Raw genomic sequence first — 230,686 nt, 5'->3', positions numbered from 1 at the left:
ATCGTATCAAGTGATACAACTAACCGCGATGTATTTGGCTATGCAGTCGAGAAGGGCTGGATGTGTGTTCAAGTTTTCTTTGTCCGTCAAGGAAAGCTCATTGAGCGAGATGTCTCGATTTTCCCGATTTATCAAGAGGCAGAAGAGGAGTTTTTAACGTTCGTTGGACGATTTTATGACAAGCTTGAGCACATTAAGCCTAAAGAAATCTTTATCCCACAATCTATTGATGCGGAGATTTTAACGGAACTATTAGAAGTGAAAGTACTGACACCAAAACGTGGGCAAAAAAAAGAGCTAGTTGAATTAGCAACAAAAAATGCTGAAATTGCTGTAGCAGCGAAGTTCCAGCTTATTGAACGTCAGGAAGAACGGACAATAGGAGCATGTGAGGCGCTCGGTGAAGCTATGGGTATTTCTGCGCCTTTACGGATTGAAGCTTTCGATAACAGTCATATGCATGGGACAGATGCTGTTTCTGCAATGGTTGTATTTATTGATGGAAAACCTGCTAAGAAGGAGTATCGAAAATATAAAACACGCACAGCTGCCAAGCACGATGATTATGGGGCAATGCAGGAAGTTATCCGTCGTCGTTACACACGCGTATTAAAGGAAGGTCTACCTTTACCAGATTTAGTACTAATTGATGGTGGGAAGGGGCAAATGGAGGTCGCGCGTGAAGTATTAGAAGATGAGCTCGGTCTTGTCATTCCAATTGCCGGATTAGCAAAAGATGACAAGCATAATACGTCACAGCTCCTTTTTGGTGATCCACCTGAAGTAATTGCGTTAAAGCGCACAAGCGATGGATTCTATTTACTACAACGAATTCAGGATGAAGTACACCGCTTTGCGATCACCTTCTTACGACAGCAACACGAAAAGCATGCTATACAGTCTGTCCTTGATCAGATAGAGGGCGTTGGTCCAAAGCGAAAACAGCAATTGCTCAAGCATTTTGGCTCTGTCAAAAAAATACGTGAGGCAAGCATACAGGCATTAGAAGAAGCAGGGATACCTACTAATCTAGCTAACAATATCTATGCTTACTTTCATTCAGCAGATAGTTCTTTGTAGCAAAAATGAAGCTGTAGCTACAAAGAATTACTGAAATAAAGCAAAGCGATAGTGTCAATTACGCGAAGGAAAAAATTTCAATAAGAGACATTGTCAAAGGATTAGACATATGCTAAGGTTGTATATAACATTGATTTAGCAATGTTATATACAACACCTTAGTTTTTTAGTTACTTCTATATATAAAATGGGAATTTTTCCACTAAGGTTCAATTAAATACGTTCACTATTTAGTGATGATAGAGGTGCAAGGTTCAAGAGTAGTGCATTAGAGGACGGACAAGTCCATTGAAAATGTATAAAAGGGGAGCTTGCCGAAGTAGAGCATCGTTGTTTCCGATGCTGTGCTGGTTTTACATTTAAGAGATGTAAGACTGTCGATTCTAAACCGTTTCGGAGGGCTATCACACATGCGCAAGTTACTTTTATTGTACATGTTATAAGCAGCTTTCACGTTATGTGAGGGTTGCTTTTTTTAGTTTTCTAGAGACAACTTTTCGTACTGTTAAGGAATGATGCCGGAAGATTTCCCTTATTATCAAGGCACTATATTGGGCTTATAGAAGTAGCGTCAATGCCAAAGATCCATACTAAAATCTGTTCTTGATAATAAGGGACGGAAGTATTAGGAACTGAGAAATGTGAGTGCTCATGATGCTTTGCTTTTACAGTGCTATTTTTGTGAAGATCCGCAAAGGTCTAGCTACTTTAAACGCAATGAAATGATGGATGACAAAGGAGAATGATACAGATGGTGAGAATTGTGATGAAATTTGGAGGTGCGGCATTCGCTTCAACAGAGCACATTCAAAATGTTGTGAAAAAGGCGATTGCAGAAAAGGAAAAAGGTTTCGAGGTTGTCGTTGTTACGTCAACAATGAGGAGTGTGGCTGAAGAAATAGCGAAAATGGTCCGTAATCTATCGGACAATGCTTCTAAACGTGAACTAGACGCACTATTTTCAACAAGCGCTCAATTGGCAAGTTCGTTAGTGGCACTTGCTTTGCAGGAAGAAGGATATAATGCAGTGTCATTAACAGGCTGGCAGGCTGGTATTCAAACCGATGCTCTGTATGGTCATGCACGTATTGATGAGATTGATGTTAGTCGACTAGAAGAGCATTTTGCACAGGGACAAATCGTCATCGTAGCTGGGGAACAGGGGATCGATAATTTACGGAATATTACGACGCTTGGTAAAGGTGGAGCGGAAACGGCGGCTATAGCGATAGCAGCAAAATTGAAGGCGGAGCGCGTAGATATTTACACGAATGTGGACGGAGTCTATACTGCTGATCCAAGTCATGTCGCTGGGGCGCAAAAGTTAAAAGAAATTTCCTATGATGAGATGCTGGAGCTTTCAAACTTAGGGTCACAAATTATGCACCCACGAGCTGTAGAGTTAGCAAAGAAGTTTCAAATCCCAGTTATCATTCGGGCGAGCGAGAGAGATACAGTAGGTACTTTATTGAAGGAGGAAGTTGAAATGGAGAAAAATTTAATGGTACGTGGTGTTGCCTATGAGTCAGACGTTATTCGCTTAACGGTTGGTTATGATGCTTATTCCAATGCTTCGTTAGCAGATATGTTCACAAAACTTGCTGAAAATCACATAAATGTTGATATAATCGTACAAGCAATAATTGATGGCTTAAAGCCGACTGTATCATTTACGATTTTGAAAGAGGAGTTTGCCGAAGCTTTACGTGTCCTAGAAGATAGCAAATTATCGCTAGGGTTTAGTTTTGCTGATTTTGAAATCGGTTTAGCAAAAGTCTCTATTATTGGTTCGGGGATGGCATCTAATCCAGGGGTGGCTGCGCGCATGTTTGATCGTCTACGTCGAGAAAATATCCCTGTAAAAATGGTAAGTACATCGGAAATAAAAGTGTCTGTAGTTGTACCCCAGGACGACATGATTCGTGCAGCAAATGCATTACATGATGAATTTAACCTCTTTCAGGAGATGCTTTTGTAGCGAATTTCAACCAATGTTTTATGTACCGAAAGCCCCACCACTATGGCGTTTTACATAATATTGAAGAGGGTGTGTCAGTAAATGGCACATTCTTTTTTTGTTCACATCAAATTTACTATTTTATGCAATTCTATTGTTATATAATAAAATGTGACATGTTTTACCAAGGGGAAGGTGGGAGTTTGTATGGTATTATTCGGTTTATTTCAAAAGTCAGTGGATGAAAGCGTTGAAACAAACAATGATTTAGAAATACAAATATTAAAAAAGCGAATTCTAGAATTGGAACTTGAACAGGAAAGTATTGATGTGAAAAATGCGATTTTAGACTTTGTTCTAGCACATATGGAGTTAATTAATTTTCAAACGGCTTTAAAGGTTCAGAATGTTTCAATGAGTGTAGGGGAAATTTCAGCAATGAGTGAAGAAATGTCGTCAAATACAGAAGAGATGCTTTCGTCTGAGCAAAATGTAAATGCAAACATTCAAGAAATAAAACAGCATTCGTTATTACTTGTAGAAGAAATGGAATCGTCCATTACTAAAGGTGAAATGGTTCAGGAGTTGCTGACTAAAGGAACTCATTCAACAGAGCAGTTGTATGATGAAATGACCAAAATGGATGATATCGGTAAAAGTGTAACTGGGATTGCTGATCAAACACAACTTCTATCGTTAAATGCATCTATTGAAGCCGCACGTGCTGGTGAACATGGTAAGGGCTTTAATGTTGTCGCGATGGAGGTAGGAAAGTTAGCAAGCAGCTCGAAAGGTTCATTGCATGAAATGACGAAGATTAGGTCAGTCATTGATAAGAAACTACATAATACAATAACCAATATCAAACAAGTCGAACATTATTTAACTGACTTTTTAAGTATTATGAAGGACAATATTGCTAACTTGACTGTCACAAGTCAAAATATTGAGGAAGCTGCAGATGGCATCCATCAAATAACAGCCGCATCAGAAGAAAATGTAATTGCTGTAGGCCGATTAGCGGAAACAACGACGGAATTATTACATACTAGTGATTTCTCAGAAATCATACAAAATCAAGTATCTGAAATGTTAAGAGCTATTGCACCAACAATCCGAAAGCCTTCAGAGCAAACGGTAGTTAGCCAATTGGCAGCAAGGTTAATGGATCATGCTAGCTTTTTGCGTAATGCTATTCAAAAGGCTGGTCATAAAGAAACAATAAAAACGCATCATCAGTGTCTATTTGGGAAATGGTATTATGGTCATTTTGAGGAATTTCAACATTTACCGGAATATCGGCATATAGAGCAACCTCATGAATTAGTACATATGGCCGCACAAAAATTAGTGAATGAACTATCAATCATTAACTTAGAGGAAATGATTCAACACTCGTTAAATATTTTAGAAGCATTTATTTCGTTAATAGATGTGCTTTTAAAAGAAAGACATGCACAACTATGAATAGAAAAAAGGAGTGTCATCCACGATTTGGAATGACAATCCTTTTTGTTTTATTCTGCGGGAACGGTGTTCATGATTCGTTCTTTGACGTCCCATTTTACTGTAAACATAACGTTTTGGTGCTTTTCACGTTTTTCATCATAGCATTCTGTTAAATAACCTTTTGCTTGCTGGATTTGTTCAGCTATAAATCCTGCTTCAAGTCTAAAACTACGAAGACCGATTTGTAACAGGTCTGGATCATTTGTTAGCTGGAATATACGTCCATCCTTCGACTCTTTGATGAGCTCTAAATTACCCCAACAGGCATCTGCGAAAAATGCGATAAGCTCTTCTTGATTTTTACAAGGGAACTTCCGAGCAAGGTCTTTTCCTGCCCAATAAAGGACATCTCCTTCATGCTTACCAAGAATGGAAGATAAAATATAATCGCGAATTATCTCATAGCCAAATGCTGAGATTGTAGGAGATGAAGTGTTTAACATTGAAATCCTTCTTTCTTAGAATTTTCTTGAAATTTGACACTGATAAAGTAAAGATAGATTTTTCGAGAAAAAACGACGCGTCATGTACTAGAATGTTACTTTAATAAGGAATATGAAAAACTCTAAGTTGCCTTGACGCTCGTAGATCTTGAGAGTACAATAAACATGTCATAATATTGTACCATGATGAAATACACAGTCAATGAAGTATCAGTTACAAAATGATGACTTCTTTTGTTGTGCTATTTTAAGTACTAAGGGGGGTAACAGTCTTGTCGAAAGATCGAGAGTTTTTATGGCGTCGCTTACATTCTCTACTTGGTATCATTCCAGTAGGTCTGTTTTTAACGATGCACCTGTTAATTAACTTTACAGCAACAGGCGGAGCAGAAAATTATAACGCAGCTACCGCAAATATGGAAAAGATTCCATTCCTTATCCTAGTTGAATGGATTGTCATCTATATTCCATTAATGTTCCACGCATTCTATGGTGTCTACATTGCATTCACTGCTACACCAAATACAGGACGTTTCAGCACATACCGTAACTGGATGTACTCATTACAACGTTTCACAGGTGTATTCCTAGTGATCTTCATTGCATGGCATATTTTCCAAACTCGTATTCAAAAAGCACTTGGTACAGAAGTTGATTACGACATGATGGCGAATATTGTTTCTAATCCATTCATGCTTGGATTCTACATTGTTGGTATTATATCAGCAACTTTCCACTTATCAAACGGTTTATGGGCATTCCTAGTAAGCTGGGGTATTACACAATCTCCTCAGTCTCAAAAGATTGCTACTTATGTAACAAACATTATTTTCGTAATTCTAAGTGTAGTTGGTGTGGCTGCTATTTTAGCTTTCGTTTAATGTAATAGAAGCTACTATAGAGCACATGACAATCATTGCAATTTTTTAAGAGGAGTGAGAAATAATCATGGCGAAAAGCAAAATAATTGTTGTCGGCGGCGGTCTAGCTGGTCTGATGGCAACGATTAAAGCAGCTGAAGTTGGTACTGAAGTTGATTTATTCTCATTAGTTCCTGTAAAACGCTCACACTCTGTATGTGCGCAGGGCGGAATTAATGGTGCAGTAAATACTAAAGGTGAAGGGGATTCTCCTTGGATCCACTTTGACGATACAGTATACGGTGGGGACTTCTTAGCGAACCAACCACCAGTTAAGGGTATGTGTGATGCAGCCCCTGGTATTATTCATTTAATGGACCGTATGGGTGTAATGTTCAACCGTACTCCAGAAGGTCTTCTTGATTTCCGTCGTTTTGGTGGTACATTACACCACCGTACAGCATTTTCTGGTGCTACAACTGGTCAACAATTACTATACGCACTAGACGAGCAAGTTCGTTCTCACGAAGTAGCTGGTTTAGTTAACAAATATGAGCACTGGGAATTCCTTGGTGCAGTAGTCGATCCTGACGGCGTTTGTCGTGGTATCGTAGCGCAAGATATGCGTACAGAAGAAATTAAATCATTCCGTGCAGACGCTGTTATTATGGCGACTGGTGGCCCTGGTATTATCTTCGGTAAAACAACAAACTCTGTTATTAATACAGGTTCTGCTGCTTCTATCGTTTATCAACAAGGTGCTTCATACGCGAATGGTGAGTTCATTCAAATTCACCCAACAGCTATTCCTGGAGATGACAAAAACCGTCTAATGTCAGAATCAGCTCGTGGTGAAGGTGGCCGTATTTGGACTTATAAAGATGGTAAGCCTTGGTACTTCTTAGAAGAAAAATACCCAGCTTACGGTAACTTAGTACCACGTGATATTGCAACACGTGAAATTTTCGATGTTTGTGTGAACCAAAAACTAGGTATCAACGGTGAAAACATGGTATACCTAGATCTTTCTCATAAAGATCCACATGAATTAGATGTAAAACTTGGTGGTATTATTGAAATCTACGAAAAATTCGTAGGTGATGATCCACGTAAATTACCAATGAAAATTTTCCCAGCAGTTCACTACTCAATGGGTGGATTATGGGTTGACTACAACCAAATGACTGAAATTCCTGGTTTATTTGCAGCAGGTGAGTGTGATTACTCTCAACATGGTGCAAACCGACTTGGAGCAAACTCATTATTATCTGCTATTTATGGTGGTATGGTTGCTGGTCCAAACGCAGTAGATTATGTTAAACATCTTAAAAAGCATGCTGAAGATCTTCCACAAGAAATCTTTGATGCTCGCGTTAAAGAAGAACAAGCTAAGTGGGATGCTATCATGAAAATGGATGGCACAGAAAACGCTTACTTACTTCATAAAGAGCTTGGTGAAATGATGACTGCTACTATGACTGTAGTACGTTACAACGACCAACTTGAAGATACATTAAACAAACTTGATGAATTCCAAAAACGTTGGGAAAACATTAACATCAACGATACACAAAAATGGAGTAACCAAGGTGCTCACTTTACACGTCAGTTGAAAAATATGATTTACCTTGCGAAAGTAATGACAAAAGGTGCATTATTACGTAACGAATCTCGTGGTGCTCACTATAAACCAGACTTCCCGAACCGTGATGATGAGAACTTCTTAAAAACAACAATGGCGAAGTTTGACCCAACTACTGGTAATCCAATCATTACGTACCAAGAAGTTGACGTTTCATTAATTCCACCACGTAAACGCGACTACTCTGCGAAAGGAGACTAAAAGTTATGATCGCAGCTAATACTGGAAGAATGGTTAAAGTGGAAATTTTACGTCAAGATACAAAAGGCGGCAATAGCTACTGGCAAAAATTCCAAGTACCTTACCGCCATGGTATGAACGTAATTTCTATTTTAATGGAAATTCAAAAAAATCCTGTTACTGAAAATGGTGAAAACACTACTCCAGTAACGTGGGATATGAACTGTCTTGAAGAAGTTTGTGGTGCATGTTCAATGGTTATCAATGGTCGCCCACGTCAATCATGTTCAACACTTGTTGACCAATTGACTGAGCCAATTAAACTTGAGCCTATGAAAACTTTCCCAGTTATTCGTGACTTACAAGTTGACCGTGAACGTATGTTCAACGCTCTTAAAAAAGTTAAAGCATGGGTTCCAATCGATGGTACTTATGATTTAGGTGAAGGTCCACGTATGCCAGAAGGTAAACGTCAATGGGCTTATGAATTATCTAAATGTATGACTTGTGGTGTATGTATGGAAGCATGTCCAAACGTGTCTGAAAAAGCTTCATTCATCGGACCAGCTCCACTATCACAAGTACGTCTATTCAACACTCACCCAACTGGTGCAATGATTAAAGACGAACGTTTAAATGCAATTATGGGTGATGGAGGCCTTGCAAACTGCGGTAACTCACAAAACTGTGTAGCGGCTTGTCCAAAAGGTATTCCTTTAACAACATCTATCGCATCATTAAACCGTGCAACGACAGTGCAAATGTTCCGTAACTTCTTCGGTTCTGACCACTACGTTGACTAATAGTACAAGCTTTACTCCCAACTCCCTTACACTTAATGTGTGAGGGGGTTTTTTTCTATGAAAAATATTAAATAATATTGTAGAATAACTGCTCGTAAATACCTGATTGATTCTACTCGCTTGTTTAATGTTTCGCATTATTGGGGGTTCGGATAGGAGCATTTTCAAGGAAGTGTAATAAACTAAATATGATGACTTTAAAACAAATAGACTTGATTACGTAAGAACATGACAGGGATTACCTTTAAATCGATAGAAAAGAAGTTTTAAAGAGTAAAAAAGTGAATTTTCTATGATAATATAGCGTTTTCCTTTATAATGAATGTATATTCATTTATGACTGCTAATTCCATTTTTTTGTTTTTGGAAAAAGCGAATAATCAGGGGGATGGCTAAGATGAAAGCAAATTATATCGGAGATTTTCAGGAATGGGCAAAGGATTTTGAATTTTTTATAGAGGTCCGTGTACGTTTTTCAGAAACGGATATGTACGGTCATATGAACAATACAGTTAGCTTTACATATTTTGAACAGGCACGAATCGATTATTTTCATCATCTCGGTGTTCTAATGCCATCAGCAATTGATGAACATGTAGAGGGGATTCCGATTGTTGCCGACTTACAGTGTGATTACGTGAAGCAGGTATTCTTTGATGATGTGCTAAAAATTTATACAAAGGTAGCGACAGTGGGGAACTCGTCAATGGATATTCATTATTTAGCGAAAAATCAGCATGATGAGGTTTGCTTTACGGGTCGTGGGACAGTAGTGCAAATGGACCCTCGAACTGGAAAGAGTGTACCTATATCTGAAGAAGCAAAAACGCAGTTAGCAAGATTGGCGTTCGTATAGTATGGAGACTGGCTACCGCTTCGCTCCAATGTCACAGATGTGGCCATGGAGCAAAGGAAAGGGAAGCGGGAAGAGGAACGAAGGCTAAGAGCATCACGTCCTGTGATAACGCCTTCGTGACCAACATCCTGCTGTCGCTGCGCTTTCGCACAAACAAATGTTTTCTGTAGCGAAAGCGAAGCGTCAGCTACAAAGCGGACAGTTGGAATGGAATCAACCGCTTGTTAGATCCACTTTTACATAAAATCCAATTAATAGTGGAAGTTGTAATTTTTTTAGGAAACAAGAGATATTCATGAAAATAGCCGTCACCGCTCCTCATTCCTTAACATAAGTTACAATACGTGCGGGGGAGGAGGGTGTAACTGAAAATGAATGGCTCTCATCATCGTTCTCTATTAACAAACCGAGAACGTGAAATATTTGCGCTTTTATTAGCTGAAAAAACAACGAGGGATATTGCAGAGCAACTTGGTATTAGTGAAAAAACAGTGCGAAATCACATTTCCAATACAATTCAAAAGTTAGGTGTAACGAATCGATCTCAGGCGTTAATTGAGCTGTTACGCTTAGAAGAATTTAAATTAGACTAAATGGACACTTGCTATTTCAGAAAAAAAACGACAAAATAGAACTATTCAACGTATTTTTAGGAGTGAAATAGTTATATGTCGGATGAAGTAACAAAACACTCACCTGAAACCGTTGCAACGGTTGAAAAGGAATTACGCTATATAGCGGCGATTGTGAAGCAAAAGGGAAGAGAGATTGTTTCACAATATGCAATTACGCCGCCACAATTTGTTGCATTACAGTGGTTAGAAGAGCTTGGAGATATAACAATTGGCGACCTGTCAAATCGATTATACTTAGCTTTTAGTACAACAACAGATTTAGTGGATCGAATGGAGAAAAATGAACTAGTCAAGCGAGTACGTGACGAAAATGATCGCCGTGTCGTTGTTGTTCATCTTCTCGAAAAGGGCGAACGTATTATTCAAGAGGTTATTGAAAAAAGACAGCAATATTTGCAAGAGAAGCTTGTTGGTTTTAACGAACAAGAAGTCGCGCAATTATCAAGCTATTTAGAAAAACTACATGTACACATGAAACAGGATTGAGGCGGAAAGTATGAATGCCCCGATAGGCGTTATTGATTCAGGAGTAGGCGGTTTAACCGTAGCAAAAGAAATTATGAAGCTATTACCAAACGAAACGATTTATTATATTGGTGATACAGCAAGATGTCCGTATGGTCCCAGAAGTCGTCAAGAAGTACGAAATTTCACTTGGCAAATGGCAAAAGCACTAGAAAAAATGAATATCAAAATGCTCGTCATTGCTTGTAATACAGCGACTGCAGTAGCACTCGAAAGTTTACAAAGAAATATGCCTTTTCCGGTACTAGGCGTTATTAATGCTGGCGCACGTGCAGCTGTAAAGAAAACGAAGCGACATGAAGTCGTTGTGCTTGCAACAGAAGGAACAATTAAAAGTGGGGCGTATGAGGAAGCCTTACTATCACTAAATACGTCAACTCATATAATTCCGTTGGCTTGTCCAACATTTGTACCACTTGTAGAGAGTGGTGAATATAAAGGTGAATTTGCAAATAAATTAATTGCGGAAGGCTTAAAGCCGTTGAAAAATGAACAATTTGATACGGTTATACTAGGGTGTACGCACTATCCAATTTTACAAAAACAAATTGAAGGTGTTGTAGGAGAAGAAGTTTTTGTATTATCTTCCGCAGAGGAAACAGCAAAGGATGTTCAAGAAATGCTTGCGTATAATGGCACTTTAGCTGACCCAGATGCTGTGCCTGCTCATAAATTTTATGCAACTGGTTCTGTTCCAATTTTCCGTTCAATTGCTGAAAATTGGCTTGAGCAAGGTACTCTCCAAATAAAACGTATTACATTAAAATAAAAAATCAGCTTAGCTAGGGGCTAGGCTGATTTTTGCCTTTTTGAGCATTGTACATAAGGGACCGAGCACTTTTTTGAAGGTGAAAATTATGTTAAGATGAGTGCGCGAAAGATTTTAGGAGGAACGAAAAATATGACAAGATTTGATGGAAGAAATATAGATGCACTGCGTCCTGTGAAAATAGATAGTGAGTATCTATTGCACCCCGAAGGCTCAGTATTAATTCAAGTAGGCAATACAAAAGTAATTTGCACAGCAACGATTGAGGATAAGGTTCCTGGTTTTTTACGTGGACAAGGCAAAGGATGGATTACAGCAGAATATTCAATGTTACCTCGTGCAACAGCACAGCGTACAGCACGTGAATCTTCTCGTGGCAAAGTCAATGGCCGCACAATGGAAATCCAACGATTAATCGGTCGTGCATTACGTGCTGTCGTTGATTTAGAAGCTCTTGGTGAGCGTACTGTGTGGATTGACTGCGACGTCATTCAAGCAGACGGAGGGACACGTACAGCTTCCATTACAGGAGCGTTTGTTGCGATGACACAGGCAATTGCTAAGCTTGCAGAAGAGAAGCAATTAGCAAAATTCCCGGTGACAGACTATTTAGCTGCAACGAGTGTTGGTATTGTTGAGGATCACGGGGCAATTTTAGACTTAAACTATGTTGAAGATGTCGCTGCTGCTGTAGATATGAATATCGTCATGACAGGCGCAGGACGATTTGTTGAGCTGCAAGGGACAGGTGAAGAAGCAACCTTTTCTCGTGAAGAGTTAAATGAACTACTGGGCTTAGGTGAAGAAGGCATTCAACAATTGATTGCCCTTCAAAAAGAGGCACTAGGTGAATTGGCTAACAAAGTGGGAGGAAATGAATAACATGAAACAAGTAGTCATTGCAACGAAAAATAAAGGAAAAGCAAAAGATTTCGAAGCGTTATTTGGTCCACTTGGCTATGAAGTAGTCACGATGTTTGATGTTGCCCCAGAGATGGAAATAGAAGAAACAGGCACTACTTTTAAGGAAAATGCAATCTTAAAGGCAGAGGCCTTGGCAAAAGAGTTAAACACAATTGTTATTGCTGATGATAGTGGCTTAGCTGTTGATGCATTAAATGGTGAACCTGGTGTTTATTCCGCACGCTATGCTGGTGACCATGATGATGAAGCAAACATGGTGAAGTTATTAGAAAACCTGAAAAATGTCGAGGATGAAAAGCGTACAGCACGCTTCTGCTGTTGCATTGCAATTGCAGGGCCTGATTTTGAAACGACAACAGTTTTTGGTACTTGTGAAGGTGTTATTGCTCACGAAAAACGTGGTACAAACGGATTTGGGTATGATCCAATCTTCTTTGTCCCAAGCTTAAACCGTATGATGGCAGAGCTAACAGCCGATGAAAAGGGGGCAATTTCCCACCGCGGGAATGCTATTCGTAAGTTGAAGGAACAATTACCTAATCTTATAAAATAAGAGGTGATATCCATGCAAATACTGGTCATGAGTGATACACATGGCGATAGTAATGTGATTGAAAAAGTTCGTAGCTTTTACCCTAATGCTGATGCTTTCATTCATTGTGGAGATAGTGAGCTTCCTTTCTCCCATAAAGCATTGGATGGTATGAAGAAAGTTCGAGGAAATTGTGATATCGATAAAGCTTTTCCGAATGAAGAGGTATTCGATTTAGCGGACATCACAGTCTTTGTAACACATGGTCATTTATTCAATGTGAAAACCTCGATCTTGTCATTATCCTATCGCGCCAAAGAGGTAAACGCACAAATTGCTTGCTTTGGTCACTCTCATATTCTTGGGGCCGAAATGATTGATGATGTGTTATTTTTAAATCCGGGAAGCTTATTAAAACCGCGTGGTCGTATAGAAAAAAGCTTTGCCCTTGTAGAGACTAAAGACACGTATTTTGAAGTTAAGTTCTTTACGGATGATAATAGCCCTATTTCAACCCATAAGTTTATGCGAAAATGATAAAACAAAAACGCTTAAGTTTTAAAAACTCTAAGCGTTTTTTGTTTTTCTAGCGTAATCGGTGAAGAGTAAATGGTAAAAATGGCTATGAATTGTTTAGGATGAAGGAGAAAAAATAAATATAAACGTTACAAAGGAGAAAACATGGAACATACAATAGGATGGAATTTTGATAATAGCTATACCCACCTACCAAACATTTTTTACACATCAATTCAGTTAAACCCAGTTCGTTCGCCAAAGTTAATCATATTAAATGAATCAGTTGCAAAGTCACTTGGATTAAACAGTAATGCTCTGAAAAGCGAGGAAGCGGTAGCAATTTTTGCGGGAAACAACACCCCAACTGGTGGTAAACCCATTGCACAAGCTTATGCAGGGCATCAATTTGGTCATTTTAATATGCTAGGAGACGGCAGAGCATTATTGTTAGGTGAACAACTAACACCAAATCATGAACGTTTTGACATCGCGCTTAAAGGCTCAGGAAGAACGCCGTATTCTCGCGGCGGAGATGGCAGAGCAACACTTAGTCCAATGCTACGTGAATATATTATTAGCGAAGCTATGTACGCACTTGGCATTCCAACTACACGAAGTTTAGCTGTAGTGACTACAGGCGAAACGATCCTTCGTGAAACAGAGCTCCCTGGTGCAGTGTTAACACGTATTGCAAGCAGTCATTTACGAGTAGGAACTTTTCAGTATGCAGCGAACTTTGGATCAGATGAGGAGCTAAAAGCATTGGCGGATTATGCTTTTGAACGTCATTTTACTAATGTTGATGAAGCACAAAATCGTTATGTAACCCTACTACAGGAAGTGATAAAGAAACAAGCATCTCTCATTGCAAAATGGCAGCTAGTTGGTTTTATTCATGGAGTCATGAACACAGATAATATGACGATTAGCGGTGAGACGATTGATTATGGTCCTTGCGCTTTCATGGATACTTATGATCCAGCGACTGTGTTTAGCTCGATTGATCGACAAGGCCGTTATGCATTTGGCAACCAACCTAATATCGGAGGATGGAATTTAACGCGATTTGCTGAATCATTAATACCGTTAATCCATGAAGATCAAGAAGAGGCTATCCACATAGCTCAAGAGACTCTAAAGCAATATCCTCAGCTGTATTATGCAAACTGGCTAGAAGGTATGCGAGCAAAGCTTGGGCTATTTAACGCAGAAGAGCAGGACGGGGAACTCATTGAAGAACTGCTACAGTTAATGCAGCAACATCAAGCAGACTACACGAATACTTTTATCGCATTAACATTCAATAAATTTGAAGACTCAACGTTCTTTAGTACAAATGAATTTAAAGAATGGCATAAGAATTGGCTTGCAAGATTAGAAAGACAGCAGGAAACAAAAGATATGTCCCAACAATTGATGCGTGACCATAATCCAGCTATTATTCCACGGAATCATCGGGTAGAAGAAGCATTAGAGGCAGCAGTTGAACACGGAGACTATAGCGTAATGGAGCGATTATTAGAAGCTCTTGCGCAACCTTTTGCACATTGTAAGGAGCAGCAGGAATATGCAACATTGCCAACACCATCTAACCAACCATATCGAACGTTTTGTGGCACATAAGTTGGAAATTATTGTGTCAATGAAATTAATGCGCTAGTATAGCCCTTCGGCAAAAATGAAGGGTTGATTCCCGTTCCGACTGAGCGCTTTGTTGCTGTCGCTTCGCTTTCGCACAGATAAAACATTGCCGCTGACGCTTCGCTTTCGCGCAGAGCAGAGCTTCCTGGGGGCGTCGGGGCAACAGATGTCTTTTGCGCGAAAGCGTAGTGTTAACGCAGCGGCAGCAGAGGGTTTTGCTTGTGCGAAAGCGCAGCGACAGCAACAGCACGATGTTGGTCACGAAGGCGTTATCACAGGACGTGATGCCTTTAGCCTTCGTCCCCCTCCCGCTTCACTCGCGTTGCTCGCTGCAGGGTCTTATCTGTGACGCTAATCCCCAAGGAGTCGCTCAGTCTCCCACTACAATCAACCATTTCACATAGCGTGCATAGGACATTCTCTAATTTATGGCAATAAAAGAAGGAATTTTGGAATAGAGGTTTTTGTGCGAAAGGTAGTTCTAACGTAGTGGCAGCAATTTATATGCGGGAGCAAAGCGTTAGAATTAACAGGTGTACAATTGCGTAATAAGTCTTTTCTGTTGATTATGGAGAGAAGTAATAGGGTTCACTTTTGAAATGTATAAAGTTTATAAAAGTTCTACAGTATTGCTGATTGGAGTGGAAGGCTACTCGACTCCCGTGGGAAAGCGAGACAGGCGAGACCCTGCACGCAGCGTAAGCGTAGGAAGCGGCTCGACGCTCGCCCACAGGAAAGCGAGTAGCCTGGAACGGAAATCACTCTTATTAAAGGAATAACATTCACCAAAATTACCTAGACCCATTTTGATTATTTAACAGTATGAAAACGAAGGATAATTTCTTCGTTTTTTTATTTTGAAAAATTGTCACTACACAAATTCCTGAGCATACGCTATGTATGAAGATTAGAGAAGGAGAATGTGTACAATGCATAAGTATTCAAAAGGTTGGTTTGTGAAGCAACTTCGAGATCATGGTATGTTGGTGCATCCACAATATAAAAGTCATTTAGGCAATTATAAAGAATCGGAATTGCGCAATCTGTATTACCGATATGTGGAAAAAGAAATGTTAGATTCAGAACAAAAATAGTCATGTTCGTTTGAATAACTCCTTTGTAGGAAAGAATTTAACTACAGAAAGGAGTTATTTTATGTGGAGTAAATCGTGGATTTTGACGCAAATTTGGCAGGATGTGTTGTTTCTACATTGGCCAGTATCACCGAAGGATTTAGAGCAGCACATTCCGCAAGAGTTACAACTGGACCTCTATGAAAATAACGCTTGGCTTAGTGCTGTCCTTTTTAAAGTGAAAGGACAACGACTAAGATGTCTGCCACCATTACCTGGAGTAGATTCCTATTTGCAGCTAAATGTCCGGACATATGTTACATATAACGGCATGAAAGGAGTCTATTTCATAAATTCAGATGTAACGAATCGTTTTATAGTACAACTAGCTACAAAGGGCGGTTTATCATATCGCTATTCTAAAATATCTATAAAGCAAAAAGAGAACTATTTTTCGTCTTCAAGTTTATATCACGGTGCACGGGCAGAAAGGTTCAAAATTTCATATCAACCGATTGCCGGTGAAATAATTAGTTCTACCTTTGATAAATGGTTAGTGGAACGTTATCATTCTTGGTCGAAATGGAAAAATTCTTTATTTCGCATTGATATAGATCATTTGCCATGGCAGCTACAACGAGTCCACATTAACATTGAAAGCAATACACTAGCTCCATTTGTGAAGGAATCTATACAAGGCATTCAACCTATTGCCCATTATTCGAAGAGGAAACAGGCTAGAATTTTCTCGCCAATTTTGGAACAGAAGTAACCGATTCATTTACGTTAATAAAAGAGATAATAAAATTGCATGACAATGGCGCTTGCAATCATATCCGACATTGCAAGTGCCTCTGCCTCAATGTCGTCAAAAACTTGAACATCCTCTTGATAGTTTTTCTGAATCATAGTCACGGCTTCTTGTTTTGTTAAAGCTAAATGTGTGTAGAACATTTTTTGTACTGCCTCCATACTCAAGTATGGATTTATTTGATTTAAAAATATGGCAATGTCGTCAGCGTTACGATACCATTCCTTTTCCTTTGCATCCGCTGTTGCTGTATCTCCTTTGGCAGCTGCAGTTACTAACTGCGCAGCAATAAGAAGATGTTCTTTAATCAGCTCAGCATAACGATCAGCAATTTGGTCACCGTAAAATGGACGTAAACAATTGCCTAAGTCCGTCGCATTCCGTAACAGTCGTTCCTGCACAAAGGGCAAATCAGGTAAGCCAAAGACAATACTAATAATCGTCATTCTCGTCCAATTGACATGCTCCATCCATAACAAACGATTCATTGCCATAAAATCTGCTTCAGCTCTACTGATAAAGCGACGATGATCGTGCTGCGGCAATAAAAAATGGCGAACTGGTGCAGTATATTGTGTGGAAGTATCTTTATATAACGCACTTAAAGGACTAGCGTAATATCCAGTTGAATTTGGGTACAATGTATATCCACTCCCTTTAGTTTTTCATTCTACTGTAGAATACTCTTAGGTATTTCCATATATGAAAGAACAATTTTTTGAAAGGAGTGAAGATGGCTATTTTTCATCCATCATTTTCTTCGATATCCCTCCAGCAGCAGTTAGATAAATAAAAAGATTTATGTTGAAATTTCCCCGCATTATTAATTAAAATATGAATAGTACCAAAATGATTAACAACTTTTAAAGAAACGATGTCCTGTTCTTTCGTAACATCGGTTTGAACAAAAAAACTAATAACCTTGCGCGAGTAAATATTTTTTTATTTGCTTTGCCTAATTCTTTATTTATATTGGTAATAACAACATTGGCACCATTTCGTGCATACTCAAGTTTAATGCCATTGCCAATCCCTTGTGCAACCAGTTACGACGACTACTAAGTCATTCAACATATTCCTTCCTTCAGTTTTTTGCTTTTCATTAGCAAAAGTAGAGTCGAAAGAGGGCATAATGGGGTACAGGAAATCATATAATAATAATAATGAGGCAAACCTTGCCTTCATAGTAAAATTAATGTTGACTTTATGATAAAAAGCACATATAATAAATATTGTCCTTCATATGGATTACATAAAAAATAACATCATGTCTCAGTAGCTCAGCTGGATAGAGCAACGGCCTTCTAAGCCGTCGGTCGGGGGTTCGAATCCCTCCTGGGACGCTAACTTAAGCCTTACAGCCACAACGGTTGTAAGGCTTTTTATTTTTATACATAAATGTATATTTTGTTATTTGGTGCCCAGAAGGTGCCCAAATCACTCTTTATCATCAAAAAGTTTATCAAAATGAGAACTAGCTCGTTGGTCCGTTTCTTGTAAAAGATGTCCATAGGTATTCATTGTTGTTGTAATGTTTGAATGACCTAATCTTGATTGAATAACCTTTGGGTGTTCTCCAGCATGAATTAATAAAGTTGCTGAAGTGTGGCGTAGATCATGGAAACGTATTCTAGGTAAGTCAGGATTTCTTTTCATAAAACGGTCCCACCATTGACTTATTGAATCAGGGCGATAGGGTTTACCGAATTCATTTGAGAAGAGAAAAAAATGTTCATTCCATTCTCGTTCATCGCCAGCCTCTTCTAGTTGATATTTTTTAACTGCAGCAAGAGTAACTAAATCATTCATTATGTTCGTTGGAATAGTTACTACACGTTTTCTTTTTCCTTTTGTCTCTTTTACAACAATTCCTTCTCCAGTTAAATTAACTAAAGCTTGTTCTATTAAAAGAGTATTACTTTCAGTATTTAAATGTTTTTCTTCTATGGCCACTAATTCACCTTGGCGCGCGGCACTTACTACAGCAAGTTCAACCAATAATCTTTTTTCGGCAGTTTCACGACTGTTTAATCGTTCAAACAACAATTTAACTTGTTCAGCGTTATATGCTGTACCTTCTTCATATTTCAGTTTTGGTAACTTTACATTTTTACACGGACTTTCTTCAATCAGATCCCACTGGACAGCAACGTTCATAATACTAGCAAACGCTTTGTAAATGTTATGGACAGTTGAAGACGCCAATTCGCCTTCTTGTTCATCTAACCTACGTTTTTTCTTCTGCAAATCTCCAACGAAGAACACCACATCTACTAGTATTTCTATTTTTTAAAGCTGGAATTGACGCTTTTACAATGCAATCAGTAGAGAAAGTTTTTTTACCACTTTCGAAGAGACTGGGTATTTTTTTGTCGAATTTATCTTTGTTAAGTATTCTAATAGGTTTATTTTATTGTTTTATTTTAACAGCCTCCGATAAAATAACTTTCGACTATATTTTTCTATTTGGCTTACCTATTATAATATTATTTATAGGTATAGTAGTTGCTTCAATTATATATACAATAATTCATATATGGTGTTTAAAAGTATCTTTTTTCTTTACAGATGAAAAAGGGGATACTTGGAAAATCGAAAGAGCGGTGAATAAATCGACTATTCTAGCTTCCAGAGACAAGCACAAATATAGGTATTTTGAGCTTAAAAATGTTAAGCAAAAGGAATTAACAAAGAAATTGAATAAAGAAGAAAAAATATTTGGAGAAAAATTCAAACACCCGGTGAGTTGGTTTCTTGGGGCAGTTGTTGGGTATCTATTACTTGCCTTTTATATATCAAACGAAGGATTTGATGGAGTTACCATAATACAATTTGGAGGTATTTGTTCATTGGTATTTACTATTATTAGTAGTTTTTTATTAGTAATCTATAATAACCAAAAGGTATCCAAAGAATTTTAGAATGAACAAGGAAATAATTATTTTAATTGTTCCATATTGTTCAGAAAGCGCTACTCAAAACGAGTAGCGTATTTTTATATTAAGTAAGTAGGTGAATAACCATGAAAAAGCCCATTCGCATTTTATCACTAGGCATGGACATATTAGGTGAAATAGACAACTATGAATCTATGTTTTTTAATCGTAGCTTTCATGGCATTGGTGGAATTGAACTACGTATTAACCGTTACAAAAAATACGCAGATACATTGTTAAAAGGTAACCTTATTTTGGTCGGAACAGACTTGAATAAGGTTTTTATTATTAAGCACCGAGAAATCGATCTTGATGAAAACGGCAAGATAACGGAAAACTGGCTCATAAAAGGTTATGCTCTTAAATCAATCATTGCACAGCGTATTACAATGCCACCAGAGCATACGGCTTATGATAATCGTAGTGGAAGCTCTGAAACAGTGATGAAGCACTACATTAACAATCATCTAGTAAATCCGGTTGATAAAAGACGTAAAATACCACAGTTAGTTATTGCAACTGACAAGCGGCGTGGCATTCATATAGATCATTATTCTTCACGCTTTAAAAATGTTGCAGAAGAAATGTCCACTATATCATTAGCTAGTGGATTAGGTTGGGATGTAATATTGGATATTAGAAATAAGAAATGGGTATTCGATATTGTGGAAGGCCGTAACTTAGTTGCTGGACAATCTATCAATCCACCTGTAATTTTCAGTCCACAATTTGAATCGTTAAAATCATTACAATATGTACAAAGCGAGCTCAATTATAAAAATGTAGCAATAGTGGCAGGACAAGGTGAAGGTGTAGAAAGAACAGTAATCGAAGTTGCTGGCATTGGAATTGGAACTGGTATCAATCGACATGAGGAATTTATCGACGCTCGTGATATTTCAGAAACCGACGATGACGATAATCCATTACCAGAGCAACAAGTCATTAAAGCTTTAACTGATCGTGGGCAACAAAAGCTCGGTGAACTTATGCAAGAAGAATACTTCGAAGGACAGATATTAACCAATAGCCCTTTTAAGTATCAAAAGGATTATGACCTTGGTGATGTTACCACTATTCAAAATATCAGTTGGGGCATAACAATGGATGCTCGTATTACTGATATTAAGGAGATTTATGAGACAGGTGGATTTAGTATTGAAGCTACATTTGGTAATAATAGACCGACATTGATACAAAAGATTAAGCAAGAGTTGAGTCAGATTAGTGGGGAAGTTAGGCGGTAAATAGCAAGAAAATTATTGTGATATATTGTGTAAAATATTATAAAATGTTAAATTAATAGAAATGTTCCAATAGGAGTGTGTTGAATGAAAAGAAATGAGGAATTAGTTTTTATTTCCACAAATACATCTGATTACCTTGAAGTGAAAGGGAAAAGTTTAGAAAAGAAGATAGAAGAGATTCAGTTAACGGAGCAAACTGAAAAAGATATAGTGGCTTCAAGAACAAAAAAAACTGTGATTGATAAGGGTTTATCTCTATTTGGGCCTTTAGGTGATGTCATATCAACAGTTCTGAATTGGAATGAAGAAGTTAATCAGGACATTTCTGAAGCGAAGAAGATGATACTAATATCCAAATATATTGATAAAGTAGAATCCCAAGAAAATGCAATTAACAAATTACAAAAATTTTTAGTAAACCCACAAGGTAATACTCTTTTCAATAAAATATTAAGAATACTTGACGAATCTCCGCCTGACGAGGAATTAGCAGAATACTTGTCATCAACATTAAAGTATATAATTGAAAAAGAAAGGTTTGAGGAATTATTTGAACAACATAAGTATGCACTTGCTTATATCGAAAAATTAACTCCTCAAGCATTAGCAATTATTGCCGATTATCAAAACTGGCCAACTATAAAATTAGGAAGTTCAATTCATTTTGGTCCTAAAATAACTTCAGATTGGTATAGTGAATTCACTCAGGCATACTGCTCTAAAAAAAGAATAAACAATCAAGAAAAATATAAAAGAGTCCAGCATTCTGTAATTGAATTACAGAGACAAGGTATTATGGAAGCTTTTAACGGCGAGATAATAAAACCCATTGTCAGCTGACTCATGTAGGAAATGATTTACTTTTATATGTTTCAAAACAATAGTTATCTATTGTTTAGTAAAAGTTACCTAGTATTTGAAAGAATATTTTTATTATGTGCCCTTTCACATCATATGTGGAGGGCTTTTATTATGCGCTGTGAGAGCAATCGAGATGGGCAACGGTACGTGGTACTGATTCTCGATGCTTCTTACAGCTTCGAATTTTATAGGGCAAAGGATTGGTGATGGCATGGATGCAGTATCCACGGTAACAGCAGCAAGTCAGATAGCAAATTCACAAGTGGTGTGGTCGATTCTGTGTATTTGTTTAGTCGTTTATGTTTTTTGGAACTCAAACAAACGGGAAGAACGACTTATCAAAAATTTAGAAACATTAACAGCAGCACAAGGTGAGCAAGCTACAGCAATGCAAGGTATTAGTAAAAGTCTAACGTCACTCGAAGGTCGTATGGACCGAATGGAAAAGCATACTTATAAACATGAAAAGGATGATGAATAATGGATTTAACAAACATTTTTATGATTGCAATGGTTATGGTGGCTATTGTTTTAGCATTAGCTGAGGTACTTAAAAACACATTCAAAATTAATACTCAATACATGCCAATCACTTCAGTTGTGATTGGTATTTTTCTTGGCTTTGCATTCTGGCCATTAGCAGATTATCCGGTGTACGTCATGCTGATGGCTGGATTTATTGCGGGGTTAACAGCTTCTGGTACATTTGATCTTTTAAAGGCAGCTAAAAAGGAAGGTGAACTGTAATGGCAAAACCTCAAAAACTAGAATTCCATGTAGGACATTATGGTGATGGAACAGGAGCACGAAGTATTGTTGATGAAGTACAATATGCTCGTAAATTTATTAAACGTATTTATGAGATCTGTATTGCTAATTGTGTGCCAGCAACATATTACGAGGATAAGATTTCAAAAAATCAAACACAAAATATTAACAATTTAATTGCCCATCATAATGCAGATAATAATGGGTTTATTGTATCTGGTCATCTTAATGCGAGTGGATCTGTAACAAATCAAGGTATAGGGGCCGAAGTGCTTTACTATGACCAGGTTACTGTCGCTCATAAAGTAGTAGATGCTATTTGTAATGGTAGTGGATTGAAAAATCGTGGTGCTAAAAAACGCACAGATTTAGGCGTACTAGCACGAACTTATGAACCAGCTATTTTAATTGAGTTTGGCTTTGTTACAAGCAAAAAAGATATTGAGTTGATGGACAAACATTTTGAAGCGATTTGCCAAGGTGTTGCAAAAGTACTGGCAGCGCATATTGGATATACAATAAAAATAGTTGAACAGAATAAGAAGGAGGAAACAAAGATGGCAAACTCATTAACTTCAACAGCAAAAGAGGATTTAAAAACATTGTTAAAAACGACATATCAAAAAGGGATTTTAAAGGTAGACCACAGCGAGAAAGTAGGTTCTATGACTGATGGTGAAGCTTTAGGATTACTGATTTCTGTAGTTAAACGAACATTGTAAGAAAATAAAATAACCAGTAAAGTCGGATTTAACTTTACTGGTTATTTTTTTGTTCACTCTTAGAAGCTTTAACTTCTTTCTTTTTTCTACTATTAACACGCCATTGTTTAATCGAAATAAATAAAAAGAATGGATGTCTTTTATAAATTGCAGCGATAATATATGTTAACCAAATGAGTGGAAGTAACCACCAGAAACCTTGCCACGCCAACTGTAAATGTACATTACTTAGTTCTAAAGATGCTCCTATTAGTACAATTAAAACCAATACTGCATGAATTACTACTAATGATGGGTGTTTTTCATACCAAGTTCCATCTTTTTTATCTGTACTTGAAAGACTTCGGTCAGTAAGTTTAGCAATTCCGTTTAGCAAAAAGAATAATATTAATATTACTGATGAAGCTCCTATAGAACTGATAATGAGTAATTTCCCAATAGATAATCCGTTTGCATTAGCAAATAGACTTGTAAAACTTTGGATAGCTCCAAATGCTCCCATTAAAATAGCTGCAAATATACCCAATATTGAAATGTATTGAGTTAGCATATTTTTATACTGTTTATCTGCTTCTTTTTTTAGCTTAGTATACTTATCACTTAATAATTTATATTCTTTAGCTAATTCATCCATATCTTTAAGCTTTATATTCGCAAAACTATTTTTTTGGATAAGAGCTAAATCTATATGTCTCATTATTTTTAAAAAGGTTATTTCTTCAGATGAATCACGTTTATTATGTTCTTCAAAATATTTTTCTCCTCTAGTCCTTAATTCACTTGTAAGAGGATTTAACATTTCCGTAGGAGTTTTGGCGAATACACATTCTGTAATTTTATCGTAAGGTATTATTTCTCGATAGAAATCAGTACTTTCTACACTCGCCATAAATGAAGAAAACTTCAATTCCAATTTAGTGTTGGTATTGTTTGTACCGCTAGAAGAAGCTGTTGCTGAAATCTCTGGATCAGATATTTCACCATTAAGAGTCAATTCTAACTCACCTATAGATAGCCTATGTTTATTATTATTTATTTTATAAGTAGAAAAAGATTCAATTAATTCTTCGAAAACTGTTAAAAATATTTCTTCTTGTTCTTTGAATGTCATTTTTCGAAATCCTTAGCTATTTCTTCAATTGAATAGGAAGCAACATAATTTTTTGCTAGTATATCTTCTTCATAGTCAGCCCAAGAACGCAAATCGTGTGAAAGTTTTACCAATTCGAAAACGTCGATATTTATTAATCCTTTAATAAGTTGGTCCCAAGCTCGATATTCTTCATGATAAGTACCAGCGATTTGTTCAGTTACATCTTTATCTTTCATGTGATTTAAACGGTAATAAATAGACTCCACTACAGGGCCGTATCTCCATTTTTCAAAAGGTACATCATATGTTGTTTCAGCTAATTCATCAATATAGCCTGTACGTCTAATGTGAAAACCTAATGCGAAAAACATAATTTTTTGAACTTGTAGATTAGTCACAGGTAAATTGTTTTCGTTAGCAACAGCGATGATGTGATCTGCTAAATGTCTCATACCTGCCATAATAACTACTCCTCTCTAAAGGACGATTTGATTGTATACAATGTATACAAACTATGTAATATCATTAAGTTACCTCAATAGCACATATATGTAAACCAATTTTAACTAATTCGATGAGAATAACTCTCAAAAATTAGTTTTATAGATATACACATATATACGAACTCTTGTTCTAATTTTATCATATACTCCAACTTTTTTCCATATGTTTAACATATGTTTTATCTGATATTTCAATTCTTTATAAAACATAATTTGTTAATTTTAGAATAAACCAAGACAGCTTACACGCCATCTTGGTCTATTTTCATTTCATTTAACATTTGTTTACGCTCCAATATCAATTCCATAAACTCATCTAAATCTTCCTCTAAAGCGTGGTTTTTGATAAAGCTGCGTGCCCTAGATCGAGCGCTAATATATTTTGCACGCTCTTTGTTCTTTTCCTGCCAACGTTTATTTGCTTCTGTCTGTGAGTTTTTTTCCAAATTTAACCCCTCTTTCTTTTGAAATATACTACGACATTTAATATCACTAGGATTAAACAAAGTGAGTAAGTGATAATCATGAAGTAATCAAAAAACTTAGGTTCTTTCCAATTAACCATATCTGTCAAAATATAAATGGCGAATGCTAAAGCAGCGACATATCCAATGTTTTTCATAATTAGATGGATGTGATAAGATTATAGGGAAGGAGGCGCTAACCTCCTTCTACAGCTTATTTGCGACGTTTCTTCTTTGCGGGAGGGCGTCGCTTTTGTTTTTTCTTACTTTTCATATCGCTTATGTTTTTCGCTGAACTTGTTACCAAGTTTGCGATAGTTGCGATAGTTACTAGGTAAGCTAGAATCTTATCGTAATCCATTCTGTTCACCTCCTTTCTATACCTTAATTATACTAGTACTAGTATTAAAAATCAATACTTTTATCTAAGTATTTCCATCAATTGCTAGAGAAGATGATAATATAAAACAAATACCTTATTGGTGTGTACTTACATTTCCATAAATGGTAAGCTACAAACTTGTTGAATACAAACGCTAGTTCTAAAATATATACACACAAACGTTCTGATTCAATAGTGGGAGCGAGATTAATGATAAAAGACCATGGTAATATGTATTCAATAGTATAATTATTGGGAGAATGTACAGCGATGATGCTTCCGGAGGATTTAGTAAAATTTTAGAATGAAAAGAGGAGCAATATCACGAAATGAAAGGCGCTAAACGGAGTGGGAACTAGAGGAAATGAACAAACTGGAGGGGTAGACGACTGTCAATCTGCAAAACAAGTTTGTTAAATTAGTATCTTTTTGAGTTTTTTTGTAGTAAAATATGGTATTATTGGTGCTGTAAGGATAATTATTTAAAAAGGGGAGTGTTTTATGAAATTTAAAAACTTTATAATTTTTATTTGTGGCGTAGTGGTAGGAATGATCTTCCTTTCCTTGTTGAGTAAATTACTTGTTTAGTTTTCTGAAAAATAAATATAAATAAAATATTTGAAAAATTTACAAAATTATGATATATTTACAAAAAAAGGAGGAGAGAAATAATGAAAAATGTTTATTTGAAATTTACGGGTATTTCATTAATTTTTGTACTTCTATTTCAAATAGTTGATGTGAATTTTGCTGGAGCTTCGGAAAATGAAAAAACAGAAAATTTATATGTAACTTATGAAGCAACATCAGATGCTGATTTTGTGGTATATCAATTACCAGAAGGTGATATTGATAATAATATTACAATTCAGCCGAGAGAAAATAAAATTTCTGTCTTTTTTAAAGGCATTGTTGTTGGAGCTTTAACTGCTGGTTCAATAATTTACACAACAGGTAAAGCCCCTGAGGAATGGGTTGTTATGGGTCTTAAAACAATAGAGAAAAAAATAAAAGACTTCTCTAATAGCAATAGTTATGTCCCTGGAAAACCTATTTACGTTGCATCTAATGGTAATCCTTATGCTTGTGTAGTATATCCGTGTGCTATAGCTAATAGTACTGACAATGCTGAATAATTAAAATATTAACTTTGGCGTGATAAATACTTTTAATAAAGAAAGAGGCTGGGACAGAACTCGGTTATTTTGAAAAATAGCGAAAATAGGTAATAACTTTTTCACTTCACTGAGTTAAATATTCCTTCCTAAATCAAAAAAATGTTAGGCCGTTTGCATCTCGGTCTAACATTTTTTCTTTTTGTCTCAGCCTCTTTTAGGTTTATTAAAGGTTTCATGTATATATCGTTTGGTGCCCACAAGGTGCCCAAATAAAGATAAAAATAGATAAATAGAGAGAAAGATTAAGAGGAATGGAAATAGATAGATTGATAAACATGCTGTAATTGCAAGCTTTATATAAATGTATAAAAACTAGAAAACCTACAACCACAGCCTTCTAAGCCGTCGGTCGGGGGTTCGAATCCCTCCTGGGACGCTAACTTAAGCCTTACAGCCACAACGGTTGTAAGGCTTTTTATTTTTATACATAAATGTATATTTTGTTATTTGGTGCCCAGAAGGTCCCTGGGCAGCAGAATTTAAATGAACTGATACAAGAAGAATACCTAGAAGGACAGATATTAACCAATAGTGATGTTACCACTATTCAAAATAATTTTTGGGGCATTACGATGGATGCTCGTATTACTGATATTAAGGAAATTCACGAAACTGGTGGATTTAGTATTGAAGCTACATTCGAGAATAATCGTCCTACGTTAATACAGAAAATTAAACAAGAGCTATCCCAAATTAGTGGGGAAGTTAGAAGATAAAGTTGGTCTTCCACAATAATCTGTGGAGGGCTTTTATATTGGAAATGAAGGTGAGAACAGTGGTGGAAACAATTAATAATTGGATGCCGATTGTATCAGCATTAATTGCAGGTCTTTTATTCATTTGGCGCATTACTAACAATCTGAATAAAACGCTACTCAGTTTAACTAATGGCATAGATAGATTAAATCAACATTTAAATGAGGTAGACGAAACCTCAAAAGATTCTGCAAAGCGTATCAATAATCATGAAGTGCGAATTGTTGTGCTGGAAAAAGTAGCAGGTATTCAAAAGAATAAAAAGGAGAGTGTGCAACATGAAGATTAATTGGAAAGCGCGTTTACAACACATACAGTTTTGGATGTCATTAATTGCATTACTACTAGTGCTCGCTAATCAAATAGCGGGCATTTTTAATGTCGATATTACGATTTACAACGACCAAATTACAGCTATTTCAGAAACGATTCTGAGCATTTTAGGTCTGCTTGGTATTATTATCGACCCAACAACAAAAGGTGTTTCAGATAGTCGACTAGCAATGGATTATGACAAACCAAAGGATGGTGAAATTAAATGAGTACAAGCGTAACAACTACATGTCGAGATTTAGCCGAACTATTACCAGTTGCACAAACAGCTTGTAGATTACTATTCCAAGAGTGTTATAAGGCAGGTATTAAGAACATCTTCATCACTGAAACGTACCGGAGCCAAGAACGACAAAATTACTTATATGCTCAAGGGAGAACACGACCAGGGCAAATTGTTACTTGGACACTAAACAGTAATCATAAATCACGTCTAGCATGGGACATCGCTGTTGGCCCTCCACAATCATTATATGATTTGACAACGCTGAATCGAATTGGAGCTATTGCTAAAAAGCTAAGCATTGAATGGGGAGGCACATGGATATGACAAAATGGAATCCAGGTTCACCAACAATGAAAACTGAGGCGGAAAACTTTATCGCACAAGCTGTAAAGGATGGTATTATTCAAGCTTCACACTTAAAGGATCTGCAAAATAAGCAAATGACTACAGATCGACTATTAGGTTTATATATTACAATTGACCAGCGACGTAGTGTTGCTAAATAAAAATATGCCCAGGCCATTTTTGAGTACCTGGGCATATTCAACAATTCTAAATCAAGCTATTTGGTTAGCTTTCATTTCTTCCTTAATCTCTAAGCTACGATGATATTCTTGAGCAATTAATGTTTTTCTGAATTCAACAGTTGGGTCTAGTGATGTTACTAATTCTTCTAAGTCATCAATAGTTGTTTCAAAGAATTCTTTTCGCAAGTTTACTTTATTTACACGCTGATTGCTTAATCGTTCGTGTAAATCTTTTTCTAGTCCTACTGCATCGTCAGAGAAAATCATAGCGTGTACATCAAATTTGAATGGTACAGAGGCGTCTCCCAATTCATCGACACGTTCCATTGGATTCATGCGTCTAGTCATGCCGATTTTATACATAGTGTCTCCAAATGAGCCAAGGTTAGAAATTACGTAGACATAACCAGCTTTACCATTCGCACGCTTTAAAATTTCCTCTTTTTCAATCGCCACTTTATTTTGTTGTTCTTCTAGTTCTCTAATGCGAGCTTCTAAAGTAGCGATAACGTCAGGATTTTGTTCGGTTAAAAGAAGTTCACGATTACGATTCATCTCAATATTATATTTTTCTTCTTCTTTTTCTAGTCGTTTTTGCTGTTCGGCTAATGCTTTACGTTCAGCTGCTTCCTCACGCATCTGCTCTCGAATGATACGCTGTTCTTCTTTTTCTTGCTCACGTTTAATGTAGTAGTGATACTCGACTTCAATAGCTTCAACGAAAAGAGGCTCCAGCTCATTTAAAAAGCGTGTAATTGTTGGTAAGATATTGCTGTTGCCTTCAGCGCAAATAGCTAAATACTTCTTAATCAGACTATGCGCATTATCAATAGCTTCCTGATGTTTCGCATACGAAAGCGTATAGATGATGTTTTGTAATTCAGCTTGTAAACCAATAACCATCAGCTGATAAATTGTTTTATTGGCCTTAGTTGTATAGCGTGAAATGTAAGCTTCTAGTAATTTATTAATTTCTTTTTTTACTCGATTCATTTCTTTGCGAAGTTCTTTAGAGTGCAGGGAATGGCAGTCTAAATCAATTAGATTATGTAGTAAGCTATCGTCATCGTAGCTTTCTAATAAAGAAGTTATTTCTTCATCCAATACATCTAAATTAATTGCCTGCGGGAAATTATTAATTAAATTTTGAATACCCAAAAACTCGGCTTTTAATTTTATGAGTTTGTTTTCGTTTGTCTTAATTGTTTTCGCAAGTTTAACGTTGTCGGCTCCCAGTTCCTCTTTTTCATTAGTGAACTTTTGCAAATCAAGAATTGTTTGTTCAAGACCTTTAGTTGAATCAGAGATAATTGCTTCAGCTTTTTGTTCTGCATTTTGGATAATGCTATCTGCTTCAGCCTGATATTGTTGCCTTAGACTATCTATGTATTTTTCTTCTTGTTGCTTAAAATATTCAGTGTCTTGGGCAATGTTATTTTTCAACAGCTCGTGTTCACCTGTGAGCCGCGATATTTCAGTTGATAGGTTTTCAATTTCTCCTGTACTTGCTTTTAAAGTGTGTATCTTTTTAACGTAATGTCTTATTATGAATGGGACTAAAACTAAACTTAATGTATAGCCTGAAGTAGAAATAGCTAAAAGTAGCAGAAGAATTATAAACCACCAGCTACAATACCAAGGATATTTTATTTTCATGAAAGTCTCCTCCTTTATTTCCGCATAATGAATTTTCCTTTGGTTAACATTATTGTAGGTAATCTTAACCAATTTGTACATATAAAAAAAAACAGACAACCAAGTTAGTTATCTGTATCTTCATCTATACGCTGCAGTAATTCACCTAAATTCTTTACATCCAAAGCGACCATAATTTTCTCTAGTGCATCCTTTGGATACATCTTCACTTTATTATTAGCAATTTCACTGATCAAACGTGTTGTAAGTCCTGTTTGTTCAGCTAAATCCTTTTGGCTCATATCTCTTTCTGCAAGTAATACTTTTAACCTCGACTTTAAGTGCATTTGTACACCTACCTTTATTCCGTTTAACTTATTTAAATTATAAATCAAGAAATAAAATTACGCAATTAGTAATTGACATTATGAACAAAGTAATTTACTATATAGGTAATAAAATTCTTAATAAAGTAATATTATTACTCTGTTAGTAATAAAAAATAACGAAAGGCGGGTGAAAACGATGGCATTTGAATACTTAGCAACTTATAAAACATTTGATAGCGTAGCAGATATGGATAAGAGTGTGGAAGAACATATAGCCGCACATTATTATGATTTAACACCAGCTGAGCATGCCATCGTTTTTAAGTTTGCCAGTCATTCATTAGAGTATCCGGGAGTGTGTCACTTAAAGGCTGCTACAATCGTCACGGCATTGGAGATCAGCACGAAAACTGTTTATCGTAGTATTAAAAGATTAGTTGAGTTAGGCATCATAGAAAAAGTACCAGGAACGAAATTAAACGGCATAAAAGGAGCTAGTATTTATCGCATATTACCTTATGTCCCATCGAGCGTGTCCCAACGAGAGATAGTCGATGAAGCTAGTAATGACGCTGTTTGCCATCCGCAATCTGAAAACCAAGTATCTAAATCTTTTAATCTTTTAAGTTCTAAACAAGCAAATAATAATTTATGTGATTTAGAAAATGAATTGGCTTTGCAAGCTGAAAAGAAAAAAGAATACATGAACGAGTACCAGGTGATGCTGTTTGATTTCATGAATAGCTTGCCATTACGTGATGATCTTAAAAGATGAATTACACAAAGTTGTATTAGCTACTCAGGTTCAAAGTACAACCGACTTCATTAAAGCTAAGAATGTGTTATTTAAAATTGCTATGGACATTAAAGAAGGTGTGCTTACAGTTACAAGTGCATTAAGAGCTGTATTTGTAGGTGCTTTTAATAAGGCGATGGGTCGTTTAGATAACAAGTCAGATAATTCACCATCTATAGAAGAAACTCCGTGCAAAGAACGTCCTGTGCCTTTCTATAATTGGTTAGACGAAAGGGATAGCCTTCCACAATCATTTGTGTATGTTGAGCCATCGTTAGAAATTTGACTGGTTTGGTAGAAAGGGTAATTTGATATAAGACAAATTTGATAAATAAATTAAAAGTCCTATTCGGGTTACAATATGGTAATATTGTTAAAAAGGTATATAATTTACCAAATTTATATAAGGAGAGAATTATATGAAGAGAGTATTTTTATCTCATAGTAGTAAAGATAAAAAAATTTATATTGAAAATGTTGTGAAAAAACTTAAGAAGTTGATTGGACCGGATAAATTTGTCTATGATGCAAAGACTTTTGAAGAAGGTCAAGAAACTGCAAAAGAGATATCAAAATGGTTAGAAAGTACTGAGATTTTTGTCCTGTTTATATCAGATGCAGCATTAGAATCTGAATGGGTAAAAAAGGAGATTCTTGAAGCTAAAGAATTACTAGAAAAAAATGATTTAAGAAAGATATATCCAATAATTATTGACGAAAAGATTACTCATGAGGATAAGAGAATACCAGATTGGATGAGAGAGATTTATAATATTAGATACATTTCGAAACCATCCATTGCAGCAAGGAAAATTCATAATAGATACATTGAAATAATTTGGGAAAAAAATCCTAAAATTAGAGAAAAAAATTCGTTTTTTGCTGGCAGGAACGACCTTATTGATAACATTGAAGAAAGAATAGATTCTTATAATAAACCTTTTCCAACCACTCTAATAGCGTCTGGATTAAATGAAATTGGTAGAAGATCTTTATTAAGAAGAAGCCTAATAAAATCAAGTATTATTAGTGATAGTTATTATATGCCTACAATTGTATTAGACGCACATCAAAGTATAGAAGATCTTATTTTTTTATTGAGTGACTTAGGCTTTGAGCAGGACATTACTATAGATGGGTCTTTATTAAAGTTATCACAAGAAGAAAAAGTTGAAATTGTTTTTAAGATGTTACAGGAAATGAAAAATGCAAAAGATATATTGTTAATTGTAGATGAAGGAGCAATAGTTTCACCTACAAGGACAATAAGTAATTGGTTTATAAAATTAAATAATAAACTTAGTAATGCATCTAATGGTATGTCTATTTGCGTAGTAAGTAAGCATAGAACACGATACCAAGATTTAGCTAACTCAGAATCTATTCATGCCATCCATGTTCCGGAACTTCCCTTTAATGAAAGAGGTCGTTTTTTTAACCGTTATCTTCGTATTTTAGAAATGGATTTAAATGAAAATGATATAAAATTTGTTACATCATTTTTCTCTGGTTTACCAAAGGAAATAATTTTTACTGCTGATTTTATAAAGCATCATAGTATTAACGATTTGAAAAATAATACATCCATAATAACTGATTTTGCTGATGGTAAAGTAACAAGGCTTTTATCTCGTTATGATGGTAATGAGGAATCTTATAAATTATTAGCATTAATAGCAGCATTTGATTTTATTAGTTATAGCATGCTTTCTGAAATAATTAACGATTCAGATGAATATAAAACTCTCATAGATGAATTTATAACAAATGGTATTTGTGAGAATTTGGGTATTAATGGAGAATATTTATGTCTAAACTCGGCTATAAAAAACTACGTTCAACGCCAAAGGTTTGAAATGGCTAGAGAGTTCAAAGGTGCTCTAAGTAACCATGTAAAAGAATTTATGAATAATTTTGAAAAAATAAATGATCGGGATGTATCGGATGTGTTTTATTCATTAAGGGAGGCAATTAGTGAGAACAGTGAAATAGATAGTGGATTTTTAATTCCTTCACATTATTTGAAATCTATGAAAGAGTTATATGATCGAAGAGATAGAGACCAAGATGTAATAAAGTTAGCTGATAGAATTCTGGAAAATGAAGAATTTATGGATACACACATTGCTCGAGAAATTCGTTATTATCTATGTTCATCATTGGCAAGATTAAAAGATAATAGGTTTAAAGAAGAGGTTCAAAAAATAAATGGGCCAGAGCATAACTTTTTATTTGGTTTTTATTATAGACATGTAGGATTAGATACAAAAGCAATTGAAAGTTTGTTGAAGGCTTTAAATGATAGACCACAGTTTGGAAGAGCGAAAAGAGAACTCGTACTTGTGTATAATAATAATGAAGAATATGATAAAGCATTGAATTTAGCAAAAGAAAATTATGAGTCTAATAGAAGCAATGAGTATCATATTCAAGCATATTTTCAATGTTTGTCTTATGGAAAAAGCGAAGCGTTAAGTTTTGAAGAGAGAAAAGAACAAACAAGAATTTTATTAGAAGATATAAAAAAAATAGATTCTGATAAAGCAAAAAGTATGTCTTTAGTAATGAATATACAGTACAATATTCACTTTAATGAAGATTTAATAAAAGCAGGTCAGCTAATTGAAGATAATGCATTTAAATATCCCAATGACATTTTTATCCTTTTGGTTACTTTTGATGTATACGAAAGGTTAAATAAAACTGAGAATTTAAAATCTACTTTAGAAGCAATAAAAAATATACATGGAAATCCAAGTAGTAAATATCATCGAGATTATTTAAAGTGTTTAGCAGTTTATAATGCAGCAACAGGAGATATTTCTAGGGCTAGAGCAATTGCTAGAGAAATAAATATTTCTGAGACAGCTAAAAGGTTGCTAGAAAATAAAATTAATAAATATGAAACTGTTTTTAATTAATTGAACGCTTGGAAAAAAGTAGTCTAAAGACCACTCCGTGATGGGTGTTCTAAAAAAGTAAGGTAAACAAAAAGTAAACATTCTATACATTAACCGTTGATATATTAGCATTATAGTATGTCCTCCTGGGACGTACTAAAATTAGTCACAAACCTTTGATACAATTGGATTTGTGAGAAACTAGGGATTCGGTCAGGGCCTCGGTCACTGTTACTGAATCCCTTTTTTATTACCCTAAGAAATTACGTGAATATAGTACCGAAATTATCTTCCAATTCAATTGAATGGAGGATTTTTTTATGACCAAAAAGTCGGGATTATTTGATGTAGATTTCTCACTGACAACTAAAGAGCTTACCGCTTCTATCAAAGGGGAGAAGTCAACGGCTGCTCGTTACAAGCTCTTTTCAGAAGCGGTGGGAGCTATTATAAGCCAAATGGAGGTTAGTGGCTATAGACCACGTACCATCAAGGATTATGATACAGTACTGATGAATTTCTCAAGGAGTACAGGAGTTACCTATTTAGAAAAAATCACAGTAGACACTATTTACTCAAGGCTTGATAGTATGCATATAGTGAATCAAACAAAGCTAACACGCCTAAAGGTTCTGAAATCGTTCTTAGGCAAGTGTTTCACCAATGGTTGGTTGAGCTTGAACTTTTGGCAATCAATGTGAAGGTAGATAAGAAGTTTAAAAAGGGAGCAAAGCCGAATGATATTGCAATCTTAGTGTCATTAATTGATAAAAGTACATTCATTGGTCTGAGAGATGTAAACAGCTATTTTAACGATGTACAAGACAGGGATTCGCATTAACACTCTAGGACAATTCAACGAGCGACATATTGATTGGGGAAGCTAAGTGGAATCCTAACAACTATTTCCTTAACTACCTCTTAGGAGAGTTTAACGAGCCTATAGCACCTGTGAGCGTTAATAGTGGAGCAGAGGAATCATTTCACACAGGTTATCTAGTCGTTGCTGTACAGCCCATGCGTGGAGTTACAGGGTTAGTTGTGAGAGCATAACAAAAGGATTTGCGTGTAATGAATTGTTATCACGCAAGCCCTAGATTGTTGGAGTTAAAAATTTATTATTGTTTCGGAAATTAAATCTTTGGAATTGCGCCCGATTCTAAATTTTCATAAACAAACCTTGAACAAAGACCCCAATAAGAGGAATGGTAATATTCAGGATATTCAATGAGAAGTTGAGAACGTTCAATCCACAATTGAAGTTCTTTTGATTCAGCTGTATTTTCCATCGTACCTAGTAATTGAGATAGCTTTTGAATTTTTCCTCTGTCCTCTCCCCGAACCGTATCTCCTGTGAAAACATATAAGGTATTAAGGAAATAAGAAGTATGTTTACATTGCTCATCCTCAACAAATGTACAAATCATCGGTATATTTTCAAATTTATAGATGGCGAGTTCCCAATCTTGCACAGGTTCCATTTCATCACTATATGCCCATTTTTTTATTTCTTTTTGTGTAGGATTCCAAGGGTCTTTAAACATCATTTTGTGCTCCTTTAAATGTAAACTAGTATAAATTTCCTTCAAAATTATAACATGGAAGATTGTTCAGTGGTAGGGAAATGGTAAATGTGTAATGAATGAGATTGTCTGTTACCAAACAACGACACGATAAGGCTAATTGCTTTAGAAGTCTATTCATCGATAAAGCACAACGATTCATGGGGAATTTCCTATATGATAGTCAAATTAAATAGTGAGCTGTATCGAAGTAGAACATAAGGGGAAATGTATCTTCATCTAGAGTCTATGAAAGTGTACAGTTATTTCGTAGAGATGCTAGGGTGTCAACGAGTTCGATTACATTAAACGACTATTTAGCAAGCGCATATTATAAGTATTGGGAGCATATGAGGTGTTGGGCAAATAAAGGTTGATGCTCATTCGTTTAGATGAAAGAGATGTTATTTTTAAACAATATTAATTCCTGCACTAGCGTAACCAGCCATAGCGACTCCTGCTTCCAATACATGAAATACCATAATTAAACTATCACCTACAGCTACCGACACAGGTGGGATATTAGCTGTTCCAAAAGATATTTCTCCTATTCCTGAAAGTGCTGTTATTGATGGAGCCAAATCAACACTTGCACTTGTAGCAGTGAAACTATTACTACCTACAGGTGCACGGAATATCTGAGCTCGAACTGTCGCAGTTTCTAAGTCCAATACCCCTCCTAAATAGGTGAATGACGCCGAAATAGATGTAATATTACCGCCACGTGAAACAGTGAAGGCTTCATTAGGAAGTCCAATTAAGTTAATTGTATTACCAATAAGAGGAACTAAAGATACAGAACTACCAAAACCTATAAGACCGACATTGTTAGTACCATTGCCAAAATTGTCACCGATTAAAATAAATTCAAATCCAGAGGAAAATGGAATTATGGATCCGCCAATAGGAATGGAAGTACTGATGCAATTAATATCATTAGCCGTAAATGTTCCGAAATTATCGCATTTTTTAATAGTTAATGATTCATTATTACTCCCACAATTATTCATGTAATGGTTATCTCCTTTTTGTCTTTATAATATGCGTTAAAGGGGAGGGGGACAAAGGCTATCATGCTATTGATTGAAAACAATTTTACATATGATTTATCCGCCTAAAGAAAAAAACGTCACAGCGGTTAAGCAATGACGTTTAGCGATGTTACTGATCTCGTGATTTATTTTTAGTTATGTCTAACAGGTCCTTGATGAGTTCAGGTGTCTCAGTGAAGACGTATATTTGGTACTTTGGATTATGGCGATTAAAAACCTCCACCGATTTTTTTGTATCTTAGTAATTGGAGGTTTTATGTAATTGATATTAAGATATCAAAACGAAAAATAGCTTACAAATAAAAAATCCGCCTATTTTTTGTCTGTGAAAAATTGTTCTATATACTGCTCTTCTTCCTCGGGGCTTAACAAACGAGTTGCTCTCCCTGAATTTGTTGAGTCATCGCCACCTTGCATCTCCCAAATTGCGTTATGATCTTCTACAGCATGAGAAAAATCACCTTTCGACCATCTTTCCAATATTGAAACGTAAAGTTCTTTAAATTTATAATTGCTTTCTTTGGAAATTTCCAATAATCGGTCAACTTTGGCCTGTGTTATTTGCTCACGACCCCATTGTGATTCAGCTTTCACTTTTTGGTGAGACATGCTATGAATGGCTTCGTTTACTTTGTGCTCTATTAAGTTGTCAGGATAAAGCAATTCTTCTTTTGTAACAATTTTATTTTCAAGCGGTACTCCAGCATTTTCAACAATTGCTTTTTCTTTTTTGGGAGCAGGTTTTTCTATTTGTTCGGTGAATTTGATGTAACCAAAAATTCCACCAAAAGTGAACAATATTCCAATGATAACGATAGTCGCCTTTGTTTTTCTTTTCATGTTATCACCCTTCTATAATTCTGTATCATTATGCAATGTTGTGTTGGTTTATATTGTGTAATTAGGATAATAATAACACAATATTGAAATAACCTGTAGTTATGGCAATGAAAAGTTGAAACGTACAGTATAAGTGACAGGTACTCTCCGATATACAGAGTACCTACATAATTGCATTTAACGAACGCAAAATGGCGTTGGTTGATTTAATGAGCGCATAATTAGTAAACAATGCTGAAGCCTATTTTGAAAGTTTATCAGTGACTGAAGTAGAGCAGATGAATAATGAGATTGGTTTTGACAAAAGCTTAAAAATGCAAAATAGTGAAATAACACCTAGTTTCATTCCTGCAATTTTAATCTCTATCACAAAATATTTGATAGGAACGGCAGGTGCAGTTATTTTTTATCATGTAATTACTTATGGTATTATTAAAGCGTGCAAAAATTTAAAAGGTGATATTGGTTCTTTACAGATTTTTGTGAAACAAATGGATGGCTTTAATAAAAAATAAAAACTGAGGAGGGTTTACTTATGAAATTTTTAGATAGTAATTTTTTTATTTTTATTTTGGCTTTTGTAATTGCTATTGCGTTTGTCAACCCACCTGTAATATATGATTTTAAAAGTATAATTTATTTTTCTATTTATATTATGATTTTAATTTCAGCTGGATTTGTTACATTAAAGTTTTTATTTAAGATGTTTGATTTGGCTGTTTTGAAATTTAGTAAGAACTGAAAATTGCGTTTTCATGTCTAATATAGCTGTAAACCATTGATGTATTAGCATTTGTAGTATGTCTCCTGGGACGTCCAAAAAGCAGGTTTCAGGCCGTTAGGGATAAGGGTTTGAGAGAAATTAGGGATATGGTCAGGGATTCGGTCCGGATGACTTTATCCCTTTTTTTGTACCCTTAAAATTATATTACGAGACCAGAATCATCCTCCAATCAATTCTTGAATGGAGGACTTTTTGAAGTGGATGTTGATTTAAACCGTTTAAAGTGTTTTAAAATGAGGCAACTGTCATGAAAAACGAGAAAAACCTCCTATCTTACTTTTCAAAGTTTTGAGGGCTATTTTAATGTAATGATTGTATAAAATTTAAATTCATATGTACTTTTTTTATAAAAAATCTTGAATTGAATCTTCAAATTTAAAAATTTCGAGTAAAGAATAGTTTCTTTTAGATATGTTTATTCCGTACTCTGGAAAGCTTTTTTGTCCAGGTTTATCATAATTTCTGTCAACAAATATTTCATTCGGTACTTCCCAAGCTTGAGATGGAATAAGGAAAATATCTGGTAGCTTTCCAGCTTCAAATATAAGCAAAGCAAGATAAAGATTTTTATTTGTTATATCAAACTTGCTTTTTTGCATAAATACGTAGCCTGTACCTCTTAGGGATTTCACTTGTATCTCACAGAAACGGTTATTCTTATCTTTCACTACAAAATCTATTCCGTGGTCATCCACCTCCGAAGTATAAACATCGCATCCGTAAGAGGCAAACTCCATTTTAGTATAATATTCTGCATATCTCCCCAATTGTTGGGGCTTAAGTTGTGTCCAATTAGTATTTGGCATAATTCTTCCTCCGAGTTATTCTAATTTGTTAGTGTTCTTATTATTGGTATCTATTTACCAAATAATAATATGCGGTGATAAACTTATGTTGATAGCTTCGTGGTAAACCAGAGACTAAGATAGCTTAATTGCCATCTTGGTCTTCCTTATAATGCATTTTAAAATACTTTAACTTTCATTAGAGGAAGGTGACGGTCAGGGAATACTGTAGATGGAGTAGAGCCAATGTTCTTTGCACCCATTTTTAAATAAAAACCTTCTGCATTAGGTTCACTATCAAGAGTAAATTCGTTTATTCCTAACTCCTTTGCTTTATTTAATAAATGGTCCCAAATCATTCTACCTAACCCTTTACCGATATAATTAGGATCTATGAATAATGCATCTAATTTTCGTTCATTAATTGTAAAGCTATAAAATGCTACTATCTTGTTGTCACTCTCCATTAAATAAACTGGATTTTCTTCTATGTACTCTTTAGTTACAGTCAGATCATCTTTACATTGTTGTAGAAAATCTTCTGTATATCCCCAGTAGGCTTTTGACTTATAGGCTAAATTGCTTAAAATGTTACAATCTTTAACTTTTGCACTTCTAATTAGCATAAAAAAATTCCCCCCCGATAAATCATTTTTTGTTTGCCGTTTTGCTTGGTAATATAATATAAATTCCATAATTTAATTATGCCATAAATCTTAATCGCCCAAGCCGCTTTTCGAGAAATTGGATCTTAAAACGTTCTACTCGCTACCGACACCAAAAAGTATCTATTTCTACCAAGATAACGCATTGCCACAAGGAAGGAACTACGGTTGGCATCCGAATATGTCCAGACGGCGCGGCCTAGTTCCGCCTGATTGTAGGCGACGGTGATCACTTTACGGATACGCGTTTCAGACCGGCAATGGTGGCACAGAAATTTTACGAAGCAGGTCCTGTCTGATTATTGGAAGCAGGATTAAGTTAATAATTAGCCTTTATCAACCATAAAAAGACCTCTCTGTGATGAACCGCGCCTCTCCGGTTATTAGACATATCTAATAATTGGATGTGGGGTTCAAGTGAGGGTGTTTTTTTGTATTAGACTGCTTTAAATATGAAGGACAAAGCATTATAGAGAACGGCTAAAGCCTTTCTATAATCAATTGGGGACCGAATTAACACTAACATTATTATACAGTGGATGGTAGAATATAGATTATTAGTAAATCATACTGAATCTAAGATAAAACGGTGTAGGGGGAAATAATGAAAAAATTATTGATTGTGTTACTGGCAGCATTTGTATTTGCGGTAGTAAATCCAACGAAATCAGAAGCAAAAGTGATGTATGATGGAGCAGAAGTTGTAAAAGGGCAAACGGGAAAAATGACCTTTAAAAAAGATATCAAGGTGTACAAGAAAAATCCAAATGGCACATTTGATTCGTTAATGGTTAAGCGAAATAAATTCTTTAGAACGTATGATATCGAAAAATATGATGGCAAAATATTTTACCAGATGGGGGAATACCGCGTTCAAGCAACGGATTTAGTAGTTTTCAAAGAAGTACCAATAGAAATTCGTTCATCTTTCTATAACAATCCAACTTATATTGTTAGTACTCGTGATGGTATTAATAATAGCAAATATTACGGATCGTACTTCAAACTAGAAGGACCATGGGGTATTTATTTCGAGAATACAAAGAATGGACAACTACTGAAGTATTGTGACAGTGGTGATGGCAGTGAGGAATCTTGTCTTGAGTATCCTGGTACAGACCTTAAAATCGTTGAGACAATATCGAGAGAAAGAGGTGTACGTTATGAACTAACAAGAGATGCAGAGGGGAAGAGCGTACCATTAAAAGAATCTAAAACTGAAAGAATGATGAAAAAGGGAAGTACTGTTTTTTCAAGGTATGATCGTGAAATTAATGGTTATATATATGTAACTGATGACTTAGAAGGAAAACTCGATAATGCTGTTTATCTTCCAATGAATTCACTAAAGCCAGTTAAAGATAAGTAATAGATTAGAAATTATAGAATGCCCTCTTATTTATTTGATAAGGGGGCTATTTTGTTGTATTTATTCTTCTTTTTGACCAAAAACGATATAAGAAAGTACCTTCTTTGTCGTAGATTTCCCTTCATCCAGCCGATTTCCGTACATGCATCATATACAAAGCTTCATTTTAATGCTATTTCACCCCGTTAAAGATTCCTTATTAGAATAATTTACATAAAAAACGGAAAGAAATATGTGTAAAAATGTTGGAGTTGATCGTGATGGAATTTGATAAAGAGAAAGAAATTTACTGCTACAGCTGTCGTAAAAAAACTATATTTACGCGTAAAGATATGCAAAATAAAAGTGGGGTAGACAGTCACTGTAGTGAATGTTCCGGTTTTTGGTTTGAATGGCAGAATCGAGCCGTAGAGAGAGAAGTGGAAAAGTGGATTGACTATAATAAAGGGCTTGTAAATTAGCATAAGGATCAATTTAGATCTACATGAGAAGAGCGAAAACTTATAAAAAGAGTTATAATATAGGAAGAAACTCAATGTAAGAGAGATGGATATTAACATGAACGAACAATTAGTAGATTGGATTACACGATTTCAAAAGGAGAAAGATATAGAGGCCCTCGCAAACTTAAAAGACTATTGCTACTATATGATTGAACCTTTAATTGAGGAATTTACGGAAAAATACGGTGAAGATGCTGGGGAATTATTACGGTTAAAATGGGATAAGCGTTTTTATTTTATTTTTACTAAGTATCAATTAAATGTTGGGCTGCCTTTAGATTCTTTCGTTAAAAATACGTACCGTTTTTATTTTATGCAGGTTTTAAAGAAGGCAGGCTATTGAATTAAATAGTAGGGGAGTGTTTGGCTCCATGAAAAAAACCCTTGTCTCGTATAAGAACGAGCCAAGGGTTTACTTGTTTTATCCTGCATTTTTATTGATACATCAAATCTTCTGCAAGGTGAGTAAATACCTCGCCGATAATGGAGTCTTCATCATAAACGGAAGAACCTGTATTTTCCTCAGGTTGCGCAAATGGAATTTGAGCAATGATACTTGTCTGAAGCTCATCTGCTAGTTTTTCCGCGCCACCTTGACCGAATAAATAGTTCTTTTCACCATTTGAATTTTCAAAGTAAGCCATGTTTTCAATAACACCAAGAATCGTATGGTTCGTATGTTGAGCCATCAGACCTGCACGGGAAGCAACATGAGAAGCTGCAAGGTGTGGTGTTGTGACAATAATCTCCTGTGCTTGTGGAATCATTGCCGCCATATCAATGGCTACATCTCCTGTACCAGGTGGTAAATCGATAAGGAGATAATCTAATTCATCCCAATGTGTATTGACAAGGAAATTGCGAATCCATTTGTTGAGCATTGGACCACGCCACATGACAGGTTGGTTTTCGTTTGTGAAAAAGCCCATCGACATGATTTTTACACCATGACTTATTACTGGAATAGCTGTTTGGTCAATCATTGTTGGTTTTTGATGAACCTTCATCATGGCCGGAATACTGAATCCATATATGTCGGCGTCTAAAATACCTACACGCTTTCCAAGACGGGCAAGAGCTACTGCTAGGTTAATTGTCACGGTAGATTTACCGACGCCACCTTTACCACTAGTAACTGCTATAAATTTGACACCAGAATCAGGTAGCAGCATCTTAGGCATACCTTTATCCGTAACTTTTTCTGATTTTAAAGAAGCTGTTAAACTACGACGTTCGTCATCTGTCATAGAACCAAATGTAATGGAGACTTTTGATGCACCGATCGCCTTCAACGCTTCCTCAACATCTTGTTGGATTTTAGCTTTCAAAGGACATCCAGGAATAGTCAAGATAATATCAAGTGAGATATCAGTACCGTTGACTTGAATATTGCGTACCATATTCAAGTCAACGATGCTTTTATGAAGCTCTGGATCATCGATTTTCTGTAAAGTTTTTAAAATGTGTTCGTTCGTTAGCATGTAAGAAATTACCCTCCTATTTTAGGCCTTTGCCAAGCCCTTTTAAGAAGTGAACGCCAAAGTTTACGGCACGATTAACATCTGGATCGTTTAACATTTTGAACAACTTAAAGGCACTAACTTTTTCGTCAGATTCAGCGGCTTTGTTCGCTTCATCTAAGCCAGTATTTAAGCTCTCAATAAGCTTTGTTGTTGTTTCTGGATTCAGTTCAGTTAATGCTCCTGCAACACCCATTAAGTTGTTGATGATATTCGTAACAGGCTTACGCGTTAATTGGCCTAGAGCAATATGTGCTACATCTTCTTTAGCTTCAAGTAGTTTCGTAGCTGCTTCTAGCGCGCCAATGTCATTTAATTCGGCCATGATCGTAAAGACCTGATTCACCATTTCTTCATTCTCAGAAAGAAGCTGCTTTAAATTGTCTAACTTTTCTTCCTTTAGTTGTTCTTCTGTTACTTGTGCTTTCTTAATTGTTGTAATTGGTGCAGCCATGAAATCACTCCCTTTCGTTAGTTGTTAAGTGAACGTAACCAGGACGATTCCATTTACGTTGTACCTCAACACCATTTTGTGGATGACGTTTTTTATAACGTGGGTTTGTTCTAGGAAGTGGCGATTTTCCTTTTTGTTTCAATACTTCTACACGTACTTTTGTTTGTTTGTACGCTGGTGTCGATGTATTGATGTCTCCAGCTGGCCCCGTTAAGAAATTAATCGCTGAATCTTTGCTAACAGAGTTCATAGGTAAGAATAGTTCATTTCCTTGTACGCGATCTGTCACTAGGGCATTTAATTTTAATGCGCCTTGTGGAGACACTAAGCGAAGAAGAGCTCCATCTTCAATGCCACGCTCTTTTGCTAGTTCTGGTGATACTTCAACAAAAATTTCAGGTACTTTTGATTGAATCCCTTTTGATTTATTTGTCATATTACCTTCATGGAAGTGTTCAAGCATACGACCATTGTTAATATGGCAATCATATTGCGCTTCATATTCAACCGGTCTGATCCAATCATTTAAAGCAAAACGAGCTTTTTTGTCAGGGAAGTTAAAGCCATCCTCATATAGTAAAGGTGTGTCTTTACCATCATGGCTACCCCAACAGAAGCTACCCCAATTTTCTAATACATCATAGTTCGCTTGCGAGAAGAATGGAGCAAGACTAGCCATTTCAGCAAAGATTTCACTTGGGTGACTGTAATTCCAGTCAGCACCTAGGCGACGTGCTACTAATTGAAGGATTTCCCAATCGGCTTTTGATTCACCAAGTGTTGGTAGTACTTGATATAGTCGTTGCACACGACGCTCTGTATTCGTGAACGTACCTTCTTTTTCAAGAGAAGGTGCTGCTGGTAAAATAACATCCGCATATTGTGCTGTACGTGAAAGGAAGCAATCTTGGACAACAAAGAAGTCTAATTGTGAAAGTACTTTATCTACATGGTTAGCATCGCAATCTACAAGTGCCATATCTTCCCCAACTAAATACATGGCTTTCATTTTACCTTCCATGATCGCATCTAACATTGCCATATTCGTACGACCTGGTTCAGGTTTGATTTTCACACCATATGCTTCTTCAAACTTCTTACGTGCTTCGTCGTCTATTACTTTTTGATTACCTGGTAATAGATTTGGTAGTGTACCCATATCACAAGCACCTTGAACATTGTTGTGACCACGAAGAGGGTAGGCACCTGCACCTGGACGACGATAGTTACCAGTAGCTAGAAGTAGGTTAGAAATTGCAGCTGATGTATATGAGCCACCTGTATTTTGTGTAACGCCCATACCCCAAAGTACACATGTACCGTCAGCATCACGAATCATTTCAGCAACATTTATCAATGTTTCTTTTGAAATGCCCGTTTCTTTTTCTGCATATTCTAGTGTGTATGTTTCAAGTACATCTTTAAAATCGTCAAAGAAGTGCACGTTCTCTTTAATGAAGGCTTCATCATGCCAACCTTGATCGATCATGTATTTTGTAACGGCCATTAACCATACTTGGTCTGTACCTTGCTTTGGACGCATGAAGATATCAGAGCGCTCAGCCATTTCATGTTTACGAACGTCGGCAACAATTAATTTTTGACCGTGTAATTTATGGGCACGTTTTACACGAGTAGCTAAAACAGGGTGACCTTCTGCAGGGTTTGCCCCAACAATAATAACAAGGCCAGCTTTTGCGATATCTTTGATCGTTCCAGCGTCGCCACCTATACCAACTGTGCGTAGTAGGCCATCTGTAGCTGGAGATTGGCAATAGCGTGAACAGTTATCGACATCGTTTGTTTCGAATAATTGACGTGCCATTTTTTGAATTAAGTAGTTTTCTTCGTTTGTAATTTTTGAAGAAGAAATAAAGCCGACAGAACCAGAACCAAATTCTTTTTGAATGCCACCTAGTTTAGAAGCGATTAAGTCAAGCGCTTCATCCCATGAAGATTCAACAAATGCATCATTTTTTCGAATTAATGGTTTTGTAATTCGTTCTTCAGAGTTGATGAAGTCCCAGCCGAATTTTCCTTTTACACAAGTAGAAATAGCATTTACAGGACCATCAGAAGGTTGCACTTTTAAAATTTTGCGGTCTTTTGTCCAAACTTCGAATGAACAACCTACCCCACAGAAAGTACAAACTGTTTTTGTTTTTTTCGTACGTTTACTACGCATAGCAGCTTCGACTTCAGAAACAGCAAAGATACCGCTATAACCAGGCTCAACTTCTTTAATTAAACTAATCATCGGATCTAATGTTTCTTGTTTAAGCCCCGTCATAAAACCAGCTTCGCCAAGCATTGATTTTTCCATTAGGGCATTACATGGACAAACGGTAACACATTGACCACAGCCTACACATGAAGAATCGTTAATGGCAACGCCTTCATCCCAAACTACTTTTGGTCTTTCCGCTTCCCAATCAAGAGATAATGTTTCATTAACTTGTAAGTTTTGACAAACCTCTACACATTGACCACATGCGATACATTGGTTCGGATCATATCGATAAAACGGGTGCGACATGTCTACTTCGTGTGGTTCGACTTTTGGTTGATAAGGATATTTTTGATGTTCGATTTCCATTAATTCTGCTGTGTTGTGTAATGTACAATTTCCGTTGTTATTATCACAAACTGTACAGTACAGCAAATGATTTTCTAGTAAACGATCCATCGCTTCTGTTTGTGCAGCTTTCGCTTTATCAGAAGTAAGTTGGATATCCATGCCGTTTACTGCCTTTGTTGAACAAGAGCGAACTAATTGTCCATTCACTTCGACGATACATGTATCACAAGTTTCGATAGGATCAACAGATGGTACATGACAAATTTGTGGATGGGCGATGCCATTTTGATTAATGGTATCAAGTATTGTAGCTCCCTCTGCTACATCGTACGGTTGGCCATTAATTTTAATTGTAGTCAAAGTATTTTCCTCCTTTTGCTCTTTGAGACTTATTTGACAACAGGTTAATACTTAGGATCAATCGGGAATAGCGTTACGAGTTTTTATTTTGATTGTCTTGTTATCATGTCATTTCCCGATTTGTCCGTTGTCTACACCAACATAGATGTAGAAACATTAAGTATTAGTTGTCGGTGTTGATATTGCGCAAAAATAAAAAAATCCACCATGAAAAGGCATGTACTAACATGCTATTTATTCATGGTGGATAAAATTCTTAACAGGCCTTGCTAAAAATTCAATCAACTTTTATTTTTTATCCAATATAACTATAGAATTTAAATATTAAAACCACCATGCCTATAGTTCAAACTCTTTGTATGAAACCATGACATAGGAATCAAAATACTTTTATTCCATATGTAATACCAATTATTATAGCCTTTTCAGCCAAAATGGACAATAATTATAATAAAAATTATTGAATGAGAATAATTATCATTGGATATTTTCTCTTTAATTTTTATTTAAGTTGCTATATTATTAACAAACTGTAAGGGTGACCCCCATAAACATAGGATAAAAAGATTAATTACGTTGGGAGAATCGTTAAAATGTCAAAAAAAGTGCATGAGTTCAACGACATTATTCGAAAACTACGCAAAGATATATTTGGAAAAGGACCAGAGCGTATTCATACTGTTTTCGTAGAGAACATGGCTGTCTCAACTTTATATGGTAATATCACACCAACAGAAAAATTTATTGCGAGTACGCCTGAAGGGTTAAAAATGGTTCATGCTGCACGTACAAGAATGATTCAAGATTTGTATACTAAATCACCACCAGAGGGCATGGAAGAACTGATGGGCACTAAGTTACTCCATTTATTTTCAGATATTAAAATTGAAGAGGATTTTGCTATTTCTGTCTTTGTTTTTGAAGATAATATTAGTGAATAAAGGGGATGCCGTAAATGGAACGTGCAGTAGCAAGAGAAATAATACGTGTTGAAGGTAATCAAATCAAAGAAATAGAAGATACCGTTGTCACAGAATACGCGGTCACAGTGAAGATTAATGAGCAAGAATTTGTGACGATGGTTTGCACACCGGAGTATGTAGAAGATATGGTTATTGGCTATTTGGCCTCTGAACGAATTATTCGCGATTACGAAGATATTGAAACCATTTGGCACCAAGAAAAGGAAGGGTTTGTGCATGTTAAAACAAAACGTGTGAATCCTTACTTTCAACAAATTCAAAATAAACGTTACATTACTTCTTGTTGTGGCATGAGCCGCCAAGGGTTTGTGTTTGCTAATGATGCATTAGTAGCTAAAAAAATGGAAGGCATTCATGTGCAAATTACAACAGATGATTGTTTTCGTTTAATGCGCGATATGCAAGATTTGGCTGAAACATTCAAGCAGACCGGTGGTGTTCATAATGCCGCGCTTTGTGATGCGAATGGTGTTATATTAAGCCGAATGGATATTGGGCGTCATAATGCCTTAGATAAAATTTATGGTTATTGCCTCAAAAACAACATTAGCATTCAGGACAAAATTATCGTATTTAGCGGAAGGATTTCATCTGAAATTTTACTTAAAGTTTCGAAGATTGGCTGTGAAATTGTGCTGTCCAAATCGGCTCCAACAGAATTAGCATTGCAATTGGCAGAGCAACTCGGTATTACGACGGTAGGCTTTATTCGCCAAAATACACTTAATATTTATACACACAAAGAACGTATTCATTTACCTACTAAAATGAAAGGAAGAGATTAACATTACTAATCTACAAGACCAACTACACAGACCATTAAGAGATTTAAGGATATCAGTAACAGACCGTTGTAATTTTCGTTGTCAATATTGCATGCCTGCAGAATTATTTGGTCCAGATTATGCTTTTTTACCGTCCGATAAAATATTGAGTTTTGAAGAGATCGAACGATTAGTAAAAATTTTCGTTTCATTAGGTGTGAAAAAAGTACGTATTACGGGTGGTGAGCCTTTACTACGTCGTGATTTGCCGAGGTTAATTGAACGTATACATCGCATAGATGGAGTAGAAGATATTGCCTTAACGACCAATGGCACATTGTTGAAAAAATATGCCGATGAACTGGCGAGATCAGGTTTATCACGAGTAGCTGTTAGCTTAGATTCCCTAAATGAGGAACGTTTTTTTGAGATGAATGGCCATCGAGGAAAAGTGAAAACGGTATTAGAAGGTATAGAAAAAGCGGCAGAAGCGGGTTTACAAGTGAAGATCAATATGGTCGTTCAAAAAGGAAAAAATGAGCAAGATATCACGTCGATGGCAGCGTATTTTAAAGAGAAACAGCATATTCTTCGCTTTATTGAATATATGGATGTCGGGAATTCGAATGGTTGGCAGCTAGATGAAGTTGTGTCAAAGAAAGAAATCATTGACCAGGTCCACCAATTTTCCCCGTTGTATCCTGTTGACCCTAATTATAAAGGGGAAGTGGCTACACGTTATCAATATGAGGATGCTCAAGGCGAAATTGGCGTGATCTCATCTGTCACAGATTCGTTCTGCTCCACTTGTTCGCGTGCCCGTATTTCGGCAGAAGGAACATTATATACGTGTTTATTTGCAACCGAGGGAACGAATCTGAGAGATTTGTTAAGGGCTGGAGAAGATGATGAAACCATCACTCAACACATTTCGAAAGTTTGGGAAAATCGAAAAGATCGTTATTCCGATGAACGAAATGAACAGACAATGGAAAAAAGGAAAAACTCAAAAATTGAAATGTCACATATCGGTGGTTAGACGAAAAAGAGTGGTATTCGTTAATGTTGTTAGTAAAAGACAGAAAAAATCGGCAAAAATTGCCGAATTTTTTCTGTTTATTTATGCATAAAGTTACCGCTTTTTCCGCCTGTTTTTTGAACTAGGTATGTTTCTTTAATCACCATAGACTTGTCGACAGCTTTACACATGTCATAAAAAGTTAGTGCAGCAATGGATACAGCAGTTAATGCTTCCATTTCGACACCTGTTTTACCACTACATTTCACTGTAGCTTGAATGTGTAGCTCGTAACCAACCTCTGCTTTTGTATAATCAAATTGAAGATCTGTTCCTTGTAACATAATCGGATGGCACATTGGGATAATATCAGCAGTTTTTTTAGCACCAATTATCCCAGCAATTTGTGCCACTTGCGTTGGGTCGCCTTTTTTTATGCCTCCCTGTTGGATAGCTTGATAGACTTCATCGGATAACGCGATTGTACTTCGAGCGATCGCTGTACGGTTTGTGATTGTTTTTTCTGAAATGTCGACCATTTTGGGACGACCTTCTTCATTCCAGTGTGTAAAATTACTCATTATTAGTAGACTTCCTTTCAAATGTTTGTAGCCAATCTTGTTGGGAATTGATATTGATAAATGTTGAGCTGTCTTCTTCAAATGGGACATAACATACTTGAAGTTGCTCTAACAAGACTTTCATACTTCGCTTGTTTTGTTGCACTAATTCATGTGCTTTTGGTAAAGCACTGCGTCGATATAAAGCAGCAAGAGGTTGCAATCTTGAAGCTTGTGTAGGAACAATAGCCTCATATCGATCATCGATAAATGAGAGCATCGTTTGGACAAATTCTGCATTAATAAAAGGCATATCACTTGCTATAACGAAAAACCATTCTACTTCCGGGAAATTTGTCATGATATTATGCAAGGCAAACAGAGGTCCTTGATGAGGCTGTTGTTCAATGATCCATTGAACATTTTCTTCTACAAACTTTGGTTGCAAGCTAGCATTCGTAGCAATAATTAAAGGCTGCAGTTGATTTTTTTGTAAGGCTATGAGACTGTGCTTATATAAAGGCAGACCAGCAAATAACTCAAACATTTTTGGTTGACCATACCGAGAAGATTGACCACCAGCTAAGACAACACCAGCCGTTTTCATAGGCGGTTCAACTCACCGACAAAATGTTGCACAGTAGGAACAATTAGTTTTGTCATCGCAAGAGTCACGGCATTTGTGGAACCTGGCAGAACATAGATAGCCGTTTTAGCACGACTACCTGCTGTTGCACGACTAAACATAGCTTTTGGGCCGATTTCTTCATAGCTAAGTGTTCGAAATAATTCACCAAATCCCATCATTTCTTTTTCGAAAAGAGGGAGAATCGTATCGTACGTTTGGTCTCTCGGTGTAAATCCAGTTCCTCCTGTTACGATAATGGCATTAATAGTATGATCATCGCACCATTTTTTTACATGGTTTGAGATTTCAAGCGGTTCATCTTTTGACATTTGGTAGTCTGCTATTTCAAATGAAGCTTCTTGAAGTAAGGATTGAATACGCTGACCACCACGATCATTCGCCTTCGTGCGTGTGTCACTCACTGTTAAAATGGCAGCTCTTATAGGAAGTTGACTATGTGTAGGATGCAAGATATAAAAGACCTCCTTTTATAGAGTTGATGAAAAAACATTGCTTTTATTATAAAGCTATAAATTAAAAGGTCAAACTAAATTTCATAGAAAGAAAGGCGAAAGCGGTTATGCATAATAGATATTCTAGACAACAATTATTCAGCCCAATCGGAGAAAACGGGCAGCAACTACTAAAACAAAAGCATGTCTTGATGATAGGAGTTGGTGCTTTAGGCAGTGCGAGCGCAGAGGCTCTTGTAAGGGCAGGCGTCGGAAAGTTGACGATTATTGATCGTGATTATGTAGAATGGAGTAATTTACAAAGACAACAACTATATACCGAACAAGATGCATTAGAAAAAATCCCTAAAGTAATCGCTGCAAAAAAGCGACTACAAAGCATCAACTCTGAGGTAGAAATCAATGAATATATTCTAGATGCGTGTACAGAGCAAATAATTCCATTGCTTGTAGATGTAGATATAATGGTGGATGCAACGGATAACTTTGATATTCGCTTTATGATGAACGATCTTGCACAAAAATATCAAATTCCTTGGGTTTACGGTTCTTGTATAGGCAGTTATGGTGCTACTTATACAATTGTGCCACGTAAAACACCTTGTTTACATTGTTTGCTAGCAGTGATGCCCAATACAGGGATGACATGCGATACAGTAGGAATTATAAATCCAACTGTTCAAATCGTAGCAGCTTACCAAGTAGCTGAAGTATTAAAGTTTTTAGTAGGTGATGAAGAAGCATTACGTAAAACTTATTTAACTTTTGATGTTTGGCAAAATCAACACTATGAAATAAACGTAGAAAAAATTCGCAAATCTGATTGCCCATCTTGTGGGGAAAATCCAACCTATCCATATTTGTCATATGAAAACCAAACAAAATTAAATGTATTATGTGGTCGCGATGCTATTCAAATACGTCCACCTAAACCGATTCATTATCATTTGGATCAGCTCGCCGTACAACTTCGTCCCTATGGTGATATTCAACAAAATCCCTATTTACTATCTTGCCAAGCCGAAGATTATCGACTAGTGATATTCCAAGATGGACGAGTTGTTATTCACGGTATACAAGATATACAAAAAGCGAAAACCATTTATTATCGTTTGTTAGGCTAAAGGAGTGTAACGTAAATGTTAGAAAAAAGAAAACCAATTGCTGTTGGGGAAGCTGTTCAACGTGTCATGGAGTTTGCATTCCAAGAAAAAATTGAGGTCGTTCCACTACAGCAAGCACATGGCCGTTTTTTAGCAGAAGATGTGGCTGCAGATCAAGATGTACCAGCTTTTGATCGATCACCTTATGATGGTTATGCAATTCGCTCGGTCGATAGTCAAGAGGCTAGTTCAGAAAATCCAGTAACCTTTAAAGTAGTGGGGGAAATTGGCGCGGGCTATGTATTTGAGGGAAAAGTAGGGGATCGAGAAGCGGTGCGCATTATGACAGGAGCGCCTATCCCAAACGGATGTGATGCAGTCGTTATGTTAGAACTAACGCACACATTTGAAGAAGACCATCAACGGTATATGTCGATTAAACGCTCTTATGAAGCAGGAACCAATATTTCCTATAAGGGAGAGGATGTTCAAAAGGGCGCCATTCTTATTGAAAAAGGACAGTACATCAATCCTGGTGTTGTCGCATTGCTTGCTACTTTTGGTTATGGTCAAGTCCCTGTTTTTCGAAAACCAATCGTAGGTGTTATTGCAACAGGTAGTGAATTATTGGAACCAAGTGATTCTTTGCAACCAGGGAAAATTCGTAACAGTAATGCATATATGATGATGGCTCAAATTGAACGTGCTGGTGCAACCGTTAAATATTTTGGTAAGTTTAGTGATGATCTAAAATTATGTATTGAAGCTGTTGAAAACGCTCTTCAGGAAGTAGATATATTGATTACAACAGGTGGAGTATCAGTAGGTGATTACGATTATTTACCTGCCATCTATGAAGCTATTGACGCGCAAGTACTTTTCAATAAAGTAGCGATGAGACCAGGTAGTGTAACAACTGTGGCGGCTCGAAACGGTCAATTATTATTTGGCCTTTCAGGTAATCCTTCAGCTTGTTATGTTGGTTTTGAACTATTTACACGGCCTATTATTCGCGCAGCCTTTGGTAATAAGCAACCTCATCTACGTAGGGAGCAGGCTATTTTAGGTGCGGACTTTAAAAAGCCGAATCCATTTACCCGTTTTGTGCGTGCGAGTTCTTCGTTCGAAAACGGTCAATTAGTTGCAGTTCCCTCTGGTTTTGATAAATCTAGTGCGGTATCTTCCTTAGCAGAAGCCAATTCTTTTATTGTATTACCAGGAGGATCACGCGGATACGAAAAAGGGATGCAAGTAGTTGTCTTATTGTTAGAAGATTTACAGGGAAGTGAGTGGCCATGGGACAGCATCGAAAAATCTTACAAATCGTAGGCTATCAAAATAGTGGTAAAACAACGTTAATGGAGCAACTCATTATACAAGCTACTACAGAAGGTTTTCGTGTAGGTACAATTAAGCATCATGGACATGGCGGAATTCCGATGGTAGAAAGTTCAAAAGACAGCGTTCGTCATGAGAAGGCTGGCGCGAGTGTAACAGCAGTTGAGGGAGAGGGTACTTTGCGGATGAGTATTCACCAAAATGACTGGCAACTTGCTGATATTCTAGCTATTTATGAAACATTAAGTATGGATATTATTTTCATTGAAGGCTATAAAAATGAAGATTATCCGAAGGTTGTTCTTTTGCGACAGGAGGAAGATGAATCTTTGCTACAAAAAGTAAGCAATATCGTCTGTGTTCTTTATTGGCCGACCTATCCACTAAAAAAACCGTTAAAATATCCGACGTTTTCAATTCAAGAAGAAACACAATATATGGAAGTTCTTATGCAAGAAATGAGGAGAAAATTATGACTACATCGTTGTTTGAAATCGTTGATAAACCAATAGATGTTGAAAAAGTAAGACAAAAAGTAACTGATCGAAATGCTGGTGCCATCACTGTTTTCATCGGGACAGTACGTGAAATGACGAAAGGAAAGAAAACACTTCATTTGGAATATCAAGCTTATCCATCTATGGCTGTTAAAATGTTTGAACAAATATCTAAAGAAATACAAGAGAAATGGTCAGAAGCGAAAGTAGCCATTACACATCGTGTTGGTCATTTAGACATTTCGGATATTGCCGTTGTCATTGCGGTTTCATCACCACACCGAAAAATAGCCTATGAAGCAAATGAATATGCGATTGACCGTATTAAACAAATTGTACCGATTTGGAAAAAAGAGTATTGGGAAGATGGGACCGAATGGATTGGTGATCAATTAGAAAATGTCCCTTATCCAAAAGGAAATCCATCAATTTAGGGAGGAGGAATCTTGTGATTAATATATTATTGTTTGCTCACTTACAAGAAATCATCGGTGAGTCAAAATTATGTGTAGACCAGTCAGACCGAACAATTGGACAAATTAAAGAATGGATGGAAATTCAATATCCACAAGTTAATTTACAACATGTTATGACAGCAGTGAATGAGGAATTTGCAACAGATACAACGGTTGTAAAACAAGGGGATACAATCGCGTTTATTCCACCTATTAGTGGAGGGTAAAAAGAAAAGATGTAGTTGGTACAGTTTAATTTGAACCGACTACATCTTTTATTATATTTATCCTAGTTAGTAGGGAAGAGTACTTTATGCTTTCGTGTGATGAACGCACAACAGCATAAGAAAGGAAATACCTATCATACAAATCACCCATGACCAAGCGAGTGACATGTTACCCGAACCAATCGCCATGTAAATAGCAAGTGGGGTAGTTTGCGTTTTACCTGGGAGGTTTCCAGCAAACATTAAGGTTGCACCAAATTCACCTAAAGCTCGTGTGAAACTTAAAATTCCACCAGAGACAATAGATTTTAATGCAAGAGGGATAGAAATAAAGAAGAAGACTTGCCATTCGTTAGCACCATCAACACGTGCAGCGTTTTCGATGTCCTTATCAACAGATTCGAAGCCAGTCTTTGCTGATTGATACATTAAAGGAAATGCAACAACCGTAGAAGCAATGACCGCCGCCCACCATGTGAACATAACTGGTTGGTTAAAAAGCCATGTTATCAAGTTACCTAGCACACTGTTTTTGCCAAAAATAATAATTAGAAGAAATCCTACTACAGTAGGGGGTAATACTAATGGTAAAAGTAACACTGTTTCTAGAAATATTTTTCCTTTGAAATTGCGTTTTGCCATCCATTTAGCAAAGACAATACCTGCTACTATCACAATTATTCCTGACACAAGTGCTATCTCGATAGAAAGCTTAAGCGGTGACCAGAAATCCGTACTCATCTATTGTTGGGTTCCTTGAAAGCCGTATTTCTTAAATACTTTCATCGCTTGATCACTTTGTAAATAGCGATAAAAATCGCCCGCTTCTTTTATATGCTTACTATCTTTGATAACACCTACAGGATAAATAATAGGTGTATGAGTATCTTCATTGGCTGTAGCAACGATATCGACTTTTTCTGATACAAGGGCATCGGTTTTATAAACCAAACCTGCATCAACATTTTCAGTTTCCGTATAAGTAAGAACTTGTCGTACGTCTTTTGTATACACTACTTTTGATTCTATATTTCCCCAAAGTTTCATGTTTTTCAATGTTTCTATACCGTATTTGCCAGCAGGAACTGTTTCAGGTGTACCAACGGCAATGGTATCAATTTTCGTTAAGTCTTCAAATGATTGAATATGTTTTTCATTTTTCTTAGGAACGATTAATACTAATTCGTTCGCTAAAAGGTCTGTTCCTTGTTTTTTGTCGATTAAATCTTCTCGAACTAATTCATCAAATTTGTCTTCTGCTGCTGAAAAGAAAAGATCCACAGGAGCACCTTTTAAAATTTGTTGCTGTAAAGCACCAGAGCCACCAAAGTTAAATGTGATTTTAATATGATCGTGTTCATTTTCATAGGCTTTTTGAAGCTCTTCTAATGAATCTTGCAAACTAGCTGCTGCGGAAATTGTTAATTCAACGGGTTTGTTTGTATTGTTGTTGCTTCCTTGGCTACCACAACTCGCTAAAATGCCGATCAGTAGTAACAATGAAGCTATTAAACTATAATACTTTTTCACTTTGATTATACTCCCTTTTATAACTCGTTATAACAAGACATAACTAATTATAATTAGTTATGTCTAAAAAAGGAATACCAAATCACTAGAAACTTTCAAGATGTAAAAAATATGGTTCATCACCTAAAGTTGTAGAGGAATTTTGTTAAACGTATACTATGTAAATAAGTTGATTGAAGTGGAGGCTGGGCGACTCCTTGGGGATTAGCGATAGGGGAACGAAGGCTAAGAACATCACATCCTGTGATAACGCCTTCGTGACCAACATCGGTGCTGCTGCCGCTCCGTTAGCACGACGCTTTCGCGCAAAAAACATCTGTTGGCCCAAGCGGCTCAACGGACGCCCCAGGAAAGCGCCCAGTCGGAACGGAGATCAACCACACGTTTTGTTGATGGTCCAAAAATATTATAATTAAGTTACTATAGTATCAATAGAAGCAGAAGGGGAGATTTTTTACATGTCACATGAACATTCCTATACGATTGAAGAGGTGGCTCAACTATTAAAGGTTTCAAAATTAACGATCTACGATTTAGTGAAAAAGGGAGACTTACCTATTTTTCGTGTAGGCCGACAAATGCGTGTCGATAGAACTGATTTACAATTATATATACAAAAGAGCAAGACAGGAGTTACTCCTGCTTCATCTACTGCCATGACTACTCCTTCGACAAAAACTAAAAAAGTTATTATAAGCGGACAAGATTTAGCCTTAGACTTATTAGGAAAATATATAGAGAAAAAACAATCAAATAAAGTATTGCGCTCTCATGAAGGTAGCTTTAATGGTGTTATGGCGCTGTATAATGGGGAATGTGATATTGCAAGTTTACATTTGTACGATGGTGATACAGGGGATTATAATACACCTTATTTAAAAAAGATTTTTGTCAGTCACTCTTATATTCTGCTCAATCTAGTTTCTCGCCGAGCAGGCTTTTATGTTCAAAAAGGAAATCCATTGCAAATTCAATCAATGGAGGATTTTAAGACTAAATCATTAAAATTGATGAACCGTGAAAAAGGTTCGGGTGCCCGTACTTTTCTAGATGAACAATTACGTATGCATCACATATCTCCATCCTCAATAGAAGGGTATAACGAAGAGGAAATGAGTCATATTGATGTAGCCTCTGCTGTCGCAAATGGCCATGCAGACATAGGAATAGGTATTGAAAAAATATCAAAACTCATAGAGGTTGACTTTATACCACTTATTAGAGAACGCTATGATATTGTCCTATTAAAAACACCTGAAAACCATCTGCTGATTGAATCGGTAAAAGAAATTTTAAATTCACCAGAATTCCAATCAGAAATAGACGCACTAGGAGATTATGATGTCACTAAAATGGGGCAAGTTATCTATGAGACACTTTAACTTCTTTCAGCAGAAGTCTTTTGTACAGAGAGCGCATGGTTTTAGTTTGTTCAACTAACGAGTTACATTGATCTAAAAAGGCTTACATATACTTAGTTAATGAACTTATTTTAGTAACGAAATAGGTAAGTGAGAGACTAATATTAAGAAAGTCTGTATTTACACTAGACAAATACGATTTTTTCTTATATAGTAAAGATAATAAAATCGTTTTCAAGAGAACAATAAATTCACATATTACAAAGAGTAATCGTGTTTTGTTTGATGCTTTTTGTAATATGTGAATTTTTTCTTTTGAAGAAAAATGATTTTACGTAAATTTAATTAATGGAGGTCATGCAAAATGGCACAAGGTACAGTAAAATGGTTTAACTCAGAAAAAGGTTTTGGATTCATCGAAGTAGAAGGTGGAAATGACGTATTCGCTCACTTCTCAGCTATCCAAGGTGAAGGTTTCAAAACACTTGAAGAAGGTCAAAAAGTAGAATTCTCAGTAGAAGAAGGCCAACGTGGACCTCAAGCTACAAACATCGTAAAACTTTAATTTTAATGATGTAACCATAAAAAGGCATCCTTTCATTAGGATGCCTTTTTCTTATGCAAAAAATGAAGTGTTGTAATGAAAAAATGATTGGTTAATAAGCTAAAATTTGGAACCTAATACAATTTCAATCGTATACAGAGTAAGAAGCATAAACTTTGAAGAAGGGGGGATTTATATGAGCGGGAAAAATTTGATAATTATGATAGTGGCATTTATTGTAGAAGTTTTAATTACGTATTTTATTGCTTCATTTTTCTCCGTAAGATTTATCGAGGTAATGTTTTTCACGGGTATAGTTTTTGCTGGGGGTACTTTTTACTTTTCAAGTAGTGGGGGAGCTATGTCTAGATTATTTGCATCTCAAGCTAGTGGGCAAACAGGCATAATTATGAAAAGAGAACAGTTCACTTATCAAATAGGTCCGATATTTATTACTTCACTAATATTCTTTTTAATTGGGTTAGTATTCTTCCTCCTACTTATTTGGGGAGTAATTCCACCTGATCAAGCTTAAATAATGAGAGATCAACAATTTTTGTTTACCCCAAACACCTTTATAAAATTGCTGTAGACAAAGTTAATATATAACTTTGTCTACAGACACTATCGTAAATTACTCGCTGAGCATTGCTTTTAATGTTCGTTTTTGCCAGCCTAGCTTGAAGTATGCGTATTGTAATACAAAATGTACACAGAAGGCAGTAGGGTAAGCAATCCAAACGCCGTTTAGCTCGAATGAAGTGTAGTGCGATAAAACAAACGCCAATGGTACCTCGACTACCCAAATTGCGATGACTAGGAAAATAGTAGGCCATAAGACAACGCCTGTAGCTCGCATTGTAGCTGAAACGGTTTGTGTATGGCCAAAAATTAAATAGCTCCAAAACGCGATATATAAATAATCCTTGGCGATCAATACTGTATCCTGTTTATCAATAAAGAAAGACAGAATAGGTTCCGCAAATAAATACATTATTAAAATAATCGCGCCACCTAAAATATAGTTAACGAGCACACCTAATTGACGAATTTTTTTAATCATATCTGTAGAGTTAGCCCCTAAAGCTTGTGCCACAAATACAGATGTCGCAATAGCAATACTCATTGCTGGCACCTGTGCATAGCTAGCGACTTGATTGACAACACCATATGCTGCAGTGGCATCGGAGCCGTAAACATTCACGAAGCCTATTACAGCAATTTCTGCTACAGAAATTGCAACCATACTAATACTTGCTGGAATGGCTAACTTTAATAGTGAAGATAAAATATCCTTCTTCAATTTAAAATGCTGTAAAATCGATTTGTCTAAGCGCAAAATATGCTTTGTTTTATGCAAGTAGGCAAATAATAATAACATTGTTACCAGATTGGACAAAACAGAGGCATAAGCAGCGCCGTTTAAGCCAAACTCAGGCAGACTAAGCCAGCCAAAAACTAATGGTGGAAGGAATGCGATATTTAGAATAACACTTATAACTAAAAATAGAAATGGTGTTTTAGAGTCACCGACACCACGCATAAAGGTTGTGTACACCAAATACCAAAACATTATCGGTAGAGTGAAGAATAAAATTTGAGCATAGCTAATACTCATATCTAAAATGTTAGCAGGTGTTTGCATAAAACGTAAAATCCACTCAATGAAAAAGCCACCAAAAATTGCGACAACAATTGATAAAATCGTCGTAAAGGCTAGGGTTACCCCAACAACCTCCTTCATCTTCTCATGATTGCCAGCTCCATATGTTTGCCCTACTAAAATCGAGCTACCTGAGCCAATCCCAATAGCAAATGCCATTAAAAAGAAGAAGAATGGAAAGAATGCAGAGATTGCCGCTAGCGCATCAACCCCTAAATTGCGCCCAACTATAAACATGCCAAAGACTTGCCCTAGTGACTGCAGCACATTCGCGAGCATTACCGGGATTAAAAAGTTAAAAAAAGCTTTTTGCAGTTTCTTATCATCATGTAAAATTTGTTGGTCCATTTTTATCCCCTCTTGGGTTTTAATAACCCATTTCCTTTAAAAGATGTGATAGCGTACTCAAGCGTTCACCAATTAGTTCACTATCCGCACTTAAAGCTTGACTAAAGAGCCGAATATCCTCTTTAATTTGTTCATTTTCCGTACATACTTCCACTGTCATTGCATCCCCTTGTAAGCCAACACGTTTAATAACAGGGTTTTCTTCATCATATAAATGATCGTAGCGATAAGCTTCCTTAAAATGAAGCTGAGATTCACATACTAAAATAGCGAGGTCAAGCACGCGATGAAGTGGTAATTCCTCCGATTGACGTGACCATTTACCTCCTGTATGACGCCACACTTTAGCCGAAATATCAACCTTGCCTCGGTCATTCCATTGAGCTAAGCCTAGTGACAGCCCTTGCGCATCTGTATGATAAGCGGTACGCCCGTCAATATTGGCATAATTTTCAGCAACAATTACAGGTTTATGCTTTAAATGTGTAGGTATTTTCATTAATTGCATCCTCCTTTGTTAAAGTTTTAGTAATTTAGTAAATTACTGCATTAGTAAATATAGCATTGGACAAATTTGGATGTCAATCTTTATGTGGGAAATTTTCCATCGCATGATTCTCATCAACAAACTGGATAGCTACTACAATTTATAGAGAGTAGACCAATTCAATTAAATTGGTTAAAATGGTAATCTATTTATATAATGGTAAAATAATATGAAAATAACGAATGAAAGGGGGGAAGAGGGTGAGGATCCAATCTACAAATAATCATTACATAAATACGATAAAAAAAGATCAACTAAATAGACTATCTCCAGATTTATTTTTAGATAAAAATAAACAAAGCAAAGCAAAATATGAAATTAAAAAAGAAGATGGTTATATTCGTCATTATGTAACAAAATTGAATGGCGAAAGAGTAATGATTAAAGAAATCAAATTACCAAAGAGACAAGATACAGATCAAAGCACAGGCGAGATGCCCGATGTTTTGATAGATAACCTATTAAATCAATTTACCAAAACTTTAGATCATCAAACATCTGATGAATTACTAAAAACAGGATTGGCTGGTCAGAAAGCTAAAGAAAAATTAATGTTAGCTTATCGAAATTCAATCTAGGAACTTTAAGAAAAGGGTATTAGGTGATCATTTATGCAGTTTAAAAAGCGTTTAGGTTTGTATTTCTCAGCTTTGTTAGTCATATTACTTGTAGGAATTGTTGTGAAAAATGTATTGATAAAAGAAGAAACAGTTAATCCACTAGTAGAAAATGAAGATGGATCAAAACAGCTTGTTTTTGATGCGAAATTAACACGATTAGACGAATCATCAACAACATTTAAAGAATACAATGGAAAGGTTCTAATTGTTAACTTTTGGGCATCTTGGTGTGACCCATGCCAAGAAGAGGCTCCTGAATTAAGAGATTTTTATAATAATAAACCAGATAATGTTGAGTTGTTAGCGATCAATGCAACTTCTAAAGATAGTAGTGAAAATGCCAAGAAATTTCAAGAGTCATACAATTTGAATTTTCCTATATTTCTTGATTTAGATGGTACACTTCAAAAATCATTTGAAGTAATGGCTTATCCAACAACTTTTATATTTGATGCTAAAGGTAAATTATTGCACACGATAAAAGGATCGATAAATCAAAAAGAAATAAACAATTATATTGAAAAGCTCTACTAATATTTTACGATGAGAGCGCTTTTCTGTTATCGACGCTTTTTAGAAAAGAGGGGGATTTTTTATGTATCAGAGTTTAAATGATTTTTTTAAGTCTTGGGCGTTCGAAGTAAATTGTACAAAGAGGTTATTGAACAATCTAACTGATGAATCTCTTAAACAGGAAATAACATCTGATCATTGGACTTTAGGACGTATTGCGTGGCATACAGTTACTGCAATTCGCATCATTACTTCAAATACAAGTTTATCATTTGATGCTCCATCTAAAGATTATCCTGTTCCTACTTCAGCACAATTTATTGCAGATAGCTATACCCAAGCTAATCATGCGTTTGTGGAAGCGGTAAAAACAAATTGGACTGATCAAACCCTTCACGAGCCCATCAATTTTTTCGGTCAAGAAATGCGAATTGGTACACTGTTAATGTTTTTGATTCAACATCAGAATCACCATCGAGGGCAAATGACAGTTCTTATGCGACAGGCGGGATTAACTGTCCCAGGCATTTATGGTCCAGCTAAAGAGGAGTGGGCAAATTTCGGTATGGAAGCTCCAGAAATGTAAAACTAATTAAGGTGTATTTTAACTTCTCTCAGCGGGTGTCCAATCATTCGCTGAAAGAAGCTAAAGCCTCCGGACGCCCCCGAAGGGAAATCAACCGCACGCTATGATGAGGAGCAAAAAAGAGACTTCCCCTGACAACTTGGAAAGTCTCTTAAAACTTAATTATAGTTCTTCATGGAAATAAATCTTATAGAATTTTCGATTTGTAGATTCATCATAGCCTACTTCAATTAGTTCATCCACTTGCTCGATATCCTGGACATTCACCTGAATTTCAATATTAGAATCAAGTTTAATTTTGCGTTTATATTTTTTCTCAGCCTTTTCAAGTGCGCTCTCAGAAATAACGGTTTCATAAGGTTTTACCGAATTGATAATAATATCTTTCTGTGTTGGCTCCGCATGTTCAAATACCGTATCAATATAATCATTTACTTGAAATTCATCTTCATTTCTAAAGTAATCAAGCGTTTTATTTAAAAGCCCTAGTTTTTCAGTATTCGTAAAGTTCTCTTCTTTTAAAATATATTTTTTGCATTCTACTAACGCTAAATTCGTTTTGTAGTAATGTTCATCAGCGGCTCGTATTTTTAAAAATCGTTCTTGCCAGTAGATAATATCTTCTTTCCTTTTCGTTTTCATAAAGACAGCAGGAGCCTCATCCGTTCCCATATCTACGATAATGGCCATGTTATTGATTTTCTTTACATTAATCCCATCAATGCCATTGACGACCATTTTGTTGTGGTCGTTTTTTACATCTAAAAACATTTCTTTTTCATCAATTTTAACGATGGCGATTACTTTTTTAGCTTCTGTAGCTAGAAAACAATTGTCAAATAGTCCAATAAATAATTCGCCACTTTTAATGTTAGGATGTTGAGATACACTATGTAAGTGTTTTGCAATGTTGATTGATTGTTCAAGGAAACTAGTCTCTTGATCAAAAATTGCCCTCACATATGTGTACACCTCATTTAATCCAATATCTGTTTCATGAAAAAATTCGAATTGCTGTTCCAAATCGATTTTGCTAAACGCTAGCTGTGTAAAAGCTGCCTCTAGCATGACCTCTGGCTGTGATAATGATTCCTCACCTAACACGAGAGTATCATCAATAAAATGTATAATATATTGTGCTAACTTACTTTCACTTACTTCTAGCATGTTTTCCACCTTCTAAAATAGCATTGTAGATAATATACCATAACATATCTAGAACTATATTTTAATGTATTTTATTACTAGTTCAAAATGAATAGTGATGACCAACAGAAATCTTTTGCACAACAATGGCGAAAGATTTTTTTGTTTACCGTAAAAAGGATTTTCACAGCCGATACAGCTTTATTCATGACAAGCGAAAATGTTAATGAAATAAGTTTAAAATGCTGTTGCATAGATAATGATGGAACTATATAAATCGTGAAGCTGTAATTCGCTTTATTAACAGCTTAAAAGGGTGATGAATATGTGGGGAAAAATCTTATCCTACATTCCAGAATGGAAAGTATTTATGCAAGGTTTTATTGTATTTTTCATTCCTTATATTATTTTCAAATTGTTTAATGGAATAGTATCTAAACAAAAGACGCATGAAGATGAAATGAAGGAAATAAACGATCAAACTAACCAAAAGGTTGAGCTCGAACATCAGAAGTCTTCCCAAGGGTCCTATGATCATTATACGGGTGATTTCAACTTAGATGTTGAACTTGTAAAGAATGAGATTGGCCATAACTGGGATGTGCATGTTAGGGAGTTTCACATAGGGAACACAGATATTCGAGCAGCCATTATTTTTCTTGATGGGCTGTCAGATAAAGAACTGATTGATAAACATATTTTGGCATCTTTAATGGGGAATGTTTTAAAGAAAGATGAGCAGGAGTCTATTTATGAAAAAGGAGTCTTTTTACAGACGTTTATTAAAAATGAAGTTCTTTCCGTTAGCGATATAACAGAAGAGTATGATGTAAAGCAATCGGTAGGCAAAATATTATTAGGGGCGACCGCCTTGATAATTGATGGAATACCCAATGTATTAATGCTCGGGACGGTCAAAGGGAAATCGCGCAATTTTGAAGAACCGGTCTCGGAAGCATTGGTTCGAGGTCCAAGATTAGGCTTTACAGAAACGTTAAGTGATAATACAGCTCTTTTGAGACAGCATGGTGAAAATAGTGATTTATCCATTATCAATTTCCAGGTAGGTAAACGGACAAAAAAAGAATTGGTTATCGCCTATATTCAAGAGATTGCAGATCCGAACTTGATCGAAGAGGTAAAGAAAAGGATTCAATCAATAACTATTGATGATGTTGCGGAATCGGGCTATGTAGAGCAATTAATAGAAGATAATTATCTCAGTCCTTTTACACAAGTTCAGAATACGGAACGTCCAGACCGTGTTTTTGCTGCCTTGATGGAAGGAAGAGTGGCAATTTTATTAGATGGGACACCTTTTGCATTAATCGTGCCAGTGACATTTAGTATGTTATTGCAATCACCAGAAGACTATTATGAACGATGGTTGCCAAGTACACTCATTCGACTATTACGTTATTTAGCTGCAGCTATTACGCTTTTTGCACCGTCCTTATATATATCGTTTGTCTCGTTTCATCAGGGGTTAATTCCAACTAAGCTAGCATTGTCAATGATGGGAACAAGGGAAGGTGTACCGTTTCCTGCAATCATAGAGGCACTAATTATGGAAGTAGCGATTGAAATTCTACGAGAAGCTGGGCTTCGTTTGCCTAAACCTATTGGCCCTACAATGGGAATTGTCGGCGGGCTTGTTATTGGGGAAGCTGCTGTACAAGCAGGGATCGTTAGCCCCATTATGGTAATTGTTGTTGCGTTAACGGCTATTTCTTCCTTTGCTATTCCGCAATATAACGCGGGAATTTCATTGCGCATGCTTCGTTTCGTAGCAATGTTTTTTGCTGCTTTATTTGGTTTATATGGGGTTATCCTGTTTTTCTTACTTCTTTGTAGCCATTTAGTGAAATTGAAGAGTTTTGGCATCCCTTATGTTAGTCCGACGGTTCCTTATAGAGCGAGTGATTGGAAAGACTTTATGGTTCGTATGCCACTTATGATGATGAAACGTCGTCCGAAGATGTTGCATACAAAAGATTCTAGCCGTCAGGATTAGTCACTAGGAAAGGAAATTAACTGGCATGATGATGAATTCACAAGACAAAATTACGCCTTCACAAGCAGTTGTTATCCTCGTTAATTATATTTTGGCTACAGGAATACTTACCTTGCCGAGAACATCTGTTGAAAAGGTGAAAACACCGGATGTATGGATTAGTGTTTTTCTAGGGGGAATAATTGCGATAATTGCAAGCTTAATTATCGTGAAATTAAGCCAAAAGTTCCCTGAAAAAACCTTTTATCAGTATAGCCAAGATATTGTAGGGAAATGGATAGGTTGCTTCTTGAGTTTGCTTATAATAGTCTATTTCTTTACAATTTCAGCATTTGAAGTCAGGATAATGGCAGAAGTAACCTCACTCTTTCTGCTCGAAGGAACACCAACTTGGGCTATCATTTTGCCCTTTATGTGGATAGGCCTCTATTTGATTAGTAGCGGAATCAACGGGATTGCTCGACTATTTGAAATAATTTTTCCTATCACATTTGTACTCTTTTTATTGGTGGCTTTTTTGAGCTTAGGAATATTTGAAATAGACAATTTACGTCCGGTATTAGGGTTGGGTGTTATGCCAGTATTAAAAGGAGTAAAGACAGCAACTCTCGCATTTTTAGGTCCTGAAATTATGCTACTGCTTGTTGCATTTATGAAGAAGTCAGAGAAAACGAAAGCAGTAAAAGTCGTTCTTGTCGGTTTAACGATTCCCTTAATTTTTTATGTCATCACTGTTGTAATGGTAATAGGCGCTTTAAGTGTTAAGGGAGTTGTCACGAGAACATGGCCTACATTAGAACTTATGCGAAGTTTTGAAATTCCGGGGCTAATCTTTGAACGATTTGAGTCTTTTTTGCTCGTGATATGGATCATGCAAATATTCGCCACCTTTACTATTACCTATTTTGCCGCTGCATTAGGGTTAGCTCAACTCTTTAAAAAGAACATACAACCTTTTATATTCGGGTTGCTACCGCTTATTTACATTATTTCTATGACGCCTAAAAATATCAATGACCTCTTTAAGTTCGGCAATATGATTGGCAATACTGCATTATTTTTATTTGGTGTTCTTCCCATAATCTTACTTATTATTTTGAGGTTGAAGGGTGGGAAAACATGAAATTAAACTATATGAAAGGACGATTTAAACTAGGTTTGCTGTTATCTTTTATACTTCTACTTCTTACAGGGTGTTGGAGCAGTAAAGAAATTGAAGATTTGGGTCTTATTGTAGGTACCTCGTTAGATTTAGAAACAGATACTAATTCTAGGGAGGAATCGGAGGAACAAGAAGCTAGGAACTCTAACAAAGAGCTGATTACGATTACGAATCAATTCGTTACCTCGGAGACAACTGGTTCCGGTCCAAAAGAAGGTAAAAAACAACAAGCTTATAAAAACGTTTCAGAAACCGGTGATGCGGTTCTTCCTACTTTACGTAATATGATACTAAAAAACGACAAACGTGCCTTTGCAGAACATTCAAAGGTTATTGTCATAGGAGAGGATTTTGCAAGTACATTCAATTTAAAGCAAACAATGGATTTTTTTCTAAGGGAACTAGAAATGAGACCAAGTGCGCTTCTGCTAATCGCTAAAAATCATGCAAGTAATATTCTTGAATCGAACGAACCATCTAAAATTCCTGCCTTTCAACTAGTTGAGATGATGAAAGGACATAAAAAAACTACTAAGATAATACCACCGATGACATTTGCAAAATTAGAGGGAAAATTATATTCAGAAGCCAGTTTTTTGTTGCAGAGTGTAGTTTCAGAGAACGATGAAATAAAGTTTGTCGGTGCAGCTGTGATAGAAGGGAAGACAAAAAAACTAAGAGGTTTTCTTACGGGAAAAGAATTAGAGGGTATAACGTGGATAACTGGAAAGGGCAAAGGAGGTTTAGTAACAAGTTTTTATGAAGAGACAGATCAGCCGATTATATATGAAATAATTTCAACGAAAAGTAAAATTATACCGCATGTTGATGGAGAAAATATCTCATTTAATGTGAAAATCGAATCTGAAGGGCGGATTGCTGAGCATTGGGTTCTTTCAGAGAAAACATTTGACAATAAGTTTTTGAAAAAAGCAGAAAAGGCTACTGAAAAAGAGGTAGAACGTTTGGTAAAGAATGTTTTAGATAAGATACAACATGAATATCAAACGGACGTATCAGGATTTGGGACAAGATTGAGAATAGAGTATCCTAAAGTATGGGAAAAGGTAAAGAAAGATTGGGATCAAATATTTAGCGGGGTACCGATTCAGTGTGAGGTCAACATAACGATTAAAGATTACGGGACTTCAGGGGAATAAAACGTATATGCCGTTTTAAAGTCTCAGGATACGCTTGACGCAAATATAAAAAAGAATCTGCGTACATAAAGTGTGCAGATTCTTTTTATGTTGTTTACTGTGCAATTGATTTTGCTTTATCGATAACTTCTTGTGGAATGTCGATTGTTTTTAAGTGGTTGAAATCAGTGTATGTCACAACTGACTTTGTTTTCATTGATAGTTCTTGATCTTCAACTTTCATTTTTAGATCGAAATTCATATCCATTTTATTAGTATCGAAAGTCTTTTTATCGATTTGTAGAATGTAATGAATTTTATCGATTGTTAATTTATCAAGTGGATTTTCTTCAAGACCCATATCTTTCATTGATTTGTTAATTTCAGAATCGATCAGTTCTTTAAATTTATCGCCCTTAGCGTCTAAAGTTAAGACATATGAATCATCTGTTTGTTCGAATTTGAAATCACCGATAAAGTCTTTAAGCTGTTCTAATTGTGCCTTAGCGTCTGCAGATGATGCTGTTTGTTCGATCATTGCATCAAATTGGTCGTCGGGTAATTTAAACCAGCTTTTAGATGCTTCATCTTTCATGAAAAAGCCTTGATCCTTCTTCATGTACATATCAATCGGCATTTCTGTATTTTTGCCTTCATCAGCCATATCTGGCATTGTCATTGTGCCTGATAAGTGCATAGCAATTGGATCGGTAACTACATCCATATCCATTTTCGAATCGATGCTAAACTCCATAGATTGTTCACCTGATCCAACCTTGGATTCTTGAGTCATCTCCATTTTTGCACTTGCGCTTTTAACGTCGGCTTGGCGTTCTACCGCTTTTTCATACACTTGTTCTAAAGTGAGTTTACTTGTTTTAGTTGTGTCTTTCGTTGGTGTAGCGCTACTATTACAAGCAGCTAGTGTAAGTGCTAGTGCGCCAACACTTAAAACTTTAAAAAATTTGTTCATACTTTCAGCTCCTATTCTTGGTAAAAACAATATCTACTAGTATACATTACAATAATAGTAAAAGTTTCGTTATTTAAAAAACAGTGCTAATTCAATGTTAAAATAATAGTAAATACCTAACGTATACCTTTATTTATAAGTCTTCTTACTCATGATTAATCTCAAGGAAATTGGTACATCAATAGTAACTCTCTTCAATGGACGTCCATAGTAACTCATCTTGGCGCAAGGGGAGGGGGGTGACAGTAGAAGGATTTGATGTTGAAAAAAATAGAAAAAGAAAAAGCCGAGAAAATGATATCATTTTCTCGGCTTTTTTATCAATTATAGCCCCAGATCATTGCAAATAATGTACCTAGGATTGTCACAACACCTACGAACACTGAATATAAAATCGTCGTATATAACGTTTTCTTGTCTTCAGATTCACCGATGTGCATGAATAATACTAATTGTACAGTTGCTTGTGCAAGAGCAGTTACAAGTAAAATACCAAATGCCATGTTAAATGACATATCAAATTTTACAACAGCTAAAGCAACAACTGTTAGTAATAGTGAGAAGCCGAAGCCCATCACGTGTTGTTTTGGGAATAATTCCTTCATCAGCTAATCAGTCCTTTCAAGTAGACGAAGCTGAAGATGAAAATCCAAACAACGTCTAGGAAGTGCCAGTACAGTGAGAAGATGAATGCTTTGTTAGCCGTTTGTGGGTTTAAACCACGGCCAGCTACTTGGATTAAGATTGCAACGCCCCAGAAGAAACCGAATGTTACGTGGGCACCGTGCGTACCAAGTAAAGTCATTAATGCAGATAAGAATGCACTTGTTTGAATTGTTGCACCTTCATCAACATATGTGATAAATTCATCAATCTCAATGCCTAAGAAGCCAAGACCTAATAGAAGTGTGATGATGAAAAATGCCATCATCGCTTTTTTATTGCCAATACGCATTGCGTGAACACCAAGACCAATTGTGAAACTACTTGTTAATAATAAGAATGTTTCCCATAATACTGGTGTTAATTCGAAAATCTCAGCGCCATTTGGGCCACTACCAGTACGTGTTTGAAGTGTGAAATACACTGTAAATAGTGTGGCGAATAATACGATTTCGGCGCCAAGGAAAACCCAGAAACCGAAAATTTTCAGGCGATTTTCTTCTGTACTATATTCTAATGGAAGTGAAGAATCGATTTTCATATTATTTATCACCTCTCAAGCTTTTCTCAGTTGCCATAACTTCTTCAACTGAAATGTATCGACCATGATCTTTTTCAAATGAACGGTGAATCATGAAGCCGAATACACCAATCATACTAATGATGGCTGGAATCCATAGATTAAATACAGCGAAGAATGCTGCAAGGAAGAAGAATCCGCTCATCCAGAATGGTGTGCCAGTGTTGTTAGGCATGTGAATCTTTTCAATTTTACCGGCTGTAATATCGCGACCTTCTTTTTTCGCGAACCAGTATTCATCTAAACGAGTAACAGTTGGAACTACTGCAAAGTTATATTCTGGTACTGGAGAATGAGTAGCCCATTCTAACGTACGACCATCCCAAACATCTGCTTTTTCATTACGAGGCATATGTTTCCAGCTGTAGTAAATGTTATATACGATTAACGCAAAGCCGACAGCAAGACCGATACCACCGATGAACGACAGCATGTTTAATGGACCGTAACCAGTTGACTCAGAGTAAGTGTACATACGACGAGCGTAACCATCTAAACCTAAAATGAATAGAGGGAAGAATGTTACGTTAAAGCATACTGCGATGAACCAGAAACCAGCTTTACCTAGTTTTTCATTCAAACGGAAACCGAACATTTTTGGCCACCAGTAATGGTAACCTGCAAGTACACCGAATACTGTACCTGGAATTAATACATAGTGGAAGTGGGCAACTAAGAACATCGTATTATGATATTGATAGTCGGCACTTGCCATTGCAAGCATTACCCCTGTAACCCCACCAATTGTGAAGATTGGAATAAAGCCAAGTGCATAAAGCATAGGAGTAGTAAATTGAATTTTACCGTGTCTCATTGTGAGTAACCAGTTAAATATTTTAACCCCTGTTGGAACAGCGATTGCCATTGTTGTAATAGAGAATACGCTGTTTACCATTACACCGTGACCCATTGTATAGAAGTGGTGGGCCCATACTAAGAATGATAGTAATGAAATAACGACCATACTCATAACCATTGATTTATAGCCGTATAAGTTTTTACGTGCAAATGTAGCAATGATTTCAGAGAAGATACCGAAAGCAGGTAGGATAACGATATAAACCTCAGGATGTCCCCAAACCCAGAATAGGTTGGCCCAAAGCATATCCATACCACCATTTTGCATTGCAAAGAATTGAGTACCGAATTGACGGTCTAACATCATTAAAGCAAGTGCTACAGTTAAAACTGGGAATGCAAATACGATAATAATGTTTGTAATTAAAATTGACCAAGTGAACATTGGCATTTTCATTAATGTCATACCAGGTGCACGCATTTTAATGATTGTTGCGATGAAGTTAACACCAGTCATTAACGTACCAATCCCTGATAATTGTAAAGCTAAAGAATAGTAGTTGTTCCCAACAGTTGGACTGAATTCTGTCCCAGCTAGTGGGAAGTAAGCTGTCCAACCAGCATCAGGTGAACCACCAATGATAAATGATAGGTTTAGTAAACCACAACCAGCTGCAAATAACCAGAAGCTGACTGCATTCAGACGTGGGAAGGCAACGTCACGTGCACCAATTTGCAGTGGGATAACAACGTTCATTAAACCAATTACGAATGGCATAGCCATGAATAAAATCATTAATAAACCGTGTGTTGTGAAAATTTCATTATAGTGTTGTGCATCAAGAAGTCCATTATCAGGAACTGCTGTTTGTGCACGCATTAATAGTGCATCGATACCGCCACGGAATAGCATCAAAAGTGCTACAGCGATATACATAATACCGATTTTTTTATGGTCAACAGTTGATAGCCAGTTTTTGTAGAAATAGCCCCATTTTTTGAAATACGTAAGGCCAGCTACAATAACCACTGCTCCAACTACGATACTAATAGCTGCCGCTAAAATCATCGGTTCTTGCATAGGATGGAATACTTCTTCCATACTCATTGGATGCGCTCCTTTCAGGTGTAAAAATTAATGTGAATGTGATTCTTCAGATTGTTTCCCGTGATCCATTTTAGAGTGATCCATTTCTTTTTCAGACATGTTCATGTCACTATGATCCATGTCGCCCATTTTCATGTGTTCACTGTGTTCCATTGGAGCAGGTCTAAATTCTAAGTGTGTAGATGAATAGCTTGAACGACCAACGTGTTCTGCTTTTAATAGTTCATCAAATTTTTCTTCTGTTAATGGTTTTTCTTTTGCTTTTACATCAGATGCCCATTTGTCGAAGTCTTCTTGTGTCATAGATTGCGCTTCAAATTCCATTTCAGCAAAACCGCGACCGCTAAAGTTAGAGTTACGGCCCATGTATGAACCAACCTCATCTGCAGCAAGGTGAATAGTTGTTAACATGTCACTCATCGCATATTTTTGACCAGCTAATTGCGGAATCCAGAAACTTGTGATTGGTCCGAAAGAGTAAAGTTTGAACTCAATTGGACGGTCTGTTGGGATATTTACATAGTTTACAGTTTCAATCCCTTGTTCTGGATAGCTAAAATGCCATTTCCAGTTAGAAGATGATGCGTAAATAACAAGTGGCTCTTTATTGTCATAACCATCTGGTGTTGCCTCTACAGTACTTGTTGTTCTTACAGTAACAATTGCTAAGAATGCCACTATGATAATAGGGATAACTGTCCATATTATTTCAAGTAGATGACTACCCTCTTCGTGAGGAGGCTCATAATCGGCAGATGCTTTAGAAGCACGGTATTTTGTTAGCATAAATGCTAAAAGCACGTACACGACTAGTAATATAAAGGCCATTGTAATAATGGATAAAATAATTGTGTCTGATAATGTTTTGGCATTTGGCCCTTTTGGATCAAAGATTGTTAGGGGTTCACAGCCAGCAAGAACTGCAAGCGCACCAAATGCAAGAAACATTAAGCTTAACTTTTTCTTCATGTTTGACTCCTTTCTATAAAACGGCTATTCATAAATTTCATGTGTTTATATGGTTGATTCGAATTTACAAATAGTGGGTAATAAGGTCACCTCTTTTAGTTGTTGTACCAATCAAATAATCAGAAATACTTACAATGGCATGGTTCATTATGAAACATTGAATATTGAATCTATATTTGATTGGTCTAGTGCAAGCGTTCGCAAAAGCATTAATCTGTGTAATCGATTTTTAAACAATGTGTCATAATCGATCGACACAAATGTTGTTGTTTGCACATTGGATTATACGCCCGTTTTACAAAAAAAAAATTATTTTTTTATATTTTTAATAATAAAGTAGGGAAGAATATGAACATTTTTTGAACAAAAATCGTTATTTCAATATTAGTATTTTTGTGTTTAATATAATAAACACTGTTAGAACGTTGAAAACACTGAGTTTCTCATCTTTGATTATGTAAATAGTTTTTTTTGTGAAAATATCATTTCACATTTTAGACGTCTTTTTGTAATAAAGTCGCCGTGAAATTAAGATGTTCAATGCTTTTTTGTTGCGTTTTTTTAAAAAATGAAATTATGAAAAGTGGAATTGTGGATATATCAGGATAAACTTTCAATGTAAGGGATGATTGGAAAGGGATATTTCGGAAACTACTATTAATTATGTTAATATAATAACACACTTCCATATATTGTATTCAATATATTTTATCCGAAAAGTAAAAATAGCAAACTAAGGATATCCCTGGTTTGCTATTTTTGGCTATAGAGAAGAAAATAAATGTTCGAAGCAGAAAGAAAGTGAAATTCCTATTCGCGCCAGATTTCTAAGCGCCGAGCTTTAACCATTTTGCTACTTGTCCATAGATAGTATTTTGAAGTTTTGGGGCTAGGTTATTCATTTTTAATGCAAAATATAATGTTTTCATTACATTCAATGTGCATGTACGTCCGCTGAAAAAGGCATCGTTATAGCCTTGTGTCACTAAATGCATTTCAAATTTATCAAATACTTGTTCAACAAATTCTATTAACGCTTCCTCGGAGTAGTTACGATCTAATAACGCTTCAATAATATTAATTAGGCGTTCCTCCTCGTCGTTGACAAAGACAATATCCTTCCAAGTAACAAGTTTCAATGCATGCAAAATTAACGGCGCATGTTGTAGATCAAATTTAGGGTGTTTAATCGTCATTGCTGCTAAATCTGCACCATGTGCAATGCTATGCGCCCAACCCTTATCTTGAACATAACCTCTCGTATCTTTTTCCAATAATAAAAAGCGGCCAATCTTTTGAAAGAAAATTTGTAGACGATCATCATGTAAAATCAGTAACTCAGCATCTTTTGCAAGAATACTTGCTACAAGTAAAGCGGAAAACGAACGAGTGAAGACACTATCCGTCATTTCTTCACCTATGTTTAAATATAAAAAATCGTCGCTTATTGCAGTATCAAATAAATACTGTATCTGTTCGGTGCTCAGCAAATTGTCGCTAAGTATATCAATAAAAGTACGGTAAATTAATTTGTCTCGTAGTTCTGTATCTGGTGAACCAATGTGTGTTAACATTTCTTGTAACATCCAATCGCCATTTTGTACCATAAATTGTTGTCGCGCTGAATAAGTCATTGTTGAAAATGATTGTAATGTATTTTTGATATCCATATGTAATTCCCCCGAAGTAAAGTTCATTCTCTAGTAAAGCATTTTTTATTCTTTGGTGATTACTCATCCTTTTACCAATTCGAAGATACACTAAAAATGCTTATAAGGAACGGTCTTTTTTATTATAACGCTTCAAAGTTAAATTTGTTGATTGGTGAAGTTTTCTAGTGATATAGGAGTATATTCACAATAGGAATTCCAGAAGTAAGAGAAAGTTGATATGATAGACAAGCAACGAAAAGGGATAGACTTATTAATGGAGAGCACAATAAAAGACATACCTATTTAAGTATGTCCCATCCTCGTTATGATATAACGGTTGACTTTATAGCAAGCGGCCATTCCGTAAAGGTATTTTGATTGGTTTTTAATTCTACAAGAATATTCGCATTTTTAATGGCATCGATGAGCCATTCACTATAATGAAGTTTTGGTTGAGAATGTTGTAAGATTTGTTGCATTTCTTTTATGTCGATACTTAGAAGTTTATAGTTGCATTCAATGTGGACACTTTGGGGAATAATAAAAAGTGACTCATGTTGGTGTCCGAGTGAAATGGAGCCAGGAATGTGACCTTGAATACTTATAATATGTGTAATGGCTTCTTGCATGTATAAATCAATCTTTGTCCGTGTGAGTATGTTGAATTCAATAGGACAATCCTTCTGATGGGGACCGTCCGCTGTAGAAAACGAAACAACTTGAATTGATAGTGCCTCAAACATAGGAGAGATGCTACTATCAAATTCACTAACCGTATCCATTAATTGCATGTATTCCACTCCTTGTGAAGAACTTTTTTAAAATACAGTAGAAGCTAAGATGGCTGCCTGTATGTAATAAATGAAAGAGATATTATTCATTATAATACAATTTATTACAAAATATGAAATGCATTGTTGTGGTGAGGGTTCATATAGAACGAATGCGTAAAATCGTGGTAAAGAGGTGAGAAAAATGACAAAGCGAAAACGACATGTTATCAAACATGACAATATTGTTGTTTTTCCTGGTGCTGTTCAAACATTAATACGTGAAGGACATATGTATGCGGAAAATTATCAATATGAAGAGGCTGTAGCAAGTTTTGAAAAAGCGTTCTTATATGAAGCTGGAGATGAAATTGCGTTAAGTGCCTATGCGTATGCTTTATATGAATTAAAAGCATACGATAAAGTTAAAAATGTTTGTGAGCAATTATTTGCTATGGGAACGACATTGTATGTGGAAGTAATGGAACTGTACGTTACAGTATGTATGCAGTTAAAAGAATACAATCAAGTAGAGTCATTAATTACGACATTAATGGAAGAAAACGTGCTTCCCGAAGATCAACTTGAGAAATTTGAACGCTTAAGAAGTTTGAACCAAGAGGTAGCAAGGAACCTCCAAAAAAAAGAGGATGCTAACCGATTGGTAGAAGACCAAGAATATGAACTTTCGAAATTTAGTGCTTTAACACCAGACGAACAATCTATTCGACTGCATCGCTTAATGGAAACGAATGTACGGCAATTAAAAACAGCATTAAAAGATATTATTGAATGTCCAACAATCCATCCATTTGTTCAGAGCTTAGCACTAATTCTATTAGTTGAACAAGAAGTGTCAATAGATATTACTGTCTCCAAATTTAATAAAACAAAGATTATTAATCCAATTAATTTAGTCTTACCAAATCAGTTGCCTCAATATATAGAAGTAAAAAAAATAATAGAAAATAAATTAGAGCAAGATCCATCGACGTTGGAAATGGTACAATATTTAATGGCGAAGCATGCCATTGTGACATTTCCGTTTGAATGGCAATCATTCGAAGCTGATGATATAGCCTATGGTTATATTGACTTTGTACAATCTATGCTTGGAAAAGTACAGGAAATGGACTATGAAATCATCGGATTTTTACAAATGTTAGAAAAACTAACAGAACTACATGAAGTATGAAATAAGTTGAAACTATACGCATCTATGTTATACTAAAATGGTTGTCAAAATCGTAGTAACGAATGAATTGTCTAACATTAAACTTGATTATTTATTTGGAGGTATTTATACATGTCAGCAAAATGGGAAAAACAAGAAGGTAATATCGGTACTCTTACAATCGAAGTACCTGCTGCAGAAGTAGATGCAGCAATGGACCAAGCGTTCAAAAAAGTAGTAAAACAAATTAACGTACCAGGTTTCCGTAAAGGAAAAATGCCTCGTAAGATGTTTGAACAACGTTTTGGTATTGAATCTTTATACCAAGATGCATTAGAAATCATCGTTCCTGATTCTTATGCGAAAGCTATCGATGAAGCTGGTATTATGCCAGTTGATTACCCAGAAATTTCTGGTACAGAAAACTTCGTACACGGTAAAGATTTCTCATTTACTGCTCAAGTAACTGTGAAACCAGAACCAAAACTTGGTGAGTACAAAGGTTTAGAAGTTGCGAAACTTCCAGTAGATGTTACTGACGAAGAAGTAGAAGCACAAATTCAAGACCAATTAGCTCGTAAAGCAGAACTTGAAATTAAAGAAGATGAAGCTATCGTAGAAGGCGATACAGCTACTATCGACTTTGAAGGTTTCGTAGGTGAAGAAGCATTTGAAGGTGGTAAAGGTGAAGACTATCCACTAGAAATCGGTTCAGGCTCATTCATTCCAGGCTTTGAAGAGCAACTTGTAGGTGTAAAAACTGGTGAATCTAAAGACGTAGTTGTTACTTTCCCAGAAGAATACCATGCAGCTGAATTAGCTGGTAAAGAAGCTACTTTCAAAGTAACTGTAAAAGAAGTTAAAACAAAAGTTCTTCCAGAATTAAACGATGAATTCGCTAAAGAGTTAGACCCAGAAGTTGAAGGTGTCGAAGCTTTACGCGCTAAAATCAAAGAGCAAACTGCTGAGCAAAAACAAGCTGAATCTGATGCAGCACTTCGTGATCAATTAGTTGAAAAAGCTGCTGAAAATGCAGAATTTGAAGTGCCAGCTGGTATGATTAACTCTGAAACTGATCGTATGTTACAAGAATTTGGTCAACGTCTACAAATGCAAGGTATGAACTTAGACCTTTACTACCAATTCTCAGGTCAATCAGAAGAAGATTTACGTGGACAAATGAAAGAAGAAGCTCAAAACCGTGTACGTGTATCTTTAACACTTGAAGCGATTGCTGAAGCTGAAAAAATTGAAGCAACTGAAGCTGATATTGAAGCTGAATTAGAAAAAATGACTGCTCAATTTAACATGACTAAAGACCAAATTACTGGAGCTTTAGGCGGTACAGCAGTTCTTGAAAACGACATTAAAATTCAAAAAACAGTTGAATTTTTAGTAGAAAACGCTAAAATTACTGAATAGGATTTTTTTGTAACTGGATAGAAAAATGAAACAAGGTACGGCATTAAACCGTGCCTTGTTTTATCACATATTTTTTATTTAGGCTCAGCGAGTTCCCCTTTAGAGTTAGTTTGATTAATTATATGATAAATATGACGACTACCTTCACCACAAAGAGCATACTCCAAAAGGAAATACTTTTTTGAAAAGGGGATAGGCAAAGGTCTTACACTTCTCTAATACATAGTATTGTTTGACTTTTCACACGATGCTAAATTTAACTTTATTCAGTAGAGAAAAGACTTAAGTTTATTGATGTCTCAATTCTTCCAAATGAGGAACTACGAAATACATCCTCCTCTGAATGAAGTTAAGCCTCTGGCAAATAGAATAGATTTTAAAAAATGGCAAGTTTTCATTCGGGTAACTTAAGTTGTACTGCCGACAAATGGCATGGGTCAGAGAGCTTGGAAAATAAAAGCTCCCTGGTCGCTAGAGGTTTCTGAAGAATCAGTCAGTTATGCATGATACAGTTGATCAGCGGAATTCAGGCTCATCACTAGCGGAGCTAAAACGTGACAAGTCAGAACGTCACATGTTGATGATACAAGTGAATGAATGGGCATCTTTGTGGTACAATGAATGTCGAAACTTTTTTGAAATCTGGAATCTTAAATGCCATGGTGTAAATAGATGCAGACAATTTATTTGATAATGATTCAATAATCTTGTAAGATTGTTGCTTGAATAGGGGTGAAACATATTGTTCAAATTTAATGATGAAAAAGGCAATTTAAAATGCTCATTCTGTGGAAAACCACAAGAACAGGTACGTAAATTAGTGGCAGGTCCTGGTGTTTATATTTGTGATGAATGTATCGAGCTTTGTTCAGAAATCGTTGTAGAGGAACTGGGCGTTGAAGAAGAAATTGAATTCCAAGATATTCCAAAACCGAAAGAAATCTTAACGATTTTAGATGACTATGTAATCGGACAAGAACGTGCTAAAAAAGCTTTAGCAGTTGCGGTTTACAATCACTACAAACGCATTAATACGAATAGTAAAATTGATGATGTAGAATTAGCAAAATCGAACATTGTGTTAATCGGCCCAACTGGTAGCGGTAAAACTTTATTGGCCCAAACATTGGCACGTATATTAAACGTTCCTTTTGCAATTGCAGATGCTACTTCACTTACAGAAGCTGGCTATGTTGGTGAGGACGTTGAAAATATCTTATTAAAATTAATTCAATCCGCAGATTACGATATCGAGCGTGCTGAAAAAGGAATCATCTATATTGATGAAATCGATAAAGTTGCACGCAAATCTGAAAATCCATCTATTACACGTGATGTTTCTGGTGAAGGCGTACAACAAGCGCTTCTAAAAATTTTAGAAGGAACTGTTGCAAGTGTTCCACCTCAAGGTGGTCGTAAGCATCCTCACCAAGAGTTTTTACAAATCGATACGACAAACATCTTATTTATTGTAGGCGGAGCATTTGATGGAATAGAATCCATTATTAAACGTCGTCAGGGTGAAAAAGTAATTGGCTTCGGTTCAGATCCAAACAAAATTGATATGGATGAAAGCTCAATTATGGCAAAGCTGATTCCAGAGGATTTGTTGAAATTTGGTCTAATTCCAGAATTCATCGGTCGATTACCAGTACTTGCAAGTCTAGAACAATTAAACGAGGCTGCGCTTGTACAAATTTTAACTGAGCCTAAAAATGCACTAGCTAAGCAATATCAAAAAATGCTTGAACTAGATGGTGTTGAGCTTGAGTTTGATGAAGGTGCTCTTTCTGAAATTGCAAAAGAAGCAATTGAACGAAAAACAGGTGCACGCGGTCTTCGTTCAATTATTGAGTCAACAATGCTTGAAGTAATGTACGAACTACCTTCACGCGAAGATGTGAAAAAATGTATCATTACGGCAAAAACAATTACGGATAAAGAAAAACCGAAATTGCTTCTTGAAGATGGCACTGAACTCGATGAAGGTAGCGACACAAAAACTTCAGCATAACGAACAGACGTGGAAGTCTATTGTTATGGGATAAAGAGTAATTTAGCTGACTTCGATTGTGCAATATTCGCACATATCGATAGTCAGCTTTTTATTCATTCATACATAAAGCCCACTGTAGTTAGATGAAATTTTTGGCTCAATTGATTAACTAGTGTGAATCAGCTTTTTAGACACATACTAGTAGCGTGGGAGTGAATAAGAAAATTTTAACGGAGGTGAATACCCGCATGGTGACAATACAAAAAACAACAAATGTACCATTATTGCCTTTACGTGGACTTTTAGTTTACCCGTCGATGGTGTTACATATTGATGTGGGTAGAAATCGTTCTGTAGCGGCGCTAGAACAAGCAATGTTAGAGGACCAATTGATATTATTAGTAACACAAAAAGAAGTTCATGATGAACAGCCTGATGAGCAAGATCTATATTCAGTTGGTACGATGGCATATGTCAAACAGATGCTAAAATTACCGAATGGAACACTGCGTATATTAGTGGAAGGTGTAGCGCGTGCAACATGGTCTAATTATCAGGCATTAGAAAAATATACGATGGTTGACATTGATGTTAAAGAGGAAACAAATGGTAAAGATGTTGAAACACAGGCTTTAATGCGTACGTTGTTAACGTATTTTGAAAGATACGCAAAATCCTCCAATAAGATTACATCTGAAACCATTAGTACTGTGGCAGACATTGAAGAACCAGGTCGTTTAGCAGACATCATTGCATCGCATTTACCGTTTAAGATTGCAGATAAACAAGAAGTGTTGGAAATATTTAGTGTGAAGAAACGTTTAGACCATTTAATTATTCGCTTACATGACGAGCAAGAAGTACTTGAGCTAGAGAAGAAAATTAATACAAAAGTTAAGCAATCGATGGAGCGTACGCAAAAGGAATATTATTTACGTGAACAAATGAAAGCTATTCAAACGGAGCTAGGAGATCGTGAAGGAAAAACTGGCGAAGTAGCTGAATTACGTAAACGTATTAACGAAATAGGTTTGCCTGAAACAACGGAAGAAGTAGTGCTTAAAGAGTTGGATCGATACGAGAAGATCCCAGCAGCTAGTGCAGAGAGCGGTGTCATCCGAAACTATATTGATTGGATTATATCACTACCATGGACAAATGCGACTGAAGATCGCATGAGTATCGAACATGCAGAGAACATTTTAAATCGTGATCATGACGGATTAGAAAAAGTAAAAGAACGTATATTAGAATATTTAGCTGTACGTCAGTTGAAAAATTCGTTACGTGGACCAATACTTTGTTTAGCTGGCCCTCCAGGTGTAGGTAAAACATCATTAGCTCGATCCATTGCAGAAAGCTTGGATCGCAAATTTATCCGTATTTCATTAGGTGGCGTACGTGACGAATCGGAAATTCGTGGTCATCGACGTACGTATGTTGGAGCAATGCCAGGTCGTATTATCCAAGGGATGAAAAAGGCAGGGACAATTAATCCTGTATTCCTTCTTGATGAAATTGATAAAATGTCTAATGATTTTAGAGGAGATCCAGCAGCAGCAATGCTGGAAGTTTTAGACCCAGCTCAAAATAATACATTTAGTGATCATTACATCGAAGAACCTTATGATTTATCAAATGTATTGTTTATAGCAACTGCCAATGATTTAAGTACAATTCCTGGGCCGTTACTAGATCGTATGGAAGTGATCTCAATTGCTGGTTATACAGAAATTGAAAAAGAGCAAATTATGAAAAATCATTTAATACCAAAACAATTAAAAGAGCATGGCTTGAAAAAAACACAAGTTATTATAAAAGATGAAGCAGTAATGGATATCATCCGTTATTATACGCGTGAAGCAGGTGTTCGAGGACTAGAGCGTCAAATTGCAACCTTATGTCGTAAAGTCGCTAAAATCATCGTTTCCGGTGAGAAAAAGCGAGTAACAGTAAGCTCGAAATCGTTAGAGGAATTACTCGGAAAACACCGTTTCAGATATGGACAAGCAGAAGAGGAAAATCAAATCGGTGTAGCTACTGGACTTGCCTATACAACTGTGGGTGGTGATACATTACAAATTGAGGTATCATTAACACCTGGTAAAGGAAAATTGCAGTTAACTGGGAAGTTAGGCGATGTTATGAAGGAATCTGCTCAAACAGCTTTATCGTACGTCCGTACAAAAATGGACGATCTAAAAGTGGATGCAGAATATTTTGAAACACATGATATTCATATTCACGTTCCTGAAGGAGCTGTGCCGAAAGATGGGCCTTCCGCAGGTATTACGATGGCAACCGCAATTGTTTCTGCAATTTTACACCGTCCAATACGCCGTGAAGTCGGCATGACAGGTGAAATTACATTACGCGGGCGTGTACTGCCAATTGGTGGCTTAAAGGAAAAAACACTCAGTGCGCATCGAGCGGGCTTAACGACAATTATTTGTCCGAAAGATAATGAGCGAGATATTGAGGATATTCCTGAAAGTGTACGCGAACAACTAACATTTAAACTAGTGTCATCGGCTGATGAAGTATTAGCCCATGCACTGGACGGAGGTTTATAAGAAAATGAAAGTCCATAACGTAGAAATGGTCATAAGTGCTGTAAGACCAGACCAATATCCAGAAGATGGACTGCCAGAATTTGCGCTAGCCGGTCGTTCAAATGTGGGAAAATCCTCATTTATCAACCGAATGATCGGTCGTAAAGCTTTAGCGCGTATTTCTTCTAAGCCCGGAAAAACACAAACACTTAATTTTTACAAAATTGAAGAGCAATTGTTTTTTGTGGACGTTCCGGGGTATGGTTATGCAAAGGTTTCAAAGACTGAGCGTGAAGCATGGGGGAAAATGATTGAGCGTTACATTACAGGGCGCAATGAATTAAAGGCAGTCGTACAAATTGTTGATTTACGTCATCCTCCTACAGCTGATGATCGCATGATGTATGATTTTTTAAAGCATTACAATATTCCTTGTATTGTCATTGCAACAAAAGCAGATAAAATCCCAAAAGGTAAATGGGATAAGCATAAAAAAGTGGTAAAAGAAACACTGGATATGGAAAAAAATGATCCGCTTATTGTTTTTTCTTCGGAAAAAGGAATTGGTTTTGAAGAAGCTTGGCGTACGATCGAAAATAAAATGTAATAAAAAAACATCTATTGAGTCTATTATTTAGGACAGTAGATGTTTTTTTTTATTAAAAATATTAGGGGAAACGCTTGATGAATGAAACAACTGACCGATAAATGAATTAGGAGGTGGACTAAATGGATATTGCAGCTTTATCGATGGCAATGAATCAAGCAAGTTTAATGCAAAATGTATCTCTAGCTGTAACGAAACAGGCAATGGAGATGCAACAGCAAAATACAGAACAATTAGTTGAAATGTTAGATGCTCCACATCCGACAGCAGGACATACAATTGACGTTCAAGTATGATAAAGCAAAGGTAGCTTGAAATTGTAAGCTACCTCTATCTTTGTGTCTAATGGTAGATTTGAAAAGAAACTAAAAGCACTAAAATGTAACTTTTTAAATAGGAAAAACTACCAATAGTACGATATACTATTGATTAATAACAATTTTTAAGGAGGCGGGATTTGTTGAAGAAGATTCCATACATACTAATGATTTTGTTACTAACAGTTCTCGGATTTTCATCAAATCAAACAGCTCATGCAGCTCAGATGGTGACTGGAACCTTTGTTGATGTAACATTTTCAGAATATGCAAATTCTAAAAATGGAGTAATAGAAAAAAAGCTTAGTAAAATTACTTTGCAAAATGAAAGTGGTCGTCAAGTTACATACAATATAAATGATAATGCCCGCCTGTATATTAATAATACAGTGACAACAATCGAGGGCTTTAAGATGGGTATGAAAGTAGAAGCGGATATTTCTCTTCGAAGCGTTGTTGAGCTTCGAGGTACGTCTAATCTGACAAATGAAACAGAATCTCCAATAGTACAAAATACTAAAATACTTGCCGGAGTAGTAACAAGTATTGATCCAAATGGCCTGTTTATTATGTTGAAGCCAGATATTGGAGAAGAAACAACCTACTATATCAATAAAGATACAAGCTACCAAAAAAACTCCTCAGCTGTTGATATTAGCTCATTATATGTTGGGGATCGCGTTAAACTTAGCCTTAAAAATCGAAACTCATCAATCGTCACAAAAATAGAGATTAGTGAGACGGGTACATTAGTTGAAAACCTATATAAAGGTGAGATACAGACGGTTAATGCCAATGCAAATAAACTAACTGTTAAAAATCAACATGCTTTTATAAATTGGCAGTTTGGTTCTGATACAACAACGGCTTTGTCAACGATGAATTTTTCATCGAAAGTTCCGATATATGTTGGAAACGCAAAAATTGATAAAGGCCAATTGAAAAATTACATTGGCAGTGAAGCGTATTATGCAACAGTTAAACAATTTGGTAAAGAAGTGATTGAAAAGATTGTTGTATTGAAAAACAATGAGCGTACCTACTATGAGCCTATGCTTTCTGTAGATACTCAATATCAATTATTAAAACTTAAATCTGCAGGTACAGTATACTTCCACAATGGAACAATTTTAATTAGAAATGGTCGTTTAATTGAACCTACTGGCTTATTAGCTTATGGTACGGCCTTTGTTATTGCAGACGGTGCTGCACGTAATCATTATGCTCAAGTTGTACAAGTAACAAGTGATAGCTTTATGTCACCAAACTTAGCGGGTCATGATTTATATTATGGACGTTTATCACAAGCAGATGGCTATTTAATTGAAGTTGATGATGCGATGAAGATTGAGTCAAATGTCTTCAAGAAAACAGAGGGTACTGTACTATCTGTTAGTAATTCAACAAAGGCAATAGTAGATGACGGTAACAAAACATTTAATGTCATGCCTGATACGGAGCTTCATTTATATGAAGGCGAATATGGATACTTCTATGTGAAGGATGGTCATGTACAGGCCGTTCATATTCTTCATAAAGCTAAGCCTGTTGCACCATTAATGTTAACTGGTAAATTACAGTCAGTTAAATCGAAATACCCTGCTGTCATTAATGTGAAGAGTGTTAGTCAATGGCAAAATGGTCGTTGGTATGAAGCTGGTGAAATGATTGATATGAATATTGATCAATCTACAATTATTAAAGCAGGCAAAGTAATACAAGCATCTGATTTAAAACCTTCTGATCGTTTAGTAGTATTATCAGATCGTTTTGTCAAAGCTCATTTAATATTAGTTGATTGATAAAATATAATTTGCGAGTCTTCTGCGAGTATGAAAAAATGTTGCCATATGAGTAGAAGACGAGCAGATTTTAACCTTTATTTTTTCAAAGGTTTTTTTGCTTATGTAAGTCCAAAAACGGTTACCTACCACAAGATTATTATGTGATCTTGTATTGATAGCTCCAGATGCGGATATGTCTGGAATGAAAGAGAGGGACAAAAAAAGAATGCGAAAACATTTATTTAAAATAATGTTAGTAGTGCTTGCTGTATTTGTTATTGGAGCTACTACCCCAGAAAATGCATCAGCTGCTTCATTAGAAACAACAGGTGCTGTAAAAAATGAATATACATATGAGGAAGCTGTTTTCATTACAGGAACACCCATTATATTTAAAGGCACTAGTAAAGACATCAAAATTACACAAAAAGAATCCAAAGGAAAGTTAACTGAAACACATAATGTAAAGCTAACAGCAAGTAACGGTGCTACACTGACTCGAAATATTGCTTATGAATCAGATGTTGTGAATTATGATACGATTGGTCAAAAAACATCGAATGGTGTAGTAAAAAAGTATACTGAGAAAATTGTTGTTGGGAAAACAACATATACATTGGTAGATTACCAATTTTCACAAGGGACAGTGACAGATAATCGAGCAGCCTCAGATTATTACTCAGGTAATGTAATTTCGAGAAAAACATATGCCTATCAAACTGGAACTGGAAAAAATACCGTCCAAAATACTGTAACAATTGAAACAGATAGTCGTCATGCGGGCTATGAAAATTTCTGGGGAGCAACAGAAACACAAATTACAGAAGCTGTTTATAATTTTAGCGATGGTAAGACAAGCCATGTGAAAAATCGTTTATCTACAAGCAAATCTCGTGTATTAAACTATGAAGAAAACCTAGGAAGTTTAGGGAGCTTTGATGGTGGATATGCGGTAGTAAGTGAAAAGGATGTTATTTCTGAATATACGTATGATTTAGCCTCAGGGCAAAAAGGTACTCTTGATTTAGATAAAGAATACATGCCGACAATTGAACGTTTAATCATTCCTAAGTTCCGCGATTTATCAAAACATTATGCGAAAGACGCTATTGAAAAATTATATTCTTTAGGTATTTACTCTGATGCAAGTAACTTCTTCTCACCAAATACCCCTATGAAGCGTATTGACTTTACAATAGCGATTGGTAAGGCAGTTGACCTACGTGTTATGGAAGAAACGAAACCGAAAAAGTCGACATCAACAACTAGTATTTTTAAAGATGTTAAACGTACGGTAAAAGACTATGCCTACATTGAATCTGCCTATAAAAAAGGAATCATTAAAGGTGTAACGCCAGAGTATTTCAAACCAAATAATCAAATTACTCGAGCACAAGCAGCTACGATATTTGTACGCGCATTAGGGCTAGAAAACAAGGCGCCGGATCCAGGCTATGTGACGAAGTTTAAGGATGATGCGCAAATTCCGAGTTATTCAAAAGACGGAATATACATTGTCAATGAGTTAGGCTTAATGACTGGTGACCCTGTAACAGGTCGATTTAATCCAAATCAACCATTAACGCGAGCACAAGCATCAGTAGTACTAGAACGTTTCTTAAATTATTTAGAAAGCGACTTAAAACAAAACTATCGAGATGACATATTGTTCTTTAATTAAAGAAAGGACTGAAAAAAATGACGTATGTTAAAAAAGTATTTTTATCCCTACTTTGTTTCGTACTTGTCTTAATGACAGCAACTCCAGCTGTCACGCAGGCTGCTACAACCATAAACGATGTACCAACAAATAGTAGTAATTACAAAGCTATTTCATGGGCAGTCGATAATGATCTACTTTCATTGAATAGCGCTAATAACTTTTTACCAAATGAACAAGTAACTGAGCGAGAGCTTGTTGTAATGTTTGCAAAGCTTGATCGAAATTATGCATTAACATATAACGACAGTGTAGCTTACAATTTCTATAGTGATTTTTATTTACCGCTTAACGGTACTTATACAACTGCGAATCGTTCAAAGGCTGTTACACGTGGACAATTTGCACGTGTATATGCTGCATTTAAAGGCTTAGATTTGGATGAGCCGCAGGCAGTTCAATACTTATACACAAATGATATTTCAACAGGAAGCACTGGTAAAAAAACATTTGCTGACTTCAACCCTTCTACAAAGCTATCTCGTGGAGATATTGCTGAATTTTTATATCGAAGCGTACAAAACGGTAACTTTGCTGTTCTAGGATTAAAACGTGCTGCAGCAGGACGCGATAACAATAAAATTACATTACCTCCAGGCTTCATGGGCTCAACCAACACAGATTTCGAAGAGCCAAAGGATAATAATAATGATTTTACTGGTCCGGAGTATGTTAATAATGCACTACAAAGTATTGATGTTGAAAAACCAGATTTAATCGCAAATGACCAAGATTCAACGCTCATTACTGTATCTTTAAAAGCTTGTAATGGCGATCCAATCCCTGATGATAAGTCATATACATTCCGTGTAACGTCGTCATATGGCGCAAAAATCGTTGATACATCCGGTGAAGCTGTACGAAATGTACAATCAGACGGCTCAACTGTTTCTGCGATTGTCATCGCACCAAAATTAACAAAATCTGTACGTGATACTATTTCATTTGAGCTTATTAACAATACAGATCCTACTATGAAATGTCTTGTAGGTGAAAAATTAAATGCACATGTCCGATATTCACCTCAGCCAGAAATGCGTATTGATTATCAAGTGTATGATCCAAAAAACACGGATGACGAAAATGGAAATGTCACACCTCCATATGTACCGTTTGAAAAATTACCAGAGTTCTTTACAGAAAATATTGTGAACGTTCATTGGATTGATCCAGACGAAAAGCTATTTAGTATTGGACAGCAAACGAATGTAACAAATGCTCTAGGAAATGTTGAAAATAAATATCTACAATATGGTGGCAGTGATACTAAATACCCTGCTTTAGGCTATGAAAATGCTATATTACAGTTTGAAAACTATAATATTTCAGTTTGGCTATTTGAAACAATCATTCAAAAACGCTTAAAGGATTCAGTTAATGATACGATCGAAATTATGTATATGATTTCAGATGATGGGCGTCCGATTTATCGTATTCAAGGAATTGATGATGATATTGCCTCACAGGTTGAGAACATTAATCCAGTCGGTTCAATTATTCAACTTATGGGCTATTTGCCAGACGAAAAAAAATTGACGCTTGAGCATTATGATAGTGTCATGAAAATTTATGCTATTTTCACAAGCTTGAGTAACTATGATCGAACAGTATTATTAAAATACCAAGGCGGTAAATTGCTCGGTCAAGTAGAAGCCTATAAAAAACGAGTGGAAGCATTAAAAGAAAGTGCGGAAGAGGCATCAAGACCATCAGGTAAAGATCGTTATACGAAGGTAATGGTTACATTAGTAAGACCAGGTGGAGAAGTTATTACTGACTACCAAGGAACAGTAAAAATTAAATTTGATGGTGTTGAGAAAACAGCTTCATTTGTTACAAATACTTCGGATTATTTAAATAACACAGGAAGCCCAGGGACAGCTGTAGCGTACTTTGACTCAGTTATTTATGGAAAATCGAAAGCTGAAGCAACATTAGTAAATCAAATAGATCCTCGTTATGCAAAAATATTGAAGGATTTAAAAGATAAAACAATTACAAAGGAAATTTTCACAAATCCTTACTTCAGTAAAAATTCTTGTTCTTTAGCAACAGAAGTAGCTTATGTAGTTGATTATTCTGCTTCCATGAAAGCATCTGACCAAACAAATTACCGCGGTAAAAAAATGATGGAAGTCATCAATCAGATTAAGGCTAAAAATAATATTGTTGTTGAAACGAATACAAAAGCTACTGTTCTAGGAGAGGGCAGTACAGATAATGTTCTGAAAAAAGATTTGTATAAAGCATCGAAAGAAAAGGGTGCCACAGATATTTTCGCGGGTATAGACATCGCACTGTCTAAATTCTCCAATGACTCGAAAACTTCAAAATCTATCATTGTTGTATCAGATGGTAAAACAAGTAAATCGAAAATGACTAAAGTACTGAACGATGCGAAAAACAAAGGCGTAAAGGTTTACACTGTAAGTATGGGTAAAAAATCACAAGTCAATGATGCAATTTTAATGCAACTGGCTGCTGAAACTGGTGGTACTTACTACCACGCAATCGATAACTTACAATTACATCAAGTTTTCCAAAAAATTATTGATTCGATTTTATGTAAAACTACGTCTTCAAGTTGCGTGAATCCTGAAAATTTATTTGAAGAAGCGACAGTAACTCTACGCAAAGGCAATATTACAATGAATGCAAGAATTGATGGTAATTGTTCAAATGTTGCAAAGGTTAATGTACGATTCCCTTCTTTAAGTGGAGATGTGCAATTTGAATTGAAAAAGCGTAGCGATAGTGTCTATATGCTAACAAAAACAGTTCAAACCATGCAGGACTTCAAGATTAATAATGAGATTGAATTTGTAGCATATGATAAAGACGGTAAAATTATAGCTACTAAAACTGTGTCTATTACAAATTAATAGACAAAAAATAAAGCTGACCTAATTTTAACAATTAGGTCAGCTTTTTTGATGTGTGCTCGGCATGCGTATGAACTATAGGGTTAAAGGGACCTTATAAATGTTTCGATTAAATGATGTTAACTTAAAATGGGTGTTTCTGACGGGAACTTTTTTCGCTTTAAGCGGTGTCCTGGACGGAATGGATGCTGCTCTAATGTCCGGTATATTATTTAAATCTTTGTATATGCGGGAGTGTTTGTTGGTAAATACATGATTGACCGAATAGAGAAAATTGAAGTTTCCTTAGTGAAAAAATACCTGCTCAAGCTATTTATTGGCGGCTTATTTGTCTTTATTTCCAATGCCCTTGCTGTATATGCTATGGAAACCACCCTAGTGACCTATGTGGCAGCTATTAGAGAAATTAGTATTGTTTTTGCAGCTATTATTGGAATTGCCTGGTTGAATGAGAAAATCAGTTATGTAAAGTGGCTATCAATCATTTCCATAATACTGTGAATTTCAGCTAAATAATTAAAAAGTCTTTAAAACCAACCAAAACCAATACAAAAAATGAATAAAGCAAAGCAAAAACAAAAAAATGCAGAAAAAACTATTCACAATTTTCAGAAAAGATGGTATTCTAAATTTAACGGTACCAAGTAAGCGTTTTCACTAAAATCCACTTTTCAATTAGTAACGGTACCAAGTAAGCGTTTCTACAAAAAATTCACTTTTTAACTAGTAAAGGAGGTTATTTATGTCAGCAAACAAACAAACAAAGAAGGTAAGGACTAAAGCGTTAATTGGAAGTTTAATTGGCAGTTCCATCGAATATTATGACTACCTTTTATATGGAACGGTCGCAGCCCTTGTATTTAACAAGCTTTTTTTCCCTAATTTCACTCCAACCGTCGGTCTTTTAATTGCATTAGCATCATTTGGAATTCCTTATTTCTTCCGTCCGCTTGGCGGCGTGATCTTCAGTCACATCGGCGACAAAGTTGGAAGAAAGAAATCACTTGTTTATACTCTCGGAATTATGGGGATTAGCACAGCTTTAATCGGCTTTTTACCAGTTTACGATTCAATTGGAGTTTGGGCACCCATCCTGCTAGTGGTGTTAAGGCTGATTCAAGGAATTGCAGTTGGCGGTGAATGGGGCGGAGCCGTTTTGTTGGCTGTCGAATATTCCGAAGAAAAGAAACGCGGTTTTGCTGGAAGTGTTCCTATGATGGGGGCAGCAGTCGGGATGATTTTAGCCACAGCAACGATGGCATTATTAAGATTATTACCGGATGCCCAATTTTTAACTTGGGGCTGGCGGGTCCCATTTGTGGGAAGTCTGTTATTGGTTTTCATTGGTTTATGGATTCGAAATGGTTTAGAGGAAACCCCAGATTTCCAAAAAGCAAAGGATGAAGGGGCAGTTTCAAAACTTCCAATTGCTGATACCTTTAAATATCACTGGAAGGAAATCATCTTAACAACTGGAGCGAAGGCAATTGAAACTGCACCGTTTTATATGTTTGCGACATTTGGAGTTTCTTATGCGACCAATACGTTGAAAATGCCTGAGGGACCTGTCTTAAATGCCGTTACAATTGGGACTTTGATTTCATTAGTAATGATTCCATTAATGGGTACGTTATCGGACCGTGTTGGACGAAAAAAGGTATTCTATGGAGGTACCCTGGGAGTAATTTTATTCTCGATTCCATATTTCTTCTTACTTTCAAAGAAATCGATCCTTCTACTAACGATTGCTGTAATGATTGGGTATGGAATATGGTCCGTTATCACTGCGGTATTAGGAACGATGTTCTCTGAAATGTTCCGTGCAGAAGTTCGCTATACCGGTATTTCGGTAGGGTATCAATTAGGGGCAGCTATTTTTGGCGGCACTGCACCGCTCATCGCCACATCATTAGTAGCAGCCTTTCACGGTTCTTGGCTTCCGGCAGCGATTTATTTGATGCTACTTGGGGTTATGTCACTAATTTGCGTGAGATTAATGAAAAATCTGAACGAAAAAGAACAAGAAAACATGAAAAAAGAGTTTAACCCGGCACTTTATGAATAGTTTAAATAAATAAAATTCTACTATTAGGGAGGAATAAAGAAATGAATATGAAGGATGTCACGAACAACCCATACCTATTATTAACACCAGGACCATTAACGACAACGGGTACGGTTAAACTAGCGATGATGAAAGATTGGTGTACATGGGACGATGACTATAACAATATCGTACAGGGTGTAAGGAGTAAGCTTGTTTCACTTGCTACAAAAGCTGTTGATAAATATTCAGCCGTATTAATGCAGGGAAGCGGTACTTTTAGTGTAGAATCAGTAATTGGTACAGTCCTGCCTAAGGATGGAAAGCTTCTAGTTATTGCAAATGGGGTATATGGTCATCGAATTGCAAAAATCTCTTCGAAACTGGGCATTAATACAGTGGTACTTGCCAGCGGTGAGGTTGAGGCTTTAGATTTGAACCGGCTAACAGACCAGCTGGAAAGGGATCCAGACATCACGCATGTAGCCATTGTTCATTGTGAAACTACAACGGGAATGCTGAACCCGATTGAGAAGGTTAGTGAAATCGTTAAGCGTTATAATAAAGTCTATATTGTTGATGCGATGAGCAGCTTTGGCGGCGTAGAAATGGATATTGATGAATTAAAAATAGATTATATTATCAGCAGTGCCAATAAGTGTATTGAGGGAGTTCCAGGCTTTGGCTTTGCCGTTGTTAAAAAGGATGAATTTGAGAAGTGCTCCCAAAATGCAAGATCAATCTCTCTTGACCTCTATGACCAATGGAAAACAATGGAGGAGCAAAATGGCAAATGGCGCTTCACTTCACCGACCCATGTTGTAAGAGCTTTTGCACAAGCTTTAAAGGAATTAGATGAGGAAGGCGGCATTAAAGAGCGGGCGGCAAGATACATGAATAATCAAAAAGTCTTGTCAGAAGGAATGAGAGAATTGGGTATTGAACCAATCCTTGCAAATGAGCTGCAATCACCAATTATTACTTCATTCTACTATCCGAATTCAGAAAATTTTGAATTCTCAACCTTCTATAGCAAACTCAAGGAAAAAGGCTACGTGATCTACCCTGGAAAAGTTTCTGATATGGATACGTTCAGGATTGGAAATATCGGGGATGTTCATCTAGCGGATGTTGAAGGATTATTGAAGGCAATTGAAACAAGCAGATATTGGCTCAATCCTGTACTAGAAAATTAAGTAATCACTGGCAACATACCTTTATCTTCCTCTATAATATTAATATAGGTCTAGACGAAAAAGAAGTAACTATCGTTGTTCCTATCATTTTCATGGTGAACTAGTCTAATATTATAGTGGAAATATTTATATGGGGTGAAGGTTTTGTCACTAGCGGGAGAAGAAAGAAAAAGGAAAATATTAGAACAAATAGAGGTCAAAGGGAAGGTTAAAGTACGTGAACTTGCCAAAGCTTTAGAGGTTTCTACAGAGACCATCCGAAAATATTTAGATGAATTACACCAAGAGGAAAAGCTCAAAAAAGTTTATGGCGGAGCTATTAATATTTCATTCTTTAATGAGGAGCCTTCTACATTAGAACGTGAAGTTATCCATTCTGATGAAAAGAAACGTATTGGTGAAATGGCGGCAGATCTAATTAATGATAACGATGTAATCGCGATTGATGATGGCAGTACGCCATTGCAATTAGTAAAAAATCTGCGAAAAAAACGAAATCTAACCATTTTTACAACATCAATTAATGCCCTTTCCGTACTGATTGAGTTAAGTCAGCAAAATATCTTTACGGGAAAGATTTTTATCCTTGGCGGTGAAATTAATACAGTACATCATCGAGTTACCGGAGGATTTACGATGGAAATGCTTGATAATATTTACGTAGATAAGTATTTTATTTCTGCAGATGGATTTTCAAAAGATGACGGGATAACCGGGTTTGATTATTCTAAGGGAATGATTACGAAAAAACTAATTGAACATGCTAGTAAATCAATTTTACTAATTGATTATTCAAAAGTTGGCAAACGTGCAAATTTTAAAATGGCAGACCTGAAAGACATTAGTATGGTGATTTGTGATCAGCCATACCCAAAGGATTGGGAGCATAGTCTTCAAGAAAATAATGTGAAATGGCTGGTGGCGGATCAAACGGAATCATCTTCAATGTGACTCTCCGCACTATAGGCAAAAGGCTGCCTGTAAAGGGGGAAGGGAATGGACCACTTAGGACTGTTCTACGAAGAACATTTATGGAAAAACATTGAAGTATATATGCGTCTTGTGATAAGTGCACTTCTTGGGATGTTCATCGGCTGGGACCGAAGTGCTAAAAATAAACCAGCGGGTCTAAAAACGTTCACCTATGTTTCTGTATCGTGTACGCTCATTACGATTGTTTCAATTTACAGTGCCGAGGTTTTTAGCGATTCTCACATAAATAACCGGATGGATCCGATGCGTCTAACGGCGCAGATTGTATCTGGGCTTGGTTTCTTAGGGGCCGGTCTGATTTTGAAGGACGGCCTTCAGGTAAAAGGATTGACGTCCGCAGCTATGGTATTCTTTGTCGGCGGCGTGGGAATTGGAATAGGAGCTGGTTTTTATGGGATTGTTTTTGCATCTGTGCTAATTACCTTCCTACTTGCGAAAATCAGCCAGTTGATTGAAAGTAAGCAGATTGAAAGTAGGCTGATTGAAACTAAGCAGATTGAAAGTAAGCATTTAGCAACTGTTGATGAAAATGAGCAAAAACGGACGCTCCAAAGGAATCCTGGATAACGAAATAAATAAATGGCCATATTCTACGAATATATCGAGAGTATGGCTTTTTTTTATTACGAAAGTTGGTTTTGGTTGGTAGATTTAAGGATGAAAAAATTTTTTTTAAAAAACGGACAGTAAAACCAATAAAAACCAAGACAAACCAATTTACCTGTGATATAATCAATTCAACTCATAAATTGAGTGAATATTTTAAATATTTAGGAGGGTGATGCGTGAATGTCTTTTGTTTAGGTGGAGCTGGCAGAATATGCAGAGAAGCCGTTTTGGATCTTGTTGAACCATTCGGAGTTTGAAGTGATTACCATAGGTGACTTCAATGAAGAAATCGGGCTTCAAGTTGTAAAGGGATTAATTTAATCGAAGTCCGTGGTACATGGCCGAAGCAAAATACTGCAGCTCGTCAGTGCTTTGTATGATTACGGAAATTAAAGTAATCCGAAAGTCTCTGTCAATGGAGTAAAAGTGTCGGTGTAATGGATGTGATTGGTGAATATCTTATTCAATCCAAGGAAGGACAAGAAACACAAACGTACGGTTACTCCCTACATATTGAGATAGTGGGGAAAGAGGATGGCATTAAAAAACGCCACGTCCTTTATCATACACATCCCGCAAGTGACGGATCCGTTAAGGGCTGGGAAAAAATTAAGAGCCTATACGAGGAACGTAAAAATTCCAATGGCAATTGCGACAGAAATCATCGCAAAGGGACTAGTTGAAAAGACTGGAATCTTAATTCCGGAGGATGCGTTTGAACCAACGATGATTTTTGAAGCACTAAAGAAACGAGGAATTCATATTCACGAAGAGATTGTTTCTATAAAAAGTAACAATCAGGGAGCAGTTATTCTTTCCGAGAATAATAGGGAGAAAATGGTTGTTTCTACTAACTAAAAAGAACTAATAATAGCGTTTGCATGCCGGGAAGCAGATACTCTAGCGTGTGTTATATTAGTGCCGAAAAAGGAGGGTTCGTGTTTTGGGAAATCAAACTCCCCAGATTGAAGCTGTTATTTTTGACTGGGCAGGCACCACTGTAGACTATGGTTGTTTTGCACCATTGGATGTTTTTTTGGAGATTTTCAGAAAAAGAGGAATCGAAGTTTTAGATGAGGAAGCACGGGCTCCGATGGGGCTGTTAAAGTGGGATCATATTAATACGATGTGTCAGATGGACCGAATTGCACAGCTTTGGAAAGAAAAGTTTGGCCGATTACCAGAAAAGAAAGATGTCGATGACCTATATGCTGACTTCGAACCTATGTTGTTCTCAATCCTACGTAACTATTGTACGCCAATACCTGGTGCAATAGAACTGGTAGAAAGGTTAAGGAGACAAGGAATCAAAATCGGTTCCACTACTGGATACACAGCTGAAATGATGGACGTTGTCGCTCCTGAAGCGAAAAAGCAAGGGTATGCCCCAGACTTTATGATTACCCCAAGTGATGTTCCAGCGGGAAGACCGTATCCATGGATGTGTTATCAGAATGCCATGAATCTTGGTGTTTATCCAATGAAACACATCATTAAAGTGGGCGATACCATCAGTGATATTAAAGAGGGCGTCAATGCCGGTGCCTGGAGTGTTGGAATTCTTAAGGGCGGCAGTGAACTTGGGCTTAAAGAACATGAAGTAAATGCGCTTGACCCTGATACACTTGCAAAAATGCTCGAAGTTGTTACGAAAAGATTTAAAGATGCGGGTGCTCATTATGTCATTAATAGTATCGGAGAATTGGATCAATTAATTCCGAAGATTAACCAGCGTTTAGCTAATGGGGATTAAACATACTTATTAATAAATGAATAAGTTGCCGAGAGGTGGAGAGGTGAGAGTAGTTGAAAAAACATGCCTATGCACTGGGAATGGTCGAGACTATTGGTTTTCCGGCAATGGTGGCTGCTGCAGATGCTGCTGCCAAGGCTGCAGATGTGAACGTTACCACGTTTCAGAAAGCGGACTCGGGGATTGTGACGATATATATCATTGGTGATGTAGCGTCGGTGAAAAGTGCTGTCGATGTGGGAACAGAAACTGCCAAAAGAGTTGGTCAGCATCGCCACTCACATGTTATTCCTAGGCCGGACGATCATGTGATCCAAATGTTGTTTCCGGTTCTAGTAGCAGAAAAGCAAAAAACGGTTAAACAAGAGTCACAAGACTTCACTGCTACTAATGATACAAACTACCGAGATCTAAATAAAAAGAATTTGCAGGAGCTTAGAGAAATAGCAAACTCCTTTGAAGGTTTTCTGTTATCGCCAGATGAAATAGCAAAATCGAGAAAAGAGGAGTTACTACAATTAATATTAAAGTTCCAAGCAGGGAAAGGCGGCGATAAGTGATGTACCTAGATACCGATCTTGAATCGATTCAAGAGGCTAGAGAAAATCTGAAACTAGCTAAAGTGGCACAAAAGGCAATGGCAAACATGACACAGGACCAGGTTGATCAAATCGTACACTGCATGACCCAAGCTGCTATCAGAGAAGCTGGCAGACTTGCAGCAATGGCGGTTGATGAAACAGGGTATGGCAAAATGGAAGATAAAATGACTAAAAATCTCTTCTCTGCTAAGGATGTCTATGAATCAATTAAGGATAAGAAGACGGTAGGGATCATTTCACGTGACGAGGATAAGAAATTGCTGTTAGCGGCCGAGCCAGTTGGAGTTGTTGCAGGTATTATCCCTTCTACAAACCCTACGTCAACGGTTATTTTTAAAGCATTAATTGCGGTTAAATCAAGAAATGCGATTGTTTTTAGTCCACATCCATCGGCGGCTAAATGTACAAACGAAGCTGCTAAAGTTCTAAAGGAAGCGGCAAATAAGGCAGGGGCTCCGGATGGAATCATTACTTGTATTACGAAGCCCACACTTGCATCGGCACAGGAATTAATGAAGCATAAAGATACAGACCTAATTTTGGCTACAGGCGGTCCAGGAATGGTGAAGGCAGCCTATAGTTCCGGTAAGCCGGCATATGGTGTTGGCCCTGGAAATGTTCCGGTATATATTCATTCGAGTGCAAATATAGCAAAAGCTGTGAGTCAAATTGTTCATAGTAAAACGTTTGACTATGGTACGATATGCGCTTCTGAGCAAGCCCTTGTGGTGGATAAAGCCATTAAGAACAAAGTGAAATCCACACTTGAGCAGGCAGGTGCATATTTCTTAGATGATTACGAGAAGCAGAGAGTTGAAGCAATCATTCTCCGCGGCAGCGGTTTAAACCCTGACATTGTTGGAAGATCGCCACAGGCGTTGGCGAAAATTGCGGGCATTGTCATTCCGGATAATACTAGATTACTAGTAGCTGAAGAAACGAACATAGGCAAAAATTATCCAATTTCTCTGGAGAAATTGTCACCAATTCTTGCGTTTTACACTGTCACTAATGAACAGGAGGCTGGAAAGGTCTGTGATGAATTGCTCGAAATTGGAGGATTAGGCCATACAGTTGGAATTCATTGCGAGGACCAGCAATTGATTGAAAGTTTTGGTGTTCAACAAAAAGCTTCACGGGTGGTCGTGAACTCTGGTACAACCTTCGGCGGAATTGGTGCAACAACCGGGATCTCACCATCGATGACTCTTGGCTGCGGCACCTACGGAAATAATATTTCTTCGGATAATATTGGCCCAGAGCATCTATTAAATAAGAAACGAATTGCCTTTGGTATTCGAGAAATGCAAAATGAGGAACCAGCAAGAAATACTGCATATAAAGAAAGCGCTTTAAATGCTGAACCAAGTGTTTCAAAGGATGAAATTATGGAAATTGTCAAAAGTGTGTTAAAAGAATTAAATTTCAATTAGGAGGAATAAACAATGAGTGGAGAAGCTTTAGGAATGATTGAAACAAAAGGACTAGTAGGTGCAGTGGAAGCAGCTGATGCGATGGCAAAAGCAGCAAACGTAAAGCTTATCGGCAAGGTACATGTCGGCGGAGGACTTGTAACTGTAATGGTGCGTGGGGATGTTGGAGCAGTAAAAGCTTCAGTAGATGCTGGAGCTGCTGCAGCTGAAAGTGTTGGTGAATTAAACTCTGTTCATGTGATTCCGCGTCCTCATTCCGATATCGAGTTAATTCTTCCGAAATTGGAAGGATAACGTATGGTACTCATTACGGAATCCACCCTACGATCTATGATAAAAAAGGGAATTCCTAATCCTTTCATTGTTAGAGAGGGTGATAAGCTGACTCCTGCAGCCGTAGACTATCTTCGCGACAGACGAATTCCGATACAGGATATGTGTCTTGTTAAAACGGGCAAAACATCTGCCTTCAGCGGGGAAAGCCTGCAGATTCCTGTCGGGGTTTCCAACCGGCATATTCATTTAGCCGCTGAGGATGTTTCAGCACTGTTTGGTGAGGGTTATTCATTAACACAGTTACGAGAATTGTCGCAACCTGGTCAATTTGCGGCGAAGGAGCAGGTGTCTCTTGTTGGACCTAAAGGAATTATTCAACATGTAAGGATTCTTGGTCCTGCTAGAGAAGAGACACAAGTAGAAATTTCCAATACGGATGGATACCAGTTAGGGATTTATCCGCCAGTTCGCTTGTCTGGTTCTATCGAAGGCACCCCGGGGCTTACGCTAGTGGGCCCAAATGGGTGTGTTTCATTACAAAAGGGTGTGATTGTGGCAAAGCGCCACATTCATATTTCTGATATAGATGCACAAAAGTATGACCTTAAACACGGGGATTGTTTGTATTTGCAAACAGAAGGAGAGCGCCCAATCATTTTTACAGATGTTATGGTCCGAGTTCATCCAAATTATCGTTTGGATTTTCACATCGATATGGACGAAGGTAATGCAGCAGGGCTTAAAACAGGTGACATGGTCAAGTTAATCGGGAAAAATGGAGTATTTTTTAATAGAGGGGGTGAGGGAAATCGATATTCGCTCGATGGTTGAATCGGTTGTCCATGAAGTCATCCAAACAATGAAGCTGGAAAAGGAAAAAGAAAAAGTAGGGAAAGTTCTTTTTATATTTTGTGACAGTTCAGCCCACGAACCATTTGCAGATCAGTTCATTCAATTAAAGAATGCTGATATTGGGTATGATTTATTGTTTTTAGATGGAGAAACATCCTCGTGGCTCGGCATGCAGCGAGTGGAATCAACCGGCTCAGAACGTATAATAGCAGCCGATGAGCATTCACCAGCTGCCATTGAACTGGCAAAGGATTATGATGGGATCATTATTCCGGAAATTGATTTAGATAATGCTGCTAGGGTTGCGTACGGTTTGAAGGGAACGATTAAGTCAGAGGTAATTTTCTCTGCACTTATCCTTGGGAAGTTTATTCTGATAGGCGCTGATACCCCAGGAATCAAACGGGCTGATCGTCGAACATTAAAAACACTCAGTCTGCCATCGCCGTTTAAAAAACGGTTTGAGGAATATGTTAAGTTTATGACCGGACTTGGCATTGAGTTTAAGGCCCAATTGGGATTAGCAGATTCTATTGTACAAAAGTTTCATCATAAGATTGAGAAAAAGAAGGTTTTGGGGGCTTCGACCGTGGTGGGGAGTGAAGACAATCAGGCTAATGTGAATGGAAATGTGATTTTTAACAAGAAACTTCTAACACCAGAATGGATTCATGCGCAGCCTGATTTCCCTAATTCTACTGTGTATCTGCAGAAGGGAGTTATCATCTCTCCTTTAGCGAAAGATTTATTAAAAGAGAAAAAATTGATAGTTAAGTTTTTCAAGAAGGATGAGTGACGATGCTGATTGCAAAAGTAGTGGGAAGTGTCTGGGCAACACAGAAAGAAAAAGGGATGGAAAACATCAAACTACTGATTGTCCAACCAATCAATCTTTCTAAAGAGCCTGTTGGAAATTCATTGGTAGCGATGGACCGGATAGGAGCCGGGTTTGACGAAATGGTGCTGATTGCCCAAGGCTCACTGGTCCAAAAACTAGTCGCAGACAAAAACTCCCCTATTGATGCGGCTATAGTCGGTATTATTGATTCATTTGAAGGGGAATAGAATAAATGGTGTTAGGTCACCAAGAGTAGAGTCATAGTTGACGGGAGGCGGAATTACTTTGATTATTGGTGTTCCAAAAGAGATTAAGAATAATGAGAACCGCGTTGCAATAACCCCTGCAGGTGTGGTTTCGTTTGTGAATTCCGGACATAGAGTGCTTGTTGAAATGGGAGCTGGTGCCGGCTGTGGATTTACAGATGAACAGTACGAAAATATGGGTGCAGAATTGATTGAAAAGGCAGCGGATGTTTGGGCCGGAGCTGATATGGTCATGAAGGTGAAGGAGCCCCTTCCAAGTGAATATGGATATTTCCGTAATGATTTAATTTTATTTACGTACCTGCATTTAGCAGCTGAGCCGGAATTAACGGAGGCCTTAAAGGAAAAAGGTGTACTTGCAATCGCTTATGAAACCGTTTCCGATAACCGGACACTTCCGCTTCTTACACCGATGAGTGAAGTAGCTGGAAGAATGGCAGCGCAAATTGGTGCGCAATTTTTACAAAAAACAAACGGCGGTAAAGGAATTCTACTTTCCGGTGTACCAGGTGTAAACCGCGGCAAGGTAACAATCATCGGAGGTGGTGTCGTTGGGACAAACGCAGCTAAAATGGCCATCGGTCTGGGAGCAGATGTCACAATAATCGACTTAAGTGCTGACAGACTGCGTCAATTAGATGATATTTTCGGTAACCAAATTAAAACATTGATGTCTAATCCGTATAATATCACGGAAGCAGTTAAAGGGGCAGATCTTGTAATTGGTGCCGTGCTAATTCCAGGTTCTAAGGCACCAAAGCTTGTTACTAAGGAAATGGTTGAAAAAATGAATCCCGGTTCGGTTATTGTGGACGTGGCTGTTGACCAGGGGGGAGTTCTTGAAACGGTTGACCGAATTACTACACATGATCAGCCAACCTATGAAAAATATGGGGTCATTCATTATGCGGTTGCCAACATGCCTGGGGCGGTACCAAGAACCTCTACCACTGCCTTAACAAACGTGACCATTCCATTTGCCATGCAAATAGCTAATAAGGGTGTGTACAAGGCTATACTTGACAGTGAACCATTAAAGCTTGGTGTTAACACAGCTAATGGGGAAATTACGTATCAAGCTGTAGCTAAAGATCTTGGATATCAATATGTTCCAGTTGAAAAAGCGTTAGAAAAAGAATTGGCAAGTGTATAGAGGGACGAAACTAGGGAATCGGGTTAACCTGATTCCTATTTCTTTCAAGGAAGCAGGATGAATTAACGGGTTCAGCCCATTCTATGAACGGAGGAGAAAAATGACTTTTAAGCGCAGAAAAATTGCCGTTATTGGAGCAGGCTTTACCGGAGCAACCGCAGCTTTGATGCTAGCTCAAAAAGAACTGGGGGATGTGGTTATTGTAGATATCCCATCACAAACCAATCCAACTAAGGGAAAGGCGCTTGATATGCTTGAGGCAAGCCCGGTTCAAGGGTTTAACGCCAATATTACAGGCACCTCCAATTATGAAGATATTCAAGATGCGGACTTGGTGTTAATCACTGCTGGTCTTCCAAGGAAGCCAGGGATGGGCCGTGATGATTTAGTTTCTATAAACGAAAAAATAATGGTTGAGGTTTCGAAAAATATCAAAAAGTACGCACCTAACAGCTATATAATCGTGTTAAGTAATCCGGTAGATGCAATGACGTATGTTTGCTTTAAAACAACAGGTTTTCCTAAAAACCGTGTCATCGGTCAATCAGGTGTCCTAGATACAGCGCGATTTAATACATTTGTTGCCCAAGAGCTAAATGTATCAGTAGAGGATATTACCGGTTTTGTCCTAGGCGGCCATGGCGACGATATGGTTCCTTTAGTTCGTTACTCTTATGCAGGAGGAATCCCGCTTGAAAAAATGCTTCCGCAGGAAAGAATTGACGCAATTGTGGAAAGAACCCGCAAAGGCGGTGGGGAAATTGTAAAATTGCTTGGAAATGGAAGTGCTTATTACGCCCCTGCAGCTTCAATGGTTCAAATGGCTGAAGCCATTTTAAAAGATAAGAAACGGATTTTACCATCGATTGCTTATCTTGAAGGTGAGTACGGCTACAACGACCTATATTTAGGTGTGCCAACTATTTTAGGTGGCAGTGGAATTGAAAGTATCATCGAAATTCCTCTAACAGCGGAAGAGAAATGGGCGCTGGATCAATCTGTTCAATCCGTCCAAAACATTATGTCAATTCTAGTTGCGGCAAAATAATAAAATAGTGCATAAACATAAAGGCTAACTTAGTAAGCGAAAGTGAAAACTATTCTAAGTCGGCCTTTTTATTTGAATTTAGATTAATGGCTTCAGGCACCAAGTGCGGGGTGTGTTATTTGGTATTCACCGATTATTTATGAGAGTAATAGATTTATCTAAAATACTGCATTTAATTAATAAAATAAAACATGATTGGTATGGTTGTTAATGAAATAATGGTCGATAGCACTGTTGTAATGGTTCCTAACTCTTCGTGGGGTTGATTTCCATTCCGGTGGGCGGCCGCTTCGCTTTCGCACAGAGCAAAGCTTCCTAGGGAGTCTACGAAAGTGCAGTGTTAACGTAGCGGTAGCGATAGGATGATGGTCACATTCGCTTTAAGGGGAGTAGTTACAGAATTATTTTGTTTGGTTTCTACACTTAAATAGCAAGGGATATGAGAATACCATATCGAATAAGAAGATATGGCGTTTACCGATGATAAAACGAACAGTAAACTTCAATAATTTGCTTTTCCTGCTTAGATTAGTACATAAATCAATACTTTAAGTAATATTAAAAGTTATACTCGTATTTTAGGGGGGGATTATAGTTAAGGACTCGTGGTTTACAATTCAGGAAATCGATAATGTAACATTTGCAATTAGTGAGTATGGGCATTGGGAAAAGGTGCATTCATTTCTATTGATCGGCAATAAGAAAGCAGTTCTTATTGATACAGGTCTTGGAATTGATAATATCAAACGCATAACGGATCAATTAACTGATTTACCGATTGTTGTTTTAACAACTCATGTGCATGCTGATCATATTGGAAGCCATGGGGAATTTGAAAATGTTTATGTTCATGAAGCTGACTCAGATTGGTTAACTAATGGTATTAAAGGATTGACTATAGAACAAATAAGAAGAGATATTAGTAGAGATATAGCAATTCCAACTCCAAAATCATTTAATCCAGAAACATATAAACCATATCAAGGAACCCCAACTGGATTATTACAGGATGGTGATGTGATTGATTTAGGGAACAGAGAATTAATTATTCATCATACCCCTGGGCATTCTCCAGGTCATATATGTGTTTTTGACAAAACAAACGGATATTTATTTACTGGTGATTTACTTTATGATGGGGCACCTATCTATGCTTTTTACCCTTCGACTAACCCTCTTGACTTAGTTGATTCCTGGGAAAAGATATCAACGATTCCGTGTGTCACAAAAATTTATGGTTCACATCATACATTAGGTCTTGAACCAAGTATCTTACAAGAACTCGTAAGCGCAGTTAAGGAACTTAAAGAAAAGAATCTAGTGAAGTTTGGAACAGGTATTCATCAATTCAAAGGATTTAGTGTACGGTTTTAATTTTATGATGGAGATCTAAGATCACCGCACTCCTTAGGAGGCGGTGATTATTCATTATATAAATAAATTGAAGTTGGGAATGTTACCTTAAAAGATATTTTGAGGTGAGGATAAATGAACAGTACCATTCCTTTCTTCTTAGTTTCATTTTGTGCGTTTTTATTAATAACATTACATGCATGCATCTGCAAAGGGTAAACCTAGTCTTTAAGAGTAAATTTAGCCTGTTAAAGATAATTTAATAATTCTATTGTAAAGGGATTCACACATAGTTTTGTGTATGAATCCTTTTTGCTCTTTGGTAGGTGGATGTCGATAAAATTCAGAAGTTGGGTGATAAAATATGAAAGTTAATCGATAAAACTCAAAAGTTGGATGATAAAACGGAAATCCATCACACGTTATGCCAGATTTTAAATTTGAAACCGAATGTATAATTTGTTACACTTAGTTTATAATAATTCTAATGTAGATGACGAATTACAGTTCTTCATGACATGTTCACAAATTATTGATGAACTCGTGTCGAACTGTGCTATAATGAGATTTGTTAATTAGAACGTGAGAGGTGTTATTCATGCATACCATCGTAGTAGGCTTGAATTATAAAACGGCGCCAGTTGAGATACGTGAAAAGTTATCATTCATAGAGAGTGAACTACCACAGGCAATGGAAGCGCTGCAAAAGCAAAAAAGCATATTGGAAAATGTTATTGTTTCGACATGTAATCGTACGGAAATTTATGCAGTAGTTGATCAATTGCATACTGGACGTCATTTTGTAAAACAATTTTTAGCAAACTGGTTCGACTTGCCTGTGGAGACATTTTCTTCGTATTTAACAATTCGTGAAGAAGATGAGGCAATCGAGCATTTATTCAAAGTGACAGCTGGAATTGATTCGATGGTACTTGGCGAAACTCAAATTTTAGGACAAGTAAAAAAAAGCTTCTTAAATGGACAAGAGATTGGAACAACAGGAACGGTATACAATCAGCTATTTAAACAAGCAGTGACATTTGCGAAGCGTGCACATAACGAAACGGCTATCGGTGAGAACGCGGTATCAGTCTCTTATGCAGCAGTTGAATTAGCGAAGAAAATTTTCGGGTCTTTACAACGTAAACATGTAGCCATTTTAGGTGCCGGAAAAATGGGAGAACTTGCTATGGAGAACCTTTACGGTAGCGGTGTAGGGAAAGTAACCGTTATTAACCGTACGTTCGAAAAAGCAGAAAGTTTGGCAGCTAAATTTGACGGTGAAGCAAAATCTATGAAGGAACTACAATGTTCGTTACTTGAAGCGGATATTTTAATTACGTCTACAGGTGCAACAGATTATGTGATTGACTATGAATTGATGCAATTTGTTGAACGTTTACGTAAAGGTAAACCATTATTTATGGTAGATATTGCAGTTCCACGAGATATTGATCCACGTGTTGGAGATTTACCAAATGTTTTCTTATATGATATAGATGATTTACAAGGCATCGTCGAAGCCAACTTAGCAGAACGTGAACGTGCTGCTGCTGATATTTCTTCGATGATTGGTAAAGAGGTTGTGCAATTTAAAGATTGGGTCGCCACTCTTGGTGTTGTCCCTGTCATCTCGGCTTTACGTAAAAAAGCGAATCATATACAAGAAGAGACAATGATTAGTATCGAGAATAAAATGCCGGATTTAACGGATCGTGAACGTAAAATTTTAAGTAAGCATACAAAGTCGATTATTAATCAATTGTTAAAAGAACCAATTTTACAAGCTAAGGAAATGGCAAATTCACCAAAAGCAAATGAACAGTTACGTTTATTCCAACAAATTTTCGGTATAGAGGATGCTGTGGAAGCTGAAGTTACTGCGATGACAGAACAAGAGCTTGAACGCAAAGAACGCTTACAGTCGTCACAATCTTCCGCTGAACCAAAGTATTCTTTCTAACTTCTTTCAGCATGTGTTTTTGTAGCGAAAGCAAAGCGTCAGCTACAAATCTCCCACCTCTATAGGTGGTGAGATGAATGCAGGTTAAAGTTACTTTTCAGCGGGTGTCCGAAACATCCGCTGAAAGAAGTTAAAGCCTCCGGCGGATGTCACAGAATCGGAAAAGAGTTCTTTGTGCTAGCACAAAGCCGATTCCGGACGTAATTATGCCAAGGCATAATTGATAGATGTCTATGTGTTCGCGGTGCAACTTTAGAAAAGTTGTCCTTCGAGCTTTTTCCCGCGAACGAGATTTTCTATTGATATTAAATGAGGCGTTTTCGTATCTGTATGGTAAACTAAGGATACGAAAACGTTTTTTTTTCTAGGCTAAAGTACACTGCTTTAGCACTTTCAAAATAAAGAAGGGATGTCTATTGGCTGATTTGACAATGACAAGGCTCTATGAAGTAATGATCGTCTTGTATGCGATCAGTCTAGTATTTTACTTTACTGATTACTTTTATAAGCAAATTCGAGCAAGGCGAGTTGCTTTTTGGCTTGTTTCATTCGTATGGGTATTTCAAAGTGCCATTATACTATTAACTTTTGTGGAAACGAAGCGTTTTCCGATTTTATCCTTGTCTGAAGGGATTCTCTTTTATTCCTGGCTGCTCGTGACTTTATCTATTATTTTGCACTGTATAGCACGAGTCGATCTACCGGTATTTATTATTAATATACTAGGATTTTTATTCGCTAGTATTTTTACTTTTATGCCGAAAAGGTCAACAGGAATCGTTAGCGATACTTTAATTTCGGAATTGCTTTTTATTCATATATCATTTGCAATTTTATCGTACGCAGTGTTTTCGTTAACATTTGTTTTTGCGATATTGTATTTAGTATTATATCGTTTGCTTAAAAAGAAAAAATGGTCGCATTTATGGACAAGATTGCCATCATTACAGCAGACGAGTAACTGGATGAATGTTTCATTTTACATTGGTATTCCAGTGCTATTTGTAAGTTTAGTTTTAGGGTTTGAATGGGCACTACTAAATGTAGAGAGTCTTTCGTTTTTTGATGCGAAGATTATAGGGTCCTTTATTATTTTAATTTTGTATTGCTTTATCTTGTATGTGAATCGTAAGAGTAAGCTAACAGGGACAACTTACGCATGGGTACATATATATGCATACCTATTAGTTGTTGTGAACTTCTTTTTAGGAAGTAGTTTATCACGATTCCATTTATGGTATTAGGAGAGAGGTTGGAGACTGTTGAGAAAAATTATTGTAGGTTCTAGGAGAAGTAAGCTAGCTTTAACTCAAACAAATTGGTTTATCAATGAGTTAAAAGCAGCTGGTGTACCATTTGAATTTGAAGTGAAAGAAATTGTCACAAAAGGCGATCAAATTTTAGATGTGCAGCTATCAAAGGTAGGTGGTAAAGGGCTTTTCGTAAAAGAAATTGAACAAGCACTTTATGACAAAGAAATCGACTTTGCTGTTCATTCTATGAAGGATATGCCTGCAGTATTGCCAGAAGGATTAGTGATTGGTTGCATTCCACCTCGTGAAGATGCGCGTGATGCATTTATTTCAAAAGGACATGTGAAATTTGCCGATCTTCCGGCAGGAGCTGTTGTTGGGACAAGTTCTCTTCGTCGTAGTGCGCAACTTTTAACAGTCCGTCCAGATATAGAAATTAAATGGATTCGCGGAAATGTAGATACACGCTTAGCTAAACTTGAAACTGATGAATACGATGCTATTATTTTAGCAGCAGCAGGACTAAAACGCCTTGGCTGGAGCGATGATGTAGTTACTGAGTTTTTACCTGTTGAGGATTGTCTGCCAGCAGTAGCGCAAGGCTCTTTAGGTATTGAATGCCGAGGAGACGACACGGAACTATTAACGGAATTAGGCAAGTTAACAGATCGTATTACATGGCAAGAAGCACATGCAGAACGTGCTTTCTTAGCGGCTATGGATGGCGGCTGTCAAGTACCTATCGCAGGATATGCAAAGTCAAATGGGGAAGAAATTACATTAACTGGCCTTGTTGCTGCACCAGATGCTTCAGTTGTTTACAAGGAAACAGTTGTGGGCACTGATGCGGAAGCAGTTGGGAAAGAGCTTGCTGAGATTTTAACGGAGCAAGGTGCTTTTGAATTAATTCAACGAGTAAAGGCAGAGCAAGATGCAAAATAATTTACCTTTAGAAGGTAAAACTATTATTTTGACAGGTTCATCTAAGACGACAACTATAATAGAGGACATTACAGCTTTAGGTGGACAGGCAGTAATTGCCCCGTTAATTGAAACTTGCGAGCTTATCGATAAAAACGATGATGTGCAATTACAGAATGCGCGTCAATTTGAATGGCTTATTTTTACGAGTCAAAATGCTGTAGAAGCTTTTGCCAACAAGATGCTCCGATGTCATGTAAGTGTAGAGCATTTTCAAGGGAAAATTGCTTCAATTGGTACGAAAACCACTGCAGCCTTAGAAAAGCTAGGATTTCGTGTGAGCTTTATGCCTTCTATATTTAGTGCAGATGTTTTTGTTCAAGAATTTCCTAGTGTAGCAGGTAGCAATCCTACATGTCTATTTATTCGTGGAGAGAAAGCGAAAAAGACATTGAAGGAAGGGTTACCCTTTACATTGAAAGAATGGACAGTTTATGAAACGATTGAGCGACACGATTACAAACAATTGATCATTGAATGTATCCTTGCGAATAGCGATGTCACAGTGATTTTTGCTAGCCCTTCCGCTGTTGATGTCTACGCCAAGGATGTGGCTTCGGTAATTGGTTGGGAAGCGGTACATGTTGCAGCAATCGGTCATATTACAGAAGCAGCTATTTTAAATCACGGTGCGATTGTGGATGTTATGCCGAGCGTATATACCATGCAAGCAGTCATCGAGGAAATAACGAAAGTAGGAGAAAGAAAATGACAAAATTACAATTTCAAAGACATCGTCGTTTGCGTGCAAATGCTGCAATACGATCAATGGTAAAAGAAACATACTTACACAAAGAGGACTTAATTTATCCAATTTTCGTTATGGAAGGCGAAAATATTAAAAACGAAGTACCTTCTATGCCAGGAGTTTTTCAATTTTCGTTAGATAAACTTGAGGCTGAGATTGATGAAGTTGTTACTTTAGGAATTCCTGCGGTTATTTTATTTGGCTTACCTGCAGAAAAAGATGCAGTTGGAACTGGTGCATTCCATGATCATGGTATTGTGCAAGAAGCAACACGTATGATTAAAGCTCGTTATCCAGAGCTTTTAGTCATTGCAGATACATGCTTATGTGAATTTACAGATCATGGTCATTGTGGCTTAATTGAAGGCGATCAAATTTTAAACGATCCTTCATTAGATGTTTTAGCGCGTACGGCAGTATCTCAAGCAAAAGCAGGAGCGGATATCATCGCTCCATCTAATATGATGGATGGATTTGTGGCAGCTATTCGTGCGGGTCTAGATGAAGCAGGCTTTGAAAATGTTCCGATTATGTCATATGCCGTGAAATATGCATCTAGCTATTACGGTCCGTTCCGAGATGCAGCTGATGGTGCACCTCAATTTGGTGATCGCAAATCATACCAAATGGATCCTTCGAATCGTATGGAGGCATTCCGTGAAGCGGAGTCGGATATTGAAGAAGGTGCAGATTTCTTAATCGTGAAGCCAGCTCTAAGTTATTTAGACATTATTCGTGATGTGAAAAATAACTATACATTACCTATTGTTGCATACAACGTTTCTGGTGAATATGCAATGATTAAAGCAGCAGCTATTAACGGCTGGATTGACGAGAAAAATGTAGTGCTTGAAACGTTACTTAGCATGAAACGTGCAGGCTCAGATTTAATCATTACGTATCATGCTAAAGATGTTGCACGTTGGTTGGAGGAGAAATAAATGACACGTTCTTACGAAAAATCAAAACAAGCATATGCTGAAGCAATTAACTTAATGCCAGGTGGTGTAAGTAGCCCAGTACGTGCATTCAAATCCGTAAACATGGATCCAATCTTTATGGAATCTGGTCACGGTGCGATGATTAAAGACATTGATGGCAATGAGTATATTGATTATGTATTATCATGGGGACCACTTATTTTAGGGCATTCTCATCCAGAAGTTGTACAAGCAATTGCAGAAACAGCAGCGAAGGGCTCTTCGTTTGGAGCACCAAGCTACACAGAAAATCGTTTAGCCAAATTAGTGTTAGATCGACTACCTGGTATGGAAATGATTCGCTTTGTTTCTTCTGGTACAGAGGCTACGATGTCTGCTTTACGCGTAGCTCGTGGTGTTACTGGCCGCGATAAAATTTTAAAATTTGAGGGCTCGTATCACGGTCATGGAGATTCGTTGCTAATTAAGGCTGGCTCTGGGGTAGCTACACTAGGTTTACCTGACAGCCCTGGTGTTCCAGCGGATATTGCACGTAATACATTAACAGTAGCGTACAATGACTTAGAAGGGGCTAAACTAGTCTTCGAAAAGTTTGGTACAGAGCTTGCGGCAGTAATTGTTGAGCCAGTCGCAGGAAATATGGGGGTTGTCCCTCCACAACCAGGCTTCCTACAAGGTTTACGTGAATTAACAAAGGAACATGGGACATTGTTGATTTTTGATGAAGTTATGACAGGCTTCCGTGTTGATTATGGTTGTGCACAAGGTTATTTTGATGTAACACCTGATATGACAACATTAGGTAAAGTTATTGGCGGTGGACTTCCTGTTGGTGCATTTGCAGGGAAAAAGGAAATTATGGAGCAGGTAGCACCAGCGGGTCCGATCTATCAAGCTGGAACATTGTCAGGGAATCCATTAGCAATGACAGCAGGCTTTGAAACATTATCACGCCTTGATAGTAACTCTTATGAATACTTCCAAAAGCTTGGGGATCAATTAGAGGCAGGTTTCCGTGAAGCCGCAACGAAATACAATATTCCGCATACTGTAAATCGTGCTGGTTCAATGATAGGTTTCTTCTTTACGAACGAGGATGTTATTGATTTTGATTCAGCAAAAACGTCAGATTTACAATTATTTGCTGAATACTTCCGTCTAATGGCAGAAGAAGGTATTTTCTTACCGCCATCTCAATTTGAAGGTTTATTTATTTCTACGGCACATACAGAAGAGCATATCGCAAAAACAGTGGATGCTTTCCATAAAGTATTTGCTCAATTAGCAAGATAACACGAGTGTGAATTAGTAACCACTTCTTATCAATTCTAACATTTGATAAGAAGTGGTTTTTTGTATGCTTCTAAAATTTGCAAATGAGGATTTTATTGCAGATAGACGATAAGTAAGTCTTAATACATCAACTTGTCCTGTAGATTTTATATACCCATTTGCTGGTGTAGCAACCTGAGTAGAATGAATTTCCTATGAGTGCTTCCCATGATACACCGTGGTCATTGGAGGTAGGCTAACGGAACCATAGTTGGTCGGCCTTCCTCTCCAAGCCGTAATTTCAATAAAAGCCGTTATTTAGGAGAGGAAAAAGAATCTTTTATTCAACAGTTGCGTTTGATTGTTGGAGAGATAGATTATTGTTGTCTTGTAATTGATTTTGTTGCATAGCAAAAAAGTTTCGTACGGGGACATTTATATAAAAGAACATACTTATAATGAAAATCGAGAAAGCCCACCCTGCGATTTGCTTATATATCAACATGCCACCATAGCCATCAATTCCATATTTATTGAGTAGGTATACTGTTAATCCTGCCATAAAAAGCCCTCTGATAATGAAAATAACCTGAATAAATTGAAACCATTTAAAGATTCCTTTTTGAAAAAATAATGCTCTGCTGTCCATTCGTGCATAACCTTGCAAATATACAAAATCAACAGCAATATATAAAGAAAGAGGACGCTTAATCAATAGCGTAACAATATAAAGAAATGTATAAAAGAGACCTAGATATACACCATTCCAAATCATTTGCTCTGCTGACCCTGATAGTAAATTTACTGTCGTACCTAGTGTTAGTGAACCTAAAATTAATAAGCCAGTAATGTTAAATTGCTTATCTAAAATAAAGCGGTAAATGGTGTAAACAATCCCTGGAATGGTTGAAATCAGCATTGCTGTATAATCACCTAAAGGCTCTCTTCCAAAATTCCATATAACATAAGGTAATGCCACATAAAAAATCAACTCGAATAAAATTAATATTTTGTTTGAACGTTGTTTTTTCACCATATTCCCCTCCATTTATCTATATTCAGCTTGTACCTTTTCATACTTGTAGATAAACTATATAATTTTGCTCAATAGTTGAACAAGCTAAAACATTTTTCTTAAACTAAATCGCTGCGTTTTTAACTGAATAATCAGACGTTTTATTCTATAAATATTAGGTAATGTGAATTGTATGACTAACGAGAAGGATTTACTGTTACAAATAAAACCAACTGGGAGAGTAATAGCAATTTATTTTTATAATAACAAATCTCTCCTTACTAAACTTATTTAATTTTTTAAGTAAACTGCGCTGTTAGTTGAAAGCATCAGATAGTCTTTAATATTTTATTTGTTTAATTTCTCTCATTTTTCATTGATCCCAATTTTATCCATACTTGCTTGTCCTGGATAACTCTCTTTTATTGCGTTTGTCCAAATAAAAACTTACTTTTAAAGATTCAATGTCATTCGTTGAAAACCATATTGCATCTGGTCTTTGTGGTCTTCGTTTCGAATTTTATGATAAGTTATTCACTAAATTCCCGCTTTACTTCAATAAAAACGGCATTATCCTTCTTGAAGAATAGCCCTCTGATAATGTGAGTTTTAATTAGAGTAGATGAAATGGTTAATCAACACACTGTGCAATATGCCTTTATCTGCAATGGCTTCTATGTTTGCCAATTAAGTTACAATGAATTGTTATCGCTTGAAAAAAATTTTATTAAAATTATAACTTTCAGCATAGCCAAATTGTGGGCGAAATCGTATATAATAGAGCTATTCGTAAAAGAAAGTAGTGAATTGATATGGCAACAGGCACACATATGGTCGAAGTACCCGTAGGAATTGAAAATGTATGGGATTTCGTCAGTGATATGGAAAAATGGGCAAAGCTTGTCCCAGGTTATAATGCACATGAGATGATTGATGAAAAACATTCAAATTGGACGTTTAAAGGCAATGTGGGTGTTCTGAAAAAAACAGTACAAGTAGAGATTACTATTTTAGAATGGGCGGCTCCTACAAAAGTAACATTCGAATTAAAAGGAATTTCTGATAACTTTTCAGGAAACGGTTATTTCCTAGCAGAAAGTATTGATGCAGAAAATACAAAAATGACAGGCTTCTTGGAAGTAACAGCCGGGGGATTAGCTGGTCCTGTTTTAAATCCAATCTTTAAGCCAATCGTACCAAAAGCAACACAAATGTTAACAGACCGTGTAGCAAATAAAATTAAATTGGTGAATGTATAACGCTGTTAACTTCTTTCAGCGGGTGTTACGGAATCGGAAAGGAATGCTAAAGGGGATATTAGCCTAAATCATCGCATCCATGTGACAAGCCGATTCCAGACGCCATTATGCCGAGGCATAATTGATACAAACAGTAAAAAGGCATGCTAGAAGAATTTTTCTAGTATGCCTTTTTTGACTCGCTGTGGGGGTTGTTACTGTTATGTGTCTGTGCTTTTTCTTGGGGCATCCGATAAACCGTTCTCCTTGGACCAATACAAAATCCAAACGCATTGTTTTTCTGAGTGAAAGTCTGTATTGATTAGCCACCACCTAGCATACTATCCTTCGAAACTTCATATGATGCAAGGGGAGGGATTATTATCGAACAGAAAACTTGGAATATGAGTGAAACTTTTTGTTTTCCTGGTTATGGCTGCCCAACTGAAATAGCAGCTGTACAAATTAAACCGCGTTGGCAGACGAAGCAGTTAGAAGATTCTTTACGATTAATGGGTATTTATCATATTACGGCACATGTTCGCTTTGATTTTCAAGACATGCAAGCTTTCATGGATGATGAAGAATTAGTACAAATCGATGCGCTTGATATTCAAGGGGATACTGGTTATTTTGAGTATGCAGTTCCGTTAAATGTGGATTTACCAAAGGATGCAGCTATTGAAGATTTAATGGTAAAGGATATTCGACCTATATTAACTAATCAAATGTGTCAGCTCGAATGGACAGTTACAAGTACTTTTAATGAACCTGAGCCAGCACTCGAAAAAGCGCATGTTTTAGAAAAACAGCCGATCGCTGTCAATGCCTCAGCTCAGATAGAGAAGCAAGCTATTAAAGAAACATCACAGGTAAAACAACCTGCAGATGTAGTAGCATCGATTCAAGAAGAAAAGCCAGTAGATATAGTAGCATCGATTCAAGAAGAACAACCTGAAGTTGTAGCGGTTTCGGCACAAGTAGAAAAGTCTACAGCAGCAGTTTCTTCACCTCAAGAAGAAAAATCTGCAGTTGTAACAACATCAAAGCAAGAGGAAAAATCAAAGGTTGTTACATTTGCTGCTCAAAAGGAAAAGTCTGAAGCAATAGTAGCCTCAGACAAAAAAGAAAAGCCTGCACAAGCTGAACAAAAAACAATGTTGAAGGAATCCTCTAGTCATATTGCAGTCCGTGAATCTAGCTCTTGGCAGGAGGTTCAATCGACGATCTGGGATTTAACGGAAGACTATACACCGCTAAAGGTTCGTGTTTCAAATGACTTCATTCAAAAGTAAATAGCATAGAAGTAGCAGGAGTAATAAGATAATAAAATCTCCAGATGTAGGAATGATGATGACACGTATAAACTGAAAAACACAAATTGGAACAATTATCGTTTTGCAATAAAATCGAAATTGTCGTAGCCAAGGTGGTAAAAGCCAAGGATTATACTTACGTCGACGCATTTGAATTTTCACTTCCTTTTCTAGTAGTGCTTCCTAAAAAATGACTAAATCACTTGAAAAATTCCACGATTTTGCGGTACAATGTGAAAAAGTCGAATATAGATGCTATGACAGGGAAGAGTAAATTATTAGTACATTTTAAGAGAGGAAACGGTAGCTGAAAAGTTTCTATTTGTACCTAATTGAATGTAGCCCTCGAGCAGCTTTAGTGAACTAACAGTAGTTAAAGCCGGTTAAACACCGTTACCGAATTGAGAGCCAGTAGAAAAAGGCTTAAGTAAGTAGTACATTTTTTTTCTGATGAAATGTGTGACAGCTTAACTCGCCTCTGCTGGAATTAAAGGTGGTACCGCGAACTTAAACTCCTTCGTCCTTTTAGACGTTAGGAGTTTTTTTTATTTTCATTAATCTTCTGGTAAATGACCTATATCTGAGTCATCAAAACAGAATGATTGGTACGATCTCACACCGGTAAAATTATGAAGTCAACAGGAGGAGTCAAAATGACAGAAAACATTTCAATGCCTACAAAATATGATCCGCAGTCCATTGAAGCGGGTCGTTATGAATGGTGGTTACAAGGGAAATTTTTTGAGGCGCAGCCTACAAGTGAAAAAGAGCCTTATTCTATTGTTATTCCACCACCGAACGTAACAGGTAAATTACACCTTGGCCATGCTTGGGATACAACATTACAAGATATTTTAATTCGTATGAAGCGCATGCAAGGCTATGATGCACTTTGGTTACCAGGAATGGACCATGCAGGTATTGCAACACAAGCAAAAGTAGAGGCTAAACTACGAGAAGATAATATTACACGTTATGATTTAGGACGTGAAAAATTCCTTGAAAAAACATGGGAATGGAAAGATGAGTATGCTGGACATATCCGCGATCAATGGGCGAAGCTAGGTCTTGCATTAGATTATTCTCGTGAGCGTTTTACACTTGACCAAGGTCTTTCCGATGCGGTTAAAACTGTGTTCGTTCAATTATATGAAAAAGGCTTAATCTATCGTGGCGAACGTATTATTAACTGGGACCCTGCTGCAAAAACAGCATTATCAGATATTGAAGTTATCTATAAAGATGTGCAAGGTGCATTCTATCATATGAAATATCCATTAGCTGATGGATCAGGCTATGTGGAAGTAGCAACAACACGACCTGAAACAATGCTAGGTGACTCTGGAGTAGCCGTTCACCCGAAAGATGAGCGCTATCAACACTTAATCGGCAAAACGGTTATTTTACCAATCGTAGGTCGTGAAATTCCAATTGTAGCAGATGACTACGTTGATATGGAATTTGGTACTGGGGTTGTAAAAATGACACCAGCACACGATCCTAATGACTTTGAGGTTGGTAACCGCCACAATCTAGAACGCATTCTTGTCATGAATGAAGATGGTACTATGAATGAGCTTGCTGGCAAGTATAATGGTATGGATCGCTTTGAATGCCGTAAGCAAATCGTAGCTGATTTACAGGATGCAGGCGTGCTAATTCGTATTGAAGAGCATACACATTCAGTAGGTCACTCTGAACGTTCTGGTGCTGTTGTAGAGCCATATCTTTCAGCTCAATGGTTCGTAAAAATGCAACCACTTGCTGATGCTTCACTTGCTCTTCAAAAAGATGAAGAAGGCCAAGTAAACTTCGTACCATCTCGTTTCGAAAACACATATTCTCGTTGGATGGAAAACATTCGTGACTGGTGTATCTCTCGTCAGTTATGGTGGGGTCACCAAATCCCAGCTTGGTATCACAATGAAACAGGTGAAATTTACGTAGGAAAAGAAGCACCAGCAGATGCAGAAAATTGGACACAAGATGAAGACGTATTAGATACATGGTTCTCTTCTGCACTATGGCCATTTTCTACAATGGGTTGGCCGGATGAGACAAATGAAGAATATAAACGTTACTATCCAACAAGCACGCTTGTAACTGGTTATGATATTATTTTCTTCTGGGTTTCTCGTATGATTTTCCAAGGTCTTGAATTTACAGGTCAACGCCCATTCAAAGATGTATTAATTCATGGTTTAGTACGTGATGGTGAAGGACGTAAGATGAGTAAATCACTTGGTAACGGTGTAGACCCTATGGACGTAATTGATCAATATGGTGCCGACTCATTACGTTACTTCTTAGCTACTGGATCATCACCTGGTCAAGATTTACGCTATACAACTGAAAAAGTAGAAGCCGTTTGGAACTTCTCTAACAAAATTTGGAATGCCTCTCGTTTCGCTTTAATGAATATGGAAGGTATGACATATGATGAAATCGACTTAACTGGTGAAAAATCAGTTGCCGATAAATGGATTCTTACTCGCTTAAATGAAACAATTGAACGTGTAACATCTCTTGCAGAGCGCTACGAATTTGGTGAAGTTGGCCGTGAGCTTTATAACTTCATTTGGGATGATTTCTGTTCTTGGTATATTGAAATGGCGAAATTACCGTTATACGGTGAAGACGAAGCAGCTAAGAAAACGACTCGTTCTATTTTAGCGTACGTTTTAGATCAAACTATGCGTCTATTACATCCATTCATGCCATTCATTACGGAAGAAATTTGGCAGCACTTACCTCATAAAGGTGAATCAATCACAGTGGCAGCATGGCCAACTGTACGTGCGGATCTTCATTTTGCAGAGGAAGCAGACAATATGAAGCTCCTAATGGATATTATACGTTCGGTACGTAATATTCGTGCGGAAGTTAATACACCAATGAGCAAAAAAGTGCCGCTATTTATTTCAGCGAAGGATGCTGCAACGGTTACAGTACTTGAAGCCAATAAAGCATACTTAGAAAAATTCTGTAATCCAGAATCACTAACAATAGGAGAAGGTTTAGAAGCTCCTGGTCAGTCAATGACAGCAGTTGTAACTGGAGCTGAGCTATTCCTACCGCTTGTTGGACTTATTAATCTGGAAGAAGAAATTGCTCGTCTTGAAAAAGAATTAGAAAAATGGGCAAAAGAAGTGAAGCTTGTAACTGGTAAATTATCAAATGAGAAATTTGTATCTAAAGCGCCGGAAGCATTAGTAAATGCGGAGCGTGAAAAATTAGCAGATTATGAAAGTAAACATGCAGTTGTTTTAAAACGTTTAGAAGAATTAAAAAATATGTAATTCGAGACAGCGGATGGCAATAGTCATCCGCTGTTTTTCTTAATCGATTAGTATGAAATTAAATTAGGTGTGTTGATAAGGAATAAATAGGTTTATTTTTGAGTGTTAAAAGGATTTTTACATAGTAGACGTTTTAACAAAAATCATCCGCAATTTTTGGTGATGAACCTTTTTTGGTGCTATTTTGCTAATATATTCCTATTTTTTACTGATTGTAGTGGAGGGCTACTCAACTCCCGCTGGAAAGCGAGTAGCCCGTAGCGGAAATCAGTGTTTTTCTGCGTGTTTTTTTACTTTCATTCAATGTAAAAGTAAACAATAGTTTTTTTAGAAATCTATGTGTATTGGGCGCTACTTGTACTAAAATAGAGATATTGCAGTGAAGAGGGAGTGTTTCGTTTGTTTAAAACGATGAAAGAATGTACAGATTTTATTTTTACGTTAAAGGCAGTTGATCATAAACGTGCACCGCTCGTATTGATGCGAGAGGTATTAGCACTTCTTAATAACCCACAGGACAGGCTACGCGCTATTCATTTAGCAGGCTCAAATGGAAAAGGGTCTACAGTGAATGCTCTAAGAGAAATGCTACAACATGCGGGCTACAAAGTAGGCGCCTTTACTTCACCTCATTTAAAACGTGTGAATGAACGTATGACTATTAATGGAATTCAAATTTCTGATGCGCAATTTTTACACTATATGAACAGAGTTTTTGAGATTATAGAGACACATTATGAAGGTGAATTTCCGAGTTTTTTTGAAGTTGTAACACTTATTATGTATCAATATTTTGCGGATGAAGAAGTGGACATTGCATTGATTGAAACGGGACTTGGTGGACGTTTGGACGCTACGAATGTCATTACGCCCCTAATTTCAATTATCACAACGATTTCACTTGAACATACTGCGTTTTTAGGAGATACGTTAGCAAAGGTGGCATTTGAGAAGGCGGGAATTATTAAAGAAAATGTACCTATTATAGTGGGGGTTAAAAGTGAGGAAGCACTTACTGTTATCAGGGAGGTAGCAAAGGAGCGTCATGCCCCGTGCCTTGTTTTAGGGAAGGACTTTACTGTTGAAAACATTGAACAAGGCACTACGATTCAACGCTTTAATTACCGAAAGGATAATGCGGAGATGGTAGGTGTCCCATTAAAAATGGCTGGGCCTCATCAAATGAATAATGCCAGTCTTGCGATTACGGCGATCCTAACGCTAAGAGAGAATGGGGTCATTGATATTTCAGATGAGTCAATCCATCAGGCTTTGGCAAAAGCTCAGTGGGCAGGCCGATTTGAGCAGTTACCTGGCAATATTATATTAGACGGAGCACATAATTCTGAAGGAACGAACGCACTCATTCAAACACTTAAAACGGTCTATCCACAGCAAAACTATCGATTTATATATGCGGCATTATCGGATAAAGATCATGCGAAAAGTATTGCTATAATGGATAGTATAGCTACATCAATTGCATTTACACAAATTGAGCTACCAAATGCTATGCCTGCAGACCAATTAGCTGCATTATCTACAAATGTGAACAAAGAATATAATGCAGATTGGCGTGAAATGGTGCAAACGATACTACATCAAAGAAATAAAGAGGATGTTATCGTTATTACAGGATCCTTGTATTTTATAGCTGAAATACGACAATGGCTACAGGGGGAACAATGATGATTCCAAAATTGAATCACTTTAAAGAAAAGTGGAATGTTCAGAGTGATGATGTGATTATACCTGGTTTGACTGCGATTGAAGAGGCGTTAGCAAGAGTAGGTAATCCAGAAAATAAATTGCAAGTCGTACACATAGCCGGGACTAACGGTAAAGGCTCGACACTTACATTTCTAGAATCAATCGCTAAAGAGCATGGCTTACGTGTTGGTAAATTTATGTCTCCTTGTATTTTAGACGTGCATGACCAAATTCAAGTAGAGGGTCAAGTGATTACAGAAGCGGAAATGAATCATGTATTTCAACAAATGCAGGCAGCTGAACTAAGTGGGAAACTAACAGATTTTGAACTTTTAACGGTTGCAGCTTTTTTACATTTTGCTGCAAGTAATGTAGATATTGCCCTTATTGAAGCAGGTATGGGGGGCTTACTTGATAGTACAAATGTAGTTACGCCAATTGTGTCAATCATACCGAGCATCGCATTAGAGCATACGAATTTTTTAGGAAATTCGATTGAAAGTATTGCTTGCCATAAAGCAGGAATTATTAAACCGAATCGTCCAGTTATTATCGGTGATTTACCGTTAGAGGCGAAGAATATAGTTTATCAGGAAGCTCAAAAAAAACAATCATCGGTACTTGAGCTAAATCATCAATTTTTTGTGCAACATGACAATGATGGAGAGAGCTATAAGCATAATGACAGAGGCATCAGTATTACAAAGCTTACACGTACAATGAAGGGTGCACATCAGGCGAATAATATGGCACTAGCAATTACAGCTTTTTTTGAAGTAGCAACTGCATTAGCGTTACAAGTTAGCGAGGAAGCGATTCAAAAAGCTGTAGAAAGTGCAAACATTTTAGGGCGTTTTGAAGAAATGATACCTTACGTTTTTTTAGACGGTGCGCATAATCCAGCGAGCGCTGAGAAATTGAAAGAAACGATTCAACATGAATTCTCAAATGAGCAGATTACTTTTGTCATAGGTATACTTGCTGATAAGGCTGTAAAAGAGATTTTGCAACAATTTGAGCAAGTAAGTGATTGTTTTTACTTTGTAGATTTTGACAACCCCCGTGCGATGGCCGCTCACAGCATGCTAGAGTTGTCCAACGCCTCGCACAAAGCAATATTAGAAGATTATGTACAATTTTTAAAACAACAGTCAGAAAACAAATCGAGAACGATTGTATCGGGTTCGTTATATTTATTAACGGAAGTACGTAGTAGATTAAAAATAAATTAGCATTTAGTTGAATGAACAATATATTGGCAGTAAAGATCAGGTACTCATAAAAATGAGTCCTGATTTTTTCATTTGGGTATTCTCTCTTTAAGTTCATCAAGTACTTTTTTCCAATATTTTTTCATTTCTTCTCTTACATTCTCATCAGAAAGTTTTTCTTGGTGAAAACTAATAGTTGTTTTATTGTTTGAACTCGGTATAAATCGAACTTGAACTGTTGATGCTTTTTCGCATCCTATCTTTTGCCAAGTAAGGCGAAGTTGCTGTAAAGGTTTGACTACGCGTATTTCTCCTGTACCAAATTTCGTAATATATTTCTGTCCCGGTTCAAGGATAATGTTCGTACTCTCTCCTAACCAGAAGTTTAATCCATCTTGTGAAGTCACAAGCTTCCAGGCTTCTTCTTGGGAAATAGGAAATATCCTTCTAACACCTACTTGGAATCCTACCGTTTTTGTTTGTCCTATAATTTTCGGATTATCCATCTTATTACCCCCATAACAATTATTTATCTGTAATATTATAATTTCTATCTCTTTTTTCTATTTCCTGGGCATATCAAAAAAAGTTTAGGATGACATTTTGTTAAATCTGTATGTCATCTTCATTCGTTAGAACGCTTCTACTGAATGAAGAATGGTGAGGTGAATACGGATGTGTTCCGTTAGCGGTGGCAAACACTACTGAAATAGAATTTATCGTTCCAAGCTACAATTACACCAATACGACACCAACTATGATGAACCATTTCCTTTCAAATACCTCCTTTTCTCATTTGGTAAAATTGTTCTTTAACGGATTGTAGCGTAGGGCTACTCGACTCCCGTGGGAAAACGAGTAGCCCGTAGTGTAAATCAGAACTTTCTAATTAATTAGAGCGGATAAAAATGGTTAATAAACACGCTTGATCTTTTTGTTTATAGGTAAAACTTTCGTTACAAAAATAGTTAATTTTACAGTGAAACTTCGAAAATAACTATTAAATCAAAATGTAGTAAATTCGCATTTACACATCCTTTTATACATATACTTATATATCAAATTGGTCTTTTCTAAATTTACTTTGATACGTTAATGAAAGAGGTGATGGTCGAATGAAAATTGTCAGTCATGTAATAAAAAAACAAGTATTTCGAGCGATGATTATTGGAGGGATAGTTGGACTTTTTGGTGTAGCCATTTTTTTAGGTATTCTTCAAGCGAGCACTCAATTGTCTTTAAAAAATGATAGTAATGAGGTAGCCAATAAAAGTAACAATGGTAATACTTCCGGAGAAACAGTCCCGACAGCGGGGGGAGCTACGAGTGGGCCTATGTTTTTTGCAAGTCAAGCAGGCGTCTATTCAAATTATGAAAGTGCAAGCGCGTTTGTATCTGAACATCCTTCATTAAAAGAAAGTGCCATTGTCGAGGTTGATGGAAAATTTTATGTTTGGACAAGTATGGTAACAGACGAAAGTAAGCTTGTCTTTTTAAAAGATCCTGCAACATTTAAAAAAGCATTTACAGTGAGCGGTGACAGTTGTAAGGAAGCAACGATGGCAGAGCTTCCATCTGTGCTAGCTGACAAAAATGCAACAAAATTAAATTTTAAAGATAATTCCAAGGATTCTACGTTGCCTGCTGATTGGCAATCGATTGGAGCGGCAGCCTCGTCTATTTCAACAGATATTAGCATCGTTCGCTTACAAGTTTTTGCCCATTACAAATCGAAAAATGCTTGTCTTCAAGTGAAATTTTAAGAGCAAAAGATAATAAAATAAGCATTATCTTGATTTTTAGAAAATTTTCAAAACCAAAATTCTCCGTTATGATAGCTAATAAGGAGGAATGGTCAGATAATGTTTAAAACAAATCACAAGCTAGTGCTTGCTTCTGCTTCACCAAGACGAAAGGAATTGCTTGCTATGCTATCACTTCCATTCGACATCATTACTAGTGAAGTGGAAGAGACAAGCGTACAGGCAACTACAATGCAAGATTATGTAAAAGGTGTAGCACTCTTAAAAACACGTGATGTGGCGAAAAAAGCTCCAAATGCCACGATTATTGGAGCAGATACTATTGTTGTTTATGATGATGAGCTACTCCATAAACCGAAAAATCGTGAGGAGGCAATTTCTCACTTATTGCGCTTATCAGGTAAGCGTCATGCGGTCATGACAGCTGTTGCCATTATTGAGCCTAACGGTAATGAAACTACATTCGTTGAAGAGACCAATGTTGTCTTTCATCATTTATCGCAGGAGCTCATCGAAGCATATGTAGATTCGGGAGATCCATTTGATAAAGCAGGTGGCTATGGCATTCAAACTACTGGAACCCTTTTAGTAAAACGAATTGAAGGAGATTATAACAATGTTGTTGGGTTACCACTTGCAGCGTTGTTTACGCAATTGGTAGCACTCAATATAATCCAATTTGCGAAGGAGTGAGGCTTTTTTGCCGAATGATGTTTTACCAAGGACGATGATACGAGATGTTAATATAGAGGATCGACCGCGTGAGAGGCTACGGAGACAAGGAGCTATGAGTTTATCGAATCAGGAGCTGCTGGCTATTTTACTAAGGACAGGCACTAAAGAAGAGTCTGTTCTTGTACTTGCCAATCGCATATTAAGTGTTTTTGAGCGTTTACATGATTTGAAACATGCAACAATAGAAGAAATGGTTGCTATAAGAGGAATCGGAGAGGTTAAAGCCATTCAATTATTAGCAGCCATTGAACTTGGTAGACGTCTCGCACAGAAACAAAGCGATGAAAAATATACGATTCGTTCACCGCAAGATGCCGCAGCCTATTTAATGCCTGATATGACCTCGCTGAATCAAGAACATTTTGTCGTTCTTTTTTTAAATGTAAAAAATCAAATTATTCATAAGAAGACGATTTTTATAGGCAGTCTAAACGCTTCGATTGTTCATCCTAGGGAGATAGTGCGCCCATAAGGGTTTATAAGGAATCTGCTTTCGCACAGCAGTAGGGGAATATCACTATCTGTACCCTATCATTAACCAACTTATCTGAAAGGGAAACTAATCAGGGAGTGTAGCATGTTGGAAAAGCCAGAAGTTACTTAATGACCAAAGTACGACTGAATGGCGAGATGAATTGTATAAATAAGGATAAAGGCTAAACTGCTTGAATGATAGCTCAAGGGGGACTACTCGGACCTTTAGCGGGAGGTCATGATTTACGCTATTTGAAATGTGCATTGTTCTTAAAGATTTCGAGAATGATGATGTGATACCATTTCACCCAACTTTCATATAAAAGTAACGAGCGAACGTCATATCCGACATTATACATGCGATAAGTCTTTATAAATCTAAATGGGGATTACCTAAGTCAGAATGCCTTATGGGCTATGTGTTTAGACACTGAATATCTGATATGGTAACGGAGCTCTCGTAGTAGTCCGCGCTAGGGAAAGCCTAGTACATGGCGAAGGGGAGCAGTTTACCCTGTTAATACCAAATTGGGAAGGAGCGGAGGCTCTATGAGAATTCCAAAAGTAGTATTAAATCGTCTAACTGCCAAAGCAAGAGATGAAAGCTATGTATTTGAACGACTATATCGTAACTTGTACAATAAAGAATTCTATTTTGAAGCTTACGTAAAACTGTATAAAAACAAGGCCAGTAATACAAAAGGAATCAATGAAGATACGATTGATGGCATGAGCGTAAAGCGTATAGAAAAGCTCATTGAAAAATTAAAAAATCAAGCGTATCAACCAAATCCAGCACGACGGACATACATCCCAAGGAAAAATGGGAAAACAAGACCGCTTGGCATCCCTACTTTCGAGGATAAACTAGTCCAAGAAGTTGTTCGGCGATTACTTGAAAGCATTTATGAGCCACAGTTTTCAGTACACTCTCATGGATTTAGACCCAATCTTAGCTGTCATACAGCATTAAAAGAAATCCGTAATACTTTTACGGGAACCAGATGGTTTATTGAGGGTGATATTAAAGGGTTCTTCGATAATATAGACCATCATGTGTTAGTTAGCATTTTGAGAAGACGAATTCATGATGAAAAATTCATCAATTTAATCTGGAAATTTTTACGAGCAGGTTATGTAGAAGATTGGGTGTTTCATAAAACTTATAGTGGTGCACCACAGGGAGGAATCATCAGCCCTCTGCTATCGAATATTTATTTAAATGAACTCGATAAATATGTGGAGCAATATATGAAAAGCTATGATAAAGGTGACAAACGAGTGCACAATTTAACATATCATAATCTTGCTTCTAAGATTAATCATCGCAAAAGTAAGAATAAACATGATTGGGCGACCTTATCCGAGGAGGAAAAGAAAGAACGCTTAAAGGAATTAAAATTCCTTTATAAAGAACTGCAAAGTCATGATAGTAAAGACCTTTTCGACCCAAATTACCGACGTCTAAAATATGTTCGTTATGCAGATGATTTTATGCTTGGTGTCATCGGGAGTAAAAAGGAAGCTGAACAAATTAAACAAGACTTGACAATGTTCTTAAAAGAACAGTTAAGGCTAGAATTAAGTGCTAAGAAAACATTGATTACTCATAGCAAAAAGAATGCCCGTTTTCTTGGGTATGATATTCGTGTCGTAAGAGATTGGCATCGAATGAAAATGCCAAACGGAACTAAAAAGCGTAAATTCAACTATCAAACAAAGCTTTTCGTTCCACATGAAAAATATATTCAAAAGCTCTTACAATTAAACGCTTTAAAAATAGGAATGAATAATAGTTGGAAACCTATTCATCGCCCGTATTTAGTGCATAATGACGACCTTGAAATTATTCGTACATACAATGCAGAAATAGAAGGCTATTACAATTACTATCGCCTAGCGAGTAATGTACATGTTTTACAGTCTTTCTGTCAAACGATGAAATACAGCATGATTAAAACGTATGCGAATAAATATAAGAGTACCGTTAGAAAAATTATCACTAAATATAAGATTAATGGGGAATTCGGCATTCAATATGAAACAAAAGAAGGTCCAAGAATTGCTTATTTTACAGAGCAACGAATGGAAAAGAACGATGCAATTAAACAGCCAACAGTTGATATAGTTGAAAATACACTAATTTATACAGGGCGTACAAATCTGATTGACCGATTACTTGCCGAAAAATGTGAATGGTGTGGAGTATCAAGTGTATCACTTGAAATGCATCATATTCAAAAATTAAAGAATTTACAAGGTAAGAAAAAATGGGAACAGAAAATGATAGCCCGTAAACGAAAAACAATGGCTTTATGTATATCGTGCCATCACGATTTGCATAATGGCAAGTTAGATTAAAGTAAATGGAAAGCCGTATACTCTGAGAGGAGTACGTACGGTTTGGAGGGGAGTTCTTGGAAACCTAATATAGAAATATACCAAGGCGCTGGGTTCTCACCCTACTTTCGCGAGGCTGTCAAAAGATCTGCCGCTTCTATTATTTGTGCACATAATCATCCTAGTGGCATTCCAACACCCAGTGATGAAGATATTGAAGTGACGAGACGAATTATAGAGGCGGGTTATATTATAGGCATTGATTTAATCGATCATCTCATCATCGGTGATCATCAGTTTATTAGTTTGAAAGAAAAAGGTTATTTTTAACTCTGCATTCATTGTGCAGAGTTTTTTTGATTTAGTTTTTCGAGTTCTTGAACATTTGTTGAGATAGTTAACGGATTACTTTAAGAATCCTTATATTGTTGCTTATGCCAACATTTGATGAAGAATCGAATCAATAAAATAATTTTGTAGTTTTTGGAGAAAATATAAAAAATAAAAACGAACCTTTTTTTTTATAAAACGTTATTGTATTCGTAGAAATGTCTATAATATTCACAAAAATTGGTAGCCTATTACACGTTGTCTTACAAGAATAAAAATTATATGCTAATCTATACGTACTGTTTTTAATTAGGAGGGAATTAAAATAGTATCTTTTCTGCGAGAAGAGGTATGTGGCACTACAAATTCTTGCGCTTTTCCGTTATAATGAACGGTATGATTTTATCTTTGTTCAAGAAAGACTCTCACTCCAGCAGGTGTGAGATAAATGAGTGTGTAGTTTTTTCAATAGGTGTCTAACACCAAGTGAATGAAGATATAGCCTCGGGGTGTAATGCGCCGGGTGTAAGTTGATGTCAACGAAAGTATGGCTTAAATAGAAAGGGAGTACACAAATTGTTTGGATTAGGAAGTAAAGATGTCGGGATTGACCTTGGCACAGCGAATACATTAGTGTTTATTAAAGGGAAGGGGATCGTTTTACGTGAACCTTCAGTTGTAGCAAAAAATACAAAAACTGGAGATATCGTTGCAGTTGGTAATGATGCGAAAAATATGATTGGTCGTACACCTGGCTCAATCGTAGCAATCCGTCCTATGAAAGATGGTGTTATTGCTGATTTTGATATTACTACAGCGATGATAGAATACTATTTAAAAGAAGCTTGTAAAAACTCTGGTGGTAACTGGAAAAAACCGAATGTTATGATTTGTGTGCCTTATGGTATTACATCGGTTGAACAGCGTGCGGTTATCGATGCTGCTCGTCAAGCAGGTGCTAAAGAAGCATTTACAATTGAAGAGCCATTTGCAGCTGCAATCGGTTCGAACTTACCAGTATGGGATCCAACAGGGTCAATGGTCGTTGATATCGGTGGCGGTACAACAGAGGTTGCCGTTATTTCATTAGGTGGTATTGTAACGAGTGAATCCGTGCGTGTGGGCGGGGATGCTATGGACCAATCCATCATTTCGTATATCCGTAAATCATATAACTTAACAATTGGTGAACGTACTGCGGAAGCAGTAAAAATGGAAATTGGTACAGCGTTAGCTGAAGGTCCAGAAGAAAAAATGGAAATTAGAGGACGCGACCTATTAACAGGTTTACCTAAAACAATCGAAATTTCTTCACAGGAAATTTCTGAATCTTTACGTGAAGCGGTAGCATCTATTATTGATGGTGTTCGAAAAACTCTTGAACAAACACCTCCGGAATTATCTGCAGACGTAATGGAACGCGGAATTGTATTAACAGGTGGTGGAGCGCTATTAACGAATTTAGACAAAGTTATTAGCCAAGAAACTAATATGCCAGTATTTATCGCAGAAGATCCACTTGACTGTGTAGCAATTGGTACAGGTAAAGCTTTAGAACATATTGATTTAATTCGTCAACAACAAGTTAAAGGGTAAGGAGGTTTAGGCAATGCCACACTTTTTTTTCAATAAGAAATTAATTCTGCTGCTCGTGGGCATGGTTTTTCTTGTGGCATTGATTAGCTTCTCATTACGTGATCGGACGAATGCAACTTTACCAGAGCAAATTATTAAAGACACTGTCGGCGTCGCACAATCTATTGTTGCGAAGCCGGCGAATTATATTACTGGTGTTATTAATAGTATTGATTCCCTCTTAAACACGTACGAAGAAAATAAACGTTTAAAAGCACGCTTAGATGAATTTGCTGCTGTACAAGCTGAGGCATCGGACTTGAAATCTGATATAAAGAAATTTAAGGATCTCATGGACAAATCGGAAAGCTTAAAAGCCTATGATCCGATTCATGCCACAGTTATCGCTAGAAATCCTGACCAGTGGGAAGAAAAAATTATTTTAGATAAAGGATCTTCACACGGTGTAGAGAAAAATATGGCAGTTATGACAGCGAAAGGGTTAGTCGGTAAAGTTACTTTAGTGACACCTTTCACCTCTGAGGTAGAGCTTTTATATACAAATAATCCAAACTATCGTGTTTCTGCGATGGTTCAAGGAGATAAACAAGCATACGGTTTAATCGAGGGCTATGATAAAGAGCGTAATGAACTCATCATGAAGCGAATCGATTCAAGTTTAACAGTTAAAAAAGGTCAGCAAGTAGTTTCATCAGGACTTGGCGGTATTTTCCCTAAAAATGTGCCAATCGGAGAAATAACTGAAGTAAGTACAGATGATTTTGGCTTAACAAAACTGGCCTATGTAAAACCATCTGCTGATTTCTCAATTTTAGACTATGTTGTTATTGCTAAACGTTCCGCTACTGTGATAGATGGATCTGATGGTAATACATCCAACGAGGATTTAACAAATCCACCACAAAAGGGTAAAGAGGAGGCGAAATGATGGTTCGGTTTCTCATCCCCTCTGTGGCAGTTTTACTATTTTTAGTGGAACCAGAGTTTGCTATGCTTTCACCGATTGAAGTGAAAGGACAAATCTTTTATTTAGTTCCAAGATTTTTAATCTTATATTTAATATTTATATCCATCTATTACAGCCGTCAGCGTGCGGTAATGTATGGACTTTTTTTTGGTGTCTTGTATGATGTGTTTTACATTGATATTATTGGATTATATTCAGTACTGTTTCCGCTTACTTGTTTTCTAGCAGGGTCAATTGTGAAAGTTATTCATCAGCACTTAGTTGTGACAACGACCATTTCAGTTGTTTTAGTAGCAATTTTAGAATTTATACTCTATCAATTCTTCTATCTTATCGACTTTACAACGATTCCATTATCGGATTTCTTACGTTCACGACTGCTGCCGACGATCATTGCTAATGCACTATTTTTAATGATTCTTGGTTGGGCCTTCAAGTATTTAATTAATGCGCGTGTCTTACAGAGAGCACGTGAAGTTTCTTAACAAAGAGCAACGTGGGGTGAGGCATTCATGAAAAAACAGTTAGTTAATATGAAGGGAACAAAGGATGGTTTTGTTCTTCATTTAGATGATCAATGTGCGTATGTCGATTTAGTAGAAGAGCTTAAAAAGAAAGTTTCAGAAAGCGGTATCGATAGTAAAGTAGATGTACAATTATATTTGGGCTATCGATACTGTTCTGAAGAACAAATCAAAGAGCTTATCAAAATTGTTCAGGAAACAGAGCAACTAATCGTTTCTAAGGTGCAAAGTGAAGTACTGACTGTCCATGAGAGCAACCAGAAAAGGATTGAAAGTCAACAAGATACATATTTTGGTGTGGTCAGATCGGGTCAAGTTCTGCGTTCACCGGGAGATATTATTATCGTAGGGAATGTCAATCCGAACGGACGTGTAGAAGCGGGTGGCAATGTGTATATCCTAGGGAAACTCAAGGGGATAGCGCATGCTGGTGTTCATGGTAATAAGGAAGCAATCATTGCAGCATCTTGTTTTGAGGCTACACATATCATGATCGCTGATCAGGTTCAGGCAATGTCGGACGAGCATGTAAAAGCAATTAAACATGAAGAGATGACTTGTGCATTTATTGACTATGACGGGCGCATTACGTACGATCAAATTCACGCGTTAAAAAATATTCGACCATTTTTAAATGTGTCTAAGGGAGGTAGCTAGTGTGGGAGAAGCGATCGTCATAACTTCAGGTAAAGGCGGTGTCGGAAAAACAACGACAACGGCTAACCTTGGGACTGCATTGGCACTACAAGGTAAAAAAATATGTTTAGTGGATACTGATATTGGCCTACGTAATTTGGACGTAATTTTAGGTCTTGAGAATCGAATTATTTATGATTTAGTAGACGTTGTTGAGGGACGTTGTAAGATTCATCAAGCGTTAATAAAAGATAAACGTGTAGATGAGAAACTATTTTTATTGCCTGCTGCTCAAACGACAGATAAAAATGCTGTTAAACCCGAGCAAATGAAGAGCTTAGTAGAAGAATTAAAAAGAGATTATGATTATGTTTTAATAGACTGTCCAGCGGGCATAGAACAAGGCTATCGAAATGCTGTTGCTGGTGCAGACCATGCAATTGTTGTAACAACACCAGAAATCTCTGCTGTGCGTGATGCAGATCGAATTATTGGCTTGCTGGAACAGGAAGACATTACTGCACCTAAACTAATTATTAACCGTATTCGTCAGCATATGATGAAAAGCGGTGATACTTTGGATGTTAATGAAATTACAACACATTTATCTATCGATTTATTAGGGATCATCGTAGATAACGAAGAAGTTATTTCATCATCCAATAAAGGTGAACCAGTAGTAATGGATCCTACGAATAAAGCATCTCTAGGTTATCGTAATATTGCCCGTAGAATACTTGGCGAGTCTGTGCCTCTTATGGCAATTGAAAATGAACATAAGGGTGTATTTTCAAAGCTAAAATCGTTATTTTCAAGATAATCATTAACCTTTTCGTGCATTTGTACGAGAAGGTTTTTTTCTTGTGCATGAATGGACATGCAATCTCATATAGTGTGAAAAAAGGATGAGGGCTTGTTTAAAAAATGGAAATGGTTGGTCACAATCCTGCTTGTGGCTACGATTATGCTTGTCATACGTTTAGAGGATCAAGGTGTGCTGGAAACACCAGTGCGAAAACTTGTTACAACATCAGCAGATTTAGCCTATTTAAGTGAGCTCGGACAAAGCTGGTTAAATAAAGAGGATACAACAATTTTGGTATCGAGTGATGTTGGGCAAACTGAACTATTATCTTTTGCCAATGCGCAAGTTTTTAAGGAAGGTTTTTTATTGCAATATGACATGGGCCTACCGGTTTATGCTGGAAAGAATGGTCTTGTTGTTTTTACCGGTCATACAAAATATACTGGAAAAACAATGACGGTAAACTACGATGATGGGACAACTGTATCCTATGGTATGCTGGATAGTTTAGCTCAACTTCCATATACAACTGTGCAGGCAAACGATTTAATCGGCATGAAAGAGGCGGGACAACTCTATATCTCGATTGAAAAAGATAAGACACAATATAGTCTAGAGCAGATTGTACAGTGGCTTGAAACAGCGGCGTCCAATGAAAATTAAACTTCATCTTCTATGTATTCCTCTCGTATTTTTCATGATTTTTACTGGCCAAATTGCTTATTACGCCATTATTTTATTTTCGTTATTGTGGCATGAGGCGGGTCATTTGTTAACGGCAATGCTTTGTGGTGTTAAGGTGAAATCATGTATTATTACACCTTACGGAGGGGAAATAGAATTTGAAAATCCAGCGGTTGTGCCTGCAACGTCACTCCTTTGGATTGCCTTAGGGGGACCAATCGCTACAATATTAGGGATTGGCCTCGCTTTTTTTATGCCAGAACTACTTGCTACTAAGCTAATTAATGTGCAATTTGTGCTATTAGCAATCAATGTTTTACCGATCATTCCGTTGGATGGTGGCAGAGTATTTTTAGCGAGCTTATTTTTAGTTTATCCAAGTGCTCGTGCGTTTGAATATTACTACTGGCTTTCTCTTATAATTGCCTTTATACTATTCATGATAACTTTATGTTACCTGCCACAATCTATTTTTTTAGCAATTTTATGTTTATTTATATGGCTTCAAGTGTTAAAGGAATGGAATTATCGAAAATATCGTTTAGCATTTGAGAAATATGTAATGAATAGATTGACTTAAAATAATTCGTGTGGTAATATTTTAATGTTATTGTTTGTAGCACCTGTGCTACTACAACCGCACTGGAAAGGTTTAAGTATCGTATGATCACCTTTATAAGCAGGCGAGTCTGAGTCTATGAGGAGGTGCAGTAAAATGTACGCAATTATTGAAACTGGTGGTAAACAAATCAAAGTAGAAGCTGGTCAAGAAATCTATGTTGAAAAATTAGGTGTAGAAGCTGACGAGGTTGTAACTTTTGATAAAGTTTTATTCGTAGGTGGCGAAAACGTTAAAGTTGGAGCTCCATTCGTAGAAGGCGCTACTGTAACAGCTAAAGTTGTGAAAGAAGGCCGTGCGAAAAAAATCGTTGTTTTCAAATTGAAAGCTAAAAAGAACTACCGTCGTAAACAAGGTCACCGTCAACCTTACACAAAATTAGTTGTTGAAACTATCAACGCTTAATTGTGAGGTGTAGCGAATGATACAAGTTACGATTCATCACGATGAAAATAGACATGTGTCAGCATTCGAATTTTCAGGACATGCTGAATACGATGAATCTGGTAAGGATTTAGTATGTGCAGGAGCATCTACCATTGCCATTGGTACGGTGAATGCTATTTATGCATTATTACAATTACAGCCAGAAGTCGAACAAGCTGCTGAAGGCGGAGGCTATCTTAAGGTAGGTCTACCAACAGATATAGAGCCTGAGATTGATGCAAAACTACAGTTAATTGTCCAAGTAATGACTGCCCAAGTGTATTCAATGGTGCAAAATTACGGACAATACATCCAAATCAACTACAACCAAGTAGGAGGTGGAACACGATGAAATTATTATTAGCATTAGACCTTCAACTTTTCGCATCTAAAAAAGGTGTAGGTTCTACTAAAAACGGACGTGACTCTGAGTCAAAACGACTTGGTGCTAAACGTGCTGATGGCCAATTCGTAACTGGTGGTTCAATTCTTTACCGTCAACGCGGTACAAAAATTTACCCAGGTACAAACGTAGGTCGCGGTGGTGACGATACACTATTTGCTAAAGTTGACGGCGTTGTAAAATTCGAACGCTTAGGTCGCGATCGCAAACAAGTATCTGTATACCCAGCAACACAAGAAGCTTAATCTTTTATAAGATAACATAAAGCGGAGGACTGCATTTATTGCAGTCCTTTTTTTGGCTAAATTTCAACTTCTTACAGCAATTGTTTTCTGTAGCGAAAACAACACGATTTTTATCTGTGTGAAAGCAACAACAAAAAAATATCGATTGCTGCCGCTACGTTAGCACTGCGCTTTCGCACAAAAAAACATTTGCGGGCCTAAGCATAAAGCCGATTCGTGGCGCAATTTTGCCGAGGCATAATTGATTGAAGAATTAAGGGAAAAATACAGCAAAACTTGTTATACTAGTAAAGATAACTTTATTGGAGTGAATGGGATGAACAATCAATCACTAACCATTAGTGAGGTATTACGTTTTGCAAATCATGATTATGTGAATCAGCTTCAGCTTATTCGCATGAATTTAGATTTAGGTAGAATTGATGAATCAAAAAAACTTATTCAAGAGTATTCAGAGCAAATGCAAGTGCTTTCTATCCTTAATCGTCTACAATTACCGAAAACAATAGAATGGCTGCAAACAGCTGGCTGGCGCTATCCTTCATTACCGATGAAGATAAGTGGTGAGATCAAAAAATCTGTCACAAATACTATTGATACGGAAGTTGTAGACTATTTAAACAAAACAGTTATGCATGTTTATGATACATTAGATCCATTTACAGAGCAGAGTTTAGGGCTCGATGTACGTGTTGACGATCATACATTTGCCGTGACATTCACGTTAAATGGTCTATGGAGTGCTGATGCATTCACCGAAAAAGGTTTGAAACAATTAGACATTCGAACAATTGAACAGACGAAGACGCGCTGGCAATATGTCATGAATGCAAATAGGGAGTGAACTAAATGTTTGTCGATCACGTAAAGATTTATGTTAAAGGTGGCGACGGTGGAGATGGAATGGTTGCCTTCCGCCGAGAAAAATATGTACCGAATGGTGGTCCAGCTGGTGGTGATGGTGGACATGGTGGTAACGTAGTGTTTGAAGTGGAAGAGGGCTTACGAACATTAATGGATTTCCGCTACAAACGTCATTTCAAGGCTGACCGTGGTGAGCATGGTATGAGTAAAGGAATGCATGGTAAACGCGCAGACGATTTAATCGTTAAAGTACCACCAGGCACAGTCGTAATGAACGAAGAAACAGGTGCTGTTATAGCCGATTTAGTCGAGCATGGCCAACAAGCGATTATCGCAAAAGCTGGCCGTGGTGGACGAGGAAATTCTCGCTTCGCAACACCAGCAAATCCAGCGCCAGAGCTTTCTGAAAAAGGTGAGCCAGGACAAGAATTAAATGTTATATTAGAGTTGAAAGTTTTAGCAGATGTAGGACTAGTAGGTTTCCCAAGTGTTGGTAAATCAACACTTTTATCTGTTGTTTCTGCTGCGAAGCCAAAAATTGGCGCCTATCACTTTACAACAATTGTCCCTAATTTAGGAATGATTGAAACAGATGATCATCGAAGCTTTGCGATGGCAGATTTACCTGGTCTTATTGAAGGGGCACACCAAGGGGTAGGATTAGGTCATCAGTTTTTACGACATATTGAACGTACGCGTGTTATTGTCCATGTTATTGATATGTCAGGAATGGAAGGCCGCGATCCGTACGAGGATTATTTAACGATTAATGAAGAGTTAAAGCAATATAATCTTCGTTTAACAGAGCGTCCACAAATTGTTGTTGCCAATAAAATGGATATGCCTGATGCAGAAGAAAACTTAGAGGAATTCCGCAAAAAAGTGGGAGAAGATATTCAAATTTTCCCGATATCAGCTGTTTCACGTCAAGGTTTAAAAGAATTACTATTTGCTATAGCTGATTTACTTGAAGTAACACCTGAATTCCCACTATATGATGATATAGAGGAGCAATCCGAAGCAACAGTCATGTACAAACATGAAGCAAAAGGTGAAGATTTCGTCATTACTCGTGATGATGATGGTGCATTTATTATTAGTGGTTACGCAATTGAACGCCTATTTAAAATGACTGACTTTAGCCGTGAAGATGGTATTCGTCGATTTGCTCGTCAATTACGTGCAATGGGTGTGGATGAGGCTCTACGCGAACATGGAGCTCAAGATGGCGATACAGTTCGTCTGCAAGAGTTTGAATTTGAATTTGTCGATTAAGACAAGAGTTTTAGGGGGAAGCGTATGAAGAATGTTGCGAATCAGCGATATTATTTAGTTCGTGAAGATGTTTTAACGGATGCTATGCAAAAAACTTTGGAGGCGAAACACTTACTTTCAAGTGGTTCGGTATCTTCCATTTGGGATGCGGTAAAGCAGGTGGATTTATCGCGTAGTGCGTTTTACAAATATCGTGATGCTGTATTTCCTTTTCATTCAATTGTGCAGGAACGCATTTTAACAGTCTTTTTACAGCTTCAGGACCGTAAAGGAACACTTGCAAAGCTTTTAGAAACAGTAACAAATACGCATTGCAATATACTGACTATCCATCAAACAATACCGATTCAAGGACGTGCTAATGTTACATTGTCATTAGATGTCACTAGTATGACATGTGAACTTGATGATTTAATACAGCAACTCAAACGTTTAGATTTTGTCGAGTCAGCAGAAGTAATTAGTTCTGGTGCATTGTAATGACTAAAAGCAAGCTTGAATTTTAAATAGAATGTAAATAGCTCAAAAGGAGCAGTCCTATGTAGTGGTATGATATCGCTTCATGGGACAGCTCCTTATTCTATAACCGAAGAGAAGGAATGCAATTCAAAGTGATTTTCATGGGTTGAGAATTCTGAATCTTTCCATTAGTGAAATTTAAGGATACCATTTGTTAGAACGTTGTCATGTGTATAAGTTGATTAGAGTTAGGGTGGATAAAAATGGTTAATAAACACACTTGGAATTTTAATATAAAATAAAAAGCTACAAGTTGTAGTGAAGGAGGTAAAGTAATGACAGAGCAACAATGGGAAAAACGAATTGGATATTTAGGACCGGAGGCATCATTTACATACTTAGCAACAAAGGCAACCTTTCCGAACGAGTGGCTTGTCCCTTGTTCTACAATACCAGAATGTATTGAGGCAGTAGCAGAGGGAAAGGTAGATCTAGCAGTTGTACCACTGGAAAATGCTTTAGAAGGCTCTGTATCGTTAACGCTCGATTATTTATTTCATGAGGCGACCCTATATGTGACAGGTGAGCTTCTGTTAAAAATACAACAGCATTTAATGGTCAATAAAGCGCAAAAGGAGAAGTGGGAATCGATTACAGGTGTTTATTCACATCCACATGCGCTAGCTCAATGTCATAAATACTTATTTTATCGTTTCAGCCATGCTCCGTTACATCAAACGACATCAACAGCAGCAGCTGCTAAATTTGTATCTGAAAATCCAAACGAGTGCATTGCTGCGGTTGGAAATGCAGCGGCAGCCGATAAATATGGCTTAGAAATCGTTCAACCTAATATTCATGATTTCCATTTTAACCATACACGCTTCTTCGTATTATCTAAGCAAAATAGACGATTGCCGCAAGAATTATCAGAAGGACAGGCAAAGACTACATTCATGATTACACTGCCAACGGATCGTTCAGGGGCATTACATCAAGTGTTATCAGTATTTGCATGGCGACAGCTCAATTTAAGTAAAATCGAATCACGACCTTTAAAAACGGGCTTAGGCGATTATTTCTTTATGATTGATGTATTGGCAGATGAAAAGGAGCCTATGATGCGTGGGGCTATGGAGGAACTAGCTGCTCTTGGTTGCAAGGTGAAGTCGCTTGGTACATACTTTACTTATCTAACGTCGGATGAGTAATATAAGTGGCTAGGAGGAATCATTGTGGGCGGCATTATTTTGTTTGACGGGGTGTGCAATTTCTGTGATCGTAGTGTGCAATTTATTATCAAATATGATCAGGCAGCATATTTTCAATTTGCGTCCATCCAAAGTGATAGTGGGCAGGCATTACTTGCACAATACGAAGTACCAGAAAATATTGATAGTGTCATATTAATTGAGCATGGAAAGGTATATTTTGAATCCACAGCAGCACTTAAAATCTGTAAGAGGTTAGATAGTATTTGGCCTGTCTGCTATATTTTCATCCTTATTCCTCCAGCTATGCGAAATAAAATGTATCGACTATTTGCTAAAAATAGATATCGTCTTTTTGGGCGAAAAGAAAAATGTTTATTGCCAACACCTTCACAACGAAAAAGATTTCTCTAACTCTGAAGCTATCCAAGTAATGTGGATGAAATTAAGATATTAAATAAAGCACGGCTCTTCTGCAATGTTTTTTGTGCGATATACGATATTATGAAAAGTGCTATAGTATTCATTTTTGAAATGCATTGACATGTAGTTTTTCAACAAGAAGTCGCTGTCCCAAAATAGAATTTAAACTAAAAATGAAAGTAAAAGGCAGGAACGATAATTTATCGTAGAATATCATAATGGAAACACAAATAGAGGGGTTAGAATTGATTTGTATTGGGTATTAGTTTTTGATGTCGAGCCTCAGTAAGTCAATATTAAATTTAATAATAAGAAATCTATAGTAGGTGCTTTAATTGAAAAAATTTTCCTCTAAAGTAATATGGATTATTTTAGTATTTTCTGGAATGTCATTTGCGATTTATAGTGTTTTTTTAGGTGATTACGGAAAAGATAGTGAAGATGATACACCCTGGGAGTTACAATCTTTAGATTATGAAAAACTTCATAAAATCTCTAAAGGTAAATCACAAACAATCGCTATTATTGACACGGGTCTAAATTCTATATACAGTGGAAATTTAAAATTTGAAGAATCGTTAGTAGATGAAGATATTGAAGATACAAATGGTCATGGCACTATGATGTATTCTATAATTAAAGGTATTAGTGAAAATATAGAAGGTATAAGTCCTGAAGCACAAATAATGGCGATTAAAGTGATGAATGATGACAATTCAGTTTCACCAACAATTATAAAGAATGCTATTGAATTGGCCATCCAAAAAGATGCCTCTATTATTAACTTGAGTATTGCTAGTCATTTTGAGGATAAGGATATTACAGAAGCGATAAAATCAGCAATTAATAAGGGGATTACAGTGGTAGCATCCTCAGGAGATTACGGTAATACAGAATTAATGTATCCCGCAATCTTAGATGAAGTAGTTTCAGTTGGGGCAATTGATGCTTCAGGAAATGTACTTGATTTAACAAGTGGTTCTAAGGCAACAACTATTAATGCGCCAGGTCATGAAATATCAACAATCAATTTGAAAGAAACAATAATAAAAACCAGTGGTACATCTCAAGCAACAGCTATAATATCAGGCTATATTGCACTATTAAAAGATTATGCTTTTTTGAAAAATAAAAAATTGTCAAATGATACTATTATATCATTTCTAGACTCTATTAATAGTCAAGAGTTAACGTACTTACAAGCACTTGAAAAGATTGATTCATTGTAAGGGGGCCAAATTTATGGTATTAAGACCATATTACTTAGCGATACTGGCAGCCGTTATAAGTACTGTTACAGCAAACTTATCTATATCTTCAAACTCCAAAACTATTATTACCCTTTTTGCAGCCTTGTTAATAGTCATTTCTATTTCTTGGAGTTATATAGAGTATAAAAAGTCGAAAGAGGATTCTTGACCATAACATAAAAAAATTATGTGTTAAGGAAAGGTTGTTACTAGGAATCATCGATGGAAGAATTATTTTGTTAAAAAGTAAAGACCAGACGCTTAATTTGATATGCTCCCTATTAGGTAGACAGATTAAAAAATAAAATCTGTTTATCTAAGGGGAGCATTTTTATGGGGCGAAGCAAACATCCATTCGAGTTAAACTACATATCCTTCAATTGTTCGAAGAAGATCGCTATTCTATCAACGAATTGTGAGAAAGATTTTCATTAGATTATCAATTTTTACTATATGGTAGATGCAATATGAGGCAGGTAGTCGTGAAGGATTACAAGAAGCGACTTCATGTAGAGTCTTTTCGAAAGGGTTAAAATTTGCGGCTGTAGAAGACTATCTTCAAAGGAATTATGCGAGTAGCACGTAGCGGAATCAGCCTCTTCGAATTAATACACTTGATAGTAAATCATTTGAATTCATATAAATAGAAAACTGCTAGTCCCCGTGAAGGGCTAGCAGCTACATGAAATATTTGGTTTTACACGTTATTGATCTACAACTAAATAACCTTTTTTTTCTAAAGTAAGCTCAATTAAATCTAAAATTTCAACAGAAGGAGCAGAAATAACATGGAGATGTGTACCACCTGTTAGATCAGATAAATAACTTGCTTGTGTTTCGTTGACACGCTGAATAAATTTTTTTACCTCATGACGGTTAGAAATCATAATCGATGCGGTGATGTCCCCGTAAATTGGATGTTCAACAATCACATTTTTTACTGTACCACCGCAATCAACGATTGTTATAAGTTCGTCTTCTGCATCCTCTGCAGTGTGGAAGCAAGGAATTGTGCGTTCAACAGCATGATGTAATTGTTCCTGGTGCATATAGAGATATCCTTGGCTAGTTGCGATAATAGGTTCATTTCTAGCCTTTAACAATGTCATATCATTGACAATGACTTGTCTGGAAACATTAGCGAATTTAGCTAGGTCCGTCCCTGTAATAGGTGCTGTGCTTTGTTTTAATTGCGCTAGGAGTTGCAGTCGGCGTTCTTCGCCTAACATTTTTTTCATAAGAGATCACCTCTGCGAGTAATAAAGGAAGCAGTTTTCCTTAAAACCTAGTGTACCATGAAGCATTTCCAACTGCGTGAAATTTTTGTATCCAAATGAAACATTGAACATATGATACGAAGAGAGGAAGGGAGGAAAAAATTGCGTATTCATATTGTCCAAAAGGGAGACACGTTGTGGAAGATAGCGAAAGAGTACGGAGTTTCGTTTGAAGATTTAAAGCGGCTTAATGCCCATCTTGCTAATCCGGATTATATTGTACCGGGCATGGAAATTATCCTACCTGAAAAAATAAACAAAGAACCGCATAGAGAACCACATAGAGAACATCATCGAGAAACAGATTGGGGAATGCATAGAGAAGGGCATAGAGAAGGACATAGAGAAGGACATAGAGAAGGGCATAGAGAAGGCCACAGAGAGGGCCACAAGGAACACATGCATAAAGAACATATGCACAAGGAGTCACCTACAAGGCATGTTAAAGAAAAAGAGGTACAGAGACCGATGCCGCCACCAATTATTGTACCACCACCACCAATGCCAGAACCACAGATGATTCCAATTCCTTATCCAATGCCGATGCCGATGCCTCAGCCAGCGCCTGTTGAGCTTAGCTGGAATCAAAACGTTGTCATGCCAAGTGTAGAGCAAACTGTATCTCCAATTCAAATTCAACCACAACCACAGCCTGTAGCCCAACCGGAGGCGCCACCACCAGCACCAATGCCGCAACCGATTTTTATCATGCCACAAATGCCGGCAGTACCACATTGTGCTAGCTGCCATCAGCCAGTACATCATCATATGTATTGGCCGATGCCAATGCCAATGCCGATGCCTATGGAACCGCAAGTTGAGGCGTATACGATGCCAGAACAACCAACATGTGATATGGGATGTGAAAAAGTTGCTGGGGCGGAGGAGTTTTTAGAATCTAGTACATCTCCATTCTTCCCTATGAATCCAGAATTTCAACCTATGCCGGAAATGATGCCGGAAATGGAACAGCCATGTGGTTGTCATGCACAGCCAGTCATGATGCCGACTTGGCAAATGGACCAATGTTTCTGTCCGCCACCATGCCCACCGCCGTGTCCATCACATTGCCATATGCCACATTCCCATATGCAACATTCGGTAGGACCATGGATGTCACCGCACTTTTACCCAGGCGGGATGACGCCTTATCGATGGTGAAAAAGCGTATATAATTGAAGAAGTAAAGCCGAATATTTGGAAGTATAAATATCAATCCAATATTTATTTTGTGAAACGAGCAAAACAGATAGAAATAGCAGAAAAGGTAAGGGCTATTCATAGACAGCTTGGCCATCTGGAACCCTCGCTGATTTTACCTTTAATGAAAAGTGATGATGAGTATTTAATCGTGCAAGATTGGCAAGAAGGCAGTCATAGTGCTAATTTTGCACATAAAAAGGATCGAAAGGAATCACTCAAACTATTAAATACATTACATGATACACATAAAAAAATTGCTTGGCAGCGAGTTCCAGGTTTGCACACCTATTCACAGCTTTTAAAATGGCAAATGCGTCATATGCGCTTTAAAAGCAGACGGAATGAATTTCGTGCATTTTTAACAAAAGAAGAAATTAATCAAATTTCACATTATAGTGAAAAATCGTTACAGCTAATCGCACTGGAAGACCTACCTGAAAAAGAAATAACGCTTTTACATGGCGATGTCGTACATCATAATTTTTTATGGTGCTCAGATGGGCATTTACGTTTAATAGATTTTGATTTGGCTCACCTTGGGGAAGCGGATGATGAATACATCTTATGGTTGCATCGAGTATTGCCGGCTGTTGATTATGACCTTGGTAAAATATTTGCCGAGCTACCAGAGCTGAAAAGATTAGATAAAAGAAAACTACATCGTTTAAAATATCCAAATGAGCTATTACGTGAATGGCTTTTTGCAGTAGATTTGCCATTAGATCAACAGATGATATTTTTAGATTATTTAGTGCCATTTACAAAAAGAGCTCTCACATATTGGCCAAAACTGTGGTACGATATTGATAAAATGATAAAGAAATGACCGTCTTTTGGCGGTCATTTTTGTATGTGGACGACGAGTTGTGTTATTTCTTATAGTCGAGCATTCGTTCGTAATATGCTATAATCGAAGACGATGATTGTGAGGGAATATAGAATGTATGATTATTTAAAAGGACAAGTAAAGCGTGTAACTCCTGAGTATATCGTCCTTGAACAGCAAGGGATTGGCTGGCAGCTGAATACACCAAATCCATTTGCGTTTAGGACATCACCCCTTGAACAACAAATTTTTGTTCACTTGCATGTACGTGAGGATGCACAAGTGTTATATGGCTTTCCGAATTTAGACCAACGAGAGCTATTCCGTAAACTTATTTTAGTGTCAGGAATTGGACCAAAGGGTGCGCTTGCAATTTTAGCTACTGGGAACCCACAACAAGTTATAAGTGCAATTGAGCGTGAGGATGAATCGTTTTTAGTAAAATTTCCAGGTGTGGGTAAGAAAACGGCACGTCAAATGATTTTAGATTTAAAAGGTAAACTTGGCGGGTTATTGGAGACTATAGAGTTACCTAGTACAGAAGATGAGCTACCGTTATTTGGTGTAAATCCATTTAAACATGAGCTTGAAGAAGCGATTCTTGCCTTAATGGCACTTGGTTATTCTGAAAAAGAATTAGAAAAAATTCGTCCACAGCTTGAAGAAAACGACAAGCTTGAAACAACAGATGCATTTATGAAGCAAGCTTTACAATTGCTATTAAAGTTAAAATAGTGAAAGGGGGGGAAGTACATGTCTGAACGTATGATGGCTAGTGAAGCAGGTAGCTATGATGAACAGTTTGAATTATCTTTGCGTCCACAAAGATTAGCCCAATACATTGGTCAGCATAAAGTAAAGGAAAATTTACAAATTTTCATTGAAGCGGCAAAGCTTCGTCAGGAAAGTTTAGATCATGTGCTGTTATATGGACCGCCTGGACTTGGTAAAACTACATTAGCGGCTGTTATTGCTAATGAAATGAATGTCAATGTGCGCATGACTAGCGGCCCTGCGATTGAACGTCCTGGAGATTTAGCAGCTATTTTAAGCTCACTGGAGCCAGGAGATGTACTATTTATCGATGAAATCCATCGCCTGCCTCGTGCAATTGAAGAAGTGCTTTATCCTGCCATGGAGGATTTTTGTTTAGATATTGTCGTTGGTAAAGGCCCTGAAGCACGGTCTGTTCGACTTGATTTACCACCATTTACACTTGTCGGTGCAACAACAAGGGCAGGAGCATTATCAGCACCTTTAAGGGATCGCTTTGGCGTATTATTACGATTGGAGTATTATGATAATACATCGCTGGCAGAAATTGTCGTACGAAGTGCGCATTTATTTGATGTTGAGATCGAACAAGTAGCAGCACTTGAAATGGCTACACGCTCGCGTGGTACACCCCGTATTGCGAATCGCCTACTGAAACGAGTACGAGATTATGCACAGGTGCTCGGAGATGGTATGATAACGGAGGGACTTGCTAAGCAAGCGCTTGAGCTATTACAAGTCGATCCTAGAGGGCTTGACCATATTGACCATAAACTTGTGACCAATATGATTGAGCGCTTCCGTGGAGGCCCTGTAGGCTTAGATACGCTGGCAGCTTCTATTGGCGAGGAACGCGTTACGATTGAAGATGTGTACGAGCCATATTTAATGCAAATTGGCTTAATCCAGCGGACGCCACGTGGACGTGTGGCAACACATTTAGCCTACGAACATTTTGGATATGAATATCCCCAACAAACCTAGAAGAAGGAAGTATTTTCATGCGTGTAGAAGATTTTGATTTTGAATTGCCAGAAGAGCTTATTGCACAAACACCACTTGTGGACCGAACAGCTAGTCGTTTAATGGTAGTGACGCCAGGCTCAAAAAATGTAGAGCATCATCATTTTGCTCATATATTAGATGAGCTAAAAGCTGGAGACTGCCTTGTGTTAAATGATACAAGAGTCTTACCAGCGCGTTTAATGGGCGTTAAAGAGGAAACTGGTGCTCATATAGAAGTACTGCTATTAAAGCAAATGGCAGGTACAGATGAATGGGAAACACTTGTTAAACCAGCTAAACGTGTAAAAGTTGGCACAGTTGTAACATTTGGAGATGGCTTACTGACAGCTATTTGTACAGGTGAGCTTGATCATGGTGGACGTACATTTGAGTTTAAATATAATGGGATTTTCTATGAAATTTTAGAGCAACTTGGTGAGATGCCACTACCTCCGTATATTCGTGAAAAATTAGCGGACAAGGATCGTTACCAAACTGTTTATGCAAAAGAGCGTGGCTCAGCTGCAGCACCAACAGCCGGCTTACATTTTACAGAAGAATTACTAGAGCAAGTAAAAGCAAAAGGGGTCGAGGTTGTATTTATCACTTTACATGTGGGGCTTGGAACATTCCGTCCTGTAAGTGTAGATTCCATTGAAAATCACGAAATGCATGCCGAATTTTATAGTGTAACGGAAGAAACTGCATCTATTATAAATCGGGTAAAGAGTAATGGTGGGAAAGTGATTGCTGTAGGTACAACCTCTACGCGTACATTAGAAACGATCGGCTCAAAATATGGAGGCGAAGTGCGAGCGGAACAAGGTTGGACGTCTATTTTCATTTATCCAGGATATGATTTTACGATTGTAGATGGTTTAATCACAAACTTCCATTTACCAAAATCAACCCTTGTAATGCTTGTAAGTACGCTTGCGACAAGAGAAACAATTTTAAGTGCATATCAACAAGCTGTAGAAGAAAAATATCGTTTCTTTAGCTTTGGTGATGCTATGTTTATTCGTCCAAAAGGAGAATAAAGAAAAAATCGGAGTACTGTTTTTACTTTAGATAAGAGAGGAATTTTTTATAATATGACACAACCAGCAATTCGTTATGAGCTACTTCATACTTGTAAACAAACAGGAGCGCGCCTTGGCATCGTGCATACACCGCATGGCTCTTTTGAAACACCAGCATTTATGCCTGTAGGTACACAAGCAACTGTTAAAACAATGTCACCTGAGGAATTAAAAGAAATGAATGCAGGTATTATTCTGTCAAATACGTATCATTTATGGCTTCGACCAGGTAATGATATTGTGAAGGAAGCAGGAGGCTTGCATAAATTTATGAACTGGGATCGCCCGATTTTAACAGATTCAGGTGGTTTCCAAGTGTTCTCACTTAGTCAATTCCGCAAAATTGAAGAAGAAGGCGTTCATTTCCGTAATCATTTGAATGGGGACAAACTGTTTTTAAGTCCAGAAAAGGCGATGGAAATTCAAAATGATTTAGGTTCGGATATTATGATGGCTTTTGATGAATGTCCACCTTATCCTGCGACATATGACTATATGCTGCAATCAGTAGACCGTACAACACGTTGGGCTAAACGTTGTAAAGAGGCTCATAAACGAACAGAAGATCAAGGTCTATTCGGTATCATTCAAGGGGGAGAATTCGAGGATTTACGCCGTCGTTCTGCAGAAGCGTTAGTAGAGTTAGACTTCCCAGGTTATGCAATTGGCGGACTATCAGTAGGTGAACCTAAAGACGTGATGAACCGTGTATTAGAGTTTACAACACCATTAATGCCAGCGAATAAACCGCGATATTTAATGGGTGTAGGGTCACCTGACTCATTAATTGATGGTGCTATTCGAGGCATTGATATGTTTGACTGTGTATTACCAACACGTATTGCCCGTAATGGCACATTAATGACATCTGAAGGCCGTTTAGTTGTTAAAAATGCAAAATATGCACGTGATTTCGGACCAATTGATCCGAACTGTGATTGCTATACATGTAAAAATTATTCACGCGCTTATATTCGCCATCTAATTCGTACGGAAGAAACGTTTGGTATCCGTTTAACGACTTACCACAACTTACATTTCCTACTGAAGCTAATGGAACAAGTACGTGAAGCAATTCGCCAGGACCGTCTTGGTGATTTCAGAGAAGAATTTTTCGAGAAATACGGCTTTAACGGACCGAATGCAAAGAACTTCTAATATTTAGTAAAAATATCATGTAAATTTGTGTGAAATGAGAATATTTCTAGCAAAACATTGTCATTCTTAGAAAAAATATTAGTAATACAGAAAAATTTTGGGCTTGTCCATCGCTTTTTTATGGTGGAATAGTCTATACTAAATAAGAATTGGAAAGGGGGCAAGAATGATGGAACAACTATTAGGATTCGCACCAATATTATTAATGTTCGTTGCAATGTGGTTTATTTTAATCCGCCCTGCTAAAAAGAGACAGCAGGAAACACAAAATATGCAAGGTAATTTGCAACGTGGAGATAAAGTTATTACAATCGGTGGCTTACATGGTGAAATTGACTCAATTGAGGACACAGCTGTGACATTAAAAATCGCAGATAATGTGCGCGTGAAATTTGATCGTCAGGCAATCGGACGTATTGTTAATGACTAAATTTTTTCTGCAAAGGCGTTGTCCAACTATAATGGACAACGCCTTGCTCATATAAATAGCTTTGTCAAAATGTAATAATCCGTTTGACAAGGCTTTTTTTTGTATAAAAAGTAACTTACACGGTCACCTTAGTATATGATGGGGGTGCCTGTATGGGAGAATATTTAACGATTATTTTTAGAACAATCTTTTTATATGTGTTTATCCTAATAATTTTTCGTTTAATGGGTAAACGAGAGGTCGGCGAATTGTCTGTAATCGATTTAGTCGTATCCATTTTAATGGCTGAGGTTGCAGCATTTGCACTCGATGATTTCAAAAGTCCTTTATTTAAAGTGATTTTACCAATTATCATTTTGTTTTTCATACAAATAATAACTGCCTATATTTCACTTAAAAATAAAAAATTTCGTGACCTAGTTGATGGTGATCCAGTCTTACTTATAAGAGATGGTGTTATTTTAGAAAATGAAATGCGCAAGCAACGCTATAATTTAGATGATTTGTGTCAACAATTACGTGAAAACGGGAATGCGTCCGTTACAGATATTGCTTATGCCTATTTAGAGCCTTCTGGCAATCTGTCCGTATACCAAAAAGATGAAAAAGCATTTGTTTACCCACTGATTATAGATGGTGATATTCAAGATAGGCATTTAAAGGTCTTGCATAAAGATACTGATTGGTTAATGGCAGAGCTTGCTAAAAATAATATTACAGATAGTAACACCGTATTTTTTTGTGTTTGGGAGGAAGATCGGCTTCATATTCAGCTGAAAGAATCTTAAACTTTCTTAGCAAGCTTACGAAGGTAGCGCAAATCAGTGATGCGTAACTGGTTGGAAAATAGTAAGAAAGTAAAGAGTAAAAATAAGGTTACACAGCTACTTAAAACAAAGGGCAATGGCATAACTTGCATCAGGAAATACTGAGAAACACAAACAGCAATAAAGCAACCATAAGGAACGACAAACATTCTAAATCCAGCACGCAAATTTTTACGCTGTCTGACTGTTGCAATATGCAAGAATGAGGTTAATAACACGCCGAAACCAATTGCTACAACGGCACCTTTTTCCTGTATACCGGGCTGAGAAGCAAGGACGAACATGACAAAGAGCTTACCAAGACCACCGTATATAGAGTTCATCATGGCTGCACGAGCTTCACCGATTGCTTGTAATATAGAGTGCAATGGGCTTTGTATATAATAAAAATAAAAAATAGGGGCTAATATTTTCACATACCCTCGATTTTCTTGTAAGTGAAAGAGCTTCATAGCTAAGTCGTCCCCATGAACAAAAAAGTAAGTAGCGGCAACGCAGCCCACTAAGGATGATAGCCGTAATGAGACAGAAATACGTTCCTGTAAGAGCGGTATATGCTGACGTGCAACGGCGTCACTAACAGCCGGTATAAGAACGATTGAAAGAGCGGCTGATACAAAAGCCGGGAATAATAATAGCGGGACTAGTACACCCGAAATAACCCCATATAAAATTGTTGCTGCGGAGGCTGTTAATCCAGCCATTGTTAAAGCCTTTAAAAAAATGATTGGCTCTAAAAACCAAGTAAAAGATCCAAACAGCTTGCTTCCAGCAGAAGGAAGAGCAATCCGTAACATCGGAGAGGACGGATATGCCTCGATTTTGCTTTTTCGTGTCAATAATTTTTTCTTTGAGACAATATAATGCATCCACAAATACAAGAATGCAACGACTTCAGCTAAAAGTGTAATACCCATTGCAGAGGCTGCGGTTACGGCAGCGTTATCATAGGCAGCTACAAAGGGTAGCGTAAATGTGATAAAGCTAATGCGGATAATTTGTTCAATCATTTGAGCCCAAGCTGTCGGTGTAATTTTCGCAATACCCTGTAAATAAGCGCGCAATAATCCAGAACCAACTGACACTGGTACAGCAAAGAGTGCAATCCAGAGCGTAATTGTTGTTTGTTCATTATGTAAAAGCGTAGTCGAGATATATGGTATAGTAAGTGCAACAATCGGCATAAAGATGATCATTCCAATAAATGACCAAAGAATAGCTGTACGCATAACACCATAGATGTCTTCGCGTTTGTTTTTTGCTAGTAACTCTGCTACAATTTTTGCCACAGCAATAGGTAGTCCAAGTTGAATGAGTGAGATGAAGAAAATGAACGCCGGATAGACGGTCATATAAATGCCGACTGCCTCTTCACCAGCGATACGCATAAATTGCATTCTATAAAAGAAGCCAAAAAGTTTAGATAAAAAAATCACAAACATTAAAAATAGTGTACCCCGTACAAAAGAACTCATGCCATCCGTCCCTTCTCAAGCCACAAAAATTCATTTACACTATTTGTATGCAAACATGTCTTACGATACAACTTTGATTGGAGATGATTCAAAATGAGTATGCAGCATGAGCAACTATTTGAAAAAATTCGTCCTGCAATTGATAGTAAGATGGAAGAGTTTAAACATTATCAATACGATGCGATTACAGCCGAAGAACTATGGCGCTATTGTGTAGAGAAGAAATGGCGTAAAAAAAATATTGAGCAATTACATTTACATGAAATTATCGCAACTATTTTTGCCGTATCGCCATCCGATATCGTATCATTTAATCAAGTAGAATTTTTACAAAGTAATGATTGGTTTACAGAATTAAATACGGAAGAGTTAAAAATGCTACTTGGTCCGGTTAAAACTTAAGAAGAATATGTGAAATTTGTCAAATAATAAAAGAATACTAAAAGTGTTGAATTGACACCAAGCGCAACGTGTTTCATAATGAGTGTGTTGCGCTTTTTTTATTTGTATAAGTATATTTATTCAAAAACCTCCTTAAAATTCTTTTCTGAATTTGGAGGACTATACCTATTCATCAATTTGCGCGTTATGAACGATTGAAATAAGTAGAGCAACCTTTTTGAAGCACAGGCAACATTATTCTAAAGGAAAAGGAGGAATAAACGTTTCAAAAGGACTTGCTAGTAATACTTGTTTGTAGTGTAAGGGGTTTCCTTACACCAATTCGAGGAGGATTTATAAATGAAACTAAAAAGTCGTATAGTTGCATTCGTACTAATAATGGTTATTTTTGCTGCAACCATCGGTACGACTGTAAGCGGCGTCTTAAAGGACATTAAACTAGGCCTTGACTTACAGGGCGGGTTTGAGGTTCTTTATGAGGTGAATCAATTAAAAGAAGGACAGAAAATTACACCTGAAGTTGTTTCTGCAACTGCAAAGGCACTCGATAAACGTATTAATGAAATTGGTGTAAGTGAGCCAAGCATTGAAATTGAAGGTGAAAATCGTATTCGTGTGCAATTAGCAGGTGTTGAAGATCAAGAATCAGCACGTAAATTATTATCTACGTCTGCGAATTTATCATTCCGTGATGTTGATGACAATTTACTGTTAGATGGTGACGACTTAAAACCAGGTGGCGCTAAAGATTCTTTTGACCAGCAAAACCGTCCAATTGTTTCACTAAAATTAAAGGATGCGAAAAAATTTGCTGATATCACAAGTAAAATTGCTGCTAAACCAGCAGGTCAAAATTTACTCGTTGTATGGTTAGACTTTGAAGAAGGTGTTGATTCATATAAAGCTGAATCACAAAAAGCGAAGCCTCGCTATGCATCTGCAGCAACAGTTAACCAACGATTAGATACAACAGATGTAATGATCAGTGGTAATTTCACAGTTGAAGAAACGAAAAATTTATCTGGTATTTTAAATGCTGGGGCACTTCCTGTTAAGCTTAATGAAATTTATTCTACTTCAGTTGGTGCACAATTCGGTGACGATGCATTGAAAAGTACGGTTTTCGCTGGCGTTGTGGGCGTAGTAATAATTTTCTTATTTATGCTATTCTACTATCGCTTACCTGGCTTTATTTCCATTATTACACTAGCTGTTTTCACCTTCCTAGTTCTAGTTGTATTTGACTGGATTAATGCGGTGTTAACACTTCCAGGTATCGCAGCTATCGTGCTTGGTATAGGGATGGCAGTAGACGCTAATATTCTTGCCGCAGAACGTATACGTGAAGAGTTACGTGTCGGCTATTCGGTTAAACAAGCATTCCAGATTGGTTCTAAGCAGTCTTTATCAGCAATTGTCGATGCACAGCTAACTACTTTATTAGCAGCAGCTGTATTATTCCAATTCGGGACAAGCTCTGTTAAAGGGTTTGCAACGACATTAATTATAAGTATTTTACTAAGCTTCCTAACAGCGGTTTGGGGTTCTCGCGTACTACAAGGATTACTTGTAAATAGCGGCTATTTCAATAATCCGGCATGGTTTGGTATTGCGAAATCGAAACAGCATAGCTTAGATGAAAAAGTAGAAACATTAGATTTATCAACGAAATTCGATCGTTTTGACTTTGTCCACAATCGTAAAAAATTCTATACATTCTCATTAGCTATTTTAGTAGCTGGTTTAGTGGTTCTTGGTATATTCCGACTAAACCTTGGTGTTGATTTCTCAAGTGGTACCCGTGTTCAAATTGAAGCAGATCAAACGTTGAATAAAGAAGAAGTATCCAAATACTTAGATAGCATCAACCTCTCATCGGAAGATATCGTTCTTTCTGGTGAAAAAAGTAATAATGCAGTAATTCGCTATAAAGATGATTTATCTCAAGCGGATATTTTAAAATTACAAAAAGATGCTACTGAAAAGTATGGGCATAAGCCAACTGTAAGTACAGTATCTGACACTGTTGGTAAAGAGCTTGTGAAAAATGCAATTTATGCATTATCTCTTGCAGCTATTGGTATCATTATTTATGTAGCGATTCGTTTCGAGTGGCGCATGGGTGTTGGGGCAATTGTCTCGTTACTACATGACGTATTCTTAATTGTTGCTGTATTTAGCTTTATGCGCTTAGAAGTGGATATTACATTTATAGCAGCTGTACTAACAATTGTCGGTTATTCGATTAACGATACGATCGTTACGTTTGACCGGATGCGTGAAAATTTAGATCGATATGATACGATTAAAGACCGTGAAGTGTTAGCGGATATCGTAAACAAATCATTACGTCAAACGATGGGTCGATCTGTTAACACAGTGTTAACGGTTATTATCGTGACAGTGTCACTTCTTATTTTAGGAGCACCGTCGATTGAAAACTTCTCAATCGCGTTATTAGTTGGTTTAATCACAGGTATGTATTCTTCTATTTGTATTGCCGCACAAATTTGGTATTCACTTAAAGTCCGTGAAATGAAAAAATCAGACGGTCAAATACACAAAAAAGAGAAAAAACAATGGGGTACTGACGAGCCTACTGTTTAACATAAGTCTTTAAAACAGGGAAAGGAAATATTTCTTTCCCTGTTTTTTTTTATGTCCCAAAAGAGGAATTTCCTCCTGAACATAAAATGCCGAAGCGTTGATTTAACAACGCTTCGGCATTTTTGAATGCAAGTAATTTTGTTGTAAAAGGAACTGATTAAATCCAGTGGATTCGCTTTTTTTCAATTTCCTTTAGGTAAAGGCATTCTGAATTCATAAACCAAAAGAAACGCTCCCTTTTAATGAAAATCGTATGTTCAAAATATGAGTTTTTCCCGTACATATAGCATCAAATTTGGATTTCAATATATGTAGAAGAAGTAACGAAAAATGGACTTAGGTATTTTGGCGTAATGTAGTATGGTTTATTTATATTATACAAAAAGAAGGGGGTCATGTGATGGATAGGGATTTAAATGCATCATTAAATTTAGCAACATATGGAAAAGTGGCAGCTTAGCGATTTTCAAAACACTGTTAATATGTACGATTCGTTGTATCGGAATTTACGCCCTCGGAGTGTGATACCAAACGAGAGTAGCTTCGGCAAAACCGGTCACGTAGAACAGGGAAATAAATAAACTTTATAGATTTTTATAAGGTTTTGGCAACGAAATTTTAAATTAAAAACAAAATTGCGGTATAAAAAATTTTAGTGAAAGGAGTCTTTCTTTATGTATGAATATCAAAAAGTAAAGAGAAAAATTAAAAAATTATATATGTATGGTGCAACGATTGCTTTTGTAGCTTGTACTTCACCTTTTGTGAGTTATCGATCTGCTCAAGCTTTAGTGGATTCAACAAACGAAAATACAGCCGGGATTGAAGCAAGCGACGATTCAACAAACGAAAATACAGCCGAAATTGAAGCAAGCGACGATTCAACAAACGAAAATACAGCCGGGATTGAAGCAAGCGACGATTCAACAAACGAAAATACAGCCGGAATTGAAGCAAGCGACGATTCAACAAACGAAAATACAGCTGAAATTGAAGCAAGCGAAGATTCAACAAACGAAAATACAGCCGAAATTGAAGCAAGTGACGATTCAACAAACGAAAATACAGCTGAAATTGAAGCAAGCGACGATTCATCAAACGAAAATACTGCAGAAGACGACTTGGACATATACCAAGCTGTTCTCCAAGACGATTTCGACTTAAATAACTTTTTAGACCAAGTTCTTCAAAACAAAACGTTGGACGAAAAAATCATATCTCTTCAGGGTATAGACTTAGACAAAGTAATCGATAGTCTTATCAAAAATAGAAAATGGGAATCAATTTTACCATTCATAGAAGTTTACGATGAATTTAGAAACGATCTAATTACCCAGAGAGAACAGATCATGTACGAAAATGAAGACGACATCTACCAAGCTGTTCTCCAAGATGATTTCGACTTCAACCAATTTTTAGACAAAGGTTTTCAAAACAAAACTTTGGACGAACAAATAGATTATTTTAATGCTATAGACGCTAACATAATAAAAGGGTATCTCGGAGGGGATAATGAAAAACAACAACAATTCTTAGAAGCTTACAATAATATTAGAAACGATCTATCTTACGAACTATACGAACAATATTTCGGAGAAATAGCAGAAGACAAAGCATACAACGACCTATATAGAGCTATGCTCCAAGAGGGACACGACTTCTACTTACAAAACTTTTTAGACAAAGTTTTCCAAAACAAAACTTTGGACGAACAAATAGATTATTTAAATGCTCTAGACGTTGACTTAGCCGCCGACTTCGACAAAATAGATGAGTTTCTTAGGGCAGCAGAAAGTTATCAATTATTTGACGGTATCGGTTACTGGCGTCTAAGAAACACTCTAGACGCAGAAAGAAACAATCTAAACGCAGAGAGAAACAATCTAGACCTAGAAGAGAGTATACGAGAAGCCATATACCAAGCTGTTTTCCAAGAAGAAGAGAGACGTATACGAGAAGAAGAAGAGAGACGTATACAAGAAGAAGAGAGACGTATACGAGAAGACATCTACCAAGCTGTTCTCCAAGAAGATTTTGATTTAAACAAATTTTTAGACAACGTTTTTCAAAGCAAAACTTTGGACGAACAAATAGATTATTTAAATGCTCAAGACGTTAGAAGAATACAGGAGTATCTCGAAGAAGGAACAAGTTACCAATTATGGATAGATTACCATAATATTAAAAACGATCTAATTTACGAACAATACGAACAATATCTCGGAGAAATAGCAGAAGACAAAGCATACAACGACCTATTCAGAACTGCGTTCCAACAAGGGTGGTTCGTAGTAAACCGTTACGGCCATGACCATGTTCAGGATTTTTTAGACAAAGTTTTCCAAAATAAAACTTTAGACGAACAAATAGATTATTTAAAAACTCTAAAAGTCGACTTAGTGGCAGACTTCGACAAAATACTTGAGTTTTATAGAGCAGCAACAGGTTATGACAATTTCGATTTCATAGGAATGTTAGGCGATGATAGCCCTTTATACTTTATGCAGTTTCTAGAACGAGATATAAAAATGGCGTACATTGCACGAATTAAAGACCCCTTATACGAAGCTATTCTCCAAGACGACTATAAAAACTTTTTAGACAAAGTTTTACAAAACAAAACTTTGGACGAAAAAGACGATTTTTTAAATTATGTCAGGAATTATGGCGGTTTTACTTATTTCCCGTATGATGTTCCCGAGATTATTTTTAATCTCTACGACGTTATTGATAGCGCGGCCGATACTATAGTTGGACACCCCTATATTTACTCGGGCGTTCAATATCGCCCTGCCGAGCAATATGCCCTTCGTAATAAAATTGCCCAGGAGTTTGATTGGTACAACTTTGAAGTGATGTATGACTTACACTATAGGGGTGGTAGAGGTCAGGAAGAATTTAATAATATGATGAAAAAGGAAGCGATTGAATACCCGAGAGATTATTGGACGGTTGATAGAATCGAAGAAAAGTGGGAAGAAACGCTTGGGGTATTTGAATCTTCAAAATATATGGAAAAAAACGACATTTGGTATTCGGATGCGGTGTATACTTCTGTAACTTCTGCTCAAAAGAACATGTTCCAATACCTTATATATGAGTTAAAGGAGTTGTATTCTGGAACTAACATTCATGTTATTGATACTCATTTTTCTAGAAAGAATTTTGCTTGGAATGGAAATGTTGATGTATTTTTTATTACAACAAGCGATGGTAAGGTATGGCGATCCAACACTTTCTACGGTAATCCCAATTTCAGTACCGGCAGCGGCACTTCCTACATGAGCAAAGACGGCGAGTACCTTCTTTACGATCCAACTATCCAAAGCAACGGACTATATGTCCGACCCGGCGTACTATATGATCCCAATGTGCCAGAATACAAAGTAACACAGAGTTTTTGGCTATACACAGAGTACGAAATAATTGATAACGGTGGGGAAGAAGGGTCATCCAACGAAGTACAGCCTGGAGGTGAAACGGGCGAAGGGTCATCCAACGAAGTACAGCCCGGAGGAGAAACGGGCGAAGGGTCATCCAACGCAGTACAGCCCGGAGGTGAAACGGGCGAAGGGTCATCCAACGAAGTACAGCCCGGAGGTGAAACGGGCGAAGGGTCATCCAACGAAGTACAGCCCGGAGGAGAAACGGGCGAAGGGTCATCCAACGAAGTACAGCCCGGAGGTGAAACGGGCGAAGGGTCATCCAATGAAGTACAGCCTGGAGGTGAAACGGGCGAAGGGTCATCCAACGAAGTACAGCCCGGAGGTGAACCAGGCGAAGGGTCATCCAATGAAGGACAGCCCGGAGGAGAAACAGGCGAAGGGTCATCCAACGAGAATACAGCCGGAGGAGAAACAAGCGAAGGATCATCCAACGAGAATACAGCTGGAGGAGAAACAAGCGAAGGATCATCCAACGAAAATCCAGCCGGAGGAGAAACAGGCGAAGGATCATCCAACGAAAATCCAGCTGGTGACGAAACAGGCGAAGGATCATCCAACGAAAATCCAGCTGGTGACGAAACAGGCGAAGTTCCAACAAACGAAAATCCAGCCAGTGACGAAACAGGCGAAGAGCCATCCAACGAAAATCCAGCCGGTGACGAAATAGGCGAAGAGCCAACAAACGAAAATCCGGTCGGTGACGAAACAGGCGAAGAGCCAGCAACCGAAAATCCAGCCGGTGACGAAATAGGTGAAGGGCCAACAAATGAAAATCCAGCCGGTGACGAAACAAACGAAGAGCCGACAAACGAAAATCCAGCTGGTGATGAATCAAGCGAAGATTCGCCAAACGATAATAAGACTATAAAAAGATTTGAGGACTCACCTTTCGGCCGCCGAAGATTTGATATAAATGAGGATTATGTAACGGTAGAAGATGAAGATGAACATGTATCAAGCTTTTTCGAACTCTCCGTATCAGGCGATTAGGTGATTGTGGTCATTTAGCATAACTGCACTTCAATTGGCGTCTAACAATTGAGGTGCAGTTCATCTTGTGAAGGGTTATCTACTATATCTAGAAATGCACTGTGTCAACATTATGCAGCCCATTCTATACGCGCAAATGGATTTTGTAAGCTACATTTAGTTAGTTGACATCTTATTTTTGAAAATAAAGAATTTTCGAGTACCCATAGCACTAATTCTAGAATTTCAACATATGTTAAAAATTCAACAAAGGCTGGTTTTGGATATTATGGAGTAATATATTAAAGTTAAAATGCAGATATTAATGAAAGGATGATAAAATGTCTAAACATAAGTCAAAGCATAAGTCTAAACATAAGTCTAAACGTAAAGAGTCTAAACATATAAAGAGTCTAAGCATAAAGAATCTAAGCATAAAGAATCTAAACATAAAGAGTCTAAACATTAAAGAGTCTAAACAAAAAGAGTCGAAACAAGATAAAGAAGGCGTTTTCGACAGAAAGATTATAACAGATGCTGAAACAGGAGTGCAATACTTATTTGCTTACAGTGGTAATGCAGCGGGATTAACACTATTAGTAGACAAGGACGGAAAGCCGTTGATAAAGAAGGATTATGAGAATTCTAAATAATAGGCATTGCAAGGCAGAAGCAATATAGATTGACAATGATGTAATCTGGCTACATAGCAAGCTCATAGTTCATTCGAAGCATTCATATAAAAAAAAAGAAAATTTCAACAAGCAGTATCTATCGCAGATCATGAGAGATGAATTATTGAACTTGAAAATGATATCGAGACGAAAGTATGTAGTTTAATTCCCTTTTATTGGCGCAGATAGAAGATGATTTTTCCTATTATGTAAATTCAAAAGTCCTTTCAACATTTTTTCTTTTTTTTCTGAATTGATTGACAATTTTCGTAGATTGGCATAAAATAAGGCTAACTTTTTTGTTCGATCCAAGGTAGTTGGTCTCGGGAGCGAGGTCAGCCTTAGAACAGATGAGCTGAGTTTAGTTGAGAATAGCTGAGAAATTGTTGAATAAGAGTAGTAGCATAAGTGTGCAATTTAGAGAGTCAGTGGATGGTGCAAACTGATTTGTAGCTTATGTGAATGGACTTATGAGAGTCGCTAATGATCTTCATCCAGTAGGTTTACAAACACCTATTGAACGAAATTAATGCCTCTGACTGTAATGATGCCAAGGCAGATAATAGCGAACGGATTCCCCACGTTATAGGGGGTGCTTCGACTTAGACAAATCTTTTCGTCATTCACCTAAAAGGTATCAGTTAAAATGGCGAACTAAGGCTGAGCACATAAGGGAGAGCAAATATGCTCTAATATGAGGTGGCAACGCGGTCTTGAATCGTCCTCTGCAATTAGGAAAAATCCTTTTTGCAGAGGACTTTTTTTATTGTTTTTATTTGCAAGAGGATGAATGCTTCGCTTTCACACAGAAAACAATTATCATTGCCGCTTCGCTTTCTCACAAAAAAACATCTTGCTGAAGTTTGTTTTATAACTATAAATTGAAGCGACATATTAGAATACAGACGCAATGTGAATAAGTTGATTGGAGTGGAGACTGAGCGACTCCTTGGGGATCAGCGTCACAGATGAGACCCTGGAGCGAGCAACGCGAGTGAAGCGGTAAGGGGAACGAAGGCTAAGAGCATCACGTCCTGTGATAACGCCTTCGTGACCAACATCCTGCTGTTGCTGTCGCTGCGCTTTCGCACAAGCAAAACCCTCTGCTGCCGCTGCGTTAACACTACGCTTTCGCGCAAAAAACATCTGTTGCCCCGACGCCCCCAGGAAGCTCTGCTCTGCGCGAAAGCGAAGCGTCAGCGGCAATGTTTTATCTGTGCGAAAGCGAAGCGACAGCAACAAAGCGCTCAGCCGGAACGGAAATCAACACCACGCTATGCTGATGATACTTTTTATTCAACAAAAAAACGATTCAACTGCTAAACATTTGTAAGTCCAAGGGTAAGGATTTTTAAGAAAAGGAGCTTGGTAATTATGCAATCGACGAGTTCAAGAACAAAAATGAAAACCATTAATGCTGATTCTTTAACACCGATTTTAATTTTTAGACGCCTACAAGGTCATTATAAATTTTTACTTGAGAGTTCATCACAGCATGAGGGAGCAGGACGTTTTTCTTTTATCGGTGCTAATCCAAGAAAAACGTATAAAGGCTTTGGAGATGAGATTCAGGAATATTCACATAAGACCGGCAACACTTATACACATAAGGGCGATATTTTTGTTTTATTGAAAAGATTAATGCCACGCATATCCAATACGACACAATTCCCGTTTTCAGGTGGAGCTGTTGGCTATGTTGGTCATGGTGCAACAAAGATTGTATCGACTGCTTTAGATAATGGACAGCTACCAAATGTGCATTTCCATATATATGAGACAGTGATTGTCTTTGATCATGTAACAGATGAGGTTACGTTGATTCATACGAATATAGATGCAGAAAAAAAAGAACCCAATTTAGAAGAGTTGGCTGAGCAGCTTCTTCAAGGGAGAGAGGATGAAGATACAACTTATCGTTATGAACCTTATGAAGCATCTATGAATGAATTATTTTCAGCTTCCCTTACCTCTATCAAAGATCATTTAGATGAAAATATGACTAGAGTCGTCCTATCCAAATGTTCTTTAGCAAATTTACAAGGAGATGCTTTCGCTTTATATCGTCAATTGCGTAAAAAACATCCCGCTCCCTATATGTATTATGTAGAATTTGAGGATCATGTGGTCTTAGGAACGTCACCGGAGAGTTTCATTCGAGTAAAAGATGAGCGGGTGATTGCAACGCCAACGGAGGGGACATTTCCTAGAGGTTCCACAAAAAGTGAGGACTTAGCACATGAACGAAAGCTCTATGAAAACATAAATATTAGGCAGTCACATGCTGAACTGGTTTCTACCGTTCAGCAAGAACTACGATCTGTATGCTTACAAGACACCATACAAGTCATTGAGGCGATGAGAATTGAGCGTTCAAAGCATGCATTACACATGAAATCGAGGGTAGAGGGTCAAATATTACCGATGCTTCATGCACTCGATGCATTAGCTGCAACATTACCACCCTTTGCATCGACAGGTATTCCACAGGATTATTTGAAAAAATCTAATCAAGCGACTGGGATAGTTGGAGGAGCTCTAGGATTTATTGGTTTTAACGGTCATCTTGATTTTGCTTTAACAGGAAAATCTATTGTCATCGGAAATGAAACGATGTATATGCAATCTACTGTTACGGTAACCAAATACACAAATGTTATGGAAGCTTTAACGCAAGTAGAACAGGACGAACAGGAATTTTTACAGCTACTTGAAAAAGAAGGAGGTCGACATTGATGGAAAGTATTCTTCAAAAAGTACAACAGCGAGAGCATCTAATGTATGAAGAAATGCAACAGGCTGCAGAATGGATGTTTCTAGATGACACGCCAAAGGAACAAATTGCAAGCTTTTTAACGGCATTAGCTGTCAAAGGTGAAACAGCCCATGAAGTAGCTGCATTAGCCACAGTTATGCGTTCGTTTGCTCTAGACGTACCAGCAAAAGAAGGTGTCTATATGGATAATTGCGGCACTGGTGGTGATGGTCTTAATACATTTAATATCAGTACGGCTTGCGCCTTTGTTTTAGCGGGGGCAGGTGTCAAAATGGCGAAGCACGGCAATCGTAAAATTTCTTCGGCATCAGGAAGCGCTGATGTTTTGGAAGCACTCGGTATTCATACGAATATTTCCATTGAGCAAACTGTTGAGTTGTTAGAGAAAGAAGGAATAGCCTTTTTATATGCTCCAAATGTTCATCCAAAATTAAAGCGCATTGGCGAGGTACGTCGGGCACTAGGGAAGCCAACTATATTTAATCTTGTCGGTCCACTTACGAATCCAGTGCCTTTATCCACGCAATTTACCGGCATTAACCGCCCTAATTTTGTCATGGAGTATGCATCCGTATTACAAATGCTCGGGCGGGAACGTGCAATGGTCGTTTCGGGGCCACTAGGTTTAGATGAGGCATCATTAGCTGGTCAAAATACTTTTGTTTTGGTTGATAAAGGCGACTTAATTCCATTTTCATTAACTGCAGAGGAAGCGGGTCTTAGCTATGCCCCAATCGAAGCTATTCGTGGAGGAAATGCAGATGAAAATGCCGCAATTATGCGTACATTATTAGCTGGAGAGCAAAGTGCTTACTTTGACACCGTTTTATTGAATGCTGGTATTGGTTTGTTTAGCTATGGAATGGCTGACACCGTTAAAGAAGGCGTAGAAATAGCAAAGGATAGTATTTTTAGCGGGCGTGCACGACAAAAATTAGAGGCAGTCGTTGCTTATAGTGAGGATATGAAAGAAGAGGAGGTTCGACAATGAATATCTTAAATAAAATTCTCGAACAAAAAAAGATTGAAGTTGGTGCTTTACTTGAACAGCCTGACCCGTTAGCTAATTTTACAGAAAAGCTGCGACTGTCATTATTTGAACGATTGAGAAAGGCTGACACATTACAGGTTATTTCTGAAATGAAGCGTGCTTCCCCCTCGAAAGGATTAATCGCAGAAGGAGCAGATCCAGTGGCGCAGGCAAAAACTTATGTGGAGGCTGGAGCAGCGGCCATTTCTGTTTTAACAGATAAAATGTTTTTTAAGGGTTCCTTTGATGATTTAGCCGCAGTTGCAAATGCTGTTCAAACGCCACTTCTTTGTAAGGACTTTATGATCGATCGTGTGCAAATACGATTTGCAAAGGCATCAGGTGCATCTATTATTTTGCTAATTGTAGCCGCGTTAACAGATGAGGCATTACGTGATCTATATAGCTATGCAACAGGCTTAAATCTAGAGGTCTTAGTGGAGGTGCATGATTTAGAGGAGCTTGAACGTGCTATTGCAGTTGGTGCCAAGCTGATAGGTGTCAATAACCGTGATTTACGTACCTTTGAAGTGAGCTTAGAACGTACACGTGAAATTGCTGAAGCTTTTCCGTTCGAAGAAGAGAAAGTATTGATTAGTGAAAGTGGTATTTGGACGCAAGACGATGCTAAAGCGGTGGCGGCCATGGGAGCAAGTGGCGTTCTTGTAGGGGAGTCATTAATGCGCAGTGGTGATGTAGGTACTGCGCTAAAAAGTTTACAGGTCAACAAGGCAGGTGCCCCTGTATGACGAAGGTGAAAATTTGTGGACTGAAGGAACAACAGCATGTGCATGCAGCAATAGAGGCAGGAACGGATGCAATTGGTTTTGTCTTTGCACCAAGTAAACGACAAGTGTCGATTCAACAGGCGCAGCAGCTAGCTAAACATGTGCCAGATGGCGTTTTAAAAATCGGTGTTTTTGTCAATCCAAGCGCAGAGGAATTACGCACAGCGGTAGAAAGCGTGCCATTAGATTTTGTGCAGTATCACGGGGAAGAATCTCCGGAGTTTATTCGTCAGCAAGGTTACCCGGCCATTAAAGCTCTGTCAGTAAGAGGTGTTGAAGATGTTCAGGCGGCTGCTAACTATGACGTAGACTATTACTTATTTGATGCACCAGGAACAGATTTTAAAGGGGGGAGTGGCCACACGTTTGATTGGACTCTACTAGAAATGGTAGGAATCTCAAGGGAACAGTTAATTTTAGCAGGTGGCTTGCAAGCTGCAAATATCGAAGAAGCAGTGTCACTTGTATCGCCATTTATGGTAGATGTATCGAGTGGTGTGGAGACAGATGGTGTAAAAGATATAACAAAAATAACCGCATTTATTCAGGCAGTGAAGAAGGGGAGAGCATGATGGCGATTTCAATTGCAAATAGTGTACCGACAAAGGAAGGGCGTTACGGAAAATTTGGTGGACAATTTGTTCCGGAAACATTAATGACCGCTTTGATGGAATTAGAGACAGCCTATGATGAGGCAATGGATGATCAATCTTTTACGGAGGAATTGGCTTATTATTTACAACAATACGTTGGTCGTGAAACGCCATTGTATTACGCAGAAAATTTAACAAAAGAGCTAGGTGGCGCGAAGGTTTATTTAAAGCGTGAAGATTTAAATCATACTGGAGCCCATAAAATTAATAATGCGATTGGTCAAGCGCTTCTTGCAAAACGTATGGGTAAAAACAAAATAGTGGCAGAAACGGGTGCAGGGCAGCATGGAGTGGCTACGGCAACTGCATGTGCATTATTAAATCTTGAATGTGTTGTATTTATGGGAGCAGAGGATATTAAACGCCAACAGTTGAATGTCTTTCGTATGGAATTACTCGGTACAAAAGTGGAGTCTGTAGAAACAGGCTCAAAAACATTGAAGGATGCCGTCAATGCAGCACTGCGATACTGGGTGACGAATGTTGAGGATACTCATTATATTTTAGGCTCAGCTTTAGGACCACATCCATTCCCGAAAATCGTAAGGGATTTCCAACGTGTAATTGGTGTTGAAACTAGAGAGCAGATTTTAGCTAAAGAAGGATGTTTACCAGATGCAGTCGTTGCTTGTATAGGTGGAGGTAGTAATGCAATCGGTATGTTCCATCCTTTTGTCGATGATGAAACTGTAGCGCTATACGGAGTAGAGGCTGCTGGCAGTGGCATTGGAACTGCTAAGCATGCGGCAGCGATTGCCGGTGGTCAGCTGGGCGTTTTACATGGTGCATACATGTATTTATTACAAGATGAAAATGGCTTTGTACAAGAAGCACATTCTATTTCTGCTGGTCTAGATTATCCTGGGAAGGGTCCAGAGCATTGTTATTTACATGATATTGGGCGTGTTACATTCGATTCGATTACAGATAGTGAAGCACTTGAGGGCTTGCAGTTACTGTGTAGAACGGAAGGTATACTACCCGCATTAGAAAGCGCTCATGCTATTGCCTATACAGCAAAACTCGCGAAGACAATGTCTACAGATGACATCATCGTTGTGTGCTTATCTGGCCGAGGAGATAAGGATGTTCATACTGTCCGTAAAGCATTAGGAGGAGAGATATAATGACAACATTACAGCAGGCAATTGAACAAACGAAAATCGCTGGGAATAAAGCATTTGTACCTTATATTATGGCGGGTGATGGGGGTCTGAAAACGTTGAAGCCAACGATTTTGAAGCTCCAACAAATGGGTGTAACGGCAATTGAAGTTGGCATACCATTTACGGATCCTGTCGCGGATGGACCGACCATCGAGCAAGCAGGCGAACGGGCTTTAGCAGAAGGTGTGACATTACGTAAAGTACTAGAAAACTTAGCTTCATTTAAAGAAGAAATTCATGTTCCCTTAGTTGTCATGACTTATTTTAATCCTGTGTTAGCTTTTGGGTTAGAGGCTTTTGCGAAGGCTTGTGTGGCGGGGGGCGTTAAAGGGTTAATCGTTCCTGATGTACCACTTGAGGAAAGCGCAGTCTTACGTACCACATTAAATCCTTATGGTATCGATATCGTTCAGCTTGTATCGTTAACAAGTCCACCAGAGCGAATTGCACGAATCGCGGCTGCTAGTCAGGGCTTTGTTTATGCAATAACAGTCAATGGAATCACAGGAGCTCGCACAAGCTTTGCTAATGATTTACATGATCATTTTGCTCGTTTACGCGAGGCGAGCCAAATACCAGTGCTAGCCGGCTTTGGAATTTCAACGCCCGAGCAAGTGGTAAGTATGGGGGCACTTAGTGATGGCGTCATCGTGGGCAGTGCGATCGTGACAGCATTGCATGAAGGTAAATTTGAGAAGATTGAGGCATTAGTGTCTGCTTCAAAAGGTGTGTTTCAGAAGTCTACTCTTTAATGGAGTAGGCTTTTTTCTATTGGGACTGATATGCAAGGAATTGTTGGTTCTATCCAAGCATCGTCTGTATCCACGATATAGCCGGTTCTATCCACGGTTTCGGCGGTTCTAACCACGTTATAGCCGATTCTATCCATGACTTCGGCAGTTGTTCTATCCACGGTATCGTCTGTATCCACGATATAGCCGGTTCTAACCGCGGTTTCGGCATTTCTATCCATGATTTTGGTGGTTCTAACCACGGCATCGTCTGTAACCACGACTTTGGCATTTCTATCCGCGGTTTCGGCGGTTCTAACCACGATATAGCCGATTCTATCCATGACTTCGGCAGTTCAATCCACGGCATCGTCTGTATCCACGAAATAGCCGATTCTATCCGCGGTTTCGGCATTTTTATCCACGGCATCGCTGTATCTATGACATTGGCAGTTCTAACCACGGCATCGTCTGTATCCACGACATAGCCGGTTCTATCCACGGTTTCGGCGGTTCTAACCACGATATAGCCAGTTCTATCCATGACTTCGGCAGTTCTATCCACGGCATCGTCTGTATCCACGATATAGCCGGTTCTATCCGCGGTTTCGGCGGTTCTAACCACGACATTGCTGGTTCTATCCATGGCTTCGGCAGTTCTAACCACGGCATCGTCTGTATCCACGATATAGCCGGTTCTATCCGCGGTTTCGGCGGTTCTAACCACGACATTGCCGATTCTATCCATGACTTCGGCATTTCTAACCCCGGCATCGTCTGTAACCACGATATAGCTGGTTCTAACCACGGTTTCGGCGGTTTATCCATGACATAGCCGGTTCTACCCACGGCATCGTCTGTAACCACGAAATAGCCGATTCTATCCGCGGTTTCGGCATTTCTAACCACGATATAGCTGGTTCTATCCACGACATCGCCGGTTCTATCCATCACTCTGACTTCAATTCTTCGGGTAGTTTAGTATGATCTGATGGATAAAACTATCATTCTGACAGATAGTGCGGATAGGCTCGATTTTCGGTATAATAGCTTTCGTGAGGAAGTGAGAAGATGATTCTATCAAAAAAGAGATGGCAGGTAGAGCGCCCAGACGCGAAGCTTGTCCAAACATTACAAAATGACCTACAACTTTCTGCGATTGCGGCTAAAATTTTAGCTGCACGAGGCTGTGAAACTACTGCTGACGCAGAGAGCTTATTAAATATGACAGAAGCAAGTATCCATGACCCGTTTTTAATGCATGGTATGACAGAAGCTGTGGCACGTATTGAGCAAGCGCTTGATAATGGAGAGAAAATCCTAGTATATGGCGACTATGACGCGGATGGTGTTACTAGTACGACAGTAATGCTCAATGTGCTACTTGACCTCGGTGCCGATGTATCGTTTAAAATACCGAATCGCTTTATTCACGGCTATGGACCGCATGAAGCACTATTTCGTGAAGCACATGACGAGGGTGTGCAGCTTATAATTACAGTTGATAATGGTATTTCAGGTATTGAACCGATTCGTGTTGCGAAAGAACTAGGTATGGATGTTATCGTGACAGACCATCATGAGCCGGGCGATGAATTACCACCTGCAGATATAATATTACACCCTCGCATTCCAGAGGGACATTATCCATTTGGTGAGCTTGCCGGTGTAGGGGTAGCATTTAAGTTAGCACATGCTCTATATGGAGAACTACCAACGCATTTAATTGAATATGTTGCTGTTGGAACAGTAGCGGATTTAGTACCATTAGTTGATGAAAACCGTTACCTAGTAAAACGAGGAATAGAAGAAATGCGCCGTTCACTCAGTCCTTGGGTGCAGGCAATGTGTGAAGTAGCAAGTGCAGAGCAAGCCAAAATCAGTGAAGAAACAATCGGTTTTTATTTTGGACCGCGCTTAAATGCAGTCGGACGGCTTGGAGAAGCGGCACCGGGTGTCGAACTATTAATGGCTGAGGATAATACGAAGGCGACAGCATTGGCAAAACAGCTTAATACGTGTAATAGTGAACGCAAAGATATTGTTAAGCGTATTACAGATGAAGCGATTGCTCTCATTGAATCCGATAAAAAAATCGGGGATTCACTCGTTTTAGTGATTGCGGGAGAAGGCTGGAATGCTGGAGTAGTAGGAATTGTCGCCTCTCGCCTTGTAGAGCTCTATTATCGCCCAACAATTGTCCTGTCATTAGACTATGAAAAAGGAACAGCTAAAGGCTCAGCTCGTAGTATCGAAGGATTCCATTTATATAATGAATTAGCGAAAAATCGAGATATATTACCTCATTTTGGTGGGCATCCTATGGCAGCAGGGATGACATTATCCATTGAGCATGTGGATGAATTAAGAGCACGCTTAGATATGCAAGCTAGAGCATGTTTATCGGAAGAGCAATTGACACCTGTACTCAATATAGATATACCACTAAAAATGGATGAGATTTCAGCAGATGCTATTGAAGAGATTTCTACGCTTGGGCCATATGGTACGGATTTTCCGAAGCCTGTTTATGTGCTCGAAGATGTGGAGATCTCCTCCATGCGGAAAATTGGAGCAGCAGAAAATCATATAAAAATGGAATTGACGGATGGCTATGAAAAATTAGATAGTGTCGGATTCAATAAAGGACATTTACACGACGAGTTAACATATGGAATCAAAGTATCATTTACTGGAGATTTACAAATTAACGAATGGCAAGGACGTAAAAAAGCACAATTTATGATAGAGGATGTCCAAACGACTGAATGGCAGTTATTTGACATTCGTGGTATACGTCAAACATCACGCTGGTTAAATACGGTCCCGAAAGAGGAGGCAACATTCATCGCCTTCCGTCCAGAGACGGTGACTTATTACCAATCCCTAATTGGTGTACCGATTTTGGCAGTGGATGCAACACTTTCAAATGTAGAACAAAGCAATTATATTGTCCTACTGGATTTGCCACAAAATGTTCAAATGTTAGAAGATGTCTTACGAAAAGCGGCGCCTTCCCGTATTTATGCACACTTTTACATGCCAGATTCTCAGTATTTCAATGGATTGCCTACACGCGAGCAATTCTCTTGGTATTATAAGTTTTTGAAGAATCGCCCTGCTTTTCCACTAAATATGCATTTGCCTGAATTAGCGAAGCATACGGGCTGGCCATTAGATGCATTAAAATTTATGACAAAGGTGTTTTTTGAGCTTGATTTTGTTAGAATGGAGAGTGGACTGACGACTGTCAACGTGAATGCTCCAAAACAGGCACTTACAGAGGCGCCGTCTTACAAACAACGTTCAGAACAGATTGAAATGGAGCAAAAGCTTGTGTATGCCCCTTATATAGAATTAAAACAATGGTTTGATGAACGATTACATTAATATACGAAAAAGTTTCGTAGGAGGAACAATAACATGGATTTAAAGCAATACGTAACAGCGGTTGAAAACTGGCCAAAAGAAGGCATCAGCTTCAAAGATATTACAACAATTATGGATAACGGTCCTGCATACAAATATGCAACAGATCAAATCGTTAGTTACGCAAAAGAATTAGGTGCTGAAATTGTAGTAGGTCCTGAGGCTCGTGGCTTCATTATCGGATGTCCTGTTGCTTATGCACTTGAAATTGGTTTTGCCCCTGTTCGTAAGCCAGGAAAATTACCACGTGAAGTGATCAGTGCTGACTACGGTCTTGAATACGGTAAAGATACGCTAACAATGCACAAAGATGCGATTAAACCAGGTCAAAAAGTATTAATCTGTGATGATTTACTTGCGACTGGTGGTACAGTTGAAGCGACAGTACGTCTAGTTGAACAATTAGGTGGTCAAGTTGTTGGCTGTGCCTTCCTAATCGAGTTAACAGATCTAAACGGTCGTGCAAAACTTGGTGACCTAGACATTAAAACACTTATTCAATATTAATAAAGATGAGTTTCTTGTTATAAAGATTGCAAAAAAGCGTCACATTTTTGTGGCGTTTTTTTATTTATATTAAGGGAGACGTAGCTTTGTCCGTTTATGTTATTGACGCTTTTACAGAAACAAAATTTGGCGGTCATCCAGCAGGTGTAGTGATTCATGTAAATTTAGACGAAGAGTTTATGCTCATCACTTTCTAAATGAATTTAATCAAAGTACTTGTTCCTCCAAGGGCACAGTATGGGTAGACCCTCTAACATTGTGACAAAATTACTAAATAAAAATAATCCAAGCGTGATGGTAGGTGGGCAAGCAGTAATCTTGTCAAAAGGGGAACTATGCTAGCGGTATTTGAATGTCGAAGTAAAAGTGATTTCGGTTTCAGGCTACTCGCTTTCAAGGGGCGAGCGTCAAGCCGCCTGTTTCGCTTTCACTGCGGGGAGCTTTGCTCTGCGAGAAAGCAAAGCGACAGCGGCAAATGTTTTCTGTAGCGAAAGCGAAGCGGCAGCAACAAATGTTTTATCTGTGCGACAGCGGGACAAAGCGCTCAGTCGGAACGGAAATCACTCCCTCATTTTGCCGAAGAGCTATACTTAATTGACACCTTAATTTCATTGAGATAATCATCATGCAGAATCCATTTTGAACAAACATTTTCAAAATGGATTCTTTCTTTTATTTATTCTTCATCATAAGTTTTAATTATTTTTTGGATAGTTTTAAGTGTTTCATAAAAATCCTCGTATTTCTCAATGCCAATATCTTTAATAATTCTTTCTTGGATATCTTGCCAAATTGGAGCAGCCTCGTTTAATTTTTCAATCCCTTTATCGGTAAGTGTAATGACCTTTGTTCGAGCATCTTGTGGATCTCTATTTAAATCGACATAGCCATTTTGTTTTAACAAGTTAATATTACGAGTAATGGTTGTTTGATCGAGCAGCAAAATTTCCCCTAGTTGACTTATGGAAACGGATTGTTGAAGATCGATATTTGCTAGCATTGAGTATTGTGTAACTTTTAAGCCAGTGGGCTGTAGTAATTTATCATACAGTTGTGTCACGACGCGTGTTTTTTTTCGAAGGTTTGCACATACGCATATTTGTGTGTAATCTATATTCTTCATTGCTCCGGACTCCTTTTCGAGTTGGTTCAATATTATAGTAGCCTTATTGATTTATTTTGTTAAGCTGGAAAATGTTTCTTGACAGTAGTAAAAGCGATTACTAAGATTATATATGTATATACATGTTTTTAAAAGGGATTTATTCCATTAATATATGCATATACATGTATTACTAAGGAGTATTTCAAAAAATCTTTCAAGAAATGAAGGTGTCAAGATGAAGCGTATTCATTATAGCTGGTTTATTTTAGTCGTAACCTTTTTCTCCATTATTGTTGCAGGGATTACTATGTCATCTTCTGGGGTATTTATAGACTCCTTTGAAAAAGAATTTAATTGGGATCGGTCTTTAATTGCTTTAGCATTTGCAGTGAGTCTATTTTTATATGGATTTTCAGGTCCATTTATGGCAGCTTTACTAGAAATAGCCGGTTTAAAGAAAATGATGCTAGGGGCGATGGCTACATTATTCGTAGGTATGTTGCTTACGCTTTTCATGACTCAATCATGGCAGTTAATTATTATATGGGGCGGTATTATTGGCTTAGGAGCAAGTCTTTTTTTAACGGTGTTAAGTCCTTATGTAGCCAATCATTGGTTTGTGAAAAGTAGAGGGTTGGCAGTAGGCATTTTAACGGCGAGTACTGCAACAGGGCAGTTAATTCTCCTCCCTATATTAGCAATTATTATTGAGCATTATTCTTGGCGATGGGCGATTGGATTAATTCTTATTTTAAGTATGGTTATGTTTATCACGATTTCTATATTTATTAAAAATAAACCGCAGGATATTGGAATTCTTCCTTATGGAATGGAAGAAGAAGTTGAAACCCAAAAAGAGAATCATAAGAAAAATCCGATTATTATTGCTTTTAATGGGTTATTTGAGGCTATTAAGAAGAAAGAATTTTGGCTATTAGCGGGGAGTTTTTTTATTTGTGGACTTTCAACTAGTGGGTTAGTTGGTACCCATTTTGTTTCTTACTGTATTAGCTTTGGTGTCCCTTTAGTAACCGCTGCATCCTTTCTTTCTTTTATGGGCGTGTTTAATCTTGTAGGCACGACTTTATCTGGGTGGTTGTCTGACCGTTTTGATAATCGATGGTTATTGTTTTGGTATTATCTTTTAAGAGGAATGTCTTTGCTTTTACTCCCGTATGCATTAATGCAAGGGTCGTTCACTTTACTGACAATCTTTACAATTTTTTACGGATTAGATTGGATCGCTACAGTGCCTCCAACGATTACTATTTCTAGACAAATTTTCGGTACAAACAAAAGTGGCATTATTTATGGGTGGATTTTTGCTTCACATCAAGCAGGAGCGGCAGTTGCTGCTTATGGTGGAGGCCTTATTTACAAATTTTTCGATTCCTATACTTGGGCCTTTTTCCTTGCAGGTATGTTCTGTGCATTGGCAAGCTTATTTGTCATCATCGTGAAAAAACAACCGCCTCATCAAGCTAATACTCGATAATCAAGAATTCTTGATGCTATCGTCGGTTGTCGGCAATTTATCAGCGATGATCATGATGTTATCAGCGATACCTGGCAATTTATCAGCGGTTTCCGTGATGTTATCAGCGGTGTTCATGAAGTTATCAGCGAAACCCAGCAATTTATCAGCGATTGGCATTTCGGAGCACCGAGTTGCTTTCGCTGCTTTTGTTGTTGTTTCGCTTTCGCACAGAAAACATTAGTCCAGCTTATATTGGACTTCGCCGCTAAAAGTGTGAGTTTCGCCGCCAAACTATAAAAATGCGCCGCCAAGCAAGCAAAGAACGCCGCCAAACCACAAAAATGCGCCGCCAACCAAGCGAAGAACGCCGCGAACCACGCAAGGAACGCCGCAAAAACCTGAACTTTGCACAACAACATTGAAGTTGAAGCCAATAACATAGCGGCTTCAACTTTTTTAAAAAATTTTTTGACATCATTCAAACAAAAGTTTATAATGTAAACAAATATAACAAAAGGTGATGCTATGAATGAAAGAGAACAGGCGGTCCTTGCATTAATTCGTCAGAATCCGTTTATGTCTCAGCAAGAGATGGCAGATAAGATGAATCTGTCTCGACCGGTGCTTGCTAATTTAGTGTCGAGCTTAACGAAGCAGGGGAAAATCGTCGGTCGTGCTTATATTTTACCTGAGGAGAATGAAATCATTTGTATCGGTGGAGCCAATCTTGACCGAAAGTTTCATGTAAAGGGTAATGTCCAATTCGGTACATCTAATCCTGTTAGCTCTTCATTTAGTGTAGGTGGTGTTGGGCGAAATATCGCTGAAAACTTAGGCAGATTAAATCATCAAGTAACATTGTTGACTACTGCTGGCAAAGATGCTGATTGGCAAGTGATCCAGGAAGCTTCAGAGCCATTTATGAATTTACGCTATGTGGAACAGCTACCAGATGCTTCGACTGGTTCCTATACTGCGATAATGGATGAGCAGGGCGAGTTAGCATTAGCTGTAGCAAATATGGAAGTGTATGAGCTTTTATTGCCAAGTTTGCTGAAAAAACATGAGGCCATGCTGATGAATGCAGGCTGCTTTATTATGGACTTGAATTGTCCAAAGGAAACCGTGGCATACATACAGCAGGTTGCGATTGCACGTGACATACCATTTGTCATCGTACCGGTATCTTCGCCAAAAATGAATCGCTTACCGGATACATTGCAAGGAGTTACATGGTTTATTTGTAATACAGATGAAGCAGAGACGATTGTTGGTCATAAAATCGATAACTCTGCGCATTATGAAAAGGCTTTACAGCAACTTCTTACATTAGGTGCTGAACAGGTAATAATTACTGCGGGTAGCAAGGGTGTGTATGCAGCGTCCACTACAACGAAGCCAAGTCACTTTGCAGCTAAAGCTATTGAAAAAATTGAAGATGTAACAGGTGCAGGAGATGCCTTTGTCAGTGCTGTGATCCATAGCTGGCTTACTGAGCAATCCTTTGCAACGTGTATTGATGCAGGCTTAACGAATGCCAAAAATACGCTTGCATCTCCATATACAGTAAGACCTGAATTATCAGTTGATTTGTTAAACAGTGAAATGGAGGAATAACAACATGAAAGAATTCATCGTATTATCAGAAGAGGTAAAAGCAGGACAAGCGAAAGGCTTACCAATCGTAGCATTAGAATCAACAATTATTTCCCACGGAATGCCATATCCACAAAATGTTCAAACTGCACGTGAAGTAGAACAAATTGTTCGTGATAATGGTGGAGTACCAGCAACTATTGCATTAATCGATGGTAAAATTAAAATTGGTTTATCTGATGAAGAACTTGAAATGTTCGGTAATGCACAAGGTGTAGCAAAAGCATCTCGTCGCGACTTGGGCTATCTTTTAGCAACAAAAAAATTAGGAGCAACAACAGTAGCTGCAACAATGATTTGTGCGGAGCTAGCTGGTATTGAAATTTTTGTAACTGGCGGTATCGGCGGCGTACACCGCGGTGCTGAAACAACAATGGATATTTCAGCAGACTTAGAAGAATTAGCACAAACAAATGTTGCTGTCATTTGTGCAGGGGCTAAGTCTATTTTAGATATTGGTTTAACGTTAGAATATCTTGAAACAAAAGGTGTACCAGTAGTTGGATACGGTACTGATGAACTACCAGCATTCTATACACGTCAAAGTGGTTTTGATGTAAACTTCAAGATTGATACACCAGAGGAAGTGGCGGAAATGCTACGTGCAAAATGGCAATTAGGCTTACAAGGTGGAGCTGTTATCGCGAACCCAATCCCAGAGTCTGAAGCACTTGAAAGTTCATTCATTACAGGTATCATTGAAAAAGCTCTAGTAGAAGCAGAAGAAAACGGTATTCAAGGTAAAAACGTGACACCATTCTTACTTGGAAAAGTGAAAGAATTAACAGAAGGTAAAAGCCTTGATGCCAATATTGCATTAGTGAAAAATAATGCAGTAGTTGGTACAAAAATTGCTGTAGCATATAATAAATTAAGCTAAACAATTCAATTGATCATAAAATTCATATTTTGGATCCCTAAAAATTATGGATGACATTATTAAAACATTTAGTTGATTGGAGTGGAGACTGGGCGACTCCTTAGGGATCAGCACAGAAATCAACCACACGTTATGGTTAAAAACCATATTTTTAGTGGAGTAACCATTATATGGAGAGATAGGCTCTTTGCGAAATATTAAATTCGCAAAGGGTCTTTTTATTCATTTCAGAGAATATTTTTCCATTTTTAGCATTGTTCATGAGAATAACTAAACAAAATGACACAGTTACTTTACAATAGCCCATATAATTTTATACAATTAAGTTTATATCTAATCTGAAAAATTTGACGAGCAAGGTGGACATGTTATGGCGAAAGAGCAAATTTTGACTCCCGAGGACGTTTTTGAGTTAGTCAAATCCTACATGAATGATGAAAATGTCGCATTCGTGAAAAAAGCATATGAATTAGCAAGGGATGCCCATATTGAGCAATTCCGAAGCTCGGGTGAACCGTATATTATTCACCCTGTGCAAGTAGCTGGTATTTTAGCTGAATTACAAATGGATCCTGAAACAGTTGCGGCTGGTTTTTTACATGATGTTGTCGAGGATACGGATTTTACACGCGACGATTTGGTACGTGAATTCGGCGAAGAGGTTGCGATACTTGTAGACGGAGTAACAAAGCTAGGGAAAATTAAATATTTATCGAAAGAAGCACAACAAGCAGAAAATCATCGGAAAATGTTTGTAGCGATGGCGCAGGATATTCGTGTCATTTTGATTAAATTGGCAGACCGTCTACATAATATGCGCACGTTAAAGCATTTACCAGCAGAAAAACAACGCCGTATTTCTAAAGAAACGCTTGAAATTTTTGCACCACTTGCGCATCGTCTTGGGATTTCAACTGTTAAATGGGAGCTTGAGGATACAGCACTTCGTTATTTAAATCCACAGCAATATTATCGCATTGTCAGTCTTATGAAGAAAAAACGTGATGAACGTGAAGCCTATTTAGACAATGTAATGGCAGAGATGAAGTCACAGCTTACAGATGTTGAAATTGAAGCGGATGTTTATGGTCGTCCAAAACATATTTACAGTATTTATCGTAAGATGGTATTACAAAAGAAACAATTCAACGAGATTTATGATTTATTAGCCATTCGTGTACTTGTCGATAGTATTAAAGATTGCTATGCCGTACTTGGGATTGTGCATACTTTATGGAAGCCAATGCCTGGACGTTTTAAAGATTATATCGCAATGCCAAAACAAAACCTCTATCAATCACTGCATACAACAGTAATTGGCCCTTATGGTGACCCATTAGAAGTTCAAATTCGTACGAAGGAAATGCATAAAATTGCCGAGTACGGGATTGCAGCGCATTGGGCGTATAAGGAAGGTAAAAAAGTTGATAACGAAAAACAAAATGTCGACCAGAAATTAACGTGGTTCCGAGAAATTTTAGAATTCCAAAATGAATCTTCTAATGCTGAAGAATTTATGGAATCTTTAAAGTTTGATTTATTCTCTGATATGGTCTATGTATTCACACCAGAAGGAGATGTCATTGAATTACCAGCAGGCTCTGTACCTATCGACTTCGCATACCGTGTGCATTCAGAAGTTGGAAATCGTACAATTGGCGCGAAAATCAATGGTAAAATGGTACCGCTTGATACACCGTTAAAAACGGGAGATATTATTGAAATTTTAACTTCTAAGCAATCATTTGGTCCAAGCCGCGATTGGCTAAAAATAGCCCAATCCTCACAGGCAAAAAATAAAATAAAGCAATTTTTCAAACGTCATCTTCGTGAGGAGAACATCATCAAAGGTAAAGAGATGATAGAAAAGGAAATCCGTGCACAAGATTTTGACGTAAAAGAAACAATGTCAGCAGAAAATTTGAAACGTGTATGTGAAAAATTTAACTATACAAATGAAGAAGATATATATGCTGCTGTCGGCGTGAATGGAATTACAGCTCAACAGGTTGTTAATCGCTTAGCGGAAAAACGTCGTAAAGAGCGTGAACAGGAAGAAGCGCTTGAGAAAATTGAACAAAAAATGAAAAACCCTATTCCACAAAAACGTACGGAATCGGGTGTTATCGTAAAAGATATCGACAATATGCTTATTCGACTTTCACGTTGCTGCACGCCAGTTCCTGGAGATGAAATTGTAGGTTTCATTACAAAAGGTCGAGGTGTTTCAGTGCACCGTGCAGACTGTCCAAATATTCAAGTTGATGATGAACAGGAGCGCCTAATAGAGGTTGAATGGGAACACGGACTTGCCCCAGAGAAAAAAGAATATCCTGTTGATATTGAAGTTTCAGCCTTTGATAGACCAGGCATTTTAAATGAAATTATGCAAATTGTTAGCGAAACGAAAACGAATATTTTAGCAGTGAGTGGTCGTGCAGACCGCGAAAAAATGGCAACGATTCATTTAACGATTTCGATTTCAAATATTTCACATTTGCATAAAGTAGTGGAACGTATTAAGCAAACGCCTGATATATATTCAGTACAACGTGTTATTAACTAATTTCTTGACCAAATATATGATGGCCATTTTGTTATGTATCGAGTAATGGATTTTCTGGTGCATCACAATGAAAGAGAATTGAGGTTTTAAAGAATGAAAGTCGTTTTACAACGTAGTAAAGCCGCCTCTGTTACTGTTGACGGAAAAGTGACGGGAGCTATTGATAGCGGTTATGTTCTTCTAGTGGGCATTACACACGGGGACACGCAAGAGGATGTTGAATATTTAGCGAAAAAAGTAGCGAATCTCCGCCTTTGGGAGGATGCTGATGGAAAAATGAATCATTCCATTTTAGAGCATGGAGGGGCTATTCTATCCGTCTCACAATTTACATTGTATGGGGATGCTAAAAAAGGGAATCGTCCAAGTTTTACAAGTGCAGCAAGACCAGAAGTTGCGGAACCGTTATGGGAGGCGTTTAATAATGCCTTGCTTGAACACGGTTTACATGTGGAGACAGGAATATTTGGTGCAATGATGGATGTTGCACTAACAAATGATGGCCCGATTACAATACTTCTTGAGTCTAAATAAATGGTACATTTCCTATAATTTCTTCATACAGTAAATAGTATGGTTAGTTTTGTAGGAAGGAAGTGTATGAAGGATGACGCAAGTAGGAAGCATATCAAATCCATATTTATACGAAACTCTTAACATGATGATTGGTCAGGAAATTGTAGTACAAACTGAGAAAAATATTCAGCAAGGAAAATTAATCTCTGTATTACCAGACGATATCGTTGTAGAGGTTAGCCGTACACCGCTTTTCATTTGTATGAAGGAAATAGCATGGGTGACGGTAGCAAAAAGAAAAGAATAAGCGCATAAAGGATCACATGTAAAGTGAGTTGGAGCCTTTTTCGTTTTAGCGTTAGGCATAATGGATTTAAACGAAATAGTCATAAATAATTTCATAAGTGCATAATAAATAAGCTGCAAGGAAGTACAGTTCTACTTTCCTTCGCAGCTTATTTGTTATTGCTCGATTGGTGAAGACTAAGAATCTCAAGTTTCGCTTTATTAATTTTCGTTAAAGTAGTTTAAAATACCTTGGTAGATGCCGAGAGTAGCTTGTTCACGGAATTTAGCGGTTGTAATAAAACGTTCCTCACTACCATTACTTAAGTAGCCTAGCTCTATAAGGGCAGCCTGTTGGCGATTTTCTCGTAAAACTAAATAATTCCCTTGCTGGGTCCCACGATTCTTTAAATCTATTTTATTTGAGAGTCCCTTATTTATTGCCTCTGCAAGACCTTGTTGATTACTGTTCATATAATATGAGGTAAAGCCATTAACAGAGCTATCGTCTGTTGCATCATAATGAATACTGATAAAAGCGTCTGCCTCATACTGGTGCGCAATGGATACGCGTTTACGAAGTGCCACATATTCATCAGATTCTCTTGTCATAACAACATTGGCTCCAGCGGCACTTAACTTTGAACCAAGTAGAGATGCCGTTTTCAATGTAATTTCCTTCTCATTTGTTCCACGTTGTCCTGTAGTGCCGTGATCATTTCCACCATGTCCTGCATCTACGACAATTGTAAGCCCATTTAAAGTGCCTTTCTTGCGTGGCTCAGATTTTTCCTTTTTTATAGCAGTTGCGGCATTACCTGACGAAGTGGTAGTAACGACCCAGTTTGCCACGAATGCAGTTTTGTCATTTACTTGTATTTCGTAAAAGTCATTTTTAGCGCCCACAATAGGGTAGGTTTCACCAGCATCTACACGTGTAACAACATCAGCTGCTGTTGTTGCATCTGTCCGTAGGTTTGTCCCATTATAAATGATTGTGACAGATTCAAGCTCTGAGGACGATGTAGATTTGGATGCCGTTTTTTTAGTATTTGAATAAGTGCCGTAAAAGCTATAAACCCAACCTGTTATTTTGTTGTTATATTGAATTTGTACCCAGTTATGCTCTTGAGCTAGCACTTTAAAGGCTTGTCCATTTGAAACAGTACCTATTTTTTTAGCATTTAAGTCGGGCTGTTGGCGCACATTAAGCGAATCCACTAAAACTGTAAATGTTGTATCTTTGTTGATTTTTTTTGTAGATACTTCAATTTTTGGTTCGTTAGCTTCTGTCTTTTTTTCGGGTAGGTCATTGATCGTAACATAGTCAGTAGATACCCACCCAACTAGTCCGTTCCAATCTATTTTTGCCCATTCGCCATTTTTTTCAATAAGTGTTGCTTGGTTTCCTATTGATAATTGTCCAAGAACTGCTGAAGATATGTCAGGCTCAGTACGGATATTTAGACGATCGACTTGTGAAATCAAGGTTTTATCAATCATTTGTTTATCGTTGATTGAAGCTGTCAGCCAGGAGGCTACCCAACCTTCGTAATCGCCTGCTTTTACTTGAATCCAATCGCCCTCTCGACTAATAGAAGTTAAAGGATCACCCTCATCTAATGTTGTAATGATTGGATAGGATAGGCCAGGTCCCTCACGTAAATGAAGAATCGTTCCATTTACTTTTAAATCACTGGTGTTGGCTAGTGCTTTTTGAACATTATTCATACCTGGAATCGCAATCATTAGCACTAATACGAAGATGATACTAATATTTAAAAGTTTTTTCCTCATCAGATTCCTCCTATTCTTGTGCTATTTTACCATGCTTTTGTAATAGATTTCTTGGGAAAAAGGTAATGGAATTTGTTATTTTAACAAATGTATTGTAAAAAAAACAAAAACAGTTGACATTGCCTATTGTTGTGACTAACATAAAGGGTAATCAAAAATGATTAATCGCTTATGACCAAGCAAGTAGCATATACCTCTATTGAAGAAGAGAGGGAAAGACCTAGGCTGAAATCTTTCCTACAAAAATGTATATTGTGAACAACACTTGAGAGGCTTTTTTCTGAAAAGTAATGCTTAGTAGGAAAAAACGGAATCGGCCGTTATCCGATTAGGAGGAGGACGCATGTATTTGATGCGTCAACTAGGGTGGAACCGCGGAAGCTTGCACAGCTCTCGTCCCTTGCAATACGCAAGGAGGCGAGAGCTTTTTTTATTGGACATTTTGAGCGTTTCGTTCCTCAAAAATGAAAGAAGACCAGAAGACAGCTTGTTCATAAGCAATTTATAAAGGAGGTTTTTCTATGAGTTTTAAAGTGCCACGAGGGACACAAGATATCTTGCCTGGTCAATCAGAAAAATGGCAAAAGATAGAAGCAGTTATCCGTGATATCTGTCGTGTTTATCGCTACAATGAAATTCGCACACCAATTTTTGAGCAAACAGATTTATTTGCACGTGGTGTCGGTGAAACAACAGATGTTGTTCAAAAGGAAATGTATACATTTGAAGATCGCGGTGGCCGTTCGTTAACATTACGTCCAGAAAATACAGCTGGTGTAGTTCGTGCTTATGTGGAGCATAAAATGTTTGGTGCACCTGATCAACCAGTAAAGCTTTCATATTTAGGACCAATGTTCCGCTATGAACGTCAACAAGCAGGGCGTTACCGTCAATTTGTTCAATTTGGCGTAGAGGCCATTGGTTCAGCTGATCCAGCTATTGATGCGGAAGTAATTGCACTTGCAATGGATGTCTATGAATCCGCTGGTTTAAAGGATTTAAAATTAGTCATTAATTCACTTGGCGATAAAGAAACACGTGAAACACACCGTACAGCGCTGCTACAACATTTCGAACCACATATTCATGAGTTTTGTTCGGATTGCCAAAATCGATTGCAAAAAAATCCATTACGTATTTTGGATTGTAAGGTAGACCGCGAGCACCCATTAATGAAATCTGCACCTGCATTAACTGATTTCTTAACAGAGGAATCAGCAGCATATTTCGCTCAAGTTAAAACGTATTTAGATACACTGGGTATTACGTATGAGGTTGATCCAAATCTTGTAAGGGGTCTTGATTATTACAATCATACTACTTTTGAAATTATGTCAACGGCTTCTGGTTTTGGCGCAATAACTACACTTTGTGGTGGAGGTCGTTATAATGGCCTTGTGCAAGAAATCGGTGGACCTGAAGTACCAGGTATCGGTTTCGCATTAAGTATCGAGCGTTTGTTACTTGCACTCGAAGCTGAGGGTGTTGAATTAGATACAGCATCAGGACTTGATGTCTATATGATCGCTATGGGCGAAGAAGCGAAGCTAAAAACTGTAGAATTAACAAGTACCTTCCGTGCAAAGGGCATTTCTACTGAGATGGATTATTTAGATCGCAAAATGAAAGCTCAAATGAAATCGGCAGACCGTTTAGGTGCAAAATATACGATTGTTTTAGGGGAAACAGAGCTAGAAGAGCAAGTAGCGACTGTTAAACATATGGAATCAGGTGAACAACAAAAAGTAGCGTTCTCAGAATTAGTGAACTACCTGTTAAAACAATAAACGATTAATCGTTTATAGCAATACAGGATGATCTGTCCAAATGATTAAAAATCTATGCCTTCATTTTGGACAGATTACATCATTTACATTGAAATGAAATCTAATTTTCCTTAGCATCCATTCGCTACTTATTAGGAACTGTATGCTACATAAGTAAAATAAATGGTCAATCATCAAGAGTTAGGGATGACGTTTTGTGGATAAGATAGAACGCAAATCACCCCTAAGTTATGGTAATTAGCCAAATAAATTTTGGAGGAATTAAATAAATGGCAACACGAACACATGCTAGTAACGAACTTTCAGAAGCATTAAAAGGTGAAAAAGTCGTATTAAAAGGTTGGGTACAACGTCGCCGCGACCTAGGTGGTTTAATTTTCATTGATTTACGTGACCGTACTGGAATCACACAAGTAGTGTTTAGTCCTGATGTAGCAGAAGCGCATGCTTTAGCTGATAAAGTACGTAGTGAATACGTAATCGAAGTGGAAGGAACAATCATTCTTCGTGCAGAAGATCAAATCAACCCAAATGTACCAAACGGCAAAATTGAGGTAGAAGCTACAAAATTAGTCGTGATTAATACGGCAAAAACAACACCATTCCAAATCGAAGATCGCACGGATGTATCCGAAGATTTACGTTTAAAATATCGTTATCTTGACCTGCGACGTCCTGTAATGTTTGATACTTTCAAAATGCGTTCAGACGTTACTCGTACAATTCGTAACTTCTTACAAAACGAAGGCTTCTTAGAAGTAGAAACACCAATTTTAACAAAATCAACTCCAGAAGGTGCTCGTGACTATTTAGTACCATCACGTGTTCATGAAGGTGAATTTTATGCATTACCACAATCACCTCAGCTATTTAAGCAATTATTAATGGTATCTGGTTTCGAGAAGTATTTCCAAATCGCACGTTGTTTCCGTGATGAAGACTTACGAGCTGACCGTCAACCAGAGTTTACACAAGTAGATATTGAAACAAGCTTCTTTACACAAGAAGAAGTTTTAGAAATGAATGAACGCTTAATCCAAGCTGTAATGAAAGAAGTAAAAGGCATTGATATCCCTGCTCCATTCCAACGAATGAAATATCAAGAAGCCATGGATCGTTACGGCTCAGATAAACCTGATGTACGTTTTGGCTTAGAGTTAGTTGCATTAAACGATATTTTTGATGGCTGTAATTTCAAAGTATTTGCTGATACAGTAGCTCAAGGCAAACAAGTAAAGAGTATCAATATTAAAGGTGCAGCAGATAAATATTCTCGTAAAGACATGGACGAACTGACAAAATTTGTTGGCATTTATGGAGCAAAAGGTCTTGCTTGGTTAAAAGTAACAGAAGAAGGCTTAAATGGACCAATTGCAAAATTCTTTGACGATGCTTTAGCAGCTTCATTAATTGAACGTATGAAAGCTGAAGTAGGCGATATTTTAGTATTTGTAGCTGATAAAGCGTCTGTTGTAGCAGCATCTCTAGGTGCACTTCGTACGAAATTAGGACAAGATTTAGGCTTAATCGACGAATCAGAATTTGCATTCCTATGGATCACAGATTGGCCATTGTTTGAGTACTCTGAGGAAGATGGTCGTTACTATGCTGCCCATCACCCATTCACACGTCCATTCGATGAAGATATTCAGTTAATGGATACTGATCCTTCAGCAGTGCGAGCACAAGCGTATGATATCGTATTAAACGGCTATGAGCTTGGCGGAGGTTCATTACGTATTTATGAGTGCGATTTACAAGAAAAAATGTTTAAATTACTTGGTTTCTCAGAAGAAGAAGCGAAGGCGCAATTTGGTTTCTTATTAGAAGCATTTGAATACGGTGTACCGCCACACGGAGGACTAGCATTTGGTCTTGACCGTTTCGTCATGCTACTTGCAGGTCGCAACAATTTACGTGATACAATTGCATTCCCGAAAACGGCAAGTGCAAGCTGCTTAATGACAGACGCACCAAGTGAAGTGTCTCCTGATCAATTGAGCGAGTTAAGTTTAGCCATCAAACCATTCAGAAAATAATTAATTCTAAATACCTGGGTTCTCTAGCAAAATTTGTTGAGAATCTAGGTATTTTTTGCGTTTTCGCAAGAATTTAGATTTTTCTAAAGAAAATAGTTTGAATTATCAGATATAAGGTGTTATTATAACTGTAATACGAATCCTGATGTGTTCGTCTAATTGCCAGCTCTACTTAACAGTTTTGACCGAACACTTTTGAATCGGGAGCCTTCATTTTGTAGTCGCAAACAAGCCCCAACGGAGCGGGACGTTTAAAGCTGCAAAGCGGGCACCCCCCTGCGAATTGCGGGTTCAAAACGAATGTTTCTTGGTATAACGGCACAACCGGGATTCGTCATACATAGTAAATACGTACAAAAGGGAGCATAAAATAGCTCCTTTTTTAGTGCAAATAAATAGTTACTCAAAAAGACAGGGGAGAACAGACATGATCCTTGGTAAAAAAGAATGAAGTGAAAATTGTGCCGTATAATAATGAATGGAAAAATGAATTTATACGAGCTCGTTCTATGATTATAGAACATACGAATATCCATTGTGATCGTATTCAACATATTGGTAGTACATCGATTGAGGGGATTCAGGCAAAGCCAGTGATCGATATTATTATGGGTGTTGATGATATTGATAATATTTTAGAGTCATTTTTAAAAGAAATGAGAAAAGCTGGTTTTTATAGATTGCGTGTAGAAAGACCGGCAGAAATTGTATTTGCCAAGTTTACAGACGACACATTTGAAGTCAAAACACATTTTGTTCATTTGGTGAATTATCAAGAAAAAAAGTGGTGTGATTTATTGTTTTTTAGAGATTATTTAAATGCAAACGAAGACATCAAAAGGCAATATGAAAAGTTAAAATTAAACTTCCTTAACAGCAATTTAAAGGGAATTAATGATTATACATCATATAAAGAGCAATTTGTACAATCGATTTTTAATAAGAGAATTGCTTTGGCAGGTGATAAATAAGGAGTGGCTATAAATTACGAAAATAGAACAAAGAAATTGAATGATAATTAATCATTCTCGTTAATTGGATTTACATTTGTAAAAGCTATACTTTGTGTATAAAGTTGATTGAAGTGAAGGCTGGGCGACTCCTTGGGGATTAGCGTCACAGATGAGACCCTGGAGCGAGTGAAGCGGCTCATCGGACGCCCCCAGGAAAGCGCCCAGCCGGAACGGAAATCAACCCCACGTTATGATAATTCATCTAAAAATTTAGAAAATATAAAAAAGTACTTTTTATTTTTGCAAAAGCATTATATAATTGGTATAGACAACTATACCGATTTAACAGGTAGCTTGGTAACTTCGGCAAAGGCTCCTCAAAAAATGATTAGGGGGTGATCTATTGAAGAATACGCTTTTAATTTCCAATGTTACGATCGTCAATCATCATGAAGTATTTATAGGGGATGTATTCATTGAAAATGGTAGGGTTAATAAAATAAGTCGCGATTTATCTGTTAAGGCTGAGCATTATATAAATGGTAAAGATAAAAATTGGTTTCTACTACCTGGCTATATTGATATGCACATCCATGGCTCTGCTGGACACGATGTGATGGATGCTACGCAATTAGCATTACATCAAATGGCACGCTCTTTAGTACAGGAAGGCGTTACGGGCTTCTTAGCTACTACAATGACACAATCAATAGAAGCGATTGAAAGCGCTTTAATGAATGTTGCTCAATTTGAAAATAATGATGATGAGGCAAGCTTATTAGGAATACATGTAGAGGGTCCTTACGTATCGAAAAAACGGGCAGGAGCACAGCCAATTGAATATATTATTCTACCGTCTACAAAGCAATTTGCATCCTGGCAGAACATGAGTAAGCAACGCATTAAACAAGTTACAATTGCTCCAGAAGTAGAAGGCGGATTTACGTTTATTGAATCGCTAAAGGATTTAAATGTTATTGCTTCTATTGGCCATTCTGACGCAACAGTTGAGGAGGTGGATAGGGCGGTAACATTGGGCATAAAACAGGCTACACATTTATATAACCAAATGCGCCCTTTCCATCATCGAAACCCTGGTGTCGTTGGTGCAGTGCTATTAGAGGATCAGGTGAAGACTGAAATTATAGCTGATTTCGTGCATAGCCATCCTCAGGCTGTGAGGTTAGCATATCGTCTTAAGGGAGCAGAGGGGATTATTTTAATAACCGATGCGATGCGAGCAAAAGGCTTACATTACGGTGATTATGATTTAGGTGGTCAAACCGTTCATGTTTCTAAGGATGGAGCTCATTTATCTAATGGGGCTTTAGCAGGAAGTGTACTAACGATGGAGCAAGCCGTGAAAAATATGAAAGCTATCACCAATTGCTCATTGCAGGAAATTGTTGCAATGTCCTCTACGAACGCAGCTAAGCAATTACAGCTTTCAACTAAAGGCCATATTGCAGAAGGCTATGATGCAGATTTTGTATTACTGGATGAAAATTTAAATGTACAAAAAACTATTTGTCGGGGTAAAGTTGTATTTGAGAAATGAAAGTAAAGAAGGCGATAAGGATGGTGCAACACTTGTTAGATAAAAATTCTCATATACCTATCTATATACAAATAGAAGAAATCATTAAACAACGCATTTATTTAGAAGAATACAAAATCGGTGAAAATATACCTTCTGAGCGAGAGCTTTCTGTGCAGTTTGATGTGAGTAGAATGACTGTTCGTCAATCAATCACAAATTTAGTCAATAGCGGATTGCTGTATCGTGAAAAAGGGAGAGGTACATATGTCGCCAACCCAAAATTAGAACAACCGTTAAAAGGATTAACAAGTTTCACAGAGGATATGCGAGCAAGGGGGATGGAACCAAGCAGTAAAGTTTTACGCTTTGAAAAAATCGTACCACCAGTTGATATTGCTAGAGACTTAATGTTAGGGATGGGTGAAGAAGTATTCTTCGTTGTACGAATTCGTAGCGCAGATTCCAAGCCTATGGCAATCGAAAGAACCTATATACCAGCAAAAGTATATCCAGAATTAGATGAAAAGAAAATAATGGGGTCTTTGTATGCATTAATTGAGGCGAAGTTTCATCAAAAAATTGGCAATGCCATTCAGCAAATGGAGGCAGCTATTGTGTCAAAAGAAGATAGTAAATTTTTGCAAATTAATCATACTGCACCTGTGTTAATTATTAAACGTACAAGTTATTTATCTGATGGGGTTCCGTTCGAGCTTGTGCGAAGTACTTATCGAGCTGATCGATACAAATTCATTAGTGAAATTAAAAGGTGATCCAATGGATGCATATTTTCTAGAAATACAAAAGCTAATGCAGATCGTGAAGGAGCAAGAATATGCTCAAATAAAAGAAGCTGCACGGTTAATTGTCCAAAGGCTTCAACGCGGAGGGATTGTCCAATTATTTGGTTGTGGCCATTCGCAACTTTTAGCACAGGATGCATTTTATCGTGCGGGAGGGCTTGTACCTGTACGTCCGATAATTATTGAGCCTTTAACATTACATGCGGGAGCAATGGCATCATCTAAAAACGAGAAAGACCCAACGATCATTGAACAGTATAAAGATCATTTTGATTTTCATGAAAATGATGTTTGCATAGTTATATCGACATCTGGGAGAAATCAAGCACCTATAGATGTAGCATTTTTAGCGAAAAAGGCAGGCGTGCTTGTTATGTCTTTACAATCTCTTGCGTATGGCGAACAGCCGACCCGCCATCAAAGTGGACAGCGCTTAGAGGATGTAGTAGAGCTAGCTATCGATACACATATACCGATAGGAGATGGTTTGCTGCATCACAATGAAATCCAGTATGCACCATCCTCTACAGTTATTGGTTCCTTTATTTTAAATGCATTATTTAGTGAGATTATTGAGAATATGGCTATATCTAATGAAATATTACCGGTTTTTAAAAGTAATAATGTTGATTCGGATTTGTCTCATAATGAGGCTATGATTGCCAATTATCAACATCGTATTAACTTTAAATGACATGCGGAGGGATATCGATGAAGAAAATGTTTAAAATTACATCGCCAGAGGGACTACATGCTAGACCTGCAGCGTTACTAGTAACCGCTGTAACACCATTTGACTGTGACGTGCAGTTAACGTATAAAGAGAAATCAGTCAATTTAAAATCAATTATGGGCGTTATGGCACAAGGAATTGCATCGGGAAGCATTGTAGAAATATCAGCAGAGGGATCTGATGCCGAGAAACTTTTTCAAGCAATAACAGAAGTAATGGTTTCTAAAGGAATTGGTGAAGAATGCTAGAAATACAGGGAATTGCTGTTTCTCAGGGAATTGCTTTTGCAAATGCATATTGTTTAACGGAACCAGATCTAACTTTTGAAGAACGTAAGATTACGGATGTACATGCTGAACTAGATAGATTTAAGGAGGCCATTGTAAAAACGAAAGCGGAACTTCACGAAATTCATGGATTAGCTCAGGAGAAATTTGGTGCTGAAAAAGCGGCTATTTTTGCGGCACATTTATTAGTACTAGAGGATCCTGAAATGCTTTCGTCTATTGAAGCGAAGATTCAATCTGGGGTGAATGCTGAATTTGCATTAGAAGAAGTATCGAATATGTTCGTTGCCATGTTTGAAGGGCTAGACAATGTCTATATGCAGGAGCGAGTTGCAGATATTCAAGATGTATCTAAACGAGTATTAGCCCATTTATTAGGTGTTGAACTGGTGGATATGAATCGTTTAAATTCTGATGTTATTATCGTTGCGAAAGATTTAACACCGTCTATGACCGCTATGCTAGATACAAAGTATGTAAAGGGGTTTGTAACGGATATTGGTGGCAAAACTTCTCATTCTGCTATTCTCGCAAGGACGTTAGAGATTCCAGCAGTGGTTGGGACGAAAAGCGCCACGGAGGTTATTCAGCATGGAACACCAATTATTTTAGATGGGACAAATGGCAAGATTATTGTCAACGCTACATCAGAATTATCTAGCTTCTATAGGCAGCAGCAACGTTTACACAATGTGGAGTACGAAGAACTTCTTCAGTATCGTTCGTTACCAAGTGTGACTGCAGATGGAATTTTTGTAGAAATTGCAGGAAATATAGGGAATCCCGACGATGCTGATATGGTCATTAATGCTGGAGGGGATGGCATCGGCTTGTTTCGGACGGAGTTTTTATATATGGAACGGCAGGAGCTACCTACTGAGGAGGAACAGTTTCAAGCATATAAAAGCGTACTTGAGAAAATGCAAGGGAAGCCAACGATTGTTCGAACATTAGATATTGGCGGCGATAAAAATCTGCCATATTTAAAACTTCCAGCTGAGATGAACCCTTTTCTTGGCTATCGTGCCATTCGAATAAGTTTAACGCAGCAAGAAATGTTTCGTGTACAGATTCGTGCATTACTAAAAGCAAGCGCATACGGCAATTTAAAGATTATGTTTCCGATGATTGCTACATTGGACGAATTTAAAATGGCAAAGTCCATTTTGCTTGAAGAAAAACAAAGTTTGAAAAGCGATGGGTATTCTGTATCTGAAACGCTAGAAGTAGGGGTGATGATTGAAATTCCATCAGCAGCCATCATGGCAGATATCCTTGCAAAGGAAGTGGACTTTTTCTCAATTGGTACAAATGATTTAATCCAATACACGTTAGCAGCAGATCGCATGAACGAAAATGTATCTTATTTATATCAACCGTACCATCCTGCTGTATTAAGACTTATAAAAAATGTCATTGATGCAGCACGACATCATGGAAAATGGGTAGGTATGTGTGGTGAAATGGCAGCGGATGAAATAGCAATACCGATTTTACTAGGGTTTGGATTAAACGAGTTTTCGATGAGTGCTTCCTCTATTTTAAAGACTCGTGCACATATCACTAAGCTCTCTAAACAGCAGTTAATGCTACATAATGAACGTATTTTACTGCTATCCACGGCATTAGAGGTTGAGGAATATGTCAAAAGTAATTTATTAAGTTTATCATAAATTGCAAGAATATTCAGTACTGCAAAGGGGTGATTTTGCATATGGAAATAAAAATAGTCCCAGAAAAAGATTATTTACAGGTACATCAATTAAGAGATTATTGTTTTCCTAATAAATATACGGATGCGCGGAGAGATGATTTTCATTATTGGGTGGAGCATAGCACAACATTGGGGGCTTACGATGAACAGAAAGTAGTAGGACAGCTATTAATATTGCCACTAAATATGACAATTCATGGTGCAAATTATAAGATGGGCGGAATTGGTTTCGTTGCAACATATCCTGAATATCGGCAACAGGGAATCATCAAAAAGCTAATGATAGAGGCGTTGAAGAAAATGCGAGAGAATGGGCAGAGTATTTCTGTGTTAGCACCATTTTCAGTATCTTTTTACCGTTACTTTGGTTGGGAGTTATTCTTTGAGAAGCTTTGTTATACCATCCCACACTGGATGTTCCCTTCTTTTGGAAAGCATTTGGATGTAGTAAAACGTATGAGCTTTGAATGGTCGGATCATGATCTTTTTCAGGCGATTAAGGATTTTCATAATGCACAGGCGCTTTTCAGTAATGGCAGTATGCTACGAAACGATGCTTGGTGGAGAAGAATAGAGAGAAGGATGCCCGATAGCCATTTTGCGGCATACTTTAAGGACGATAAAATTGCAGCATATATTCGCTATATTATTCAGGATGGTACTTTTGAGATTCATGATTTTATAGCTGAGGATTTACTAGCAGAACAAGCAATTTGGCGTTTTATTACGTCTCATGCGGCAAGTGTAAGTAACATTAAGGGCGTTACTTCTAACGACTATCCATTCGGCTTCTATTTTAAAGAACCACAGTTTAAAAAGGAAGTTGTTCAGGATGTGATGGTAAGAATTGTAGACGTTTTGAGGTTTATGCAACATTATCCGTGGGGCGTTATTCAGGAGCCGTTGTTTATTCAAATTGACGATGAGTTTTGCAGTTGGAATAAGCACGCATATGAAATAAATAAAAATGGGGATGTCTCGATAGTTGAAACAAATTCCATCCCAGAAATGCATATGTTAACATTACCAATTAATCTTTTTTCAGCGATGATGGTGGGCTATCTTTCTGTGAAGGACGCGGTCTTGTATGCAAATAAACAATTGGCTGAAGAAATGATTCATCGTTGGCAGCAAGCATTACCCTCTAATAAACCTGCATTCTATGAATACTTTTAAGTACCAATGTCGTTGTTGGAAAGTGAATAGGAATGTAGTCAGTTTAATAGTAAAATTTTTTTGGACACTTTTCTGGACTATACCAGTTAGGCAAATCCATTCACTAGCCTACAACAGAGATATAGCCCAATTTTCAACGTCATTTCACAAGGTATAAAATGGTGAAAAAAGTATATTGTGGTATATACCAATAGATGCTATTCTCAAGTTAAGAAAGCGATTTCATAGTTAAAAAATCATAAAAATAAAGTTAGTTAGAAAGACGAACATAATCAGAGAAGGAGTGTTTTTATGAAAAACATTATGCTAGTGTGTGTAGCGGGAATGAGTACTAGTTTACTAGTGTCAAAGATGCAAAAAGCCGCACAAGAACAAAACATTGAGGCAGATATTTATGCGATTGCTGAAGGTGAGGTTGACAAAGTATTAGCCACTAAAAAGGCGGATGTGCTGTTACTCGGTCCACAAGTCCGTTACTTAAAAGGAACTTTTGAAAAAAAATACAAGGCAATGAATTTTCCGATTGATGTCATTAACATGGCGGATTACGGCATGATGAATGGCGAAAATGTTTTAAAGCAAGCGTTAACGTTGATTGGTTAAGGGGGAGAGACAATGGAAGAAACAGTTTTAATGGAATCCATTATGGGACTGATTGTGCATAGTGGTAATACGAAAAGTGAGTGTATGGAGGCGATTCAGCTAGCCAAAAAAGGGCAGATTCAGGAGGCGAAGGAAAAAATACAGTTAGCCAATGATGCATTAATTGAAGCACATCATTCTCAAACGGCTCTACTGTCACAAGAGGCAAGGGGAGAAAAAGTAGAAGTGTCAATGCTATTAATTCACGCACAGGATCATTTAATGAATGCCATTACGTTTCGTGATTTAGCAACTGAAATGATTGAGTTATATGAACGAATCAAAGGGGAGTAGCATCAAGTCTTGATGTCACAATAAAAAGCAAAGGGAGTGTGTGAAAATGTTCCGTTTTTTAGAAGAAAAATTTGTGCCGGTTGCAGCTAGAGTAGGGAATCAGCGTCATTTAGTTGCCATTCGCGATGGCTTTATTACGATCATGCCATTGACAATTGTTGGATCACTTGCAGTGCTTGTTAATAATTTGCCTATCAAATTTTATCAAAATGCACTTGATTCTATCTGGAAGCATGAAACTTGGACACAGTGGGGCGGGAATATTTGGAACTCGACATTTGGAATTCTCTCGCTATTACTTGCTTTTACAATTGCTTATAATCTTGCAAAAAGCTATGAAAAGGATGGACTTTCAGCCGGTGTCATCAGCCTTTCCAGTTATATGACATTTGGTACCCTTGGTGAAGGTGGATTATCAGGCTTAACAACCGGTACAGGTGGTTTGTTTATAGCCATTATTGTTGCATTGCTGTCAACTGAAGTATTTTGTAGATTGTCTGGCAATCCTAAGCTACTCATAAAAATGCCGAATGGTGTACCGCCAGCTGTTTCAAAATCATTCGCTGCATTATTACCTGCTATTATTACAATTGGTTTATTCGCTCTAGTTCGTACGATTATTTCGGCAGGCTTTGATATTCCTGATATTGTCGGTTCATTCTACTCAGCGATTCAAGAGCCGTTTATGGGCTTAACGAATACATGGGTTGCGGCTTTAATTTTAGCATTCATTCCTACGTTTTTATGGACATTGGGTGTTCACGGTGCTAATATAATCGAACCATTTATGCAAACGATAAATTTACCAGCTATAGAAAAGAATGTAGAGGCAATTTCATCTGGGGGAGTAGCGCCATACATCGTCAATAAGCCATTCTTTGATGCCTTCATCAATATGGGTGGCTCTGGTACGACAATAGCACTTATTATAGCTATTTTCATTATCGCTAGAAAAAATAAACAATATAATACCGTTGGAAAACTGTCGGCTGCACCAGGTCTTTTCAATATTAATGAACCATTACTTTTCGGTCTTCCAATTGTGTTAAACCCAGTGTTATTTGTACCGTTTATTTTGACACCAATGATTAACGTAACAATTGCTTTCTTTGCAACAAAGTGGGGCTTTGTGCCAGCAGCTACCGTTTCACCACCATGGACAACGCCACCGATTATTAATGGATTTTTAGCGACCCAATCTTGGCAAGGCGCTGTACTAAGTCTTGTTTTATTGATCGTCGCAGTGTGTATTTATTTACCGTTTATTTCGATGGCAAATCGTATTGCAAAACAGAATGAACAGCGAGCAGCTGAATCAGAGGCTCAAAACGAACAGAACGTTACAAAATTAGAAAATCAAAAAGTAGAAGTGTAATTGTGAGCTAACGGAGGTATTTGAATTGAGAAGATTAGGGATTTCACTATATCCTCAGCATAGTACACTAGAAGATATGAAGCGATATGTTCAGCTCGCTCATGACAATGGTTTTGATCGAATATTTACATGTCTTATGTCGTTAAATAATGATCAGGAACGACAAAAATTACAGCAAATTAATAAATTTGCGCAGCAGCTTGGCTTTGAAATTTCAGCTGATATTGCACCGGCTGTTTTTGAGGATTTAGATTTAACGTATAAAGATATTATTTATTTTAAGGAGCATTATCATTTAGCAGCCTTGCGCTTAGATATGGGTTTTTCTGGCCAGGAAGAAGCGTTTATGTCTCTTGATGCAAGCAATTTAAAAATAGAATTAAATATTAGTAACGGTACTAAATATGTAGAAAATATATTATCCTATCAAGCGAATAAAGATAATATTGTTGGCTGTCATAATTTTTATCCGAGACGTTTCACGGGTCTATCACGTCAACATTTTTTACAAACATCTCAACAATTTAAAGCTAACCATATTCGAACAGCAGCCATGATTTCATCACAGCATGCTTTGTTCGGGCCCTGGGAAGAAACCGAGCATGGATTGCCTACATTAGAAGAGCATCGTCATCTGCCAATTACTGTGCAAGCGAAGGATTTATGGCACACTGGTTTAATAGATGATTGTATTATCGGCAATATGTATGCTTCAGAGGAAGAAATACGTGCATTAGGCCAATTAAATCGCCATAAGCTAGAGCTGAAGGTTGAGCAGTCTGATGAAACGTCTATTTTGGAAGAAACTATTCTTTTTAAGGAGCCGCATTTTAATCGTGGCGATGTTTCGGATTATGTAATCCGTAGTACGCAATCGCGTGTTAAATATAAAAATGGCGACTTCCCTGTACACGATAGCCACCCATTACAATTGGGGGATGTGACAATCGATAATAATTTAGATGTACGTTATAAGGGTGAGCTCCAAATAGTTTTAAAGGAAATGCCGAATGCCGGATCCACAAATGTTATTGCAAGAGTTGTAAAAGAAGAGCAATTTTTATTAGCACATATTCAGCCTTGGGCATCATTTGGCTTCACAAAATGATGACAAAAGAAGGGGTTAAGCCATTAGTTGAAAGTGCTTAATCCCTTTTTTATGGTTCATCACCAAAAGCTGTGGATGAGAAGCGACAGTGAAAAAGCGCCCAGTTGGAACGGAAATCAACCACACGTTTTGGTAGTGATCCTTTTTTATTTTGGTTTTGCCATGTTTTCTAAGCCAGGGCGAAATTGACTGAGAGGAAAGGAGCAAAGATATGTATGTATTAGCGATTGACGGTGGTTGAACGAAAACGTCAGCAGTGATTTGTGATGAGCTGGGCAATGTTTATGCCAAAGTAGTAACGACTCGGAGCAACCCAACAGCAATGGATGTTCAATATTTTAAGTCAACGATTCATGATATACTACAAAATTTGCATCAACAAAATCCCCAAGTATTTGCAGCAATAGATAGTTGTTTTGCTGGCATGGCTGGGGTTAAGGAGCTACAGGCGGAAGAAGTTGTAGAAACAATCGTACGTCAATACGTCCCTAAAACAGCCAAAATTTATGTTGATAATGATGCTTTAATAGCACTGTATGCAGGCACACTTGGGCAGGCGGGTATTGTGCAAATCGCAGGGACAGGCGCTATCACAATGGGCTACGATCGTGAGCAACATTTTCATAGAGTAGGGGGCTGGGGCTATCTTTTCGATGATGAGGGCAGTGGCTATGATTTAGGTGTTCAAGTGTTAAGGGCTATTTTTCAAAGCTATGATGGACGAGGAGACCCAACAGCTTTGTCAGATGTTGTACTACGTTATTTCTCTGTGGAAAATGTACCACAATTAATAGCGTGTATATATGGAGAGGAGCATCCTCGGACAGTGATTGCTCCGTTAAGTAAATTTGTTTTTGACGTGGCAGCAGAAGGTGATCGGATTGCTCTCCAGATCATTGAAAATGCATGTAAGAAATATTATGCAGCGATTAAAGCATGCTATTTGAATATGACTTGGGAGGAAGGAGACGTACCTGTTGTATTAATGGGCGGCGTATTTAATAGGGAAGCATATTTTTTACCGAAATTACAGCAATACGTACAAGCTGATGAGATTCCATTGCAATTTATGGCACCGGTCTTAAAACCGATCGGTGGGGCAGTCATTGCGGCTTTGAAGCAAGTAAACGTCCAGCTTGGCTCAGATTTTGCGGAATCCTTCTCCCAAAATTATGAACAGTAATAAAAGTAGAGGACAAAGGCAATTGAATGACGCTTTATTCAATTGCCATCTAAATTCTCAAATAAAAACTTATATTAATTTTTTAACCTTTACATACATAAAAGTATTTTGATTGGGAAACCTTAATTTTTTTAGTTATCATTTTCACTTGCTGAATGTCGTGATAAAATGTAAGATAGGTTTGATTTTATCTTAGTATTTAACTAGGTTTACTAATAAAGTAATCAGAGTGGCGTCTTAAGCAACCCTCTGATTATAAGTTTTCACCAATTAGGCTTTTACAGGCAGTGTTCTTTCAACGAATAGAAATGATGAGATTATTACTGCCTGTTAAGCATGATAAAAATTCAATAGACGGAGAGTGTAAGGATGTTACATCAATTTTCACGTAACGAGCTCGCAATAGGAACTGAGGGACTCGAAAAATTAAAAAATACAACGGTTGCCATTCTTGGTGTAGGCGGCGTAGGTTCATTTGCAGCCGAGGCATGTGCACGAAGTGGTATTGGGCGTATTATTTTGGTAGATAAGGATAATGTAGATATTACGAATGTTAATCGTCAATTAGTTGCCTATTTATCAACTGTCGGAAAATCTAAGTCAGGTGTCATGAAAGAGCGTATTGCTGATATTAATCCAGCGTGTGAAGTAATCGATATGCATATGTTTTACACGGAGGAAACATATGAGGAATTTTTCGCACAGGGCATAGATTATGTCATTGATGCTAGTGATACCGTGATGTATAAAATTCATATTGCGAAGGAATGTCTAAAGCGCAATATTCCAATTATATCTAGTATGGGTGCAGCCAATAAAATGGACCCAACTCGTTTCCAAATTGCGGATATTTCTAAAACACATACAGACCCATTGGCTAAAGTAATCCGTACAAAATTGCGGAAGGAGGGTATTCATAAAGGCGTAACAGTTGTGTTCTCAGATGAGAGTCCTATTGTTGTTCGCCCAGATGTCGTGGAGCATGTCGGAAAACCGGATGCAGCGATCCGTAAAGCAAAAATGCCTCCATCTTCTAATGCCTTTGTTCCTTCAGTAGCAGGCCTAATCGCAGCCAGCTGGGTAGTGAATACAATCTTAAAAGACGTAAAAATTACACGTGTACAAGGATAAAACAATGTTTTGCGGATAAAGTTGGGCTTTTAAACAATATCTATCGATAAACTCAAATAATTTCGCAAAAAAGCGTAACGAAAATCACCTCAGTTACAATGGTGAGCTATTTTATGGAAGTAGCTGTCTGATTTAAGGCAGCTACTTTTACTATGTTACAATAGGAACGTTGTTAAAAAGAGTCTACGATATTTATGGGTATCTTTACAGAAATTGACGCCTAAACGTTATCGCATGCCTAACATTTGTTGTAGAACCTATAAAAGGAGGCAAATTATTTTGGAGCAAATCTTTCAAATGGAATATAGGGGCTTAAATCTATTCGATGAAATTAGCACAGTAGAATTAGCTATTGATGAAGAAGGGCAAACAATTCACATTTTTGATGTTGGACAAGTTGTTAGCCCTATTTTTAATTTTGATGTTTCAGCCTATGAGCTATCGGATGGTTTTTACAAAATGGCAGATATACTTCGACATAAACGTATATTGACAAATCAACAGCCAGGTAGTGAACAAACGCTTAGTGAGTGGTTAATTACAAATACAGCCTATTTTTATATACCACAAAAAAGAATAAAAAAATATGCACAAGGAAGTATTATAGAAATTGTTGAACGAACAAATGAGCAATCATTATTTGGTGAATATGTACAAAGAATATAATTTTACCAAAATTGTTCGCATTAAGTGCTCAAAATGCTATTAATTCACTAAATTGTCTTATTTTTTTCATGTGACCACTTCTCTATTTGGTTTATTGCTATACTTTTAATAATTCCAATAGATAATAAGAAAGTTTGTTTAGAAGTGCAGAACTGACAACATGGGAGAGTGAGAAAATGGAAATTCAAGTAATTCGTGATCATTTAGACATTGTAAAACTTCAAAAGAAAATGGATGATATTGTATTTGATTATTTGGATACATCTAATAATTATCCTAAGGCTATGAGAGAACTAAATCCTTTATATACACAAGCTACAGTATTTTATAAAGAGTATTTAGACAATAGAGCGGGAGAATTACCAAGTGCTAATACATATTGGCATTTATTTATAGATTGTTGTGCAAAGCTTTGCTACTTTTTAGCGGCATCTACTTATTATTCATCGAATGAGTTACAAAAAACTCCTGAAAAAGTTGAACGATTATTAACGGTTGCTGCCTATTCTTTACCTAACATAGAGCAGGAAGAGAATGAACAATTATTATCATCAATTTTTGCACTTTATCGTGAAGTCGTAGGGGATGAAGAAAAAATAGCATCATTACGAACTGCAGTACTTGAACAAAAAGGTGCAGTCAAACAATGCTTACAACAATTTAAAGTATTTGTTGAGAATGAACGTACGAACTAATTTAGGCGCATTTTCTTAAAATAGAATACCAGATTTAGAATCTGCTTACTTTTTGCGGTTGATCCAGCAATCCTTACAGCACTCTGTATTGTAAGGGGGGATGGGGTTTCCAGTTCTTAAAGTTTTGCAGATTTTTTTATGATAAATTATTGAAAAAGATCATTATAGTAGTGTTAAAGTTTTGTTGTGAAAAAATAAAAAAAGGACTTTTTTCTTAAAAGGTATTTATAGATTTTTGTCGAAATATAGTTAAAAATTGCAAAATCTATTTTGCATTTTTTAAAACTTATAACGAATGGAGTATCAATCCTTATGATGATTGAGGATTGTTCCAGGATGTAAGAATTTAAGGAAGGGGGCCGTTCGTTCCATGTTAATAAACGGTATCGAAATCGATTTGTCGAAATTAGAAAAACCACTCTTATTAGTAAGTGAGGATGAGGAACTTCTATTTCGACAGCTTATACAACCAATACTTCAACATGAGCTAGTCCAATGTCAATTAGCTCTTTCGACCAAAAAATCTATCTCATTAGTGAAGGATTTTTGGTTGGCAATGTATAAAGATCGAGAAAAATTATATATCAACAGTGAACATGCGCTCCAGTATCCAATTCGTTTAATCATATTCGAACTGGTGACACAAGCCGATTACTTTAAACGTTTGTCGAAAAAATCCTTTGGAGATGAATGTCTGGCACTTATTTATGCCATTGTCCTATTGCAATTTGTCTTACAGTGGATAAAAGAAAGGTTTAGTGAAAATAAAGAAGTTTATGAGGCATTAAAATTATTATATAGAACTACAGAAGATAATGGAGATGATCAAACCGCTCCATCACGGGAGCAATCAATTGGTCAAGCCATTGCTGTAAAAGCGATTCGCTCTGAAGTAAGGGAGAACTCCCAGGAATTTGCTAGTCTACTCTATCAAACCTACAATTTTCTTCATTATTTACATGATATTGAAAAAGAAAAAGAGGGAATAGAAACGACAAGATTACCATCGATGAGAAATGTAGAAGGTACATTGAATCGATTTTACAATAAACGCTACACAACAAATAAGGCAAGCTTTACAGGATGAATGCTTCACAGACTGTCTTGTTTTTAGGGAAATTAAAGAAGAGCCTTATTTTCGCTACAGCTAAACAATGCGTCCAGAATCGACTTTGTGCTTAGTTCTACATTAGGGCTAATACGATGTCGGACATTTCGGTAAAGCCACAGGACGTGGCGTTTTTACCAATACAGGTCAGTTAGCCGTTATCGCATGGATGCGGTATTTAGGCTACTATTCAATAGGAAGTTCTATTGATATTCGCAGGGAGGCATTGGGCTAATGTGAAGTTGGTTACTGTGTGATTTGTTGTTCTATCTGTTGCAGCACTTTCGCAGTGATGAATGGCCACAGGAAGTGGGCGTTCTTAAACTGAGTTCCTCTTTTTCAGCAGGTGTTTGGGCACCCACTGAAAAAGTAACTCAAACCTGCATTCATCACTACATAAAACATCTGTAGTTGCCGCTGCGCTTGCGCTACAAAAGATTTACTGAAAAAGATAAAATTGACGTGCACTATTTCCGTGAAAAAACGTTATTGTTTTTTGTTTCAAGAAACGTCATTACTTTTCGTCCTTATGAAAAGATTTAAGCTTTTCATAGATTCCTGCCATTCGTTTTTCTTCACCTGCAATAACAGGTTTATAAAACTCTGTACCCGCAAGCTCATCTGGTAAATACTGCTGGTCTACCCAGCCACCGAATGTTCCGATAGGGCTATTGTGGGGATATTGATAGCCTACATGACCTAAATCTTTTGCTCCTTCATAGTGAGCATCGCGTAGATGATGAGGAATATCGCCTGTCTTTCCTGCATGAATGTTGGCAATGGCGGCATCAATAGCAACAATTGCAGAATTAGATTTGGATGCAAGGCACATTTCAATCACAGCACTTGCAAGCGGTATACGCGCCTCGGGTAGCCCTAAACGCTCTGCAGCTTGTACAGCCGCAAGCATGTGCGGTCCTACATCAGGATTGGCAAGGCCTATATCCTCATAAGCCATAACAAGTAAACGGCGACTAACAGCTACTAAATCACCTGTCTCCAATAAATGAGCTAAATAATACAATGCTGCATTCGTATCACTTCCGCGAACTGATTTTTGTAATGCAGAAAGCAAATTATAGAAATGGGACCCTTTTTTATCACCATAAACCCCAATTCTGCCGACAAGATGCTCAATAATATGATCCGCAGCGATTGTTTGACCATCCACTTCATCACTTGCATAATAAATGGATTCAAGCAAAGTTAATGCCTTTCGAGCGTCACCATTAGCTGCTTCAGCAATTTGCTCCATTTGGTCATCTGTTAAGACAAACTGATATTTACCTAGCCCGCGCTTTTCATCTAAAAGTGCTTTTTTTATCAGCTCGATTATATTTTCTTTCGTTAAACGTTTTAGTTGATATATTTCTCCGCAACGTGAGCGGATGGCGGGATTTACATCATGGTACGGATTTTCCGTTGTAGCCCCTACTAACACGATTGAGCCGTTTTCAACATGTGGTAGCAAAGCATCCTGCTGCAATTTATTAAAACGATGAATCTCATCCAAAAAAAGAATGACTTTTCCTGAGATTCTAGCTTCCTGTACAATATCCTCGACATCCTTCTTCCCAGCACGAGTAGCGTTAAGTGCGAAAAAGGGGAGCTTTGAGCTTCCTGCTATGGCATTCGCTATTGATGTTTTGCCAATACCTGGCTCACCGTAAAGCAACATGGATGGAACATGCTCATTTTGAATCATTTTATAAAGAGCAGTGTTAGGACCAATAAAATCTTGGTGCCCGACAATCTCATCAAGGGTTAAAGGACGCATGCGATAAGCGAGTGGTTCATTATGCATTAAAAATTCCCCCTGTAAACGGTTTTCTTTTTGATTGATAAATGTTTTTTTGTGCTTATAATGAAGCGTTACATAGTATTTTGCCTAACTAAATAAAGGCGCAATTAATAGTATATCATAACCTCCTGAGAGTATTTCCGAGTTATACGAGAGGAGATTATGATATACTGTTTGTAGTATTTTTGACTAGACTATTTGAGGGTGATAAAATGAAAATTTCTACAAAGGGCCGTTATGGACTAACGATTATGATTGAATTAGCAAAGCATTATGGAGAAGGACCTATTCCATTACGTAAAATTGCTGCAGAAAAGGAACTTTCTGAGGCATACTTAGAACAATTAGTTTCACCATTACGTAATTCAGGCTTAGTGAAAAGTGTACGGGGTGCATATGGTGGGTATATGCTAGCAAATCCACCAAGTGAAATTTCAGCGGCTAATGTTATTAGTGTGTTAGAGGGACCAATTCAACCAGTAGAAGGTATTGAAAATGAAGAAGCACCTCAGCGAGAGTTATGGCTTCGCATTCGTGATGCTGTGAAAAATGTATTAGATACAACGACAATTGAGGATTTAGCACAATATACTGAGGAAAATGTAGCGGAAGGCTATATGTTCTATATTTAAAATTTGGCTAAAGTACATCTCTCCACTTTGAGGCAGGGAGATGTATCTTTAGTGTTTTAAGTACAAAGGAGTTTTCAACATGAATTCATATATTTATCTCGATCATGCAGCGTCTTCACCAATGAATGACAAAGTAATAGACTCAATGACTACAGCAATGCAACAGGTTTATGGAAATGCATCAAGTATTCATGGGATAGGTCGAGAGGCGCGCAAATATTTAGATGATGCACGGGAAATACTAGCTCAATCAATTGGTGCTCAACCTGGGGAAATTATTATTACAAGTGGCGGTACAGAGGCAGATAATACAGCTATTTTTGGCACTGTGTATGCACGTACGGCTGAAGGGAAGCACATCATTACTACACAAATTGAACATCACGCCGTGTTACATACTTGTGAAAAGCTAGAGAGAGATGGCTTTGACGTAACATATTTGCCGGTTGATGAAAACGGACGTGTTTCTGTAGAAGACGTACGAAATGCATTACGTGAAGATACAATTTTAGTAACGATTATGTACGGTAATAATGAAGTTGGTACAATTCAACCGATTGCTGAAATTGGTAACTTGTTACGTGAACATAAGGCTATTTTCCACACAGATGCTGTACAGGCATATGGTTTAGAGTCAATTAATGTGAAAGATTTACACGTTGACTTACTAAGTGTTTCCGCTCATAAAATTAATGGTCCAAAGGGAATTGGTTTCCTATATCAAAAAGCTGGGACACCATTCATTAGTTATGCATTAGGGGGAGCACACGAGAAAAAACGTCGAGCAGGTACTGAAAATGTGCCCGCAGTGATTGGCTTTGCGACTGCAGTGCAAATTGCAAATGAGTTGCGAGAAGAGAAGCGAGCGCTATACAATCGCTTTAAGCAAATTATGCTGGATGTTTTCATGAAAGAAAAATTAGCATTTCATATGAATGGGGATTTAGAAAATACACTCCCACACGTTTTAAATGTAAGTTTTTCTGGTATGGAAGTAGAGTCATTCCTAGTCAATCTTGATATGGCAGGTATTTGCGTATCGAGCGGTTCTGCGTGTACAGCTGGTTCGATTGATCCATCACATGTTTTAGTTGCGATGTTTGGACAAGGGGCTGAGGAATTACGTAACTCGATTCGCTTTAGCTTCGGTCAAGGATTAACAGAGGCTGATATACAACAGGCGGCTGAAAAAACAGCAGCGATTGTGAAAAGATTAGCGAAAAAATAGTTTGTTAAAAATTAACATTTAATGGAATTTTAATAAAAGAAAAGGTGACCAAAATGAAAGAAACGCGTGACCCCTCACAAATTCGTGTTGTTGTCGGCATGTCGGGTGGGGTAGATTCTTCGGTTGCTGCATATTTACTAAAACAACAAGGATATGAAGTAATCGGGATATTTATGAAAAACTGGGATGATACAGACGAAAATGGCGTTTGTACAGCTACAGAAGACTATGATGATGTTATTAAAGTATGTAATCAAATCGGCATTCCTTACTATGCAGTGAATTTTGAAAAGCAATATTGGGATAAGGTTTTCACATACTTTTTAGAAGAATATAAAGCAGGACGCACGCCAAATCCTGATGTTATGTGTAATAAGGAAATTAAATTTAAAGCGTTTTTAGAGCATGCGATGGATCTTGGAGCTGATTATTTAGCTACTGGTCACTATGCTCAAATTGATCGTAGTGGCGATGGCGAAGTTAAAATGCTTCGAGGTATTGACAATAATAAAGATCAAACGTATTTCTTAAACCAATTATCGCAGGAACAATTGTCGCATGTAATGTTTCCAATTGGACATATTGAGAAAAAAGAAGTCCGTAAAATTGCGGAGGAAGCTGGGTTAGCTACAGCGAAGAAAAAAGATTCAACGGGAATTTGCTTTATTGGAGAGCGTAATTTCAAAGAATTCTTAAGTCAATTTTTACCAGCTCAACCTGGTAAAATGGAGACAATGGAAGGTGTCGAAATGGGCCAGCATGACGGATTAATGTACTATACACTCGGTCAACGTCATGGTCTTGGAATTGGTGGTGACGGTGAGCCTTGGTTCGTTTTAGGAAAAGATTTGGAACGCAATGTGCTACTAGTTGGACAAGGTTTCAACAATGATTCGCTATATTCTACTTCACTAACTGCCGTAAAAATGAACTACACTTCGACAAAAAAATTGCCCGGGAAATTTTCATGCACAGCAAAATTCCGTTATCGTCAAACAGATACACCAGTAGAGGTGGAAATTTTAGAGGATGGACGTACACATATTACGTTTGCTGAGCCAGTACGTGCGATTACACCTGGACAGGCTGTTGTACTATACAACGGTGAGGAATGTTTAGGTGGCGGTACAATTGACGAAGTCTTTAAAAATAATGAAAAACTAACATATGTAGGTTAATTTGCGAAAAGACTGCTTATACTACCTTTATTGAATTGTATAGAGTTTAGGCAGTTTTTCGCTACATAGAGGTGAACAAAACAATGAATTTTAATGAGCAGGGCATTCAAGCGTTTCAAGAAAAGCGCTACGAGGATGCTGCACAACTTTTTACACAAGCAATTGAAGCAGATCCTGAAAATCCAATTGGTTATGTGAATTTCGGAAATCTCTTAGCGGTTTTAGAGGATACAGAACGTGCAGAGCGTTTTTTTCAAAAAGCAATTACTGTTGATGAAACGGCAGCTACTGCTTATTACGGTTTAGCAAACTTATATTATAATGCTGAACGATATGCGGAAGCGGTAAAGCTTTACGAACAAGCGCTCAAGCATAAAATTGAAGGCGCAGATGTTTATTATATGATGGGCAAATGCTTTGAACGATTGGAAAATCCGAAGCTGGCACTACCATATTTACAACGTGCTTCAGAGCTTGCACCAGAAGACACACAAATTCGTCTAGCATATGCAATCGTGTTATGTGCGTTAGAAATGTTCGAAGAAGGTAAAAAAGAATTAGATTATTTGATCGAACTGGATTGGAATAACGCAGATGCACATTATAATTTAGGTGTACTATATGCGGTATCAACAGAGCAAACTGAAGATGCTATGTACCACCTGAAACAAGCCTTTACATTGCAGCCAGAATACGACCAAGCACGTTATCTTTATGATATGATTGCACAACGGTTTAACTAAAAAATTAAAAGCTTACAAAACACAAAAGGATGCCAAAATTACGTTGGCATCCTTTTGTGTTGCTAAACAATTAACTTAGGGTCTCAAATTAAAGCTTTTCGACAAAGCAAGGAGGTGATTTCCGCTCCAGCTGAGCGATTTGTAGTTGTTGTTGTTGTTGTTGCTGTCGCTTCGCTTTCGCACAGAGCAGAGCTTCCTCCTGGGGCGTCCTTTGAGCCGCTTCACTCGCGTTGCTCGCTCTATTAAACAGCGCACAAACAACGCTCTTTGCTATTTTTGGGGTACCATTCCTAGCGACCAAATAGATGGAGCTGAGTAAGTTATTGTTCGTTGGTTTGATGTAGAAGGGAAGGAACATGGTCCTCGCTCTTGTTCAGATTGTAAAGATCCTATGTGGGATGGTTACATCTGTGACGCTAATCCCTAAGGAGTCAATCAGCCTCCACTCCAATCACCCACTTTATTTAGCGTGTATTTTCTTGCATAGGATGTCGTGAAAAGCAATAATACTATTGTGTTCAGCTTGTCTATGCATACTAATGCTGAGGAATTGTTGATTATTCACGTAGAGTGGCGATGTAGTATTATAAACAAGATTGATCATTTATAATAATGTTTGATTAAAAATCCTGTGTTGATAGCAGGATTTTTTTTGTTCAACAAACAGGCCAGATTATTGAAAACAATAAGATATGTTATCAAACGACGCTTTGGGCGCTTTTATTTTTTAGTTTTATGCATTTTATTTTTCTCATCACACAAAAAATTCTGAAGTATCATTTATCAAATGATATAATTGGATAAATTGTAATTATAAGGAGGTGTAATATGGATAAAAATGAGAGATTATTTAAAATAAGTACATTATTAATTATTTTAGGTTTTTTACTTATCATAGGCAAAGGCTGGATTGGCAATCTATTAGCGAACATCTGGCTTAATATGGTAGGCGGAACTGCCGATACTAATGTCTATGAATTTCAAAAGTATTCATATTCATCAAGCTTTCTATCTTTAGGGAATATTTTATTTGGAGTAGGTTTACTTGCAATGCTATTTTCTTGGTATAAAAAGCAAGAAGATTAGCTGCTATATCTCTGTATATACACTATACTGAATTTTAAATATAAAAAGTCGGAATGACTAACTGTGTATGCATTATGTCCCTGTGTAGAACAAGAACTTTCCGGACACTAAAAGTAGTTGTTAGATAAGCAATCTTTAATGATTTGTCTAAAGGTGTAGTTTTATAAAAAAGATTAATCGTTTAAAACAAAAATTGATCATTTATAATAAAGTTTGATTAAAAATCCTGTTTTGATATGCAGGATTTTTTTGTTCAACAAACGGGCCATATTATTGAATAACATTCTTTTATGAAATGTCCCCGAACGACGCTTTGGGAAGGTTATACTTCCACTAACGGGTGTAGTTATTGAATAAGGGCTGTGCTTTAATTGGATTAGATTGGAAAAAAGTGTATATTAAAATTAGAACAAAATAAATTTATATGTAGGGAGATGACTACTTTATGAAAAAGAGAATTTCTATAGTATTAACAACGATAGCTATCATTACTTTTGGTGTTTTTACTTATTATGGGTCTTTGACCGAGGCTAATAAGGAAACCGACAGTATTGTAATAGATAAAGATGGAGAAGTAGTAGAACCACTTAGTGGTAATAACGATAATATGGGTCATTAATACACATTAATATCGGCAGACATTTTTCTTGACGTTCTATTTGTACCAATACTCTCTTAAGCAATCGGGCGTTTTAGTGCAACAAGGACTTATAAGCTATACAAAACAATCATAATAAACGTTCCCAAATGAAAGTTTGGAGAGAGACCGAAATCCAAGAAATACTGTTAAACCAACATTTCTTGGATTTTCCTTTAAATATTGTTTATACAGCTTTTTATGCAAATATATAAACAGGGCTACGATAGTATTTTTCAAGATTATGTAGAGTGTATTATCTCTATACTTCAAGTACAGGGCCTTTAATTGAAAACCGATATTCAACAATCGGGCGCAATTGTTGAACAACATAGCTGGAAAATGATAAAAAACTTTTTTACAAAAATCTCATACTTATCTAAAAAGAGTAACTCCATTTTGATCAATCTTTTTTTAAAATGGAGTTTTTGAAGTTGCTATTAGATAAGGATTGAGGGATATTTTTTAACCAATCTTTATTCCAAAGCTACAGGCGACTCCTGCGGGATGAGATTGAAGCCAAGCCCGCGGAAAGCGCCAACTCGGAGTGAAAATCAACCTTTGTATATTGATACACATTAATTCCTTGTAACAATTTGAAAGGATGCCGAAACTAGTTCAGCATCCTTTAATTTTAGTCTTCATCATCCACAGCCTCTGAAGGATAATCGAATGGTAGTTGATAGATATATTGTGCTAACTTTGCAATTGGAGCATCTAACAGTGATGATTCTGCTTCGTTCGCTTTTAAAATATTGATTTCTTTATTCAGTCGCTCCATTTTTCGATCCAGCTCAGCTACTTGAGTGGCAGCCTCCTTCAAATCAGAACGGATATGTTCAGGCACTTCCTTGTTGTATTTGTAATAGATTTTATGCTCAAGGCTAGCCCAGAAGTCCATCGCAATTGTACGAATTTGAATTTCGGCATACACTTTCTCCATACGATCAGACATAAAAATGGGAATTTTTATAATAAGATGCAAGCTTTGATAACCATTTCTCTTTGGGTTTGCGATATAATCCTTTATCTCTACAACCTCAATGTCATTTTGTGCCTGCAACATTGCACTTACTTTATATATATCTTCTACAAAGGAGCATGTAATTCGAACACCTGCAATATCACGGATGTTTTCACGAATGGATTCAATCGATGGCTCAAGGTTCTTTTTCTTGACCTTCAATAATATACTTTTTGGTGACTTTATTCGAGTTGATAAATGTTCTATTGGGTTATATTCATGAATTAGCTTAAACTCTTCTTGTAAAATATTTATTTTCGTTTCAATTTCCTGCAAGGCAAATTTATAGACTAAAAAGAAGCGTGTTAAATCTGTTTGTAGATTTTGTAAAGTGTTTGCTTCAAGTTCGTTTTTCATCCTTTATAAAATCCTTTCTTTTAATGGCATTCTACTAAGTATCAACGTTAATTAATATATTAATCTTACCAAAAATAGCATCGAAATAGAAATAAGTGCTCTGAATCTATGTACTAGTAATCTTGTTTCATAAAAAAAGGGGGGGTGTTTAGCCCCCAGTGAATTGTGCTTTGTATTGACCTCGGAATATTTACCATTTAAAATGCGTTGTAAACTTTACAATGCCTCGCCTTTGTTGCAATAATTCACTACATCTGAATAAGGTAAATCTCCTCCAAAAATTGAAAGAGCGCTACCGATTGTAATATGAAGTTTTCCATTCGTGATATTTTCAAATTTCTTTAAGTCGTCTAGAGAACGAACTCCACCAGCATATGTTGTTGGAATTGTTGTCCAAGTTGCTAAATCATGCACTAAACTTTCCTGCATACCGCCTTTTTTTCCTTCCACATCAACGGCATGAATCAATAGTTCATCACAGAAATTTTCGATAAATGCAATAGACTCAGCATTTACCTCAAAATCACTAAACTTTGTCCATTTATCAGTTACAACAAACCATTTTCCATCGCGCTTACGGCAGCTTAAATCGATGACAAGATGCTGTTTACCAATAATTTGTACTAATTGTTTAAGTCGATCTACATTGAGCCTACCATCATAAAATATAAATGATGTAACAATAACGTGGGTAGCTCCTGCATCAATATACTTTTTTGCATTTTCCGTAGTGATGCCGCCACCAACCTGCAACCCTTGAGGATATGCTGCTAGTGCTGCTAGTGCGGCTTCTTCGTTTCCGTTACCTAGCATAATGACGTGACCACCTGTTAGTTGATCCTTGGCAAACATTTTTGCATAATAACTAGAATCATGATTTGAAATAAAGTTCTCGATGACGTCTTGATCTTTATGACCTAGTGTGCTGCCAACAATTTGTTTTACTTTGCCATCGTGTAAATCGATGCAAGGTCTAAATTCCAATAGCTTCACAATCCTTCCGTGCGACAAATTTATCTATATCATAGCATGGAAAGTTCGATAAAAACCGGGAAATATTATTTTTATCTTCTTTCGTCTTGTATACCGGAAGCGAAGTGTAAGCTATAGAATTCCACCTTTATAGGTGGTGAGATGAATACGGATTTCAGCGAATGTCCAAACATTCGCTTGTAAGACGCTTAACGAAATGATCGATATCGTGTCAGCTCTCATGCAGGTCTAGGTATAAAGTTGATTTTGGACAATCATGATGAGGCATAATTAATTAAAATTAAGTGAATTCTCTTTTTAAACGATTTTTCATGTAATGATGTGGTAAAATATATTAATTGAATTGACCATGAAAGGACGAACCGAATATGGCGGAAAATCTTGATTTATTTGAACTAAATAAATTTTTTTTACTCGGACGTCCAATTGTCTCCATCTTTCACAATGCGCAAAATATGTATTCAATAGTTCGTGTGAAAATTCAAGAGACCAACTTACAATACGAGGATAAGGAAATAATAGTTGTTGGATATTTCCCGCCGTTACAGATGGATGAACAATATCGTTTTACAGGTATATTGAGACAACATCCAAAATATGGTGTGCAATTTCAAATTGAGACATTTACGAAAGAAGTGCCAGCAACAGAGCAAGGAATTATCCATTACTTATCGAGTGATTTGTTTGTTGGAATCGGAAAGAAGACCGCTGAAACAATCGTAGAGAAACTAGGAGCAAATGCGTTACGTCTTATTTTAGAGGACCCAAATGCGCTTGATGCTGTACCTCGACTATCCGCTGAAAAAAAAGAGGTTATTCATCGTACGATTGAACAAAATCTAGGCTTAGAACGAGTGATGATTCAACTTAATGAATGGGGTTTTGGACCACAGCTAGGTATGAAAATTTATCAAACATACCGAACAGAAGCAGTTGAATTATTAACTGAAAATCCATATCGCCTTATTGAAGATGTAGAGGGTGTTGGTTTCTTTCGTGCAGATGAGCTTGGTGCAAAATTAGGGATTACTGGCAATCATCCAGACCGTATTAAGGCGGCGATTTTACATACTCTAAATTCAGCAGCTTTATCGGATGGGCATGTGTATTTAGATGCAGAACATGTTTTACCATTAGTAAAAGATATGCTTGAGCAAAGCCAACGAGAGGCAATTCCCTTTGAGATGATTTCTAAAGCATGCATCGAATTGCGTGAGGAGAGTAAAATTTGTGGGGAAGAAACAAGACTTTATTTACCATCCCTATATTTCTCAGAAGTAGGAATTGCTTCAAAAATATTAGCTTTAATCGAACGTAACAATAAGGCTGAACATTTTAGTAAGGACGAAATACGTAAAGCGATTGGTGAAACAGAAGAGGGACTCAAAGTCACGTATGCTGAAACGCAAGCGAATGCTATTGAACAAGCGCTAAACTCAGCTGTTATGATTTTAACTGGTGGACCTGGTACAGGTAAAACAACTGTTGTTCGGGGTATAGTAGAAGTGTATGCAAAGCTACATGGCCTATCATTAAACCCGAAGGAATACGCACAAAAAGAAGAACCATTTCCGATTATTTTATGTGCTCCAACAGGACGTGCTGCGAAGCGTTTATCAGAATCAACAGAACTTCCCGCAATGACAATTCATCGATTGCTGGGCTTTACTGGTCAGGAAAAAGAGGAAGAAACAGAGCGTGAGGTTACAGGGAAACTCATTATCGTAGACGAAATGTCGATGGTTGATACTTGGCTTGCGCATCAATTATTAAAATCCTTGCATGAGGATGTGCAAGTTGTATTTGTTGGAGATCAAGATCAGCTGCCACCAGTAGGACCAGGACAGGTATTAAAGGATTTGTTGGCTTCCGAGCAAATACCTACTGTGGAGTTAACGGAGGTTTATCGACAAGCAGAAGGCTCTACTATTATTGAACTTGCCCATCAAATTAAACGTGGTAATATCACAAATGACCTAACATTAAAAACCTCTGATCGTTCATTTATTAAATCCTCGTCAGATCAAGTAGCAAGCGTTGTTACACAAGTGGTGAAAAGTGCGGTTGCGAAAGGCCAAGAAATTCGAAATATCCAAGTGTTAGCACCCATGTACAAAGGTCCAGCGGGAATAGACAATTTAAATAAAATGATACAGGAACTTATTAATCCAAATGATACTGGCACTAGAAAAGAGCTTGTCTTCGGTGATGTTACATACCGTATAAAGGATAAAGTCTTACAGCTTGTCAATCAACCAGAGAGCAATGTTTTTAATGGGGATATGGGAGAGGTAATCAGTATCATAAAGGCGAAGGAAACAATTGAAAAACAAGATTTGCTTGTTGTGTCATTCGACGGTATTGAAGTAACTTATCAACGTAGTGACCTCAATCAATTAACACTTGCCTATTGTTGTTCTATTCATAAATCGCAAGGCTCCGAATTCCAAACGGTTATCATGCCTGTTGTACGGGGATATTCTAAAATGCTGCGTCGTAATTTGTTATATACAGGTATTACACGTGCAAAAAATTTCTTGATTTTATGTGGTGAACCTGATGTGCTAGCAGATGGCTTACAGCGTACGGATGATTTACAGCGCTTTACGTCTCTGCGTGCAAGACTCAATCCGATGAATATTGCGGAAGAAGTTGAGGAAACAGAACCTGTTTCATTAAACGAAGATGTACAAAATGAAAAACAATCCATTGATTTCAAGTTAACGGTAGAAACAGAACCGTATATCCACCCACTGATTGGAATGGATGGTGTCTCGCCGTATGATTATTTAGATAAATGAAGTGAGTTAATTTCATAAATTTAATCTCTTTTGGAAAATATGATTTATGATATTAATTCACCGATAAACTTTTATTGGTTGGAAGAACGTCTAATGATTGAAGGTAAAGATAATATAAATTTTTTTGAGGTGAATATAGTGAAACGCATTCTATTACTCCTTTTATTCATGATGCTATTACCTTTTGCAGAAAAAGCTTTTGCAAGTAATACGGTCATCCAAGTGAATAAAGAAGTAAATGTCTATGATAATCGTTCTGGCTCACTAGTTCAGGTGGGAACATTATCAGCAGGACAAACTTTTGAAGTAACAAAAGATTACGGACCTAATTGGTGGCAAATTCGTTGGGGAGGATATTATGGTTATGTTGAAAAAAAATCTACAAAGGTTGTTTCAGCAAAAACTTATAAAAATACAGTCCCAGCTGTTACTAAAATAACGGACTATATTGTCCCAACAAAGGTTGCACCGATTTACGATAATACTGACATTAAGCTTGTTCAATTTGCTACATTGTCAAAAGGAATTCCCTTCCCTATATATAACAAAATGGGTAATTGGTATGGAATTGCTGTGGACGGCCGTTTAGGATATGTACATAGTAATAATGTTGTGGAAGAAAAAGGTAAGCATACAACAAATACCACAAAACCTGTTGAAAAACCAACTACAACTCTTCCTAGTAAAAAAAATGGCTATATTGAGGCGTTAGAAAACGTAACTTTGACTGATTTTCGTCGCGAAAAAGCAATGGCTATTGCTACTTTATTGAAAGGGCAGCAGCTAGAGGTTGTAGATTCAATGGATCCAACTTATGTTAAAGTCCGTTGGGGTAAATCATATGTTTATGCAGAAAAATCAAAAGTGAAGTTTGTAAATACTCCTGCATATAAAAATGTTGGTAAGGATAGTACAATGAAAAATCAGTATTTCATCCCTACTTCTCCAAACAGTGAGCTTTATGATAATTCAGCAAAAACATTAAAGCCATTTGCCAAACTAGATACTAATCGTCGTTATCCGATATTGAAGAAAGAAGGGGCTTGGTATGTAACAGTACTTGGCGGACGTGTAGGCTATATCCATAGCTCTAAAGTAGCGATGGATCGCGGCGTCCCTGTTCTGATGTATCATCATTTTCTAAAAGAGCGTGAGCTTGGACGTTTTAAAAATGTAAGTACTACAATGACAGATGTTCAATTTGCAAAAGAAATGCAGTATTTAAAAAGTAAAAACTACGAAACCATTACTGACGACGAATTATTGCGTTTCATGCGCAATGAAATTACACTGCCAGCCTATTCAATTGTTTTAACTTTTGATGATGGCCTATTGTCGACACGTGAATATGCATATCCAGTACTTAAAAAAAATGGCTTTAAAGCTACACAATTTTTAATTACGTACCGTAATGAAAGTGCGAAAGATGGGCAAATTTTTAATCATAATGATTTACAAGCAATTTCGCGTAAGGATATGACAAATATGCAAGATGTTTTTGCGTATGAATCACACACATACAATTTACACACCTTAGTACAGAATAAAGGTAAAATGCTTCTAATTCCATACCATGAGGTGGTTAAGGATTTGCAACGTAGTAAAACAATGATTCCAAAGGCTAAATCTTTTGCGTATCCTTTTGGGCAATATAATGCCAACACGATTAAAGCGGTTAAGGAATCAGGGTTTGTAATGGCCTATTCAACAAAACATGGCTATAACAATCCATACGATGATATCTATCAAATTAAACGCTTGGCAAGTAATCAAAAAACAACATTTGCGCAATTCCAAAAAATGGTGTTGCCATACGCGAAGTAAAATACAAAACCCGATCAATTCGAAATTGATCGGGTTTTGTTATGTTTTGATTAGTGGATGCCAACTAGGTTGTGTTTAACTACTTCATATGCTTGGCAAACATTGCTGAATTGATCTTTTTCTTCGGCAATCATATCTGAAGCAATAGAAAATAAAAGATTCTCTTCATTATGATCCTCCATTTTATTCATTAAAGCAGCTTCCATTTTAGCCACGTACGAGATGATTTGTTTGTTCATATATATTCTCCTTTAATAAAAAGATGTTTTTTTGTTTTAGTTACGAGGCTATCTTACACCTGCAAATACAAAAAATCTAGCAATTCTGTACTAGTTGAAAAGGACTTTTTTATGAATGTGTCACAAAATCGAACTCGTTAAAAAAGTGCTGATTGAAACCGTTTTTATCTAAAATGACTGAAAAATCATGCAATAAGCTGGATTTTTAACTGTGTTTATTAAGTAGTACAGTTTGGAGTATTTGAGTTTTTGTTGTAATACAGTTGGGTGGGGTGGAACCTAATATTAGGTAATTTCATATACTGAAAAAGTATAAAAACTTTTGTAACGTTTAGGGGTGACTGCATGCCAGTAATTACAGGACAGCAATATATTGACCGTATTGACGCTTTACAAACATATATTTCGATTGATGGGAAAGTTGTCACAGGAAAGGTGTCGGAGCATCCAGCATTTAAGGGAGTAATGCAGAGTCAGGCAAGGTTGTTTGATTTACAAAATGAAAAGGCATTGCTCGAAAAGATGACATATGTTTCACCAACAAGTAATAAGCGTGTAGGTATGTCTTTCCTTCAGGCGGAGACAGTCGAAGATCTTGTGAAAAGACGGAATGCAACAAGAGAATGGGCATTATCCACTCATGGCCTTATGGGGAGAAGTCCCGATTACATGAATACGACATTAATGGCTTTAGCTTCTGTTGCTGATTATTTGAAAGATAAGCCAAATTGTTTCCCGCAGCATTTGTTAAAATTTTATGAGTATGCTCGTGAGAACGATTTGACTATGACACATACATTTATTGAGCCACAAGTTAACCGTAAAAAATTTTATTTTGAAGATGAAGATGTTACAATTGCTGCTAAAATTGTAGATAAAACGAGCGAAGGGTTAGTCATTAAAGGTGCGAGATTACTGGCGACACAGGGAGGCATTACAGATGAACTCCTAGTTATTTCCACAAATGGTTTTGATGAAGGGAAAGGCTTTGCTTTTTCAATACCAAGTAATACTAAAGGCTTAAAGTTTTTATGTAGACAATCATTTGTCGGAGGTGACTCGACTTTTGATTATCCATTAAGTAGTCGTTATGAGGAAATGGACGCAATTGTTGTGTTTGATAATGTTGTAGTACCGTGGGAACGCGTCTTTTATTATGAGAATGTGGAAGTTGCCAATAGCTTTTTGAACGTAAGTGGTTTTCAAACATATGGTTTACATCAAGTTCTTACACGTCAAATTGCCAAAACTGAATTTGTGTTAGGTGTTGTACAGTCAATTGTAAATACGATCAATATCGGTGAATATCAACACGTGCAACAAAAGGTCGTTGATATCATCGTGGCATTAGAAACGATGAAGGCTTTACTTTTAAAATCTGAAATAGAAGCAACAAGAGATGCTTTTGGTTTTATAAGACCTGACTTTTCGACAGTGCAAGTAGCCATTCAAATTTACCCTAAAGTCTATCCGACATTCACAGAAATTGTCCAGCTACTTGGTGCAAGCGGGTTGATGTCCATTCCGAGTGAAAAAGCATTTACTGCAGATGACGGCGACCTTGAGCATTATTTGCAGTCTTTTCAGGATGGTGGAGAGGAGCGCGTCAAAAAATTCCGCTTAGCTTGGGATTTAACGATGAGTAGCTTCGGTACGAGACAAACGCTATATGAACGCTTTTTCTTTGGGGATTCAGTCCGATTAGCAGGTGCACTGTATAAAAATTATAATAGGGAAGAATACGTTAAAAGGGTAGAAGATTTTTTAAAAAATAATCATTAATTTTTGAGGAAGTAATGGGATAAAGGCATCTTTATTTATATTTTTTGTTTGACAGTTATTTGACTTTGCATTATGATTTACAGGAACTATATAACTAGCAATCCCTTCGTTAGGTGAGGCTCCTATGCTGGAGATACGCTACTACCCAAAAATGTCGAGAGACGCCAATGGGTCAACAGAAATCATCGAAATAAGGTGTTTTTTAACGTAGCTGGAGTAATTCCTATGCCGCATAGTGCTAAAACTCAACGTTTGAAGGAAGAAAGCAGAGTAGTATTTTTACCTATGCTGTTTTTTGATATGTGTATTCAACACGCCTTCATTCGTCGAAGGCGTGTTTTTGTTATTTAAGGAAGGTGATGAGAAATGGATAGTAGCCCTGAACCGAATAAGAAAATGTTAAGTGGTAGTAAACAATTAAGGATTGTCGATTTCTTATCGCCAAAAACAAGTGGTTATTGATGAGAAATGCTTCTAAAACAAGCTGAATTACAATCAATAATATCACCTGTTTTTTTCCTTAAATAATAAAACATGAGGTGAAGAACAATGATTAAAATTCATTATTTTAAAAAAGAAAATAACGCAGTACAACATGATTTCAATATTAAAGAATTTAACCATAACCTTCATACTGAAGATTTATTATGGGTTGATTTATATGCATACAACTACAATGAATTGAATGATATAGCTGAAATATTTGGTTTCCATCCATTAGCAGTTGAGGATTGTCTTCATGAAGGGTCACGACCTAAAATGGATAATTACGGCGAATACAAATTTTTCGTTTTCCATGCACCGATTTATAACGAAAAAAGTAGCAACGAAATAACAACGGTAGAATTAAACATTTTTATGGGTCCTAACTATGTTGTAACGGTTCATAAACAAAAACTTAAATGGCTAGGTCATATAGAGAATGTTTGCTTAAACAGTATGAAGTATTTGGATAAAGGCACCGATTTTCTATTGCATACTATTATCGATGGAATTACAGATGAATACTTCCCGGTATTAGAGCGAATTAGAGCACGGATCGATGAGCTTGAAGAAGAAATATATGACTATGAACCAAAAGTAGTTACGGAAGAATTCCTAGCATTAAAACGCACGATTATATTAATTCGACAAGCGATTATGCCGCAAAAAAGAATTTTTTCCAATATTAATGGCCAATGGAAATTTGAAATTCGTGAGGACAATGTTCCTTTCTATAAAGATTTAAATGATCATCTAGAACGAATTGTAGAATCAACAGAAACTTATAGAGATCTAGTTAATAGTACCTTGGATACGTATTTTTCTATTATAAGTGGTAAATCGATAGAAAAGCTCAATTTATTAACAGTCATTTCAACTATAATGTTACCTTTATCAGTAATTACAAGCTTTTTCGGCATGAATGTTCCGTTGCCATATCAAGATTCTCCAATAGCGACCATAACAATTAGTGTGTTCTTAGTCATTTTTACTTGGGGAATGTGGGCTTATTTTAAAAAAATGATTGCTTAGTTAGGATTAGCAATTATAGTGCGAATTGACAGAAGGAAATATTTTTTTTATAATTCTCGTTAGAAAATTGTAAAAAACGATGATGGAAAAAGTACGTATTTGTGCGTGTAAAAGAAAGGGATTTCTTGGCTGAAAAAATCCTCACGATAGCAAATGCCGAAAGCTACTCCAGAGTGCAGTTAATTCCTGCCGTTCACTTACGTTACAAGTGCTAAAGAGGTAAGTATATTTTACTTACAACTAGGGTGGTACCGCGAGACAAATCACAAGTCCTCGTCCCTTTTTTGGGATGGGGGCTTTTTTATGTTTATTTGCCTATCTGTGCGTGTAGCGAAAGCGAAGCGGCAGCCACAGATGTCTTTTTGTAGCGACAGAAGCGGCAGCCACAGATGTTTTTTTGTAGCGAAAGCGAAGCGGCAGCCACAGATGTTTTTTTTGTAGCGAAAGCGAAGCGGCAGCCACAGATGTTTTTTTGTAGCGAAAGCGAAGCGGCAGCCACAGATGTTTTTTGTAGCGAAAGCGAAGCGGCAGCCACAGATGTTTTTTGTAGCGAAAGCGAAGCGGCAGCTACAGATGTCTTTTGAGCGAAAGCGAAGCGACAGCTACAATTACGTTAAGGCAAAATTGATTTGCGGATTCATTTCGTGATTTTACAAAACATATAGGGAGGAACTTTTCAAATGAAAGCAGCAGAAATTCGTCGAATGTATTTAGAATTCTTTAAAGAAAAAGGTCATCATCATGAGCCATCAGCACCACTTGTGCCAATCAATGACCCATCATTACTTTGGATTAACTCAGGTGTGGCAACACTTAAACCATATTTCGATGGTCGTATCATTCCTGAAAATCCACGTATTACAAATGCTCAAAAATCAATTCGTACAAATGATATTGAAAATGTAGGTAAAACGGCGCGCCATCATACGTTTTTTGAAATGCTAGGTAACTTCTCGATTGGGGATTACTTCAAAAAAGAATCTATTCATTTTGCTTGGGAATTCTTAACGGATAAAAAATGGATGGGCTTTGATCCAGAACTTTTATCTATTACGATCCATCCTGAAGATCAAGAAGCATATGACGTTTGGCATAACGAAATTGGTATTCCTGAAGAGCGCTTGATCCGACTTGAGGGGAACTTCTGGGATATAGGCGAAGGTCCATCTGGTCCTAACTCAGAAATTTTTTATGATCGTGGGGAAGAATACGGTTCTGATGAAAGTGATCCAGAAATGTATCCAGGTGGTGAAAATGAACGCTATCTTGAAATTTGGAACTTAGTGTTCTCTCAATTCAACCATAATCCTGATGGCACATATACACCACTTCCAAAGCAAAATATTGATACTGGTATGGGTCTAGAACGTATCGTATCAGTTGTTCAAAATGTTCCAACAAACTTTGATACTGATTTATTCATGCCTATTATTGAAAAAATCGAGCAGTTAGCAAACCGCAAATACAAACGTCCAGGTGAAGTAGCACTGAGTGAAATCTTCGGTTCAGAAGAAGATATTAATACACCATTTAAAGTGATTGCTGACCATATCCGTACAGTGGCGTTCGCCATTGGTGATGGTGCTCTTCCTTCAAATGAAGGTCGTGGTTATGTATTACGTCGTTTACTACGTCGTGCGGTGCGCTATGCAAAACAAATTGGCATAGAAAAGCCATTTATGTTTGAATTAGTGCCGACTGTTGGAGAAATTATGAATGATTTCTACCCAGAAGTAACGGAAAAATGCGAGTTTATCCAACGCGTTATTAAAAATGAAGAAATTCGTTTCCATGAAACATTAGACGGTGGTCTTGCTATCTTTAACGAAGTAGTAGAAGCCCAAAAAGCGGCAGGTCATGATTATATTCCAGGCGCAGATGCATTCCGTTTATATGATACTTACGGTTTCCCAATCGAATTAACAGAAGAGTATGCGGAAGAAGTAGGCATGAAGGTAGACCATGAAGGCTTTGAGGCAGCAATGGAAGAACAACGTGAACGCGCACGTGCAGCTCGTCAAGATGTAGATTCTATGCAAGTGCAAAACGAAGTGCTAGCAAACTTGACAGTTGCAAGTGAATTTGTAGGTTATGATACATTAACGACAAACACAGAAATTGCAGCGATCATTGTTAATGGCCAAGTATCGAAGGTAGCATCAGAAGGTCAAGAAGCACTAGTTATTTTAGCTAAAACACCATTCTATGCCGAAATGGGTGGTCAAATTGCGGATAGTGGTGTTGTTTCAAATGATAGCTTTACTGCCATTGTAAAAGATGTACAAAAAGCACCAAATGGTCAACCGCTTCATACTGTAGTTGTAGAATCTGGTGAAATGCATGTTGAAGATGCTGTAAAAGCAGTAGTTAACCGTGATGAACGTAATTTAATTATTAAAAACCACACAGCAACACATATTATGCAACGTGCATTAAAAGATGTACTAGGCGACCATGTTAGCCAAGCTGGATCATATGTAGGACCTGATCGTTTACGCTTTGACTTCTCTCACTTCGGACAAGTGACGAAAGAGGAATTACAACAAATTGAACGTATTGTAAATGAAAAAGTGTGGGATGATATAGAGGTCGTTATTGAAGAAAAAGGCATCGATGAAGCGAAAGCTATGGGCGCCATGGCACTATTCGGTGAGAAATATGGCGATATCGTTCGCGTTGTGTCAATTGGGGACTACTCGATTGAGCTTTGTGGTGGTATTCACGTAAAACGTTCTTCTGAAATTGGCTTCTTCAAAATTGTTTCAGAAGGTGGTATCGGTGCAGGTACACGTCGTATCGAGGCAGTGACAGGTAAAGTGGCTTACGAAGCAGTAAAAGAGGAAGAAGCTTTATTAAACGAAGCAGCAGCATTATTAAAGGCTAATCCAAAAGATATTGTGACAAAAGTACAAGCATTACAAGCTGATTACAAAGATTTACAACGCGAAAATGAAGCATTATCACAAAAAATCGCGAATGCACAAGCGGGCGCTATTGTGGATGCAGCGCAAACTTTTGGGGATGTAACTGTTCTATCAACTAAAGTTGAGGCGAAGGACAATAATCAATTGCGTCAAATGATGGATGACTTGAAAGCTAAAATGCCAAAAGCAGTGATCGTTCTTGGTGCTGTCGATGGCGAAAAGGTTATGCTATGTGCTGGCGTAACAAAAGATTTAGTTGGTGGTAATTACCACGCAGGAAATATCGTAAAAATGGTAGCAGAAGCATGTGGTGGTAAAGGCGGCGGTCGTCCAGATATGGCGATGGCAGGTGCAAAAGATGCATCAAAACTTGATGAAGCACTACTTTCTGTGTATGATTATGTTAAATCCATTTAACTTCTTTCAGCGAAAAGAAGTTCTTAGGGGATGTAAGCCTAAAATCATCGCATCCATGCGATAACGGCTAACTGACCTGCATCGGTTAAAACGCCACGTCCTGTGGCATTACCGATATGACCGACATCGTGTCGGCTCTCGTGCAGGCCTAAACATAAAGCCGATTCCGAACGCAATTATGCCGAGGTATAATTGATAATACGCCAAAACATGTTATAATAAAGAGAAATTGGAGATGAGCTTTTTCGCACATCTCCTTATTTCTGAAAGCGAGGTGCTGGTCATGAGTTCATTTGATCAAACTATGAAATTTAATTTTCCAGAAGAATCAATGGAACAGGAAGTCAAGCAGGTAATGTTGAAAGTACATTCTTCACTAGAGGAAAAGGGATATAATCCTATCAATCAGATTGTCGGTTATTTACTTTCTGGTGATCCGGCGTATATTCCTCGCCATCAGGATGCTCGTAATTTAATTCGCAAGCTTGAGCGTGACGAAATTCTAGAAGAGCTTGTTAAGTTTTATATTAAAAAGAATAACGAGGACTAGAAATGAGAATTATGGGATTAGACGTTGGGTCGAAAACCGTTGGCGTTGCTGTAAGTGATGCTTTAGGGTGGACGGCCCAAGGTATTGAAACCGTAAAAATTGATGAAGCAAACGGCGAATTCGGCATTGAGCGTATAGCCGAGCTAGTAAAGGAGTATTCTATAACAGAATTTGTTGTAGGGTACCCGAAAAACATGAATAATACGGTTGGACCGCGTGGGGAAGCTTCTGAAAACTATAAAAAACTTTTAGAAGAAACATTTTCACTACCGGTCAAGCTTTGGGATGAGCGTTTAACAACGATGGCTGCCGAGCGTATGCTAATCGATGCTGACGTAAGTCGCAAAAAGCGTAAGCAAGTCATTGACAAAATGGCTGCAGTGATGATTTTACAAGGCTACTTAGATAGCAAAAATTAATTGATGAGGTGACAACCACATGGCACAAGAGCATAACCATGAAGAAGCATTACATGTACAACACATTACTGTGATTGACGAGAACGGAAACGAACAACTTTGTGAAGTAATTCACGTACATGAATCAGCTGAATTCGGCAAATCATACGTATTTTACTCTATGGTAGGCGCAGAAGAAGATGAGGATGGCTCTGTAGAAATCTTCGTATCTTCATTTGTTCCATCTGAAAATGGCGAAGATGGTGAGTTAACACCAATCGAAACTGAAGCAGAGTGGGATATGGTAGAAGACGTATTAAACGCTTTAGAGGATGAATACGAAGACTAATCTTCGTTCTTTATAAGTGTGGAACAAGGATGGCAACAAGCACTCCTTGTTCCTTTTTTACTTTTGAGAGAATAAAGCTGGCTCATTACTAAAAGTTGTGATGACATTTTTAGAACGTGACTCCTTAGAATGAAAGGTGAAAGCCTTGTGCCAGCCCAAAATAGCTCTTATCAAAGTTTAGAACATAATTATGCCTAGTGAAGGAGGACATTAAATGAACGAGGAAACGCAAGAATTTCTTATAGTTGGCGAGAATGGCAAGGAGCAAAAGTGTCGTGTTGTCTTCACCTTCGATTCGGACGAGAAATCATATGTATTGTTTTCGTTAATCGACGAAGATGGTCATGAAATTCCTGGAGACATTTCTGCTATGACATTTGATTATGATGATAACAATGGAGAAATGACAAATCTACAGCCTGTTGAAACAGATGCAGAGTGGGAAATGATTAATGAGGTAGTCCTGACACTTCTAGATGAATTTGAAGAAGAGCCGCAGTTATTTACAATAACAGATGAGGATGGGACAGATCAGGTATGTGAGGTTATTCATACATTTTCATCAGAGCAATTTGGCAAATCCTATGTGCTTTATGTTTTGGCAACGGACGAGCCAATAGAGGAACGAGATATTTTTGCTTCCCAATATATATCGGGAAATGACGGAACAATTGATGAATTATTACCAATTGAAACGGATGAAGAATGGGCATTTGTTGAAGATGTATTAAATGAATTGTAGTTAGAACTCTGGGTAGTAAAATGCTACTCAGAGTTTTTTTGCATTAAGGAGCATGTAAATTTGGCTTGGGATAAAGTTACTTTCCAAACATGTGGATAGAATTGTTGAAATGATGGATAGAATCGGCGAAATCGTGGATAGAACCGTCAAAGTGACGGATAGAGCGACCGAAATCGTGGATAGAACCGCCAAAGACGGATAGAACGACTAAAATGATGGATAGGACAGCCAAAATGACGGAAAGAACTGCCGAAATCGTGGATAAAACTGCTAAAGTGACGGATAGAACCTCGAAAAGGATGGAAAGATAGAACCGCCAAAGTGACGGATAGAACTTGCGAAATCGTGGATAGAACCGGCAAAGTGACGGATAGAACTTGCGAAATCGTGGATAGAACCGCCAAAGTGACGGATAGAACCTCGAAAAGGATGGAAAGATAGAAACTGGCAAAGTGGCGGATAGAACTTGCGAAATCGTGGATAGAACTGTCAAAGTGACGGATAAAACCGGCGAAATCGTGAATAGAACTGTCAAAGTGGAGAAACCGCCAAAGTGACGGATAGAACTGGCGAAATGGTGGATAGAACCGGCAAAGTGACGGATAGAACTGGCGAAATCGTGGATAGAACCGTCAAAGACGGATAGAACGACTAAAATGATGGATAGAACCGGCAAAATCGTGGATAAAACTGCTAAAGTGACGGATAGAACCTCGAAAAGGATGGAAAGATAGAAACCGCCAAAGTGACGGATAGAACGACCGAAATCGTGGATAGAACTGCTAAAGTGACGGATAGAACCGGCGAAATCGTGGATAGAACCGTCAAAGACGGATAGAACGACTAAAATGATGATAGGACAGCCAAAGTGACGGATAGAACTGGCGAAATGGTGGATAGAACCGGCAAAGTGACGGATAGAACTGGCAAAATCGTGGATAAAACTGCTAAAGTGACGGATAGAACCTCGAAAAGGATGGAAAGATAGAAACCGCCAAAGTGACGGATAGAACGACCGAAATCGTGGATAGAACTGCTAAAGTGACGGATAGAACCGGCGAAATCGTGGATAGAACCGTCAAAGACGGATAGAACGACTAAAATGATGATAGGACAGCCAAAGTGACGGATAGAACTGGCGAAATGGTGGATAGAACCGGCAAAGTGACGGATAGAACTGGCAAAATCGTGGATAAAACTGCTAAAGTGACGGATAGAACCTCGAAAAGGATGGAAAGATAGAAACCGCCAAAGTGACGGATAGAACTTGCGAAATCGTGGATAGAACCGGCAAAGTGACGGATAGAACTTGCGAAATCGTGGATAGAACCGGCAAAGTGACGGATAAAACCGGCGAAATCGAGGAAAGTAAAGCCAAAGCTACGGATAGAACCTCCTAAATTATGGAATTTAAACTATATCAATCTAACTTCTTATAAATAAATTTCAATACCGTACGTTCTAATTTCGAGAAAACTCAATTTTTCCATGCAAGCTAATTTTTTATGTGAGCTATTTCTACTGAATTATCTATTTCTGTTTGTCGTGAAAGTTGATTTCTAGTATGATAATGAAGTGATAGGGGGGAAACCCGTGAATAACGGTTCAAAAAAACAAGAAATGTTTTCAAAAATGCAGGAAAGAAAATCAGAGGTAAAAATTGTGAGAAAAATCGTTGCTATTGTTGCCATTGCTTTTGTTCTAATAGCTGGGATTGTCGGTTTATTTGGCTATAATTATGTTAAGAGTGCCTTAAAACCAGTAGATCCAGATGCGACTAAAACAATAGCAGTTGAAGTACCAATTGGCTCAACTTTAAGCTCTATTTCAACTCTACTAGAGGACAAGGGAGTCATTAAAAATGCTCGTGTTTTTAAATACTATGCTAAATTTAAAAATGAATCTCAGTTCCAAGCAGGGAACTATGCTTTAACACAGGCAATGACATTGGATGAGTTAATCGAAAGTTTAAAAACCGGGAAGGTCTACCGCAAGCCAGTCTTTACAATGACAGTTCCAGAAGGTTTAACACTTGAACAAATTGGTAAAGTTGTGGAAAAGAAAACGCCATATACTCAAAAAGAATTTATGGATTTAGTAACAAGCAATGCGTTTGTACAACAGATGAAAGCTAAATATCCTGAGCTTGTAACGGATGCGGTTTTAGCTGATAATGTTCGTTATGATTTAGAGGGCTATTTATTCCCTGCCACTTATTCTTATTTTGAAGAAAAACCATCATTGGAGTCGATTGTAGACGAAATGGTAGGCGCAATGGACAAGGTTGTGAAAGATTACCGCGATGTTCTAACTGAAAAGAAAATGTCAGTACATCAATTATTAACATTTGCTTCATTACTGGAAAGAGAGGCTACTGCCCAAACGGATCGAGAAACGATTGCGAGCGTATTCTATAATCGTATCGAGAAAGGGATGCCACTACAAACAGACCCAACTGTTTTATATGCACTTGGCTCTCATAAAGATCGTGTACTATACAAAGATTTAGAAGTTGATAATGCCTATAATACTTACAAAAATAAAGGCTTACCACCAGGTCCAATTGCGGGTGCTGGGAAAACTTCAATTGAGGCAGTGCTTAATCCAAGTACAACGGATTATTTCTACTTCCTAGCAGATAAAAAAGGAATCAACCACTTCTCGAAAACATATGATGAACATTTACAGAAAGTAGATAAATATTTGAAAAAGGCAGAGTAAGTACATTTAAATAGAAATAATGAGGATAGAAGGAAAGAAAAATAGCTTTCCTTCTATTTTCGTGCTATTATAAATTGTGATTTTTATTCAATCCGCATGGGAAAATTCAATCAATCCGTTAATGCGGAATAATATACGTGGTGGCAATTGTTTTGAGCTAATAAAAACAATTGCTCATTTTTGTATGACGAAGTACCAAGACATCACGTTTGGTCTTTTTCTTTTTGTTGCTAAATGATGAAGAACAGACAACGAGGATTACTCGTTGCCTTCTAACATTTGCAGGCCTATGCACAAGCCGATTTCGGACTATGTTGAGGCATAATTGATATGAGGGTGAATTGGAAAAAATGGAATTATCAGATGCTTATATACAATCATTTATTCAACCACGTAATGAATTGCTTTTAGAAATGGAAGCATTTGCGGAGGAGAATCATGTACCGATTATGCAGCTTGCAGGTATTGATGCACTTAATCAACTGTTACGTATTCAAAATCCGTCAAAAATTTTAGAGATTGGTACAGCGATTGGTTATTCTGCAATAAGAATGGCAGAGGCTTTACCAAATGTGCAAATCGTTACAATCGAGCGTGATACAGAGCGCGTTGCGAGAGCAAAGGGTTATATCGACCGTTCTACAGTATCAGATCGTATTACGGTAATTGAAGGTGACGCCTTAGATGTGAACGATGAAGCAATCCAAACAACCTTCGATGCAGTTTTTATCGATGCCGCAAAGGGGCAATATCAACGCTTTTTTGAAAAGTATGCGCCTCTTGTAAACTCAGGAGGAGTTCTGTATATCGACAATATGTATATGCATGGCTTATCAGATTTGGATTTAAAAGATGTACCGCGTCGTAAGCGTACAATGATTCGTAATTTAAAAAACTTCACTGAATGGATTATGCAGCACCCTGATTATACAAGTGCATTCTTACCAGTAGGTGATGGGTTATTACTATGTTTGAAGAGGTGACTATTATGAAAAAACCTGAATTGCTTGTAACACCGCAATCAGTAGACCATGTGAAAGCACTTTTACAGGCTGGAGCAGATGCTTTTGTTATTGGTGAACAACAATTTGGTCTTCGTCTAGCAGGAGAATTTTCTGTTAGTGAGGTGGAAGAAGCTACTAAGCTGATTCATGCAGCGGGTAAAAAGGTTTATGTTGCGGTAAATGCACTATTCCATAATGAAAAATTGGATGCACTTGCCGAATATTTAAAAGAAATGCAACGTATTGGTGTTGACCGTTTAATTTATGGTGACCCAGCAGTCTTAATCATCCGCCGTGAGCAAGGTGTAACAATACCGCTACACTGGAATCCAGAAACGACTGCAACGAACTGGTTCACAGCAAATTATTGGGGAAAACGCGGAGCAACTCGTGCTGTACTTTCACGTGAACTTTCTTTAGATGAAGTGTTAGAAATTAAAGAAAATACAGAAGTAGAGATTGAGGTTCAAGTACATGGGATGACATGTATGTTCCAATCAAAACGTCCATTACTTGGCCATTATTTCTTATATCAGGATAAAGTAATGGAAATTGAAAATCGTAAGGAAAACCGTAATATGTTCCTTCATGATGATGAACGCAATAATAAATATCCAATTTATGAGGATGCTAACGGTACACATATTTTCAGTCCAAACGATATGTGCATTATTGATGAGCTTGGTGAATTATTCGAAGGTGGCATCGATGCATTGAAAATTGAGGGTGTTCTTCAAACGCCAGAATATATCGTCACAGCAACAGAAGCTTATCGTCAAGCAATTGACACATATTTTGACGAATCAGAAGATGCGTATGAAGATATTAAAGATGATTTATTAGCTAAAATTGAAGAAATTCAGCCTGCGATCAGACCTCTTGATACTGGCTTTATCTTCAAGGAAACAGTTTACTAGGAGGTGGCAAGAACATGGCATTAGTATTAGAACAAAATGACAAGATCCGTGAGATTTTAGACGGTAAACGTGTCATTACCAAAAAACCAGAGCTACTTGCCCCTGCAGGTAGTTTAGAAAAATTAAAAGTAGCCGTTCACTATGGAGCGGACGCTGTATTTATCGGTGGACGAGAGTTCGGTTTACGTTCAAACGCAGATAACTTCTCAATTGAAGAAATGCGCGAAGGTGTTGAATTCGCCAATAAATACGGTGCAAAAATCTATGTTACGACAAATATTTTCGCCCACAATGAAAATATGGACGGCTTAGAGCAATATTTAAAAGATATTGAATCAGCGGGTGTTACAGGTATTATTGTAGCGGACCCTCTCATTATTGAAACATGCCGTACAGCTGCACCAAAGCTTGAAATTCACCTTTCTACACAGCAATCTTTATCGAACTGGAAGGCAGTACAGTATTGGAAAGAAGAAGGCTTACATCGTGTCGTACTAGCACGTGAAGTAGGCGGCGAAGAAATGAAGCTGATGAAGGAAAAAGTCGATATAGAGATTGAAGCATTCGTACATGGTGCGATGTGTATCGCCTATTCTGGTCGCTGTGTACTTTCAAATCATATGACTGCTCGTGACTCTAACCGTGGTGGTTGCTGTCAATCATGTCGCTGGGACTATGATTTATATGAGCTAGAGGATGGCGAAGAAAAGGCACTTTTCGACGATAATCACGCACCTTTTGCGATGAGTCCGAAAGACTTAAAGCTAATTGAAGCAATTCCACATATGATTGAGCTTGGGATTGATTCATTAAAAGTAGAAGGTCGTATGAAATCAATTCACTATGTTGCTACTGTTGTTTCGGTGTATCGAAAAGTAATTGACGCTTATTGTGCGGACCCTGACAATTTCAAAATTAAACGTGAATGGCTTGAGGAACTAGACAAATGTGCTAACCGTGATACGGCCGAAGCATTCTTCCATGATGCGCCTGGCCACGAGGAGCAAATGTTTGGTGTACATGGCCGTAAAACGACGTATGAGTTTGCAGGTTTAATTTTAGAGCATGACCCAGAAACGAAAATGGTTACAATGCAACAACGTAACTATTTCAAACCTGGTGATGAGGTAGAGTTCTTTGGGCCAGAAATCGAAAATTTCCGTTTTACAATGGGTGAAATTTGGGATGAGGATGGCAATAGCTTAGATGCTGCTAGACATCCACTACAAATTGTTAAATTTAAATGCGACACACCATTAAAACCACATAACATGATGCGAAAGGAGAATAACTAATGGCAACGAATCGTCCAGTCGTCATCGGGATCGCTGGTGGATCATGCTCAGGAAAAACGAGTGTGACCCGTGCTATTTATGATGTTTTCCGCGATCATTCAGTAGTTGTAATTGAACAAGATTTTTATTATAAAGATCAAAGTCATTTAACGTTTGAGGAGCGTTTAGGTACAAACTATGACCATCCGTTAGCTTTTGATAATGATTTATTAATTGAGCACCTAAAAAAATTATTGGTCCGTCAATCCATCGAAAAGCCTGTCTATGACTATGTGCAGCATACAAGAGCAAAAGAAGTTATTCATGTTGAGCCTGTAGATGTTATTATACTAGAAGGTATTTTAGTGTTAGAAGATGCAGATTTACGTGATCTAATGGATATTAAGTTATTTGTAGATACGGACTCAGATTTACGTATTATTCGTCGTATATTGCGTGATATAAAAGAGCGTGGTCGTACAACAGATTCTGTAATCGATCAATATTTATCGGCAGTGCGCCCTATGCACAATCTATTTATTGAGCCGACGAAACGTTATGCTGATATTATTATTCCCGAAGGTGGGGATAACGAGGTTGCGATTGATTTAATGGTAACTAAGATTAAAACTATCCTTGAAACCGACAACGTATTGTAATAAGATAGAGTGGTATTGACAATATTTACATGCATATCTGTACATATTTCAGAAAGGCATGCATACTATTAGGTCAAAGAGTAATTTGAAACCGTTTAAAAATAATAAAATTCGATTAAGTGCATCCTAATAGGCACTTAATCGAGTTTTATGTTTTTATATTGACGAAAACAAGGAGTGAAGAACTTTGGCAAACGAAAAACAGTACCCAATGACAGCTGAAGGTAAAAGAAAATTAGAAGAAGAATTAGTGAAATTAGAAACGGAAACACGTAAGGAAATCGTAGAACGTATTAAAATCGCTCGTGATTTCGGGGATCTTTCTGAAAACGCTGAGTATGATTCTGCAAAAGAAGAACAAGCCTTTTTGGAAGGTCGAATTTCTACTTTAAAATCAATGATTCGTAACGCAGTTATTATTTCTGAGGATGAAACAGACAATAGTGTAGTATCATTAGGGAAAACGGTTTCATTTGTAGAAATAATTAATGGAAAACCATCAACAGACGAGGAATCGTATACAATTGTTGGCTCGGCTGAGGCAGATCCAATGGAATTCCGTATCTCAAATGAATCACCAATTGCTAAAGGCTTGCTAGGTCGTGCTGAAGGCGAAGAGGTTGTCGTACAAACACCTGGTGGTGAAATGAAAGTTAAAATTATTTCAATAAAATAATTTTAGTACAAGCAGTTAGCTTATCTCTTTAAAGGTGAGCTAGCTGCTTTTATCTTCATTCAGCATTGTCTAATGCGAAACAATTACGCCAAGGAGATATTGTTACATAAGTTTTCAGTAAAAATCTGGTTTATCACTAAAAGTTGTGGATGACTTTTGTTAAAACGTATACTATATAAATAAGTTGATTTCCGTTCCGACTGGCTGGAGCGGAAATCAACCACACGTTTTGGTGATAATCCAAAAATCTATTAAAATACGTCGAGATGTCTATATTTTTCTCTGTGAAAAAATAGATGAGCACAATTATTTTGCAAGTACTGTTGAACTTGATAGAATATTGGCTAGAGAGGGGGAGACTTCATGAGTGAACGAAAAACTCGAAGCAGTCGTCATTTGCAGCCATCTCGTAATAAAAAGCTAGATAAACTATTGAATGTTTTAATTGGTATTGTCGTGATATTAATTATTATAACAGCAACATTTGTGTTTAAATGGCAGGATGATGCAGGTAAAGCTGAGAAAGACGAGCCGAAACAAGAGCAGACGAAAGATAAAGAAGATGTGAAGGAAGAGCCTTCTAAAGAGCAAAATAATGATGTCGCAGCTCAAGAGGAAAAACCTACAAAGGACGAGTCCTCAAAAGAAACTCAAACATCTGAAGAGGAAGCAACAACAGAAACTACGTCAGACAACCCAATTGTAGATAAGGTTATAACAAATAAAACTTGGCAGCCTACGCCTACAACACAAACAGGGCAACATGTGTCTTCTTACGATGGCGAATCTGTAGATTGGTCTGAAAAGGTAGCAACAGTGACAGCTGCAACAGGCATCGATAAGGACAATATGATTATCTGGCGTATGGGGAATAACGGTAGCGCTAATTCGGCAATTGCAACAGTTTCTACGAAAGATAAGACAAAAATGTATCGTGTTAGTATGGAATGGGTCGATAACGAAGGTTGGCTACCAGTGAAACTTGAGCAACTAAATACATTAAATGGTGCCTATTGAGGAAATTAGGTTCATCCTTAAAAGCTGTGGATGACTTTTGTTAGACGTCTACTATGTAACTAAGTTGATTGGAGTGGAGGCTGGACGCCCCAGGAAGCTGTGCTCTGTGCGAAAGCGAAGCGGCAGCAACAAATGTTTTATCTGTGCGAAAGCGAAGCGGCAGCAACAAATGTTTTATCTGTGCGAAAGCGAAGCGGCAGCAACAACAAAGCGCCCAGCTGGAACGGAAATCAACCCCTCGTTTTGGTGATGATTCCGAAAATTAATATTTTTTATAGAGTAAGTAAAAGGGTACGAAGAAGGGAAGTAACAGAGACATGAAAATTGCAGTAATCGGCGCAATGGAAGAGGAAGTAGAACTTTTACGCGCATCTTTAGAGCAAGCACAAAGCACAACAATTGCAGGCAGTGAATATACAACAGGAAGCTATAAAGGGAAAGAGGTAGTTTTATTAAAAAGTGGTATTGGTAAAGTCAATGCTGCCATGTCAACTACAATCCTATTACATGAATTCAAGCCTGATGTAGTCATTAATACGGGCTCTGCTGGAGGCTATGATGAAAATCTTGAAGTAGGCGCTGTCGTTATTTCAGATGAAGTTCGTCATCATGATGTAGATGTAACGATTTTTGGTTATGAAATGGGGCAGATGGCAGGTATGCCAGCAGCTTACAAATCAGATGAAAAACTTATGAAAGTAGCTGAAGAGGCAGTAGAGGCTGTTGGAGAGCACCAATATGGTATTGGTCTAATTTGCTCAGGAGATGCTTTTATGAATGATCCTGTGCGTGTAGAAGCTGTTCGTCGTCATTTCCCACAAATGAAGGCAGTGGAGATGGAAGCAGCGGCTGTTGCACAAGTATGCTATCAATTTGGTACGCCATTTGTTGTTATCCGTGCTTTATCAGATATTGCTGGAAAAGAATCAAATATTAGCTTCGATGAGTTTTTACCAGTCGCTGCAAAGCATTCAACACAAAT

Annotated in this window: 222 protein-coding genes, 1 tRNA gene, 1 other RNA gene, 4 pseudogenes, 2 riboswitches and 5 other annotated features (2 of these 235 cut by a window edge); of the genes and pseudogenes, 183 read left to right on the top strand and 45 right to left on the bottom strand. The window is 37.4% G+C overall.

What is annotated here, in order from left to right:
• The 3 genes from uvrC to MOK21_RS04950 all read left to right on the top strand — a co-directional run.
• Positions 1–1,080 carry the 3' portion of an excinuclease ABC subunit UvrC gene (gene uvrC, locus MOK21_RS04960; RefSeq protein WP_249072858.1) on the top strand. Its footprint begins 708 nt before the window's first position, so the window shows 1,080 of its 1,788 coding nt (coding positions 709–1,788); the start codon falls outside the window, past its left edge; it ends in the stop codon at positions 1,078–1,080.
• Between the two features lie 232 nt (positions 1,081–1,312).
• Positions 1,313–1,492: riboswitch (Lysine riboswitch) on the top strand.
• A 339-nt stretch (positions 1,493–1,831) separates the two neighbouring features.
• Complete coding sequence (locus MOK21_RS04955; protein WP_249072857.1) at positions 1,832–3,058, top strand: aspartate kinase; 1,227 nt, start codon at positions 1,832–1,834, stop codon at positions 3,056–3,058.
• A gap of 186 nt (positions 3,059–3,244) precedes the next feature.
• Positions 3,245–4,504, top strand: a complete 1,260-nt coding sequence (locus MOK21_RS04950; RefSeq protein ID WP_249072856.1) for a methyl-accepting chemotaxis protein — start codon at positions 3,245–3,247, stop codon at positions 4,502–4,504.
• A 50-nt stretch (positions 4,505–4,554) separates the two neighbouring features.
• On the opposite strand, the gene MOK21_RS04945 is transcribed toward MOK21_RS04950, so the two are convergent.
• Positions 4,555–4,989: a YslB family protein gene (locus MOK21_RS04945; RefSeq protein ID WP_249072855.1), complete on the bottom strand. Its 435-nt coding sequence runs from the start codon at positions 4,987–4,989 to the stop codon at positions 4,555–4,557.
• A gap of 272 nt (positions 4,990–5,261) precedes the next feature.
• Between MOK21_RS04945 and MOK21_RS04940 the strand changes: the two genes are divergently transcribed.
• The 14 genes from MOK21_RS04940 to MOK21_RS04875 all read left to right on the top strand — a co-directional run bounded on the left by MOK21_RS04940 (position 5,262) and on the right by MOK21_RS04875 (position 16,720).
• On the top strand, positions 5,262–5,870 hold the full coding sequence (locus MOK21_RS04940) for a succinate dehydrogenase cytochrome b558 subunit (RefSeq protein WP_249072854.1): 609 nt from the start codon (positions 5,262–5,264) through the stop codon (positions 5,868–5,870).
• A gap of 67 nt (positions 5,871–5,937) precedes the next feature.
• Complete coding sequence (gene sdhA, locus MOK21_RS04935; protein ID WP_249072853.1) at positions 5,938–7,692, top strand: succinate dehydrogenase flavoprotein subunit; 1,755 nt, start codon at positions 5,938–5,940, stop codon at positions 7,690–7,692.
• Between the two features lie 5 nt (positions 7,693–7,697).
• Positions 7,698–8,474 (top strand): succinate dehydrogenase iron-sulfur subunit, encoded by a 777-nt coding sequence (gene sdhB, locus MOK21_RS04930; RefSeq protein WP_249072852.1) that lies wholly within the window; start codon positions 7,698–7,700, stop codon positions 8,472–8,474.
• A gap of 397 nt (positions 8,475–8,871) precedes the next feature.
• Positions 8,872–9,330 carry an acyl-CoA thioesterase gene (locus MOK21_RS04925; protein WP_249072851.1) on the top strand — a complete coding sequence of 153 codons (459 nt, stop codon included), beginning with the start codon at positions 8,872–8,874 and terminating at the stop codon, positions 9,328–9,330.
• A 371-nt stretch (positions 9,331–9,701) separates the two neighbouring features.
• The gene (locus tag MOK21_RS04920; RefSeq protein WP_004226437.1) at positions 9,702–9,923 is read left to right on the top strand and encodes a helix-turn-helix domain-containing protein; all 222 of its coding nucleotides are present in this window, start codon (positions 9,702–9,704) and stop codon (positions 9,921–9,923) included.
• A gap of 75 nt (positions 9,924–9,998) precedes the next feature.
• Positions 9,999–10,451 (top strand): MarR family winged helix-turn-helix transcriptional regulator, encoded by a 453-nt coding sequence (locus tag MOK21_RS04915; RefSeq protein WP_053484913.1) that lies wholly within the window; start codon positions 9,999–10,001, stop codon positions 10,449–10,451.
• Between the two features lie 10 nt (positions 10,452–10,461).
• The gene (gene racE / locus MOK21_RS04910) at positions 10,462–11,259 is read left to right on the top strand and encodes a glutamate racemase (RefSeq protein WP_249072850.1); all 798 of its coding nucleotides are present in this window, start codon (positions 10,462–10,464) and stop codon (positions 11,257–11,259) included.
• A gap of 132 nt (positions 11,260–11,391) precedes the next feature.
• Positions 11,392–12,141 (top strand): ribonuclease PH, encoded by a 750-nt coding sequence (gene rph, locus MOK21_RS04905; protein WP_249072849.1) that lies wholly within the window; start codon positions 11,392–11,394, stop codon positions 12,139–12,141.
• A gap of 1 nt (position 12,142) precedes the next feature.
• A complete protein-coding gene (locus MOK21_RS04900) occupies positions 12,143–12,736 on the top strand; it encodes an XTP/dITP diphosphatase (RefSeq protein WP_249072848.1) in 594 nt (197 codons plus the stop codon).
• 12 nt (positions 12,737–12,748) lie between these two features.
• A complete protein-coding gene (locus MOK21_RS04895; protein ID WP_249072847.1) occupies positions 12,749–13,252 on the top strand; it encodes a metallophosphoesterase in 504 nt (167 codons plus the stop codon).
• A 144-nt stretch (positions 13,253–13,396) separates the two neighbouring features.
• Complete coding sequence (locus MOK21_RS04890) at positions 13,397–14,857, top strand: protein adenylyltransferase SelO (RefSeq protein WP_249072846.1); 1,461 nt, start codon at positions 13,397–13,399, stop codon at positions 14,855–14,857.
• 184 nt (positions 14,858–15,041) lie between these two features.
• On the top strand, positions 15,042–15,224 hold the full coding sequence (locus tag MOK21_RS04885; protein WP_249072845.1) for a hypothetical protein: 183 nt from the start codon (positions 15,042–15,044) through the stop codon (positions 15,222–15,224).
• 580 nt (positions 15,225–15,804) lie between these two features.
• Positions 15,805–15,969 carry a DUF2639 domain-containing protein gene (locus tag MOK21_RS04880; protein WP_249072844.1) on the top strand — a complete coding sequence of 55 codons (165 nt, stop codon included), beginning with the start codon at positions 15,805–15,807 and terminating at the stop codon, positions 15,967–15,969.
• Positions 15,970–16,030: 61 nt separating this feature from the next.
• Entirely contained in the window at positions 16,031–16,720 is a 690-nt protein-coding gene (locus tag MOK21_RS04875; RefSeq protein ID WP_249072843.1) for a YqjF family protein, read from the top strand.
• Between the two features lie 14 nt (positions 16,721–16,734).
• Here MOK21_RS04875 and MOK21_RS04870 read toward each other — a convergent pair whose 3' ends face one another.
• Positions 16,735–17,400: a hypothetical protein gene (locus tag MOK21_RS04870; protein WP_249072842.1), complete on the bottom strand. Its 666-nt coding sequence runs from the start codon at positions 17,398–17,400 to the stop codon at positions 16,735–16,737.
• Positions 17,401–18,028: 628 nt separating this feature from the next.
• Here MOK21_RS04870 and MOK21_RS04865 point away from each other — a divergent pair.
• A tRNA-Arg gene (locus MOK21_RS04865) sits at positions 18,029–18,102 on the top strand.
• A 94-nt stretch (positions 18,103–18,196) separates the two neighbouring features.
• On the opposite strand, the gene MOK21_RS04860 is transcribed toward MOK21_RS04865, so the two are convergent.
• A complete protein-coding gene (locus MOK21_RS04860) occupies positions 18,197–19,006 on the bottom strand; it encodes a tyrosine-type recombinase/integrase (RefSeq protein ID WP_249072841.1) in 810 nt (269 codons plus the stop codon).
• A 68-nt stretch (positions 19,007–19,074) separates the two neighbouring features.
• Between MOK21_RS04860 and MOK21_RS04855 the strand changes: the two genes are divergently transcribed.
• From MOK21_RS04855 to MOK21_RS04830, 6 genes are all read left to right on the top strand, one after another.
• Entirely contained in the window at positions 19,075–19,680 is a 606-nt protein-coding gene (locus tag MOK21_RS04855; protein WP_249072840.1) for a hypothetical protein, read from the top strand.
• Between the two features lie 101 nt (positions 19,681–19,781).
• Positions 19,782–20,942, top strand: a complete 1,161-nt coding sequence (locus MOK21_RS04850) for a siphovirus ReqiPepy6 Gp37-like family protein (protein ID WP_249072839.1) — start codon at positions 19,782–19,784, stop codon at positions 20,940–20,942.
• A gap of 84 nt (positions 20,943–21,026) precedes the next feature.
• Positions 21,027–21,782, top strand: a complete 756-nt coding sequence (locus MOK21_RS04845) for a hypothetical protein (RefSeq protein ID WP_249072838.1) — start codon at positions 21,027–21,029, stop codon at positions 21,780–21,782.
• Positions 21,783–22,014: 232 nt separating this feature from the next.
• Complete coding sequence (locus MOK21_RS04840) at positions 22,015–22,284, top strand: hypothetical protein (protein ID WP_249072837.1); 270 nt, start codon at positions 22,015–22,017, stop codon at positions 22,282–22,284.
• On the top strand, positions 22,284–22,550 hold the full coding sequence (locus MOK21_RS04835; RefSeq protein ID WP_249072836.1) for a holin: 267 nt from the start codon (positions 22,284–22,286) through the stop codon (positions 22,548–22,550). Before MOK21_RS04840 ends, MOK21_RS04835 begins: the two co-directional genes overlap by 1 nt.
• Positions 22,550–23,293 carry an N-acetylmuramoyl-L-alanine amidase gene (locus MOK21_RS04830; RefSeq protein ID WP_249072835.1) on the top strand — a complete coding sequence of 248 codons (744 nt, stop codon included), beginning with the start codon at positions 22,550–22,552 and terminating at the stop codon, positions 23,291–23,293. The genes MOK21_RS04835 and MOK21_RS04830 overlap by 1 nt, the downstream gene beginning before the upstream one ends.
• 34 nt (positions 23,294–23,327) lie before the next feature.
• On the opposite strand, the gene MOK21_RS04825 is transcribed toward MOK21_RS04830, so the two are convergent.
• From MOK21_RS04825 to MOK21_RS04810, 4 genes are all read right to left on the bottom strand, one after another.
• Positions 23,328–24,404: an MFS transporter gene (locus MOK21_RS04825; protein WP_249072834.1), complete on the bottom strand. Its 1,077-nt coding sequence runs from the start codon at positions 24,402–24,404 to the stop codon at positions 23,328–23,330.
• Positions 24,401–24,847 carry a Panacea domain-containing protein gene (locus MOK21_RS04820; RefSeq protein WP_249072833.1) on the bottom strand — a complete coding sequence of 149 codons (447 nt, stop codon included), beginning with the start codon at positions 24,845–24,847 and terminating at the stop codon, positions 24,401–24,403. Before MOK21_RS04820 ends, MOK21_RS04825 begins: the two co-directional genes overlap by 4 nt.
• 284 nt (positions 24,848–25,131) lie before the next feature.
• Positions 25,132–25,335, bottom strand: coding sequence for a hypothetical protein (locus tag MOK21_RS04815; RefSeq protein ID WP_249072832.1), 204 nt, complete (start codon positions 25,333–25,335; stop codon positions 25,132–25,134).
• Positions 25,336–25,567: 232 nt separating this feature from the next.
• Positions 25,568–25,714 (bottom strand): hypothetical protein, encoded by a 147-nt coding sequence (locus MOK21_RS04810; protein ID WP_249072831.1) that lies wholly within the window; start codon positions 25,712–25,714, stop codon positions 25,568–25,570.
• A 692-nt stretch (positions 25,715–26,406) separates the two neighbouring features.
• On the opposite strand from MOK21_RS04810, the gene MOK21_RS04805 reads away from it, so the two are divergent.
• From MOK21_RS04805 to MOK21_RS04780, 6 genes are all read left to right on the top strand, one after another.
• Positions 26,407–26,871 carry a hypothetical protein gene (locus MOK21_RS04805; RefSeq protein WP_249072830.1) on the top strand — a complete coding sequence of 155 codons (465 nt, stop codon included), beginning with the start codon at positions 26,407–26,409 and terminating at the stop codon, positions 26,869–26,871.
• 614 nt (positions 26,872–27,485) lie between these two features.
• The gene (locus MOK21_RS24055) at positions 27,486–27,629 is read left to right on the top strand and encodes a siphovirus ReqiPepy6 Gp37-like family protein (protein ID WP_249072829.1); all 144 of its coding nucleotides are present in this window, start codon (positions 27,486–27,488) and stop codon (positions 27,627–27,629) included.
• 44 nt (positions 27,630–27,673) lie between these two features.
• Positions 27,674–27,958: a hypothetical protein gene (locus MOK21_RS04795; protein ID WP_249072828.1), complete on the top strand. Its 285-nt coding sequence runs from the start codon at positions 27,674–27,676 to the stop codon at positions 27,956–27,958.
• The gene (locus tag MOK21_RS04790; RefSeq protein ID WP_249072827.1) at positions 27,948–28,211 is read left to right on the top strand and encodes a phage holin; all 264 of its coding nucleotides are present in this window, start codon (positions 27,948–27,950) and stop codon (positions 28,209–28,211) included. The genes MOK21_RS04795 and MOK21_RS04790 overlap by 11 nt, the downstream gene beginning before the upstream one ends.
• Complete coding sequence (locus tag MOK21_RS04785; protein ID WP_249072826.1) at positions 28,208–28,552, top strand: M15 family metallopeptidase; 345 nt, start codon at positions 28,208–28,210, stop codon at positions 28,550–28,552. Before MOK21_RS04790 ends, MOK21_RS04785 begins: the two co-directional genes overlap by 4 nt.
• Positions 28,549–28,734: a hypothetical protein gene (locus MOK21_RS04780; protein ID WP_249072825.1), complete on the top strand. Its 186-nt coding sequence runs from the start codon at positions 28,549–28,551 to the stop codon at positions 28,732–28,734. The genes MOK21_RS04785 and MOK21_RS04780 overlap by 4 nt, the downstream gene beginning before the upstream one ends.
• A 51-nt stretch (positions 28,735–28,785) precedes the next feature.
• On the opposite strand, the gene MOK21_RS04775 is transcribed toward MOK21_RS04780, so the two are convergent.
• Positions 28,786–30,411, bottom strand: a complete 1,626-nt coding sequence (locus MOK21_RS04775) for a GIY-YIG nuclease family protein (RefSeq protein WP_249072824.1) — start codon at positions 30,409–30,411, stop codon at positions 28,786–28,788.
• A gap of 104 nt (positions 30,412–30,515) precedes the next feature.
• Entirely contained in the window at positions 30,516–30,737 is a 222-nt protein-coding gene (locus tag MOK21_RS04770; RefSeq protein WP_249072823.1) for a helix-turn-helix domain-containing protein, read from the bottom strand.
• Positions 30,738–30,915: 178 nt separating this feature from the next.
• Between MOK21_RS04770 and MOK21_RS04765 the strand changes: the two genes are divergently transcribed.
• From MOK21_RS04765 to MOK21_RS04750, 4 genes are all read left to right on the top strand, one after another.
• A complete protein-coding gene (locus tag MOK21_RS04765) occupies positions 30,916–31,494 on the top strand; it encodes a helix-turn-helix domain-containing protein (RefSeq protein ID WP_249072822.1) in 579 nt (192 codons plus the stop codon).
• The gene (locus tag MOK21_RS04760; protein ID WP_249072821.1) at positions 31,475–31,801 is read left to right on the top strand and encodes a hypothetical protein; all 327 of its coding nucleotides are present in this window, start codon (positions 31,475–31,477) and stop codon (positions 31,799–31,801) included. The genes MOK21_RS04765 and MOK21_RS04760 overlap by 20 nt, the downstream gene beginning before the upstream one ends.
• 133 nt (positions 31,802–31,934) lie before the next feature.
• Positions 31,935–34,436: a toll/interleukin-1 receptor domain-containing protein gene (locus tag MOK21_RS04755; protein ID WP_249072820.1), complete on the top strand. Its 2,502-nt coding sequence runs from the start codon at positions 31,935–31,937 to the stop codon at positions 34,434–34,436.
• A 299-nt stretch (positions 34,437–34,735) separates the two neighbouring features.
• Positions 34,736–35,116: a hypothetical protein gene (locus MOK21_RS04750; RefSeq protein ID WP_249072819.1), complete on the top strand. Its 381-nt coding sequence runs from the start codon at positions 34,736–34,738 to the stop codon at positions 35,114–35,116.
• A gap of 432 nt (positions 35,117–35,548) precedes the next feature.
• Here MOK21_RS04750 and MOK21_RS04745 read toward each other — a convergent pair whose 3' ends face one another.
• The 3 genes from MOK21_RS04745 to MOK21_RS04735 form a co-directional block, all read right to left on the bottom strand.
• Positions 35,549–35,962 (bottom strand): hypothetical protein, encoded by a 414-nt coding sequence (locus MOK21_RS04745; protein ID WP_249072818.1) that lies wholly within the window; start codon positions 35,960–35,962, stop codon positions 35,549–35,551.
• Between the two features lie 425 nt (positions 35,963–36,387).
• The gene (locus MOK21_RS04740) at positions 36,388–36,987 is read right to left on the bottom strand and encodes an exosporium glycoprotein BclB-related protein (RefSeq protein WP_249072817.1); all 600 of its coding nucleotides are present in this window, start codon (positions 36,985–36,987) and stop codon (positions 36,388–36,390) included.
• Between the two features lie 354 nt (positions 36,988–37,341).
• Positions 37,342–37,869, bottom strand: coding sequence for a DUF6241 domain-containing protein (locus MOK21_RS04735; protein ID WP_249072816.1), 528 nt, complete (start codon positions 37,867–37,869; stop codon positions 37,342–37,344).
• A 260-nt stretch (positions 37,870–38,129) separates the two neighbouring features.
• Here MOK21_RS04735 and MOK21_RS04730 point away from each other — a divergent pair, with 260 nt between their 5' ends.
• Positions 38,130–38,384: a hypothetical protein gene (locus MOK21_RS04730; RefSeq protein WP_249072815.1), complete on the top strand. Its 255-nt coding sequence runs from the start codon at positions 38,130–38,132 to the stop codon at positions 38,382–38,384.
• Between the two features lie 20 nt (positions 38,385–38,404).
• Entirely contained in the window at positions 38,405–38,611 is a 207-nt protein-coding gene (locus MOK21_RS04725) for a hypothetical protein (RefSeq protein WP_249072814.1), read from the top strand.
• A gap of 386 nt (positions 38,612–38,997) precedes the next feature.
• Here MOK21_RS04725 and MOK21_RS04720 read toward each other — a convergent pair whose 3' ends face one another.
• Both MOK21_RS04720 and MOK21_RS04715 read right to left on the bottom strand, forming a co-directional pair.
• Positions 38,998–39,459 (bottom strand): DUF4365 domain-containing protein, encoded by a 462-nt coding sequence (locus MOK21_RS04720; RefSeq protein WP_249072813.1) that lies wholly within the window; start codon positions 39,457–39,459, stop codon positions 38,998–39,000.
• A gap of 158 nt (positions 39,460–39,617) precedes the next feature.
• Positions 39,618–40,064 carry a GNAT family N-acetyltransferase gene (locus tag MOK21_RS04715; RefSeq protein ID WP_249072812.1) on the bottom strand — a complete coding sequence of 149 codons (447 nt, stop codon included), beginning with the start codon at positions 40,062–40,064 and terminating at the stop codon, positions 39,618–39,620.
• A 643-nt stretch (positions 40,065–40,707) separates the two neighbouring features.
• On the opposite strand from MOK21_RS04715, the gene MOK21_RS04710 reads away from it, so the two are divergent.
• The 3 genes from MOK21_RS04710 to MOK21_RS04700 all read left to right on the top strand — a co-directional run bounded on the left by MOK21_RS04710 (position 40,708) and on the right by MOK21_RS04700 (position 42,318).
• A complete protein-coding gene (locus tag MOK21_RS04710) occupies positions 40,708–41,472 on the top strand; it encodes a hypothetical protein (RefSeq protein WP_249072811.1) in 765 nt (254 codons plus the stop codon).
• A 260-nt stretch (positions 41,473–41,732) separates the two neighbouring features.
• Entirely contained in the window at positions 41,733–41,933 is a 201-nt protein-coding gene (locus tag MOK21_RS04705) for a hypothetical protein (RefSeq protein WP_249072810.1), read from the top strand.
• Between the two features lie 97 nt (positions 41,934–42,030).
• Positions 42,031–42,318 carry a hypothetical protein gene (locus MOK21_RS04700; RefSeq protein WP_049667586.1) on the top strand — a complete coding sequence of 96 codons (288 nt, stop codon included), beginning with the start codon at positions 42,031–42,033 and terminating at the stop codon, positions 42,316–42,318.
• A 91-nt stretch (positions 42,319–42,409) separates the two neighbouring features.
• Here the strand turns inward: MOK21_RS04700 and MOK21_RS04695 are convergent, their stop codons facing one another.
• The 3 genes from MOK21_RS04695 to fdhF are packed head-to-tail and all read right to left on the bottom strand — an operon-like array spanning position 42,410 to position 46,887.
• Entirely contained in the window at positions 42,410–43,456 is a 1,047-nt protein-coding gene (locus MOK21_RS04695) for an Mrp/NBP35 family ATP-binding protein (RefSeq protein WP_249072809.1), read from the bottom strand.
• A gap of 16 nt (positions 43,457–43,472) precedes the next feature.
• Positions 43,473–43,949 (bottom strand): helical membrane plugin domain-containing protein, encoded by a 477-nt coding sequence (locus MOK21_RS04690; RefSeq protein WP_249072808.1) that lies wholly within the window; start codon positions 43,947–43,949, stop codon positions 43,473–43,475.
• Positions 43,950–43,953: 4 nt separating this feature from the next.
• On the bottom strand, positions 43,954–46,887 hold the full coding sequence (fdhF, locus tag MOK21_RS04685) for a formate dehydrogenase subunit alpha (protein WP_249072807.1): 2,934 nt from the start codon (positions 46,885–46,887) through the stop codon (positions 43,954–43,956).
• 593 nt (positions 46,888–47,480) lie between these two features.
• Here fdhF and MOK21_RS04680 point away from each other — a divergent pair.
• The 3 genes from MOK21_RS04680 to moaA are packed head-to-tail and all read left to right on the top strand — an operon-like array spanning position 47,481 to position 49,673.
• Positions 47,481–47,828 (top strand): Na-translocating system protein MpsC family protein, encoded by a 348-nt coding sequence (locus MOK21_RS04680; RefSeq protein WP_049667590.1) that lies wholly within the window; start codon positions 47,481–47,483, stop codon positions 47,826–47,828.
• Between the two features lie 14 nt (positions 47,829–47,842).
• Positions 47,843–48,655 (top strand): formate dehydrogenase accessory sulfurtransferase FdhD, encoded by an 813-nt coding sequence (gene fdhD / locus MOK21_RS04675; RefSeq protein WP_249072806.1) that lies wholly within the window; start codon positions 47,843–47,845, stop codon positions 48,653–48,655.
• Between the two features lies 1 nt (position 48,656).
• Positions 48,657–49,673 carry a GTP 3',8-cyclase MoaA gene (moaA, locus tag MOK21_RS04670; protein ID WP_249073033.1) on the top strand — a complete coding sequence of 339 codons (1,017 nt, stop codon included), beginning with the start codon at positions 48,657–48,659 and terminating at the stop codon, positions 49,671–49,673.
• 77 nt (positions 49,674–49,750) lie between these two features.
• Here the strand turns inward: moaA and moaC are convergent, their stop codons facing one another.
• The 3 genes from moaC to MOK21_RS04655 are packed head-to-tail and all read right to left on the bottom strand — an operon-like array spanning position 49,751 to position 51,310.
• The gene (moaC, locus tag MOK21_RS04665; protein WP_249072805.1) at positions 49,751–50,233 is read right to left on the bottom strand and encodes a cyclic pyranopterin monophosphate synthase MoaC; all 483 of its coding nucleotides are present in this window, start codon (positions 50,231–50,233) and stop codon (positions 49,751–49,753) included.
• A complete protein-coding gene (mobA, locus tag MOK21_RS04660) occupies positions 50,226–50,819 on the bottom strand; it encodes a molybdenum cofactor guanylyltransferase (RefSeq protein WP_249072804.1) in 594 nt (197 codons plus the stop codon). Before mobA ends, moaC begins: the two co-directional genes overlap by 8 nt.
• Complete coding sequence (locus tag MOK21_RS04655; RefSeq protein ID WP_249072803.1) at positions 50,816–51,310, bottom strand: MogA/MoaB family molybdenum cofactor biosynthesis protein; 495 nt, start codon at positions 51,308–51,310, stop codon at positions 50,816–50,818. Before MOK21_RS04655 ends, mobA begins: the two co-directional genes overlap by 4 nt.
• Positions 51,311–51,420: 110 nt before the next feature.
• On the opposite strand from MOK21_RS04655, the gene MOK21_RS04650 reads away from it, so the two are divergent.
• Genes MOK21_RS04650 through moaD form a run of 5 tightly spaced genes read left to right on the top strand, consistent with a single transcriptional unit; the run spans position 51,421 to position 54,933 of the window.
• On the top strand, positions 51,421–52,437 hold the full coding sequence (locus tag MOK21_RS04650; RefSeq protein WP_249072802.1) for a thiazole biosynthesis adenylyltransferase ThiF: 1,017 nt from the start codon (positions 51,421–51,423) through the stop codon (positions 52,435–52,437).
• A gap of 15 nt (positions 52,438–52,452) precedes the next feature.
• Positions 52,453–53,745, top strand: coding sequence for a molybdopterin molybdotransferase MoeA (locus MOK21_RS04645; protein ID WP_249072801.1), 1,293 nt, complete (start codon positions 52,453–52,455; stop codon positions 53,743–53,745).
• A complete protein-coding gene (mobB, locus tag MOK21_RS04640) occupies positions 53,712–54,230 on the top strand; it encodes a molybdopterin-guanine dinucleotide biosynthesis protein B (protein WP_249072800.1) in 519 nt (172 codons plus the stop codon). The genes MOK21_RS04645 and mobB overlap by 34 nt, the downstream gene beginning before the upstream one ends.
• Positions 54,227–54,685 carry a molybdenum cofactor biosynthesis protein MoaE gene (locus tag MOK21_RS04635; protein ID WP_249072799.1) on the top strand — a complete coding sequence of 153 codons (459 nt, stop codon included), beginning with the start codon at positions 54,227–54,229 and terminating at the stop codon, positions 54,683–54,685. The genes mobB and MOK21_RS04635 overlap by 4 nt, the downstream gene beginning before the upstream one ends.
• A gap of 14 nt (positions 54,686–54,699) precedes the next feature.
• Entirely contained in the window at positions 54,700–54,933 is a 234-nt protein-coding gene (gene moaD / locus MOK21_RS04630) for a molybdopterin converting factor subunit 1 (protein ID WP_249072798.1), read from the top strand.
• Positions 54,934–55,017: 84 nt separating this feature from the next.
• Here moaD and modB read toward each other — a convergent pair whose 3' ends face one another.
• Positions 55,018–55,674: a molybdate ABC transporter permease subunit gene (modB, locus tag MOK21_RS04625; protein WP_249072797.1), complete on the bottom strand. Its 657-nt coding sequence runs from the start codon at positions 55,672–55,674 to the stop codon at positions 55,018–55,020.
• Positions 55,675–56,463, bottom strand: coding sequence for a molybdate ABC transporter substrate-binding protein (modA, locus tag MOK21_RS04620; protein ID WP_249072796.1), 789 nt, complete (start codon positions 56,461–56,463; stop codon positions 55,675–55,677).
• A 458-nt stretch (positions 56,464–56,921) separates the two neighbouring features.
• Between modA and MOK21_RS04615 the strand changes: the two genes are divergently transcribed.
• The 3 genes from MOK21_RS04615 to MOK21_RS04605 all read left to right on the top strand — a co-directional run bounded on the left by MOK21_RS04615 (position 56,922) and on the right by MOK21_RS04605 (position 58,903).
• Positions 56,922–57,845, top strand: coding sequence for a helix-turn-helix transcriptional regulator (locus tag MOK21_RS04615; protein WP_249072795.1), 924 nt, complete (start codon positions 56,922–56,924; stop codon positions 57,843–57,845).
• A 343-nt stretch (positions 57,846–58,188) separates the two neighbouring features.
• Positions 58,189–58,389: a cold-shock protein gene (locus MOK21_RS04610; protein ID WP_248716720.1), complete on the top strand. Its 201-nt coding sequence runs from the start codon at positions 58,189–58,191 to the stop codon at positions 58,387–58,389.
• Between the two features lie 175 nt (positions 58,390–58,564).
• The gene (locus MOK21_RS04605; RefSeq protein ID WP_249072794.1) at positions 58,565–58,903 is read left to right on the top strand and encodes a hypothetical protein; all 339 of its coding nucleotides are present in this window, start codon (positions 58,565–58,567) and stop codon (positions 58,901–58,903) included.
• 99 nt (positions 58,904–59,002) lie between these two features.
• Here MOK21_RS04605 and MOK21_RS04600 read toward each other — a convergent pair whose 3' ends face one another.
• Both MOK21_RS04600 and MOK21_RS04595 read right to left on the bottom strand, forming a co-directional pair.
• The gene (locus tag MOK21_RS04600; protein ID WP_249072793.1) at positions 59,003–60,379 is read right to left on the bottom strand and encodes an MATE family efflux transporter; all 1,377 of its coding nucleotides are present in this window, start codon (positions 60,377–60,379) and stop codon (positions 59,003–59,005) included.
• Between the two features lie 19 nt (positions 60,380–60,398).
• Positions 60,399–60,878 carry a DUF6530 family protein gene (locus MOK21_RS04595; protein ID WP_249072792.1) on the bottom strand — a complete coding sequence of 160 codons (480 nt, stop codon included), beginning with the start codon at positions 60,876–60,878 and terminating at the stop codon, positions 60,399–60,401.
• A gap of 248 nt (positions 60,879–61,126) precedes the next feature.
• Here MOK21_RS04595 and MOK21_RS04590 point away from each other — a divergent pair, with 248 nt between their 5' ends.
• The 3 genes from MOK21_RS04590 (at position 61,127) to MOK21_RS04580 (ending at position 62,645) form a co-directional block, all read left to right on the top strand.
• A complete protein-coding gene (locus MOK21_RS04590; RefSeq protein ID WP_249072791.1) occupies positions 61,127–61,504 on the top strand; it encodes a hypothetical protein in 378 nt (125 codons plus the stop codon).
• Positions 61,505–61,537: 33 nt separating this feature from the next.
• Entirely contained in the window at positions 61,538–62,080 is a 543-nt protein-coding gene (locus tag MOK21_RS04585) for a TlpA family protein disulfide reductase (RefSeq protein ID WP_249072790.1), read from the top strand.
• 61 nt (positions 62,081–62,141) lie between these two features.
• A complete protein-coding gene (locus MOK21_RS04580; protein ID WP_249072789.1) occupies positions 62,142–62,645 on the top strand; it encodes a DinB family protein in 504 nt (167 codons plus the stop codon).
• A 162-nt stretch (positions 62,646–62,807) separates the two neighbouring features.
• Here the strand turns inward: MOK21_RS04580 and MOK21_RS04575 are convergent, their stop codons facing one another.
• Positions 62,808–63,812: a nucleoid-associated protein gene (locus MOK21_RS04575; RefSeq protein WP_249072788.1), complete on the bottom strand. Its 1,005-nt coding sequence runs from the start codon at positions 63,810–63,812 to the stop codon at positions 62,808–62,810.
• Between the two features lie 439 nt (positions 63,813–64,251).
• Here MOK21_RS04575 and MOK21_RS04570 point away from each other — a divergent pair, with 439 nt between their 5' ends.
• The 3 genes from MOK21_RS04570 to MOK21_RS04560 are packed head-to-tail and all read left to right on the top strand — an operon-like array spanning position 64,252 to position 68,127.
• Complete coding sequence (locus MOK21_RS04570) at positions 64,252–65,805, top strand: spore germination protein (protein WP_483869390.1); 1,554 nt, start codon at positions 64,252–64,254, stop codon at positions 65,803–65,805.
• 25 nt (positions 65,806–65,830) lie between these two features.
• On the top strand, positions 65,831–66,928 hold the full coding sequence (locus MOK21_RS04565) for a spore germination protein (RefSeq protein WP_249072786.1): 1,098 nt from the start codon (positions 65,831–65,833) through the stop codon (positions 66,926–66,928).
• On the top strand, positions 66,925–68,127 hold the full coding sequence (locus tag MOK21_RS04560; protein WP_249072785.1) for a Ger(x)C family spore germination protein: 1,203 nt from the start codon (positions 66,925–66,927) through the stop codon (positions 68,125–68,127). The genes MOK21_RS04565 and MOK21_RS04560 overlap by 4 nt, the downstream gene beginning before the upstream one ends.
• Positions 68,128–68,221: 94 nt before the next feature.
• Here the strand turns inward: MOK21_RS04560 and MOK21_RS04555 are convergent, their stop codons facing one another.
• The 7 genes from MOK21_RS04555 to MOK21_RS04525 form a co-directional block, all read right to left on the bottom strand.
• The gene (locus MOK21_RS04555) at positions 68,222–69,079 is read right to left on the bottom strand and encodes a DUF6612 family protein (protein ID WP_249072784.1); all 858 of its coding nucleotides are present in this window, start codon (positions 69,077–69,079) and stop codon (positions 68,222–68,224) included.
• Positions 69,080–69,399: 320 nt separating this feature from the next.
• Positions 69,400–69,684 (bottom strand): cytochrome aa3 quinol oxidase subunit IV, encoded by a 285-nt coding sequence (gene qoxD / locus MOK21_RS04550; RefSeq protein ID WP_249072783.1) that lies wholly within the window; start codon positions 69,682–69,684, stop codon positions 69,400–69,402.
• Positions 69,684–70,283, bottom strand: coding sequence for a cytochrome aa3 quinol oxidase subunit III (qoxC, locus tag MOK21_RS04545; protein WP_249072782.1), 600 nt, complete (start codon positions 70,281–70,283; stop codon positions 69,684–69,686). The genes qoxD and qoxC overlap by 1 nt, the downstream gene beginning before the upstream one ends.
• Position 70,284: 1 nt before the next feature.
• Entirely contained in the window at positions 70,285–72,228 is a 1,944-nt protein-coding gene (gene qoxB, locus MOK21_RS04540) for a cytochrome aa3 quinol oxidase subunit I (RefSeq protein WP_249072781.1), read from the bottom strand.
• A 27-nt stretch (positions 72,229–72,255) separates the two neighbouring features.
• Positions 72,256–73,197: a cytochrome aa3 quinol oxidase subunit II gene (qoxA, locus tag MOK21_RS04535; RefSeq protein WP_249072780.1), complete on the bottom strand. Its 942-nt coding sequence runs from the start codon at positions 73,195–73,197 to the stop codon at positions 72,256–72,258.
• An 827-nt stretch (positions 73,198–74,024) separates the two neighbouring features.
• Positions 74,025–74,867 (bottom strand): DUF2785 domain-containing protein, encoded by an 843-nt coding sequence (locus MOK21_RS04530; RefSeq protein WP_249072779.1) that lies wholly within the window; start codon positions 74,865–74,867, stop codon positions 74,025–74,027.
• Between the two features lie 305 nt (positions 74,868–75,172).
• Entirely contained in the window at positions 75,173–75,640 is a 468-nt protein-coding gene (locus MOK21_RS04525) for a hypothetical protein (protein ID WP_249072778.1), read from the bottom strand.
• A gap of 184 nt (positions 75,641–75,824) precedes the next feature.
• On the opposite strand from MOK21_RS04525, the gene MOK21_RS04520 reads away from it, so the two are divergent.
• From MOK21_RS04520 to hemL, 31 genes and pseudogenes are all read left to right on the top strand, one after another.
• Positions 75,825–76,814 (top strand): CDC27 family protein, encoded by a 990-nt coding sequence (locus MOK21_RS04520; protein WP_249072777.1) that lies wholly within the window; start codon positions 75,825–75,827, stop codon positions 76,812–76,814.
• Positions 76,815–76,925: 111 nt separating this feature from the next.
• A complete protein-coding gene (gene tig, locus MOK21_RS04515; protein WP_249072776.1) occupies positions 76,926–78,215 on the top strand; it encodes a trigger factor in 1,290 nt (429 codons plus the stop codon).
• 742 nt (positions 78,216–78,957) lie between these two features.
• Entirely contained in the window at positions 78,958–80,229 is a 1,272-nt protein-coding gene (gene clpX, locus MOK21_RS04510; protein ID WP_249072775.1) for an ATP-dependent protease ATP-binding subunit ClpX, read from the top strand.
• A gap of 230 nt (positions 80,230–80,459) precedes the next feature.
• On the top strand, positions 80,460–82,784 hold the full coding sequence (lon, locus tag MOK21_RS04505; RefSeq protein WP_249072774.1) for an endopeptidase La: 2,325 nt from the start codon (positions 80,460–80,462) through the stop codon (positions 82,782–82,784).
• Between the two features lie 4 nt (positions 82,785–82,788).
• On the top strand, positions 82,789–83,370 hold the full coding sequence (gene yihA, locus MOK21_RS04500) for a ribosome biogenesis GTP-binding protein YihA/YsxC (RefSeq protein ID WP_249072773.1): 582 nt from the start codon (positions 82,789–82,791) through the stop codon (positions 83,368–83,370).
• A gap of 122 nt (positions 83,371–83,492) precedes the next feature.
• Positions 83,493–83,666: a YjfB family protein gene (locus MOK21_RS04495; protein WP_249072772.1), complete on the top strand. Its 174-nt coding sequence runs from the start codon at positions 83,493–83,495 to the stop codon at positions 83,664–83,666.
• 164 nt (positions 83,667–83,830) lie between these two features.
• Complete coding sequence (locus MOK21_RS04490; RefSeq protein ID WP_249072771.1) at positions 83,831–85,489, top strand: hypothetical protein; 1,659 nt, start codon at positions 83,831–83,833, stop codon at positions 85,487–85,489.
• Between the two features lie 208 nt (positions 85,490–85,697).
• Complete coding sequence (locus MOK21_RS04485) at positions 85,698–87,152, top strand: S-layer homology domain-containing protein (protein WP_249072770.1); 1,455 nt, start codon at positions 85,698–85,700, stop codon at positions 87,150–87,152.
• A gap of 17 nt (positions 87,153–87,169) precedes the next feature.
• On the top strand, positions 87,170–90,073 hold the full coding sequence (locus MOK21_RS04480) for a VWA domain-containing protein (protein ID WP_249072769.1): 2,904 nt from the start codon (positions 87,170–87,172) through the stop codon (positions 90,071–90,073).
• 252 nt (positions 90,074–90,325) lie between these two features.
• A complete protein-coding gene (locus tag MOK21_RS04475) occupies positions 90,326–90,574 on the top strand; it encodes an EamA family transporter (RefSeq protein ID WP_249072768.1) in 249 nt (82 codons plus the stop codon).
• A 241-nt stretch (positions 90,575–90,815) separates the two neighbouring features.
• Entirely contained in the window at positions 90,816–92,138 is a 1,323-nt protein-coding gene (locus tag MOK21_RS04470) for an MFS transporter (RefSeq protein WP_249072767.1), read from the top strand.
• A gap of 41 nt (positions 92,139–92,179) precedes the next feature.
• Complete coding sequence (gene phnW / locus MOK21_RS04465; protein WP_249072766.1) at positions 92,180–93,313, top strand: 2-aminoethylphosphonate--pyruvate transaminase; 1,134 nt, start codon at positions 92,180–92,182, stop codon at positions 93,311–93,313.
• A gap of 144 nt (positions 93,314–93,457) precedes the next feature.
• On the top strand, positions 93,458–94,264 hold the full coding sequence (locus MOK21_RS04460) for a DeoR/GlpR family DNA-binding transcription regulator (RefSeq protein ID WP_249072765.1): 807 nt from the start codon (positions 93,458–93,460) through the stop codon (positions 94,262–94,264).
• Positions 94,265–94,309: 45 nt separating this feature from the next.
• A complete protein-coding gene (locus MOK21_RS04455) occupies positions 94,310–94,873 on the top strand; it encodes an MgtC/SapB family protein (RefSeq protein WP_249072764.1) in 564 nt (187 codons plus the stop codon).
• 332 nt (positions 94,874–95,205) lie between these two features.
• A pseudogene (locus MOK21_RS04450) lies at positions 95,206–95,773 on the top strand (saccharopine dehydrogenase C-terminal domain-containing protein); the annotation flags it as partial.
• Between the two features lie 85 nt (positions 95,774–95,858).
• Positions 95,859–96,668 (top strand): phosphonoacetaldehyde hydrolase, encoded by an 810-nt coding sequence (phnX, locus tag MOK21_RS04445; RefSeq protein WP_249072763.1) that lies wholly within the window; start codon positions 95,859–95,861, stop codon positions 96,666–96,668.
• A gap of 53 nt (positions 96,669–96,721) precedes the next feature.
• The gene (locus tag MOK21_RS04440; RefSeq protein WP_249072762.1) at positions 96,722–97,228 is read left to right on the top strand and encodes a BMC domain-containing protein; all 507 of its coding nucleotides are present in this window, start codon (positions 96,722–96,724) and stop codon (positions 97,226–97,228) included.
• On the top strand, positions 97,228–98,703 hold the full coding sequence (locus MOK21_RS04435; protein ID WP_249073032.1) for an acetaldehyde dehydrogenase (acetylating): 1,476 nt from the start codon (positions 97,228–97,230) through the stop codon (positions 98,701–98,703). The genes MOK21_RS04440 and MOK21_RS04435 overlap by 1 nt, the downstream gene beginning before the upstream one ends.
• A gap of 12 nt (positions 98,704–98,715) precedes the next feature.
• Positions 98,716–98,997, top strand: coding sequence for a BMC domain-containing protein (locus tag MOK21_RS04430; RefSeq protein WP_249072761.1), 282 nt, complete (start codon positions 98,716–98,718; stop codon positions 98,995–98,997).
• Positions 98,998–99,000: 3 nt separating this feature from the next.
• Complete coding sequence (gene pduL, locus MOK21_RS04425; protein ID WP_249072760.1) at positions 99,001–99,810, top strand: phosphate propanoyltransferase; 810 nt, start codon at positions 99,001–99,003, stop codon at positions 99,808–99,810.
• Positions 99,755–100,627, top strand: coding sequence for a hypothetical protein (locus MOK21_RS04420; RefSeq protein ID WP_249072759.1), 873 nt, complete (start codon positions 99,755–99,757; stop codon positions 100,625–100,627). Before pduL ends, MOK21_RS04420 begins: the two co-directional genes overlap by 56 nt.
• A 2-nt stretch (positions 100,628–100,629) precedes the next feature.
• Positions 100,630–100,896 (top strand): EutN/CcmL family microcompartment protein, encoded by a 267-nt coding sequence (locus MOK21_RS04415; RefSeq protein ID WP_249072758.1) that lies wholly within the window; start codon positions 100,630–100,632, stop codon positions 100,894–100,896.
• A gap of 58 nt (positions 100,897–100,954) precedes the next feature.
• Positions 100,955–102,088, top strand: coding sequence for an alanine dehydrogenase (ald, locus tag MOK21_RS04410; protein ID WP_249072757.1), 1,134 nt, complete (start codon positions 100,955–100,957; stop codon positions 102,086–102,088).
• A 100-nt stretch (positions 102,089–102,188) separates the two neighbouring features.
• Positions 102,189–103,136 (top strand): malate dehydrogenase, encoded by a 948-nt coding sequence (mdh, locus tag MOK21_RS04405; RefSeq protein ID WP_249072756.1) that lies wholly within the window; start codon positions 102,189–102,191, stop codon positions 103,134–103,136.
• Positions 103,137–103,727: 591 nt separating this feature from the next.
• On the top strand, positions 103,728–104,510 hold the full coding sequence (locus MOK21_RS04400; RefSeq protein ID WP_249073031.1) for an MBL fold metallo-hydrolase: 783 nt from the start codon (positions 103,728–103,730) through the stop codon (positions 104,508–104,510).
• A gap of 577 nt (positions 104,511–105,087) precedes the next feature.
• Positions 105,088–106,452, top strand: coding sequence for a glutamyl-tRNA reductase (gene hemA / locus MOK21_RS04395; RefSeq protein ID WP_249072755.1), 1,365 nt, complete (start codon positions 105,088–105,090; stop codon positions 106,450–106,452).
• Positions 106,453–106,868: 416 nt separating this feature from the next.
• Entirely contained in the window at positions 106,869–107,696 is an 828-nt protein-coding gene (gene ccsA / locus MOK21_RS04390) for a cytochrome c biogenesis protein CcsA (RefSeq protein ID WP_249072754.1), read from the top strand.
• Between the two features lie 18 nt (positions 107,697–107,714).
• Positions 107,715–108,647, top strand: coding sequence for a hydroxymethylbilane synthase (gene hemC / locus MOK21_RS04385; RefSeq protein ID WP_249072753.1), 933 nt, complete (start codon positions 107,715–107,717; stop codon positions 108,645–108,647).
• On the top strand, positions 108,637–109,398 hold the full coding sequence (locus tag MOK21_RS04380) for a uroporphyrinogen-III synthase (protein ID WP_249072752.1): 762 nt from the start codon (positions 108,637–108,639) through the stop codon (positions 109,396–109,398). The genes hemC and MOK21_RS04380 overlap by 11 nt, the downstream gene beginning before the upstream one ends.
• Positions 109,395–110,375, top strand: a complete 981-nt coding sequence (hemB, locus tag MOK21_RS04375) for a porphobilinogen synthase (RefSeq protein WP_249072751.1) — start codon at positions 109,395–109,397, stop codon at positions 110,373–110,375. The genes MOK21_RS04380 and hemB overlap by 4 nt, the downstream gene beginning before the upstream one ends.
• On the top strand, positions 110,376–111,668 hold the full coding sequence (gene hemL, locus MOK21_RS04370) for a glutamate-1-semialdehyde 2,1-aminomutase (RefSeq protein WP_249072750.1): 1,293 nt from the start codon (positions 110,376–110,378) through the stop codon (positions 111,666–111,668).
• 319 nt (positions 111,669–111,987) lie between these two features.
• On the opposite strand, the gene MOK21_RS04365 is transcribed toward hemL, so the two are convergent.
• Positions 111,988–112,683 carry a VC0807 family protein gene (locus MOK21_RS04365; RefSeq protein WP_374110105.1) on the bottom strand — a complete coding sequence of 232 codons (696 nt, stop codon included), beginning with the start codon at positions 112,681–112,683 and terminating at the stop codon, positions 111,988–111,990.
• A gap of 791 nt (positions 112,684–113,474) precedes the next feature.
• On the opposite strand from MOK21_RS04365, the gene MOK21_RS04360 reads away from it, so the two are divergent.
• From MOK21_RS04360 to MOK21_RS04335, 5 genes are all read left to right on the top strand, one after another.
• Positions 113,475–113,921: an SRPBCC family protein gene (locus tag MOK21_RS04360; protein ID WP_249072748.1), complete on the top strand. Its 447-nt coding sequence runs from the start codon at positions 113,475–113,477 to the stop codon at positions 113,919–113,921.
• A gap of 383 nt (positions 113,922–114,304) precedes the next feature.
• Entirely contained in the window at positions 114,305–115,195 is an 891-nt protein-coding gene (locus tag MOK21_RS04355) for a valyl-tRNA synthetase (protein WP_249072747.1), read from the top strand.
• Positions 115,196–115,464: 269 nt separating this feature from the next.
• Positions 115,465–115,744 (top strand) — a binding site (T-box leader).
• Between the two features lie 125 nt (positions 115,745–115,869).
• Positions 115,870–118,515 (top strand): valine--tRNA ligase, encoded by a 2,646-nt coding sequence (locus MOK21_RS04345; RefSeq protein WP_249072746.1) that lies wholly within the window; start codon positions 115,870–115,872, stop codon positions 118,513–118,515.
• 399 nt (positions 118,516–118,914) lie between these two features.
• Positions 118,915–120,204, top strand: a complete 1,290-nt coding sequence (locus MOK21_RS04340; RefSeq protein WP_283164602.1) for a bifunctional folylpolyglutamate synthase/dihydrofolate synthase — start codon at positions 118,915–118,917, stop codon at positions 120,202–120,204.
• Complete coding sequence (locus tag MOK21_RS04335; RefSeq protein ID WP_249072744.1) at positions 120,204–121,457, top strand: bifunctional folylpolyglutamate synthase/dihydrofolate synthase; 1,254 nt, start codon at positions 120,204–120,206, stop codon at positions 121,455–121,457. Before MOK21_RS04340 ends, MOK21_RS04335 begins: the two co-directional genes overlap by 1 nt.
• A 68-nt stretch (positions 121,458–121,525) precedes the next feature.
• Here MOK21_RS04335 and MOK21_RS04330 read toward each other — a convergent pair whose 3' ends face one another.
• Positions 121,526–121,942 (bottom strand): SRPBCC family protein, encoded by a 417-nt coding sequence (locus MOK21_RS04330; RefSeq protein ID WP_249072743.1) that lies wholly within the window; start codon positions 121,940–121,942, stop codon positions 121,526–121,528.
• Positions 121,943–122,551: 609 nt separating this feature from the next.
• Here MOK21_RS04330 and MOK21_RS04325 point away from each other — a divergent pair.
• The 21 genes and pseudogenes from MOK21_RS04325 (at position 122,552) to MOK21_RS04225 (ending at position 139,444) form a co-directional block, all read left to right on the top strand.
• Positions 122,552–123,199 carry a hypothetical protein gene (locus tag MOK21_RS04325; protein ID WP_249072742.1) on the top strand — a complete coding sequence of 216 codons (648 nt, stop codon included), beginning with the start codon at positions 122,552–122,554 and terminating at the stop codon, positions 123,197–123,199.
• 99 nt (positions 123,200–123,298) lie between these two features.
• A complete protein-coding gene (locus MOK21_RS04320; protein ID WP_249072741.1) occupies positions 123,299–123,892 on the top strand; it encodes a Maf family protein in 594 nt (197 codons plus the stop codon).
• A 34-nt stretch (positions 123,893–123,926) separates the two neighbouring features.
• A pseudogene (radC, locus tag MOK21_RS04315) lies at positions 123,927–124,400 on the top strand (RadC family protein); the annotation flags it as partial.
• Positions 124,401–124,957: 557 nt separating this feature from the next.
• Positions 124,958–126,769: a reverse transcriptase/maturase family protein gene (locus tag MOK21_RS04310; RefSeq protein ID WP_249072740.1), complete on the top strand. Its 1,812-nt coding sequence runs from the start codon at positions 124,958–124,960 to the stop codon at positions 126,767–126,769.
• A 105-nt stretch (positions 126,770–126,874) separates the two neighbouring features.
• Positions 126,875–127,078 (top strand): annotated as a pseudogene (locus MOK21_RS04305) (JAB domain-containing protein); the annotation flags it as partial.
• Between the two features lie 576 nt (positions 127,079–127,654).
• Positions 127,655–128,674 (top strand): rod shape-determining protein, encoded by a 1,020-nt coding sequence (locus MOK21_RS04300; RefSeq protein WP_249072739.1) that lies wholly within the window; start codon positions 127,655–127,657, stop codon positions 128,672–128,674.
• 13 nt (positions 128,675–128,687) lie between these two features.
• Positions 128,688–129,602: a rod shape-determining protein MreC gene (mreC, locus tag MOK21_RS04295; protein ID WP_249072738.1), complete on the top strand. Its 915-nt coding sequence runs from the start codon at positions 128,688–128,690 to the stop codon at positions 129,600–129,602.
• Positions 129,602–130,126, top strand: coding sequence for a rod shape-determining protein MreD (mreD, locus tag MOK21_RS04290; RefSeq protein WP_249073030.1), 525 nt, complete (start codon positions 129,602–129,604; stop codon positions 130,124–130,126). Before mreC ends, mreD begins: the two co-directional genes overlap by 1 nt.
• A gap of 27 nt (positions 130,127–130,153) precedes the next feature.
• Positions 130,154–130,822, top strand: coding sequence for a septum site-determining protein MinC (gene minC / locus MOK21_RS04285; protein WP_249072737.1), 669 nt, complete (start codon positions 130,154–130,156; stop codon positions 130,820–130,822).
• 1 nt (position 130,823) lies between these two features.
• A complete protein-coding gene (gene minD, locus MOK21_RS04280) occupies positions 130,824–131,621 on the top strand; it encodes a septum site-determining protein MinD (protein WP_249072736.1) in 798 nt (265 codons plus the stop codon).
• Between the two features lie 93 nt (positions 131,622–131,714).
• Complete coding sequence (locus tag MOK21_RS04275) at positions 131,715–132,269, top strand: M23 family metallopeptidase (RefSeq protein WP_249072735.1); 555 nt, start codon at positions 131,715–131,717, stop codon at positions 132,267–132,269.
• Positions 132,259–132,870 carry a site-2 protease family protein gene (locus tag MOK21_RS04270; RefSeq protein ID WP_249072734.1) on the top strand — a complete coding sequence of 204 codons (612 nt, stop codon included), beginning with the start codon at positions 132,259–132,261 and terminating at the stop codon, positions 132,868–132,870. The genes MOK21_RS04275 and MOK21_RS04270 overlap by 11 nt, the downstream gene beginning before the upstream one ends.
• A 45-nt stretch (positions 132,871–132,915) precedes the next feature.
• Positions 132,916–132,991 (top strand) — a sequence feature (ribosomal protein L21 leader region).
• A 14-nt stretch (positions 132,992–133,005) separates the two neighbouring features.
• Complete coding sequence (rplU, locus tag MOK21_RS04265) at positions 133,006–133,314, top strand: 50S ribosomal protein L21 (protein WP_053484819.1); 309 nt, start codon at positions 133,006–133,008, stop codon at positions 133,312–133,314.
• A gap of 16 nt (positions 133,315–133,330) precedes the next feature.
• Positions 133,331–133,687, top strand: coding sequence for a ribosomal-processing cysteine protease Prp (locus MOK21_RS04260; protein ID WP_249072733.1), 357 nt, complete (start codon positions 133,331–133,333; stop codon positions 133,685–133,687).
• Positions 133,684–133,983, top strand: coding sequence for a 50S ribosomal protein L27 (rpmA, locus tag MOK21_RS04255; protein WP_024363181.1), 300 nt, complete (start codon positions 133,684–133,686; stop codon positions 133,981–133,983). The genes MOK21_RS04260 and rpmA overlap by 4 nt, the downstream gene beginning before the upstream one ends.
• Positions 133,984–134,299: 316 nt before the next feature.
• Entirely contained in the window at positions 134,300–134,827 is a 528-nt protein-coding gene (locus MOK21_RS04250) for a Spo0B domain-containing protein (RefSeq protein WP_249072732.1), read from the top strand.
• A 5-nt stretch (positions 134,828–134,832) separates the two neighbouring features.
• Complete coding sequence (gene obgE, locus MOK21_RS04245) at positions 134,833–136,122, top strand: GTPase ObgE (protein ID WP_249072731.1); 1,290 nt, start codon at positions 134,833–134,835, stop codon at positions 136,120–136,122.
• A 24-nt stretch (positions 136,123–136,146) separates the two neighbouring features.
• The gene (locus tag MOK21_RS04240) at positions 136,147–136,602 is read left to right on the top strand and encodes an ACT domain-containing protein (RefSeq protein WP_249072730.1); all 456 of its coding nucleotides are present in this window, start codon (positions 136,147–136,149) and stop codon (positions 136,600–136,602) included.
• 314 nt (positions 136,603–136,916) lie between these two features.
• Positions 136,917–137,792, top strand: a complete 876-nt coding sequence (gene pheA, locus MOK21_RS04235) for a prephenate dehydratase (protein WP_249072729.1) — start codon at positions 136,917–136,919, stop codon at positions 137,790–137,792.
• A 24-nt stretch (positions 137,793–137,816) separates the two neighbouring features.
• Positions 137,817–138,206 carry a thiol-disulfide oxidoreductase DCC family protein gene (locus MOK21_RS04230; RefSeq protein WP_249072728.1) on the top strand — a complete coding sequence of 130 codons (390 nt, stop codon included), beginning with the start codon at positions 137,817–137,819 and terminating at the stop codon, positions 138,204–138,206.
• 344 nt (positions 138,207–138,550) lie between these two features.
• Positions 138,551–139,444, top strand: coding sequence for a S8 family peptidase (locus tag MOK21_RS04225; RefSeq protein ID WP_249072727.1), 894 nt, complete (start codon positions 138,551–138,553; stop codon positions 139,442–139,444).
• 725 nt (positions 139,445–140,169) lie between these two features.
• On the opposite strand, the gene MOK21_RS04220 is transcribed toward MOK21_RS04225, so the two are convergent.
• Entirely contained in the window at positions 140,170–140,703 is a 534-nt protein-coding gene (locus MOK21_RS04220) for a transcription repressor NadR (protein ID WP_249072726.1), read from the bottom strand.
• A 141-nt stretch (positions 140,704–140,844) separates the two neighbouring features.
• Here MOK21_RS04220 and MOK21_RS23695 point away from each other — a divergent pair, with 141 nt between their 5' ends.
• From MOK21_RS23695 to MOK21_RS04180, 8 genes are all read left to right on the top strand, one after another.
• A complete protein-coding gene (locus MOK21_RS23695) occupies positions 140,845–141,903 on the top strand; it encodes a LysM peptidoglycan-binding domain-containing protein (protein ID WP_283164600.1) in 1,059 nt (352 codons plus the stop codon).
• Between the two features lie 70 nt (positions 141,904–141,973).
• Positions 141,974–142,771 carry a phosphotransferase gene (locus MOK21_RS04210; protein ID WP_249072725.1) on the top strand — a complete coding sequence of 266 codons (798 nt, stop codon included), beginning with the start codon at positions 141,974–141,976 and terminating at the stop codon, positions 142,769–142,771.
• Between the two features lie 114 nt (positions 142,772–142,885).
• Positions 142,886–143,506: a Holliday junction branch migration protein RuvA gene (ruvA, locus tag MOK21_RS04205; protein WP_249072724.1), complete on the top strand. Its 621-nt coding sequence runs from the start codon at positions 142,886–142,888 to the stop codon at positions 143,504–143,506.
• A gap of 18 nt (positions 143,507–143,524) precedes the next feature.
• Positions 143,525–144,529 carry a Holliday junction branch migration DNA helicase RuvB gene (ruvB, locus tag MOK21_RS04200; RefSeq protein ID WP_249072723.1) on the top strand — a complete coding sequence of 335 codons (1,005 nt, stop codon included), beginning with the start codon at positions 143,525–143,527 and terminating at the stop codon, positions 144,527–144,529.
• 17 nt (positions 144,530–144,546) lie between these two features.
• Positions 144,547–145,590 carry a tRNA preQ1(34) S-adenosylmethionine ribosyltransferase-isomerase QueA gene (gene queA / locus MOK21_RS04195; protein ID WP_249072722.1) on the top strand — a complete coding sequence of 348 codons (1,044 nt, stop codon included), beginning with the start codon at positions 144,547–144,549 and terminating at the stop codon, positions 145,588–145,590.
• 54 nt (positions 145,591–145,644) lie between these two features.
• Positions 145,645–146,790 carry a tRNA guanosine(34) transglycosylase Tgt gene (tgt, locus tag MOK21_RS04190; RefSeq protein ID WP_249072721.1) on the top strand — a complete coding sequence of 382 codons (1,146 nt, stop codon included), beginning with the start codon at positions 145,645–145,647 and terminating at the stop codon, positions 146,788–146,790.
• Positions 146,791–146,959: 169 nt separating this feature from the next.
• Positions 146,960–147,220 carry a preprotein translocase subunit YajC gene (gene yajC, locus MOK21_RS04185; RefSeq protein ID WP_249072720.1) on the top strand — a complete coding sequence of 87 codons (261 nt, stop codon included), beginning with the start codon at positions 146,960–146,962 and terminating at the stop codon, positions 147,218–147,220.
• Between the two features lie 152 nt (positions 147,221–147,372).
• Entirely contained in the window at positions 147,373–148,008 is a 636-nt protein-coding gene (locus MOK21_RS04180; protein ID WP_249072719.1) for a DUF421 domain-containing protein, read from the top strand.
• On the opposite strand, the gene MOK21_RS04175 is transcribed toward MOK21_RS04180, so the two are convergent.
• Positions 148,005–149,522 (bottom strand): putative polysaccharide biosynthesis protein, encoded by a 1,518-nt coding sequence (locus tag MOK21_RS04175; protein ID WP_249072718.1) that lies wholly within the window; start codon positions 149,520–149,522, stop codon positions 148,005–148,007. The two genes, MOK21_RS04180 and MOK21_RS04175, sit on opposite strands and share 4 nt — an antisense overlap.
• Before the next feature lie 93 nt (positions 149,523–149,615).
• Between MOK21_RS04175 and MOK21_RS04170 the strand changes: the two genes are divergently transcribed.
• From MOK21_RS04170 to trpA, 10 genes are all read left to right on the top strand, one after another.
• Positions 149,616–149,924, top strand: coding sequence for a post-transcriptional regulator (locus MOK21_RS04170; RefSeq protein WP_249072717.1), 309 nt, complete (start codon positions 149,616–149,618; stop codon positions 149,922–149,924).
• A 339-nt stretch (positions 149,925–150,263) separates the two neighbouring features.
• The gene (secDF, locus tag MOK21_RS04165) at positions 150,264–152,531 is read left to right on the top strand and encodes a protein translocase subunit SecDF (protein WP_249072716.1); all 2,268 of its coding nucleotides are present in this window, start codon (positions 150,264–150,266) and stop codon (positions 152,529–152,531) included.
• A gap of 674 nt (positions 152,532–153,205) precedes the next feature.
• The gene (locus MOK21_RS04160) at positions 153,206–156,967 is read left to right on the top strand and encodes an ICP22 family protein (protein WP_249072715.1); all 3,762 of its coding nucleotides are present in this window, start codon (positions 153,206–153,208) and stop codon (positions 156,965–156,967) included.
• A 320-nt stretch (positions 156,968–157,287) separates the two neighbouring features.
• On the top strand, positions 157,288–157,599 hold the full coding sequence (locus tag MOK21_RS04155; protein ID WP_249072714.1) for a DUF6440 family protein: 312 nt from the start codon (positions 157,288–157,290) through the stop codon (positions 157,597–157,599).
• Positions 157,600–157,997: 398 nt separating this feature from the next.
• Positions 157,998–158,349 (top strand) — a binding site (T-box leader).
• Positions 158,350–158,994: 645 nt separating this feature from the next.
• A complete protein-coding gene (locus tag MOK21_RS04150) occupies positions 158,995–160,356 on the top strand; it encodes a chorismate-binding protein (RefSeq protein ID WP_249072713.1) in 1,362 nt (453 codons plus the stop codon).
• Positions 160,356–161,387 carry an anthranilate phosphoribosyltransferase gene (gene trpD / locus MOK21_RS04145; RefSeq protein WP_249072712.1) on the top strand — a complete coding sequence of 344 codons (1,032 nt, stop codon included), beginning with the start codon at positions 160,356–160,358 and terminating at the stop codon, positions 161,385–161,387. The genes MOK21_RS04150 and trpD overlap by 1 nt, the downstream gene beginning before the upstream one ends.
• Positions 161,384–162,175, top strand: a complete 792-nt coding sequence (gene trpC / locus MOK21_RS04140; RefSeq protein WP_249072711.1) for an indole-3-glycerol phosphate synthase TrpC — start codon at positions 161,384–161,386, stop codon at positions 162,173–162,175. Before trpD ends, trpC begins: the two co-directional genes overlap by 4 nt.
• Positions 162,172–162,786, top strand: a complete 615-nt coding sequence (locus tag MOK21_RS04135) for a phosphoribosylanthranilate isomerase (protein ID WP_249072710.1) — start codon at positions 162,172–162,174, stop codon at positions 162,784–162,786. Before trpC ends, MOK21_RS04135 begins: the two co-directional genes overlap by 4 nt.
• Entirely contained in the window at positions 162,786–163,994 is a 1,209-nt protein-coding gene (gene trpB, locus MOK21_RS04130) for a tryptophan synthase subunit beta (RefSeq protein WP_249072709.1), read from the top strand. Before MOK21_RS04135 ends, trpB begins: the two co-directional genes overlap by 1 nt.
• Positions 163,994–164,785 carry a tryptophan synthase subunit alpha gene (gene trpA / locus MOK21_RS04125; RefSeq protein WP_249072708.1) on the top strand — a complete coding sequence of 264 codons (792 nt, stop codon included), beginning with the start codon at positions 163,994–163,996 and terminating at the stop codon, positions 164,783–164,785. Before trpB ends, trpA begins: the two co-directional genes overlap by 1 nt.
• On the opposite strand, the gene MOK21_RS04120 is transcribed toward trpA, so the two are convergent.
• Positions 164,782–165,108 carry a hypothetical protein gene (locus tag MOK21_RS04120; protein WP_249072707.1) on the bottom strand — a complete coding sequence of 109 codons (327 nt, stop codon included), beginning with the start codon at positions 165,106–165,108 and terminating at the stop codon, positions 164,782–164,784. The two genes, trpA and MOK21_RS04120, sit on opposite strands and share 4 nt — an antisense overlap.
• Before the next feature lie 456 nt (positions 165,109–165,564).
• The gene (locus tag MOK21_RS23690; protein ID WP_283164599.1) at positions 165,565–165,699 is read right to left on the bottom strand and encodes a hypothetical protein; all 135 of its coding nucleotides are present in this window, start codon (positions 165,697–165,699) and stop codon (positions 165,565–165,567) included.
• A 136-nt stretch (positions 165,700–165,835) separates the two neighbouring features.
• Between MOK21_RS23690 and recJ the strand changes: the two genes are divergently transcribed.
• Complete coding sequence (gene recJ, locus MOK21_RS04115) at positions 165,836–168,154, top strand: single-stranded-DNA-specific exonuclease RecJ (RefSeq protein WP_249072706.1); 2,319 nt, start codon at positions 165,836–165,838, stop codon at positions 168,152–168,154.
• A gap of 33 nt (positions 168,155–168,187) precedes the next feature.
• Positions 168,188–168,700 carry an adenine phosphoribosyltransferase gene (locus MOK21_RS04110; RefSeq protein ID WP_249072705.1) on the top strand — a complete coding sequence of 171 codons (513 nt, stop codon included), beginning with the start codon at positions 168,188–168,190 and terminating at the stop codon, positions 168,698–168,700.
• 676 nt (positions 168,701–169,376) lie between these two features.
• Here MOK21_RS04110 and MOK21_RS04105 read toward each other — a convergent pair.
• The gene (locus MOK21_RS04105) at positions 169,377–169,823 is read right to left on the bottom strand and encodes a MarR family winged helix-turn-helix transcriptional regulator (RefSeq protein ID WP_249072704.1); all 447 of its coding nucleotides are present in this window, start codon (positions 169,821–169,823) and stop codon (positions 169,377–169,379) included.
• A gap of 217 nt (positions 169,824–170,040) precedes the next feature.
• Between MOK21_RS04105 and MOK21_RS04100 the strand changes: the two genes are divergently transcribed.
• The gene (locus tag MOK21_RS04100; RefSeq protein ID WP_249072703.1) at positions 170,041–171,300 is read left to right on the top strand and encodes an MFS transporter; all 1,260 of its coding nucleotides are present in this window, start codon (positions 170,041–170,043) and stop codon (positions 171,298–171,300) included.
• On the opposite strand, the gene MOK21_RS04095 is transcribed toward MOK21_RS04100, so the two are convergent.
• A complete protein-coding gene (locus MOK21_RS04095) occupies positions 171,301–171,459 on the bottom strand; it encodes a hypothetical protein (protein ID WP_249072702.1) in 159 nt (52 codons plus the stop codon).
• A 348-nt stretch (positions 171,460–171,807) separates the two neighbouring features.
• Between MOK21_RS04095 and MOK21_RS04090 the strand changes: the two genes are divergently transcribed.
• The 5 genes from MOK21_RS04090 to MOK21_RS04070 all read left to right on the top strand — a co-directional run bounded on the left by MOK21_RS04090 (position 171,808) and on the right by MOK21_RS04070 (position 177,207).
• A complete protein-coding gene (locus MOK21_RS04090; protein ID WP_249072701.1) occupies positions 171,808–172,899 on the top strand; it encodes a carbohydrate kinase in 1,092 nt (363 codons plus the stop codon).
• A gap of 4 nt (positions 172,900–172,903) precedes the next feature.
• The gene (locus MOK21_RS04085; protein WP_249072700.1) at positions 172,904–173,818 is read left to right on the top strand and encodes a pseudouridine-5'-phosphate glycosidase; all 915 of its coding nucleotides are present in this window, start codon (positions 172,904–172,906) and stop codon (positions 173,816–173,818) included.
• A 370-nt stretch (positions 173,819–174,188) separates the two neighbouring features.
• Entirely contained in the window at positions 174,189–176,384 is a 2,196-nt protein-coding gene (locus MOK21_RS04080) for a RelA/SpoT family protein (RefSeq protein WP_249072699.1), read from the top strand.
• A 93-nt stretch (positions 176,385–176,477) separates the two neighbouring features.
• On the top strand, positions 176,478–176,918 hold the full coding sequence (gene dtd / locus MOK21_RS04075) for a D-aminoacyl-tRNA deacylase (protein WP_249072698.1): 441 nt from the start codon (positions 176,478–176,480) through the stop codon (positions 176,916–176,918).
• Between the two features lie 73 nt (positions 176,919–176,991).
• Positions 176,992–177,207, top strand: a complete 216-nt coding sequence (locus MOK21_RS04070; RefSeq protein ID WP_249072697.1) for a DUF2642 domain-containing protein — start codon at positions 176,992–176,994, stop codon at positions 177,205–177,207.
• 200 nt (positions 177,208–177,407) lie between these two features.
• Here the strand turns inward: MOK21_RS04070 and MOK21_RS04065 are convergent, their stop codons facing one another.
• Positions 177,408–178,982, bottom strand: coding sequence for an N-acetylmuramoyl-L-alanine amidase family protein (locus tag MOK21_RS04065; RefSeq protein ID WP_249072696.1), 1,575 nt, complete (start codon positions 178,980–178,982; stop codon positions 177,408–177,410).
• Between the two features lie 162 nt (positions 178,983–179,144).
• Positions 179,145–179,386, top strand: a binding site (T-box leader).
• A gap of 117 nt (positions 179,387–179,503) precedes the next feature.
• On the opposite strand from MOK21_RS04065, the gene hisS reads away from it, so the two are divergent.
• From hisS to MOK21_RS03970, 19 genes and pseudogenes are all read left to right on the top strand, one after another.
• Positions 179,504–180,769, top strand: a complete 1,266-nt coding sequence (gene hisS / locus MOK21_RS04060) for a histidine--tRNA ligase (protein ID WP_249072695.1) — start codon at positions 179,504–179,506, stop codon at positions 180,767–180,769.
• Between the two features lie 269 nt (positions 180,770–181,038).
• Entirely contained in the window at positions 181,039–182,808 is a 1,770-nt protein-coding gene (aspS, locus tag MOK21_RS04055; RefSeq protein WP_249072694.1) for an aspartate--tRNA ligase, read from the top strand.
• Between the two features lie 136 nt (positions 182,809–182,944).
• Positions 182,945–183,143: non-coding RNA, 6S RNA (ssrS, locus tag MOK21_RS04050), on the top strand.
• A 99-nt stretch (positions 183,144–183,242) separates the two neighbouring features.
• Positions 183,243–183,779 carry a GrpB family protein gene (locus MOK21_RS04045; protein WP_249072693.1) on the top strand — a complete coding sequence of 179 codons (537 nt, stop codon included), beginning with the start codon at positions 183,243–183,245 and terminating at the stop codon, positions 183,777–183,779.
• Between the two features lie 385 nt (positions 183,780–184,164).
• The gene (gene nagA, locus MOK21_RS04040; protein ID WP_249072692.1) at positions 184,165–185,319 is read left to right on the top strand and encodes an N-acetylglucosamine-6-phosphate deacetylase; all 1,155 of its coding nucleotides are present in this window, start codon (positions 184,165–184,167) and stop codon (positions 185,317–185,319) included.
• 32 nt (positions 185,320–185,351) lie between these two features.
• Positions 185,352–186,074 (top strand): GntR family transcriptional regulator, encoded by a 723-nt coding sequence (locus tag MOK21_RS04035; RefSeq protein ID WP_374110115.1) that lies wholly within the window; start codon positions 185,352–185,354, stop codon positions 186,072–186,074.
• Between the two features lie 4 nt (positions 186,075–186,078).
• Entirely contained in the window at positions 186,079–186,798 is a 720-nt protein-coding gene (locus MOK21_RS04030; RefSeq protein WP_249073029.1) for a sugar isomerase domain-containing protein, read from the top strand.
• 17 nt (positions 186,799–186,815) lie between these two features.
• Entirely contained in the window at positions 186,816–187,085 is a 270-nt protein-coding gene (locus MOK21_RS04025; RefSeq protein ID WP_249072690.1) for an HPr family phosphocarrier protein, read from the top strand.
• Entirely contained in the window at positions 187,079–188,797 is a 1,719-nt protein-coding gene (ptsP, locus tag MOK21_RS04020; RefSeq protein ID WP_249072689.1) for a phosphoenolpyruvate--protein phosphotransferase, read from the top strand. Before MOK21_RS04025 ends, ptsP begins: the two co-directional genes overlap by 7 nt.
• Positions 188,798–188,838: 41 nt before the next feature.
• Positions 188,839–190,014, top strand: coding sequence for a GNAT family N-acetyltransferase (locus MOK21_RS04015; protein WP_249072688.1), 1,176 nt, complete (start codon positions 188,839–188,841; stop codon positions 190,012–190,014).
• 291 nt (positions 190,015–190,305) lie between these two features.
• Complete coding sequence (locus MOK21_RS04010) at positions 190,306–190,617, top strand: PTS sugar transporter subunit IIB (protein WP_249072687.1); 312 nt, start codon at positions 190,306–190,308, stop codon at positions 190,615–190,617.
• A gap of 12 nt (positions 190,618–190,629) precedes the next feature.
• Entirely contained in the window at positions 190,630–190,950 is a 321-nt protein-coding gene (locus tag MOK21_RS04005; RefSeq protein ID WP_249072686.1) for a PTS lactose/cellobiose transporter subunit IIA, read from the top strand.
• A 46-nt stretch (positions 190,951–190,996) separates the two neighbouring features.
• Entirely contained in the window at positions 190,997–192,325 is a 1,329-nt protein-coding gene (locus MOK21_RS04000) for a PTS sugar transporter subunit IIC (RefSeq protein WP_249072685.1), read from the top strand.
• A 25-nt stretch (positions 192,326–192,350) separates the two neighbouring features.
• Positions 192,351–193,433, top strand: coding sequence for a DUF871 domain-containing protein (locus MOK21_RS03995; protein ID WP_249072684.1), 1,083 nt, complete (start codon positions 192,351–192,353; stop codon positions 193,431–193,433).
• A gap of 253 nt (positions 193,434–193,686) precedes the next feature.
• Positions 193,687–194,616, top strand: a pseudogene (locus MOK21_RS03990) (N-acetylglucosamine kinase); the annotation flags it as partial.
• A gap of 369 nt (positions 194,617–194,985) precedes the next feature.
• Positions 194,986–195,747, top strand: a complete 762-nt coding sequence (locus MOK21_RS03985; RefSeq protein ID WP_249072682.1) for a tRNA threonylcarbamoyladenosine dehydratase — start codon at positions 194,986–194,988, stop codon at positions 195,745–195,747.
• Between the two features lie 279 nt (positions 195,748–196,026).
• Positions 196,027–196,413, top strand: a complete 387-nt coding sequence (locus MOK21_RS03980) for a hypothetical protein (protein WP_249072681.1) — start codon at positions 196,027–196,029, stop codon at positions 196,411–196,413.
• A 176-nt stretch (positions 196,414–196,589) separates the two neighbouring features.
• Positions 196,590–197,108 (top strand): hypothetical protein, encoded by a 519-nt coding sequence (locus MOK21_RS03975; RefSeq protein ID WP_249072680.1) that lies wholly within the window; start codon positions 196,590–196,592, stop codon positions 197,106–197,108.
• Between the two features lie 370 nt (positions 197,109–197,478).
• Positions 197,479–198,195 carry a hypothetical protein gene (locus tag MOK21_RS03970; RefSeq protein ID WP_249072679.1) on the top strand — a complete coding sequence of 239 codons (717 nt, stop codon included), beginning with the start codon at positions 197,479–197,481 and terminating at the stop codon, positions 198,193–198,195.
• A 535-nt stretch (positions 198,196–198,730) separates the two neighbouring features.
• On the opposite strand, the gene MOK21_RS03965 is transcribed toward MOK21_RS03970, so the two are convergent.
• The gene (locus MOK21_RS03965; RefSeq protein WP_249072678.1) at positions 198,731–200,020 is read right to left on the bottom strand and encodes a replication-associated recombination protein A; all 1,290 of its coding nucleotides are present in this window, start codon (positions 200,018–200,020) and stop codon (positions 198,731–198,733) included.
• A 209-nt stretch (positions 200,021–200,229) separates the two neighbouring features.
• Between MOK21_RS03965 and cymR the strand changes: the two genes are divergently transcribed.
• The 6 genes from cymR to MOK21_RS03935 all read left to right on the top strand — a co-directional run bounded on the left by cymR (position 200,230) and on the right by MOK21_RS03935 (position 205,503).
• Positions 200,230–200,649: a cysteine metabolism transcriptional regulator CymR gene (gene cymR, locus MOK21_RS03960; RefSeq protein WP_053484768.1), complete on the top strand. Its 420-nt coding sequence runs from the start codon at positions 200,230–200,232 to the stop codon at positions 200,647–200,649.
• Between the two features lie 79 nt (positions 200,650–200,728).
• On the top strand, positions 200,729–201,877 hold the full coding sequence (locus MOK21_RS03955; RefSeq protein ID WP_249072677.1) for a cysteine desulfurase family protein: 1,149 nt from the start codon (positions 200,729–200,731) through the stop codon (positions 201,875–201,877).
• Positions 201,878–201,930: 53 nt separating this feature from the next.
• Positions 201,931–203,055: a tRNA 2-thiouridine(34) synthase MnmA gene (gene mnmA / locus MOK21_RS03950; protein WP_249072676.1), complete on the top strand. Its 1,125-nt coding sequence runs from the start codon at positions 201,931–201,933 to the stop codon at positions 203,053–203,055.
• An 83-nt stretch (positions 203,056–203,138) separates the two neighbouring features.
• The gene (locus tag MOK21_RS03945) at positions 203,139–203,798 is read left to right on the top strand and encodes a tetratricopeptide repeat protein (RefSeq protein ID WP_249072675.1); all 660 of its coding nucleotides are present in this window, start codon (positions 203,139–203,141) and stop codon (positions 203,796–203,798) included.
• An 828-nt stretch (positions 203,799–204,626) separates the two neighbouring features.
• The gene (locus MOK21_RS03940; protein WP_249072674.1) at positions 204,627–204,884 is read left to right on the top strand and encodes a translation initiation factor 2; all 258 of its coding nucleotides are present in this window, start codon (positions 204,627–204,629) and stop codon (positions 204,882–204,884) included.
• 445 nt (positions 204,885–205,329) lie between these two features.
• The gene (locus tag MOK21_RS03935; RefSeq protein WP_169778100.1) at positions 205,330–205,503 is read left to right on the top strand and encodes a hypothetical protein; all 174 of its coding nucleotides are present in this window, start codon (positions 205,330–205,332) and stop codon (positions 205,501–205,503) included.
• Between the two features lie 652 nt (positions 205,504–206,155).
• Here MOK21_RS03935 and MOK21_RS03930 read toward each other — a convergent pair.
• Both MOK21_RS03930 and hisA read right to left on the bottom strand, forming a co-directional pair.
• Positions 206,156–206,902 (bottom strand): GTP pyrophosphokinase, encoded by a 747-nt coding sequence (locus MOK21_RS03930; protein ID WP_249072673.1) that lies wholly within the window; start codon positions 206,900–206,902, stop codon positions 206,156–206,158.
• A 216-nt stretch (positions 206,903–207,118) separates the two neighbouring features.
• Positions 207,119–207,886, bottom strand: coding sequence for a phosphoribosylformimino-5-aminoimidazole carboxamide ribotide isomerase (gene hisA, locus MOK21_RS03925; RefSeq protein WP_249072672.1), 768 nt, complete (start codon positions 207,884–207,886; stop codon positions 207,119–207,121).
• A 377-nt stretch (positions 207,887–208,263) separates the two neighbouring features.
• Between hisA and recD2 the strand changes: the two genes are divergently transcribed.
• Both recD2 and MOK21_RS03915 read left to right on the top strand, forming a co-directional pair.
• The gene (gene recD2, locus MOK21_RS03920) at positions 208,264–210,696 is read left to right on the top strand and encodes an SF1B family DNA helicase RecD2 (RefSeq protein ID WP_249072671.1); all 2,433 of its coding nucleotides are present in this window, start codon (positions 208,264–208,266) and stop codon (positions 210,694–210,696) included.
• Positions 210,697–210,789: 93 nt separating this feature from the next.
• The gene (locus tag MOK21_RS03915; RefSeq protein WP_249072670.1) at positions 210,790–212,520 is read left to right on the top strand and encodes a polysaccharide deacetylase family protein; all 1,731 of its coding nucleotides are present in this window, start codon (positions 210,790–210,792) and stop codon (positions 212,518–212,520) included.
• 50 nt (positions 212,521–212,570) lie between these two features.
• Here MOK21_RS03915 and MOK21_RS03910 read toward each other — a convergent pair whose 3' ends face one another.
• A complete protein-coding gene (locus tag MOK21_RS03910) occupies positions 212,571–212,759 on the bottom strand; it encodes a hypothetical protein (protein ID WP_249072669.1) in 189 nt (62 codons plus the stop codon).
• 345 nt (positions 212,760–213,104) lie between these two features.
• Here MOK21_RS03910 and hpaB point away from each other — a divergent pair, with 345 nt between their 5' ends.
• From hpaB to mtnN, 17 genes are all read left to right on the top strand, one after another.
• Positions 213,105–214,541, top strand: coding sequence for a 4-hydroxyphenylacetate 3-monooxygenase, oxygenase component (gene hpaB / locus MOK21_RS03905; protein ID WP_249072668.1), 1,437 nt, complete (start codon positions 213,105–213,107; stop codon positions 214,539–214,541).
• A gap of 98 nt (positions 214,542–214,639) precedes the next feature.
• Positions 214,640–214,805: riboswitch (M-box (ykoK) riboswitch) on the top strand.
• Between the two features lie 285 nt (positions 214,806–215,090).
• A complete protein-coding gene (locus MOK21_RS03900) occupies positions 215,091–216,056 on the top strand; it encodes a magnesium transporter CorA family protein (protein WP_249072667.1) in 966 nt (321 codons plus the stop codon).
• Positions 216,057–216,126: 70 nt separating this feature from the next.
• Positions 216,127–216,340 (top strand) — a binding site (T-box leader).
• Between the two features lie 105 nt (positions 216,341–216,445).
• Positions 216,446–216,640 (top strand): hypothetical protein, encoded by a 195-nt coding sequence (locus tag MOK21_RS03895; protein ID WP_249072666.1) that lies wholly within the window; start codon positions 216,446–216,448, stop codon positions 216,638–216,640.
• Between the two features lie 96 nt (positions 216,641–216,736).
• Entirely contained in the window at positions 216,737–219,397 is a 2,661-nt protein-coding gene (gene alaS / locus MOK21_RS03890; protein ID WP_249072665.1) for an alanine--tRNA ligase, read from the top strand.
• Positions 219,398–219,680: 283 nt separating this feature from the next.
• Positions 219,681–219,947, top strand: coding sequence for an IreB family regulatory phosphoprotein (locus tag MOK21_RS03885; RefSeq protein WP_004226839.1), 267 nt, complete (start codon positions 219,681–219,683; stop codon positions 219,945–219,947).
• A gap of 2 nt (positions 219,948–219,949) precedes the next feature.
• On the top strand, positions 219,950–220,366 hold the full coding sequence (ruvX, locus tag MOK21_RS03880) for a Holliday junction resolvase RuvX (RefSeq protein WP_249072664.1): 417 nt from the start codon (positions 219,950–219,952) through the stop codon (positions 220,364–220,366).
• 19 nt (positions 220,367–220,385) lie between these two features.
• Positions 220,386–220,694: a DUF1292 domain-containing protein gene (locus tag MOK21_RS03875; protein ID WP_249072663.1), complete on the top strand. Its 309-nt coding sequence runs from the start codon at positions 220,386–220,388 to the stop codon at positions 220,692–220,694.
• A gap of 214 nt (positions 220,695–220,908) precedes the next feature.
• A complete protein-coding gene (locus MOK21_RS03870; protein ID WP_249072662.1) occupies positions 220,909–221,436 on the top strand; it encodes a DUF1292 domain-containing protein in 528 nt (175 codons plus the stop codon).
• Between the two features lie 1,593 nt (positions 221,437–223,029).
• Positions 223,030–224,157 carry an endolytic transglycosylase MltG gene (gene mltG / locus MOK21_RS03865; RefSeq protein WP_249072661.1) on the top strand — a complete coding sequence of 376 codons (1,128 nt, stop codon included), beginning with the start codon at positions 223,030–223,032 and terminating at the stop codon, positions 224,155–224,157.
• 350 nt (positions 224,158–224,507) lie between these two features.
• Positions 224,508–225,140 (top strand): O-methyltransferase, encoded by a 633-nt coding sequence (locus MOK21_RS03860; RefSeq protein ID WP_249073028.1) that lies wholly within the window; start codon positions 224,508–224,510, stop codon positions 225,138–225,140.
• Positions 225,141–225,145: 5 nt separating this feature from the next.
• Positions 225,146–226,078, top strand: coding sequence for a peptidase U32 family protein (locus tag MOK21_RS03855; protein ID WP_249072660.1), 933 nt, complete (start codon positions 225,146–225,148; stop codon positions 226,076–226,078).
• Between the two features lie 14 nt (positions 226,079–226,092).
• Positions 226,093–227,373, top strand: coding sequence for a peptidase U32 family protein (locus MOK21_RS03850; protein ID WP_249072659.1), 1,281 nt, complete (start codon positions 226,093–226,095; stop codon positions 227,371–227,373).
• Positions 227,373–228,011 (top strand): uridine kinase, encoded by a 639-nt coding sequence (gene udk, locus MOK21_RS03845; protein ID WP_249072658.1) that lies wholly within the window; start codon positions 227,373–227,375, stop codon positions 228,009–228,011. The genes MOK21_RS03850 and udk overlap by 1 nt, the downstream gene beginning before the upstream one ends.
• Positions 228,012–228,198: 187 nt before the next feature.
• A complete protein-coding gene (greA, locus tag MOK21_RS03840; RefSeq protein ID WP_053484744.1) occupies positions 228,199–228,687 on the top strand; it encodes a transcription elongation factor GreA in 489 nt (162 codons plus the stop codon).
• Between the two features lie 363 nt (positions 228,688–229,050).
• Positions 229,051–229,704 (top strand): YrrS family protein, encoded by a 654-nt coding sequence (locus tag MOK21_RS03835; protein WP_249072657.1) that lies wholly within the window; start codon positions 229,051–229,053, stop codon positions 229,702–229,704.
• Positions 229,705–229,810: 106 nt separating this feature from the next.
• Complete coding sequence (locus tag MOK21_RS03830; RefSeq protein WP_249072656.1) at positions 229,811–229,954, top strand: hypothetical protein; 144 nt, start codon at positions 229,811–229,813, stop codon at positions 229,952–229,954.
• 67 nt (positions 229,955–230,021) lie between these two features.
• Positions 230,022–230,686 carry the 5' portion of a 5'-methylthioadenosine/S-adenosylhomocysteine nucleosidase gene (gene mtnN / locus MOK21_RS03825; protein WP_249072655.1) on the top strand. The gene runs 28 nt beyond the window's last position, so the window shows 665 of its 693 coding nt (coding positions 1–665); it begins with the start codon at positions 230,022–230,024; its stop codon lies beyond the right edge, outside the window.

This window comes from Lysinibacillus sp. BPa_S21, assembly GCF_023337795.1.
GTDB lineage: Bacteria > Bacillota > Bacilli > Bacillales_A > Planococcaceae > Lysinibacillus.
The sequence above is the reverse complement of the archived record's forward strand: the minus strand, read 5'-3'. Positions and strand labels throughout refer to the sequence as shown.

Excerpts from the sequence above, each read along its gene's own strand:
- MOK21_RS04310 (WP_249072740.1), top strand. The coding sequence starts at position 124,958 with ATGAGAATTCCAAAAGTAGTATTAAATCGTCTAACTGCCAAAGCAAGA.
- MOK21_RS03955 (WP_249072677.1), top strand. The coding sequence starts at position 200,729 with ATGAATTCATATATTTATCTCGATCATGCAGCGTCTTCACCAATGAAT.
- MOK21_RS04790 (WP_249072827.1), top strand. The coding sequence starts at position 27,948 with ATGAAGATTAATTGGAAAGCGCGTTTACAACACATACAGTTTTGGATG.
- MOK21_RS04015 (WP_249072688.1), top strand. The coding sequence starts at position 188,839 with ATGGAAATAAAAATAGTCCCAGAAAAAGATTATTTACAGGTACATCAA.
- MOK21_RS04750 (WP_249072819.1), top strand. The coding sequence starts at position 34,736 with ATGACCAAAAAGTCGGGATTATTTGATGTAGATTTCTCACTGACAACT.
- MOK21_RS04680 (WP_049667590.1), top strand. The coding sequence starts at position 47,481 with ATGTCAAAAAAAGTGCATGAGTTCAACGACATTATTCGAAAACTACGC.
- MOK21_RS03945 (WP_249072675.1), top strand. The coding sequence starts at position 203,139 with ATGAATTTTAATGAGCAGGGCATTCAAGCGTTTCAAGAAAAGCGCTAC.
- sdhB (WP_249072852.1), top strand. The coding sequence starts at position 7,698 with ATGATCGCAGCTAATACTGGAAGAATGGTTAAAGTGGAAATTTTACGT.
- MOK21_RS04175 (WP_249072718.1), bottom strand. The coding sequence starts at position 149,522 with ATGAGTTCTTTTGTACGGGGTACACTATTTTTAATGTTTGTGATTTTT.
- MOK21_RS03855 (WP_249072660.1), top strand. The coding sequence starts at position 225,146 with ATGAAAAAACCTGAATTGCTTGTAACACCGCAATCAGTAGACCATGTG.
- MOK21_RS04180 (WP_249072719.1), top strand. The coding sequence starts at position 147,373 with ATGGGAGAATATTTAACGATTATTTTTAGAACAATCTTTTTATATGTG.
- MOK21_RS04150 (WP_249072713.1), top strand. The coding sequence starts at position 158,995 with ATGCAATCGACGAGTTCAAGAACAAAAATGAAAACCATTAATGCTGAT.
- qoxD (WP_249072783.1), bottom strand. The coding sequence starts at position 69,684 with ATGAAGGAATTATTCCCAAAACAACACGTGATGGGCTTCGGCTTCTCA.
- MOK21_RS04785 (WP_249072826.1), top strand. The coding sequence starts at position 28,208 with ATGAGTACAAGCGTAACAACTACATGTCGAGATTTAGCCGAACTATTA.
- MOK21_RS04805 (WP_249072830.1), top strand. The coding sequence starts at position 26,407 with ATGAAAAATGTTTATTTGAAATTTACGGGTATTTCATTAATTTTTGTA.
- MOK21_RS04890 (WP_249072846.1), top strand. The coding sequence starts at position 13,397 with ATGGAACATACAATAGGATGGAATTTTGATAATAGCTATACCCACCTA.
- MOK21_RS04755 (WP_249072820.1), top strand. The coding sequence starts at position 31,935 with ATGAAGAGAGTATTTTTATCTCATAGTAGTAAAGATAAAAAAATTTAT.
- MOK21_RS04850 (WP_249072839.1), top strand. The coding sequence starts at position 19,782 with ATGAAAAAGCCCATTCGCATTTTATCACTAGGCATGGACATATTAGGT.
- MOK21_RS03910 (WP_249072669.1), bottom strand. The coding sequence starts at position 212,759 with ATGAACAAACAAATCATCTCGTACGTGGCTAAAATGGAAGCTGCTTTA.
- hisS (WP_249072695.1), top strand. The coding sequence starts at position 179,504 with ATGAGTTTTAAAGTGCCACGAGGGACACAAGATATCTTGCCTGGTCAA.
- MOK21_RS04365 (WP_374110105.1), bottom strand. The coding sequence starts at position 112,683 with ATGGTGAAAAAACAACGTTCAAACAAAATATTAATTTTATTCGAGTTG.
- MOK21_RS04100 (WP_249072703.1), top strand. The coding sequence starts at position 170,041 with ATGAAGCGTATTCATTATAGCTGGTTTATTTTAGTCGTAACCTTTTTC.
- cymR (WP_053484768.1), top strand. The coding sequence starts at position 200,230 with ATGAAAATTTCTACAAAGGGCCGTTATGGACTAACGATTATGATTGAA.
- dtd (WP_249072698.1), top strand. The coding sequence starts at position 176,478 with ATGAAAGTCGTTTTACAACGTAGTAAAGCCGCCTCTGTTACTGTTGAC.
- mdh (WP_249072756.1), top strand. The coding sequence starts at position 102,189 with ATGACTTTTAAGCGCAGAAAAATTGCCGTTATTGGAGCAGGCTTTACC.
- MOK21_RS04485 (WP_249072770.1), top strand. The coding sequence starts at position 85,698 with ATGCGAAAACATTTATTTAAAATAATGTTAGTAGTGCTTGCTGTATTT.
- tig (WP_249072776.1), top strand. The coding sequence starts at position 76,926 with ATGTCAGCAAAATGGGAAAAACAAGAAGGTAATATCGGTACTCTTACA.
- phnW (WP_249072766.1), top strand. The coding sequence starts at position 92,180 with ATGAATATGAAGGATGTCACGAACAACCCATACCTATTATTAACACCA.
- MOK21_RS04595 (WP_249072792.1), bottom strand. The coding sequence starts at position 60,878 with ATGAAAATACCTACACATTTAAAGCATAAACCTGTAATTGTTGCTGAA.
- MOK21_RS04570 (WP_483869390.1), top strand. The coding sequence starts at position 64,252 with ATGAAGGAAATAAACGATCAAACTAACCAAAAGGTTGAGCTCGAACAT.
- modB (WP_249072797.1), bottom strand. The coding sequence starts at position 55,674 with ATGAGTACGGATTTCTGGTCACCGCTTAAGCTTTCTATCGAGATAGCA.
- MOK21_RS04475 (WP_249072768.1), top strand. The coding sequence starts at position 90,326 with ATGATTGACCGAATAGAGAAAATTGAAGTTTCCTTAGTGAAAAAATAC.
- MOK21_RS04575 (WP_249072788.1), bottom strand. The coding sequence starts at position 63,812 with ATGCTAGAAGTAAGTGAAAGTAAGTTAGCACAATATATTATACATTTT.
- MOK21_RS04820 (WP_249072833.1), bottom strand. The coding sequence starts at position 24,847 with ATGGCAGGTATGAGACATTTAGCAGATCACATCATCGCTGTTGCTAAC.
- trpB (WP_249072709.1), top strand. The coding sequence starts at position 162,786 with ATGGCGATTTCAATTGCAAATAGTGTACCGACAAAGGAAGGGCGTTAC.
- MOK21_RS04455 (WP_249072764.1), top strand. The coding sequence starts at position 94,310 with ATGGACCACTTAGGACTGTTCTACGAAGAACATTTATGGAAAAACATT.
- rplU (WP_053484819.1), top strand. The coding sequence starts at position 133,006 with ATGTACGCAATTATTGAAACTGGTGGTAAACAAATCAAAGTAGAAGCT.
- MOK21_RS04415 (WP_249072758.1), top strand. The coding sequence starts at position 100,630 with ATGCTGATTGCAAAAGTAGTGGGAAGTGTCTGGGCAACACAGAAAGAA.
- secDF (WP_249072716.1), top strand. The coding sequence starts at position 150,264 with ATGAAACTAAAAAGTCGTATAGTTGCATTCGTACTAATAATGGTTATT.
- MOK21_RS04600 (WP_249072793.1), bottom strand. The coding sequence starts at position 60,379 with ATGGACCAACAAATTTTACATGATGATAAGAAACTGCAAAAAGCTTTT.
- mobB (WP_249072800.1), top strand. The coding sequence starts at position 53,712 with ATGGGACAGCATCGAAAAATCTTACAAATCGTAGGCTATCAAAATAGT.
- MOK21_RS24055 (WP_249072829.1), top strand. The coding sequence starts at position 27,486 with ATGGATGCTCGTATTACTGATATTAAGGAAATTCACGAAACTGGTGGA.
- MOK21_RS04855 (WP_249072840.1), top strand. The coding sequence starts at position 19,075 with ATGCAATCAGTAGAGAAAGTTTTTTTACCACTTTCGAAGAGACTGGGT.
- MOK21_RS04895 (WP_249072847.1), top strand. The coding sequence starts at position 12,749 with ATGCAAATACTGGTCATGAGTGATACACATGGCGATAGTAATGTGATT.
- MOK21_RS04885 (WP_249072845.1), top strand. The coding sequence starts at position 15,042 with ATGTCTTTTGCGCGAAAGCGTAGTGTTAACGCAGCGGCAGCAGAGGGT.
- yajC (WP_249072720.1), top strand. The coding sequence starts at position 146,960 with ATGGAACAACTATTAGGATTCGCACCAATATTATTAATGTTCGTTGCA.
- MOK21_RS04565 (WP_249072786.1), top strand. The coding sequence starts at position 65,831 with ATGATGATGAATTCACAAGACAAAATTACGCCTTCACAAGCAGTTGTT.
- MOK21_RS04715 (WP_249072812.1), bottom strand. The coding sequence starts at position 40,064 with ATGCTAATTAGAAGTGCAAAAGTTAAAGATTGTAACATTTTAAGCAAT.
- lon (WP_249072774.1), top strand. The coding sequence starts at position 80,460 with ATGGTGACAATACAAAAAACAACAAATGTACCATTATTGCCTTTACGT.
- MOK21_RS03975 (WP_249072680.1), top strand. The coding sequence starts at position 196,590 with ATGGAAATTCAAGTAATTCGTGATCATTTAGACATTGTAAAACTTCAA.
- MOK21_RS04725 (WP_249072814.1), top strand. The coding sequence starts at position 38,405 with ATGAAATTTTTAGATAGTAATTTTTTTATTTTTATTTTGGCTTTTGTA.
- recD2 (WP_249072671.1), top strand. The coding sequence starts at position 208,264 with ATGGCGGAAAATCTTGATTTATTTGAACTAAATAAATTTTTTTTACTC.
- MOK21_RS04720 (WP_249072813.1), bottom strand. The coding sequence starts at position 39,459 with ATGCCAAATACTAATTGGACACAACTTAAGCCCCAACAATTGGGGAGA.
- MOK21_RS03940 (WP_249072674.1), top strand. The coding sequence starts at position 204,627 with ATGGATAAAAATGAGAGATTATTTAAAATAAGTACATTATTAATTATT.
- hemB (WP_249072751.1), top strand. The coding sequence starts at position 109,395 with ATGACAAAATTACAATTTCAAAGACATCGTCGTTTGCGTGCAAATGCT.
- MOK21_RS04920 (WP_004226437.1), top strand. The coding sequence starts at position 9,702 with ATGAATGGCTCTCATCATCGTTCTCTATTAACAAACCGAGAACGTGAA.
- moaC (WP_249072805.1), bottom strand. The coding sequence starts at position 50,233 with ATGAGTAATTTTACACACTGGAATGAAGAAGGTCGTCCCAAAATGGTC.
- MOK21_RS04250 (WP_249072732.1), top strand. The coding sequence starts at position 134,300 with ATGAACAATCAATCACTAACCATTAGTGAGGTATTACGTTTTGCAAAT.
- yihA (WP_249072773.1), top strand. The coding sequence starts at position 82,789 with ATGAAAGTCCATAACGTAGAAATGGTCATAAGTGCTGTAAGACCAGAC.
- MOK21_RS04260 (WP_249072733.1), top strand. The coding sequence starts at position 133,331 with ATGATACAAGTTACGATTCATCACGATGAAAATAGACATGTGTCAGCA.
- MOK21_RS04710 (WP_249072811.1), top strand. The coding sequence starts at position 40,708 with ATGAAAAAATTATTGATTGTGTTACTGGCAGCATTTGTATTTGCGGTA.
- MOK21_RS04900 (WP_249072848.1), top strand. The coding sequence starts at position 12,143 with ATGAAACAAGTAGTCATTGCAACGAAAAATAAAGGAAAAGCAAAAGAT.
- MOK21_RS04745 (WP_249072818.1), bottom strand. The coding sequence starts at position 35,962 with ATGATGTTTAAAGACCCTTGGAATCCTACACAAAAAGAAATAAAAAAA.
- mreC (WP_249072738.1), top strand. The coding sequence starts at position 128,688 with ATGCCACACTTTTTTTTCAATAAGAAATTAATTCTGCTGCTCGTGGGC.
- ruvA (WP_249072724.1), top strand. The coding sequence starts at position 142,886 with ATGTATGATTATTTAAAAGGACAAGTAAAGCGTGTAACTCCTGAGTAT.
- tgt (WP_249072721.1), top strand. The coding sequence starts at position 145,645 with ATGACACAACCAGCAATTCGTTATGAGCTACTTCATACTTGTAAACAA.
- hemL (WP_249072750.1), top strand. The coding sequence starts at position 110,376 with ATGACACGTTCTTACGAAAAATCAAAACAAGCATATGCTGAAGCAATT.
- MOK21_RS04915 (WP_053484913.1), top strand. The coding sequence starts at position 9,999 with ATGTCGGATGAAGTAACAAAACACTCACCTGAAACCGTTGCAACGGTT.
- MOK21_RS04560 (WP_249072785.1), top strand. The coding sequence starts at position 66,925 with ATGAAATTAAACTATATGAAAGGACGATTTAAACTAGGTTTGCTGTTA.
- MOK21_RS04220 (WP_249072726.1), bottom strand. The coding sequence starts at position 140,703 with ATGAAAAAAATGTTAGGCGAAGAACGCCGACTGCAACTCCTAGCGCAA.
- MOK21_RS04525 (WP_249072778.1), bottom strand. The coding sequence starts at position 75,640 with ATGCAATTAATGGATACGGTTAGTGAATTTGATAGTAGCATCTCTCCT.
- MOK21_RS04495 (WP_249072772.1), top strand. The coding sequence starts at position 83,493 with ATGGATATTGCAGCTTTATCGATGGCAATGAATCAAGCAAGTTTAATG.
- MOK21_RS04430 (WP_249072761.1), top strand. The coding sequence starts at position 98,716 with ATGAGTGGAGAAGCTTTAGGAATGATTGAAACAAAAGGACTAGTAGGT.
- MOK21_RS04955 (WP_249072857.1), top strand. The coding sequence starts at position 1,832 with ATGGTGAGAATTGTGATGAAATTTGGAGGTGCGGCATTCGCTTCAACA.
- MOK21_RS04105 (WP_249072704.1), bottom strand. The coding sequence starts at position 169,823 with ATGAAGAATATAGATTACACACAAATATGCGTATGTGCAAACCTTCGA.
- mobA (WP_249072804.1), bottom strand. The coding sequence starts at position 50,819 with ATGAAAACGGCTGGTGTTGTCTTAGCTGGTGGTCAATCTTCTCGGTAT.
- MOK21_RS04765 (WP_249072822.1), top strand. The coding sequence starts at position 30,916 with ATGGCATTTGAATACTTAGCAACTTATAAAACATTTGATAGCGTAGCA.
- ptsP (WP_249072689.1), top strand. The coding sequence starts at position 187,079 with ATGCTAGAAATACAGGGAATTGCTGTTTCTCAGGGAATTGCTTTTGCA.
- MOK21_RS04135 (WP_249072710.1), top strand. The coding sequence starts at position 162,172 with ATGACGAAGGTGAAAATTTGTGGACTGAAGGAACAACAGCATGTGCAT.
- rpmA (WP_024363181.1), top strand. The coding sequence starts at position 133,684 with ATGAAATTATTATTAGCATTAGACCTTCAACTTTTCGCATCTAAAAAA.
- aspS (WP_249072694.1), top strand. The coding sequence starts at position 181,039 with ATGGCAACACGAACACATGCTAGTAACGAACTTTCAGAAGCATTAAAA.
- MOK21_RS04160 (WP_249072715.1), top strand. The coding sequence starts at position 153,206 with ATGTATGAATATCAAAAAGTAAAGAGAAAAATTAAAAAATTATATATG.
- MOK21_RS04005 (WP_249072686.1), top strand. The coding sequence starts at position 190,630 with ATGGAAGAAACAGTTTTAATGGAATCCATTATGGGACTGATTGTGCAT.
- MOK21_RS04835 (WP_249072836.1), top strand. The coding sequence starts at position 22,284 with ATGGATTTAACAAACATTTTTATGATTGCAATGGTTATGGTGGCTATT.
- MOK21_RS03835 (WP_249072657.1), top strand. The coding sequence starts at position 229,051 with ATGAGTGAACGAAAAACTCGAAGCAGTCGTCATTTGCAGCCATCTCGT.
- MOK21_RS04770 (WP_249072823.1), bottom strand. The coding sequence starts at position 30,737 with ATGCACTTAAAGTCGAGGTTAAAAGTATTACTTGCAGAAAGAGATATG.
- trpC (WP_249072711.1), top strand. The coding sequence starts at position 161,384 with ATGAATATCTTAAATAAAATTCTCGAACAAAAAAAGATTGAAGTTGGT.
- trpA (WP_249072708.1), top strand. The coding sequence starts at position 163,994 with ATGACAACATTACAGCAGGCAATTGAACAAACGAAAATCGCTGGGAAT.
- MOK21_RS04875 (WP_249072843.1), top strand. The coding sequence starts at position 16,031 with ATGTGGAGTAAATCGTGGATTTTGACGCAAATTTGGCAGGATGTGTTG.
- MOK21_RS04585 (WP_249072790.1), top strand. The coding sequence starts at position 61,538 with ATGCAGTTTAAAAAGCGTTTAGGTTTGTATTTCTCAGCTTTGTTAGTC.
- MOK21_RS03985 (WP_249072682.1), top strand. The coding sequence starts at position 194,986 with ATGTTACATCAATTTTCACGTAACGAGCTCGCAATAGGAACTGAGGGA.
- MOK21_RS04635 (WP_249072799.1), top strand. The coding sequence starts at position 54,227 with ATGACTACATCGTTGTTTGAAATCGTTGATAAACCAATAGATGTTGAA.
- MOK21_RS03895 (WP_249072666.1), top strand. The coding sequence starts at position 216,446 with ATGTTTTTTTGTAGCGAAAGCGAAGCGGCAGCCACAGATGTTTTTTTT.
- MOK21_RS04645 (WP_249072801.1), top strand. The coding sequence starts at position 52,453 with ATGTTAGAAAAAAGAAAACCAATTGCTGTTGGGGAAGCTGTTCAACGT.
- ruvX (WP_249072664.1), top strand. The coding sequence starts at position 219,950 with ATGAGAATTATGGGATTAGACGTTGGGTCGAAAACCGTTGGCGTTGCT.
- obgE (WP_249072731.1), top strand. The coding sequence starts at position 134,833 with ATGTTTGTCGATCACGTAAAGATTTATGTTAAAGGTGGCGACGGTGGA.
- MOK21_RS03885 (WP_004226839.1), top strand. The coding sequence starts at position 219,681 with ATGAGTTCATTTGATCAAACTATGAAATTTAATTTTCCAGAAGAATCA.
- MOK21_RS03875 (WP_249072663.1), top strand. The coding sequence starts at position 220,386 with ATGGCACAAGAGCATAACCATGAAGAAGCATTACATGTACAACACATT.
- hemA (WP_249072755.1), top strand. The coding sequence starts at position 105,088 with ATGCATACCATCGTAGTAGGCTTGAATTATAAAACGGCGCCAGTTGAG.
- MOK21_RS04480 (WP_249072769.1), top strand. The coding sequence starts at position 87,170 with ATGACGTATGTTAAAAAAGTATTTTTATCCCTACTTTGTTTCGTACTT.
- minC (WP_249072737.1), top strand. The coding sequence starts at position 130,154 with ATGAAAAAACAGTTAGTTAATATGAAGGGAACAAAGGATGGTTTTGTT.
- mreD (WP_249073030.1), top strand. The coding sequence starts at position 129,602 with ATGGTTCGGTTTCTCATCCCCTCTGTGGCAGTTTTACTATTTTTAGTG.
- pheA (WP_249072729.1), top strand. The coding sequence starts at position 136,917 with ATGACAGAGCAACAATGGGAAAAACGAATTGGATATTTAGGACCGGAG.
- MOK21_RS04090 (WP_249072701.1), top strand. The coding sequence starts at position 171,808 with ATGAATGAAAGAGAACAGGCGGTCCTTGCATTAATTCGTCAGAATCCG.
- MOK21_RS04010 (WP_249072687.1), top strand. The coding sequence starts at position 190,306 with ATGAAAAACATTATGCTAGTGTGTGTAGCGGGAATGAGTACTAGTTTA.
- MOK21_RS04155 (WP_249072714.1), top strand. The coding sequence starts at position 157,288 with ATGTCTAAACATAAGTCAAAGCATAAGTCTAAACATAAGTCTAAACGT.
- MOK21_RS04360 (WP_249072748.1), top strand. The coding sequence starts at position 113,475 with ATGGCAACAGGCACACATATGGTCGAAGTACCCGTAGGAATTGAAAAT.
- MOK21_RS03915 (WP_249072670.1), top strand. The coding sequence starts at position 210,790 with ATGATTGAAGGTAAAGATAATATAAATTTTTTTGAGGTGAATATAGTG.
- MOK21_RS03935 (WP_169778100.1), top strand. The coding sequence starts at position 205,330 with ATGAAAAAGAGAATTTCTATAGTATTAACAACGATAGCTATCATTACT.
- MOK21_RS04605 (WP_249072794.1), top strand. The coding sequence starts at position 58,565 with ATGAGCGGGAAAAATTTGATAATTATGATAGTGGCATTTATTGTAGAA.
- MOK21_RS04880 (WP_249072844.1), top strand. The coding sequence starts at position 15,805 with ATGCATAAGTATTCAAAAGGTTGGTTTGTGAAGCAACTTCGAGATCAT.
- MOK21_RS04420 (WP_249072759.1), top strand. The coding sequence starts at position 99,755 with ATGGAGTATTTTTTAATAGAGGGGGTGAGGGAAATCGATATTCGCTCG.
- MOK21_RS04580 (WP_249072789.1), top strand. The coding sequence starts at position 62,142 with ATGTATCAGAGTTTAAATGATTTTTTTAAGTCTTGGGCGTTCGAAGTA.
- MOK21_RS04705 (WP_249072810.1), top strand. The coding sequence starts at position 41,733 with ATGGAATTTGATAAAGAGAAAGAAATTTACTGCTACAGCTGTCGTAAA.
- MOK21_RS04615 (WP_249072795.1), top strand. The coding sequence starts at position 56,922 with ATGTCACATGAACATTCCTATACGATTGAAGAGGTGGCTCAACTATTA.
- MOK21_RS03870 (WP_249072662.1), top strand. The coding sequence starts at position 220,909 with ATGAACGAGGAAACGCAAGAATTTCTTATAGTTGGCGAGAATGGCAAG.
- MOK21_RS04325 (WP_249072742.1), top strand. The coding sequence starts at position 122,552 with ATGAAAATTGTCAGTCATGTAATAAAAAAACAAGTATTTCGAGCGATG.
- MOK21_RS04690 (WP_249072808.1), bottom strand. The coding sequence starts at position 43,949 with ATGGCTGCACCAATTACAACAATTAAGAAAGCACAAGTAACAGAAGAA.
- MOK21_RS04520 (WP_249072777.1), top strand. The coding sequence starts at position 75,825 with ATGACAAAGCGAAAACGACATGTTATCAAACATGACAATATTGTTGTT.
- MOK21_RS03930 (WP_249072673.1), bottom strand. The coding sequence starts at position 206,902 with ATGAAAAACGAACTTGAAGCAAACACTTTACAAAATCTACAAACAGAT.
- MOK21_RS04345 (WP_249072746.1), top strand. The coding sequence starts at position 115,870 with ATGACAGAAAACATTTCAATGCCTACAAAATATGATCCGCAGTCCATT.
- MOK21_RS04120 (WP_249072707.1), bottom strand. The coding sequence starts at position 165,108 with ATGGATAGAATCGGCTATATCGTGGTTAGAACCGCCGAAACCGCGGAT.
- MOK21_RS23690 (WP_283164599.1), bottom strand. The coding sequence starts at position 165,699 with ATGTCGTGGATAGAACCAGCTATATCGTGGTTAGAAATGCCGAAACCG.
- ruvB (WP_249072723.1), top strand. The coding sequence starts at position 143,525 with ATGTCTGAACGTATGATGGCTAGTGAAGCAGGTAGCTATGATGAACAG.
- rph (WP_249072849.1), top strand. The coding sequence starts at position 11,392 with ATGACAAGATTTGATGGAAGAAATATAGATGCACTGCGTCCTGTGAAA.
- sdhA (WP_249072853.1), top strand. The coding sequence starts at position 5,938 with ATGGCGAAAAGCAAAATAATTGTTGTCGGCGGCGGTCTAGCTGGTCTG.
- MOK21_RS04000 (WP_249072685.1), top strand. The coding sequence starts at position 190,997 with ATGTTCCGTTTTTTAGAAGAAAAATTTGTGCCGGTTGCAGCTAGAGTA.
- MOK21_RS04070 (WP_249072697.1), top strand. The coding sequence starts at position 176,992 with ATGACGCAAGTAGGAAGCATATCAAATCCATATTTATACGAAACTCTT.
- MOK21_RS04530 (WP_249072779.1), bottom strand. The coding sequence starts at position 74,867 with ATGGATATCAAAAATACATTACAATCATTTTCAACAATGACTTATTCA.
- MOK21_RS04810 (WP_249072831.1), bottom strand. The coding sequence starts at position 25,714 with ATGGATTACGATAAGATTCTAGCTTACCTAGTAACTATCGCAACTATC.
- MOK21_RS04775 (WP_249072824.1), bottom strand. The coding sequence starts at position 30,411 with ATGAAAATAAAATATCCTTGGTATTGTAGCTGGTGGTTTATAATTCTT.
- MOK21_RS04435 (WP_249073032.1), top strand. The coding sequence starts at position 97,228 with ATGTACCTAGATACCGATCTTGAATCGATTCAAGAGGCTAGAGAAAAT.
- MOK21_RS04780 (WP_249072825.1), top strand. The coding sequence starts at position 28,549 with ATGACAAAATGGAATCCAGGTTCACCAACAATGAAAACTGAGGCGGAA.
- MOK21_RS04320 (WP_249072741.1), top strand. The coding sequence starts at position 123,299 with ATGTTTAAAACAAATCACAAGCTAGTGCTTGCTTCTGCTTCACCAAGA.
- MOK21_RS04240 (WP_249072730.1), top strand. The coding sequence starts at position 136,147 with ATGAAGAATGTTGCGAATCAGCGATATTATTTAGTTCGTGAAGATGTT.
- recJ (WP_249072706.1), top strand. The coding sequence starts at position 165,836 with ATGATTCTATCAAAAAAGAGATGGCAGGTAGAGCGCCCAGACGCGAAG.
- MOK21_RS04650 (WP_249072802.1), top strand. The coding sequence starts at position 51,421 with ATGCATAATAGATATTCTAGACAACAATTATTCAGCCCAATCGGAGAA.
- mnmA (WP_249072676.1), top strand. The coding sequence starts at position 201,931 with ATGAAAGAAACGCGTGACCCCTCACAAATTCGTGTTGTTGTCGGCATG.
- MOK21_RS04695 (WP_249072809.1), bottom strand. The coding sequence starts at position 43,456 with ATGCTAACGAACGAACACATTTTAAAAACTTTACAGAAAATCGATGAT.
- MOK21_RS04830 (WP_249072835.1), top strand. The coding sequence starts at position 22,550 with ATGGCAAAACCTCAAAAACTAGAATTCCATGTAGGACATTATGGTGAT.
- MOK21_RS04555 (WP_249072784.1), bottom strand. The coding sequence starts at position 69,079 with ATGAACAAATTTTTTAAAGTTTTAAGTGTTGGCGCACTAGCACTTACA.
- MOK21_RS04700 (WP_049667586.1), top strand. The coding sequence starts at position 42,031 with ATGAACGAACAATTAGTAGATTGGATTACACGATTTCAAAAGGAGAAA.
- alaS (WP_249072665.1), top strand. The coding sequence starts at position 216,737 with ATGAAAGCAGCAGAAATTCGTCGAATGTATTTAGAATTCTTTAAAGAA.
- MOK21_RS04840 (WP_249072837.1), top strand. The coding sequence starts at position 22,015 with ATGGATGCAGTATCCACGGTAACAGCAGCAAGTCAGATAGCAAATTCA.
- MOK21_RS04330 (WP_249072743.1), bottom strand. The coding sequence starts at position 121,942 with ATGGATAATCCGAAAATTATAGGACAAACAAAAACGGTAGGATTCCAA.
- MOK21_RS04170 (WP_249072717.1), top strand. The coding sequence starts at position 149,616 with ATGAGTATGCAGCATGAGCAACTATTTGAAAAAATTCGTCCTGCAATT.
- trpD (WP_249072712.1), top strand. The coding sequence starts at position 160,356 with ATGGAAAGTATTCTTCAAAAAGTACAACAGCGAGAGCATCTAATGTAT.
- MOK21_RS04945 (WP_249072855.1), bottom strand. The coding sequence starts at position 4,989 with ATGTTAAACACTTCATCTCCTACAATCTCAGCATTTGGCTATGAGATA.
- MOK21_RS03850 (WP_249072659.1), top strand. The coding sequence starts at position 226,093 with ATGGCATTAGTATTAGAACAAAATGACAAGATCCGTGAGATTTTAGAC.
- qoxC (WP_249072782.1), bottom strand. The coding sequence starts at position 70,283 with ATGAAAATCGATTCTTCACTTCCATTAGAATATAGTACAGAAGAAAAT.
- MOK21_RS04610 (WP_248716720.1), top strand. The coding sequence starts at position 58,189 with ATGGCACAAGGTACAGTAAAATGGTTTAACTCAGAAAAAGGTTTTGGA.
- MOK21_RS04270 (WP_249072734.1), top strand. The coding sequence starts at position 132,259 with ATGAAAATTAAACTTCATCTTCTATGTATTCCTCTCGTATTTTTCATG.
- MOK21_RS04110 (WP_249072705.1), top strand. The coding sequence starts at position 168,188 with ATGGATTTAAAGCAATACGTAACAGCGGTTGAAAACTGGCCAAAAGAA.
- queA (WP_249072722.1), top strand. The coding sequence starts at position 144,547 with ATGCGTGTAGAAGATTTTGATTTTGAATTGCCAGAAGAGCTTATTGCA.
- hpaB (WP_249072668.1), top strand. The coding sequence starts at position 213,105 with ATGCCAGTAATTACAGGACAGCAATATATTGACCGTATTGACGCTTTA.
- MOK21_RS03860 (WP_249073028.1), top strand. The coding sequence starts at position 224,508 with ATGGAATTATCAGATGCTTATATACAATCATTTATTCAACCACGTAAT.
- MOK21_RS04085 (WP_249072700.1), top strand. The coding sequence starts at position 172,904 with ATGAAAGAATTCATCGTATTATCAGAAGAGGTAAAAGCAGGACAAGCG.
- udk (WP_249072658.1), top strand. The coding sequence starts at position 227,373 with ATGGCAACGAATCGTCCAGTCGTCATCGGGATCGCTGGTGGATCATGC.
- MOK21_RS04845 (WP_249072838.1), top strand. The coding sequence starts at position 21,027 with ATGAAAAGAAATGAGGAATTAGTTTTTATTTCCACAAATACATCTGAT.
- MOK21_RS04825 (WP_249072834.1), bottom strand. The coding sequence starts at position 24,404 with ATGACATTCAAAGAACAAGAAGAAATATTTTTAACAGTTTTCGAAGAA.
- MOK21_RS04355 (WP_249072747.1), top strand. The coding sequence starts at position 114,305 with ATGAGTGAAACTTTTTGTTTTCCTGGTTATGGCTGCCCAACTGAAATA.
- MOK21_RS04095 (WP_249072702.1), bottom strand. The coding sequence starts at position 171,459 with ATGCCAATCGCTGATAAATTGCTGGGTTTCGCTGATAACTTCATGAAC.
- MOK21_RS04950 (WP_249072856.1), top strand. The coding sequence starts at position 3,245 with ATGGTATTATTCGGTTTATTTCAAAAGTCAGTGGATGAAAGCGTTGAA.
- MOK21_RS04470 (WP_249072767.1), top strand. The coding sequence starts at position 90,816 with ATGTCAGCAAACAAACAAACAAAGAAGGTAAGGACTAAAGCGTTAATT.
- racE (WP_249072850.1), top strand. The coding sequence starts at position 10,462 with ATGAATGCCCCGATAGGCGTTATTGATTCAGGAGTAGGCGGTTTAACC.
- MOK21_RS04735 (WP_249072816.1), bottom strand. The coding sequence starts at position 37,869 with ATGAAAAGAAAAACAAAGGCGACTATCGTTATCATTGGAATATTGTTC.
- MOK21_RS04740 (WP_249072817.1), bottom strand. The coding sequence starts at position 36,987 with ATGAATAATTGTGGGAGTAATAATGAATCATTAACTATTAAAAAATGC.
- MOK21_RS04065 (WP_249072696.1), bottom strand. The coding sequence starts at position 178,982 with ATGAGGAAAAAACTTTTAAATATTAGTATCATCTTCGTATTAGTGCTA.
- MOK21_RS04925 (WP_249072851.1), top strand. The coding sequence starts at position 8,872 with ATGAAAGCAAATTATATCGGAGATTTTCAGGAATGGGCAAAGGATTTT.
- MOK21_RS03965 (WP_249072678.1), bottom strand. The coding sequence starts at position 200,020 with ATGCATAATGAACCACTCGCTTATCGCATGCGTCCTTTAACCCTTGAT.
- MOK21_RS04335 (WP_249072744.1), top strand. The coding sequence starts at position 120,204 with ATGATTCCAAAATTGAATCACTTTAAAGAAAAGTGGAATGTTCAGAGT.
- pduL (WP_249072760.1), top strand. The coding sequence starts at position 99,001 with ATGGTACTCATTACGGAATCCACCCTACGATCTATGATAAAAAAGGGA.
- MOK21_RS04795 (WP_249072828.1), top strand. The coding sequence starts at position 27,674 with ATGAAGGTGAGAACAGTGGTGGAAACAATTAATAATTGGATGCCGATT.
- qoxA (WP_249072780.1), bottom strand. The coding sequence starts at position 73,197 with ATGAAGAAAAAGTTAAGCTTAATGTTTCTTGCATTTGGTGCGCTTGCA.
- MOK21_RS04380 (WP_249072752.1), top strand. The coding sequence starts at position 108,637 with ATGCAAAATAATTTACCTTTAGAAGGTAAAACTATTATTTTGACAGGT.
- MOK21_RS04030 (WP_249073029.1), top strand. The coding sequence starts at position 186,079 with ATGGATGCATATTTTCTAGAAATACAAAAGCTAATGCAGATCGTGAAG.
- qoxB (WP_249072781.1), bottom strand. The coding sequence starts at position 72,228 with ATGAGTATGGAAGAAGTATTCCATCCTATGCAAGAACCGATGATTTTA.
- fdhD (WP_249072806.1), top strand. The coding sequence starts at position 47,843 with ATGGAACGTGCAGTAGCAAGAGAAATAATACGTGTTGAAGGTAATCAA.
- MOK21_RS03970 (WP_249072679.1), top strand. The coding sequence starts at position 197,479 with ATGTTAATAAACGGTATCGAAATCGATTTGTCGAAATTAGAAAAACCA.
- MOK21_RS04080 (WP_249072699.1), top strand. The coding sequence starts at position 174,189 with ATGGCGAAAGAGCAAATTTTGACTCCCGAGGACGTTTTTGAGTTAGTC.
- MOK21_RS04025 (WP_249072690.1), top strand. The coding sequence starts at position 186,816 with ATGAAGAAAATGTTTAAAATTACATCGCCAGAGGGACTACATGCTAGA.
- MOK21_RS03900 (WP_249072667.1), top strand. The coding sequence starts at position 215,091 with ATGATTAAAATTCATTATTTTAAAAAAGAAAATAACGCAGTACAACAT.